This window comes from Chryseobacterium sp. (genome assembly GCF_019236175.1).
In the GTDB taxonomy this organism is placed as follows: domain Bacteria; phylum Bacteroidota; class Bacteroidia; order Flavobacteriales; family Weeksellaceae; genus Chryseobacterium.
In genome coordinates this window covers 1-230,686 of the sequence record NZ_JAFAJM010000005.1, presented here as the reverse complement: position 1 = coordinate 230,686, position 230,686 = coordinate 1, and the positions used below count along the sequence as shown (strand labels likewise).

Annotated in this window: 204 protein-coding genes, 3 tRNA genes, 1 pseudogene and 2 riboswitches (1 of these 210 cut by a window edge); of the genes and pseudogenes, 110 read left to right on the top strand and 98 right to left on the bottom strand. The window is 37.1% G+C overall.

Going from position 1 to position 230,686, the window contains the following annotated elements; translation table 11 throughout:
* The 3 genes in view from JO178_RS05260 to JO178_RS05250 are tightly spaced (at most 53 nt apart) and all read right to left on the bottom strand, a layout consistent with a single transcriptional unit that may run on beyond the window.
* Positions 1 to 71: the start of a TQO small subunit DoxD gene (locus tag JO178_RS05260; protein ID WP_291932769.1), read on the bottom strand. 943 nt of this gene lie to the left of the window's left edge; the window shows 71 of its 1,014 coding nt (coding positions 1-71); it begins with the start codon at positions 69 to 71; the stop codon falls past the left edge of the window.
* Between the two features lie 53 nt (positions 72 to 124).
* On the bottom strand, positions 125 to 466 hold the full coding sequence (locus tag JO178_RS05255) for a hypothetical protein (protein WP_291932766.1): 342 nt from the start codon (positions 464 to 466) through the stop codon (positions 125 to 127).
* A 38-nt stretch (positions 467 to 504) separates the two neighbouring features.
* Positions 505 to 1,419 carry an alpha/beta hydrolase gene (locus tag JO178_RS05250; RefSeq protein WP_291932762.1) on the bottom strand — a complete coding sequence of 305 codons (915 nt, stop codon included), beginning with the start codon at positions 1,417 to 1,419 and terminating at the stop codon, positions 505 to 507.
* A 172-nt stretch (positions 1,420 to 1,591) separates the two neighbouring features.
* On the opposite strand from JO178_RS05250, the gene JO178_RS05245 reads away from it, so the two are divergent.
* On the top strand, positions 1,592 to 2,152 hold the full coding sequence (locus JO178_RS05245) for a DNA-3-methyladenine glycosylase I (protein ID WP_291932759.1): 561 nt from the start codon (positions 1,592 to 1,594) through the stop codon (positions 2,150 to 2,152).
* Between the two features lie 79 nt (positions 2,153 to 2,231).
* On the opposite strand, the gene JO178_RS05240 is transcribed toward JO178_RS05245, so the two are convergent.
* Together JO178_RS05240 and JO178_RS05235 are read right to left on the bottom strand one after the other, a co-directional pair.
* Entirely contained in the window at positions 2,232 to 2,990 is a 759-nt protein-coding gene (locus tag JO178_RS05240; RefSeq protein WP_291932756.1) for a M12 family metallo-peptidase, read from the bottom strand.
* Positions 2,991 to 3,083: 93 nt separating this feature from the next.
* Positions 3,084 to 3,467, bottom strand: a complete 384-nt coding sequence (locus JO178_RS05235; protein WP_291932753.1) for a helix-turn-helix domain-containing protein — start codon at positions 3,465 to 3,467, stop codon at positions 3,084 to 3,086.
* A gap of 91 nt (positions 3,468 to 3,558) precedes the next feature.
* Between JO178_RS05235 and JO178_RS05230 the strand changes: the two genes are divergently transcribed.
* On the top strand, positions 3,559 to 4,089 hold the full coding sequence (locus JO178_RS05230; RefSeq protein WP_291932750.1) for an NAD(P)H-dependent oxidoreductase: 531 nt from the start codon (positions 3,559 to 3,561) through the stop codon (positions 4,087 to 4,089).
* A gap of 45 nt (positions 4,090 to 4,134) precedes the next feature.
* Here the strand turns inward: JO178_RS05230 and JO178_RS05225 are convergent, their stop codons facing one another.
* Genes JO178_RS05225 through JO178_RS05210 form a run of 4 tightly spaced genes read right to left on the bottom strand, consistent with a single transcriptional unit; the run spans position 4,135 to position 7,698 of the window.
* The gene (locus tag JO178_RS05225) at positions 4,135 to 4,587 is read right to left on the bottom strand and encodes a hypothetical protein (protein WP_291932747.1); all 453 of its coding nucleotides are present in this window, start codon (positions 4,585 to 4,587) and stop codon (positions 4,135 to 4,137) included.
* A 33-nt stretch (positions 4,588 to 4,620) separates the two neighbouring features.
* Positions 4,621 to 5,118, bottom strand: a complete 498-nt coding sequence (locus tag JO178_RS05220) for a DUF2199 domain-containing protein (protein WP_291932744.1) — start codon at positions 5,116 to 5,118, stop codon at positions 4,621 to 4,623.
* 35 nt (positions 5,119 to 5,153) lie between these two features.
* Positions 5,154 to 6,740 carry a patatin-like phospholipase family protein gene (locus JO178_RS05215; protein ID WP_291932741.1) on the bottom strand — a complete coding sequence of 529 codons (1,587 nt, stop codon included), beginning with the start codon at positions 6,738 to 6,740 and terminating at the stop codon, positions 5,154 to 5,156.
* Positions 6,741 to 6,798: 58 nt separating this feature from the next.
* Complete coding sequence (locus tag JO178_RS05210; protein WP_291932738.1) at positions 6,799 to 7,698, bottom strand: CorA family divalent cation transporter; 900 nt, start codon at positions 7,696 to 7,698, stop codon at positions 6,799 to 6,801.
* A gap of 73 nt (positions 7,699 to 7,771) precedes the next feature.
* Between JO178_RS05210 and JO178_RS05205 the strand changes: the two genes are divergently transcribed.
* Positions 7,772 to 8,794 (top strand): beta-ketoacyl-ACP synthase III, encoded by a 1,023-nt coding sequence (locus JO178_RS05205; RefSeq protein ID WP_291932735.1) that lies wholly within the window; start codon positions 7,772 to 7,774, stop codon positions 8,792 to 8,794.
* Between the two features lie 103 nt (positions 8,795 to 8,897).
* Here JO178_RS05205 and JO178_RS05200 read toward each other — a convergent pair whose 3' ends face one another.
* Positions 8,898 to 10,058 (bottom strand): thioredoxin family protein, encoded by a 1,161-nt coding sequence (locus JO178_RS05200; protein WP_291932732.1) that lies wholly within the window; start codon positions 10,056 to 10,058, stop codon positions 8,898 to 8,900.
* Between the two features lie 298 nt (positions 10,059 to 10,356).
* On the opposite strand from JO178_RS05200, the gene JO178_RS05195 reads away from it, so the two are divergent.
* On the top strand, positions 10,357 to 11,967 hold the full coding sequence (locus JO178_RS05195) for an AraC family transcriptional regulator (protein WP_291932729.1): 1,611 nt from the start codon (positions 10,357 to 10,359) through the stop codon (positions 11,965 to 11,967).
* Between the two features lie 360 nt (positions 11,968 to 12,327).
* Here the strand turns inward: JO178_RS05195 and JO178_RS05190 are convergent, their stop codons facing one another.
* Both JO178_RS05190 and pruA read right to left on the bottom strand, forming a co-directional pair.
* Complete coding sequence (locus JO178_RS05190) at positions 12,328 to 12,537, bottom strand: hypothetical protein (RefSeq protein WP_291932726.1); 210 nt, start codon at positions 12,535 to 12,537, stop codon at positions 12,328 to 12,330.
* A 235-nt stretch (positions 12,538 to 12,772) separates the two neighbouring features.
* Positions 12,773 to 14,398, bottom strand: coding sequence for an L-glutamate gamma-semialdehyde dehydrogenase (gene pruA, locus JO178_RS05185; RefSeq protein WP_291932724.1), 1,626 nt, complete (start codon positions 14,396 to 14,398; stop codon positions 12,773 to 12,775).
* A gap of 406 nt (positions 14,399 to 14,804) precedes the next feature.
* Between pruA and JO178_RS05180 the strand changes: the two genes are divergently transcribed.
* The 13 genes from JO178_RS05180 to JO178_RS05120 all read left to right on the top strand — a co-directional run bounded on the left by JO178_RS05180 (position 14,805) and on the right by JO178_RS05120 (position 26,402).
* Positions 14,805 to 15,170: a hypothetical protein gene (locus JO178_RS05180; RefSeq protein ID WP_291932722.1), complete on the top strand. Its 366-nt coding sequence runs from the start codon at positions 14,805 to 14,807 to the stop codon at positions 15,168 to 15,170.
* Between the two features lie 152 nt (positions 15,171 to 15,322).
* Positions 15,323 to 15,625, top strand: coding sequence for an urease subunit gamma (gene ureA / locus JO178_RS05175; RefSeq protein WP_047387758.1), 303 nt, complete (start codon positions 15,323 to 15,325; stop codon positions 15,623 to 15,625).
* A gap of 12 nt (positions 15,626 to 15,637) precedes the next feature.
* Positions 15,638 to 16,006: an urease subunit beta gene (gene ureB, locus JO178_RS05170; RefSeq protein WP_291932710.1), complete on the top strand. Its 369-nt coding sequence runs from the start codon at positions 15,638 to 15,640 to the stop codon at positions 16,004 to 16,006.
* Position 16,007: 1 nt separating this feature from the next.
* Positions 16,008 to 17,729, top strand: a complete 1,722-nt coding sequence (ureC, locus tag JO178_RS05165; protein WP_291932706.1) for an urease subunit alpha — start codon at positions 16,008 to 16,010, stop codon at positions 17,727 to 17,729.
* 106 nt (positions 17,730 to 17,835) lie between these two features.
* On the top strand, positions 17,836 to 18,489 hold the full coding sequence (locus JO178_RS05160) for a hypothetical protein (protein ID WP_291932703.1): 654 nt from the start codon (positions 17,836 to 17,838) through the stop codon (positions 18,487 to 18,489).
* Positions 18,479 to 18,988, top strand: coding sequence for an urease accessory protein UreE (gene ureE / locus JO178_RS05155; protein ID WP_291932700.1), 510 nt, complete (start codon positions 18,479 to 18,481; stop codon positions 18,986 to 18,988). The genes JO178_RS05160 and ureE overlap by 11 nt, the downstream gene beginning before the upstream one ends.
* Before the next feature lies 1 nt (position 18,989).
* Positions 18,990 to 19,679: an urease accessory protein UreF gene (locus tag JO178_RS05150; RefSeq protein WP_291932697.1), complete on the top strand. Its 690-nt coding sequence runs from the start codon at positions 18,990 to 18,992 to the stop codon at positions 19,677 to 19,679.
* Positions 19,680 to 19,830: 151 nt separating this feature from the next.
* Positions 19,831 to 20,469, top strand: a complete 639-nt coding sequence (gene ureG / locus JO178_RS05145) for an urease accessory protein UreG (protein WP_103290289.1) — start codon at positions 19,831 to 19,833, stop codon at positions 20,467 to 20,469.
* Positions 20,470 to 21,258, top strand: coding sequence for an urease accessory protein UreD (locus tag JO178_RS05140; protein WP_291932684.1), 789 nt, complete (start codon positions 20,470 to 20,472; stop codon positions 21,256 to 21,258).
* 36 nt (positions 21,259 to 21,294) lie between these two features.
* On the top strand, positions 21,295 to 21,996 hold the full coding sequence (locus JO178_RS05135; RefSeq protein WP_291932681.1) for a hypothetical protein: 702 nt from the start codon (positions 21,295 to 21,297) through the stop codon (positions 21,994 to 21,996).
* Between the two features lie 135 nt (positions 21,997 to 22,131).
* Positions 22,132 to 23,019, top strand: a complete 888-nt coding sequence (locus JO178_RS05130) for an urea transporter (RefSeq protein ID WP_291932678.1) — start codon at positions 22,132 to 22,134, stop codon at positions 23,017 to 23,019.
* 139 nt (positions 23,020 to 23,158) lie between these two features.
* Complete coding sequence (locus tag JO178_RS05125) at positions 23,159 to 25,405, top strand: TonB-dependent receptor plug domain-containing protein (protein WP_291932675.1); 2,247 nt, start codon at positions 23,159 to 23,161, stop codon at positions 25,403 to 25,405.
* A gap of 109 nt (positions 25,406 to 25,514) precedes the next feature.
* On the top strand, positions 25,515 to 26,402 hold the full coding sequence (locus JO178_RS05120) for a helix-turn-helix domain-containing protein (protein WP_291932672.1): 888 nt from the start codon (positions 25,515 to 25,517) through the stop codon (positions 26,400 to 26,402).
* Positions 26,403 to 26,488: 86 nt separating this feature from the next.
* On the opposite strand, the gene JO178_RS05115 is transcribed toward JO178_RS05120, so the two are convergent.
* Together JO178_RS05115 and JO178_RS05110 are read right to left on the bottom strand one after the other, a co-directional pair.
* Positions 26,489 to 27,595 (bottom strand): DNA topoisomerase IB, encoded by a 1,107-nt coding sequence (locus JO178_RS05115; protein WP_291932669.1) that lies wholly within the window; start codon positions 27,593 to 27,595, stop codon positions 26,489 to 26,491.
* Between the two features lie 200 nt (positions 27,596 to 27,795).
* Positions 27,796 to 28,263: a DUF6526 family protein gene (locus JO178_RS05110; protein ID WP_291932666.1), complete on the bottom strand. Its 468-nt coding sequence runs from the start codon at positions 28,261 to 28,263 to the stop codon at positions 27,796 to 27,798.
* 190 nt (positions 28,264 to 28,453) lie between these two features.
* Between JO178_RS05110 and lipA the strand changes: the two genes are divergently transcribed.
* Positions 28,454 to 29,320 (top strand): lipoyl synthase, encoded by an 867-nt coding sequence (gene lipA / locus JO178_RS05105; RefSeq protein WP_291932663.1) that lies wholly within the window; start codon positions 28,454 to 28,456, stop codon positions 29,318 to 29,320.
* Between the two features lie 108 nt (positions 29,321 to 29,428).
* Here lipA and JO178_RS05100 read toward each other — a convergent pair whose 3' ends face one another.
* The gene (locus JO178_RS05100; protein ID WP_291932659.1) at positions 29,429 to 30,334 is read right to left on the bottom strand and encodes an AraC family transcriptional regulator; all 906 of its coding nucleotides are present in this window, start codon (positions 30,332 to 30,334) and stop codon (positions 29,429 to 29,431) included.
* A gap of 176 nt (positions 30,335 to 30,510) precedes the next feature.
* Between JO178_RS05100 and JO178_RS05095 the strand changes: the two genes are divergently transcribed.
* A complete protein-coding gene (locus JO178_RS05095; RefSeq protein ID WP_291932657.1) occupies positions 30,511 to 31,713 on the top strand; it encodes an MFS transporter in 1,203 nt (400 codons plus the stop codon).
* Positions 31,714 to 31,780: 67 nt separating this feature from the next.
* On the opposite strand, the gene JO178_RS05090 is transcribed toward JO178_RS05095, so the two are convergent.
* Positions 31,781 to 32,161, bottom strand: a complete 381-nt coding sequence (locus JO178_RS05090; protein ID WP_291932655.1) for an STAS/SEC14 domain-containing protein — start codon at positions 32,159 to 32,161, stop codon at positions 31,781 to 31,783.
* 117 nt (positions 32,162 to 32,278) lie between these two features.
* Between JO178_RS05090 and JO178_RS05085 the strand changes: the two genes are divergently transcribed.
* Positions 32,279 to 33,484, top strand: a complete 1,206-nt coding sequence (locus tag JO178_RS05085; RefSeq protein WP_291932651.1) for an FAD-dependent oxidoreductase — start codon at positions 32,279 to 32,281, stop codon at positions 33,482 to 33,484.
* Between the two features lie 59 nt (positions 33,485 to 33,543).
* On the opposite strand, the gene JO178_RS05080 is transcribed toward JO178_RS05085, so the two are convergent.
* Entirely contained in the window at positions 33,544 to 35,145 is a 1,602-nt protein-coding gene (locus JO178_RS05080; RefSeq protein ID WP_291932647.1) for a mucoidy inhibitor MuiA family protein, read from the bottom strand.
* Positions 35,146 to 35,302: 157 nt separating this feature from the next.
* A complete protein-coding gene (locus JO178_RS05075; protein WP_291932644.1) occupies positions 35,303 to 35,977 on the bottom strand; it encodes an SIMPL domain-containing protein in 675 nt (224 codons plus the stop codon).
* A 363-nt stretch (positions 35,978 to 36,340) separates the two neighbouring features.
* On the opposite strand from JO178_RS05075, the gene JO178_RS05070 reads away from it, so the two are divergent.
* The 4 genes from JO178_RS05070 to JO178_RS05055 all read left to right on the top strand — a co-directional run bounded on the left by JO178_RS05070 (position 36,341) and on the right by JO178_RS05055 (position 40,205).
* The gene (locus JO178_RS05070) at positions 36,341 to 38,122 is read left to right on the top strand and encodes a histidine kinase (protein ID WP_291932641.1); all 1,782 of its coding nucleotides are present in this window, start codon (positions 36,341 to 36,343) and stop codon (positions 38,120 to 38,122) included.
* A 153-nt stretch (positions 38,123 to 38,275) separates the two neighbouring features.
* Positions 38,276 to 38,692 carry a DUF6326 family protein gene (locus JO178_RS05065; protein ID WP_291932638.1) on the top strand — a complete coding sequence of 139 codons (417 nt, stop codon included), beginning with the start codon at positions 38,276 to 38,278 and terminating at the stop codon, positions 38,690 to 38,692.
* A gap of 79 nt (positions 38,693 to 38,771) precedes the next feature.
* Positions 38,772 to 39,506, top strand: a complete 735-nt coding sequence (locus tag JO178_RS05060; RefSeq protein ID WP_291932635.1) for a LytTR family DNA-binding domain-containing protein — start codon at positions 38,772 to 38,774, stop codon at positions 39,504 to 39,506.
* Positions 39,507 to 39,662: 156 nt separating this feature from the next.
* Positions 39,663 to 40,205 (top strand): lipocalin family protein, encoded by a 543-nt coding sequence (locus JO178_RS05055; protein WP_291932633.1) that lies wholly within the window; start codon positions 39,663 to 39,665, stop codon positions 40,203 to 40,205.
* Between the two features lie 51 nt (positions 40,206 to 40,256).
* Here JO178_RS05055 and JO178_RS05050 read toward each other — a convergent pair whose 3' ends face one another.
* Positions 40,257 to 40,730, bottom strand: a complete 474-nt coding sequence (locus tag JO178_RS05050) for a hypothetical protein (protein ID WP_291932631.1) — start codon at positions 40,728 to 40,730, stop codon at positions 40,257 to 40,259.
* 116 nt (positions 40,731 to 40,846) lie between these two features.
* Here JO178_RS05050 and JO178_RS05045 point away from each other — a divergent pair, with 116 nt between their 5' ends.
* The 16 genes from JO178_RS05045 (at position 40,847) to JO178_RS04970 (ending at position 62,330) form a co-directional block, all read left to right on the top strand.
* Entirely contained in the window at positions 40,847 to 42,097 is a 1,251-nt protein-coding gene (locus JO178_RS05045; protein WP_291932628.1) for a CinA family nicotinamide mononucleotide deamidase-related protein, read from the top strand.
* Between the two features lie 90 nt (positions 42,098 to 42,187).
* Positions 42,188 to 45,586 (top strand): polysaccharide deacetylase family protein, encoded by a 3,399-nt coding sequence (locus tag JO178_RS05040; protein WP_291932624.1) that lies wholly within the window; start codon positions 42,188 to 42,190, stop codon positions 45,584 to 45,586.
* Between the two features lie 76 nt (positions 45,587 to 45,662).
* Positions 45,663 to 47,720 carry a M13 family metallopeptidase gene (locus JO178_RS05035; RefSeq protein ID WP_291932621.1) on the top strand — a complete coding sequence of 686 codons (2,058 nt, stop codon included), beginning with the start codon at positions 45,663 to 45,665 and terminating at the stop codon, positions 47,718 to 47,720.
* A gap of 218 nt (positions 47,721 to 47,938) precedes the next feature.
* Positions 47,939 to 49,999 carry a M13 family metallopeptidase gene (locus JO178_RS05030; RefSeq protein ID WP_291932616.1) on the top strand — a complete coding sequence of 687 codons (2,061 nt, stop codon included), beginning with the start codon at positions 47,939 to 47,941 and terminating at the stop codon, positions 49,997 to 49,999.
* 282 nt (positions 50,000 to 50,281) lie between these two features.
* Entirely contained in the window at positions 50,282 to 52,378 is a 2,097-nt protein-coding gene (locus JO178_RS05025; RefSeq protein ID WP_291932613.1) for a M13 family metallopeptidase, read from the top strand.
* Between the two features lie 271 nt (positions 52,379 to 52,649).
* Complete coding sequence (locus JO178_RS05020) at positions 52,650 to 53,096, top strand: type VI secretion system contractile sheath small subunit (RefSeq protein WP_291932610.1); 447 nt, start codon at positions 52,650 to 52,652, stop codon at positions 53,094 to 53,096.
* A 21-nt stretch (positions 53,097 to 53,117) separates the two neighbouring features.
* The gene (locus JO178_RS05015) at positions 53,118 to 54,479 is read left to right on the top strand and encodes a DUF5458 family protein (protein ID WP_291932606.1); all 1,362 of its coding nucleotides are present in this window, start codon (positions 53,118 to 53,120) and stop codon (positions 54,477 to 54,479) included.
* Positions 54,480 to 54,558: 79 nt separating this feature from the next.
* Positions 54,559 to 55,017 (top strand): hypothetical protein, encoded by a 459-nt coding sequence (locus JO178_RS05010; protein WP_291932602.1) that lies wholly within the window; start codon positions 54,559 to 54,561, stop codon positions 55,015 to 55,017.
* Between the two features lie 117 nt (positions 55,018 to 55,134).
* On the top strand, positions 55,135 to 55,479 hold the full coding sequence (locus tag JO178_RS05005; RefSeq protein WP_291932600.1) for a hypothetical protein: 345 nt from the start codon (positions 55,135 to 55,137) through the stop codon (positions 55,477 to 55,479).
* Positions 55,472 to 56,338, top strand: coding sequence for an N-acetylmuramoyl-L-alanine amidase (locus tag JO178_RS05000; RefSeq protein WP_291932596.1), 867 nt, complete (start codon positions 55,472 to 55,474; stop codon positions 56,336 to 56,338). Before JO178_RS05005 ends, JO178_RS05000 begins: the two co-directional genes overlap by 8 nt.
* Positions 56,335 to 56,985, top strand: a complete 651-nt coding sequence (locus tag JO178_RS04995) for a hypothetical protein (RefSeq protein WP_291932593.1) — start codon at positions 56,335 to 56,337, stop codon at positions 56,983 to 56,985. The genes JO178_RS05000 and JO178_RS04995 overlap by 4 nt, the downstream gene beginning before the upstream one ends.
* 150 nt (positions 56,986 to 57,135) lie before the next feature.
* Positions 57,136 to 58,170, top strand: coding sequence for an A/G-specific adenine glycosylase (mutY, locus tag JO178_RS04990; protein ID WP_291932590.1), 1,035 nt, complete (start codon positions 57,136 to 57,138; stop codon positions 58,168 to 58,170).
* 44 nt (positions 58,171 to 58,214) lie between these two features.
* The gene (gene gldD / locus JO178_RS04985; RefSeq protein WP_291932587.1) at positions 58,215 to 58,772 is read left to right on the top strand and encodes a gliding motility lipoprotein GldD; all 558 of its coding nucleotides are present in this window, start codon (positions 58,215 to 58,217) and stop codon (positions 58,770 to 58,772) included.
* Between the two features lie 28 nt (positions 58,773 to 58,800).
* On the top strand, positions 58,801 to 59,724 hold the full coding sequence (locus JO178_RS04980; RefSeq protein ID WP_291932584.1) for a PfkB family carbohydrate kinase: 924 nt from the start codon (positions 58,801 to 58,803) through the stop codon (positions 59,722 to 59,724).
* A gap of 87 nt (positions 59,725 to 59,811) precedes the next feature.
* Positions 59,812 to 61,179 (top strand): peptidylprolyl isomerase, encoded by a 1,368-nt coding sequence (locus JO178_RS04975; RefSeq protein WP_291932581.1) that lies wholly within the window; start codon positions 59,812 to 59,814, stop codon positions 61,177 to 61,179.
* Between the two features lie 158 nt (positions 61,180 to 61,337).
* Complete coding sequence (locus JO178_RS04970; RefSeq protein ID WP_291932578.1) at positions 61,338 to 62,330, top strand: nitronate monooxygenase; 993 nt, start codon at positions 61,338 to 61,340, stop codon at positions 62,328 to 62,330.
* A gap of 32 nt (positions 62,331 to 62,362) precedes the next feature.
* On the opposite strand, the gene JO178_RS04965 is transcribed toward JO178_RS04970, so the two are convergent.
* A complete protein-coding gene (locus tag JO178_RS04965) occupies positions 62,363 to 62,824 on the bottom strand; it encodes an Lrp/AsnC family transcriptional regulator (protein ID WP_291932573.1) in 462 nt (153 codons plus the stop codon).
* A gap of 188 nt (positions 62,825 to 63,012) precedes the next feature.
* Between JO178_RS04965 and JO178_RS04960 the strand changes: the two genes are divergently transcribed.
* On the top strand, positions 63,013 to 63,786 hold the full coding sequence (locus JO178_RS04960; protein WP_291932571.1) for an alpha/beta hydrolase: 774 nt from the start codon (positions 63,013 to 63,015) through the stop codon (positions 63,784 to 63,786).
* A gap of 515 nt (positions 63,787 to 64,301) precedes the next feature.
* Here the strand turns inward: JO178_RS04960 and JO178_RS04955 are convergent.
* Entirely contained in the window at positions 64,302 to 64,919 is a 618-nt protein-coding gene (locus JO178_RS04955) for an HD domain-containing protein (RefSeq protein WP_291932568.1), read from the bottom strand.
* Positions 64,920 to 64,945: 26 nt separating this feature from the next.
* Positions 64,946 to 65,245: a rhodanese-like domain-containing protein gene (locus tag JO178_RS04950; RefSeq protein ID WP_291932563.1), complete on the bottom strand. Its 300-nt coding sequence runs from the start codon at positions 65,243 to 65,245 to the stop codon at positions 64,946 to 64,948.
* A 172-nt stretch (positions 65,246 to 65,417) separates the two neighbouring features.
* Between JO178_RS04950 and queG the strand changes: the two genes are divergently transcribed.
* From queG to JO178_RS04915, 7 genes are all read left to right on the top strand, one after another.
* Positions 65,418 to 66,362 (top strand): tRNA epoxyqueuosine(34) reductase QueG, encoded by a 945-nt coding sequence (queG, locus tag JO178_RS04945; RefSeq protein WP_291932560.1) that lies wholly within the window; start codon positions 65,418 to 65,420, stop codon positions 66,360 to 66,362.
* Between the two features lie 352 nt (positions 66,363 to 66,714).
* A complete protein-coding gene (locus JO178_RS04940) occupies positions 66,715 to 67,398 on the top strand; it encodes a TIGR02117 family protein (protein WP_291932557.1) in 684 nt (227 codons plus the stop codon).
* Positions 67,399 to 67,423: 25 nt separating this feature from the next.
* The gene (locus JO178_RS04935; protein WP_291932553.1) at positions 67,424 to 67,876 is read left to right on the top strand and encodes an SRPBCC family protein; all 453 of its coding nucleotides are present in this window, start codon (positions 67,424 to 67,426) and stop codon (positions 67,874 to 67,876) included.
* A 236-nt stretch (positions 67,877 to 68,112) separates the two neighbouring features.
* Positions 68,113 to 68,421 carry a hypothetical protein gene (locus JO178_RS04930; RefSeq protein WP_291932551.1) on the top strand — a complete coding sequence of 103 codons (309 nt, stop codon included), beginning with the start codon at positions 68,113 to 68,115 and terminating at the stop codon, positions 68,419 to 68,421.
* 107 nt (positions 68,422 to 68,528) lie between these two features.
* Complete coding sequence (locus tag JO178_RS04925; protein WP_291932549.1) at positions 68,529 to 69,569, top strand: efflux RND transporter periplasmic adaptor subunit; 1,041 nt, start codon at positions 68,529 to 68,531, stop codon at positions 69,567 to 69,569.
* A 25-nt stretch (positions 69,570 to 69,594) separates the two neighbouring features.
* On the top strand, positions 69,595 to 72,717 hold the full coding sequence (locus JO178_RS04920; RefSeq protein WP_291932547.1) for an efflux RND transporter permease subunit: 3,123 nt from the start codon (positions 69,595 to 69,597) through the stop codon (positions 72,715 to 72,717).
* A complete protein-coding gene (locus tag JO178_RS04915; protein WP_291932544.1) occupies positions 72,698 to 74,149 on the top strand; it encodes a TolC family protein in 1,452 nt (483 codons plus the stop codon). The genes JO178_RS04920 and JO178_RS04915 overlap by 20 nt, the downstream gene beginning before the upstream one ends.
* Before the next feature lie 68 nt (positions 74,150 to 74,217).
* Here the strand turns inward: JO178_RS04915 and JO178_RS04910 are convergent, their stop codons facing one another.
* Positions 74,218 to 74,646 carry a cold shock domain-containing protein gene (locus JO178_RS04910; RefSeq protein WP_291932541.1) on the bottom strand — a complete coding sequence of 143 codons (429 nt, stop codon included), beginning with the start codon at positions 74,644 to 74,646 and terminating at the stop codon, positions 74,218 to 74,220.
* 710 nt (positions 74,647 to 75,356) lie between these two features.
* Here JO178_RS04910 and JO178_RS04905 point away from each other — a divergent pair.
* Entirely contained in the window at positions 75,357 to 76,112 is a 756-nt protein-coding gene (locus JO178_RS04905; RefSeq protein WP_291932539.1) for an SDR family oxidoreductase, read from the top strand.
* Between the two features lie 78 nt (positions 76,113 to 76,190).
* On the opposite strand, the gene lgt is transcribed toward JO178_RS04905, so the two are convergent.
* Positions 76,191 to 77,027: a prolipoprotein diacylglyceryl transferase gene (lgt, locus tag JO178_RS04900; protein WP_291932536.1), complete on the bottom strand. Its 837-nt coding sequence runs from the start codon at positions 77,025 to 77,027 to the stop codon at positions 76,191 to 76,193.
* Between the two features lie 206 nt (positions 77,028 to 77,233).
* On the opposite strand from lgt, the gene JO178_RS04895 reads away from it, so the two are divergent.
* The 4 genes from JO178_RS04895 (at position 77,234) to tssD (ending at position 79,708) form a co-directional block, all read left to right on the top strand.
* Positions 77,234 to 77,548, top strand: coding sequence for a low affinity iron permease family protein (locus tag JO178_RS04895; protein WP_291932534.1), 315 nt, complete (start codon positions 77,234 to 77,236; stop codon positions 77,546 to 77,548).
* Positions 77,549 to 77,591: 43 nt separating this feature from the next.
* Positions 77,592 to 78,338: a polysaccharide deacetylase family protein gene (locus tag JO178_RS04890; protein WP_291932530.1), complete on the top strand. Its 747-nt coding sequence runs from the start codon at positions 77,592 to 77,594 to the stop codon at positions 78,336 to 78,338.
* 75 nt (positions 78,339 to 78,413) lie between these two features.
* On the top strand, positions 78,414 to 79,109 hold the full coding sequence (locus JO178_RS04885) for a VIT family protein (RefSeq protein ID WP_291932528.1): 696 nt from the start codon (positions 78,414 to 78,416) through the stop codon (positions 79,107 to 79,109).
* Positions 79,110 to 79,300: 191 nt separating this feature from the next.
* A complete protein-coding gene (gene tssD / locus JO178_RS04880; protein WP_291932525.1) occupies positions 79,301 to 79,708 on the top strand; it encodes a type VI secretion system tube protein TssD in 408 nt (135 codons plus the stop codon).
* Positions 79,709 to 79,938: 230 nt separating this feature from the next.
* On the opposite strand, the gene JO178_RS04875 is transcribed toward tssD, so the two are convergent.
* From JO178_RS04875 to JO178_RS04865, 3 genes and pseudogenes are all read right to left on the bottom strand, one after another.
* Complete coding sequence (locus tag JO178_RS04875; RefSeq protein ID WP_291932522.1) at positions 79,939 to 80,151, bottom strand: hypothetical protein; 213 nt, start codon at positions 80,149 to 80,151, stop codon at positions 79,939 to 79,941.
* A 233-nt stretch (positions 80,152 to 80,384) separates the two neighbouring features.
* Positions 80,385 to 80,630 carry a hypothetical protein gene (locus JO178_RS04870; protein ID WP_291932519.1) on the bottom strand — a complete coding sequence of 82 codons (246 nt, stop codon included), beginning with the start codon at positions 80,628 to 80,630 and terminating at the stop codon, positions 80,385 to 80,387.
* Positions 80,631 to 80,785: 155 nt separating this feature from the next.
* Positions 80,786 to 81,142: pseudogene (locus tag JO178_RS04865) on the bottom strand (arsenical-resistance protein); the annotation flags it as partial.
* A 78-nt stretch (positions 81,143 to 81,220) separates the two neighbouring features.
* Between JO178_RS04865 and JO178_RS04860 the strand changes: the two are divergent.
* The 7 genes from JO178_RS04860 to JO178_RS04830 all read left to right on the top strand — a co-directional run bounded on the left by JO178_RS04860 (position 81,221) and on the right by JO178_RS04830 (position 88,138).
* Entirely contained in the window at positions 81,221 to 81,544 is a 324-nt protein-coding gene (locus JO178_RS04860) for a hypothetical protein (protein WP_291932515.1), read from the top strand.
* A complete protein-coding gene (locus JO178_RS04855; RefSeq protein WP_291932513.1) occupies positions 81,545 to 81,928 on the top strand; it encodes a T9SS type A sorting domain-containing protein in 384 nt (127 codons plus the stop codon). It abuts the gene before it with no gap.
* A gap of 351 nt (positions 81,929 to 82,279) precedes the next feature.
* Positions 82,280 to 82,696: a DNA mismatch endonuclease Vsr gene (gene vsr / locus JO178_RS04850; RefSeq protein ID WP_291932508.1), complete on the top strand. Its 417-nt coding sequence runs from the start codon at positions 82,280 to 82,282 to the stop codon at positions 82,694 to 82,696.
* A complete protein-coding gene (locus JO178_RS04845) occupies positions 82,697 to 83,932 on the top strand; it encodes a DNA cytosine methyltransferase (RefSeq protein ID WP_291932506.1) in 1,236 nt (411 codons plus the stop codon).
* A complete protein-coding gene (locus JO178_RS04840) occupies positions 83,925 to 86,264 on the top strand; it encodes a sensor histidine kinase (RefSeq protein WP_291932502.1) in 2,340 nt (779 codons plus the stop codon). Before JO178_RS04845 ends, JO178_RS04840 begins: the two co-directional genes overlap by 8 nt.
* Positions 86,257 to 87,384 (top strand): hypothetical protein, encoded by a 1,128-nt coding sequence (locus JO178_RS04835; protein ID WP_291932499.1) that lies wholly within the window; start codon positions 86,257 to 86,259, stop codon positions 87,382 to 87,384. The genes JO178_RS04840 and JO178_RS04835 overlap by 8 nt, the downstream gene beginning before the upstream one ends.
* On the top strand, positions 87,371 to 88,138 hold the full coding sequence (locus JO178_RS04830) for an HNH endonuclease (protein ID WP_291932495.1): 768 nt from the start codon (positions 87,371 to 87,373) through the stop codon (positions 88,136 to 88,138). The genes JO178_RS04835 and JO178_RS04830 overlap by 14 nt, the downstream gene beginning before the upstream one ends.
* Before the next feature lie 114 nt (positions 88,139 to 88,252).
* On the opposite strand, the gene JO178_RS04825 is transcribed toward JO178_RS04830, so the two are convergent.
* Positions 88,253 to 88,332 (bottom strand) — tRNA-Leu (locus JO178_RS04825).
* A 93-nt stretch (positions 88,333 to 88,425) separates the two neighbouring features.
* Positions 88,426 to 89,193 (bottom strand): MBL fold metallo-hydrolase, encoded by a 768-nt coding sequence (locus tag JO178_RS04820; RefSeq protein WP_291932492.1) that lies wholly within the window; start codon positions 89,191 to 89,193, stop codon positions 88,426 to 88,428.
* A gap of 54 nt (positions 89,194 to 89,247) precedes the next feature.
* On the opposite strand from JO178_RS04820, the gene JO178_RS04815 reads away from it, so the two are divergent.
* The gene (locus JO178_RS04815) at positions 89,248 to 90,675 is read left to right on the top strand and encodes a TonB-dependent receptor (RefSeq protein WP_291932489.1); all 1,428 of its coding nucleotides are present in this window, start codon (positions 89,248 to 89,250) and stop codon (positions 90,673 to 90,675) included.
* An 11-nt stretch (positions 90,676 to 90,686) separates the two neighbouring features.
* A complete protein-coding gene (locus JO178_RS04810; protein WP_103249541.1) occupies positions 90,687 to 91,136 on the top strand; it encodes a GAF domain-containing protein in 450 nt (149 codons plus the stop codon).
* Positions 91,137 to 91,215: 79 nt separating this feature from the next.
* Here JO178_RS04810 and JO178_RS04805 read toward each other — a convergent pair whose 3' ends face one another.
* From JO178_RS04805 to JO178_RS04775, 7 genes are all read right to left on the bottom strand, one after another.
* On the bottom strand, positions 91,216 to 91,689 hold the full coding sequence (locus JO178_RS04805) for a cupin domain-containing protein (protein ID WP_291932475.1): 474 nt from the start codon (positions 91,687 to 91,689) through the stop codon (positions 91,216 to 91,218).
* A gap of 121 nt (positions 91,690 to 91,810) precedes the next feature.
* The gene (locus JO178_RS04800; RefSeq protein WP_291932472.1) at positions 91,811 to 92,554 is read right to left on the bottom strand and encodes a helical backbone metal receptor; all 744 of its coding nucleotides are present in this window, start codon (positions 92,552 to 92,554) and stop codon (positions 91,811 to 91,813) included.
* Positions 92,555 to 92,580: 26 nt separating this feature from the next.
* The gene (gene mgtE, locus JO178_RS04795; RefSeq protein ID WP_291932469.1) at positions 92,581 to 93,903 is read right to left on the bottom strand and encodes a magnesium transporter; all 1,323 of its coding nucleotides are present in this window, start codon (positions 93,901 to 93,903) and stop codon (positions 92,581 to 92,583) included.
* Between the two features lie 173 nt (positions 93,904 to 94,076).
* Positions 94,077 to 94,235 (bottom strand): hypothetical protein, encoded by a 159-nt coding sequence (locus JO178_RS04790; protein ID WP_291932466.1) that lies wholly within the window; start codon positions 94,233 to 94,235, stop codon positions 94,077 to 94,079.
* Between the two features lie 28 nt (positions 94,236 to 94,263).
* Positions 94,264 to 94,410, bottom strand: a complete 147-nt coding sequence (locus JO178_RS04785) for a hypothetical protein (RefSeq protein WP_291932463.1) — start codon at positions 94,408 to 94,410, stop codon at positions 94,264 to 94,266.
* A 168-nt stretch (positions 94,411 to 94,578) separates the two neighbouring features.
* Positions 94,579 to 94,722, bottom strand: a complete 144-nt coding sequence (locus JO178_RS04780; RefSeq protein ID WP_291932459.1) for a hypothetical protein — start codon at positions 94,720 to 94,722, stop codon at positions 94,579 to 94,581.
* A gap of 270 nt (positions 94,723 to 94,992) precedes the next feature.
* Positions 94,993 to 95,541, bottom strand: a complete 549-nt coding sequence (locus JO178_RS04775) for a pyruvate decarboxylase (RefSeq protein ID WP_291932456.1) — start codon at positions 95,539 to 95,541, stop codon at positions 94,993 to 94,995.
* Between the two features lie 173 nt (positions 95,542 to 95,714).
* On the opposite strand from JO178_RS04775, the gene rpsO reads away from it, so the two are divergent.
* On the top strand, positions 95,715 to 95,984 hold the full coding sequence (gene rpsO, locus JO178_RS04770; RefSeq protein ID WP_027375047.1) for a 30S ribosomal protein S15: 270 nt from the start codon (positions 95,715 to 95,717) through the stop codon (positions 95,982 to 95,984).
* Positions 95,985 to 96,192: 208 nt separating this feature from the next.
* Here the strand turns inward: rpsO and JO178_RS04765 are convergent, their stop codons facing one another.
* Positions 96,193 to 96,552, bottom strand: coding sequence for a DUF4260 domain-containing protein (locus tag JO178_RS04765; RefSeq protein ID WP_291932451.1), 360 nt, complete (start codon positions 96,550 to 96,552; stop codon positions 96,193 to 96,195).
* 238 nt (positions 96,553 to 96,790) lie between these two features.
* Positions 96,791 to 98,212, bottom strand: coding sequence for a sugar MFS transporter (locus JO178_RS04760; RefSeq protein WP_291932448.1), 1,422 nt, complete (start codon positions 98,210 to 98,212; stop codon positions 96,791 to 96,793).
* Positions 98,213 to 98,676: 464 nt separating this feature from the next.
* On the opposite strand from JO178_RS04760, the gene JO178_RS04755 reads away from it, so the two are divergent.
* The gene (locus JO178_RS04755; protein WP_291932445.1) at positions 98,677 to 100,953 is read left to right on the top strand and encodes a polyribonucleotide nucleotidyltransferase; all 2,277 of its coding nucleotides are present in this window, start codon (positions 98,677 to 98,679) and stop codon (positions 100,951 to 100,953) included.
* Positions 100,954 to 101,191: 238 nt separating this feature from the next.
* The gene (locus JO178_RS04750) at positions 101,192 to 101,536 is read left to right on the top strand and encodes a TfoX/Sxy family protein (RefSeq protein WP_291932442.1); all 345 of its coding nucleotides are present in this window, start codon (positions 101,192 to 101,194) and stop codon (positions 101,534 to 101,536) included.
* A 65-nt stretch (positions 101,537 to 101,601) separates the two neighbouring features.
* Here the strand turns inward: JO178_RS04750 and JO178_RS04745 are convergent, their stop codons facing one another.
* The 5 genes from JO178_RS04745 to JO178_RS04725 all read right to left on the bottom strand — a co-directional run bounded on the left by JO178_RS04745 (position 101,602) and on the right by JO178_RS04725 (position 107,797).
* The gene (locus JO178_RS04745; RefSeq protein ID WP_291932439.1) at positions 101,602 to 102,672 is read right to left on the bottom strand and encodes a nucleotidyltransferase domain-containing protein; all 1,071 of its coding nucleotides are present in this window, start codon (positions 102,670 to 102,672) and stop codon (positions 101,602 to 101,604) included.
* A 79-nt stretch (positions 102,673 to 102,751) separates the two neighbouring features.
* Entirely contained in the window at positions 102,752 to 105,067 is a 2,316-nt protein-coding gene (locus JO178_RS04740; protein ID WP_291932436.1) for a glucosamine-6-phosphate isomerase, read from the bottom strand.
* Positions 105,068 to 105,307: 240 nt separating this feature from the next.
* Positions 105,308 to 106,684, bottom strand: coding sequence for a TROVE domain-containing protein (locus JO178_RS04735; protein WP_291932434.1), 1,377 nt, complete (start codon positions 106,682 to 106,684; stop codon positions 105,308 to 105,310).
* 99 nt (positions 106,685 to 106,783) lie between these two features.
* A tRNA-OTHER gene (locus JO178_RS04730) sits at positions 106,784 to 106,915 on the bottom strand.
* A 132-nt stretch (positions 106,916 to 107,047) separates the two neighbouring features.
* On the bottom strand, positions 107,048 to 107,797 hold the full coding sequence (locus tag JO178_RS04725) for a nucleotidyltransferase domain-containing protein (protein ID WP_291932432.1): 750 nt from the start codon (positions 107,795 to 107,797) through the stop codon (positions 107,048 to 107,050).
* Between the two features lie 240 nt (positions 107,798 to 108,037).
* On the opposite strand from JO178_RS04725, the gene cobT reads away from it, so the two are divergent.
* Genes cobT through JO178_RS04710 form a run of 3 tightly spaced genes read left to right on the top strand, consistent with a single transcriptional unit; the run spans position 108,038 to position 110,364 of the window.
* A complete protein-coding gene (cobT, locus tag JO178_RS04720) occupies positions 108,038 to 109,042 on the top strand; it encodes a nicotinate-nucleotide--dimethylbenzimidazole phosphoribosyltransferase (RefSeq protein WP_291932430.1) in 1,005 nt (334 codons plus the stop codon).
* Positions 109,043 to 109,825 carry an adenosylcobinamide-GDP ribazoletransferase gene (locus JO178_RS04715; RefSeq protein ID WP_291932428.1) on the top strand — a complete coding sequence of 261 codons (783 nt, stop codon included), beginning with the start codon at positions 109,043 to 109,045 and terminating at the stop codon, positions 109,823 to 109,825.
* On the top strand, positions 109,810 to 110,364 hold the full coding sequence (locus tag JO178_RS04710; protein ID WP_291932426.1) for a histidine phosphatase family protein: 555 nt from the start codon (positions 109,810 to 109,812) through the stop codon (positions 110,362 to 110,364). Before JO178_RS04715 ends, JO178_RS04710 begins: the two co-directional genes overlap by 16 nt.
* Before the next feature lie 107 nt (positions 110,365 to 110,471).
* Here the strand turns inward: JO178_RS04710 and JO178_RS04705 are convergent, their stop codons facing one another.
* The 3 genes from JO178_RS04705 to JO178_RS04695 form a co-directional block, all read right to left on the bottom strand.
* Positions 110,472 to 112,226 carry a hypothetical protein gene (locus tag JO178_RS04705; protein ID WP_291932424.1) on the bottom strand — a complete coding sequence of 585 codons (1,755 nt, stop codon included), beginning with the start codon at positions 112,224 to 112,226 and terminating at the stop codon, positions 110,472 to 110,474.
* 238 nt (positions 112,227 to 112,464) lie between these two features.
* Positions 112,465 to 112,573: transfer RNA gene (locus JO178_RS04700), tRNA-OTHER, on the bottom strand.
* Positions 112,574 to 112,671: 98 nt separating this feature from the next.
* On the bottom strand, positions 112,672 to 114,054 hold the full coding sequence (locus JO178_RS04695) for an RtcB family protein (protein ID WP_291932422.1): 1,383 nt from the start codon (positions 114,052 to 114,054) through the stop codon (positions 112,672 to 112,674).
* Positions 114,055 to 114,204: 150 nt separating this feature from the next.
* Between JO178_RS04695 and JO178_RS04690 the strand changes: the two genes are divergently transcribed.
* The 3 genes from JO178_RS04690 to JO178_RS04680 all read left to right on the top strand — a co-directional run bounded on the left by JO178_RS04690 (position 114,205) and on the right by JO178_RS04680 (position 115,873).
* The gene (locus tag JO178_RS04690; RefSeq protein ID WP_291932421.1) at positions 114,205 to 114,540 is read left to right on the top strand and encodes a HopJ type III effector protein; all 336 of its coding nucleotides are present in this window, start codon (positions 114,205 to 114,207) and stop codon (positions 114,538 to 114,540) included.
* A gap of 70 nt (positions 114,541 to 114,610) precedes the next feature.
* The gene (locus JO178_RS04685) at positions 114,611 to 115,630 is read left to right on the top strand and encodes a WYL domain-containing protein (RefSeq protein WP_291932419.1); all 1,020 of its coding nucleotides are present in this window, start codon (positions 114,611 to 114,613) and stop codon (positions 115,628 to 115,630) included.
* Positions 115,631 to 115,735: 105 nt separating this feature from the next.
* A complete protein-coding gene (locus tag JO178_RS04680; protein ID WP_291932417.1) occupies positions 115,736 to 115,873 on the top strand; it encodes a hypothetical protein in 138 nt (45 codons plus the stop codon).
* Between the two features lie 86 nt (positions 115,874 to 115,959).
* Here the strand turns inward: JO178_RS04680 and JO178_RS04675 are convergent, their stop codons facing one another.
* Positions 115,960 to 117,144: a DUF1501 domain-containing protein gene (locus JO178_RS04675; protein ID WP_291932415.1), complete on the bottom strand. Its 1,185-nt coding sequence runs from the start codon at positions 117,142 to 117,144 to the stop codon at positions 115,960 to 115,962.
* 44 nt (positions 117,145 to 117,188) lie between these two features.
* Positions 117,189 to 118,568: a DUF1800 domain-containing protein gene (locus tag JO178_RS04670; RefSeq protein ID WP_291932414.1), complete on the bottom strand. Its 1,380-nt coding sequence runs from the start codon at positions 118,566 to 118,568 to the stop codon at positions 117,189 to 117,191.
* Positions 118,569 to 118,980: 412 nt separating this feature from the next.
* On the opposite strand from JO178_RS04670, the gene JO178_RS04665 reads away from it, so the two are divergent.
* The 7 genes from JO178_RS04665 (at position 118,981) to JO178_RS04635 (ending at position 126,020) form a co-directional block, all read left to right on the top strand.
* Positions 118,981 to 119,544 (top strand): hypothetical protein, encoded by a 564-nt coding sequence (locus tag JO178_RS04665; RefSeq protein ID WP_291932412.1) that lies wholly within the window; start codon positions 118,981 to 118,983, stop codon positions 119,542 to 119,544.
* A 115-nt stretch (positions 119,545 to 119,659) separates the two neighbouring features.
* Positions 119,660 to 120,709, top strand: a complete 1,050-nt coding sequence (locus JO178_RS04660; protein WP_291932410.1) for a glucokinase — start codon at positions 119,660 to 119,662, stop codon at positions 120,707 to 120,709.
* Positions 120,710 to 120,853: 144 nt separating this feature from the next.
* Positions 120,854 to 121,420 carry a YceI family protein gene (locus JO178_RS04655; protein WP_291932408.1) on the top strand — a complete coding sequence of 189 codons (567 nt, stop codon included), beginning with the start codon at positions 120,854 to 120,856 and terminating at the stop codon, positions 121,418 to 121,420.
* Between the two features lie 78 nt (positions 121,421 to 121,498).
* Positions 121,499 to 122,128 (top strand): YceI family protein, encoded by a 630-nt coding sequence (locus JO178_RS04650; protein ID WP_291932406.1) that lies wholly within the window; start codon positions 121,499 to 121,501, stop codon positions 122,126 to 122,128.
* A 193-nt stretch (positions 122,129 to 122,321) separates the two neighbouring features.
* The gene (locus JO178_RS04645) at positions 122,322 to 122,969 is read left to right on the top strand and encodes an alpha/beta hydrolase (protein WP_291932403.1); all 648 of its coding nucleotides are present in this window, start codon (positions 122,322 to 122,324) and stop codon (positions 122,967 to 122,969) included.
* 102 nt (positions 122,970 to 123,071) lie between these two features.
* Positions 123,072 to 124,415, top strand: a complete 1,344-nt coding sequence (locus tag JO178_RS04640; protein ID WP_291932400.1) for an ammonium transporter — start codon at positions 123,072 to 123,074, stop codon at positions 124,413 to 124,415.
* 186 nt (positions 124,416 to 124,601) lie between these two features.
* Positions 124,602 to 126,020, top strand: a complete 1,419-nt coding sequence (locus JO178_RS04635; RefSeq protein WP_291932397.1) for an L-serine ammonia-lyase — start codon at positions 124,602 to 124,604, stop codon at positions 126,018 to 126,020.
* 91 nt (positions 126,021 to 126,111) lie between these two features.
* Here the strand turns inward: JO178_RS04635 and JO178_RS04630 are convergent, their stop codons facing one another.
* From JO178_RS04630 to tsaE, 10 genes are all read right to left on the bottom strand, one after another.
* A complete protein-coding gene (locus tag JO178_RS04630) occupies positions 126,112 to 126,954 on the bottom strand; it encodes a prephenate dehydrogenase (RefSeq protein WP_291932394.1) in 843 nt (280 codons plus the stop codon).
* Positions 126,955 to 127,281: 327 nt separating this feature from the next.
* The gene (locus JO178_RS04625) at positions 127,282 to 127,698 is read right to left on the bottom strand and encodes a hypothetical protein (protein ID WP_291932392.1); all 417 of its coding nucleotides are present in this window, start codon (positions 127,696 to 127,698) and stop codon (positions 127,282 to 127,284) included.
* Positions 127,698 to 128,237, bottom strand: coding sequence for a hypothetical protein (locus tag JO178_RS04620; protein WP_291932390.1), 540 nt, complete (start codon positions 128,235 to 128,237; stop codon positions 127,698 to 127,700). The genes JO178_RS04625 and JO178_RS04620 overlap by 1 nt, the downstream gene beginning before the upstream one ends.
* A gap of 481 nt (positions 128,238 to 128,718) precedes the next feature.
* Positions 128,719 to 131,010 carry a cation:proton antiporter gene (locus JO178_RS04615; protein ID WP_291932386.1) on the bottom strand — a complete coding sequence of 764 codons (2,292 nt, stop codon included), beginning with the start codon at positions 131,008 to 131,010 and terminating at the stop codon, positions 128,719 to 128,721.
* Positions 131,011 to 131,222: 212 nt separating this feature from the next.
* Positions 131,223 to 131,495, bottom strand: a complete 273-nt coding sequence (locus JO178_RS04610) for a hypothetical protein (protein WP_291932383.1) — start codon at positions 131,493 to 131,495, stop codon at positions 131,223 to 131,225.
* A 108-nt stretch (positions 131,496 to 131,603) separates the two neighbouring features.
* Positions 131,604 to 132,314: a response regulator transcription factor gene (locus tag JO178_RS04605; RefSeq protein WP_291932380.1), complete on the bottom strand. Its 711-nt coding sequence runs from the start codon at positions 132,312 to 132,314 to the stop codon at positions 131,604 to 131,606.
* Complete coding sequence (locus tag JO178_RS04600) at positions 132,289 to 133,062, bottom strand: histidine kinase (protein ID WP_291932377.1); 774 nt, start codon at positions 133,060 to 133,062, stop codon at positions 132,289 to 132,291. Before JO178_RS04600 ends, JO178_RS04605 begins: the two co-directional genes overlap by 26 nt.
* Positions 133,063 to 133,082: 20 nt before the next feature.
* Positions 133,083 to 133,454, bottom strand: a complete 372-nt coding sequence (locus JO178_RS04595; protein WP_291932374.1) for a hypothetical protein — start codon at positions 133,452 to 133,454, stop codon at positions 133,083 to 133,085.
* Positions 133,454 to 134,644, bottom strand: a complete 1,191-nt coding sequence (locus tag JO178_RS04590) for an alanine dehydrogenase (RefSeq protein ID WP_291932371.1) — start codon at positions 134,642 to 134,644, stop codon at positions 133,454 to 133,456. Before JO178_RS04590 ends, JO178_RS04595 begins: the two co-directional genes overlap by 1 nt.
* 69 nt (positions 134,645 to 134,713) lie before the next feature.
* Entirely contained in the window at positions 134,714 to 135,121 is a 408-nt protein-coding gene (gene tsaE / locus JO178_RS04585) for a tRNA (adenosine(37)-N6)-threonylcarbamoyltransferase complex ATPase subunit type 1 TsaE (RefSeq protein ID WP_291932368.1), read from the bottom strand.
* A gap of 251 nt (positions 135,122 to 135,372) precedes the next feature.
* Here tsaE and dnaG point away from each other — a divergent pair, with 251 nt between their 5' ends.
* Together dnaG and clpP are read left to right on the top strand one after the other, a co-directional pair.
* Complete coding sequence (gene dnaG, locus JO178_RS04580) at positions 135,373 to 137,355, top strand: DNA primase (protein WP_291932365.1); 1,983 nt, start codon at positions 135,373 to 135,375, stop codon at positions 137,353 to 137,355.
* A 111-nt stretch (positions 137,356 to 137,466) separates the two neighbouring features.
* On the top strand, positions 137,467 to 138,153 hold the full coding sequence (gene clpP, locus JO178_RS04575) for an ATP-dependent Clp endopeptidase proteolytic subunit ClpP (RefSeq protein WP_027373257.1): 687 nt from the start codon (positions 137,467 to 137,469) through the stop codon (positions 138,151 to 138,153).
* 101 nt (positions 138,154 to 138,254) lie between these two features.
* Here the strand turns inward: clpP and JO178_RS04570 are convergent, their stop codons facing one another.
* The 3 genes from JO178_RS04570 to JO178_RS04560 all read right to left on the bottom strand — a co-directional run bounded on the left by JO178_RS04570 (position 138,255) and on the right by JO178_RS04560 (position 142,316).
* Positions 138,255 to 139,379, bottom strand: a complete 1,125-nt coding sequence (locus tag JO178_RS04570; RefSeq protein WP_291932362.1) for a T9SS type A sorting domain-containing protein — start codon at positions 139,377 to 139,379, stop codon at positions 138,255 to 138,257.
* Between the two features lie 7 nt (positions 139,380 to 139,386).
* Positions 139,387 to 140,664, bottom strand: coding sequence for a T9SS type A sorting domain-containing protein (locus tag JO178_RS04565; protein WP_291932359.1), 1,278 nt, complete (start codon positions 140,662 to 140,664; stop codon positions 139,387 to 139,389).
* 100 nt (positions 140,665 to 140,764) lie between these two features.
* A riboswitch (cobalamin riboswitch) is annotated at positions 140,765 to 140,955 on the bottom strand.
* A 251-nt stretch (positions 140,956 to 141,206) separates the two neighbouring features.
* Positions 141,207 to 142,316, bottom strand: a complete 1,110-nt coding sequence (locus JO178_RS04560) for a T9SS type A sorting domain-containing protein (protein ID WP_291932356.1) — start codon at positions 142,314 to 142,316, stop codon at positions 141,207 to 141,209.
* Between the two features lie 80 nt (positions 142,317 to 142,396).
* Positions 142,397 to 142,589: riboswitch (cobalamin riboswitch) on the bottom strand.
* A gap of 246 nt (positions 142,590 to 142,835) precedes the next feature.
* Between JO178_RS04560 and JO178_RS04555 the strand changes: the two genes are divergently transcribed.
* The gene (locus JO178_RS04555; protein ID WP_291932353.1) at positions 142,836 to 144,098 is read left to right on the top strand and encodes an esterase-like activity of phytase family protein; all 1,263 of its coding nucleotides are present in this window, start codon (positions 142,836 to 142,838) and stop codon (positions 144,096 to 144,098) included.
* Between the two features lie 79 nt (positions 144,099 to 144,177).
* On the opposite strand, the gene tpiA is transcribed toward JO178_RS04555, so the two are convergent.
* From tpiA to JO178_RS04530, 5 genes are all read right to left on the bottom strand, one after another.
* Complete coding sequence (tpiA, locus tag JO178_RS04550; RefSeq protein WP_291932350.1) at positions 144,178 to 144,936, bottom strand: triose-phosphate isomerase; 759 nt, start codon at positions 144,934 to 144,936, stop codon at positions 144,178 to 144,180.
* 55 nt (positions 144,937 to 144,991) lie between these two features.
* A complete protein-coding gene (locus JO178_RS04545) occupies positions 144,992 to 147,118 on the bottom strand; it encodes a S9 family peptidase (RefSeq protein ID WP_291932347.1) in 2,127 nt (708 codons plus the stop codon).
* 18 nt (positions 147,119 to 147,136) lie between these two features.
* Positions 147,137 to 147,487, bottom strand: coding sequence for a TerB family tellurite resistance protein (locus JO178_RS04540; RefSeq protein WP_291932345.1), 351 nt, complete (start codon positions 147,485 to 147,487; stop codon positions 147,137 to 147,139).
* A 100-nt stretch (positions 147,488 to 147,587) separates the two neighbouring features.
* The gene (locus tag JO178_RS04535; protein WP_291932342.1) at positions 147,588 to 148,697 is read right to left on the bottom strand and encodes a BT_3928 family protein; all 1,110 of its coding nucleotides are present in this window, start codon (positions 148,695 to 148,697) and stop codon (positions 147,588 to 147,590) included.
* A gap of 1 nt (position 148,698) precedes the next feature.
* Positions 148,699 to 149,265 (bottom strand): DUF1599 domain-containing protein, encoded by a 567-nt coding sequence (locus JO178_RS04530; RefSeq protein ID WP_291932339.1) that lies wholly within the window; start codon positions 149,263 to 149,265, stop codon positions 148,699 to 148,701.
* Positions 149,266 to 149,601: 336 nt separating this feature from the next.
* On the opposite strand from JO178_RS04530, the gene folP reads away from it, so the two are divergent.
* From folP to ilvA, 7 genes are all read left to right on the top strand, one after another.
* The gene (gene folP, locus JO178_RS04525; RefSeq protein ID WP_291932983.1) at positions 149,602 to 150,372 is read left to right on the top strand and encodes a dihydropteroate synthase; all 771 of its coding nucleotides are present in this window, start codon (positions 149,602 to 149,604) and stop codon (positions 150,370 to 150,372) included.
* Positions 150,373 to 150,737: 365 nt separating this feature from the next.
* Complete coding sequence (ilvE, locus tag JO178_RS04520) at positions 150,738 to 151,610, top strand: branched-chain-amino-acid transaminase (RefSeq protein ID WP_291932336.1); 873 nt, start codon at positions 150,738 to 150,740, stop codon at positions 151,608 to 151,610.
* 326 nt (positions 151,611 to 151,936) lie between these two features.
* Positions 151,937 to 153,616: a dihydroxy-acid dehydratase gene (gene ilvD / locus JO178_RS04515; protein ID WP_291932333.1), complete on the top strand. Its 1,680-nt coding sequence runs from the start codon at positions 151,937 to 151,939 to the stop codon at positions 153,614 to 153,616.
* Between the two features lie 10 nt (positions 153,617 to 153,626).
* Complete coding sequence (gene ilvB, locus JO178_RS04510) at positions 153,627 to 155,351, top strand: biosynthetic-type acetolactate synthase large subunit (RefSeq protein WP_291932330.1); 1,725 nt, start codon at positions 153,627 to 153,629, stop codon at positions 155,349 to 155,351.
* A gap of 10 nt (positions 155,352 to 155,361) precedes the next feature.
* A complete protein-coding gene (locus JO178_RS04505; protein ID WP_291932327.1) occupies positions 155,362 to 155,643 on the top strand; it encodes an ACT domain-containing protein in 282 nt (93 codons plus the stop codon).
* Positions 155,644 to 155,692: 49 nt separating this feature from the next.
* Entirely contained in the window at positions 155,693 to 156,739 is a 1,047-nt protein-coding gene (gene ilvC, locus JO178_RS04500) for a ketol-acid reductoisomerase (RefSeq protein ID WP_291932324.1), read from the top strand.
* Between the two features lie 12 nt (positions 156,740 to 156,751).
* Positions 156,752 to 158,014: a threonine ammonia-lyase IlvA gene (ilvA, locus tag JO178_RS04495; RefSeq protein ID WP_291932322.1), complete on the top strand. Its 1,263-nt coding sequence runs from the start codon at positions 156,752 to 156,754 to the stop codon at positions 158,012 to 158,014.
* A gap of 165 nt (positions 158,015 to 158,179) precedes the next feature.
* Here the strand turns inward: ilvA and JO178_RS04490 are convergent, their stop codons facing one another.
* From JO178_RS04490 to alaS, 6 genes are all read right to left on the bottom strand, one after another.
* Positions 158,180 to 159,649 carry a M20/M25/M40 family metallo-hydrolase gene (locus tag JO178_RS04490; protein ID WP_291932320.1) on the bottom strand — a complete coding sequence of 490 codons (1,470 nt, stop codon included), beginning with the start codon at positions 159,647 to 159,649 and terminating at the stop codon, positions 158,180 to 158,182.
* Between the two features lie 7 nt (positions 159,650 to 159,656).
* A complete protein-coding gene (locus JO178_RS04485) occupies positions 159,657 to 159,893 on the bottom strand; it encodes a hypothetical protein (protein WP_291932318.1) in 237 nt (78 codons plus the stop codon).
* 41 nt (positions 159,894 to 159,934) lie between these two features.
* Positions 159,935 to 162,259, bottom strand: coding sequence for a hypothetical protein (locus tag JO178_RS04480; protein ID WP_291932316.1), 2,325 nt, complete (start codon positions 162,257 to 162,259; stop codon positions 159,935 to 159,937).
* A 307-nt stretch (positions 162,260 to 162,566) separates the two neighbouring features.
* A complete protein-coding gene (locus JO178_RS04475; RefSeq protein WP_291932313.1) occupies positions 162,567 to 164,384 on the bottom strand; it encodes a cytochrome-c peroxidase in 1,818 nt (605 codons plus the stop codon).
* A gap of 65 nt (positions 164,385 to 164,449) precedes the next feature.
* Positions 164,450 to 165,928 (bottom strand): alkaline phosphatase PhoX, encoded by a 1,479-nt coding sequence (locus JO178_RS04470; RefSeq protein ID WP_291932311.1) that lies wholly within the window; start codon positions 165,926 to 165,928, stop codon positions 164,450 to 164,452.
* 234 nt (positions 165,929 to 166,162) lie between these two features.
* Positions 166,163 to 168,766: an alanine--tRNA ligase gene (alaS, locus tag JO178_RS04465; RefSeq protein WP_291932308.1), complete on the bottom strand. Its 2,604-nt coding sequence runs from the start codon at positions 168,764 to 168,766 to the stop codon at positions 166,163 to 166,165.
* A 413-nt stretch (positions 168,767 to 169,179) separates the two neighbouring features.
* Here alaS and JO178_RS04460 point away from each other — a divergent pair, with 413 nt between their 5' ends.
* From JO178_RS04460 to JO178_RS04425, 8 genes are all read left to right on the top strand, one after another.
* Entirely contained in the window at positions 169,180 to 169,737 is a 558-nt protein-coding gene (locus JO178_RS04460) for a sigma-70 family RNA polymerase sigma factor (RefSeq protein ID WP_291932305.1), read from the top strand.
* Between the two features lie 5 nt (positions 169,738 to 169,742).
* Entirely contained in the window at positions 169,743 to 170,012 is a 270-nt protein-coding gene (locus JO178_RS04455; RefSeq protein WP_291932302.1) for a hypothetical protein, read from the top strand.
* A 73-nt stretch (positions 170,013 to 170,085) separates the two neighbouring features.
* Positions 170,086 to 170,559, top strand: coding sequence for a DUF417 family protein (locus JO178_RS04450; protein ID WP_291932299.1), 474 nt, complete (start codon positions 170,086 to 170,088; stop codon positions 170,557 to 170,559).
* Between the two features lie 10 nt (positions 170,560 to 170,569).
* Positions 170,570 to 171,667: a peptide-methionine (R)-S-oxide reductase MsrB gene (gene msrB / locus JO178_RS04445; RefSeq protein ID WP_291932296.1), complete on the top strand. Its 1,098-nt coding sequence runs from the start codon at positions 170,570 to 170,572 to the stop codon at positions 171,665 to 171,667.
* 424 nt (positions 171,668 to 172,091) lie between these two features.
* Positions 172,092 to 173,441 carry an AAA family ATPase gene (locus JO178_RS04440; protein WP_291932293.1) on the top strand — a complete coding sequence of 450 codons (1,350 nt, stop codon included), beginning with the start codon at positions 172,092 to 172,094 and terminating at the stop codon, positions 173,439 to 173,441.
* Between the two features lie 25 nt (positions 173,442 to 173,466).
* A complete protein-coding gene (locus tag JO178_RS04435) occupies positions 173,467 to 174,570 on the top strand; it encodes an FAD-dependent oxidoreductase (protein ID WP_291932290.1) in 1,104 nt (367 codons plus the stop codon).
* A 247-nt stretch (positions 174,571 to 174,817) separates the two neighbouring features.
* Positions 174,818 to 175,930 carry a peptide chain release factor 2 gene (prfB, locus tag JO178_RS04430; RefSeq protein WP_291932287.1) on the top strand — a complete coding sequence of 371 codons (1,113 nt, stop codon included), beginning with the start codon at positions 174,818 to 174,820 and terminating at the stop codon, positions 175,928 to 175,930.
* Between the two features lie 87 nt (positions 175,931 to 176,017).
* Positions 176,018 to 176,716, top strand: coding sequence for a VTT domain-containing protein (locus tag JO178_RS04425; RefSeq protein WP_291932284.1), 699 nt, complete (start codon positions 176,018 to 176,020; stop codon positions 176,714 to 176,716).
* Positions 176,717 to 176,757: 41 nt separating this feature from the next.
* On the opposite strand, the gene JO178_RS04420 is transcribed toward JO178_RS04425, so the two are convergent.
* Positions 176,758 to 177,627, bottom strand: a complete 870-nt coding sequence (locus tag JO178_RS04420; protein WP_291932281.1) for an alpha/beta hydrolase — start codon at positions 177,625 to 177,627, stop codon at positions 176,758 to 176,760.
* A 133-nt stretch (positions 177,628 to 177,760) separates the two neighbouring features.
* On the opposite strand from JO178_RS04420, the gene JO178_RS04415 reads away from it, so the two are divergent.
* On the top strand, positions 177,761 to 178,642 hold the full coding sequence (locus JO178_RS04415) for a DUF808 domain-containing protein (RefSeq protein ID WP_291932277.1): 882 nt from the start codon (positions 177,761 to 177,763) through the stop codon (positions 178,640 to 178,642).
* 125 nt (positions 178,643 to 178,767) lie between these two features.
* On the opposite strand, the gene dnaJ is transcribed toward JO178_RS04415, so the two are convergent.
* From dnaJ to proS, 5 genes are all read right to left on the bottom strand, one after another.
* A complete protein-coding gene (gene dnaJ, locus JO178_RS04410; RefSeq protein ID WP_291932272.1) occupies positions 178,768 to 179,886 on the bottom strand; it encodes a molecular chaperone DnaJ in 1,119 nt (372 codons plus the stop codon).
* 109 nt (positions 179,887 to 179,995) lie between these two features.
* Entirely contained in the window at positions 179,996 to 180,535 is a 540-nt protein-coding gene (locus tag JO178_RS04405) for a nucleotide exchange factor GrpE (RefSeq protein ID WP_291932981.1), read from the bottom strand.
* 295 nt (positions 180,536 to 180,830) lie between these two features.
* Positions 180,831 to 182,168: an Nramp family divalent metal transporter gene (locus tag JO178_RS04400; protein ID WP_291932270.1), complete on the bottom strand. Its 1,338-nt coding sequence runs from the start codon at positions 182,166 to 182,168 to the stop codon at positions 180,831 to 180,833.
* A gap of 114 nt (positions 182,169 to 182,282) precedes the next feature.
* Positions 182,283 to 183,614 (bottom strand): OmpA family protein, encoded by a 1,332-nt coding sequence (locus JO178_RS04395; RefSeq protein WP_291932267.1) that lies wholly within the window; start codon positions 183,612 to 183,614, stop codon positions 182,283 to 182,285.
* A 120-nt stretch (positions 183,615 to 183,734) separates the two neighbouring features.
* Entirely contained in the window at positions 183,735 to 185,210 is a 1,476-nt protein-coding gene (gene proS / locus JO178_RS04390; protein ID WP_291932265.1) for a proline--tRNA ligase, read from the bottom strand.
* A 143-nt stretch (positions 185,211 to 185,353) separates the two neighbouring features.
* On the opposite strand from proS, the gene JO178_RS04385 reads away from it, so the two are divergent.
* Together JO178_RS04385 and JO178_RS04380 are read left to right on the top strand one after the other, a co-directional pair.
* Positions 185,354 to 186,463, top strand: coding sequence for a prolyl-tRNA synthetase (locus tag JO178_RS04385; RefSeq protein WP_291932262.1), 1,110 nt, complete (start codon positions 185,354 to 185,356; stop codon positions 186,461 to 186,463).
* A gap of 54 nt (positions 186,464 to 186,517) precedes the next feature.
* The gene (locus JO178_RS04380; RefSeq protein ID WP_291932258.1) at positions 186,518 to 187,912 is read left to right on the top strand and encodes a hemin receptor; all 1,395 of its coding nucleotides are present in this window, start codon (positions 186,518 to 186,520) and stop codon (positions 187,910 to 187,912) included.
* Positions 187,913 to 187,978: 66 nt separating this feature from the next.
* Here the strand turns inward: JO178_RS04380 and JO178_RS04375 are convergent, their stop codons facing one another.
* Both JO178_RS04375 and JO178_RS04370 read right to left on the bottom strand, forming a co-directional pair.
* The gene (locus tag JO178_RS04375) at positions 187,979 to 188,695 is read right to left on the bottom strand and encodes a ZIP family metal transporter (protein WP_291932255.1); all 717 of its coding nucleotides are present in this window, start codon (positions 188,693 to 188,695) and stop codon (positions 187,979 to 187,981) included.
* Entirely contained in the window at positions 188,695 to 189,420 is a 726-nt protein-coding gene (locus JO178_RS04370; RefSeq protein ID WP_291932253.1) for a class I SAM-dependent methyltransferase, read from the bottom strand. Before JO178_RS04370 ends, JO178_RS04375 begins: the two co-directional genes overlap by 1 nt.
* Positions 189,421 to 189,557: 137 nt before the next feature.
* Between JO178_RS04370 and JO178_RS04365 the strand changes: the two genes are divergently transcribed.
* Positions 189,558 to 190,721 carry a class I SAM-dependent RNA methyltransferase gene (locus tag JO178_RS04365; protein ID WP_291932250.1) on the top strand — a complete coding sequence of 388 codons (1,164 nt, stop codon included), beginning with the start codon at positions 189,558 to 189,560 and terminating at the stop codon, positions 190,719 to 190,721.
* Between the two features lie 518 nt (positions 190,722 to 191,239).
* Positions 191,240 to 192,244, top strand: a complete 1,005-nt coding sequence (locus JO178_RS04360; RefSeq protein ID WP_291932246.1) for a glycosyltransferase — start codon at positions 191,240 to 191,242, stop codon at positions 192,242 to 192,244.
* Positions 192,245 to 192,279: 35 nt separating this feature from the next.
* Here the strand turns inward: JO178_RS04360 and JO178_RS04355 are convergent, their stop codons facing one another.
* Positions 192,280 to 193,506 carry an aminotransferase class I/II-fold pyridoxal phosphate-dependent enzyme gene (locus tag JO178_RS04355; protein WP_291932243.1) on the bottom strand — a complete coding sequence of 409 codons (1,227 nt, stop codon included), beginning with the start codon at positions 193,504 to 193,506 and terminating at the stop codon, positions 192,280 to 192,282.
* A gap of 157 nt (positions 193,507 to 193,663) precedes the next feature.
* Between JO178_RS04355 and JO178_RS04350 the strand changes: the two genes are divergently transcribed.
* On the top strand, positions 193,664 to 194,122 hold the full coding sequence (locus JO178_RS04350; RefSeq protein WP_291932239.1) for an Lrp/AsnC family transcriptional regulator: 459 nt from the start codon (positions 193,664 to 193,666) through the stop codon (positions 194,120 to 194,122).
* 60 nt (positions 194,123 to 194,182) lie between these two features.
* Here the strand turns inward: JO178_RS04350 and JO178_RS04345 are convergent, their stop codons facing one another.
* The 3 genes from JO178_RS04345 to JO178_RS04335 all read right to left on the bottom strand — a co-directional run bounded on the left by JO178_RS04345 (position 194,183) and on the right by JO178_RS04335 (position 199,608).
* Positions 194,183 to 195,211, bottom strand: coding sequence for a bestrophin family ion channel (locus JO178_RS04345; protein ID WP_291932236.1), 1,029 nt, complete (start codon positions 195,209 to 195,211; stop codon positions 194,183 to 194,185).
* Between the two features lie 116 nt (positions 195,212 to 195,327).
* Positions 195,328 to 197,400, bottom strand: a complete 2,073-nt coding sequence (locus tag JO178_RS04340; RefSeq protein WP_291932232.1) for an alpha-ketoacid dehydrogenase subunit alpha/beta — start codon at positions 197,398 to 197,400, stop codon at positions 195,328 to 195,330.
* 75 nt (positions 197,401 to 197,475) lie between these two features.
* Positions 197,476 to 199,608 (bottom strand): S8 family peptidase, encoded by a 2,133-nt coding sequence (locus JO178_RS04335; RefSeq protein ID WP_291932229.1) that lies wholly within the window; start codon positions 199,606 to 199,608, stop codon positions 197,476 to 197,478.
* A 268-nt stretch (positions 199,609 to 199,876) separates the two neighbouring features.
* On the opposite strand from JO178_RS04335, the gene dnaE reads away from it, so the two are divergent.
* The 3 genes from dnaE to JO178_RS04320 all read left to right on the top strand — a co-directional run bounded on the left by dnaE (position 199,877) and on the right by JO178_RS04320 (position 210,538).
* The gene (gene dnaE / locus JO178_RS04330; protein WP_291932226.1) at positions 199,877 to 204,544 is read left to right on the top strand and encodes a DNA polymerase III subunit alpha; all 4,668 of its coding nucleotides are present in this window, start codon (positions 199,877 to 199,879) and stop codon (positions 204,542 to 204,544) included.
* Between the two features lie 339 nt (positions 204,545 to 204,883).
* The gene (locus tag JO178_RS04325) at positions 204,884 to 208,423 is read left to right on the top strand and encodes a T9SS type A sorting domain-containing protein (RefSeq protein ID WP_291932223.1); all 3,540 of its coding nucleotides are present in this window, start codon (positions 204,884 to 204,886) and stop codon (positions 208,421 to 208,423) included.
* A 153-nt stretch (positions 208,424 to 208,576) separates the two neighbouring features.
* Positions 208,577 to 210,538, top strand: coding sequence for a T9SS type A sorting domain-containing protein (locus tag JO178_RS04320; protein ID WP_291932220.1), 1,962 nt, complete (start codon positions 208,577 to 208,579; stop codon positions 210,536 to 210,538).
* Positions 210,539 to 210,607: 69 nt separating this feature from the next.
* On the opposite strand, the gene JO178_RS04315 is transcribed toward JO178_RS04320, so the two are convergent.
* Entirely contained in the window at positions 210,608 to 210,766 is a 159-nt protein-coding gene (locus JO178_RS04315) for a hypothetical protein (RefSeq protein ID WP_291932217.1), read from the bottom strand.
* Positions 210,767 to 210,809: 43 nt separating this feature from the next.
* A complete protein-coding gene (locus JO178_RS04310; protein WP_291932214.1) occupies positions 210,810 to 211,637 on the bottom strand; it encodes an ion transporter in 828 nt (275 codons plus the stop codon).
* A gap of 177 nt (positions 211,638 to 211,814) precedes the next feature.
* On the opposite strand from JO178_RS04310, the gene JO178_RS04305 reads away from it, so the two are divergent.
* Both JO178_RS04305 and JO178_RS04300 read left to right on the top strand, forming a co-directional pair.
* Positions 211,815 to 212,912: a Nif3-like dinuclear metal center hexameric protein gene (locus tag JO178_RS04305; RefSeq protein WP_291932211.1), complete on the top strand. Its 1,098-nt coding sequence runs from the start codon at positions 211,815 to 211,817 to the stop codon at positions 212,910 to 212,912.
* Positions 212,913 to 212,914: 2 nt separating this feature from the next.
* Complete coding sequence (locus JO178_RS04300; RefSeq protein WP_291932208.1) at positions 212,915 to 213,691, top strand: hypothetical protein; 777 nt, start codon at positions 212,915 to 212,917, stop codon at positions 213,689 to 213,691.
* A 191-nt stretch (positions 213,692 to 213,882) separates the two neighbouring features.
* Here the strand turns inward: JO178_RS04300 and JO178_RS04295 are convergent, their stop codons facing one another.
* Entirely contained in the window at positions 213,883 to 215,661 is a 1,779-nt protein-coding gene (locus JO178_RS04295) for a long-chain fatty acid--CoA ligase (protein ID WP_291932205.1), read from the bottom strand.
* Positions 215,662 to 215,913: 252 nt separating this feature from the next.
* On the opposite strand from JO178_RS04295, the gene JO178_RS04290 reads away from it, so the two are divergent.
* Together JO178_RS04290 and JO178_RS04285 are read left to right on the top strand one after the other, a co-directional pair.
* On the top strand, positions 215,914 to 217,053 hold the full coding sequence (locus JO178_RS04290) for an acyl-CoA dehydrogenase (protein WP_291932202.1): 1,140 nt from the start codon (positions 215,914 to 215,916) through the stop codon (positions 217,051 to 217,053).
* Between the two features lie 23 nt (positions 217,054 to 217,076).
* The gene (locus JO178_RS04285) at positions 217,077 to 217,442 is read left to right on the top strand and encodes a hypothetical protein (protein ID WP_291932199.1); all 366 of its coding nucleotides are present in this window, start codon (positions 217,077 to 217,079) and stop codon (positions 217,440 to 217,442) included.
* Positions 217,443 to 217,712: 270 nt separating this feature from the next.
* On the opposite strand, the gene JO178_RS04280 is transcribed toward JO178_RS04285, so the two are convergent.
* Positions 217,713 to 218,663, bottom strand: a complete 951-nt coding sequence (locus tag JO178_RS04280; RefSeq protein WP_291932197.1) for a DUF4349 domain-containing protein — start codon at positions 218,661 to 218,663, stop codon at positions 217,713 to 217,715.
* A 392-nt stretch (positions 218,664 to 219,055) separates the two neighbouring features.
* Between JO178_RS04280 and JO178_RS04275 the strand changes: the two genes are divergently transcribed.
* Positions 219,056 to 221,308, top strand: a complete 2,253-nt coding sequence (locus tag JO178_RS04275; RefSeq protein ID WP_291932194.1) for a reprolysin-like metallopeptidase — start codon at positions 219,056 to 219,058, stop codon at positions 221,306 to 221,308.
* A gap of 68 nt (positions 221,309 to 221,376) precedes the next feature.
* Here the strand turns inward: JO178_RS04275 and JO178_RS04270 are convergent, their stop codons facing one another.
* The 10 genes from JO178_RS04270 to JO178_RS04225 all read right to left on the bottom strand — a co-directional run.
* Complete coding sequence (locus JO178_RS04270; RefSeq protein ID WP_291932192.1) at positions 221,377 to 222,972, bottom strand: peptide chain release factor 3; 1,596 nt, start codon at positions 222,970 to 222,972, stop codon at positions 221,377 to 221,379.
* Positions 222,973 to 223,161: 189 nt separating this feature from the next.
* On the bottom strand, positions 223,162 to 224,370 hold the full coding sequence (locus JO178_RS04265; protein WP_291932189.1) for an MFS transporter: 1,209 nt from the start codon (positions 224,368 to 224,370) through the stop codon (positions 223,162 to 223,164).
* Positions 224,371 to 224,557: 187 nt separating this feature from the next.
* On the bottom strand, positions 224,558 to 225,085 hold the full coding sequence (locus JO178_RS04260) for a WG repeat-containing protein (protein ID WP_291932186.1): 528 nt from the start codon (positions 225,083 to 225,085) through the stop codon (positions 224,558 to 224,560).
* A 595-nt stretch (positions 225,086 to 225,680) separates the two neighbouring features.
* On the bottom strand, positions 225,681 to 225,881 hold the full coding sequence (locus tag JO178_RS04255; RefSeq protein WP_291932183.1) for a hypothetical protein: 201 nt from the start codon (positions 225,879 to 225,881) through the stop codon (positions 225,681 to 225,683).
* A gap of 43 nt (positions 225,882 to 225,924) precedes the next feature.
* Complete coding sequence (locus JO178_RS04250) at positions 225,925 to 226,122, bottom strand: hypothetical protein (protein ID WP_291932180.1); 198 nt, start codon at positions 226,120 to 226,122, stop codon at positions 225,925 to 225,927.
* Positions 226,123 to 226,276: 154 nt separating this feature from the next.
* Positions 226,277 to 226,732, bottom strand: coding sequence for a hypothetical protein (locus JO178_RS04245; RefSeq protein ID WP_291932177.1), 456 nt, complete (start codon positions 226,730 to 226,732; stop codon positions 226,277 to 226,279).
* Between the two features lie 136 nt (positions 226,733 to 226,868).
* Positions 226,869 to 227,468 carry a porin family protein gene (locus JO178_RS04240; protein ID WP_291932174.1) on the bottom strand — a complete coding sequence of 200 codons (600 nt, stop codon included), beginning with the start codon at positions 227,466 to 227,468 and terminating at the stop codon, positions 226,869 to 226,871.
* Positions 227,469 to 227,601: 133 nt separating this feature from the next.
* A complete protein-coding gene (locus JO178_RS04235) occupies positions 227,602 to 227,949 on the bottom strand; it encodes a hypothetical protein (RefSeq protein WP_291932171.1) in 348 nt (115 codons plus the stop codon).
* Positions 227,950 to 228,150: 201 nt separating this feature from the next.
* A complete protein-coding gene (locus tag JO178_RS04230; protein ID WP_291932168.1) occupies positions 228,151 to 229,071 on the bottom strand; it encodes a pentapeptide repeat-containing protein in 921 nt (306 codons plus the stop codon).
* A 21-nt stretch (positions 229,072 to 229,092) separates the two neighbouring features.
* A partial coding sequence (locus tag JO178_RS04225; RefSeq protein WP_291932165.1) for an RHS repeat-associated core domain-containing protein occupies positions 229,093 to 230,686 on the bottom strand: 1,594 nt, incomplete at its 5' end.

Sequence of the window (230,686 nt, the reverse complement as noted above, 5' to 3'; positions counted from 1 at the left end):
ATAACCATACGGAAGGACAAAGTATATAATCCGGCCAGATCATAAGACTGGCTGTTAATAGTATGTTTCATTGAAATTTAATATTGAATTGTAAAAAACTGATTTTTTATTTGGGTTAAAAAAGTTAAACCAGATTAAGCTTCAGTCTTTTAAATAAAATATACTTCGGCGGGCTGTTGCCCGTAGAACGTTTGGAAGAGGTGTTGTAAAAAGGTCTTTCTTCAGGAGTATTTTTTTTTGTATAATGTAAGAAAGAAAAGCGCTGATGTGATTTGATATCGGTTTTTACAAGAGAAATCTTCGATGCGGAAACAGAAGCTTCACAATTGGGAGATGCTGTTTTTACTTTATTCAGCCCACTGATGTACTGAATATCAAAAATATCAAGAACATCTCTTTTTACAGAACACGGCGATAATGAAAACACCAGTATAAGCATCGTAATGATGGCTTTAGTGGTTTTCATATGGATTCCGTTGTGTGGCATTTCTACAAAACTACGGTTTATTTTAATTTGGACTCTATAAATTGCAAAAATTCATGCTGTTGATCGACAAATAAGTAATGAGAACAATTGTCTAAAAGCTTAAAATTTTCTTTTCCGACAATGTTTTTAAGGTCAGTGAGTTGTTTTAGGGAAAAGATTCCGTCATTCTTTCCATAAACAGCAAAAACAGGAGTTCCTTTTCTTTTGATTTCTTTTAAAACAGCTGTATTGTCCAGATTATTGAGAGGTTCATTCTGATAGAATAGAATTGGTGACTGAGGGTTTCTGATATTGGTCTGGTAAAATTCTCCGGCTTCATATTGTGCCCTTAAATTTTTGCTTTCCGGAGTGGGAGAGGGCATATCAAAAAAGTTAAGTTGGCTGGCTGTTTCATAACATCTTTTTCTGTAGGCTGCAGAGTGTTTATCCAGATTTTCGATTTCCGAAATCTCTTTAAGCTGAACCGGATCATTTTTGAAATGTTCTTTAGCTTCTTTAAGGATATGATCGTAAGTTTCCTGTTGGGTAAATAAAGCTCCGGCAAGAGTTAAAGAACTTACTCGTTCAGGAAACTTACCGGCAAATAAAGTCCCGATAATTCCTCCGAAACTATGTGCGAGGATGTTTGCCTTTTTAATTCGGTATATCCTGTACAGCTGATTCAGATCGTTAAAACTCTCCGTAAAAGTCATGGAGGCATTGTCATCTTTAGATCTTCCCTCACCGCGTCTGTCATAAACGATTACATAGAATCCTTTATTCGCCAGTTGCTGTGCTGTAGTGCCTTCAAATAAGGTAGCATTTCCGGAAGGACCGCCGTGAATAAAAATAACCGGAGGGTTCTTTCGGTTTCCATAAGCCCTGGAATAGATGCTTTGTGCGTTAAAGGAGATAAAAAAAAGAATAAAAAGAATGGGTAAAGATGATTTCATGATTAGGTATTATCTCTGCTAAAATACTAATTTATAGAATATTTCAAGAAAATATTACATAATGAACCCTTTATACCTGTTATTTTACAATTTAATACTTCTACTGACTAACAGTTGTCACAATACTGTCTTATCTTTATCCCGTCATTTAAATTAAAAACAGAATATTTCAATGAGTTATTGTTTAGCTATAGCCGGAATGCAGCCTGAAAGCAGAAAAGAACTGCATAAAAATTACCACGATCATTATTACGGATTTCCGATTCATGATGATAACGAATTATTCGGAAGACTGATTCTGGAAATTAATCAGGCAGGCCTGAGCTGGGAAACCGTTTTGAAAAAGGAAGAAAGCTTCAGAAAAGCATATGATCATTTTGATATCCGGAAAATAGCTGCTTATACTGAAGAAGACCGTGAAAGACTTCTTAATGACAGTGGCATCATCCGAAATAAATTAAAGGTGAATGCAGCTATTGAAAATGCTAAAACCATAGTGGAGCTGCAGAAGGAATTCGGTTCGTTTGAAAAATGGCTGGAGCATCACCATCCCAAAACATTACAGGAATGGATGAAGCTTTTTAAAAAAACCTTCAAATTTACCGGTGGTGAGATTGTGAATGAATTTCTGATGAGCACAGGATATCTTAAAGGAGCCCACCATGAAACATGTCCTGTGTATTCTAAAGTTCTGGAACAAAATCCTTTATGGGAGGAATCGGAAAGAAAATAATAATGCATAAAATCACGGTATGAAAATGTGATTACCCTGATTTTTATAGAAAATGGATATCATGATGCTTTACATTCAGTTATTTTCCGCCGTTAGCCTTCAGATCGGCCTTACAGTTAGCATCCAACTGAGGAATATTACCGGTGGTAATGAAACCTAAAATGTCTGTAGTTTCAGAAGCATAATACATCAGACAATTTTGATTATTACAATGATTGCCATTGGAGGAATCCTTATGATTAACCTGCATGGGTGAGCCTAAATCCACTAATCCCAGCAAATGGCCAATCTCATGTTCCAGTACCGTTGCCTCCAGCTTTGTCCGGCTGGTTTGTCCGAATGCTCCCGAATTATCATGAATGGTTTTACCTAATAATGCAATGGAAGTATTACGGTAAGCAATTCCTAAAGTATTGGAATTCCCGCTGTACTGACCATTAGTATACATAATGTTGATAGCCATGGTTGACCCGTTTGTAAATACAGTCCGGTTATTATTTTCAATCTTTCTGATATCATCAGCAGATAAGCTGGAAGATGATGTTCCGGGAATTTCACGCTGGGTAATTGTAATTCCGTTGTCTTTACGGAGATAAGCGGATAAAAAGTTCTTTACATGATCCAGGGCCTGTGCATCAGGGGCATAACCGGGCATATACTGAATTTCTATTAACAGAGAATTATAACGGCTGTTGCTTAGCAGATCATTGGCAGATGCGCCTACAGAACGGGTGTGATTATAATCGGAAGAACCGTTACTGAATTCATTGTTGCTGTCTCTGCTGCAAGAGATAACCCAAGCGAAGATTGTAAAAAGCAAAATACATTTTCTCATCATAGGGTAAGTGTTTAATATGATGCAATATTACTGAAAAATCAGTTTGAAATTATTTTCAGCAGAAAAAAATCTATTTTTGTAATACGCTAAATATTAATCGTTATCATTTTTATGGTCTTTGTCAAGGATAGCTTTATGTTCTTTACCCCATTTTTCAAATTCAAGGATGATCGGCTTTAATTTATACCCGATATCTGTAAGTTCATATTCTACCCGTGGCGGAACTTCTGCGTATATCGTTCTCGTAATGATTTTATCTTCTTCCAGTCTTCGGAGCTGAAGGGTAAGCATACGTTCGGTGATATTCTGAAGTTTTTTCTTAAGCTCACCAAATCTCATTTTTCCGTTGATGAGATAACAGCAGATTGCCAGAGCCCACTGGCCACCGATAATATTGGATGCGTAAACTTCAGGACATTCGTCAGCAAGTGCTTTTTTATTGGCAAAATTTGTGGAGGTTTCTTTGATTTTTGTCATTACTTACATTTTTTATAGTACCCTACAATGAGTCGCTAATGTACAAAATGTAAGGTACGTATTGTAATTTTGTTTCAGAAATTTAAAATTTATGAAGACCTTAATTATCGTTACTCACCCTGATATTGAAAAATCTGTAATCAATAAAAGATGGATAGAAGAGCTTAAAAAATTCCCTGAAAAGTATACTGTCCATCAGTTATATGAAGTGTATCCTGATGGGAAAATTAATGTTGCCCGCGAGCAGAAACTGATGGAGTCGTATGATAAAATTGTATTTCAGTTTCCTTTTTACTGGTTCAGCAGCCCGCCGCTGCTAAAACAATGGCTGGATGAGGTGGTTTTATATGGTTGGGCCTATGGAAGTACCAGCGGATATCAGCTGCAAGGAAAGAAAATGTCACTGGCAGTTACCGCAGGTATTGATGAAGAAGGATATAGCCGGGCAGGAGAATATAAATATACTATGAAAGAGCTTTTTCGACCGTATGAACTGACATTTGATTATATCAGGGCGGATTATAAAGAACCTTTTGTCTATTACGGAATTGAAAGAGATTCTTCCAAAGAATGGATTGAAAAAAGTATTCCGGGGTATCTTGAATTTCTGGATAACTTATAAATGAAAAAGGTAAAGTTGGCCTCTTTAGTATAAGTGAGGTCAACTTTACTTTTGTATGTATTCAAATGGTTCAACATTCCAGTCCTGCAGATATTTTTTTATGGTATTGCTGTCAATATCAAAAGGGACATCCTGATATTTCCATCCATTTTTAGGAACTTGTAATCCGATAAGATAATTCTCAATAGCATAGATATCAAGAACTCTTGCATTTTGTGGTTCTATAGAATCGAAAATAATGAGAAACCGGTCTCCTTTTCGATAGGAGCAACTTCCCGTTTTAAAATATATTTTATCATTTACCTGATATCTGTAATCCGTTCCTACACCATTGTTATTTTTCTGATGCCAGTCTGAGGTAGCCTCACCAATAGTATATCTGGGATTTTTCAGCATTTGTTTTACCCATACATTTTCAGCAATCATCCCGTATATAATCAACAAAGCAGTTATTACAGTAAGAATAATAAGGAATTTATTTTTGATATATTTTATCATCAATCACTTAAGGTATCGGATAGGTCGTATCTGTTAAACGTTTAATACCCTTTTAATTCTTTTTTCCGCTTCTTCTACTGATATTCCATTATAGAAATCTTCTACAAACGGATGTTCAAAACTCTGATGCGGGAAAACAAACGGCCGGCCGATACTGTTGTCTACCACAACAGTTGTAGGAATGCTTTCCGAAAAATCATAGTCCGGAAAATAAGTATTGAGCCAGCCGAAATACTCAGCTTTGAATTCTTTATTATGATAATTGTCGACATATTCAGTAAAGTTTTTTTCACTTAATGAAACCCAGATTCCGTAATCCAGATTTCTGCAGTCATTATGTACTTCCTGTATCAAAACAGCACGGATAAATCTGTGGGAGCTTTCAGGGTTTTCCACGATACACAGATCTGAATTGAGTATAGCCGTTTTCAATTCCTCATCGGAGAGATTATAATAAAAATCAGGAGCGTTATAAGCCAGTGCAGGCCAGTCTTCTTTTTCTTCTCCGCAGCATTCACAGGTATATTTCATAATTTAATTTTAAAACGAAAATACTTAAAAATGTCTTATCCTACCGTTGGAGTATCCTCTTCTCTTAATATTTTTTTCTCCTTCATCGTAAGCATCATTCTTTCATATTTGTATTTTTCCCAGTCAAACTGATTAAGAAAATCCAGGGCAGCCTGAAATCCTCTGTTGAAAAGATCTTCTTTTTCTTCTTTTTTCATAAAGAAATTAAGCCAGCTGCTGGTGCCACAGTTAACGGTTTGGATGCTGTATAACTGGTAAAAAGTATGTTTGGTGAGGAAGGTTTTATCATTAAAACCTTTCAGGGTACTGATGATATTTCCTGCATAGCTGAAAGGCGTTTTAAGGATTTCCTCACTGGTTTTTCCTTTTTCGGAAAGAATATCGGAATCGCTGGTCAGCTGTACTCCAAAAAGGGGTAACCTTGGATAGAAGACTTCATCGGCATGGAAAAGATCAATCGGGAAATTAGAAATACTGCCTCCGTCAATAAATACCCCGACGGGATTAATATCCTGCTGTTTGGTGTTCATCCAGAATCTCCAGGCATATTTCACCGAATCTTCATTCTTGTTGATTCTCTTCTGGTAAGGTTCAAAAAAGAAAGGTACCGACATGGAAGCTCTGACAAACTCTGCAGGACTGATGTGCTTGAGCTCTTCTTCAGACCAATAGAGGTTAGCCATAGTCGGAAGTTCCACCTTAATTTTCGCGTTGATATCTGTAGTAATGACTACATAGTCAGATTTAAGCTGGTAAAAAGGATTATTCTTGTAGTAATCATTATTGTAAGCACTGTCATAAAAAATTTTATACCTGGTCGGATCAATATGCTCCAGGTTTTTGGTTTTGATCTTTTCAATATTTTGTAGAGCAAGGCTGTAATATTCATCTCTGTTACCGTATCGGTAATTAAGATTCAGATCATAGTCTTTACGGATAAATTTTTCATTGAGCTGGGCGACGGTTTTTACTCCAAATCCGTCAAGAGCATTGGTCATGGTATTTAAAAATACATTTCCCGGATTCAGTCCGCTGTTTTCTTTCCGGAAATTATGATAGAGTTTTTTAATACAAAGAAACAGGATTATGGCCGGAATCAGAGGGATCAGAAACATCAGCCTTGTATTCAGAATAGATCCTGCCGGAACTGCAAAAGGAATTGTAACCAAAAGAACAAAACATATTACAGCAATAACAGCATTGATTCTAAAGAAGTTTTTATTGTTCAGCATCGCATGCAATGTCGTTTTTACATACGTTTTTCCATCCATGAAATCTGAGAAATTCCAATTGAAAAGAATATCTCTGATGATATCACTTTTAGCCTCTTCTTTGGTTCTGCAGGCAGCAATAAGCATGGTGTTGATAGCACCTGCACTGGTTCCGGCTACTTTCAGAAAGCGGATTCCAAAACATTCAAGCCCATACAGATAGCCCACAAGTGCACTTCCCCAGACACCACCACCTTCCTGTACAAATTCTACATATTGATGCCCATATTCATCCAGAAGATCTGAAAACTCTTTGGATGAGATGTTTTCATGAAGTGCCATAAGCTTTTCTTTAGACGCTTTCGACAGTACGTTATCTTCCAGAGTTTTATAAAGGTCTTCTGCTTTCATGGAGGGTGTTTTTATTGTCAAGATAAAGGATTGAAGGCGAAACCTCTGTCCTGTAAAATTACCACTGTTTACGTCTTACATAAATAAACGTACTGATGACCACCGTTGCCATGACTCCAAGGGTTATAAAATAACCATGTTTGTGGTGAAGCTCCGGCATATTTTCAAAATTCATTCCGTAGACTCCGGCAATAAATGTGATGGGTAAAAAATAGACAGAATAGATCGCTAAAACTTTCATGACCTGGTTGGCCTTTTGATCTGAAAGGGCCAGAAACATAGAAATAAGGTTCGTAATCTGAATGTTTAAATGATCAAAATCGGCGACCACATCTTTATGCTTATCCTTTAAATCTACAAATTCAGAATCCTGCAGGTTCAGTAATTTAAATTTATCAATGGCATCTGTTGAAATAACCAGTACCCTGGAATTTAACCCTGACTTTCTCTTCAGCTTATAAAGGCGACGAATCTGGCTGGTATGATTGGTATTTTTAAGGAAGATCTCATTTTCAATATTATCCATAGTTTCAAAAAGACTCAGTGATTCATCATCAAAACTTTTCATAATCAATATGGCGATCATCAGGATGATTTTTTGAGGTGTTAATTCCTCTGGCATCATAGCCACTCTTTTCTTAGTCTCAGAAATACTTCTGGTTTTCATCCTGTGGATGGTAATAATCGTATTGTCCAGTAAGAAAATTCCAATCTTGGTACTGATATCACTGATGGTATTTAGATTTTTTCTTTCCAGCTCTGTGCTTTCACGGAGAAGAAAGAATTTTACATTCCCGTCTTCCTCATATTTCGGAAGGTGATTGGGATCCATGGTGTCCTCAAGGAGAAGGTTATTGATTTCGTATCTTTCATGAAGAAATTTCAGGTCTTCTGCTGTAGGAGCCTCTACATCTACCCATTCGCACTGGGAGTTTCTGTATATCGTATCAATTGGCATAAAGTAAAAATACTAATATTTTGAAAAACTATGTGTTAAATAAGTTTTATCTTTGCCAAAATTAAAAAACTATATGATTAAAAGTACAATAAAAGGTGTGGGATTTTATGTCCCAGATAACATTGTTACAAATGATGATTTAGCAGATTTGATGACTACCAATGACGAGTGGATTACGGAGAGGACGGGTATTAAGGAACGAAGACACAGAAAAAACAGATATGACGCTCAGGAAACCACTGCTTTTTTAGGATTCAAGGCTGCGGAAAAGGCAATTCAGAATGCAGGTCTTACTTCAAAAGATATTGACTATATTGTCTTTGCAACCCTTTCTCCTGATTATTATTTTCCGGGGTGTGGAGTATTGCTTCAGGATATGTTAGGATGTGATACGATCGGGGCTTTGGATGTAAGAAACCAGTGTTCAGGATTTGTATATTCTATGAGCGTTGCCAATGCGTTTATCAAATCAGGAACTTATAAAAATATCTTAGTAGTAGGTGCGGAAGTTCATTCTTTCGGGCTTGATTTTTCTGATGAAGGCAGAGGCGTTTCTGTTATTTTCGGAGATGGGGCAGGAGCGATTGTTCTTTCTGCTACAGAAGATGAAAATGCAGGTGATGTTTTAGCGGTAAACATGCATTCTGAAGGAAAATATGCGGATGATCTTTGTACACAGTTTCCGGGTTCTAAATTCGGATGGAGTGACAGGATGAGAAAAGATCCTGAAAACGTAACCAGCAAAGAGGTTTATCCGATCATGAACGGAAACTTTGTTTTTAAACATGCGGTGACAAGATTTCCCGAAACAATGATGGAAGCACTGAACAAGGCCGGAAAAAAAGTAGAAGATCTTGATATGTTTATCCCTCATCAGGCTAATCTCAGAATTGCCCAGTTTGTACAGGAAAAATTCGGATTGCCGGATGAAAAAATCTTTAACAATATTCAGAAATACGGAAATACAACAGCGGCTTCTATTCCGATTGCTTTGAGTGAAGCGATTGAGCAAGGAAAAATAAAGAGAGGAGATTTAGTCCTTCTTTCTGCCTTTGGTAGCGGTTTTACCTGGGGAAGTGTTTTGTTTGAATACTAAAGGAATAACGAATGAAACTGTAAAATCACAGAATCATTTAGCGATATACAATAAAAAAATCCGCAGAAATAAACTGCGGATTTTTGTTTTTTATGCTTTGCTGCTAAAGGCTTTTTAATAATTTTTCGGTTTCAGATGAATCTTCACCTGAAGCTTTAGCCAGTTCAATAGACTTTTCAGCCCATATTTTGGCATTTTTCTTATCTCCGATTTTGTTGTACAGATTGGCTAACGTATCTGTATTGGCAAAACTCTGGTCTTTTTTTACTGACTCTTGTGCCCAGGTAATTGCTTTTGCAAGAGAAGCTTTGTTATCAACATTTTCAAAGAAATTCCATGCCAGTGAGTTCAATTCTCCGGCAGTTGCGGAAGAAGGATCCTGATATAATTCCAGAATCAGTTTTTCATATGTAGCAATGTCTTTGTTCTTTAAAGCACGATTGGCCTTCATTCTTTTTAAAACCTTCTCAGCCTCCTCTTTGTTTAAAAATTTTTGAGTTTCTGCCATAAAATAGCTGTCATTCCATGTTTTAGCATCTGCGTTATATGCTTTTTTAGCAATCGTATTCAGCTTGATACTTTTGTCAAATCTGTCATACTTATCTTCAGGAAAAAATTTAAGAATATCCGCTTTTTTATCCTGAAAAATCTTGTATAAAGGACTTTCTGTAGTTTGTGTTCCTGAAAGAAGCATTTGTACATCATCTTCATCCAAAGCCGTTTTCTGTTCAAAATAACGGTTCATTACTCTCCCGGCAAAATCTGCGTCATTGTACATGGTAAGACCGGCAAGGTTTTTCAAAAACTCTGGAGATTTTTCACCATTTTCAAACTGTTGTTTTAATGCAGTAAGTCTTTTTGCAGGATCTTCAGCGTCCTTTGCAAACTGAATGAAATCTTTTTCTTCTACATACCCCAGTGTTCTGTGTACGGCTTCACCGCTTCCATCGATGAATAAATAAGTAGGGAAGGCTTTTACATTATATTTTTTAGCAAGATCTACTCCTTCTCCTTTTTCCATATCAATTTTAGCATTGATGAAATGAGAATTATAGTAGTCACCTACGGCCTGAAGCGGGAAAATATTTTTTGCCATCAGTTTACAGGGTCCGCACCATGAAGCATAAGCATCAATAAAAATAAGTTTTTTTTCTTTTTTTGCCTTTGCAAGGATGGATGCAAAGTTGCCTTCTTCGAATTTTATGCCCTGCGCAAGAGTCAAAACTCCTATAAATAAAGCAGAAACTATAGATAATTTTTTCATAAAGTACTTTTTATTAGGGTACAAATGTAATAAATATGATGACAATTGAGTCGTTCATATTGAAAATAATTATAGATAAACTTTGTCTTTAGTGCCGGTTTTAGTCCGGAATGAAAGATGATCACATATTGTTTTGATCTTATTATTAAAATTAATGTAAATCTTATTTTTGATTTAAATGATTAAATTACAGGAGAATATTTTAATAAAAAATAAAATATTAGTAGTTTTGTAAAAAACAAAAAGACACCGAGAAAGAAAATGATGAATTATTATAAAAGTAATAATTTGTTTTTTTATGCCTAGAAGTTTACTGCTACTTTTGTTTTTATCTTTCACAGCAATCCCAATATTTGCCCAGAAAAAGACCCGTTTCGACCAGATTTGTGAAAGAACAGGTGTGGTTACTGCCCATAAAAATTTACCGGCAGCCTTTAGAACGGCGGATTCTCTTTATTTATCAGCACAAACTCCGTCAGAGAAAATTAAAAGCTTAATTCTTTCATCTGAGCTTTATCATTATTCAGGAGAATTTAAAAAAGCGATCTGTTATAGTGAGAATGCCCATTCTTTAATCAATCAGATTAATGATCATGAACGCATGGTTTATATCTGCAGGCTCTTATCAAAACAATACAGACAAATAGGTCTTTATGAAAGGGCAAAAAAGTATATTGTAAAAGGATTGGAAGCTGCTCATCAGATTCCTGATTTTCAAAAAAACAACGAAGCAATAGGACTGCTTAATCAGGAGATGGCCTTTTACGAAATGGAGATGGGAAATTATACCAATGCCATAAAATACATAGAATCCTCTTTAAGTTTTTTTGAAAAAATAAAAAGCCCTAATGAAAGCCGGATTATTGCAGCTTCTTATCAGGTGTTGGGAGATGTCTATTTTAAACTTAATGATTATACTGTATCTGAAAATTATTATAAAAAATCTGAAGCCCTGCTTAAAAAAGGAAACTGTACTTTAGGTTTAGTGTATAACGGGCTCGGAGGCATCCGGGTGAAGCAGAAAAACTGGAAAGAAGCAGAATTGTATCTGAAAAAAGCAGAACAGATTGCAGATACTTCCCGAAGTCTCAGGCTGAAAAAAGCAGTGTATTCTAATATCAATGATTATTATGAAGGTACAGGAGATACCTATAAGGCTTCTTTATATGCCGTAAAATATGTGAGAACTTATGACAGCATTGCTGTCCGAAATCATGGAGCTGCCATAAAGAACTCAGGAAGTAAACCCGGTAAAAATAATTCAATAAATGTTGTCAAAAATACAGCCATTGTTATTTTATTTATTTCAGTGATCGGGCTCATTATATTCTTCAGGCTTAAACAAAAACAACAGCGTACCAAATTACGGGATTTAATACGAACTCAGTTATATCCGAGGGCTCATCAACCGGATAATCATTTAAAAATAAATGAAGGGTCTGAGTTTTCTAATATTTCCGTGGAAGAGGTTGATGACAGCGAAGCGGAACGAAAAAGAAACGAACCACTGATGACTTCTGAAACAGAAGCAAAATTACTGGAATTGCTTGAAGATTTTGAAAAAGGCAATTTATATAACAGTAAAAGTATGTCCCTGTCTTTTCTGGCTGGTGAGCTCAATACAAATACCAAGTATCTGTCCTATGTAATTAATCAGCATAAAAGTGCTGACTTTAAAACTTATATTAATCGTTTAAGAATCAATTATATTGTTGATAAACTGATTAATGATGAAAAGTACAGGCAATACAAAATCAGTATCCTTGCAGATGAATGCGGTTTCTCTTCACACAGTAAATTTGCTGCAGTCTTTAAAGCTGTAACAGACTTTTCACCATCTGCCTATATTAAACATATTGATGCTGAAAATCAAACAGATAAAGATATTCATTTTCGGGAAAATGATTAAGAACAGATCTTTTTTTTCTATTCTATATTACTATTTTCACGAAAATGAACAACCAATTATTTTTCATGAACCGGTTACTATCATATATTTGCGCCAGTTTTATGAGGCATGATTACCATCTGTGTAATCTTTTTATAGAGGAATGCTTTCCTGTACATTAAATAAACGACAGGCCCAATCATGAAATTTTAAAGGTTGAATTATGCATGGTATTGCTGTATCATGACATAATCCTGACTCTAAAAAATATACCTAATCGGAATTTTAGGTCATACCATACAATCGGGGTTGATTGCCCGGTTTTTTTTCAGTCAAGTTTTTTTAAGTGCAAATCCACAGTACATCTGTGGATTTGTGATTTTATTTCGTTTGGGTATTGTTGGTTTTTATTTTTGAAGTATCAGGACCAGCTGGTGCCGGTTCAGAATTCGCTACAGCAGAATCGCCCATTCTGTTTCTTAAAGAGTCTTTGTCGTGAGCCTGTTTAAATTCTTCTCTCTTTTCTTTGTTTTGAGCGCAGCTTCCCAGAAAAAGAAATCCCAGAATAGCTCCTATCCATATTTTTTTCATAATACTATTTTGTTGTTGGTGTTACTCAAATATAGTGATTCTTTGTAAAAGATAAAAGATAAAAGATAAAAGATAAAAGATATTCTCGTTAAACAACACGATCCGTGTCAATATCAATAGAAACAGGCTTTAGTCCGCTTTCACTGAATTTAATCTGCAAAAAAGCCCCGAAACCGAAATTTCGAGGCTGTATTGAAAGAACAGGCAATCATTATTCATTACCTGTTACTCATGATTATCCTAGGTATGGATATTTGTAATCTTTTGGAGAAACAAACGTTTCTTTCACACTTCTTACAGATGTCCATCTAAGAAGGTTCATTTTAGAACCCGCTTTATCGTTGGTTCCTGATGCTCTGCCACCACCGAAAGGTTGTTGCCCTACTACAGCACCTGTTGGTTTATCGTTGATATAGAAGTTACCAGATGCATTTTCTAATGCTTTGTAAGCTTCAGCAATTGCATAACGGTCCTGAGAGAATACAGAACCTGTCAGTGAATAAGGTGAAGAAGAATCAACTACTTTTAACGTTTCTTTCCAGTCCTGATCTTCATAGACAAATACAGATAAGATTGGCCCGAAGATTTCTTCTACCATACTTTCGTATTGAGGGTTTGTCGTTTCAATTACAGTTGGATGTACAAACCATCCTTTAGAATCGTCACAAGTTCCACCGATAGCTACAGTAGCTTCAGAAGATTCGTTAGCTCTCGTGATGTATCCTTTACATTTTTCGAAAGAATTTTTGTCGATTACTGCATTTACAAAGTTAGAAGGATCTTCAGGAGAACCGATTTTGATCGTGCTCATCTGAGCTTCCATTACTTTTTTCACATCAGCCCAAAGAGACTTAGGAACATAAGCTCTTGAAGCTGCAGAACATTTTTGTCCCTGGTATTCAAAAGCACCTCTTACTAAAGCGGTCGCTACTGCCTCTACATTAGCAGACGGGTGAGCGATTACAAAATCTTTACCACCTGTTTCTCCAACAATTCTTGGATATGTTCTGTAGTTGTGGATATTGTCACCGATCATTTTCCACATTCCCTGGAATACTTTTGTAGAACCAGTGAAGTGAAGACCTGCAAAATCTTTGTGAGCTAATACTTTTTCAGCCGTTTCTTTACCATCTGTAAAGATCATGTTGATCACTCCGGCAGGAAGACCAGCCTCAATTAATACATCCATGATTACTTTTGCAGAATATACCTGCTTATCAGAAGGCTTCCATACCACAACGTTTCCTAACATGGCCATACAGGTTGGAAGGTTTCCTGAAATCGCTGTAAAGTTGAATGGAGTTACTGCAAAGCAGAATCCCTCTAATGGTCTGTATTCTACACGGTTCCAGATACCATTGTCAGATACCGGTTGCTCAGAATACATTTCTGTCATAAACTCAACGTTGAATCTTAAGAAGTCGATGAACTCACAAGCAGAATCAATTTCAGCCTGGTGTACGTTTTTAGACTGCCCAATCATGGTCGCTGCATTAATTACATCTCTGTAAGGACCAGCCAATAGATCAGCTGCCTTTAAGAAAATGGCTGCACGTTGCTCCCAACCTAGCTCGTTCCACTCTTTTTTAGCTGCCAATGCCGCATTAATAGCGTCATCCACATGTTGCATACCACCCTGATAATAAAATCCGAAGTCATGAGCGTGATCCTGTGGAGACTGAAGCTGCACTTTGTTGTCAGTTTTTACTTCTTTTCCATTGATAATCATAGGGATTTCCACCTTCTCTGACCACATTTTCTTATAAGTGTTGATAAGGCTTTTAACTTCCGGAGAACCCGGTACATAAGAATTTACCGGCTCATTTACCGCTAATGGTACTTGCGAAATTGCTTTTGACATATTACGTTATATTATTTTTTTAATTATAAGTATGTTGTATACAAATTTACGATAATTATAAGGAAAGAAAAAAATACAGCTTCTTTTTGTGAAATAAACTTTATTATTAGTTAATGTGTGAATTATGTAATATTTTTAATGTAAAAAGATTAAAATATTTAATATATTTATTCAATTCTTTAAATGGAAAGGAAAAATGGTTTAAGTTGTTATAATTATGAGAATGAAGACAATAAAATAGTTGTCATAGTTGCTGAATAGCTCTTAAGTATTGTAAACAAGGGATTTATGAAGAAATGTGAAATTTAGTTAAAATTGCATTTGTTGCGATTTTGAACATTTTAAATAATTTTTTTGATAGCCTATGATTTCAGATTATTCTAATTTTACACCATTATTAACAGGTATGAAAAAAAGAGTCATATTTTTCTCTTTTGTATTATTTTTTTCAACTTTGTGTGCAGGTCTTATTGCACATAAAGGGAAAGCTAAATCATACTCTGATGTCTTATCGAAAATTCATCTCCTTCAGCAAAAATCAGATCAGCAGACTCAGCCTGAAATTTACAGTTTTTCAGATGCGCAGGATGTACAGGATTCTAATGACTGGGAGAAAGTGAAATTTGATTATTCAATACTTGGGCAGCAGTGGTTGCACTATTTCTTTGCCAGGTATACTTTTAATACTCCGGTTGCGGCCGTTCAAAACCGTATTTATATTACAGCACCCAGATATATTCTGTATCATTCCCTGCAAATTGCGGGCTGCTAATTCTATTGAGTATTCCAATGATTAATTATGGTTTGTATTGTACAATACGATCCGTAAGCATCATTCCTCATTTCTAAATTTTTGAACGTTTCTATTTGCCTTTTCAGAGAGGTGAACAGGATATTGTTTGTCCAATTTTAAATAAAAATACTATGCACTTAACACCGAGAGAAACGGAGAAGCTTATGCTATTTCTGGCAGGCGAGCTCGCTCTAAAAAGAAAGGCTAGAGGCCTTAAGTTAAATTATCCAGAATCAATTGCATTGATCAGTCATTTTTTGCTTGAAGGAGCAAGAGATGGAAAAAAAGTAGCTGAGCTGATGCAGGAAGGCGCTAATCTTCTTACAAAAGATGATGTAATGCCCGGCGTATCAGAAATGATCCACGATGTTCAGATCGAGGCAACTTTTCCTGATGGAACTAAGCTGGTAACCGTACACAACCCAATCCGTTAATACCTATTTATTATGATACCAGGAGAAATTTTTGTAAAAGAAGGCACTATTATCTGCAATGAAGGCAGAGAAACTGTCAAACTAAAAGTAACCAATACAGGAGATCGTCCTATTCAGGTAGGTTCTCACTTCCATTTTTTCGAGGTAAACAAGGCGATGAGCTTTGATCGTGAAAAAGCTTTCGGAAAGAGACTGAACATTGTAGCCAGTACTGCAGTACGTTTTGAACCGGGAGAAGAAAAAGAAGTGGAACTGGTAGAAATAGGAGGTACCAAAAAAGCAATGGGCTTCAACAACCTTGTTGATGGACAGGTAGATTCTGAAGATCAGAAAAAAGCAAGCCTTGCAAAAGTTCAGGAGTTAAACTTTAAAAATCAGTAAGATGAGCTTAAACGTAGACAGAAAGCAATATGCCAATATATTAGGTCCTACAGCCGGAGATAAAATCAGACTGGGAGACACTGAAATTATTATTGAAATCGAAAAAGATTTCACCCATTACGGAGACGAAGCTGTTTTCGGAGGAGGTAAAACCGTACGCGACGGTATGGGACAGAATGTGACAGCAAAAAGAGACGAAGGAGTTCTTGACCTTTGTATAACAGGAGCTGTAATTATTGATCACTGGGGAATTGTAAAAGGAGATATCGGGATCAAAGACGGTAAGATCGTAGGAATCGGAAAAGCAGGTAACCCTGATACGATGGATGGTGTAAGTCCTAATATGATTATCGGAGCATCTACAGAAGTTCATGGCGGAAAAGGCTACATCGTCACTGCCGGAGGTATTGATACTCACATTCACTATATCTGTCCGCAACAGATCGAAACTTCATTATATAGTGGAATCACCACAATGATCGGTGGAGGGACAGGTCCAAATGACGGAACAAATGCTACGACGGTAACTCCGGGAAGATTCAACATGCAGAAAATGCTTGAGGCAGCAGAAGAATACCCAATGAACCTTGGATTCTTCGGAAAAGGAAACTGTTCTGCAGAAGAGCCTATCGAAGAACAGGTGGAAGCTGGAGCTTTAGGAGTAAAGATCCACGAAGACTGGGGGGCCACTCCTGCAACCATTGATGCTGCCCTAAAAGTAGCGGATAAATATGACGTTCAGGTAGCCATCCACACGGATACATTAAATGAAGGAGGTTTCTTAGAAGATACGATGAGAGCGATCAACGGTAGAGTAATCCACACTTTCCACACGGAAGGAGCAGGTGGAGGTCACGCCCCGGATATCATCAAAGCAGCAATGTATCCGAACGTATTACCCGCGTCTACCAATCCTACACGTCCTTACACGGTAAATACGATCGATGAGCATTTGGACATGCTGATGGTTTGCCATCACTTAAGTAAAAACATTCCTGAAGATGTAGCATTCGCGGACTCACGTATCCGTCCTGAAACAATTGCTGCTGAGGATATTCTTCACGATATGGGAGTTTTCAGTATCATGAGTTCCGATTCTCAGGCGATGGGAAGACCGGGAGAAGTGATTACAAGAACATGGCAGACGGCAAGTAAAATGAAAGAGCAGAGAGGTGATCTGGCTGAAGATAAAGATAGCGGCAATGATAACTACCGTGCTAAAAGATATGTAGCGAAATATACCATCAATCCTGCAATTGCACATGGTATTTCAGAATATGTAGGATCTCTTGAAGAAGGAAAATTAGCAGATTTAGTGATCTGGAAACCTGCATTATTTGGAGTGAAACCTGAAATGATCGTAAAAGGAGGCTTTGTAATCGCCGCTAAAATGGGAGATCCGAATGCTTCTATTCCAACACCACAGCCGATTATTTACAGAAATATGTTCGGTGCTCACGGGAAGGCTAAATATGGTATTTGTGCCAACTTTGTATCTCAGATCTCTATCGATAACGGAACTATCGCTTCTTACGGACTGGAGAAAATGATCCTTCCGGTGAAAAACTGTAGAAATATTGGCAAAAAAGACCTTATTCACAATGATAAGACGCCTCTCATTGAAGTGAACCCTGAAAACTATAAAGTAACGGTAGATGGTGAATATATCACTTGTGAACCGGCAGAAACACTTCCTTTAACACAGTTGTATTACCTGTTCTAAGATAAACTTTACAAACCTTATAGGTCTCAACAGCCTATAAGGTTTATTTAAAAACTGAAAAAGTTTATTCGATAGAATTTAAAATAATTATAGAACTACGTTTAGAATGAAATATTTAAATAAAACAGTTTTTTCTCTTGCTGTAGCCGGAATTTCTCTTCTTTCGGGAAATCTAAGCGCTCAGTTTCTGGGTGGGCACAGGATTAAAAGTGATGAAGACGGACCGAAAGGACAATTCATGGTATATGGTTCGTTGGATTACTCTAAAGTGACTACTCCGTCAACCAGTAGCAGCACCGTTTCAAGTGCACCACTGGGAGTGGGATACTTCATCAACAATAATGACCTTATCGGAGTTAATTATGCTTACTCACAGAATTCTGTTGATCATAATGTCGTATACAAACAGAATGAAGCAGGAATCTGGTATAGCCCTTCTGTAATGCTAGGAAAATACTTTGTACTGATTGGCCAGGTGGATGCCCATTATGTGTGGGGACAGCAGGTGGGAGGTATGGCAGGAGCAGGAATGGAAAACTTTAACGGATACCGTCTTCGTGCTTATCCTCTGATCGGAATTTTATTAGGTGGGGGCTGGGCTCTGAAATTTAAATTCGCCGAGCTTTCAATGCTTCAGACCAAAACAAAAGAAGAAGGCTGGACGAAAAGTTATGTAGCAGGAATCAGTGGCTCAACATTCGGGGTAGGAATCTCCAAAAACTTTGACTTCAGAAAAAAATCGGCAAAAAATGATAATTAATCACACCATAGGCAATCTGACCGAAACCCCTACGGAAAAAACTATAGATTACCTTGATCTGGAATGGTTTGAAACTACAAAAAGGATTCAGCGTAAAAAAACCAGACAGGGAGTAGATGTGGCCATTAAGTTTCTTAGAGAAGGGCAACGCCTTCGTGAAGGAGATATTCTTTTCGAAGATGCAGAAAAAGTGATTGCCGTCAATGTTGTGGAAACAGAAGCTATTGTAATGGCACCGGCTTCACTGTTGGAAATGGGAACGGTATGCTACGAAATCGGAAACAAACATATCCCGCTTTTTATTCAGGAGGATAAAGTCTTGTTACCTTTTGAAATGCCGATGTTCAGATGGCTGGAAGCAAGCGGTTTCAAACCGGAAAAACAATCGGTGAAATTACTGAATCTTCTTAAATCTAATGTAGAACCTCACGGACACGGAAGTCTTGGCTCAACAATTTTTAATAAAATCTTAAAAATGGCTGCTCCAAAAGATGAATAATATGAATATAAACTTTTTATCCGGACTGCTTCACCTTGCAGATCCTACACTTCCCATCGGCGGTTATACGCATTCTAACGGATTGGAAACTTATGTACAGGAAAAAATTGTCCATAATGTAGACACCGCAAAAGAGTTTGTACAGAATATGCTTCAGTATAACCTTAAATTCAATGACGGATCTTTTGTGAAACTAGCTTACGAAGCTGCAGAAAATGGGGATTTACAGCAACTATTGAAGCTTGATAATGAATGCAACGCTGTAAAATGCCCTAAAGAAATCCGTCAGGCCAGTCAGAAGCTGGGTCTCAGACTCATTAAAATATTTAAAAGAAGGGAAAGCTTTCCTTTCATGGAAGCATTTGAAAAAGCCATTCAGAATAAGGAGGCTAATTCTCATTACTGTATTGTGTTTGGAGTGTATGCTTACTTAATGAAAATCCCTTTATACGAAGCATTGCTGGGATTTTACTATACTTCCGTTGCAGGAATGATTACTAATGCAGTAAAACTGGTTCCTCTTGGTCAGCTCGACGGGCAGGATATCCTGTTCTATTTGTATCCGGTAATGGAAAAAACAGTTCATGAAACGATAGAACTGGACAGAGATCTTGTGGGACTTTGTAATACAGCCTTCGATATCAGATGTATGCAGCATGAAAGGCTTTATTCCAGACTCTATATGTCGTAGAAAGGAGAATAGGCAAAGCAGGCAAAATGACTGAAGATGTCTTTGCTGAGTAAAACGTCCCTGCGGCCATAAATAAATATTCTCATCAATAAAAAATCTTAGCGCTATAGGCGTTAAAAAAAAATAAAAACAAAGTAAAAATTTAAAAAAAATGGAAAATAGAAAATACATAAAAGTAGGAGTGGCAGGACCGGTAGGTTCAGGTAAAACTGCATTATTGGAACGTTTAAGCAGAAAATTATTCGGAAAATATGATCTTGGAGTAATTACCAATGATATTTATACCAAAGAAGACGCGGAATTTATGGCTAAAAACAGCCTTCTTCCTCACGACAGAATTATCGGTGTAGAAACAGGGGGGTGCCCTCACACTGCGATTCGTGAAGATGCAAGTATGAATCTTGAAGCGGTGGATGAGCTTGCTGCACGTTTTCCGGATATCGAACTGGTGCTTATCGAAAGTGGAGGTGACAATCTTTCCGCAACTTTCAGCCCGGACCTTGCAGACGTTACCATTTTTATCATTGATGTTGCTGAAGGTGAAAAAATCCCTAGAAAAGGAGGACCTGGTATTACCAGATCAGATTTACTGATCATCAATAAAATAGACCTTGCCCCACACGTAGGAGCCAGCCTTGAAGTTATGGAGAATGATGCAAGAAGAATGAGAAAAGGAAATCCTTTTGTATTCACCAACCTTAAAACAGATGAAGGGTTGGATAAAGTAATCGGATGGATTAAAAAATATGCTCTTTTAGAAGAAATTGAAGAACCGAACCTAGTAAGATAGATGAATAGTCGTTTAAATATTATCGCAGGATTCAAGGGAGGAGAATCATATGTGAAAGATCTTTATGTCTCTCTTCCTTTCAGAGTGGTTTCTGTAGGACAGCGAAAAAGTGACAAAAAGCTCTATCAGATGGTGATGAGCTCCTCTCCGGGAATTCTGGACGGTGACCATTATCATCTGGATGTCGCTCTTGAACAAGGAGCCTCTCTTCAGCTGCAGTCACAATCTTATCAGAGACTGTTCAATATGAAGGACAAGGCCGTTCAGGAACTGAATGTAAAGATGGAAGACAAAACCTCTTTTGCCTATGTTCCGCATCCTATTGTTCCTCATGAGGATTCCAATTTCAAAAGTAAAGCCAATATTCATATCGGTAAAGACAGTCAGATTATCATCAGTGAGATCATTACCTGTGGAAGAAAGCATTATGGAGAAGTTTTTAAACTGAAACGGTTCCAGAATCTTATGGAAATCTATCATGACAACAAATTGATTGTGAAGGATAATGTGGTGATTGAACCGGGAATGATTCCGATCAGCAGTATTGGAAATCTGGAGCAGTATACCCATCAGGGAACCTTAATCTTTTACAGTACAAAGGAGAATGTAGATAAAAACGGGTTGATTGAAGAGATTGTTGAAGCAGCAGCCCGACACCATGAAGATATGGAAGTAGGAGTGTCTGCAATGGAAGATAATGGATTTGTAGTAAGAGCTTTGGGACATGGAGGAGAGTTGATGTACAATTTCTTTGTATACGTTCAGGAAATCCTTTGGTCACTTGAGTAAGAAATCCTTGGGTAGGTAAAAAAATTAAATTAAAAAATGGATAGTACAGTTTGGGCACTTCTTTTGAGTGCCGTTTCAATAAGTTTTATACATACAGCTTCAGGGCCGGATCATTATCTGCCGTTTATTGTCATCTCCAAATCCAAAAGATGGAGCGGGATGAAAACAGCAGTACTTACCGTAGTCTGTGGATTAGGGCATGTGTTGAGTTCCTTAATTTTAGGTTTTATCGGAGTATTTCTAGGATGGCAGCTCAATAAAATTTCCTGGTTTCAGGACATCAGAGGAAACTTTTCAGGATGGGCATTGTTGATTTTCGGAGGAGTGTACTTAGTATATGGCCTGATTCAGGCGATCAGAAATAAACCTCATAAGCATTTTGATGTAATGGGAGATGATGTATATGTGTATGAGCACAACCATAGCGAAATGGTAATGCCTCAGAAAAGAATAAAAGTGACCCCGCTTGTACTTTTTATGATCTTCGTAATGGGGCCAAGTGAGCCTTTAATTCCTCTATTATTCTATTCCGGAGTAAAACATTCAATGTCTGAAATTGCAGTTCTGGTAACTTCATTCACGGCTACTACCGTATTAACCATGCTTGGAATGGTTCTTTTGGGACGTTATGGCTATTCAACTTTATTTAATACGGATAAACTTGAAAGATATATGGGGGTAGTCAGTGGTGCAGTAGTAACTGTATGTGGAATCGGAATGGTTTTTCTGGGATGGTAACGGGATACAGGTTTCCGGGTTTAGGGGTAAAGAGAATTGCTCAATCTGGAAACACATCTCATTCGTATAACAAGTCTATAGACTAACCTCTAATATCTAATTTCTCTTTTTTACATTAATACAATTAAAAAAACTATGGACGAATTTTTCAAAAAAATCCCTTTTATCGATAATGTTTTAAAAGGAATCGGGCAGATTATGCTTCAGGAAAACAGATGGACCGGGCTTTTGTTTCTTATAGGTATCTTTATGGGAAGCTGGCAATGCGGAGTGGCGGTACTGCTTTCAACTGCAGCCGGAACTTTTACTGCCATGAAACTTAAATACAACAGATCTGAAATTAATGCCGGACTATATGGCTTCAGTGCAGCCCTTGTAGGAGTAGCATTGTCTTTCTTATTTGAAACAGGCCTGTTGATCTGGGTGCTTATCATATTAGGCGGAGCATTGGCAGCAGTTGTTCAGCATTTTTTTATCCAAAAGAAAATTCCGGTATTTACATTTCCATTTATTGTCATTACATGGATATTGGTATTTGCATTACATCATTTTACCCATATTCCGCCATCAGCTATGTTGAGTGCTGAGGTGGTATCTACAAAATATGATGATTTCCTTACCTGTACCAATGGTTTTGGTGAGGTAATATTCCAGGGGGGAGTACTTTCAGGAATAATTTTCTTTCTTGCTGTATTCATCAGTTCACCGGTGGCAGCTTTATATGGGCTTGCTGCATCCATCCTTGGGGCGGGATTATCACAATTTAATGGTGAACCTGTAAAAGAAATCCACATGGGATTATTCGGTTTTAATGCCGTTCTTTCAGCCATTGTATTTTCAGGAGTTAAAAAAACTGATGGACTTTGGGTGCTTATCGCTGTTTTTTTAACCATCGTTATCGATGATTTCCTGGTTGATAACCATTATCTGGATGCAGTAGGCGGGGTATTTACTTTCCCGTTTGTAGCCGGAACTTGGGCTACCCTTTTAATTCAGAAAGCATTTCTTAAAGCAAAAGGATAAACATTCAACGTTTAAGGGTTAAAATTCTGGAGACGACTGATATTTCACTTATTCTCTTATCTATAACCTCTAATTTCTAATCATTAATACATTGTACATTTCTATAAATGACAATACCTATTCTATAAAAAAAATAAAAATGAAGATAACTAAAATAGCCGCTGTCTTTCTGGTTATGGCTTTCAGTGGAAAAATAATGGCACAGGAAGCAGAAAAGAAGTTGCTAATAAAAGATGCTGATGATAAATTTCCTATTGCAGATGCTTTGGTAAAATACGACCACGGAAACAGCCATACGCATACAGGTACAGACGGTACTTTTGCTATTCCTGTTAAATCTTTACCCGATACACTGGTGATCAGTCATCAGGGATATGATGAAGTAAAATGGGTAGTTACCAATGATGAAGATAAAAACAAAGTTATTTTTTTACAACATAAGCCGTTTCAGATTTCAGAAGTAGCGATCAATCACAGTGCATTCTTATCCGCCATTACAAAGGTTGATCTGAATAAATTTCCGGTAAATTCTGCACAGGATCTGTTGAGAAAAGTTCCTGGATTATTTATTGCACAACATGCGGGCGGAGGAAAGGCTGAACAGCTTTTTTTAAGAGGATTTGATGCTGATCATGGTACCGATGTAAGCGTCAATGTGGACGGAATGCCGGTAAACATTGTGTCCCATGCGCATGGACAGGGATATTCAGATCTGCATTTTGTAATTCCGGAAACCGTTAATAATATCGATTTCGGAAAAGGAGCTTATTATATGGACCGCGGAGATTTCGATACCGCCGGATATGTAGATTTTCAGACCTATAACGGCCTTAAGAACAGTATGATTAAACTGGAAGGTGGTTCTTTTAATTCAAAAAGAGTATTGGGAATGTTTAATATTCTGCATGATGATCTGGGAAGAAAAAATGCATATGTAGCTGCAGAATATAATTATACAGATGGGCCTTTTGATGTAAAACAGAACTTTAACAGAGTCAATATCTTTGGGAAGTATAATCAGTGGCTTACAGATAATGATTATTTTAATATTCAGTTTTCAACATTCAACTCCTCCTGGAATGCTTCCGGTCAGATTCCTGAGCGTGCTGTGGATGAAGGTATTATCAGCAGATGGGGAAGTATAGATCCTACTGAGGGCGGAAAAACATCCAGAACCAATTTGCAGATGAATTTTAAGCATATCATTTCTCCTTCTGAGCAGATTGATGCGATGGCTTTTTATTCAAAGTATAATTTTAACCTGTTTTCTGATTTTACTTTTTACCTGAAAGATAAAGACCATGGTGATGAAATTCAGCAGACGGACGGCAGAAATATTTACGGGGCTGAAGTAAAATATACCAAAAGTTTTTCCTTTGCCAACAGCTCACTCAACTGGATCTCAGGAATCGGGTTGAGAAATGATGATATTAATACCTTACAGCTTAACCACGTTTACCACAGAGATTTATTGCTGGACAGATTATCAGATGTCACAGGAACCGAGACCAATCTTCATGCGTATTCAGGTTTAGTATGGAAAATAGGAAAATGGACGATTAACCCCGCATTGAGAGTAGATCATTTTATTTTTAATATGCATGATTTACTGGACGTGGAACAATTACCGTCAGGACAGTCAAAGGAAGCAACAAGACTGAGTCCTAAGCTGAACTTTTCTTATGCCCAGAACGATAATGTTATGTGGTTTCTGAAAATGGGTATGGGATTCCATTCCAATGATTTGAGAGTAGTGGTACCTAATAAAAATCAGAACACCCTTCCATATTCTATCGGCGGAGATTTCGGACTGAGACTGCATCCTTTCAAATCACTGATTATTACTCCTGCAGTATGGTACATGGATCTGCAGCAGGAATTTGTATACGTGGGAGATGATGCCGTAGTAGAACCTTCAGGGAAATCAAGACGCTTCGGAGCTGATCTCGGTATCCGTTTCCAGCCGTTGGAAAATTTTTATCTGAATGCTGATATCAATTATTCTCACGCCAGATTTGTGGATGAAGAAAAAGGACAGGATTATGTGCCTCTTGCTCCGGTAGTTACCAGTACCGGATCTGTGAACTGGGATTTCCTTAACGGTTTCTCATTAGGACTTCAGTATCGCTATCTCGGAGCGAGACCAGCAGTAGAAGATAACAGCATCAGAACAAAAGCTTATTTCGTGAATGATCTGGTATTATCTTATAATCGTCAGAAATGGGGGGCTAATATTCAGGTCAATAACCTTTTCAATGTAAAATGGAACGAAGCTCAGTTTGCAACTGAAACCCAATTGAAAGGGGAAGCCGATCCTATTACTGATCTTACTTACACACCGGGAACTCCTTTAGGACTAAGAGTGGGAGTGTATTATAAGTTCTGATACAAAGTAAAATGTCCGATGTCTGATATCAGTTGTTAAATTTCAGACATCGGACAAAAAAAATCTTATTATTTAATTTCAGCATTAAATTTGTAATAATTAATAAATCATGGAAGTATTATCCAATTTTCAATATAAAAAACTTTTTCTTCCGAATATTACGGAAAAAATATTGGCCAATAATGCGGATATACAGCTTTATCGGATAGAAAATTATCTTAAAGGAATCCTGATGCCGGTGATTCCTTACCGTACCACTTTTAACTTTATTATTTTCGTTACCAATGGTCACATCAAACAATATCTTGAAAATAAAGAATATCATGCTGAAAAAGGAGGTGTAATTTTTATTAAACAAGGCACAATAACGGCAACTGTGGAATTGTCCGACGATATTGAAGGTTTTTTTCTGGCCTATGAGAATAATATCCTCTCCGAACAGGAATTACCAAAGCATAAAAGCAGTATCTTTTTCATGACCCCGTTCCTGAATCTGGATAGCCTGACGTACGGAACCATTACCCAGCTTCTTCCGATTATGGAACAGGAACTTTGGCTGAATAATCTTAACATCAATGATGTCGTAGTGACCATGCTTCATCTTATCCTCATTAAAATGCTGAGCACGGATTCTGATACCCATCACAAATCAGCAACACGTCCTATGGAGCTTTCCCTTCAGTTCAGAGACTTATTGTTCAAGTATCATGTAGGAGAAAAAAGAGTAGCCTTCTATGCTGATAAATTGTCTGTGACTGAGAGTTATTTGAATAAATGTGTAAAAGGAGTGACTCAGAAATCTCCGAAGCAATGGATCAATGAAATTGATATCAATTACAGTAAAGCACTGCTTCATTCAAGTAAAGATATTGCTGAAATAGCATATGAACTGAATTTTCATACGGCATCCCATTTTACACAGCTTTTCAAAAAAATAGCAGGAATTACACCTAAAGAATACAGAACGCAGTTCTTAAGTAACAGAGTAACAGGATAGGTTGAAGAAGTTGAAAGTAAAAGATAATATATAGAAAAAGATGGCCAGCCGGTACTTCCTGTTTCCTGCCTCCAACTTCAAAAGCCCTACATCTTTTCCTTTTCCAGAATTTTGAGGACAAGTTTTTCTTCTTTTGTCAGACCGGCTTTACCGTCATTTTCCTCAATAATATCCAGTTCATCAAGGTATTTCTTAATGGTATTGTTTTCATAAAGATTGATGACTAAAGGATGTACATAATATTTTCTGCATACCGCGATCGTATTTCCAAGATGTTCCGCAACGATTTCCAGTGCTTTTTTTACTTTCTCTTTATATTGGGTATTATTTTCTGCATACCCTATTTCTCTGAAAGCAATCAGTGCACTCACCGTTCCGGACCATGTTCTGAAATCCTTTGCCGTAAAATCTTCCCCGCTTATTTCTTTGATATACTCATTCACCATTCCCGAGTCAACCGAATGTCGGTTTCCTTCATCATCAAAATACTGAAACAATTCTTTTCCGGGAATATCTTTGCATTTCTGAACCAGTCTTGCCAGTTTTTTACTTCTGAGATCCACATGGTGCATGACCCCTTTCTTTCCTTTAAATGAAAAAGTGATTTTTTGCCCTTTTACTTCTACATGTTTATCTTTTAAAGTGGTTAACCCGAAAGAACCATATAATTTTTCGTAAACGTTATTACCAATACGGATATTGGTTCTCTGCATCAGACTGACGATCAGGGCCAGTATTTTGCGTTTTTCAAAATTTCTCAGTGCCAGATCCTGTTCCACATGCAGCCGGATGTCCGGTAATGTATATCCGAACTGAAGCATTCTGTAAAATTTTGTGTGATTTCTTAAAGCATTCCAAAGCGGATGATAACGGTATTGTTTTCTTTTTTTAGCATCAAAACCTGTCGCCTGAAGATGCCCGTTTTCCAACGCACAAATCCATACGTTTTCCCAAGCCGGAGGAATCACCAGTTTGTTGATTCTTGTGATCTCATCCTTGTCCCTGATTTTTTCTCCGTCTTTATAATAGAAATATTTCTTTCCGTTCTTTTTACGGATAATTCCGGCCGTTTCTGCATCGGTGGTATATACGAGATGTACCGCCTTTGCAGAAGCTTCCGGGTCCTTCATGATTTTAACAATCTTTGATGGCCTTAGATGAGAAATGATCTCTAAATCTGTATTCTTCTCCATAAAGCATGGTTAAGAGTTTTTACCCTTCGAAAAAATCAGTAAAAGAATCACTACTATTACACAGACTAAGAAAATTCCCCACCACATTCCGGCTTTAAAAATTGTTCCTACTGCTTCACAACTTATTAGTGTTAATAAACTTAATATCGTTATACTGTAAAAGCTCCACTTTTTCATAGGTATATATTTTTAGATGAGTGTTAGATTCTGAGCCGGTCTGCTCTCCAGTTTTTAATCGACCGCTTAATTTCATTTCCCGAAATATTTTCATGAAGAGCTTTGTACAAAAGTTCTTTGAATTCATCATCATAAGCAAATCTTAATGCCGCAATCTGGTCAAATCGCAATTGCTCTGCCACTTCATCGGATCTTTTATTAAAAATCTCAAAATAGCGCTGTTTAAATTCAAGAATGACCATTCGGTTCTGGAGGCCTAATGCATAATGCTGTCTGGTCATCAGTGCCAGATAAAAAAGTAAAAAAATAACAATCGAAAATAATATCCAGATCAGTTGATGATCAGAATCATTCCCTATTTTATAAATCCCGAAAATTTCCAGCAGAATCAATAGCGGAAGAAATATAAAATGATGAGGCGGATAAAACTTTCTGTGGTTATTGTAATTTTGCTCTTTCATATTTGTAGAGTGTAGCAATAATCCTTCCATAATTTATAATATTAATAACAAATTGCATTTTTGAGGTATTAAAATAATTTATTTTGCTAAATATGTTGATGTTTTTTATTTTTTGTAGATCCTGAAAAATAGAGTTTACCGTTGAATTATCAGTTCCATCAATTTTTCCGGTAGATGGTTTCCATTAAAAAATCCTTAACTTTGAACTTCAATTTTAGAAATGGAAAATTCAGTTCAAGACACTACCGTTCAAAAACCAAAATGGATCCGCGTAAAACTTCCTACTGGAAAGAACTACCGCGAGCTCAGAACTTTGGTTGATAAATATAAATTAAACACCATTTGCCAAAGCGGAAGCTGCCCGAATATGGGAGAATGCTGGGGAGAAGGTACAGCTACTTTCATGATTTTGGGAAATATCTGTACAAGAAGCTGCGGATTTTGTGGGGTAAAAACAGGAAAACCACTGGATGTAAACTGGGATGAACCTGAAAAAGTAGCCCGTTCTATTAAATTAATGAAAATCAAACATGCGGTTCTTACCTCTGTAGACCGTGATGATCTGAAAGATATGGGATCTATTCTTTGGGGAGAAACCGTAAACGCTGTAAGAAGAATTTCTCCGGGAACTACCATGGAAACATTGATTCCGGATTTCCAGGGAATCACAAAACATCTGGACAGATTAGTAGACGTTGCTCCTGAAGTAATCTCTCATAATATGGAAACCGTAAAACGTTTAACCAGAGAAGTGAGAATTCAGGCAAAATACGAAAGAAGCCTTGATGTATTAAGATATCTGAAAGAAGCAGGACAAAGAAGAACTAAAACCGGGGTAATGCTTGGCTTGGGAGAGACGAAAGATGAGGTGTTCCAGACTATTGAAGATATCAGAAATGCTAATGTAGATGTCATTACATTGGGACAGTATCTTCAGCCAACTAAAAAACATCTTCCTGTAAAAAAATTCATTACTCCTGAAGAATTTGATGAGTTTGGAGATTTTGCAAGAAGTTTAGGATTCAGACACGTTGAGAGCTCACCATTGGTGAGAAGCTCTTACCATGCAGAAAAACATATTCACTAAAAATTAAAGCCGTTCAGTAATGAACGGTTTTTTTTATACTCTAAGTAGTATAGAGGAGGGGGGCTGTCTTATTTTCCCTTCGAGGGATTACGACCCGACCATAGGCCGTTAAAAATCTTTGTTACAGCCTGATTCTCTCTTGATCACACCAATCCGCCCGTTAATCTCAATGGGCCTGAAATGTTTTTTCTTAAATTCAGAAGGGGTTTCTCCTGTATGCTGTTTAAATAATTTATTGAAATAAGAAAGACTTTCAAAACCAACCTGAAAACAAACCTCAGTCACGGAATAATCTTTCAGCAGAAATATTTTAGCCTGATTAATCCTGTAATTATTGACAAAATCTGTGAAAGTCATATTCGTCTGCTTTTTAAAATAACGACAGAAAGCAGGCGTACTTAAACTTACAATTTTTGCAATTTCATTGACATTTGGTTTTTTATCATGATTTTCATGGATGTAATCATAAATAGTTCCCATCCGTATTTTATCATTTAAGAACCATTTGATCCTGGTATCTTCTTTATTAAGCTCTTTCACTTCGGAAGAATCCGCGAGAATCCGCAGAATAGCAATAAGTCCCATTAATGAGCTAAAGGAATCTTTATCCTTCATGGCATGAAGCCTTTCTACAACAGTTTTTTTAGTTTCACCGGAAAAAGACAGTCCCAGATAAGACCGTTCCAGTAAATTTTTAATATTTTCAAACTCAGGAACGGATAAAAGAATATCCTGCAGAAAATTTTCCCGCATTTGCAGTACCAGCTGTTTGCATTCTGTCTGAATCCCATAATCGAAATTCAGATGAGGTACATTGGACCCGATCAGCAAGAGGTCACTTTCTGTGAAACCTGAAATATCCTTTCCAACATGCCGGATTCCGTTGACAGCTTCCACATATACAAGCTCTATTTCAGGATGATAATGCCAGAAAAAGCAGTTTTTTAAAGAAGGTGCAAAAAGCTTGAAGGATTTCCCTTTTTCAAACGTTATAATTTCTTTCTGGATTTTCATTTTGTTCTGATTTGATTATTTAATGATTTAAAGTTAAATAAAAAGGTCAATATGGAGCAAATTTTTATCATTTCAAAAGAAGTGAAATTCAATCTTTCTTTCGATTTTTGCACTTTCAAATTAAAGATGAAGCCCTGTATTTCATTTTTAATACAAATTTCCGAAAAGAATATATTATGAAGATTGATAAAAGAATAATACCACTGGCTATTGGTGGATTGGGAATAGGAACCACGGAGTTTACCGTTATGGGGCTCCTTCCCGATATTGCAAAAACACTACAGATCACCATTCCGCAGGCGGGGCATTTGATTTCTGCCTATGCAATGGGAGTCGTAATCGGTGCGCCTATCCTTATCGGATATTCTGTGAAATTCCCTCCTAAAAGAGTGTTGATGGCTTTTATGGTTCTGTTTACTTTGTTTAACGGACTTTCTGCTATTGCTCCGAATTATACAACCATGCTGATCATCAGATTTATGTCCGGACTTCCTCACGGAGCATTCTTTGGAGTAGGAACTGTAGTCGCTGCTAAAATGGCGGGGAAAGGCAAGGAGGCATTTTATATTTCCATGATGTTTACAGGTCTTACGGTGGCCAATCTGGTTATGGTTCCGCTGGTTACCTATATCGGGCATACTTTCCACTGGAGACTGTATTTTGCTATTGTAGCTGTGATAGGTCTCTTGGCTATATTCTTTTTAAAACTGTGGCTTCCTGCAATGGAATCCAATCAGAATACACATTTCCTTGAGGAACTGAAGTTTTTGAAAAACAAGCAGTCATGGCTGGTCTTAACGATCACCGCTATCGGGTTTGGGGGGCTTTTCACATGGCTTAGCTATATAACTCCTTTAATGACAGTTGTTGCCGGAATAAAAAGCAGCCAGATGGCTTATGTAATGGTTCTTGCCGGAGCCGGAATGGTCGTAGGAAACCTCGTTGGAGGTGTTGTTTCCGATAAGCTGGGTCCTGAAAAAACCTGTGCCCTTCTGATCTTTTTGATGATGATCTCGCTGGGAGGTGTATTTTTCCTTGCTGAACATCAGAGCATCGCTTTGGTATTAACGTTCATGTGCGGAGCTTTATCCATGTCCATTGCATCACCTATCAATATTATGATGATGAAAGCAGCACCCAATAGCGAAATGATGGCAGCAGCTTTTATGCAGGCAGGCTTTAATATTGCCAATGCTATGGGAGCATTTCTTGGGGGAATTCCTTTAGAATACGGGCTGCCTTTCAATTATCCGTCGCTGGTAGGAGTGGGAATGACTTTTATCGGAGTGGTTGTCAGTGTAAGGTACATGTATCTGTATGGTAAAGAAACACCCGCTGAAAAAGAAGCCACTGCAGAATGCGTTTCATGTGATCAGTAAAATACAGGTCAAAAAATACAAAAAGCTGTTTCATCACTGAAACAGCTTTTTTTGTATAAAGTTAAATCTACGCTTCTACTTCATCTCCGTTTTTGCACCAGTAGAGCGCATTGTATAAGTTTTCTTTAGGGAAAGATTTAAACTCTCCAGGCATCAGGACACTGAAAATGTCTGTGAAATTCTGTACACCTTCCTTGTCTGTGACAATAGCGGTACGGTTCCATTTAGTAAGGTTTTTTAATCCTAAAAGTGCATCTTCAAGCCAGGCACCTATGGTAAACTTATCCAGATCAGTATCCAAATACAATAAGTAATTCAGCTCGCCAAATTGATCTATTTTTTCTTTCACACGAGGAATTACCAATCTTTCAAAATCTTCTTTCGTTACTTCTCCCGTTGCATTGAATGCCGCAACATTTTCCGGAGCTTCTGGAATAATTGTTATCATAGTGAAATATTTTATGGTGGTTTGATTTTAAGTGCAACAACAATAATTACACCATAATTTGCCCTAAAATTGTTAAAATTGATATAAATATTGTTATTTTTAATGTAAAATATCAATATGGATCTCAAATCAAATGAACCTTTCTGGCTTTTAAAAAATGGATTAATGGCTTCGTATCCTTCCCTGAAATCCAATGCAGAATGTGATGTTCTCATTATTGGTGGTGGAATTACAGGAAGTCTTATAGCCCACCAGATGATAGAAGATGGCTATAATACCATCCTTATTGATAAGCGCGAGCTTTGTAACGGAAGTACCTCAGCGACTACCTCTATGCTACAGTATGAAATAGACATCCCGTTGTTTGAATTAAAAGACAAAATCGGAGAAAAAGGAGCGGTACTAAGTTATAAAGCTTGCTCTGATGCTATTGATATTATTGAAAAAATTTCAAAACTAATACACTCGGAAGCCGGGTTTAAACGAAAGAAATCGTTATATTTTGCTTCAAAGAAGAAAGATACAGAATGGCTGAAAAAAGAATTCGAAGCCAGAAAAAGTGCAGGTTTTAAAGTGAAATGGCTGGAAACAGATCAGATTCTGAAACAATTTGGCTTTGAGAATACATACGGAGGTATACTCTCTGAACAGGGCGCCAGTATAGATGCTTTTCAATTTGCTCATGAATTATTCAGACATCATGTAAAAAAAGGATTACAGATTTTTGATAAAACCGAAATGCTAAAAGTAGATTACCATAAAGGTTTCAATCTCATAACCGTTGAAAGCGGCTATCAGATTAAAGCTAAAAAAATAATTTATTGTACAGGGTATGAGAGTAAAAATATGCTGAAAGAAAATTTTGTTGATCTTAAAAGTACCTATGCTGTAGTCTCTGAAATAGATACCGGCACATTTAAAAATATCCGCAATACACTGGTATGGAATACTGATGAACCCTATCTGTATATGAGAACCACAGATGATGACCGACTGCTGATTGGGGGTGGGGATGAAGACTTTTATGATGCACGGAAACGGGATTCACTATTAGAGAAAAAAGAAAAAGAGATCTTAAAAACTTTAAAGAAGATCAAACCCGATTATCATTTTTATCCTGATTTTGTCTGGGCTGGAACTTTTGGAGAAACCAAAGACGGGCTCCCTTATATCGGAGAACATCAAAAATTCAAAAATTCTTATTTCGTGCTGGGTTTTGGTGGTAATGGAATTACCTTTTCCGTCACAGGTATGGAAATGGCATCTTTGTTTATGAAAAATAAAAAACATCCGTTATCACGATATTTTAAATTTGGAAGATAAAACAGCAGCAGTTGTTCTACAATAAAACCCGGTTCTCACAGAGACCGGGTTTTGTAATTTTATCTGTTATAATACTGTATTCGCATTTCTTTAGGATATTTGACTTCATATGAAAAGACGATCTTTTCTGAACCTCCCGAAATAATCTTCTTATTCCAGAGGATGCTTCCCGTTTTTTCATCAAAACTTCCGTCTCCTGTATCTACTGCTTTTACGGAGATTTTAGAATTTTCACTGACCGGAACCTGGTCCAGGATTTCCAGTTCAATACTTTCTTTTTTATTATTCCGTATGCTGATCTGGTAAGATTCATTTTCCCATTTATTGGAATTCATAGACTTCTCAGAAGTCTTATCTTCCAGTTTAATTCTTTTCACAGTAATTCTTTCATCTGCACCAAGGGAAATCGGGAACTCGTCTTTTACATAATTACTGCTCATCATTGTTTTTCCGATATAATTATCTTCAAAATAAATATGAGCTTCACCGGTAATCAGATTAAGATGTTGCCAGTTTTTTATAAAAGCCATCAGGAATACCTGATTATTGATTTTAGGAACTGTGTGATATTTGTAAGTAGCATCAACCCGCTTTTTATCAAGAATAACATACTGTTCTTTTTCCTGACTTAAGATGGTCTGATTATAATTAAGCTCATAAATCACATTCATCTGATTGTCTGAAACGGTAGCAACAGGAATCTGCCCCGGTTTCACAGCTGCTTCTTCTCTTATCTGATAAGAATTTACCGCAGAAGTTTCCTTTTTAAGTTTATAGCTCGCCATTTCAATCTGAGGATTATAAGGAGTATATTCAGCTACATACAGCGGAGATAAAACAGGTCTGTCCTGTTGAGATGAAGGTCGGTAAGTCGAAACAAAGAGTTTAACATTTTTCCAGTCTTGTCCCGTTCTTTGATAAATTTTTCCTTTATAAACCATTTCAAGAGGTTTCTTTACGGATTCAGCCCGCAAATCATAAGATGGAACCCAGCCGGCATCAGAAACAATATAGCTTATGCCTAAGTTCAGATTCGTATCATTATCAGCAAAAATCTCCAGTAAAAGTTCCTTACGGTTTGAGTTTTTGTGGGTTTGCTCCTCTGCTGACTGGTTGCTAAGTTTGGCCATATTTTCATTCAGTACTTCCTGTTGTTCATTGAGAGAAAATACCTGATTATCGATTTCCAGCATTCTTTTTCTGTAAAAATCAGTAAGTTTTACCAGTTGTTCCTGAGGGGTAGACTTATCATTTGTTGAAACCTTTACATTCGCATTGATGATATTCTGTTCTCCGGTAAGGTTTTTAATCTGAATATTCAGCAAATCGATCTGCCTCTGAAGCTTTTTTCTTTCAGTTTCCAGTTTTCTCTCACCGTCCGATAATTCATCGGCTTTCAAAAAGTTATTTTGAGGGGTAATGGAGAGGAGGGTCGTATTTTTCTCAAGATTGATTTTGTAGGTGTTTTCGTCCAGATTATTCGGGAGATTAATAATTTTTACTTTATTGATTCCTTTTTGAAGATTGAGACTAGTAGTCCCGAAAACCTTAGCTCCCTGAAGAAATACAGTTGCCTGCTTAACATCGATTTCTTTTTTAATTTCCTGTGCTTTTAAAAAGGATGCAGCGCATGTTATGAGTATTAAAAGATAACGTTTCATTGTTTATTATTTTGAAATTATAGAGTAAAATTAGCCGTATGTAAGCCTGAAAACAGGGATACTTGGTGAAAAGAGACTTTCACTTGGTAAGTCATGCAGTATTCCAAGCTAAAAACAAAAGGCTGCCGAAAAAGCAGCCTCTCTTAAATCTGTTATTTTAAAGGATTTCGTATCTGGTTTTGATACTGTATTTTAACTTGATGTTTTCAATATTGTCAAACGAATAATCTACTGAAGCATCAGCCATTTCCATCTGTACACTGTTTATTCTGCTTTTATAGGCTACCGGAAGTACAGTATCGCTGGTATAGTCTTCAATTTCCACGATTTCAATGGCATTTCCTGTCTTTTTACCCATACTTTCCAGCAGGTAATCTGCTTTTTCTTTTGCCGCTTTTAAAGCATTGATCTTTACCGTTTTTCTGAAGTCTGCAATTTTGGTGTTTTTTACTTCAGCAATGTTCAGGCTGCTTACCCATTTCTGATTCAGGTCCTCAAAAATCTTACTGATATTTGATTTTGTACCGACTTTAAACTGATAATTCTTCGTAAACTTGGCTGTTTTAGAATAGATGTTCTGATACATCGATTTGAACTTAATATCTTCGTTCTTTATTCCCGAGCTTTTTAAAGTTTCAAACAGCTTCTTTTCATTGTCTGCAAGATCATTTTTGTTATCCGCTTTGATTCCGATGCTGAAGATGATTTCATCCGGTTCTACTTCCATTTCAGCAACACCTGTTACTTCAATTGCATTTTTCTTTACTTCCTGAGCATTAACAAAGCTTCCAAAAGTTAAAATTCCGATTAATAAAAAATGTTTCAATTTCATAATTTTCTGTTTTTAATTTTAAATTCTGAGGTAAAATTAGTCAGAACCTTAGCCGGAAATGGGAAGACTTGGTGAAATGAAACTTTCACTTGGTGAAACGGATAAAAAAGCAAGCCGGATCGTAAAGACCGCTTAAAAAAATAGAGAAGATATGAGGATACTGAATGAGTCAAAACTTAATGACTGATCTTGCTTTAACCGATTTTCTGTATCACTTAATATACTGTATATGATAGATGATCCTCTGTTTAACTTCATCATAAAGAGAGAGCAGGTCGCTTGGTGAAATACGGTTTTGACTTGGTAGAGGATAGGAGAGGATAGATAAAGTTTTACTTACTTTGCATTAAAGATCTGAAATCGGTGAAATTAATTTTTAAAATAGCATTCATTTTAATATTCGCAGTGGGAATTCCTGTTACAGCGCAGGATACAACACGGGTTTCTCAGGTACTTAAGTCTGCCGCGAAATTAAAGAAAGCGGTAGATAAAAATGATAATAAAGGAGTTGCAGACGCCTATGTTGGAATGGCCAGTGATTATTTTAACCAGGGTAATTATGCCAAAAGTGAAGAATATCTGATTAAAGCAAAAAATATATATCAGAATCTGAACGATAAAAAAAATCTTGAATCCGTTACCCGGAAACTGGCCCAGTCACAGGAAAAACAAAATAAAATAACTCCTGCCATCAACAATTATAGCATGGCAGCACAAATGAGTTACAGTGAAAAAAGCAGAGCCGTCAATTCCAATGATGTGGCAAGGCTGTCTTCTCCCAGCCCTGAGCAGAAAGCGGAAGCTATTCAGAACAATATCAATATCAGTAAAAAAGAAAATGATCAGGCTGATGTAGCGGCAGGTTACAGCCAGTTGGCAGAAGTGAATATGCAGCAGAAAGATATTTATAAAGCGGAAGAGAATCTGAATACGGCTTATAAAATTTCAAAAAAAGAAGCTCCACAACAGGCTTTGGCTATTAACCAGAAACTGGCAGATTTCTATGTTGAAAATAAGAACTTTGATAAAGCTATTGAAGCTAAAAAGAAGGTTTTAAAGGAAGATTTTGTAAAAGATAATTCTCAGGAAAAAGTCAATCAGATTCAGGAACTGGCAGATATTTATATCAAAAAGAATGATACTGATGAAGCTGTTACACTCCTGAAGAATGCTTATGGAATTGCTTTGGATAAAGGCCATACACTGGAAGCCCAGAAAAGTGTGAAGAAGCTGGATAGTCTGTATGCTATATCCGGAAATACCAGTGCTTCGGTTCAGTTATACAGAGATTTTTTAGGAAGACTGCCGGATTTGGTTTCCAAAGACAGAAGCCTGGTAGATAATAAAATTCTTGAAGATACAGAACAGAGAATTTCACAGCTTGAAAAAGAAAAAGGATTGAAAGATGAACTTATTCGTAAGAAAAATATCTTCAATTATAGTTTAATAGCAGCTTTGATTTTGTTGACGGGTCTGGTTATCTTTATTTTCAGAACCCTGAAAAAAGTGCAGATCAGGAATAAAAAAATTGCCCTTCAGTCGCTGAGAAGAGAAATGAATCCCCATTTTATTTTTAATAGTCTGAATAGTGTCAATCATTTTATAGCAACCAATAACGAACTGGAAGCCAATCAGTATCTCACCAGGTTTTCCAAGCTGATGCGCGGGGTGATGGAAAATTCTACTGAAGATTTTATTCCCTTTCAGCAGGAACTGGATCTTCTTCAGAATTATCTTGCTCTCGAAAAAACACGTTTTGCAGATAAATTTGATTATGAAATTGAAGGAGATGAAAGTCTTAATCTCCAAAGTCTTCAGGTTCCCGGAATGCTTATACAGCCGTTTCTGGAAAATGCCATTTGGCACGGACTGCGTTACAGGGCTGAAAAAGGGTTTTTGAAACTGAGCTTTGAAAAGACCGGACAATATCTGAAAATTACGATTGAAGATAACGGGATCGGGATTGACGAAAGTAAAAAACAGAAAACTCAGCATCAAAAGGCTAGAGAAGGACGTGGAATGAAAAATACCCTGGAAAGGATTCACCTGTTGAATGATCTGTATAAGAAAGAAATTTCATGTACTGTAAAGGACAAGAAAAATAAAACCGGAGTTTTGGTAGTTCTGCAAATGAGTATAGTGTAAATTATAATGAAAAATTGAGGTTATTTGGTAATAAATACTAATTTGTAAGGTTGATGATAAAAATATTTTTTGTTTTTAAATGTAACAAATGATGAATATGAGTGTCTTATTCTGCTGATACTAAAAATTATTAATCAATTATATACCGTTACCATGAATAATCTTTCTCAGCTTGAAAATACACCGGTCAATATAAAAATCATACTTGCCGGTCTCTGGACGTCTGTTACATTATGTTATTTATATGGCGATTATTTCGAGCTGTATACCCCGGGAAAAGCACAGGATCTTGTTAATCAAAGCAATCTCTTAGATTCGCCTTTAAAGTTATTAACAGCTTCGGTGGTTTTGGCTATTCCCGCTGTTATGGTATTTCTTTCTCTGATTTTAAAGCCGGTGATCAACAGGATACTTAATATGGTCTTCGGAATCTTTTTTACTTTAGTGATGCTGCTTATCGGTGTCTCCTCCTTTTCAGAATGGTATTTATTTTATGTTTTTCTGGCTGCTGTAGAATGTATTATCACAATACTGATTGTCTGGTATGCCTGGAAATGGAAAAAAATATAAAGCACAGCATCATAAGTATCCTCCATAGGAAGATTAGCATAAATATTGCTAATTTGTAATTCACAATTATGATCTGTCAATGAAAATAAAAGCCGTCATCGTAGACGATGAAATCATCGCAAGAGAGGTTCTGAGAAGCTATATTACCAAATACTGTCCTCAGGTTGAACTTCTGGGAGAGGCCGAAAATATCAAGGAAGCCGTTCCTCTGATTGCTGAGGTACAGCCGCAGCTTGTTTTTCTGGATGTAGAAATGCCTTTCGGAAATGCTTTTGATGTATTAGAAGCTACTAGAGAATTCTCTTATGAAACCATCTTTATTACTGCGTTTTCACAATATTCTTTACAGGCCTTAAATAAGTCGGCAAGCTATTATATTTTAAAACCCATCGATATTCAGGAGCTTATTCTTGCAGTCAATAAAGTCGCTGAAAGCCTTGAAAAGAAAGAAGAACTCAACAGGAATAAAATTCTGTTGGAAAACTTAAAGCTAAAACCGGAAAAACAACAGCTCATCCTGCCGACTTTACAGGGATTTGATGTGGTAAAGACCGAAGATATCATAAGGCTTCAGGCTGATGGAAATTTTACTCAGGTATATCTTACAGACGGTTCAAAAAAAATGGTGTGCCGGTTTCTGAAGCATTTTGATGATTTACTGGAGAATCCCTTTGTGAGAGTTCATCGCTCTCATATCATCAATACCACCTTTGTGAAATCCTATCACAAAAGCGGGACTGTAATGCTTTCTGACGATACGGAAATAGAGGTTTCCGGCAGTTTTAAAGATCATTTTCTGAAAGTTTTTTCGTAGAATTTATCGTTCCTTAACAGCGCAAAGGCATTATTTTTGACGCTTTTACAACAACCACACAAAATCTTTGTTATGAAATCGCCATGATTGGCATACACAAATACTTATGAAGGTGATGCGATTCCATATGATTTAAAAAATAATAAATATCTACATATGAAAACGATTCACAAAATTATACTTCCCGTCTCATTAGGAGCAATAGGTCTTCTTATTTTTAATTCATGTTCTGTAAGGATTCCCAAAGGTGCAACAGCAGTAAAAGATTTTGATGCTAAAAAATACCTGGGAAGATGGTATGAAATAGCCCGCTTCGACTACAGGTTTGAGAAAAATCTGGATAATGTGACCGCTGAATATTCAGAAAATCCTGACGGAACAATCAAGGTGAAAAATAAAGGATATAATTATCTCAAAAAAGTGTGGGAAGAATCCATAGGAGAAGCAAAATTTGTAAAAAATAAAACAGAAGCAAGACTTAAAGTCGCCTTTTTTAAACCATTTTGGGCAGGGTATAATGTGATTGATATGGATGAAGACTACCAATATGCACTTGTTGCAGGAAGCAGCCTGAAATATGTATGGATTTTGTCGCGAACAACTACTATTCCTGAAAGCATCAGACAACGATTCATCCAGAAGGCAAAGAAAATTGGCTATACCACAGATGAGCTGATCTGGGTGAAACATAATCAATAAGACAAAAGGCCAAGAGAGTAGTAAATCTATTTTCTTAGCCTTCTTAGTTTTCTAACTGTTCACATATTCTTTCCATTCTTCAAAACGATGATCAATAACCTGTTTCATAAGGTCGTAGTTCTCGTAAGTATCCTCAATATGATAGAATGTTTCGTATTCATAGTCGTTTTCCTCTGCTTTGGTATCAAAAAGATTAACATAGTCATCTGCGAATGAACTGAATCTGTTTCCGAAATCGGTGTCATCAGCATAATAATCTTTTGCAAAAAGATTCCCCAGTTCATTCAGATCATATTCTGAAAATTTTCCGTCACAAGCATCCATGATAAATTCGGCACCGGTAATTTCTCTTCTTTTCAGTTTTTCAATCTCTTCTGCAGCATCCTCTCTCAGCTCATCAGAAATCAGGTTGTTTTGAATGCACCAGTTCAGGAACATTCCCGTATGCGTTGCTCCGTTTTTCTCAGGAAGTCCCTCAGGAAAATCACCCCCATAATGCCAAGAAGCATCATCATATTTAGACATAATAATAAATTATAGTTTTAAACAATTTTTGCCAAAAATAGAAAAAATCATTTTATGTTGTGACAGCCATAGATTTTCCCGTCATTTGCAGAGAATTTTTTTCAATAAATTGATCTATGGAAAAAGCTGTTCTGATTAGTATTGGTGACGAAATCCTGTCTGGAAATACAGTAGACACCAATTCTAATTTTATTGCCTCCGAACTGAAGAATATAGGCATTAAAGTTTCTCAGATATTTACAATTTCAGATGAAATTGAAACGATTAAAAACACCTTAAGCGATGCTTTCGAATTGGGTGATTTAATTATTACCACCGGCGGTTTAGGACCTACAAGAGATGACAAGACTAAAAAAGCACTGGCTGAATTTTTTAATGATGAAATTGCTTTGGATGAGACTACTTTTAACCATTTGAAAACCTATATGGAGAAGAGGGGACGTCTGGAAATTTTGGAAAGAAATAAAGAGCAGGCCTTTGTTCCTACCCAATCAGTGGTTTTTCAAAATCATTTCGGAACAGCACCCTGTATGATGATGGAGCAGAACGGAAAAATCTCTTTTAGTCTTCCGGGAGTTCCTTATGAAGTGAAACCGCTGATAAAAGATCAGATTGTTCCGTATTTACAGGAAAAATACAGTCTTAACTATATTCATACGAGAATCGTTTCTGTAGTTGGGATACCCGAAAGTATCCTTGCTGATACTATTGAAGACTGGGAACTGGCTCTTCCGGAGAATATGGCCTTATCCTATCTTCCTGTCGGAACAAGGGTAAAACTCAGATTAACAGCATCAGGTGATCATGAAGAGATTTTAAAACAGGAAACGGAAGTTGAAATTCAAAAGCTGCTCCCTTTGATAAAAAATAACGTCATTGCCATATCTGAAGATAAAATAGAACAAATCCTGGCCGAAATCCTTACTGAAAGAAATCTTAGCATTTCCACCGCTGAAAGTTGTACCGGTGGGGAACTGGCAAAAATGATTACCTCAGTTTCAGGAAGTTCAAAATATTACCTGGGAGGGATGGTAGCTTATGCTACCGAAAAAAAGATTAAAATTTTAAATGTCTCCCCTGAAACCGTTAATCAGTTTACCGTAGTGAGTGAGCAGGTAGCACAGGAAATGGCTAAAGGATGCCAGCAATTGTTTGAAACGAATATTTCTCTTTCTACAACAGGTGTGGCAGGCCCCGGAAAAGGCGAAGACGGTAAAGACGTAGGAACTGTTTTTTATACCATTAGAATTGATGACAGGGAAGTAACGTCAAAATTATATATGCCTCATCTGGACAGACTGGATTTTATGAATTTTGTTTCTCAGAAGGTCATTCAGGACCTTGTAGGCCTCCTGATTAACATTTAAGAGTGAAGACTTCCTTTTTAATTTTTTTTTAATTAATTTTAATTCAGTTTTTCACACTTTTTGAAAACCATTCCTTAAAATTTTAAAATAGTGGAAAATTCCAAACAGATTTTTCAGACCAACAGCAAGAAACGTTGGAAAAGTGTACAGTGGAGCAGCCGTTTTTTTATCTTTATTGCGGCTTTGCTTCTTCTTGCTTTAGGGCTGATGATGACCCTGGACAGAAGTCCGAAAATTCCTTTTAAGGAAGACTATAAAGCAGTGATTACTGCTAATAAACCTTATCTTCAGGAGAATAAAATATCTAAAGAGTATAAAGGATTCAGAAACTTTATTTCTGAAAAAACAATGCATACCAGTCTTTCCAAGATTGAAAAAGCAAGAGCCGAAAGATTAAAAAATCAAAACAGAAACTGGGCGCAATTTCCGGGAGGAATCCGCTCTGCATTTTATGTAGCCTGGGATCCGCAGTCTCTGATGTCTCTGAAACGAAATGTCAGACACGTAAACCTTGTTTTCCCGGAATGGTTTTTTATTGATCCTAAAACAGGAGATCTGAAAACCAATGTAGACCCCGAAGGTTATAAAGTAATCAAAAGAACAGGCGTTGCCGCAATGCCGATGCTGAGTAATAACTCTGACAGAGAATTCCGTTCTGAAGGACTGGTGAAAGTACTTAATGATCCAAAGAAAAGAACCGACCTGATCCAGAAGATTACCCAACAGTGTAAAAAATATCACTTCAAAGGAATTAATATTGACTTTGAGGATATGAACCTGGATTCTGATGTTAACCTGATTGCCTTTATGAAAGAGCTTTCAGAAACATTCAAACAGAATCAGCTGTTGGTGACTATGGATATTATGACAGATAATGATGATTATAATATCCCAAGGCTGGATCCTTATGTAGACTATTTTGTACTGATGGCTTATGATGAATATTCTCCCAGCAGTGACGCCGGTCCGGTTTCTTCACAAAAATGGATAGAAGCTCAAACCGGTAAAATAGTGAAACAGACCTCCCCCCATAAAATTATTCTCGGGTTAGGAGCATACGGATATGACTGGAGTTCCAATAAAGACGATAATACTTCAGTTACCTATATGCAGGCCATTACAAAAGCCAGTGCAAGTAAGGCTGTCATTGACTTTAATGACAATACCTTTAACCTGAACTATTCTTATACAGATTCCAAAAACTTCACTCATACAGTGTTTTTCAATGATGCAGCTTCTATTTTTAATACCATGCGTTTTTCATCCGAATATCCGCTGGCCGGAACTGCGCTTTGGAGACTGGGAAGTGAAGACAGCAGAGTCTGGAATTTCTATGATAAAGATCTTACATTTGCCGGACTTTCAAAGCTTAATCTGAAATCGCTGGAAAACGTGAAAGGGCAGACTATGGTAGATTATATCGGAGATGGAGAGGTGTTGGATGTATTGAATACTCCGCATGATGGAAAAATAGCTCTGGAAATTGATCCCAAAGAGAAAATCATTACAGACGAAAATTATATTACTTATCCGAGTTCATATGAGGTGAAAAAATATGGAAGTGCTCCTCAGAAAGAATTGGTACTTACATTTGATGACGGTCCGGACGAGACTTATACTCCTCAGGTATTGGATGTATTGTCCAAATATCACGTACCGGCAGCTTTTTTCCTCGTAGGTCTGAATGCAGAAAAAAATCTTCCGCTGGTAAAAAGAATTTATCGTGAAGGTCATGAAATAGGGAACCATACTTTTACCCATGAAAACGTTGCTAAAGTAAGCCCGCAAAGAGCTTTACTGGAACTAAAACTTACCAGATTACTAATCGAGTGTATCACGGGACACAGCACTATTCTGTTCCGGGCACCCTATAATGCCGACTCTGAGCCTACAACCTCCGAGGAAATTATTCCGGTAGCATTGGCAAGACAGCAAAACTATCTGGATATTGGAGAAAATATTGACCCTGAAGACTGGCAGCCGGGAATAAAAGCTGATGAAATTGTAAAACGTGTACTTGCCGGAATCAAACAGCAGAGAGGAAATATCATTCTGCTTCACGATGCCGGAGGAGATACGAGAGAAGAAACGGTGAAAGCATTGAAAATATTAATTCCAATGCTACAGAAACAAGGATATCATTTCACAAACCTTACCAGTATTCTTCATAAAAGTAAAAATGAACTGATGCCGGAAATTCCTAAGACAAAATCATATTATGTAATGCAGCTTAATCTGGTATTGGCTACGGTAATCTACGGGGTAAGCCATTTCCTGGTGGCACTGTTTACTATTTTTATTGTTTTAGGGTTGATAAGACTGATTCTGATGACTTATTGGGCTTTTAAAGAAAAAAAGAAAGAGAAAAAACTGGGTGAATTCCCGATACTGGAATCCTATCCGAAAGTGTCTATAATTGTTCCCGCTTATAACGAAGAAGTGAATATCGTTTCTTCTCTGAATAATTTATTGAAACAAACGTATCCGAATTTTAACATTATTATGGTGGATGACGGAAGTAAGGACTCCACATATGAAAAGGCAAAAACTGCATTTCCGGATCATCCGAACCTGAAAATTTTCACAAAAACGAATGGAGGAAAGGCAACGGCACTGAACTTTGGGATTTCACAAACAGATGCAGAATATGTGGTATGTATTGATGCCGATACCAAATTACAGCAAGATGCCGTAAAATATCTTGTCGCAAGATTTTTAAATGCAGGTCCTGAAGAGAAAATTGCTGCAGTAGCCGGAAACGTGAAGGTTGGAAATACCGTAAACTGGCTTACAAAATGGCAGGCGATAGAATATACGACAAGTCAGAATTTTGACAGGCTGGCTTATGCCAATATTAATGCAATTACAGTGATTCCCGGTGCTATCGGGGCATTCAGAAGATCTGTGATTCTTGAAGCAGGTGGCTATTCTTCCGATACCTTAGCTGAAGATTGTGATATTACAGTGAAGATCCTGAGAGAGGGATATACCGTTGCTAATGAAAATAAGGCCGTTGCTGTTACAGAAGCTCCGGAAACCGTAAAACAGTTTTTAAAGCAGCGTTTCCGCTGGACCTATGGAATTATGCAAATGTTCTGGAAACAAAAACAGACTTTCCTTAACCCCAAATATAAAGGATTGGGACTTTGGGCAATGCCGAATATTTTACTCTTCCAATACATTATACCGTTTTTCTCACCTTTGGCAGATGTGCTGATGTTCTTGGGAATTATATCCGGAAACGGAAGTAAAATATTTACCTATTATCTGATATTTCTTTTCGTGGATGCTTCTTTAGCATTAATAGCTTTCGTTATGCAGCGGGAAAAATTGATCAACCTGTTGTATATCATTCCGCAAAGATTCGGGTATAGATGGCTGATGTATATTGTATTATTTAAAAGTTTAAGAAAAGCATTGAAAGGCGAAATGCAGTCCTGGGGATTCCTGAAAAGAACAGGAAATGTAAAAGAGATAACAACATCTTAATATTTAATTAAATTTGTTTTCTTGAAAAGTAACAAATCGTAAATAAATTATACATATTATATAAATTGTTATCATAATGAAAAAATTAACGCTTTCTTTGTTTTTAATAGCAGGGATCTGCACTCAAAATACGATGAGCGCACAAGCTAAAACTGCCAAAGTAGCAGTTGACAATACGGATAAAGGCTTAGACCTTAGTTTGATGGATACTTCGGTACGTCCACAGGATGATTTTTATAACTACGTAAGCGGAACCTGGATGAAAACAGCCAAGATCCCTTCTGATAAGCCAACTTGGGGAAGTTTCAACAAACTGGCGGAAGATACGGATAACAATTCCATGACTATTTTAAATTCGCTGTTGAAGGATAAATTTGCTGATGGAAGTGAAGGTAAAAAAATTCAGGATCTGTATGCAACATACATGAATATGCAGAAGAGAAATGCAGACGGGATCAAGCCTATTCAGGGAAATCTGAATAAAATAGATGCCATCAAAAATCTTGCTGATCTTCAGAACTATCTGATTTCTGTAACGAAAGAAGGTGAGAATAACTTCTACGGATGGGGAGTATACGCAGATTTAAAAGATTCTAAAATGAACGCTGTTTACTTAGGAGAGGCATCTCTTGGTTTGGGAAGAGATTATTACCAGAAAGTAAATGAAAAAAATACTGAGGCTATTGCTGAATATCAGAAATATGTAGCTTCAATGCTGACAGAACTGGGATACAAGAATGCTGATGCTGCTGCAAAAGGGATCGTTGATTACGAAAAAAGTATTGCAAAAACTTATCTGACTAACGAGCAGAGCCGTGATAATACCCTTCAGTATAATCCTCAGACAATGAAAGAGCTTTCAGCTTTGGTAAAAGGAGTAGATCTTCCTGCTTACCTTAAAAAAGTTGGAGTGAATACGGACAGAGTAATTATCGGAGAATTAGGCTACTATAAAAATTTCGATCAGTTAGTAAATGCTAAAAATCTTCCTGTAATTAAAGATTATCTTAAATTCCATATGATCAACGGCAGTGCTTCTTACCTAAGCGAAAAATTAGGAGATATGAAGTTTGCTTTCTTCGGAAAATATTTAAGAGGACAACAGGAACAGAGAGCACTTAACAAGAGAGGTTTCGAATTGATTAACAGAAATATCGGAGAAGCATTCGGAAAATTATATGTTGAAAAATATTTCCCTGCTGAAGCGAAAGCTCAAATGGTGGAATTGATCGATTATCTGAAAAAAAGTTTTGCCGTTCACATCAACAACCTTGCGTGGATGTCTGCTACAACGAAAGAAAAAGCAACTCAGAAATTGAATAAATTCACTGTAAAAGTTGCTTATCCAGACAAATGGAAAGACTATTCTAAATTAAATATCGTATCTGAAGCAAAAGGTGGAAACTTATATTCAAACCTTCAGAATATTTCCGAGTGGCAGTACAATAAAGATCTGGCTAAAATCGGAAAACCGGTTGATAAAACAGAATGGGGAATGACTCCACAGACTGTGAATGCTTATTATAACCCGGTAAATAACGAAATTGTTTTCCCTGCAGCCATTCTTCAACCCCCATTCTTTAACCCTAAAGCTGATGCTGCGGTAAACTTCGGTGGAATTGGTGCTGTTATCGGTCACGAAATGAGCCACGGATTTGATGATTCAGGAGCACAGTTCGATGCAGATGGTAACCTGGTAGACTGGTGGACTCCGGAAGATAAAGCGAACTTCGAAAAAGCAACAAAAGCGCTTGCATCTCAATATGATAAATATGAGCCGGTAAAAGGAACTTTCGTAAACGGTACTTTCACTAATGGTGAGAATATCGCAGATTTAGGAGGCGTAAACATCGCTTATGATGCCCTTCAGATGTACTTAAAAGATAAAGGAAATCCTGGGAAAATCAGTGGATTTACTCAGGATCAGAGATTCTTCCTAAGCTGGGCTACGGTTTGGAGAACTTTATCAAGTGAAAAATATATGATCAATCAGGTGAAGACAGATCCGCATTCTCCGGGTTACTTCAGAAGTTTTGGACCGCTTATCAATGTTGATGCATTCTATAAGGCATTCGACGTGAAAAAAGGAGATAAATTATATAAAACTCCGGAAGACAGAATTAAAATCTGGTAATAGATATAAACCGTTCAGTAATGAACGGTTTTTTTATTCATGGACAATAGGCTGATAGAAGGCAAAACAAAATCAATAGAAGCGGGCTTTAGTCCGCTTTCTTTATTTTTCAAATGATTGGATTTTAATCCGAATCCAGCATCATAACCGGGACTGAAATTATCTTGTCTGTGTAACGAATTGTAAATCAAATACTACCTATCATAAAAACGGATACAATGAAAAAGCTTACAATATCTCTGTTTTTAATAGCAGGATTACCGACTCAAAATCTAATGAATGCACAGACTGAAACCGCCCAGATAATCGGTGATCATTCAGACAAAGGGCTAGAACTTTCTTCAATAGATCCATCTGTACGTCCACAGGATGATTTCTACAACTATGTCAACGGAAACTGGATGAAAACAACGGAAATCCCTTCCGATAAACCGGTTTGGGGAAGTTTTGACAGACTAATTGAGGATACGGATAATAAATCTCTCACCATACTGAGTTCTCTTTTAAAAAATAAATTCATGAAAGGTAGTGAAGGGCAGAAGATCCAGGATCTGTATGCTTCTTATATGAATATTCAGAAAAGAAATGCAGAAGGAATCAAACCTATTCAGAAAAACCTGAACAAAATTGATGCGATTAAAAACCTTGCGGATCTGCAAACGTATTTAATTTCTGTAACAAAAGAAGGCGGAAATCACTTTTATGGATGGACGGTAAGTGCAGATCAGAAAAATTCTAAAATGAATGCCGTTTATTTGGGAATTCCGCCTTTAGGCCTTTTAGGAAGAGATTATTATCAGAAAGCAAATGATAAGAATAAAGAAGCTATGACTGAGTATCAGAAGTATGTAGCGTCTATGTTACAAGAACTGGGATATCAAAATGCTGATGAAGCGGCAAAAAGAATTGTTGATTTCGAAAAAAATATTGCAAAAACCTATCTGACTAACGAACAGAGCCGAGATAATATAGTACGTTATAATCCAAAAACAATGGAAGAACTTTCCGCTTTGGTAAAAAATGTTGATCTGCCTTTTTATCTCGAACAGGTCGGAGTTCATACAGACAGAGTTATTATCGGAGAACTGGAGTATTATAAAAACTTGGATCAGCTGGTAAATTGCGAAAACCTTCCGGTCATTAAAGATTATCTGAAATTTCATCTCATCAATAATAATGCTGTTTATTTAAATGAAAAACTGGACCAGATTAATTTTGATTTTTTTGGAAAATATTTATTTGGTCAGCAACAACAGAGAGCGCTCAATAAAAGAGCTCTTGAACTGATCAATAGAAATATAGGAGAAGCTTTTGGAAGGTTATATGTTGAAAAATATTTTTCTCAGGATGCCAAAGCCCAAATGGTAGAATTGATTGATTATCTGAAGAAAAGCTTTACCCTTCATATCAGTAATTTAACCTGGATGTCTCCTGTTACTAAAGAAAAGGCAATGCTGAAACTGAATAAATTAAATGTCAAAGTGGCCTATCCCGATCAATGGAAAGATTATTCTGCATTGGAAATTATTCCTGAAACCCAGAACGGGAATTTATACAATAATCTTCAGAATATTGCAGAATGGAGTTATGCCAGAAGACTGACTAAGGTGGGACAGCCAGTTGATAAAACAGAATGGGGAATGACGCCACAGACCGTGAATGCTTATTACAGAGCTGTCAATAATGAAATCGTTTTCCCCGCTGCCATACTTCAGCCGCCATTCTTTAAGCCGGATGCGGATGCTGCAGTGAATTTCGGAGCAATTGGCGGAATCATCGGACACGAAATAAGCCATGGCTTTGATGATTCGGGATCACAGTTTGATGGAGAAGGGAACCTTGTAGACTGGTGGGCTCCTGAAGATAAAGCTAATTTTGAAAAAGCAACAAAAGCCCTTGCTTCTCAATATGCGCAATATGAGCCGGTAAAAGGAAGTTTCGTCAACGGAAGTTATACCAACGGAGAAAATATAGGTGACTTAGGAGGGGTAGCCGTAGCGTATGATGCACTTCAGATGTACCTAAAGGATAAAGGAAATCCGGGGAAAATAAGCGGATTCACTCAGAATCAGAGATTTTTTATGAGCTGGGCGACAGCCTGGAAAACGAAAGCAAGTGATAAATATCTTATTCTTCAGACAAAAATTGATAAACATTCTCCGGGATATATAAGAAGTTTTGCACCATTGATCAATATTGATTCATTCTACAAAGCGTTCGATGTGAAACAAGGAGATAAACTATATAAGGCACCGGAAAACAGAGTCCGAATCTGGTGATGTATATACAAAAACCGCTCACTATTGAGCGGTTTTCTGTTTTTATTATGTCTGGAGATAGAAGTTCATCGTTAGTAGATAGCTTATAGAAATTATCCCTTAATTCACTTTCTCCGGAGGGATGGTAATTAAAAATTCGACAGGCCGGTGCCTGCATCCTTACCTGTACATCACATCCTGCACTACACTGAAAACTTTCCATCATTTTCCAATTATCTTTCATCACTTATCATTAAAGTTTGTATATTTGGTAAGTTTGTGTAAAATCAAAAATTATCTTTAATGAAAAAGCTAAATATTGGAATACTTGCCTTTTCAGGTATTGTATTTCTAAATTCGTGTGGTACGGCAAAAACTGCAGGGACAGAGACAAAAGCAGAAGCTACAACAGCTGTTGCTAAGCCGGTGAAAGAAGAAGTGAAAGAGGAGGGGATTAATTTATCCTATATGGATAAAAACGTCCGTCCGCAGGATGACTTTTTTAGCTACGTAAACGGGAATTGGGTTAAAACTACTCAGATACCTTCTGATAAAGCAAGTTGGGGATCTTTTAATGCATTGAGAGAAAATGTGGATGATGCTTCTTTGGATATCTTAAATAAAATCTTATCTGAAAAGTATACTGAAGGATCAGAAGGTCAGAAAATTCAGAATCTGTATGCTTCCTTTATGGATACTTCTAAAAGAAATGCTGAAGGGTTAGCACCTATTAAAGGTGACCTGGCAAAGATTGATGCCATTAAAAATCTTAATGATCTTCAAAAATATCTTCTGGAGGCCACAAGGCTTGGTGATAATTCTTTCTATGGATGGAGAGTAAGTGCCGATATGAAAAATTCTAAGATGAACGCTGTTTATCTTGGTGGTCCTGATCTTGGTTTAGGAAGAGATTATTATCAAAAAGTAAATGAAGCTAATACTAAAACGTTAGCAGAATATCAGACCTATGTTGGAAAACTGTTTGGTGTATTAGGATATAAAAATGCTGCCCAGGCAGGACAAAATGTTGTTGATTTCGAAAAACAGCTTGCTAATTATTTATTGACACTTGAGCAGAACAGAGATGTTAATTTAAGATACAATCCTAAAAATGTGTCTGAATTATCAGGTGTGGTAAAGAATGTGGATCTTGCTAAATATCTTAAAGAGGCAGGGGTAAACACAGACAGGGTAATCATCGGGGAACTGAAGTATTATCAGAATATGGATCAGTTTATTACCCAAAAGAACCTTCCGCTGTTAAAAGATTATTTGAAATATCATTTAATCAACGGAAATGCAAGCAATCTGGATGATAAGCTGGAGCAAATCAGATTTGATTTCTATTCAAAATACTTACAAGGTCAGAAAGAGCAGCGTCCAATGAACAAAAGAGGACTTTCTCTTGTCAACAGTGTATTGGGTGAAGCTTTCGGAAAACTGTACGTTGAGAAATACTTTACTCCGGAAGCAAAACAGCAGATGGAAACCTATATCGACTACATTTTAAAATCATTCAAAACACATATCGCCAATATGGACTGGATGTCTCCTGAAACAAAAGTAAAAGCTCAGGAAAAATTATCCAAGTTTACGGTAAAGATTGCATATCCTGATAAATGGAAAGATTATACTAAATTACAGGTAGAATCTCCAAAACAGGGAGCTACATTATATTCCAACCTTCAGAATGTTGCCGCTTGGCAATATCAGCGAAGTCTGGATAAAGTTGGAAAACCGGTTGATAAAACAGAATGGGGAATGACGCCACAAACCGTAAATGCTTACTACAGCGGATCAAACAACGAAATCGTATTCCCTGCAGCTATCCTTCAGCCTCCTTTCTATAACCCTAAAGCTGATGCCGCTGTAAATTTCGGGGGTATCGGAGCCGTAATCGGACACGAAATCTCTCACGGATTTGATGATAGCGGTTCCCGTTTCGATGGAGACGGTAACCTAAACAACTGGTGGACAGATGCCGACCGTAAAAACTTTGATGCAAAAGTAGGACAGCTGGCTGCTCAGTACAGCGGTTATGAGCCGGTAAAAGGAAGCTTTGTAAACGGGAAATTTACAAGTGGTGAAAATATCGGTGACCTTGGTGGAGTAGCAGTAGCTTATGATGCTCTTCAGATGTACCTTAAAGATCACGGAAATCCAGGGAAAATCAGCGGATTTACTCAGGATCAGAGATTCTTTATGAGCTGGGCAACAGTCTGGAGAACAAAAGCAACCGATCAGTATGTTACGAATCAGGTAAAAACAGATCCTCACTCTCCCGGAGAATTCAGAGCATTCGGCCCGTTGGTAAATCAGGATGCATTCATCAAAGCATTTGATATCAAACCTGGCGATAAAATGTATAAAGCGCCTCAGGACAGAATAAAAATTTGGTAACAAGTACCAAAAATTGTTAGAAAACAAAAACGCATCATTTTTTGATGCGTTTTTTATTTATTTTTCATAGCTTAGTGATATCGTAATATAGTGATTTTATGTAAAATAATTGAGTGTAAATTGAAATAACTCAAGAAAAATCTTGACAAAATTTTGTATGTTACAGTTTTTTTTTAAATTTAAACATTGGATTGGTAATTTATTTGATTCGTCTGTAAATTACTCAAAGACAGATCCAAACCAAAATAGTAAATCTCAAAATAATAATAATATGGCAATGTTTAATTATGGTGTTGGCGGAAACGAGGTAAAAGTAGACGCTAATGAAGCTATACAGGAAATCCAGGAAAATAAATCACTGATAGTAAGCCAGCTTACCACAGAAGAATCTTATACCCCTGAAATTGTAACAGGATTAAAAACCGTGGAAGATGTCTTCAAACATTTCCAGCCTTCAGTATCTGTACAACATGAAACAGAAGACGGAAGCGTAGTGGAAGAAGAATTCCGTTTTCAAAATCTTGGAGACTTTACTCCTAAAAGCCTTACTCAAAAATCTGATTATCTGCAGCAACTGAGCATGGAACAGGAGCAGTACAACAAAATTGTACGTCAGCTGAAAACAAACAAAATTCTACGCAATATGCTGGAGAACGATCAGACAAGAGCGGCGTTCATAGATGTATTGAAAGAAGTGGCACAAGAACTTGAAAAATAATTAAAGACTTTACATTAAATCATGGATAGCAAATTACAGGCGCAGGAAAGCCAGCAGCAGAGTCAACAACAACATTCAGGACAACCGAAGGCTAATCCGCTAGCGGAACTTAATAAACTGGGAGGTTTTGGATTTGTTGAATCCGTTGTGGACGGTATCGCCAATATGAACCCTACAAGAAAGGCAAGAAAGGAAATTTTCCTTAATGACAGTAATAAAGCAGAAGAAAGAAAAGAACTTCTTCAAAAAATCAACCTTTGGGTTAATCTTTTAGAAGGAAACGAATCTGCAGATAAAATGGCTGATACGTGTAAAAATAAAGCACAACAAGCCGATCAGAATTTAAAAACAAATCTGAAAAATACACTTGATTCAGTTCGTCTGTTGGAAACCAATTACAGAACTGTAGCGCAATTCTACAAAAATACAGAATTGGACAAAGTGGATAATGTAAGCATCGTTAATGCAAGTCTGGAACAGGTTTCCGATTTGGATAATCCTTTATTTATCGATGCTATTTCCGAAGAATTCAAAAATTACTATGACCGTTTAGATCTTAGAGATAACTATTCAATCCTTGCAATTCCAGGATATTTAGGCTCCAATAAAGTGATCGAAAAATGGGCGAAAATCTGTAATGAAAATAAAGTAATGATGGTTACAGACTTCGCCAACCTTGATAAACCGGATGATGTAGTAGACTTATTCCATTCTGCAAACCTTACAGGAGGAGAACTTCACAGAAGTAATGTGATCATGACCTGTAACTGGTTGGTAGGACGTGGAAAAGCTGAAGAAGTAGGAGAAGAAGATAACGTAGAACTTCCGCCTTCAACTTCATTAGCCGGAAAAATTCATAAAACATTGATGTCTCAGGTAGCTGCCGGTAAAAAACACGGTAATATCAACGAAGTAGATGCTGTAAAATTCGAATTGAAGAAAAGTGAAATTTCTCAATTGGAAAAAATGGGTCTTGTACCTATGGTTAATGAATACGGAAAGATTATGGCATTCTCTGCCAAAACATTGTTTACAGGAGATAATATAGGCCTTCAGACGTATTCAGTAGTTCGTGTATTCGATTATGTGACAAAAGTATTACTGGACTTCCTGAACAGAAGAGCTTTTGAAAACTGGAATGCTAAAAACGAAGATGATCTGAGAAGACAGATTGTAACATTCCTGGATAATATCAAAGGACCGGATAAATTAATCGAAAAATTCAAGATTGTTCGTTTTGAACAGGACAGAGTAAACAAAGACAGAGTATGGCTTGATATCCGTATGACCCCTTATTTCCCTACAAAAAGTTTCGTAATTAAACTGGACGGACACAAAGGAGATGATGGTAACGAATGGGATGCAGAATACACTCAGGAGTAAAAAACTTATTTTAAATAATAAAAAAACCGATGTAAAAAATTGCATCGGTTTTTTTCTACCAACACCTATAAATACTCATATGAAAAAAAAACTGATCATTGGGCTTCCTATCCTGTTGATGGTATTTTTGGTAAGCTGTGAAAAAAAATATCAGCGCCCCGACCATTACAAAAACGATCTCTTTGCAGATGAACGTCAGGAAGGGAAGGCTTATATCATGAATAAAGAAGAATGCTTTGAAGGCAGCGAGCTGGTTCTTGCAAGCTCTGATGTAAAGCTGGCTGACAGTTCAAAAGGTCATGGAAGACCCTTTTTCATCTATAAAGTAAAATCGGGAAGAATGCTGAAGACCGTTCGGGATTCTGCTCTGGAATATCCTTTTCAGTTCCTGTCTCTCCAAAGATTAAAACTGAAGAATAATGATTCAATGTATGTCTATCTGAAAAGTTTAGTCGGCTATCGTTTTATTGCAAAAGATAAAAACCTGAAATATCAATGGCTGAAATCAGCTCCTGTATATTCTGTGAAGGAAAAATAATATTTATGAAGCTCATTTTATGGGTTTTATATAAAAAAAACAAAACTTACCGTTATGAATAATATACTGATGTAGAAAATTTTTCGAGATCTGATAATAAAAAAACACAAAAAACATATGGTAGGAGTTAGCTTTGAGGCTTGGTCCGAAATTAAAAGAGAACCGCTGAGCATGGGTAATGCCATGGTGCTTGATGCCTATATTGCAAAATTTGAAGAAAATAAATATGTTCAGATTAATTCAGGTTCTGTAGGTGATACGGTCTATCTCGTTGTTAAGACAATGGGGTTAACCGGTAAAAAAATAGAAGTGAATTTACTCGATCGTGATGGCGTTTTGGGGGGTGAAAAATTTTCCATCGTAGATTTACTTCAAGATGATAAAGATACACAGGGTTTGCTGTCTGCAATAGTGGATAAAGAAGGGCGGGCGATTTATAAAGCTTCAGCCTTCTTTGGATAAGAAAGATACTGAAGCCTGGAAAAATAAAATAAATAAAGCCAAAGATAAAAAAGTGTATACCAGTTTATTGGTAGATGCTGATAAACACAATCCTGGTTTAAGCATTACTTATATGGGAAGGAATGCTAAAGGGCACGAAAATGACTCTTTAAAATCTTCCAAAATGAATTACTGGCTTGATGAAAACGGAAAATGGTTTGAGATTAAATATTGTGAATGCAGTATTTATTCTATAGACAATGCAGTGTTAAATGGTCCCAATGTTGTTCATGCCAAAGCTGATAATAAGGTGAAAGGGAATAGCGGAATTCAGAAAGTTATAGCAATTGTTCTACATCGAATGATTGGAACCACAATTTCGGGCGCTATTGCACATTCAAAAGGTACTCACTTTTATGTTGAAGGAGCTCGGGGGATAGATGGAGAAATATTCCAACCGATTAAACTGGATCAGTATTCCAATCATATTATGAACCAGACCGCAAGAACCAGCCATATGGAGATTCAAACTGAAAATTCTATTGGAATAGAAGTGGTTGGAATGGCCTACTACAAAGTAGGGAAGGACCTGTATACGGTTTACGATACTAAAGTAAAAGATCCGACTACTATTAAATTAACAAAATCATTCAAAGGGCAACGGAAAATTAATGGGAAATGGGCAGATGAGGATATTTATTGGGACGAATTGACAGATGCACAGATAAAATCTGTGAAATGTATCGTTATTACTCTGATGAAAAAATATAATTTGAAAAAAGAGAATATTTTTACTCATGAAGAAATGCAGTCAAAAACGGCAGGTGAAGGTCAGGTTGTTAAAGATTCCATTTTTTCACTATTAAATGAATGCATATGAAAAACGTATTAATATTTCTTACATCCATTCTTTTCTTTGGTTGTGGTTCTGTACAAGGGCAGAATAAAGAAATAGAGCAGTTCGTGAAAAAGGTAGTAGAAATCTACAATCAAAAAGATTCAAAAAAATTTAACCAGTTAATAAATAAAAATACTGGTCTTGTATTTATTACAACTATAGGAGCTAACAATAGCTGGTCTAAAGTTCAAAAGGTATGTTTGGATAAAAAATGTCTGGAGAATAAAATAGCAGAGTCAGTGGGAACTTCTTATCAATCATTTTTAGAAGAATATAAAACAAAAGATTTGAATTTAAATAAAATAGAGTTTACAGAACAATCTTATTTTGAATGTGAAAAAATTACAAAAAAAGGAATTTTTATTACTTCGGAAAATAAATTTCATACGCTTTCCGAATCAGTAAGCTTCTTTATCAAAAATTTTCAAGATATCATTGGTGAACAATTAGATCAAAAGAAAAAGAACGAGTTAGAAAAGAATAAGGAGGAATTTAAAAAGATTGAATTTAAAAGTCGGAGAGTAACAGTAAACAGTATTGCTGGAACTTTTATTTTTTATATAACCTACATGGATGGGAAATGGTTTGTGACCATTATAGACTTTGCCTCTATGGATTGCAGTGTATAGGGTCATGGATGCTGATAGATAATAGAACTCCATTACAGTTTAAAATATATCTGTGAAGGAAAAATAAAATAAAACTATCTTTGTAACCTTAAAAATAATGCTCATGAGAGAAGTTTTTTTCTTTCAGATGATTTAAACAGATTAAGGTTTTTGGAAAAAAATAGAACAACCCCGGATTTTCTTCATATCGGAAACAGGCTTTTGGAGTGGTATAAAAATAATGCAAGAGATCTGCCTTTCAGACAGACAAAAGACCCGTATAAAATTTGGATCTGTGAGATTGTATTTCAACAGACCAGAATCAATCAGGGCCTGAACCATTATAATAATTTCATTAAAAGATTCCCTGATGTAAAAACTTTGGCAGAAGCCGAAGAAAATGAAGTGTTGTTATACTGGAAAGGCCTGGGCTATTATTCAAGAGCAATCAATATCCATAAAGCTGCAAAGCAGATCATGGGTGATTACGGAGGCGTATTTCCGGCTCAGTATGAAGAAATACTAAAGCTAAAGGGAGTTGGTAAATATACGGCAGCAGCAGTTTCCAGTATCTGTTTCGGAGGAAAGATTCCGGCAGTTGATGGTAATTTTTACCGCGTCCTGAGCCGTTTTTTTGCTGATGATTTTGATATTTCCCATTCAAAGGCTTTTAATTATTTTTCCGAGCTTGCGGCTTTAATAATGCCTGAGAATGTAGGAGACTTCAATCAGGCGATGATGGATTTAGGTTCTGAAATTTGTAAACCTAAAAATCCACTTTGTGAGCAATGTCCTGTTAACGATGATTGTCTGGCATTTTCTCTACAAAAAATCTCAGATTATCCCGTGAAAACTAAGAAAGTAAAGACAGAAGCTCTTGCTTTGACCTATTATTTTGTTCATAAAAACGGAAAGTTTCTGATCAGACAGAGAGCTGATAACTTTATCTGGAAAAAACTGTTTGAGTTTCCTGCCGCTATTCCGGCAGAGATGGAGGCATTTGTTACCGGAGCTAAAACGGTTACTCATAAGCTGACTCATAAGAATTTAAGCATTGAGATCTTTAACGTAGATGTGGCTTCGGAGACCGTCTGGAATGATTTTATCGCTGAAAATCAATACCTCATCACAGATATTGAAGGCTCTCATGAAAAATCATTTCCCAAACCGTTGGAAAATTACATTCAAAACTCATTGAAAGACTGAAATTTGTCTTCCGAAATCTGAAATCTAATTTGTACTTTTGCAAAATGATTAAAAAAGTCATTTTTATTTTTGTATCGCTGCTTTTAATTTCATGTAAGAAAGATCCTGTCCCTAAACCTTACGGAGAGTTGCGTCTTGAATACCCGGCTCCGAAATATCAGAAGTTTGAAAGCAATTGTGCCTATACATTTGAATATTCGGATTTTGCTACGATCACGTCGGCAAAAAAACCTTGCTGGTATTACCTGAATTATCCTAAAATGAAAGCCAAGGTTTTTGTGACCTATTATCCGATACAGAACGACTTTGCAGAACATATTAAGGAGGCTGAGAAAATGGTGTATGAGCATACCATTAAAGCCAGTGCAATAGATACCAAGTCTTTTGAATACCCTGAGAAAAAAGTCTACGGTAATTTCTATGAACTGAAAGGACAAAGTGCTTCCAATCTTCAATTTTACATTACAGACAGTACGAAACACTTCGTTACTGCTTATCTATACTTTAACTCGAGACCGAAACCCGATTCTCTGGCTCCTGCAGTGAACTATATCAAGAACGATATGAAACATCTGCTGGATTCTTTTGAATGGAAAAAATAATTTACTTTTAATATACATTGAAAAATATATGAAACTTTTAGTTGTAGGAAGTGTTGCATTTGATGCAATCGAAACACCATTTGGTAAAACGGATAAAATTTTAGGTGGTGCAGCCACTTATATTGGGATCACTTCATCTATTTTAGGCGTTAAATCCGGTATTGTTTCCGTTGTAGGAGGAGATTTTCCGCAGGAACACCTTGATATGTTTACAGACAGAGAAGTAAACATCGAAGGAATTGAAATCGTGAAAGAAGGAAAAACATTCTTCTGGTCAGGAAAATATCATAATGACTTAAATACCAGAGATACTTTAGCTACAGAAGTAAATGTGTTGGAAAACTTTGATCCGAAAATTCCGGATTCAATGCAGGATGCTGAAATTTTATTACTTGGAAACCTACACCCCGGTGTTCAGTTATCCGTATTGGAAAAAATGAACAACCGTCCTAAGCTTGTTATTCTTGATACTATGAATTTCTGGATGGACTGTGCATTGGATATCCTGATGGACATGATTGCCAAAACAGATGTCATCACCATCAATGACGAAGAAGCAAGACAGCTTTCAGGAGAATATTCTCTGGTAAAAGCCGCTAAGAAGATCCATACAATGGGACCTGAATATGTCATCATTAAAAAAGGGGAGCATGGTGCTTTACTTTTCCATGATAATAAAGTATTTGCTATTCCCGCTCTTCCGTTAGAAGAAGTGTTTGATCCTACCGGAGCAGGAGATACATTTGCAGGAGGTTTTGCAGCGTATCTGGCTAAAAAAGGTAAATTTGATTTTGATACCATGAAATCTGCATTGATCGTAGGTTCGGCAATGGCTTCATTTACTGTGGAGAAATTCGGAACCGAAAGAATTCAGGAAGTACAGGAAGCTGATATGTTCAGCAGATTGAGACAATTTAAAGAATTGACTACTTTTGATGTTGAACTGCAGTAAATAAGTCTTTTTAAGAAATATTTATAATAAAAAATTGAGTGAAATTCGTTAAGAATTCTAAATTTGCAACTTGTTTAAAATAGTAAAATGACAAATAAACTAAAAATCACTTTTCTCCTTGGGATTTTCATGATGATATTCTCTTCAAATATGATGAATGCCCAGCTAAAACAAGGAGATTTAGTGGATGGTATTGCTGCTGTTATCGGTGATGAGATCGTTTTGGAATCTGATGTAGCTGAACAAATGAATTATGGAAAACAGCAGGGAGCTTCCAATGCAGATAAATGTGAGTTCCTGGAAAACCTGATCAGCAATAAGCTTCTTGTATATGAAGCAAAAAAAGATACATTAATTGAAAATCGTTCTGCTGCCATCAAGGAACAAGCCAATTCAAAATACCGTCAGTTGCTTTCTCAATTCCCGGATGAAAAAACGATGCTTGCCGCTTATAAGTTTAGAAATGCTTATGAGATGAAAAATGCAATCGAAAAAATGGATACAGACCAGTACTATGGGCAGGCAAAATATCAGAGAGTTACTGATAAAGCGGATGTAACTCCCAATGAGGTAACAGATTTTTACAATTTATACAAAGCACAGTTGCCACAGATTAAAGATGAAGTGACACTGGCTCAGATCATGGTGTATCCTAAACTGACAGAAGCACACAAGGAAGACCTGATCAACAGATTAAAAAAGATTAAGAAAGATATCTTAGCCGGAGAAAGCTTTGAAAGCCAGGCCCGAATCTATTCTGAAGATGAAGGATCTGCATCAAATGGCGGTTTGTATAAAAATATCAACAAAGGACAGATGGTGAAACAGTTTGAAGCTGCTGCACTGAACCTTCAGGATAATGAAATTTCTGAGCCGGTAGAATCTGAATTTGGTTATCATATCATTCAGTTGTTGAAAAAGTCAGGTAAAGTGTATGATGCAAGACATATTTTGTTAAAAGCTACACCTACAGATGACGAAGTGAAAACAGCAAAAGCAAAATTAGACAGTATCAGAGGTCTGATTATGGATGGCAAAATGACATTTAAAGATGCTGCGTTTAAATTTTCAGATGATAAAAGAACAAAGTTTAATGCCGGAGTCATTCCGGGTGCAGACGGTTCTGATAAAATTGAAAGAGAAAGTATTCCCGGAACAATCAGCTATGAATTAGCGGGATTAAACAAAGGAGATATTACAACGGCTTTTGAAGATGATGATAACAGAAGAAAAGTGGTTAAGATTCTAAAGCTGGAAGAAGCTATTCCTGCACACCAGATTACACTGGAAACAGACTTTAGCAGAATCAAGCAGATGGCACTTAATAAAAAGAAAAGTGAAATGGTTGAAAAGTTCGTTAATTCTAAATTACCGACTACCTTTATCTCTATAGACGGACGCTACGATAACTGTAGTTTCAAGGCAAACTGGAAGAAAGAATCAGTCAAAAAATAATATCAAAACCTTCAGAAATTCTGAAGGTTTTTTTTAGCTTTAATCTGAACTATTGCGGACTGGATTTTATTGAAATTTACCATATAAAAACACAACTTTTTTAGAGAAAATTTTAAAGTATATTTTCTGCAAAACCTTTGTTTTTAGTATTTTTACACATGAGCAATTTTATAGATTTCAACTCGGCAAAAAAACTTCATGAAATGCAGGCCGGTCAAAATAGGATTACAGAACTTTTTACGATAAAATATCCGATTATTCAGGCAGGAATGATCTGGCATTCGGGATGGAGATTAGCTTCTGCCGTTTCGAACTGTGGAGGATTAGGATTAATAGGAGCAGGAAGTATGTATCCCGATATTCTGAGAGAAAATATTCAAAAATGTAAACAGGCTACGGATAAACCTTTTGGAGTCAATGTTCCCATGTTATATCCTAATATTGAGGAGATTATCCAGATTATTATGGAAGAAGGAGTAAAGATCGTTTTTACCTCTGCCGGAAACCCGAAAACATATACTGAAACCCTGCAGAAAGAAGGGATAAAAGTAGCTCATGTAGTTTCTTCCACAAAGTTTGCTGTAAAATGTGAAGACGCAGGGGTAGACGCTATTGTTGCAGAAGGTTTTGAAGCCGGAGGACATAACGGAAGAGATGAAACAACAACCTTGTGCCTGATTCCTAATGTCAAAAAACATATTTCCAGACCACTGATTGCCGCTGGAGGAATTGCTTTAGGATCTCAAATGAAAGCGGCAATGATTTTAGGCGCAGACGGAGTACAGATAGGTTCCCGATTTGCAGCCACCACTGAAGCCAGTGCCCATGAGAACTGGAAAAAGAAAATTACGGAACTGCAGGAGGGAGATACCCATCTTACTTTAAAAGAGCTGGCTCCCGTGAGAATGGTTAAAAATAAATTCTTCAACGAACTGGAAGATATATACCGGAGCGGAAGAAACAAAGAGGCTTTAACAGCTTCATTGGGAAGAGCCAGAGCTAAAAAAGGAATGTTTGAAGGTGATATGGAAGACGGAGAACTCGAAATCGGACAGGTTTCTGCGCTAATAGATGATATATTACCGGTAGAAACGGTTTTCAGTCATTTACTCAGAGAATTTGAAGATGCAAAAATCCCAACGTTATTATAAAAGAAAAGAGCCCGCATAGGGTTCTTTTTTTATTAAAAGTGCAGTGCAGTGGATTGTTTGATCGGATTCATAACAAATGAACTTTTAATTTTACTGATATGCGGAATTACCGATAATTTAGTAGCAATAAACTCACTGAATGCTTCCGGGCTCTGTACCACTACCTTTATAATATAATCAAAAATACCTCCCGTCACATAAGCCTCCACGACTTCATCCAGACGCGCTATTTTTTTTGAAAACTCCTCTACATACTCAATTTGCTGACTGTTGAGAGAAATAGTAATAATGACTGTAAAATTCAGGCCTACTTTTTTGGGGTCAACGAGAGCTACATAATTGGTGATATAACCTTCATGTTCAAGCTTTTTTATTTTATCATAAACAGAAGTTCGTGACATGTTTAATCTTTCCGTAAGATCAGTAATATCAAATCTGGAACTCTTTTGAAGAATTCTTAAAAGCTCGAGTTCCTGTTTTCCCAGTTTTTCCATTCGGATTTTTTCCGATAAAGATATAAAATCATATTGTTTTTATGTATGTTGTTCCATATTTGAAAGCTTCTATCAGAAATTTCACATATTTTATTCTATTACTTCTTATATATTTCACTATTTGGTATTTTTGTCCGGATTTAAGTCGTTTATCCCTTTTGAAATAATTTATAAAACGAATCTTTAAAATGATACAACAGGATATAATACATCTTAATGGCAAAGGCCTTTATATAGAATATCATCATACTTTTGACAACAGGCCGGTTATTGTTTTTCTGCACGATTCTCTGGGATCGGTTCAACTTTGGAGAGATTTACCGGCTCAATTATCTGAAGCTACCCAATCTAATGTCCTTATATATGATCGTTTGGGGTATGGCAAATCAAATCCGATGCCTACCCACGAAAGAGAAGTCAATTATATGGAGCAGGAAGCTGATCTGCTGAATGATCTGTTAACAGAAATGAATATTGATAAAGCCATTCTCTTTGGTCACAGTGACGGAGGAACAATTGCCCTGATTACCGCTGCAAAATATCCGGAAAAAACAAAAGCTGTCATTTGCGAGGCCGGACATATTTTTGTGGAAGAGGTGACTTTAAAAGGAATCTACGAGGCATGGGAAGCTTATAAAACAACCAATCTCCGTGAACGTTTGCAAAAATATCATGGTGATAAAGTAGAAACCCTTTTCAAAGCCTGGACAGAAACCTGGACGAGGGATGATTACAGAACCTGGAATATAGAATACCTTTTGAAGGATATTCTGTGCCCGCTATTATTTATTCAGGGTGAAGCTGATGAGTATGGTACCCTGAATCAGTTAGAAAAAACAGTTGCTCAGGTAAGCGGAAAAACAGAAAAATATATTATTCCCAATATCGGACATACACCCCATAAAGAATCACCGGAGCTGGTTTTGGCTAAGGCTGTGGAGTTTATTAATAAATTATCATAATTATAAGTGCAGAGTAATTTCATAATGAAAACATCTTATAACAAGATGTTTTTTATTTTTTTATAAAGTTTTCTGCGTATGAATTTGTACACATCCTAAGGTGAAATTACATGAAAATTACATCTTTAAGCACAGAGGTTTCGGGATCTTTAAAAATACTTACATAAAAAGTTCTATAGAAATTTTCTTTAGCAGAAAATACTCTGTGATCTCTAATTAAAGTATTTAAATTTTTAATGATTTCCCCGTTTTTCTGTTTATTAATAAATAAGATGGATTAACTTGTTGATATGCAGTGTTTTTATGGGTGTGATTGCAATAAAAATACAATTGAATCTATGTTGTGGCTGTATTTGTTTTTATATTTTTGAGATAGCAATAAGGGTTGGAAACTATTAATAATATAAACTATTGTTTTCTAAAATGTATAAGTTGGAATATAATTGGTTTGTGTCTAAAAATGAATGAGGTTATGTAGAGATGCAATTTATTTGCATCTCTTTTTTTATTGGAAACTATAGCAGTCGGATTTCAGTTCTGATATTCTCTCTTGCCTGTACTTCATAGCGATTCCTAAAATAATCAGTTTTAAAAATATCTTTCAGCGCTGAGAAATGCTGTAAAACTTTTTTCCGGCCCGGTTTATATAAAAAGTCCGGATAAATGGAATATTCCTTTCTGATCCGTTGGGTATAATCTGTATAGATTTTAAAGTCTTTTCCCAAAATAGAAAGATCAGCATCCAAAAGAATATTGATGTCTTTATTTTCTGATTGCTGATGAAATTGGGTGGCTAAGATCTGTTCCGTAACAGCATGTATAATATCATGGCTTACTCCCAGTTCTTTCAGCCTTTTTTCAGCTTTAACCGAACTTTTTTTTTCATTGGATCCGGAAGACGCATCATAGATAAGATCATGATAGAATACTGAAAAAGAAATCGTTGTAAAATCTGAAACTTTATCTTTTACAGCTTCCAGCTCCTGAAACATATTTTCAAGATGAGTAAGATTGTGGTAGTACCGGTTTTTTTCAGTGTATTTTTGCTCTATCTCTTTCCATAAATACTGAATCAGATGCTGGTCTTCGGTAAAAGGAGCACAAAGTTGTTCGAATCTTTCTTTTAGAGTCATGACATCAGTGTATAAAAAAAGGAACTTTAAAAAGTTCCTTGGTTTGCTTCAAGAGCAGCTTTCAGCTCAGCCCAGCCTCCGCCGTTATAACCGTCCTTTAATCCCTGAGCATTAAGATATTCCAGTGCTTTACCACTTCTGTTTCCGCTTCTGCAGAATAAGATTACCGGTTTTTCAATCGATAAAATCTCATCTTGTCTGTCTTCTACTTCCCCCAGAGGAATATTCTTAGCTCCGTCTATATTTCCGTCCATTTCAAGCTCCATGGGCTCACGAACGTCAATTAATTCATAGTTTCCTGATTGTATTACTTCTATTAAAGACATAGTTGTTTGTTTTAAACATTAAATTATGAACGAAATTACGTAATTTTTTTTTGAAAAAAATCTTAATTAAAACATAATTTTTTAGCAAAGACGCAGAATCAGGCTTGTTTTTGGGATGAAACTGAAAATAGACAGATTGATAAATTAATCTTAATTTTGCAATGTGAAAATTATGAATGCAGGAGCTGAAAAATATTCCCAACTGATAAAATCCAGAGCAAAAAGTTTTGGGTTTCAGAGTTGTGGGATTTCTAAAGCAGACTTTTTGGAAGAAGACGCACCACATCTTGAAAAATGGCTAAAGAATAACTTCAACGGAGAAATGAAATATATGGAGAACCATTTTGACAAAAGACTTGATCCGAGACTTTTGGTGGAAGGTTCCAAATCTGTTATTTCACTTTCTTATAATTATTTTCCTGAAGAAAAAATTTCAATACTGGAAAATTATAAGATTTCAAAATATGCTTATGCGGAAGATTATCACGAAGTAATCAAGGAAATTTTACGCGAAATGGTGGCAGAACTTCAGGAGGAAATAGGAGAATTCGGATTCAGGGTCTTTGTAGATTCTGCTCCTGTTTTGGAGAGAAGCTGGGCCAGAAAATCCGGGATAGGATGGGTCGGGAAAAATGCAAACCTGATTACGAAACAGAACGGGTCTTTCTATTTCCTCGCTGAAATTATCTGTGATCTTGACCTTATTCCCGATCATGAAACCACCGATCATTGCGGAACCTGCCGGAAATGTATTGATGCCTGTCCTACTGATGCCATTGTTTCTGAAAAGATCATAGATGGAAGCCGCTGCATATCCTATGCAACAATAGAACTGAAAAACGAAATTCCGGATCATTTTAAAGGTAAAATGGAAGACTGGATGTTCGGGTGCGATATCTGTCAGGACGTATGCCCATGGAACCGGTTTTCTGCCCCCAATAAACAGAGCAGATTTTTACCTAATGAAGCACTGAAGAATTTTAAAAAAGGAGAATGGAAAGAACTTACTCAGGAAATTTTCTCTGAAATCTTTAAAAAATCACCAGTGAAGAGAACCAAATTTACAGGACTGAAGAGGAATATTGAATTTTTGGAGAGTTCTTCAGACCTCTTTTAGGCTACACTTTTGGTGACAATTCCTTCTCTGGAATTTTTTGAAGTTCCAGACCAGAGCTGATAATTGACCATTCCTTATAGTTTTTACTCTAAGGAGGTTAAGATTTACGTAAATAAATTGCTCAAAAAGCCTTTCCTAAAAAGAAAAATTGACTTTCAGGAGATTAAATCTCACCGAAAATCAACGCTTTTTTTGTATTCTTTTTGGAGCAGTTTTTACTCTTACTTTAAATCTTTTTTGGGACTTGGTATTTTTACGCATATTTGTGAATATTTCGTAACTAAATATAGCCATTTTTTCGATTAAAACAAATACTTTTACAAAAAATTGTACATTAAATTTTATTAAAAACATGACCGTGAAAAGTATTTTATTGTATATTTTAAAAATAGTGGGTATTATCTTAGGAATCGTGATCATTTATGTACTTCTCGGATTACTGATCCCGTTTATTCCCGTATCGGCAAAAGATGACGGACAGAAGAAAGAAATTCCGATTTATATTTATACCAATGGAGTTCATACAGATATTGTAATGCCTGTAAAAAATGATCTTAAAGACTGGAGCCTGAGAATTCCTTTTGCCAATACCAGATCCAAAAGAACAGATTATAATTATATCGGAATAGGCTGGGGAGATAAAGGCTTTTATCTCGATACTCCAACATGGGCTGATCTTAAATTTTCAACCGCTGTGAAAGCCGCCTTCTGGCTTAGTGATTCTGCCATGCACTGTACTTATTATACAACAATGAAAGAAGGAGAAGACTGTAAAATGATCATGATCAGCAAAGCACAGTATGAAAACCTTGTAAAATACGTTGAAAATAAATTCGATACAGATCAGAAAGGAAATTTTATGTTGATTCCTACCAATGCCGTCTATGGAGACAATGATGCCTTCTATGATGCTAAAGGGACCTACAGCTTTTTGTATACCTGTAATACCTGGACCAATAATGCACTGAAGGCAGCCGGACAAAAGGCCGCACTCTGGACTCCTTCAGATTTTGGAATATTTCAGCATTATAAATAAAATAAACCTTAATACATCATGTAAGATGAAACATCAACTTTTTCGGGAACAACAGCTGCATTGTGATGTAGAAACAGCATGGAAGTTTTTTTCCTCAGCGAATAATCTTTCGGAAATTACCCCTGATGATATGGGGTTTACTGTTCTGACAGAACTGAAAGACGACCGTATTTATGAAGGAATGCTTATTGATTATTATGTTTCCCCATTTTGGGGTATTAAAATGAAATGGCAGACGGAAATTACCCAGGTAGATTCAGGAAAAAGCTTTACCGATTTTCAGAGAAAGGGACCTTACAAACTATGGAATCACCATCATGAGTTTATGGCCAATGAAGATGGTGTTTTAATGCGGGATACCATCAATTATGAATTGCCGATGGGATTTCTGGGAGAAATAGCACATCGTCTTTTTGTCAGAAAAAAACTGGAACACATTTTTGATTACCGTTTTAGAGTATTGAGCAAACTGTTTTAAATGATAACACCTCAGGGGTGTTTTGTATAGGAAAACCATTCTCTTACATTCATTGAATCGGTTAAAATTTTTTTTGTGACTTCCGGGATTTAAATCTACTATTAGCCCATTGTTTAAGTTTTTTTAACATTTTAAAGGCAGTATCTCCGTTCAAAATCCCTATTTTTGCAGAATTATCGTTTTTTATTAAAAAAACAAGTGTTCTGGTTGACATGGCAGGTCTGAGGTCATTTATCATGTTTTATATTATATTGGTTTTTACCCTTTTCAATTCGAATTGGGCAGAAAAATCATTGAATAATATTCCTCATATTCCCCATATCAACAATATTCATTTACTGGATGTTTACGAAGAGGCAGACATGAACACCCATGCATTGCCTGCAGCGTCAAAAATTGTAAAACACTCCGTCCGCAAAGAAGATGAAGCCACAGGAGATTTTTCGGCAATGATTAAAGTAAGCCCGAAAATTACACTTCCTGATATTGCCCTTTCTATTATTTGCGGGGTGAAATCTTTTCTCCATCTTCTCCAGTTGTTTTAGTGTAAGTTATTGAAATTCAAACAATCTTATCGAATTTTTTATAACTTAAACATTTAAAAATGTATTCTAAAAATCTAATAATTTGCGTTTTTGCAATATTATTCGCTGTGTCGTGCAGTAAAGACAAGAAAAAAAACAAGCAGAAAGAAAAAGACATTCCCATACTGGAAATCAAACCCAAAGATACTTTAGTCAGCAATCAGTTTGTAACGGATATTCAGGCAAAAAAGAATGTAGAAATGCGTTCCAGAATTGGCGGAATCATCCAGCAGATCTATGTCAATGAAGGGCAGTTTGTTCATCAGGGACAGGCGTTATTTAAAATCAATGATGCTGAATTGCAGATGGAGCTATTGAAAGCCAATGCCGCATTAAAGCAGACTGAAGCAGATGTTCGTATAGCGGAAGTGGAGCTGAAGCAGATTCAGAGTCTCCATGCTAAAAAATTTGTAGCGAATAATGAACTGGAAATGGTCAAAGCCAAACTATCATCTGCCAAAGCCAAACATGCTTTTGCTGATGCAGAAAGGAAAACCGTTCTTCAGAAAATAAGCTTCACAAAAATTACAGCCCCGTTTGACGGAGTGATTGACGTAATTCCCCATAAAGACGGAAGTCTTGTAGAAAACGGGACCTTATTAACTACATTATCCCAACTCAACGAAGTCTACGCCTACTTTTCCATTCCTGAAAATGTCTATTTTGAATTACTGGCAAATGATAAAATCGGGAACCATCAGAAAATTGAATTAACCTTACCCAATGGCGTAAACTATCAGTTTAACGGAGCTTTAAAAACGGCGGAAGGAGAAATTGACAGAGCTACAGGATCTATTCGTTATAAAGTATTGTTTCCCAATCCGGATCATCTGATCAAGCATGGAACATCCGGAAAACTGATTATCTCCGAACATCAGCCCAATGCCGTTCTTATTCCTCAGAAATCTACTTTTTCCATTCAGGATAAAACGTATGTCTTTGTGGTAGATCGACAGAATAAAGTTAAGATGACCAACATTAAGATCGGAACAACGCTGAGAGATTCTTATGTGGTGGAAAACGGCCTTAAAAAAGGTGATCTGATTGTTTATGAAGGGACTCAGTCTTTAAAAGACGGTGATATCATTACAATCAAAAAGAAGTATTAACCTTTCATCTTTAAATCAATAGACAATGGTAGAAATGTTTATAAGACGAAAGGTGCTTTCGTTGGTTATTTCCATATTATTTGTACTGCTGGGAATTATGGCATTGCTGAAGATGCCGATCACCCAGTTTCCCGATATCGTTCCGCCTTCTGTTACCGTAACTGCGAAATATACGGGAGCCAACGCAGAGGTTTCTGCCAATGCAGTAGCTCTTCCGCTGGAACGCGCAATCAACGGGGTTCCTGGAATGACGTATATGTCAACAGTAACCTCTAACGATGGTCTTACCCTGATTCAGGTTTTCTTTGAAGTAGGAACAGATCCGGATGTTGCTGCTGTAAATGTTCAGAACAGGGTAACCACAATTCTTGATGAATTGCCGGAAGAGGTCATCAGAGCAGGAGTAACAACAGAAAAAGAGGTCAACAGTATGCTGATGTACCTCAATATTACCAGTACGGATCCGAGTCAGGATGAACAATTTATCTATAATTTTACGGATATCAATGTTCTTCAGGAGCTGAAACGTATCGACGGAGTAGGTCGTGCTGAAATCATGGGGCAAAAGGAATACTCAATGAGGGTATGGCTGGATCCGCAGAAGATGGCGGCATATAGTATTTCAGCAGATGAAGTGATCAGCTCTTTACAAAAGCAGAATATTTCAGCAGCTCCGGGAAAAGTGGGAGAAACTTCCGGGAAGACATCCGGTCAGCTTCAATATGTCATTAAATATAAAGGGAAATTCTATGAACCAAAACAATATGAAGAAGTACCCATCAGAGCGGATGTGGATGGAACCATTCTGAAGCTTAAAGATATTGCCAAAGTAGAGTTTGGAGCTATGAACTACGGGATGGTATCCAAAACAGACGGAAGACCTTCTGCATCTATTATGATGAAGCAGCGTCCGGGATCCAATGCTTCAGAAGTGATTGAAAGTGTAAAGACAAAGATGGAAGAGCTGAAAGTTTCTTCTTTTCCTCCCGGAATGGAATATAATATGGCGTATGATGTATCCAGATTCCTTGATGCGTCCATTAGTGCGGTATTAACTACGCTTGTCGAAGCCTTTATTCTGGTGGGAATTGTCGTATTTATATTCCTTCAGGACTGGCGTTCTACTTTAATCCCGGTACTGGCTGTTCCTGTTGCACTGGTAGGAACTTTTGCTTTTATGGACATGCTGGATTTTTCTGTAAACCTGCTGACGTTATTTGCTTTGGTACTTGCGATTGGAATTGTGGTGGATAATGCGATTGTTGTTGTAGAAGCAGTCCATGTTAAAATGGAAGAAGGAATGAATGCAATGGAGGCAACAATAAGTGCAACAAAGGAAATTGCAGGAGCGGTAGTAGCCATCACGATTGTTATGTCTGCCGTATTTATTCCGGTAGCATTTCTGGATGGGCCGGTTGGCGTATTTTACAGACAGTTTTCACTAACATTGGCCATCAGTATTGTTATTTCAGGAGTAAATGCTTTAACACTGACTCCTGCGCTTTGTGCTATTATTTTAAAACCTCATGATCACCATAAAAAGAAAACAATCGTTGACCGTTTCTTCCAAAGTTTTAATACGGGTTTTGAGCGGCTGACTAACGGATATGTAACTATTTTATCAAAACTGGCAACCCGAACTACGGTGACCTTTGGTTTATTGTTTCTTTTTATAGGGCTTACATTGATAACAAGCAGGTTTCTGCCAACAGGTTTTATTCCGATGGAAGATCAGGGAATGGTTTATGTAAGTGTGACAACTCCACAGGGAGCCACTGTGGAAAGAACAGAAAAAGTATTGGACGAGGTTACGGTAATAGCCAAAAAGATCGAAGGCGTTGAAAATGTGACCACACTTGCCGGATACAGTATTGTAACGGAAATTGCGGGATCCTCTTACGGAATGGCGATGATTAATCTTAAAGACTGGAAAGAAAGAAGTATTTCCGTTAATGATCTGATCTCCGAGCTTTCTGAAAAAACAAAAAGTATTTCAGATGCTCAGATTGAAATTTTTGCCCCGCCTACTGTTCCTGGATTCGGTAATACCAGTGGTTTTGAATTGCGCTTACTCGACAGAACAGGAGGAACCATTGAGAATACGGATAAAATCACAAAAGATTTTGTTAAAAAATTAAATGAGACTCCCGAATTACAAAACAGTTTTACCAGTTTTGATGCCACGTTTCCGCAATATATGATCAATGTAGATTATGATATGGCAGCGAAGAAAGGAATATCCGTAGACAATGCCATGTCTACTTTACAGACTATGTTGGGATCTTATTATGCCACTAATTTTATACGGTTCAGTCAGATGTATAAAGTAATGGTTCAGGCAAGTCCGGAACACAGGGATACTCCTGAAAGTATTCTGAATTTATATCTTAAGAATGATAAAGGGGAAATGGTTCCGTTCTCCACATTTATCACGATTGAAAAAGTATATGGTCCGGAAGTCCTTACGCGGTACAATATGTATATGTCTGCAATGATCAACGGAGAGCCTGCTGAAGGATACAGTTCCGGTGATGCGATTGCCGCAGTAGAAAGAGTTGCCAAAGAGAACCTTCCGAGAGGATTTGATATCGAGTGGTCCGGAATGACAAGGGAGGAGATTCTGTCAGGAAACCAGACCGTTTATATTTTTCTGATCTGCCTGTTGTTTGTTTATCTTCTTCTGGCAGCACAGTATGAAAGTTTCCTTCTTCCGATGCCGGTATTACTAAGTCTACCTACAGGTATTTTCGGATCTTATATCGCACTGGTAATGGCTGGTCTGGATAATAATATTTATGCACAGGTTGCTTTGGTTATGCTGATCGGGCTATTGGCTAAAAATGCCATCCTTATTGTAGAATTTGCCGTAGCCAGAAATAAACAGGGATTTGATATTGTTCCGGCTGCTATTGAAGGAGCAAAACAACGTTTAAGACCCATTCTGATGACTTCTTTTGCATTTGTGGCGGGTCTCATTCCTTTGTGTGTTGCTTCGGGAGCCGGAGCAATAGGAAACCGTTCTATTGGAACTGCTGCGGCAGGAGGAATGCTGATCGGAACCATTTTCGGGCTGGTTGTCATTCCTGGCTTATATATATTCTTTGCAAAACTTGAAAATAAGAAGAAAAATGAAGAGATTAAATCATAGAAATATATTGTATGGAATTACTGCATTAAGTCTGGTTTCATGCGCCGTTCCCAAAGTGACGGAATTAAAGAAAGCACAGGCTTTACCTGCTGAAATGATGGTTGATGATAAAAATACCGATCCGGATGATTTTCAGCAGATTAATCTGAAAGCCTATTTTACAGATCATTATCTTCTGGAACTTTTTGATAAAGTAATACAGGCTAATCCCGATTTTCAGATTGCTCAGCAGAGAGTGGAAATTGCCAATAGCTTTCTGCAGCGGTCAAAGATGGACCTTTTACCTTCTTTTGATGTCGGGGTAGAAGCCTCCGGAAACCGCTATGGGAAATATACGATGGAAGGTGTAGGAAATTATGATACCAACCTCTCTCCTAATATCACCGAAGAACAGAAGATCAACCGGAATTTTACCCCCAACTACTGGCTGGGCGCCAGAAGCAGCTGGGAGATTGATGCCTGGGGAAAGCTTAAAAACAGAAAAATTGCTGCTCAAAAGAAATACCTTGCCTCTACAGAAGGGCTTAGGCTGCTTCAGGTGGAACTTTTTACAGATATTGCCAACCTGTATTATCAGTTAGTTACTTTAGATAACCGGCTGGCTATTTATCAGAAAAACTATAATCTTCAGCAGAGAGCCTTTGAAATTGTTTTAGCACAGCGAGAAGTCGGGAAAGCCACAGAGCTTGCCGTACAGCAGTTTAAGGCTCAGAATAACAACTGGCTTGCGGAAATAGAACATATAAAAGTTGAGATCGTTACCGTTGAACAGGCTATTACTACATTGACAGGGAGTTACGGAGGCCATGTAAAGCGCGGAAAAATCCTGATGCCTACCAATATGGAGGTTTTAAACAAAACCATCAATGTAGAAAATGTAATACATTCCAGACCGGATGTAGCCGCCAATTATTATGTACTGGAAGCATCTCAGGCGGATGCTAAAGCAGCAAGAGCCGCTTTTTATCCGAAGATTGATCTCGGCGCAGGCTTTGGACTAAACTCCTTTTCTGTGGAAACATTATTTAAACCAAGCTCATTAGCCGGACAGCTATTGGGAGGTCTTATGGTTCCTGTTTTTAATAAAGGGCAACTGAAATATGAGTTTAAAGTGGCCAGCAAAGAACAGGAAATTGCTTTTTTAAACTATCAGAAAAGTATTACCACAGCTTTTAATGAGCTTCAGTCTATCCTGAAGCAGACAAAGATCTACGAGAGGGTTCTGCAGTTAAAGTCGGAAGAAGTCGCTTTCCTGGAACGGGGAGTTGAAGTTTCCAATGATCTTTATGTGACAGGTTATGCCAGTTATTTTGAATTGATCAATTCTCAGAAAAGTAAACTGACTGCGGAACTGGATCTGCTTCAGTTTCAACACCAGAATACCAGAAATAATGTCCTGCTTTTTAAAGCACTGGGCGGAAAACTGGATTGATTTTATTTTACGATGTACAAAGAAAGCCACCCGAAAAGGTGGCTTTTATTTTATAAGATGATCTGTATTTATTTAATCACTTGGATATTGATTGCAGAAAAACCTTTTGGAGATTTTTCTTTTTCAAAAGATACCTTATTTCCTTTTTTTACAGCTTCTGTACAGTTGTTGTTGTGGAAGAAAATATTTTCTTTCGTGTTGTCTTCAGTAATGAAACCATAGCCCTTTTCACTGTGGAAAGTAATGATTCCTGTTTTGCGGATATCCTCTTCAATAATCGGAGCAGCCCCTAACTGAATATCATCAAGGTTTACTTCCTGTCTTTGCTCTGGGGGAGTAGAAGTTAATCTTCCGAATTCATCCACATACATGAATACATCCTCCATATCCTTTCCTTTGTTGTTGTTCGTCTTACGTTCTTCGCGTCTTAGCGCTTTTTCTTTTTGCTTTTGAATTTTTTTCTTGAAATTTTCCTTTTTAGAAAAAGAATCTGCCATAAATTATTTTTAGTATTTAGTTTCTAATATATTGTTTGATCCAGTCTCTTCCGCTTTACTTCTTATAAAGCCTACTGATGCTTCCTGTTTTGGATTCTTCAATCATAAAGCGCTTTAAAATTCCGACAAGTATATTCTTAGTAGAAGAATTAAAGTTAAAAATATGGTTGCTATAAAGCAAAGACTGAATAAATATATCCCGTCGTGGCAGAAAACAAAGTAGTGACTTGATTGTTTATGCTGCAAAGATACAACAATAAAATGAATAATTCAGTTTTAAATAATTGATTATCAGAAAAGGATTAGTGAAAGAAGTTTAATAAGAGAACTTTACAGCTCTTTTACAGAGTTTAAATAAAAAAATCCCCAGAAAACTGAGGACTGTGAAACTATATTATAGAAATGATGTGGTGTTATATAATACGGATCGTTGAGCAGCAAATGCTATGCCTAAAACTCACTGTTTAAGGTGAACTGATAGGATTGCTTATCAGGAAATAAAGTATTTTTATGTATCTGTTTGAAAAATAAGTGAGTATCCGGATCAAAATATTTTCAGTGAATTTGTTTTTTTTATTGATACTCCTATCATGTTTTTCCGGATGTTAAAGAAAGTCGTATTGAATTGAATACAATTACCGAAAATTTCACCATGCTGAGATAGATTTTATGATCCATCTTTGCTTCATCAATATTTAAAAATAAAAATAATGTCAGCAAAAGATGTAAAAGGAAAAGTTGTTTTAATTGCCGGAGGAGGAAAGAACCTTGGCGGATTATTAAGCAGAGATTTTGCCGCAAAAGGTGCAAAATTAGCGATCCATTATAATAGTGAAAGCTCAAGAAAAGAAAGCGAAAAAACATTAGCAGATGTACAGGCTTTAGGAGCTGAAGCATTTTTGTTTCAGGGAGATCTTACTAAAGTAAATCATATTGCTCAGTTTTTTGATGAAGCGATTTCAAAATTCGGAGGAATTGATATTGCGATCAATACCGTAGGGATGGTTTTAAAGAAACCGTTTTCGGAAACTACGGAAGCAGAATATGATACCATGTTCAACGTCAACTCAAAATCAGCTTATTTCTTTTTACAGGAAGCCGGAAAAAAGCTGAATGACAATGGTAAAATCTGTACCATAGTGACTTCATTGCTCGCAGCTTATACCGGATTGTATTCCACTTATGCCGGAGCAAAAGCTCCTGTAGAACATTTTACAAGGGCAGCTTCCAAAGAATTCGGAGGAAGAGGGATTTCTGTAACAGCAGTGGCTCCCGGACCAATGGATACCCCTTTTTTCTATGGTCAGGAAACGGACGATGCCGTAGCCTATCACAAGTCTGCTTCTGCATTAGGAGGGCTTACCGATATCAAAGATATAGCACCATTAGTGGAATTTCTGGTAACTGAAGGATGGTGGATTACCGGGCAGACTATTTTTGCCAACGGAGGATATACCACCAGGTAATCTGCATGTATGCTATAAAAAACCCCGCCGGAAGTCTCTTTCAGTGGGGTTTATAATATAGTTGCAGGATAAAGAAAATTATAAAGTCTTCATTTTTCTTCTGTCCAGTATACTTTTGATTATGAAAAACAATCCCAGTAATACAAATGGAATGCTTAAAAGTTGTCCCATATTAAAGCTCATTCCATGCTCAAATCCAACCTGATCTTCTTTGATAAATTCAATCAGGATTCTCATGATAAAAATTAAAAGAATGCTGATCCCGAAATAAAAGCCTTTTCCGATTTTAAAGAAGTCTTTCTTATACATATAATAGACCCCAAGGAAAATAATAAAATAAGAGATGGCTTCATAAAGCTGGGCAGGATGTCTCGGAATATTATCTACTTGCTGGAATACAAAAGCCCATGGAAGACTGGTAGGGGTTCCTATAATTTCAGAATTCATAAGATTAGCCAGCCTGATAAAAGTTCCTCCCAGCGGAAGTACGATGGCAATAGCATCAAGAATTGTCATAAAGGGAATTGCATATTTTCTGGCATAGAGCAACAGCATGATGACCAGTCCGATACCACCGCCATGACTGGCGAGCCCCGCATAACCGGAAAAATGATAAGAACCGTCTGCTCCCATCTGTATAGGAAGAAGTATTTCTATAGGATGTTGGGAATAATAATCAAAATCGTAGAAAAAACAGTGCCCTAATCTGGCACCCAATAAAATTCCTATAAGTGCATATGAAAATAAAGCTTCATGTGCTTTTGCACTTAGATTTTCCTTTTTATAGATTGTTTTTAAAATATTTAAACATAAAACGAGTCCTGTAAGAAATAACAGACCATAATATTTTACAGGGATTCCCAAAATATTGATGATCTCCGGATTGATATTCCAGTTGATGTACAATTGATTCATAAAAGGTAGATATCGAATTTTTTTTCAGGGCAAATATAGTGATAATAGTATTGGGGATGAAAATGGCTGATATTCTGTTTGTTGTCTGTGATCCGGATCATAAAGTAATTAATCGACGTTGCTTATCTTTAAGGTACCGCTGATAGACGTTATGGTACAATAAGTTTTATGTAGGAAGTGCGGTAGTCATTTAAAAATAAATAATTATGATAAAATATATTTTTGATAAACTGACAAACGGAGCAGGCTTTTTTGCCGGAAGTGCCCTGCTGGGAATTGCCGCTATCCTGATTAAGAATGCGCAGGATAAAGATTCAAAAGCAATCAGCATTAAGCTTGATGAACTAATGACTGTCATTAAAAAATTACATACACAGGGATTAAATCTCCATGGAGTAACAGATGAGGAACTTATCCGGTTTTATAACCGGCATAAAAAGATAGAAAACAAATTCACAGAACAAGAGGTTTCGGACAATCAGAATATAAAGTCAGAGATCACTTATCATCGTTATAAATAATAACCGGCTGATCCTTATTATCTTTGTGATATAATTAATAAAAATGAAAAAATTATATAAGGGAATTGCCGGAGCTTTTTTATTGCTCAGCGCTTCACTGTATTCGCAGAAAACAATAACATCAGGATCTGATAAATGTTACGTTTATCTTACTTTTGATGACGGCCCGCTTAACGGGAGTGAAAACATTAATGATATTATTTTGAAAGAAAAAATTAAAATCAGTGTTTTCATGGTGGGAGAGCATGTCATTAAAGATAAACAGATGGATACTTATGCCAAATATTATGACCAGAACCCCTATATTGATGAATACAATCACAGTTTTTCTCATGCTAATGATCATTATGAAGCCTTTTATAATGATGTAGACAAATCAGTAAAAGATGTTCTGTATAATCAAATGCTGTTGAAATTGCCTTATAAAATTGTCCGTCTTCCGGGTAGGAATATCTGGCGTTTGGGGGGGCGTTCAAAAAATGATGTGACAAACGGAATACAAACTGCAGATCAGCTGGCTGCTCTTGGTTATAAGGTAGTCGGATGGGATATTGAATGGCAGCATCGGCCTGCAGACGGCACCCCTGTACAAAGCGTCAGTGAAATGTATACTTCTGTTCAGAAACTCTGTATTTCAGATAAAACGTTTACCGGGAATAATGTGGTTATGCTTATTCATGATGAAATGTTTCAGAAAAACTGGGAAGAATCCGAACTGAAGCAGCTGATTGATCTGCTAAGATCAGATCCTAATTATATTTTTGAACAGATGAGGTTTTATCCGCAATAGATCTGTGTAATTTAAAATGATTCTTGAATAAACATTTTATACCTTTATTAGAAACATCAACACAGAATTATTGTTATGCACCATCAGTTGGAAAAACACTATGTAAACAGGGTAGGCTGGCTTCGGGCAGCCGTTTTAGGAGCGAATGACGGATTATTATCCACAACGAGTATTGTTATTGGCGTTGCCGCCGCAGAGCCGGAACGTCATATCATTATTCTTGCTGCTTTAGCAGGAATGATCGCAGGGGCAATGTCGATGGCTGCCGGTGAATATGTTTCTGTCAGTTCACAGGAAGATACGGAAAAAGCAGATCTGATGCGCGAAAAAAAAGAACTTGAGGAAATGCCGGAAATAGAACTTCGCGAACTGGCCAAAGTCTATGAAAAAAGAGGATGCACTAAAGAAACCGCCATGCAGGTGGCTATTGAGCTTACGGAACACGACGCTTTAGGAGCTCATGCGCGGGATGAGCTGGGAATCAATGAAATTACTCAGGCAAAACCGTTACAGGCTGCCATTGCATCATTCGGGTCATTTGCTGTAGGAGCATTGCTCCCTTTTATGGTGTCTTTACTGGCTCCCATTAAACAGATGATTTATTTTCAATACGGTTTTTCCATTATTTTCCTGATGCTTTTAGGAGCTATCTCAGCAAAAACAGGCGGATCAGATATTAAAATTGCCATGCTGAGAATTTGTTTCTGGGGAACTGTTGCTATGGGCATTACCGCTTTAGTAGGACGCCTTTTTGGCGTTAATGTAGCATAAAGCTCTCTGGTGGAATAAAAACGTAATCTTTTGATTAACAACCTGTAATTTACCTAACAAGTGTTAGTCGTAGAAATACGACACTTTTTCATATTTAAGTTTAAATATTATTGTAATTTCATAAATACATCTAAATTTGGTGATATAACCAACATCAAATCACGAAATATTAACGATTAAAATTTACGATCATGGCAGAAAGAAATTCAAGAGGAATTTTAAAATTCAACAACGGTGAAGGACAAAAGCTATTAAAACTAAATTACAGCGTGTCCCGTGCTACAGACGTATCCGGTAGAGTAGCATCTGACCCTTCCAATGCTCTTATCAAAATTACTGTAGAAGCTACTGAAAAATCAGACATCCTGGAAAGCCTTCTTAACGGAAAGTACAAGCCTACTGTAGGAGAAGTAACCTTCAACAAATCTCACGAAGAGGGAACATTAACTACTTTAAAGTGGAATAACGGGTATGTGATCCAGCATGAAGTAGACTTTGATGCAGTAGATGACAACAGTATGTATATCAGCTTTGTTATAAGCGCAGAACAAATCGATCTTGGTAACTCTGCTTACGACGGCGCATGGCCTACAGTATAAGAAATTAATCTCTTTACTATTTAACTATTTAACAAGTATAAAGCAGAACAGTGCATAAGTGCCGTTCTGCTTTTGTTTATTCATCAGAGAACGGGTTTTTAATCGTTCATTGGTAAAAAATAAGAGCACCTGCAAAACAGAGATGCTCCTGAGTATTTGTGTTAATAGAATTTTGCCTGTACAGATAAAATGGGAACTTTTCACCTGCTTATTGAGATCTGAATATTCATTTAATCTACGCGAACTACGTTGATGATAAACCACGTTATGATAATCTTTGAATTCGGTGTTGATCCGAAGTAAGTGTCTGTAATGAAAGAACCTGATCCGTATTTATCTTTAATACAATTGGTAAACGACTGCTGAATTCCGTTTAAGCCGATCTGGGGGATGTTCCCAATATCCGTGTCCATCGTCTTCTGATACTGCTCTCCGGAGATCATTATAACAAAGTCAATCAGGTTATTTTTAATACCTCGTTGAGTCCACCCGCCGCACAAATTTATTTTAAGTAAAAATGTTATGATTATGTGGTAATACTGCATTTTGTAAAAGATTTACCGGTCTGAGAGGCAGGTTTATGAAGTGGAAATACTTGAAATTATCATGAATTTATCTTATGAAAACTGACTATTAAAAAAGTCTCAGATTCATTCTGAGACTTTTTTTGATATTTCTATTTTTGATCTTTATTCATTCCAAACATGGAATCTATCATTTTATTAGCTACTTCCCAAGCATCTTTAAAGCTGTCTACTATTTCATTCCAACCTCCGACAAGGTCTTCTTTGATTAATAGTTTAAACCATCCTTCCTGAGTGGCATCTTCATTGTTCTGTTTTTGCGTTTCAATGTAATTTTTGGCATGTTCTACCAAATCCATTTTGTTCGGTTCTTCCTGATTGGTGTTTTCTGGATTCATGGGGATATTATTTACATGTTTAACTCAAAGTTAGGAATATTTTAAAGTATTTCATTGAATTATTGTAAAAAATACTATATAAAGACATGTGGTGCGATTAAAATACTAGGGCTGAGTAGAGATTACAATCGTAAAGTTTCTATTATGCAATGGTATCAGTAATATTTGTTTTTTAGCCATAAACTTATCTTTACAAGTAAAATTAAAACCGGTACTTCTACCAATGGCCCGATTACTCCAACAAATGACTGTGGAGAATGGATCCCGAATACTGCAATAGATACCGCAATTGCTAATTCAAAATTATTACCTGTTGCTGTAAAAGCTATGGAAGCATTTTTATCATAAGGAACATTCAATGATTTGTTGATAAAGAAACTTACAAAGAACATCAGAACAAAATAGACAATCAGTGGCACTGCTACTTTTAAAACATCTAATGGTAATTCTAGTATTTTATCACCTTTCAGACTGAACATGAGTACAATCGTAAACAAAAGAGCATATAGAGTATACCTTTTTAAATTATTTAAAATGAAAAACAGAATTTATGTACTAATAATAAATCGTTATGTTTAATTAGCTTTAATATGCTTTATTGTGGATCTTATGTATTCATCGAAGAAAAGCCTTTGCTAAAAACTGCGTTTACCTGTGGTGGATCAGAAAGCTTTGAAAGTATTCCTGTAAGTTCAAGCCTCTTTGAAACCAACACATGGACAAATAATAATATTATTTGGACAGCATCTGATTCCAGAACCGATCAGACAATTAATAATAGAGCTATTGTTATCAGAAATGGAAATCTTTCAACCTCTTTGATTAATGGTGGGATTAAAAGCCTAACAGTGACTACACAATTAAAATTTGCTGGAACTCCCGGAACTATTATTTTAGAAATTAACAATGTTTAGGTGGGAACTATACCTTTTAATTCTAATAGTATCACTACAACAATTGAGAATATAGATATTGCTGGTAACTTTGTTCTGAAAATTGTAAATCCTAATACTGGACAAAGAATAGCAATTGATGATTTATCCTGGACATGTTATTCAACTTTAGGAGTTAATGAAACAAATAAAGTTGCTCAAATTCCAATCTATCCTAATCCAATTAAAAACGGTGAGTATCTGAATCTTAATAAAACAGTGAAAGGGATTAGTATTTACGATAGCCAAGGGAGACTAATTAAGAATTCTAACGTTATGGGAAGTTCAGTATTGATTGATAACTTTTCAAGTGGAATGTACTTTATTAAAATAGGGGACTATATAAATAAATTTATAGTTAAGTAATCTAATATTTCAATTTTTATTGTAAAAATATAACCTCAGAATAAATCTGGGGTTGTTTTTATATTGTTTAATGGTGTATTGTAAATCCATAGTCATAAAAGAATTCTTACATTTGTAACATAATTAGTAGATGAAATTAAATTTGTGCCAATTTTTTCATAACATTACTTTTTATATATCCCTATTTTTAGGATTAGATCCGCTCCTTATAAAGGGGCTTTTTTATTTTTTAATTATAAAACTAATTAATAATATTTAAGTGTATTTTGATTGTGGTTTTTAACTATATTAGAGTAAGTAAATATTGTGTATATTACGACTTTTGTAATTATTGAAAGATGATATCGGATTATGACAGATGTTCATTCTAAGGAAGTAAGAAGTTATAATATGAGCAAAATAAAGGGTAAGGATACTAAACCTGAAATTTTGGTCAGAAAGTTTCTTTTTGCTGAAGGATTTAGATATAGATTACATAGTAAGAAGTTACCAGGAACACCAGATATTGTTTTGAATAAATATAAAACGGTTGTTTTTATTCACGGTTGTTTTTGGCATGGTCATGATAATTGTAAATACTATGTTATTCCAAAAACGAAGACGGAATGGTGGCTTGAAAAAATAGAAAAGAATAAAACTAATGATAAAGCCAATATCATGAAATTAGAAGAAAAAGGCTGGAAAGTTATTATTGTTTGGGAATGTGATCTGAAACTAAAAAATAGAGATAATACTTTGAAAAAGTTAATTGAGGAATTAAAAAAATAAATGAAAGCTATTATAAAATATATAGATTTATTTGCTGGAGCGGGTGGACTTTCTGAAGGGTTTCATAAACAAGGTTTTGTACCAGTTGCCCATGTCGAATATGATAAAGCAGCTTGTTATACATTAAGAACACGTACTGCTTTTTATTTTTTGAAAAAGACAGGAAATATTGAATTTTATTATAAATATCTTAAAGGTGAAATAACTAGAAAAGAATTTTATTCTTATATCCCGGAAAGCTTGCTAGATAGTGTTATTAATGCTGAAATAGGTGCTGAGAATGAAAAAATTTTTAATACTATAGATAGTTTGTTAGGAAATGAAAGTGTAGATTTAATTATTGGAGGACCTCCTTGTCAGGCATATTCTATAGTTGGAAGAGCTCCACTAAAACATAAAAAAGATGATGAAAGGACCAGATTATATATTCAATATGGAAGATTTTTAAAAAAATATAATCCGAAGATGTTTGTTTTTGAAAACGTTCCGGGAATATTATCTGCAGCTAATGGTCAGTATTTTAAAAATCTTCAGAATTATTATAAAAGACTTGGATATAAAGTTGAAGCTAAATTATTGAATTCCTACGACTATGGGGTTGTTCAACATAGACAAAGAGTTATTATTATTGGTTGGAAGAAAGACCAGAATTTTTCATATCCAAATATCCCAATTGTTCAAAGAGACTATAGGGATAGTATTTTTTCTGATTTGCCATTTGTAAAGCCTGGAGAGAATAAAAAAATTCATAAATACTCTGCTAATACAAATGAATATCTCGAAAATAATGCAATACGAAATGGGATTGATTTTGTATGTCAGCATATTACCCGCCCTCATAATGAAAAGGATTTGATGATTTATAAACTGGCAATAGAATACCTAGAGCAAGGACAAAGGTTGAAAAATGATCAGATTCCAACTGAAATGAGGACGCAGAAAAATATTTCTGATTTTCTTGATAGGTTCAAGGTTGTAGATAAAGAGCCTCATACTATGATAGCTCATATTTCTAAAGATGGTCATCATTTTATCCATCCTGATAAAGAGCAATTACGTTCAATATCTGTAAGAGAAGCTGCAAGAATTCAATCCTTCCCAGATGATTTTTATTTTGAAGGGGTCAAAGAAGATCAACCCAGAACCTCTGCTTTCAAACAAATTGGAAATGCTGTACCGCCATTAATGGCTGAAAAGATTGCACAGCAAATAAAAAATATATTTGATAATGTCTGAAAACAATAATATAAAGAGACATTCTTTCCAACCTGGAGCAATGTCAATAATTCAGATGGGTGAACAGCTTATAGGGCATCCCAGTACAGCAATTAATGAATTGGTTAAAAATGGCTATGATGCAGATGCTCTTTCTTGTAAAGTTTATTTCTCATATTCTAATATTCTCAATGAATCTTTCGCTATTATATTTGATGATGGCTCAGGAATGGACTATAAAACACTTTTTGGTGATTGGTTAAAACCATCTGTTAGTTCAAAAAGAAAAGTAAATAGTAAGAGCAATAAATATAAAAGAAATCAGCTTGGAAGTAAAGGTATTGGTAGATTGGCTTCTATGGCACTTGGTGAAATGGTTACAGTTGTAACTAGAGAGAAAGAAACTATCAACTATAATTGGATAACTGTTAATAGAGAAGCTTTTAAAGAAGAAAAATTATTGTCAGAAATTAATTTTCCAGGAGACTCAATATCTGATTATTCAATCTTATTTCGTGATGGAGATATTATAAAAGAAAGAAAAGCTAATGTAAATTTGTCACTTATAAGTTTCCTTAAAAAAGCCAACTTGAAATCCTTTAAAAAAGGAACACTTATTATAATTGAGTCACTAGATGATTCTGTTTTAAAAATATTAAAAGAAGATCACAACCAGCCTGAATTACCGAGTGAAACAACGCCTTATGAAACTACAAGTTTTTATAAAGCTTTGGCAACTCTTATTACTCCATTGAGTTTGAATAATGAAATTCAAAAAGAGTTACAAGAAAAAGGATTAATTGATAGTAAAAAAGTGATTTCTCCTTCAAAAAACGAATTTTCTATATATTATGGAACTAATCTTTTGCCAGATCAGGTTATAGATGAAATTGAATGGCTTCCGATATCTCCTATTCCAATACAGTCTGTTTATAATTATCGAGTATATGGTAAGGTTTCGACAGAAGGAGATGTTTATGGTTATATGTCCTATAAAAGATTAAAAAATGATATTAGAGAAGAGGTTTTTGAATTATCAAAAAGTGAAATTATAGATAAAAAAGATATTCAGCCTGGTTTGTTTGATGATACGGAAGAAAATGAAACTGGAGAATATTATTTTGATATTCGAATTTATGATATAGGGGAAAAAGATAATTTAGAGATTCTTTCAAATGGTGCAAAGCTAAAGAGTGCAGCGCAATTCAGATCCGTATTTAAGAATTTTCAAGGAATGAGGATTTCTAAGAATGGTTTTGGTGTAAAACCTTATGGAGATGAAGTCGAAGATTGGATAGGCCTTTCAAAAGCCAGAGTACAAGATCCTGGTAAAAATGTCAATACTAATCAGATTCTAGGATATGTATTCTTCTATTCACCTGAAAACGATAAGCTTGAAGAAAAAACTAACAGAGAAGGTTTTCTAGAAAATAAAGCATTTCAACAGGTTAAAGTAACTATGCAAGGGATTTTTTCTTTACTTGGTAAAAAAAGGTATAATTATAGACTTTTACAAGGGTTAGGCAGAACCCCTACTAGTAAGCATCAAAGACCTGATTTTGAAGAATATTTTAGTACCCTGCATAATCTTAATGCTGGACCTGAAGTAATAAAATATTCTCAAAAATTTATGAATGATGTGACAACGTCAATGGATAATATTGAAGAATCTCTTTCATTCTCAGAAAGATTAGCTTCACTGGGAAGCGGAATTGAACTGGTTTATCATGAAATGGCACAACCAATTGCTGGGCTAAGAACGACAAAATCGTCACTGGATTTAAAGAAAACAAAAGTTAATTCTGATGTTATGGATAATTTCGTAAAAGATATAAATAATCTCACTTATGCTACTGATGTGCTAACTGAATTAAGAAAATCTTTGAAGCCAGCAATAGGTAGGACTAGGAATAAAAAATTTATTCCTTCTAATACTTTTCTTAGAGTATGTAATCTTTATAAATCTGATATTGAAGAATGTAAAATATCAATAATTACTGATTCCAGATTTGAAAAATATGAAATTAATGATCTAGAATATGCATTTTGGATTGCATTTCTTAATATAGTTAATAATGCGGTTTATTGGATAAAAAAGACAGAAAGACCAGGTGAAATACGATTTAGTATGGAAAAAGATGCATTTATAATAAGTAACTCAGGACCATTTATTAATGAAGATCTAATTAATTATATTTTTGATTATGGAATTACTACTAGGTCTGAAAAAAATGCTACGGGATTGGGGCTTGCATTTACGCAAAGTATTCTTAGCCGAAATAATTGGAATATTTCAGCTGAAAACAGAGAAAATGGACCAGCATTTATTATTAAAAAAGAATTCAATGGATAGAAAAGGTGTAATAATTCATTTAGATAATGATCTAAAAGGGATTCTTCAGCCCTCTAAGGATTTATTTGATCAAATTGGTATCGAGATAGATTATATTATTTGTTCAACAAAAGAAGAATTTGAAAATTCTATTTTAGAACATAAAGATTTTGTAAAGGCATTAATATTTGATCTTTTAAGTGAGGAACCTACAGATGGGGAATTAAATCAAAAAGATGCTGAATTTCTTGAAAATGTTAGGGCAGGATTTGCAGCCTTTAATATTCCAATTTTTGTATATAGTGGATACCTTGAAGCTTTATCAGATCAGTTCGATAATTGTGGGACTGTTTTTAAAGTAGATAAAGATGAAGATTTTAAAGAAAAAATTATAGACAAGATAATTTTATTTTATGAATCCGGTTTTATTGATGTTTTCTGCCCTGGTGGTTTATTAGAAAAGCAAATACATATTGATTTGCATAATGCGTTTACTAAGCAATTTCTTCAAAATGATGAAATTGAAAAAATAATTAAAAACATCAACGGGACCAAGAACTTTCAGGAAACTTCTGAAAGAATAAAAAAAATTTTTAAAAGAATAGCTGTAAGAACATTGCTGTTTGAGCTGCTACTTCCTGAAGTTAATGAAGATGGACAGATAGTTGAAGAAACTGTAAGTAGTACTGAACACTACATAAGACGCATTGGGTCAATTCCGGTTTGGACAGGTGATATTTTTAGGAAAGAAAATACAGAGGAATTTATTTTTGTTCTGACTCCTAGGTGCAATGTTATTCGAAATAACTCTATTTTAGTTTGTCCTTTCGTTTGGAAAGAAATAATATCTAAAAAGGATAAAATTTCTAAAATGCTCCAGGCTGATCCTACTGTATCTGGATATGATAGACATTTACCACCTTCTCCCATTTTTGAAGGAGGAAAATTATCCTTATCAAAGTATTTCATGCTAGAAAAGACTGAATTATTAGCTAATTATTCACTAGTAATAACCTTAAGTGATGAGTTAACAAATGAAGTTTTAGGAAAATTCGGTGCTCATTTTTTTAGAACTGGTATAACACCATGGGACACAAATGAGCTTTCTGAAGAAATATTAGCTGAAAATGCCAAAAAATAACTGGACCTACGAAGAACATATTCTTGCTTTTAATCTATATTGTAAGATACCATTCACTAAAATTAATAGTAATTATGAGCCAATTAAAGAGCTTGCTTTGATAATTGGTAGAACAAACGGATCTGTAGCTATGAAATTGGCTAATTTTGCTAGGCTTGATCCTATTCAACAGGCTAGAAATGTTTCTGGTTTATCTCAAGGAGCAAAAGGTGAGGAGATAGTCTGGAATGAGTTTAATAATAATTGGGAGGGGCTTGTGTATAAAAGTGAACAGATACTTGCACAGTATAAAAATGATTCTCTTGAATATTCTTCTGATATTATAACAAGTGATCTTCCTCCTCCAGGTAAAGACCGAGATGCGCTTATTAAGATGCGGGTTAACCAATCATTTTTTAGGAGAGCGGTAATTGCATCATATAACTTTAAATGCTGTATTACAAATATTGCAATTCCTGAATTGCTAATTGCAGGACATATTGTTCCTTGGTCGGTAAAAATTGAGCATAGAACAAATCCAGCAAATGGCTTATGTCTAAATGCACTTCATGATAAGGCATTTGATAAAGGTTTAATGACTATAACACCGGATTACAAGATTAAATATTCTGAAAAGTTACTTACGGATATTCATACAACTGACTTTGAGAATTTTTTTTCTCCTTATCAAAATAAAAAGATTAGACTACCACAAAAATTTCATCCATTAACTGAATTTTTAGAATATCACAATTCTGAAATTTTTTTAAAATGAATGTGAGAATAATGGTTTAGAATTCAAAGGGTATAATTATTGAACTTTAGTCCCCCTTTTGATCCCCTAAAAATCAAAATCCCCTGAAAATCAAATGATTTCAAGGGATTTTTGTACCCAGGACCGGGATCGAACCGGTACTCCTAAGAACTGGTGTTTGAGACCAGCGCGTCTACCAATTCCGCCACCTGGGCTTGATGTTTACTTCAAACGTAATGTTTGTTTCAAATTGGTGTGCAAATATAGGAACTTTTTTCAATGTTCAAAAGCTTTTTTGAAGATTTTTTTTAAAAACTAAGTTCCAGACCATCGTAGGCAAGATGCATTCCGGCCGGAAGCTGCTTATCTTCAATGTCATGCAGTCCCAGATGATGACTGATATGGGTTAACAATAATTTTTTAGGTTGTAATTCTTCATAGAGCCTTATTACATCGGGAAGAATAAAATGAGCCGGATGCGGGTCAAATTTTCTGATGCAGTTTAAAATCAGAACCTCTAAGTTCTTCAGTTTTTCTTTTTCAGTTTCCGAAATAAAACCGGCATCGGTAATATAAGCCAAATTTTTAAACTTATATCCGAATACGCTGATCTTATAATGAATGACTTCAATGGGAGTAATCTCCGTATCCAGAACCGTAAACGGTTTGTTTTCAATTTCGTGAAGTTCAAAAGCCGGAGCTCCGGGATATCTCACATCTGCGAAAGCATAAGGGAAACGTTTTTTGATTTCATGGGCGACTCTCTGATAGCAGTAAAGGGGAACATCTTTTCCGGTTTTAAAAATCAGCGGACGCATATCATCAAGTCCGATAACATGGTCGTTATGTTCATGGGTGATTAATGCTATATCTACGTGTTGCTCGTGGTTTATAAGCATTTGCTGTCTGAAGTCGGGACCACAGTCGATGAGTATCTTTTTATTTTCCTCCGTAGTTACCATTACGGAAGAGCGTAAGCGTTTGTCTTTGGGATTTTCGGAAGTACACACTTCACATGTACAGCCTATAACGGGTACACCTTGGGAAGTACCGGTTCCTAAAAATTTCAACTTCATTTTGTTTTGAGGTTGGTTTAATTTTGGTAAATTTACAAAAAATTTAATGTCCTAATGTATCAGAAACTAACTCCTAAACAAAAAGCATTAACAATTAATCTAGATCCTACTATTTATGGTACTTTCGCAGAAATTGGAGCAGGGCAGGAGACTGTTCGTCATTTTTTTAGAGCAGGGGGAGCTTCCGGTACGATTGCTAAGGCAATGTCTGCTTATGACAAAGATTTTAGTGATGCCATCTACGGAAAAGAAGTAAAAAACAGGTATGTTACCCAAAACAGACTTCGAAAAATGCTCCGCTATGAAGTAGCGTTAATTGAAGAACGAATTTCAAGGGATAATAATCCGGACAGAAAATTCTTTTCCTATGCTAATACCGTTACCACTATCAACTTCGACAAGACCGTAAAAGGCCATGGCTGGGTTGGAATTCGTTTTCAGACTAAAGAAAATGAGGATTACAACGAAATCGTAATCCACGTGAAGTTTAAAGAAAATGATGCCACCCTGCAGCAGGAGACTTTAGGGAATCTCGGGGTCAACCTTATCTTCGGAGCATTTAATTATTATGACAATCCAAGAACATTGGTAGAGTCTTTATATGATGATGTGGCAAAAGATAATCTGGAAATTGATATGATTGATTTCAGCGGGCCGGCTTTTGCTTATGTAGATAACAGACTGATGTCACTTCAGCTTGTGAAAAACGGAATGACAGATGCCGTGATCTTCAATTCTCAGGGGAATAATATGCTTCCTGCCGATGTATTGTATAAGAAAAATATCTTTGCAGTAAGAGGAAGCTTCAGACCGGTAACAAAGGTGAATATCGACATGCTGAAAAACGGTATGGATATGTTTTTTAAGGATGCAATCTGCACTCACGAAGAAACGGAAGTCCTTATTGAAATTACGATTTCCAATCTGAGAGCAGACGGCGATATTGATGAAAGAGATTTCCTGGATAGGGTAGATATCCTTGGTAAACTGGGATATACTGTTATTATTTCAAACTTCTCGGAATACTACAGACTTATCGATTATTTTGCTTCCTACACCAGTGGTAACATCGGGGTTGCTATGGGAGTAAATAACCTGTTGATGGTATTCGATGAAAAATATTATAAAAATTTATCAGGAGGTATTCTTGAAGCGTTCGGTAAATTCTTCAGAAACGGAATGATGGTGTATCTGTATCCTTATAAAGATCCTGAAACACACCAGCTATTAGATTCTTCTAATCTTAAGGTAGAGGAAAATCTAAAAGAACTGTATAAATATTTCAAACACAACAATCGTATTGTAGATATTACCAATTATAATCCTGAGTTCCTGGAAATCTACTCAAGAGAAATACTGAGAAAAATTGCATGTTGTGTTAAAGGCTGGGAAACTCAGGTTCCCGAAGGTGTTGCAGAAATGATTAAAGAGCGCGGAATGTTCGGATATAAAGAAGAGCTTTCCCTAAAACAATTCTCTTAAAAATATATATAATGTCAGAATTAAAGAAAAGACTTTCCTCAATTCTCGAAAGTCCTAAACATAATACAGAAGAAAAACTTGAAAAAGTTTGCCACCTGCTGGACCAGGAAATTTCTTATTTCAACTGGACAGGGTTCTATTTTAAGAACGGAGATAAAGACGAGCTGATCTTAGGTCCTTATGTTGGAGCTCCAACAGATCATACGATTATTCCTTACGGAAAAGGAATTTGTGGTCAGGTTGCGGTTTCCAATGAGACATTCGTTGTTCCGGATGTACATGAAGAAAGCAATTATCTGAGTTGTTCCATTGATACCAAAGCTGAGATTGTAGTACCTATCTTTAAAGACGGGAAAAACATCGGTCAGATTGATATCGATTCTCATACTATTGATCCTTTTACGACTGAGGATCGTGAATTACTGGAATGGCTTTGTAATGAAGTATCCAAGATTTTATAATTGAGATTCAATAAGAATAAAAAACTCCGGCTTTATAGTCGGAGTTTTTATTTTTTTGGGAATATAATGCTTTCTGATTTTATTCTACAGGGTGATTAGTCGTAATGACGAATAGGATTAAAGGTTCATTACCCGTGTTTTCAATTGAATGATAGCCTATAGAGCTGATGGCTGTAATATCTCCTTTCTGAAGCATTTTTTTACGGATCGGGCCTTCTGTTCCGGTTCTTTCACGGTATTCTCCGGTTCCGTGTACAACGACATACAATTCCTCTTCATTTCTTTCATTATGTGTGTGAAATCCGGATTCGTCACCTTTGTTCAGTAAAACCATATACGCTGCAAGGCGATTATTGGCAAGTTCATTCTGATTAAACATTTGTATCATATGTACGGTTCCGTTGCCTCCATACATATTTTCCCGCTTATCTATGCGTGTGAAATTTCTTTCTTCTCTTTCAAATGGCATGACATAGAGATGAATATATTTTGAAACTTCCCGTATGATGTGATCGAATTCTGCTCCTTCAGATAATATAACTGTTCCAGACATGGGTTAAAGATTAATATAAATACACTTCAATGTACCGAAAATTATATAATCATACAAATAAGGTTTTCTTTTTTAATTCAGTTATTCAACGTCGGGATTTGCTGCCGGGCCCGGTAAAAAATCAGCTTTGCTGAATCCGATGAATTTCAGCGAGAAGATCTTTAAAATAATTCCCGCATTTCGCAATATGTGTTCCGTACCAGGAAAACGCTTCACCATCCACGATTATGATCTTTTTATCAGGATAAAAGCCGCTCAGTTCCTCAATATGTTTTTCTTTAAAAGGAAAAGGTTCGGAAGAAAGCATAATAACATCAGCATCTGCGAGATCTTCAGGGATAATCTGAGGATAGCGGGTTTGATCTTTAAAAATATTTTCAAAACCTATCTCAGTTAATATCCGGTGAATAAAAGTATCGGAACCTATTGTCATATATGGGTTTTTCCAAATAAGATAAGCCGCTTTTATACTGGTGTTAAGTTTGGATTGATTCAGGATATCGTAGATTTTCAGATTGAAATGCTGTGCTCTTTCCTCCTGATTAAGAATTTTTCCAAGATTTTTGACAAGATAATAATTATCTTCAATGGTTTCGATATTGGAGACAATCACTTTGAAGTCTTCCATTAAAGTTTCTACCTGCTCTTTCACATTCTCTTCTTTGTTGGCAAGAATAAGATCAGGTTTTAATGCCTTTATTTTATCAATATTGATATTTTTGGTTCCTCCGATGACTGGTACATGTTTTACCTGATCCTGAGGATGAATACAGAATTTTGTCCTTCCGACGATTTCGTGTTCATTAGTAAGTCCTAGGTCAAATAAAGCCTCTGTGATAGAGGGTACAAGAGAAACTATTTTCATATCGGCATGTTAGATGATGCCTAAAATTACAAAAGTTTTCCGGTTAAGAAAAGCCCGGCTACCGTAAAATAAATGATAAGCCCGGTAACATCTACCAATGTTGCTACAAACGGAGCAGAGGAAGTAGCAGGGTCTAATTTTAATTTCTTTAAAACAAACGGAATCATAGAACCAGATAGAGTTCCCCATAATACAATAGCAATTAAGGAAACAGATACACTTAATCCTACATAAGGCCAGTATTCACCGTAATTGAAAAGACCCACTTTTTGCCATAACATAATTCTGACAAATCCGATGATTCCCAGAATAGTACCCAGGCAAATACCGGAAATAATTTCCTTTTTCATCACATACCACCAGTCTTTAAGACTGATTTCCTGAAGAGCCATGGCACGGATAATAAGCGTTGCGGCCTGAGAGCCGGAATTTCCGCCACTGGAAATAATCAATGGTACAAATAAGGCAAGTACGACAGCTTTTTCAATTTCTTTATCGAAATATCCCATTGCGGAAGCGGTCAACATTTCGGAAACGAATAAGATGATCAGCCAGGTTGCTCTTTTCTTGATCATTTCAGTCCATGAAGTTTGGGTATAAGGAAGGTCTAATGCTTCCAATCCCCCGAATTTCTGGATATCTTCCGTATTCTGCTGCTCAATCTGGTCAAGAATGTCATCAATGGTTACGATACCTACCAGAACACCGGCTTCCGTAATGATGGGAAGAGCGCCACGGTCGTATTTTTCAAAATAAGTGACTGCATCTTCTTTCGATGTCGTTGTGGTGATGGCTACGAAATGGTTGTCTGTAATATCGGAAACCAGGGTGTCTTCTTCGGCAAGAAGCAGCGTTCCGATAGCAAGGTCATCAATCAGGCGGTTTCTTTCGTCTACTACATATAAGTAGTTCATGGTTTCCACCTTTCTTCCTACCTTTTTGATTTGCTGAAGGCAGCGCTTTACCGTCCATTCCTTACGGATCTGGATGTAGTAAGGTGTCATCAGACGGGCGATAGACTCTGAATTATAACCCAGAAGTTTCAGTGCAATTCTTCTTTCCTGTGGGTTAAGGTGATTAATCGAATATTTGATCAGTTCATCCGGGAAATCTTCAAAAAGGGCTGTCCTGTCATCCGGAGTCATGGCATTCAGAATCTCAGAAACTTCATCGCTTCCGATACTTCTGATGGTATCCTCCTGGAAATCAGGGTCAAGATGAGAGAATACTTCTGCTTTGTATTCTTTCGGAACTTTCAAAAATGCGAGTAGCCTCTCATCAGCAGGAAGTTCGCTGAGAGTTTCGGCAATATCGGCAGGATTAAAGATAAGTTCGTCTCTAGAATTCAAAACGTGAAATTTTTTGGATATGCAAAAATAATTTAAATTTTTCAGACTGGGTAATAAAGTGGCAAAATTAAGGATTAATTAAAATGTCAACGCGTAGGGTAGTGTACTTAATCTAAAGAGAAACACCTGCTTATGCAGGTGTCAAAAATTAAATTTAAAATTCCAATATTCTATTAAATTGGTTCACATTCTGACGTCGGGATGTAGGTGCAAACATTCCCGGTACAGCATTGGTAAGGACCGCAATCTGCATTATCACCGCATTTTTTGATTCCGCTGCCTTTAATTTCTTTTTGCTGTTGTCTGTCTAATTTTTTAAGATTTGTTTTCATGGCTTATCATTAAAAAGTAAAACTAAAATTATTCTTCCATGCAGGCATATTCCATACAGACATTTCTGCAGCACGCCCCATAGATACAGTCATTGTTTGAAGTACAGCCTCTTATCGGGCCACCTCCGTTAATTCGTTTTGTCGTCTCTCTGTTGAGTTTCTTTAGATTTTTCATATAATTTTAACGATTAATGTTGAATTAAAAATAATAAATATTTTTATAATTATTCAATTTATGGTGAAAATATTTTACTTATAATCAGTTATTTATTGAATTTATTTCAATCGTTTGTAAAAAAACACCTGTGAAAACAGGTGTCAGAATGTATTTGGGTTGAATGTTCTATTGCAGGGGACATCTTTGTGGACTGCAAATACCTTCACAACACCATCCCACAGTACATGGTATTCTGTCACTGCATCTTCCGATTGCTCCGCCGTTAATTTGCTTTGCAGCTTCTCTGCTGAGTTTCTTTAAATTTTTCATATGATTTAGATTTAATGTAGAACTAAAATAATAAATATTTTTCAATTATTCATTTTGTGGTGAAAATATTTTACTGAAAATCAGTGTTTTATTAATTGTTTTCGTTTTAAAACCAAAAACACCCATGAAAAAAAAGGTGTCAATATATGTATATGCTAATGAAAAATAGACAAAAAGAAGAGGTGAGAAATGATAATCAGCCAGCTCTTATCTGTGATAAGAGATTTTGTTCAGTGAATGAGAAGATTCAATACAAAACATGATATTACACTACAGTTCCGTTTCTGCTGGCTTGAGTTTTCTCAGTTTTTTAATCATATCTCTGATTGCACCCTCGGTTCCTATTTTAACGGAATTAACTGTAGAGCCTAATAGACGCATATTTTTACGATAGGTATCATAATCTGTTTCCGTGACGAAACTCCCATCAGCTCCGAAAAGTTTCATACTTACAACAACCTGGTTGGAGAAAACATATTTTCCGATACCTACTTTGAAATATCTTACCTTGGAAACTATCGCAAAATCGGCATCGTTATTAGAGCAGTAATCCATGATCGTTTTTTTGTCTACACTATCGAATGCAACCTGCACTTCAGCTCTGAGCATTTTATTTCTTCTTCCGCTGAAATTATCAGAAACAGCATCGAAGAATGCATTGTTGGTGGGCTCTTTTATTTCGTCGATATCAGGCTCCACCTCAGGATTGAAGTAGAGAACTTTTTTTATTCTATCGTCAGCGTTTTTCTGTGCTTTTACCGAAGTAATGCTAACGAATAAAAAACTGATAATTGCTGTAAAAAGTATAATTTTTCTCATTTGCTAATTGAATGCAAAATTACTGCCTTTTCATTGGATTGCATAAAAATTATTAAGAAATTTTTAACATTTTTTTCTATCAAATTTGATTTATGAAATCAATAATGTTTGCAGAATCAAAAAATAGTCGTAATTTTGCACCCGTTACATAATAATCATTAAACAATATTGGAATGTACTTAACAACAGACAAAAAGCAGGAAATTTTCGCAAAACACGGAAAATCTGCACAAGACACAGGGAGTGCTGAAGGACAAATCGCTCTTTTCACTTTCAGAATCAACCACCTTTCTGCTCACTTAAAGAGTAACCACAAAGATTTCGCAACTGAAAAGTCTTTGGTGAAATTGGTAGGTAAAAGAAAAAGATTACTAGATTACCTTAAGAATAAAGATATCGCAAGATATAGAGCGATCATCGCTGAACTAGGTTTAAGAAAATAATCTATAAAGATTTTCAAAAACAAGGCAACTTCGAAAGAAGTTGCTTTTTTTGTTGTATTATCCTGATCGAAAAAGAAAGGCTTTAAAAAACTCGTCATTTTAAAACGCTGGTCTGTTGAAAACTCATTTTACTTTCGAAAGAATGGGTATTGCTTATGGTAGAGGATGGTATATCTGCGATTTGACGGAATGTACATCATTCCGACAGTTATCGGGTCTTCTTACCAATTTTCCCCAAATGTGTGTTCTGAAAGCTGTCTGGATATTTTAATCCATATCCTAAGATTCGGTCAAAAGCAGAATGTGAAAATAAAATAGCACCTATCATTTGTAAATAGGGCAGAGATAATACCACTCCTGCAAGATAAATGATGACAGCATTCCCAAAATGATGAAACAGATTGTAGAAGAATGCTCCTGTTTTATTATTAATAGTATATCCCAGCATAGAAATATCCGGAGCCAGAAAGAGAGCTATAAACCACCACCAGGAGAGTCCTGTTTGTGCAAAAGCAAAAATTCCTAATAGTAAAAACGCTGCATATTCAAGCTTTAACTGAGTCTTCATCGGAATAAGGTGTAAGTGATTATGTAAGGTAAGTCGGGTTGATCAGAAGAAAGTTACATGGGATGGCAATGATAAAAATAATGTTTTAAAAAATATGCGGATCATTAATCTAATAATGCCGTTTTCCATTCATTAAATTTATCTGTATAGTGTATAAAGTAATATATTTTTCCTAAGATACCTGCAATAAAAAGGCTGTCTCCTTTTGAAGACAGCCTTGTTTTTTATTAAATCGTATTTAATGACCGGATTTAGATTCTGTAGTTTCTACATGGCTGAGATATTTGGTGCAGTAAGCTCCGAATATCAGGATGACCAGATAACAGAAAACAGGAATAATAAATGAATGCTGTACTCCAAAATGATCGGCAAGATATCCCTGGAAAATAGGAACGATAGCTCCTCCAAGAATAGCCATTACAACAAGAGATGAACCCTGGCTGGTATATTTTCCAAGCCCTGAGATAGCCAGTGTATAAATATTGGAGAACATAATAGAGTTGAAAATCCCGATTCCTAAAATACTGTACATTGCCAGTTCGCCATGGTTTACCATGGCCGAAATCAGTAAAAGAACATTGACCGCTGCAAAAATAGACAGTGTTCTTGCCGGAGCGGCTTTACCAACAAAGAATGCAACAAAATTAAGAACAATAAATACAAGGAAAAAGCTGATCTGAGAAAAACTAAGATTGACAATGCTGAAAATCACAAGGAATACAGCGGCTGCCGCGCCCAGCATATAAATAGCCTTTTTTCCCTGACTTAATGCCTGGTTTAAGGAAATTGCCCCTAAGAAACGACCTATCATCGCTCCACCCCAATATAAGGAAAGGTAATTTTTACTGATAATTTCATTGAAGCCCATAATCTGTGGCTGCTCTAAAAAGCTGATAATAAAACTTCCTACTGCCACTTCACCTCCTACGTAACAGAACATGGCAAATACTCCGAATTTCAGATGACTGAATTCAAGAGCTCCCCAGCCTTTTACAATTTCTTCCTCTTCCATCTGGAATGAAGGGAGTTTTACTCTGGAAATTAATAAGGCAACCAACAGTAAAATTCCGGCAAAAATCAGATAAGGAATTCTTGTGGCTACCGCACTGAATGAACCGTCAGGAGAGGAGAAAAATTCAAAGATCAGATGTCCTCCCAATACCGGAGCAATGGTAGTCCCGAACGCATTAAAAGCCTGGGTCATATTCAGACGGCTGGATGCTGATTCTTCACTTCCCAGAAGTGAAACATACGCATTGGCAGTAATCTGTAATACGGTAAAGCCTAACCCCAGAATAAATAAAGCGCCAAGAAACAACGGGTAATAAGAAAATGTAGCCGCCGGATAGAACAGTATACAGCCAAATGCTGCCAGAAATATCCCAAACAATATTCCTTTTTTATAACCGGCTTTATTAATAGGGTCTCCTTTGGTAATGGAAATCATAAAATAAATCAGGGACCCGATAAAGTACGCTCCGAAAAAACAGAACTGTACCAGCATGGATTCGAAAAAGGTCAGATTGAAAAGTTGTTTCAGATAAGGGATCAGAATGTCATTCATACACGTGATGAATCCCCACATAAAAAACAGCAGGGTGATGGTAATCAACGGAACCGTATAATTCCTGCTTTGTAATTGTACTTCTTTATTAGTCATATTCATTTATTTATTTTAGAAAGAGCTGTAAAAACTCCCTCTGTGAATAAGGATGCTACCTTATTTTTTTGCCTGCAGCATATTATTTTTGTGAAGTTAGGCAAATATAGGAATCAATCAATGTTTTTCCAATTGTTTTGACGATTCATGTAGTAATAAATCTATATTGGATACACTAAAAATATTATTTTCTTTTTTTGGGACAATAATACAAAAACATGCTGATTTTTTATCATAATTTTTAGGAAAACAATTTTTATTTCGATAAATGCTAAATCAGATTCAATATATGATCCTGTTTTTTGAATCTTTATTAAAATTTTTAAGTGATATTTTGTAATTTGACACCTTATTTGTACAGACGAAAATTTAATATATCATTATTATACATTACCTTTGCATACGAAAATTTAAAGAGTTTAAATATTAATCATACTCAATACGGAGTATAAAGAAGTAAATTTATGAGTGTACCTCAAGCGTTTATAGAAACGATTACCCTTGCAGACGGCAGGGAAATCACTATTGAAACCGGGAAGCTGGCTAAGCAGGCAGACGGATCCGTGGTGGTTAAATGTGGTGGAACAATGCTTTTAGCAACTGTTGTAGCCAATAAAGAAGCAAATCCTGGAGTAGACTTTTTACCACTAACTGTGGACTACAGAGAAAAGTTTTATGCAGGTGGAAGAATTCCCGGGAATTTCTTCCGTAGAGAAGCAAAGCCTTCTGATGATGAAGTTCTTACCATGAGATTGGTGGACAGAGTATTACGTCCGCTTTTCCCTGAAGATTTCCATGCGGAAGTACAGGTAATGATTTCATTAATTTCTTACGATAAAGAAGTGATGCCTGAAGCATTGGCCGGTCTGGCAGCTTCTGCAGCAATCGCTATTACAGATATTCCTTTCGACGGACCAATGTCTGAAGCAAGAGTCGTAAGAATCGACGGACAACTGTCTGTTAACCCAAGTTATGAAAACCTGTTAAAAGCTGATATCGATATCATGGTGGGAGCTACTAAAGACTCCATCGTAATGGTAGAAGGTGAAATGAAGGAGATTTCTGAGCAGGAAATGCTTGAAGCTATCAACTTCGGTCACGTTGAGATCAAAAAGCAAATCGAAGCTCAGGAGAGATTAGCCGCTAAAGTGGGTAAATCTTTCCCTAAGAGAGAATACAGCCACGAAGATCACGACGAGGAGATTCGTGAAAAAGTATGGAAAGACTGCTATGACAAAGTATATGAAGTGGCAAGAACTCCATCAAATAAAGAAGAAAGAGGAGATAAATTCAAAGCAATTCGTGAAGAGTTTTTAGCTCAATATGCTGAAAACGAAGAAGAATTAGCAAGAGTGACTCCTTTCGTTAAAGTATATTACCATGACGTAGAGAAAGAAGCTATGCGTCAGATGATTCTTGAAGACAATATCCGTCTTGATGGTCGTGATCCACAAACGATCCGTCCAATCTGGTCAGAAATCGATTACCTTCCGGGAGCTCACGGTTCGGCTGTGTTCACAAGAGGAGAGACTCAGTCTTTAACAGCAGTAACTTTAGGTTCTGTGAAAGATGCAAACATGATCGACAGCGTAATTACGCAACACGACGAAAGATTCTTCCTACACTACAACTTCCCTCCATTCTCAACAGGTGAAGCAAGACCTTTAAGAGGTACTTCAAGAAGAGAAGTAGGACACGGAAACTTAGCTCAGAGAGCATTAGCTGCGGTTATTCCTGCAGAAAATCCATATACCATCAGAATCGTTTCTGATATCCTTGAATCTAACGGTTCTTCTTCAATGGCAACTGTTTGTGCGGGTACATTAGCATTGATGGACGCAGGGGTTCAGATTACAAAACCGGTTTCTGGTATTGCAATGGGACTAATTACTGATACAAAATCAGGTAAATTTACCGTACTTTCTGATATCTTAGGAGATGAAGATCACCTTGGAGATATGGACTTTAAAGTAACAGGTACTGCAGATGGTATCACTGCTTGTCAGATGGATATCAAAATCCAGGGACTTTCTATGGACATCATGGAGAAAGCTTTGATGCAGGCTAAAGACGGAAGATTACACATCTTAAATAAAATCACTGAAACAATTTCTACACCAAGAACAGACGTGAAACCTCACGCTCCGAAGATGGTAGTAATGGAGATTTCTAAAGACTTCATTGGTGCAGTAATCGGGCCTGGTGGAAAAATTATTCAACAATTACAAAAAGACACTGAAACTGTTATTGCTATCGAAGAGATCGGAGAAATCGGACGTATCGAAATTGCAGGAACAGACAGAGAAAAGATCAATGCTGCTATTGCTAAGATCAATGAAATTACTTTCGTACCGGTTGTAGGTGAAGTTTACAAAGGTAAAGTAGTGAAAGTAATGGATTTCGGAGCTTTCGTTGCTATAGCTAAAGGAACAGAAGGTCTTCTTCACATTTCGGAAATCGAATGGGCTCGTTTAGACAAAGTTCCTTATGCTGAAGGTGATGAAGTAGAAGTTAAATTTATGGGTTATGATGACCGTAAGAAAATGAAGCTTTCCCGTAAAGTTCTTTTACCAAGACCTCCAAGACCTGAAGGACAAGGAAGACCTGAAGGACAAGGAAGACCTGAAGGACAGGGAAGACCTGAGGGCCAAAGAAGACCAGACGGTCAAAGAAGACCGGAAGGACAAAAGCCACAAGGTGAAAAACCTGCAGCTAACCAGGAACCTTCTGCTGAAGCTTAAGAACCATTCTTATAGATAAAAAAATCCCTCAATTTTGAGGGATTTTTTGTTTTTTGCTACGGCTACAAGAATAGATTTATTCTATGCTACTATTTGGTAATCGTGAATTTGCGGCAATTAAAAAGATCTATATACTATTCTCAACTCATCTGTATGATCTGAGAAATCAAAATAACTTTAGTGGAGAAACATTTGAATACAATTTTTAAATAGCTTTGTTTCATAAAATAAACTCATCATGGCTTACAATACTGAATTAGCAGACAGGGTTCGTGAATGGCTTGCCCGGGCGGATGATATCCGGGTGGAAGAAAAGAAAATGTTCGGCGGACTGGCATTTCTGGTGAATGATAAAATGTGCATCAATATCAGTCACGACAATCTGATGTGCCGTTTTAATCCCGAAAAGGAAGAAGAAGTAGCTGAAAGAAAGGGATTTCTTCCTATGATCATGAGAGGAAAGCAATTAAAAGAATATTGTTATGTAGAACCTATCGGTTTTAAGAAATCTGAGGATTTTGAGTATTGGATGAGTATTTGCCTGGAGTATAACAAAATTGCCAAGGCTTCAAAGAAGAAGTAGGTTTGAGTGCTAGAGTGGGAGGTTACTGTTGTGGTTTCCCACTATTATTACTCATTATTTATTACTTATTGTTTATGATCTCCGTATAGTTTTTCTCTTATTTCGATCAGGATTTTGGTTGTTTTCTCCAAATCAGGAGAATTGGAGAGATCAGAGATAGAATGATGATGCTCTATGGAGGTAATCAAATCTTCAGCTTTTTGTATCACTGCTTCATAGGGCCAGTTTCCAGTCTTAATATCAAGCAGCTCATCCCGGTTTTCTACACGGATCTGGAGAGTATTGGTTTTAAAGATCTGCTCACAGGATTGCAGCAAACGGACGGTGTGCATCATATTCTTACTGTCGTAGTTCTGTCCATGCATTTGGTTGACATTATACCGCTCTTCATTGCGTTCCTCTACCCATTTCCAATATTCCCTGTAATCTTTACAGTAAGTGGAGTAGGCATCCAGGTTGCAGAACAGATAAGCTTCCGGTTTTTTCTCCTTCGAAACAGAAGATACGGAAACCTGATTAGCTTCTTCATGCTGAATAATTCCTTTATAACCCAATGTCTGGAAATCATCGTAAAATAAAGCAAACATTCCTTTGGTATGATCAATGCTTGTTAAACCGCATTTTTCCTGAACTTTTCCATTTTCCAACAGCCATTTTTTCAGAGGAACAGAACCTTGTCCATCCAGAATAAAGCAGAAGTCAAGAACAGATTTTCTTTCCTTCTCCACGGGATTTAATGTCTTTTTATTAAGACCTTTTGCCTTTCTGATCTGAGACACAGCATATCCGGCAAAGGTATCTTTGCATAGTTTAGAGAGGAAGTCTTCCGCTTTCAACAGATCCATCAGCGGGTGCTTATACAGAATACAATCTTCCGGACTTGCCAGAACTTCAAGTATATTGGGATTATTCTTTTGCAAAAGTTCCACGAACCTTCCGATTTCATAATAGGTAATATCATTCGTTTCATTGGAAATCTGAGGAATATAATTTAGTCCAAAGAAATCTTCTTTCGGAAGATAATATACCCCACGGATATCTGTATCCGAAGTTTCAGTAGCTAATCCGAAGGCGCGGCTTCCGGAGACGGCTTCAAAAAGAAGGAGATTTTTATCTTTTAAGTCTGGTATTGTCATGTATAATGCCGGAAACAGAGTCAGATTAAATATTTTGCTCCGTTTCCTAAGATATTTAATTGATGATTCAGATGTTTATTTACACCCCTTCTGTTGATTGTTCAAGCTCACGGGCTGACTGCAGGAATTCTTCCACATCCATTTCTTTAAAGAAAAGCAATCCATGAGTGGCCCGGAGCCGTGGACTGTCATTATCATAGAAATAAGGCTTTCCTAATATCAGCTGGGCAGCCTGGAGCTGTTCTACCCAGGTTTGTATGGAAAGATGGCTGAACTTTCCGTTATAGCGGTAGCTTGGGAAAGAAGCATTCACCTGGCTCAGATAACTATTGGTAAAACTTTCATCCATTGTACTCATTGCATTCAGTGATACCGGGAAAATATGAGTGACATCAGCTGCATTGAACTGATACCATACATTTCTGTAACCCCATATTTTAAGCCTGGAGAGATCTTTTTCTTTACTCCATTCCCGAACGGCTGCCGCAATGGCCTGTAATACTTTATAATGGGTATCAGGCCCGCTTCCTTCAGGATCAAATGCCAAACTTATTACCGTAGGGTTGATTGTTCTGAGCTCTTGCAGAATCGGGAATACATCTCTCTCTCTATTGGGTTTTTCAGTGAAAATAGCTCCGGTGTAAAAGCCAAGCCTCAGATGGGATACATTTTTTGTTCTGACCCCAAAATGAGCCCATACAAGTTCTTCCTCATATTCCCGGATCATTCCTTTTAAAATCTGAATCTTTGACTCCGGATTTTGTCCGTCATAACTGGATTGGATAACTGAAATAATTTCAATGATTCTTTCCTTTAATTCCTGTTTTGATTTCAGGTTCCAAAGCTCGGTAATATTCCTAACCATTCTGTGAGATACTGCTCTTGATCTTTCAGTTGTATTTTCAGAGGCAATATTGATGAGGTAATGATAAACATCCTTATCTCGTTTGTTTTTATATCCGGTTTCAAAAAAGTCGGGATAATTAAGCATTTCTACTTCTCCTTTTTCAATAAAAGAAAGCGTATCACTAAGGATTTCCGTTAAAAATTTATTGGTCACGGCTGTAAATCCTGATGTCAGTACGGAATAATGAGATTCATTAGTCTCATTACGGGACTGATAGTGAATGTAGGGTAACAGCCCCAGCGAAATATCATCATGGTGTGGCCCTGTATGATAAAAAACTTCATGAGTAAGCTGTTCCGTGCCCTTTTTTATCTTATTTGTAATGGAGGTGATTACAGACTCTGTCGTATTCTCATTAAGCCCGGGAATTAACCGGGTATACTGATCGGATTGCAGATCTTCCAGGGTAAGATGTTCAGCATATTTGTTGAGCTTTTGAGTCAGCTGCATGACTGCCTTATCTGTTTTTTCCTGAGACCAGTTTCCCGATTGGTAATAATCATCAATGAAATCATTAAGCATACTTGCTGCTCCGAGGGTAATATAAAATCTGCTGTTCGGAAGTTTTGAAAGAACGGATGCAGGGTATAGATTAGAGGGTGGAAGTTCCAAAGCATTTTTTATCATGGGAGCTTTGGCTTCTCCTGCTGCAAAAATAATGGCTACGGCATCTTTTTTATAGGTGATGGTTTCAAGTCCTATGGTAATTACAAGTCGTTCTCTGGAAATTTCAATTCCTCCAAGATCACCTGCAGCTACGGCTTGTGTTTCAAAATTTGTAGAAGTCAGGCGGGTCGTTGAAAAAGGATCGGAACCTTTGATATTGAAGGCAATATGTCCATCCGGCCCAATTCCTCCAAGAAAGAAACCGATTCCTCCCAGGTTGCGGATTTTTTGCTCATATTCCGAACACCAGTTATCAATGAGGAAAATAGATTCTTTCTGTAATTTTTCAAAAGAAGTCTTTGGCTCATAATATCTTAATTCAAGATTTACCTTGTGGTCGGGAAAAACTTCTTCAAAACTTTTTCCTTCAGCCAGAGGAATTTCATCACAATTGATCAGGATAGCATTTTCCCGTTTCAGTCCTAATCCCTCGATATAATATTTATTGACATAATGGTAGAAGCTATTGGCCTGAGATGATTTAATAGGGTAAAATTCATCAATCTGCACAAAATGAAGATCAGCCAAGGAGGGTTTGTAATTTCCTAAATGATGTTTTTTTCTAAGTTCAGTAATGTCCTCTTTTTCCCAGTTTTCAAGGATGTGCTTCGTCCAGTAAATAAAATATTCCGGAGTTTTTCCTGTAGGTAGACTGATAACTCCGTTGGGATTTTCAGATACCCATTCCAGAAACCGAAAGGCTGTCAGCATTCCTAAATTAGGAAAATTATCAACAGCAATATAAGGGATGTTGGTTTTGCTGTTTCTTGAAAGATCTGTTACAAATGATTGTTCTACCGGCGTGAAGTTTTTGTTTTCCATTGTATATTTTTTGATAAGGCAATTTAAAGGTATAATAAATTATTCATTTACAATACCATCTCTGATGGTACTTCAGAATAAATAATAGTTAAAAAATAAAATGCCAATTTGAGATAAAAATATAAATCTTAACAAATTAGAAGGGAGTAAGACAGGTTCGTACTCGAAAGAAGATGAAGCTTTTATTGTTTAATTCCTGAACGGTCATTTTTTTTAAAATTGAAAAAGCTCCGGAAAGGCTCAGCTTTCCAGAGCTTTGATATAATGAAATACTTTATCACTCCATCCATTAATTTCTGCAGTCCAGTTTCCGGTTTTTATCCCGTGGGTATGGGTAGAAATATCAATGATATAAGAGGTTTTATAAGGTGATGTATCCGGTTTTTTATCAGAACCATAATACGCATCAATGTCCTGACTATCGGAAATAACGACCAGTCTTTCGGTATCCTGTGCATAGCCTTGATTTTTCAGCCATTCACATAACTGATGGGTAAATATACCGCCACCGCCTAATTCAGTATAAATCTTTCTGTAGCTATCAAATAAACGGAGACCTTTCCCTTGATTCCAGATCATATGTTTTCCTTTTCTCTCTCCGTCATTACCTGCCGTAAATACCAGAATCAGATCTTCAAAGATATAGGAACCTGCGGCTGCCATAGCAAATGCAAGATCCATTCTTGAAAATTTTGAATGAGAAGATGTGACCTGTCCCATACTTCCTGATACATCAATAGCAAGAATCGTTTTTCCTTTTATTTTTTCACCTGCAAAACAATTTTTCATAGCTCTGTCGATATCTTCTGTATATTCACTGGCATTTCTCTGGGCAGCCAGAAAATTAAGAGGTGTTAACCAGTGGCTTCTGACCTGTGAAATAGCCGTGCTGATATTTTCTTTTGATAATCCCGCTTCGGTCATATTTCTAAGATTTCTCAGAATCGCCAGTGCGCCCAGACTTTTTTCAGAAATCATCCTTTCAAAGGTTTCCTTTTTACCGGCACCCTGAGATAAGGCTGTTTCCCATGTGTTGGCTGGCTGTAAGGTATTTGCTACAAGATCTTTCAACGCTTTTTCATTTTTATCTGTAGGTTTTGGATGAACCATGTTGACAACATCTATCAGTGATAATGCCATATTAGTCTTTTTATATTTAGAAATCTGATATTCATCATACTGGTCAAATGCTTTTGCCAGACCTTTTTTGATAGGCTTAGACATTTTATAAGAACCATTTCTCACTTTCAGCATCTGAAGCAGATCTATGGTCATATCCGGTCTGTTGGCAATTTTTGCAATAGCCTCCTTAACAGAAATACCATGAATTTCGTGTGCGAGAATAAGCAACCATAACGGAGTATGTCTTAATTTTTGCTCAAAACGACATTCTATAGCCAGTTGAATAATTTTTTCACCATCTACTTTATAACACAGATCTTCTATCTGCTTCATAATATCATCAGCAGACTGGTAATAATCAGATTCAAAAAGAAGATTGGCCAGGGTCACTCTTCTTAGTAATTCATAGTCGGAATATTGTCCGGCATTATCTGTCAATTTTCCGGCAATAAAGCCGAAGCCGAACCCAGTTTTTTTTGTGTTAAATTTTGACATTGCTTTAGTTTTTTACATTCATAAAAGAAGCGGTTAAAAACTGATTAAGGTGTTTTTTGTGTGAATCGAAGTAACCTAAATCTCACACCGCTTCAATAGGGAGGCTGGCCGGACTCGAACCGGCGTCCCACGGCTAACATGCGAAGTAACTTTATCATCACACCTGTATCACACAGATTAAAACCTAATAAAGTATTTTTACGTTGCTCTAACCAACTGAGCTACAGCCTCCATTTTGATAATGCAAAGTAAATAACGTGGTACGCAGTCTTTTTGCGTAGATTGAGAAATATTTACTTTAAAAAAAAATAACCGGCAAATAAGTTTGCCGGTTTTATATTTCTCATTATATATTCTTTAACTTTAAAGGGCTACTATTTTTCTAAAAACCCTTTCCATTTCTGTTTTATCAGCCTTACTTCCTTTAAGGTTCTTTGATCTTTCCTCGTTTTCAGCGATTGTTTTCTCAAGAAATCCAAAAAGTTTCCAGTCATTCGGATGATAATAACTTTCTCCTTTGGTAGCTTTTAAGGTGACAAGATCTTCTATTGTTGCTTTGGTTTCAGCATCCACTAAAACAAGCAATTCACTGAACAATACCGGTGGAACAGTTTCTTTCTCTATGATCCATTTTCCGGTCAGTGTAGTTCGGAGGCAATAAAAATAACTTTTTAATTTCACCTCATCCGCTCTACAGGCTTCCAGATATTTTTTGCTCATACTTAAATAATGATAAGAAACGGCTATCGGAGAAAAACACGCATCGGCTAAAGGCCCGAAAAGCGCGGTAAACCTTGTGTTTTCTTTATAAACGATAGGAGAGTAGAACCAGCTTAGTAATGCGGCATTCGATTTCAGCAGAAGATGGAAAGTCTTCCTCAGGTCCCAGCCGGAACCATCCAGATCATCCTCTGTCATGAATTCGATGGTTTCATCCTTATCCCATGGTGAAAGATACCAGTCCTTTTCATGGCGGTATATGAATCGTATATCATAATCACTGTCTGGAGACGCAAAATCCCATGCACGGCTTCCGGATTCAACGGCAAGTAGTACTTCTATACCCCTTGCGGTTTCCACTTCTTTTATCTTTTCTACTATTTTTGATGTCATTGTGTTCAATTTTATAATGCAAAGTAAATTGGATGGTGCGCAATGTTCTTACGTAGGTTTTTTGAGTTTGAGAGTGATAAGTTCAAAGTTTAATGTTTAATGTTTAATGTTGGCGGGCATTAATAGGCTCAATATCTAAAATCCGGGATTTTTGTCTCTCATCTCTTCATCCATTACCCAGAATATCCCTTATTTTACTAATATTGCACTTTCTCTATTTAACATAACTACTTTATATCCATGTTGACAACAGAATTACAGCATAAAATTGATTGTAAAACAAAACCTTTAGGGGCATTAGGACATTTGGAACATCTTGCACACAAAATAGGAATGGTTCAAAATACAACTTCTCCAAAGCTTTCAAATCCTCACCTGGTGGTTTTTGCTGCCGATCACGGGATTGCAACGGCAGGAGTAAGTGCCTATCCACAGGAGGTAACCTATCAGATGGTAATGAATTTCCTGGGTGGAGGGGCTGCTATTAATGTGTTTTGCAGGCAGCATGGTATTGACATTAAAATTGTGGATGCAGGAGTCAACTTTGATTTTCCGGCCGGACTGGACTTAATTGATAAAAAGGTTAGAAAATCCAGTCGTAATATGCTGGAAGAACCGGCTATGACTCCAGATGAATATCAGCTGGCTTTGCAAAACGGGAATTCGATAGTTGCTGAAATTGTAAAAACAGGATGTAATATCATTGGATTTGGCGAAATGGGAATCGGAAATACATCTGCTTCTTCACTGATGATGAGTAAATTATTTGATCTGCCGGTTAAAAGCTGTATAGGACGCGGAACAGGTATAAATGATGATCAGTTACAGAATAAAATCAATGTTTTAACGCAGACAATAGAAAAATATCCGGAGATTAAGGATGTGGATGAAATTGCCCGGACATTTGGAGGATTAGAAATTGTCCAGATGATAGGAGCTATGGAAGAGGCTTTTCGTCAGAATATGCTGATTATGGTTGATGGATTTATTGCTACCGTTGCCGTTGCCACTGCCTGGATAAAGAATCCTGACATTCTGAACAATTGTATCTTCTGCCATATGAGTGATGAAAAAGCACATCTTCAGCTGCTGGAAGTAATGGAGCAAAAAGCTTTGTTACACCTGAATTTACGCTTAGGAGAAGGAACAGGCTGTGCGTTGGCATATCCGCTTATTCAAAGCGCGGTAAATTTCCTGAATGAAATGTCCAGTTTTGAAGATGCTCATGTTTCAAATAAAGAATAAATGAAGACCCTAAAGAATGAATTGATTTACTTAGCGACAGCGCTGATGTTTTTCACCAGAATTCCAGTTCCGTTTACCATTCCGTATTCCGGTGAGATCATGAATAAATCTCAGAAATATTTTGCCTGGGTCGGGTTGTTGGTAGGAATAATTAATGCAATGATCCTTTATCTTTCTACGTTGCTTTTTAATCTGGAAATAGGTATTGTTGTTATGATGATTTCCAGTGTTTTACTGACCGGTGCTTTTCATGAGGATGGCTTTACAGATATGTGTGACAGTTTCGGGGGCGGATACGGAAAGGAGAAAATCTTAACCATTATGAAAGACAGCAGAGTAGGAGCCTACGGTACGATCGGAATTATTTTATTATTTGCTTTAAAATTTTTCAGCATTCAGGCTTTGGGAACGGTTGATTTAACGAAAACTCTGGCCGTTATTATACTCGCACATTCTTCAAGTCGTTTTATTTCCGGAACCATGATTTATACCCATCAGTACGTAACGGACATTGATGTAAGCAAGTCAAAACCTCTGGCAAATAAACCATTGGATGGAATAGCTTTACTGGTTGGCTTTATCAGTGTTTTTATAGCTTTCACCCTGATTCCGGACTGGCGTTTGATTTTTGCCTTTGCTTTGGCTTATATTGGTAAAATATATTTGGGATGGTATTTTAAAAAGCACATCGGAGGCTATACCGGAGATTGTCTGGGAGCGGTTCAGCAGGTGTGTGAAGTTTTATTTTATTTAGGAACAATGATCGTATGGAAATTCATCTGATCCGTCATACCGCAGTAGAAAATCCTGAAAATCTATGTTATGGATTTGCAGAAATGCCTTTACGGAAGGAATATGCAGGAGATTTCAAAAAATTAAATCTGACCGGGGATTTTGACCTTGTCATTTCAAGCCCTTCTCAGCGCTGCAGACTTCTTGCAGCATTTGTAAGCCCGGATTATACAACTGATGAAAGAATTCGGGAGATGAATTTTGGAAACTGGGAACTGAAGAAATGGACAGATATCCCGGAAGAAGAAATCAATCCCTGGTACGAAGACTTTATCAATATAAAAGCTTCCGGTGGTGAAAACCTTCTTGAAATGAAGGCCCGTGTACTTGATTTCTGGGATGAACTGACGGCTAAAAAAGATACTGAAAAGGTTCTTATTATTGCCCATGCCGGAGTAATCCGTCTGGTTCTGCAGGCTGTATTACAATTTCCATTGGAGAATATGTTCAATATTCAGATTGATTACGGAAAAAAAGTGATTATTGAAGGTAAGGAGGATTACTTTTTTATTAAAACAGTGAATGTTTGATACATATTTAATGTAAAAAATAAATCCGCATTTTCTTTGAAATTTATGAGAGATAAAATTGCTTGCTAGAAGAAAAACGCCATTCAAAAATTTTGAACAGCGTATTTTTATTTAAAAACTTTAATGAAGCTGTCTTTTTCCAGATCTTCCAGTGAAAAATCAAAATCTGCTTCCGTTTTTTCTGTAACAATCTCTGCTCCCAGCTCTTTGATCAATTCATTAAAGGAGACCGCTCCATACCATTGCTGATACAATGCACTTGTTGCCATTGCAGATACCTCTGTATTTCCTGAAACATGAGAATGACCCGCTCCGAAATTCAACAGTACGAAACATTGCTTTTCGTTTTTTGTAACCAGCATTCCCAGAATCATTTGTTTCTGAACAGAGTTGCATCTGGCTTCAGCAAAGAGATTGTTAGGATTCATCATATAGTCGTAGGAAATACTATCTCCTTTTCCGATCACAATCTTATATCCACAGTTGACATCTCCGCTGAAGACGTTGTTCATAACAAGTGTTGGTGCACAATGCCCTTTATTGGCGTAAAGATATTCAACGGCACCATGAGGGGCCGATGTCATATCTCCGGAGTACATCAGCTGTCCGTTACCGTGATTATAGGCCGCATTCCAACCTATTTTTCCTTCGATATTCAATCCTGAAAGGTCAAGGTCACGGGCACCCCACCGATCTTCCCAATAGATACCTACGGCCAGTCTTTCGCCATAAAAGCGGGTTCCGGTAGGAATATTTCCCACAAACATTTTTTCAGAAGTAGGCAATGCAAATTCTACATTCTTTGGAAAATAGAATTTCTTTCCGGAAAGGTTTTCATATTTCAGTTTCAGAAAATCTAAAATAAAATCATAGTTGAGTTGACTCACGTAAGTTTCCTTCCCCTTTTTCACCCAGGATTTTCCGTTTCGGACTCTGTACACAAAAGTATCCTGACCATACATTCTGGAGTAACATGCTGACAATGCTTTAAATAACGCAAACGGTGTCGCATTTTCCAGCCAATGCCAATCGCTGTTTTCCAATAATGTATTGGTAGCATCGTTCAACGGATTTGATATCAGTGGTTTATGATGTGTCTTGGACAGTTTTGAAATTGTATTGATCGCTTTGGGGGCTCTGTTTTTATACGCAAGAAATAACGGTTTAAATCTGTTGAAAATTTCAGCCATTTTTTCCATTCCAAAGCTGTCAAACAGATAAGTCGGATTGAATTTACTTTGTTTAATTAATTCAATTAAATCATCGTTTTTGATTAAAAGCGTTGTATGAGTTGTTTTGTAAATCACATAACGGAAAAACTCAACAGGATTTTCAGGGTAGATTTCATAGAGATCCGCTATTTTTATAACAGCTTCTTTATTTCTGATATTTTCTTTTCCTGTAAAATCATATTCCAGCTCCGTATGTAAAATAAAAAGCAGATCATCAATAGTTTCTTCTTTTAAGGCAATGCCTGATCTTAAAAGAGAAAGACATTTTTCCTGCATATCCTCTACCGTGTATGCTTTGATGACTTTAAAAATCATCTTCATATCCGGAACATTTAATATCTCATCCGGAATATAAATTTCATTTTGAAAATCGCTTCCGTATGTTGAAATATAATGATTGATCTGTTCAAAAAATAAATCAATTCTTGGAGTGTTTTTTATTTTCTCCCAGGATTTATGAAAGGTTTTATTCAAATCATTTCCATTTAATTTTTCCTTTGCATAATAAGAAATGATCTCTTTTTTTGCCCATAAAGCATCTGGTTCAATAATAAAACCATGATCAGAGATAAATGGCTTTTCATCTGATTTTCTAGCCAATACAGCGTTGAATAATTGTAATGTTTTCATTGTTTTTAGTTTAAAAAATAAGTGAGGAGTAGATTCATTAAAAGTGAAGGTGTATAGGAACTCCTTTTACCTATAATTTATAAAAAGCGGGGAGTAATTTATCCAAAAAATATAGGAACTCCCTTTGCCTTATAATTTGTAAAAAGCGGAAAGTAATTCTAACATATAGGAACTTTCTGTGCTTAGTTTTTTAACGAATGAAAATGAATAGAATAATATAGGCATTTTCATCGTATTGAGGAGCAGACAGGGCTCGAACCTGTGACACACAATTGGGATTCATAGGAACTTTATTTTGCCTGCAGCGAAAAGTAATTTTGTTGCTCTACCATCTGAGCTACTGCTCCTGCCATTATGAGAAAAGTTTTCATGAACCTTACAGGCTTTTATACCTGCAAGGCTGGTTATTCGTTTTTTTGAAAACCTGCTCGGTTTGTTATTAAAATTATGCTTTTTTGTATTTTTTCTTTTTCTTCCATGGTGCATTTTTCTGAACGTCACCTGCCATGATACATCCGTAAGGCATCACTTCATCCAGTACTTCACAAAGGCCATATTCTTCAATCTGGGCTCTCACATTGGCAGCACTTTTATAAGCGCTTGGCAGCTCGGAAATATCAATTTCATTGGAATAGAACCGGATATCCAGTCCTGCCGTTTCCTCATTGAAAATCTCTTCCGTGGTTTTATGTGCCATGGATTTTTTATGCTGACTTCTGCTGAAATTTCTTCCTGCTCCGTGTGGCGCAAAGCCAAGATTTCTTTCAGTTGTTTTTCCCTGAACAATTAATACCGGTTCAGCCATATTCAGCGGAATCAGTCTTGGCCCTGTGATATCAGGCATAAACTTATCATCCAGTGGAGTTGCTCCTTTTGCATGATAGAACAGATCTCCATCTTTGAAAACAAAATTATGTTCATTCCAATATCTGTTTTCTTTCTCTATTTCCAGTTTGTTCAATACAGCATCATGAATATTCGTATGGTTTTCCTTCGTCCATGTTCTTATCAACTGAAGAGCTTCCCAATATGATTTTCCTTCTTCAGTTTCATAAGGAATCCATGCATTCTCTTTTAATGTTTCTGGAGAAATATCCTGTCGGAAACGGTTAGCTACCTTCATTCCTTTATCATATAATGCAGCACCCGGTGCTCTGGAACCATGGTGAGTAACCATCATGGTATTCCCTGTATTTTCAGACACTCCTACAAACAGAAAATGATTTCCGTCTCCCTGTGTTCCCATATGAGAACGGGCAATGCTGATCAGTTTTTCATCATTTAAGAAATCGTTTTCTCTGAAAGCATCCATTAATTCCTGAGACATAGGCATTTGCTCACCTCTGGGTCTTCCGCCATATCCGAAATGTGTTACAGAATGAGCCGCATCCAGTACATCTTTAGGATGCGCTTTCCCAAAATCTGTCAGCATTACGGAACAACAGATATCGGCACTATGGAATCCCGGGTGAATTGCATTTTGAGCAACCACAACACCACCTACCGGTATTTGTCCTTCGGGACCTGTAGGACAGGCATCGGGCATCAGAGCTCCGCCAACCAATGTCGGGGTTTTCATCAAAACTTTCATCGTTCGGATTACTTTTTCTACATTGTCATTTTCACTTTCATGTTCAGCCCTGATATTGATCACAAAATCCTTAGCCGTTTCATGAAGAGGAATAAAGTCCGGCTGTTTAAACTGCTCCAGATATTCTTTTATCTGAAATTCATTCAGATTATTTTCATTGATATAATGAAGAGCATCTTTAAACCATTTCGCAGGTCTGTACCCTAATTCGAGTAAGTGATTTCCGCTATATTCCATTTGTTTTTCATTTTGTTGATGCAAAGTAATTAACTTATTGCGCAATAGTTTTGCGTAGATTTATTTTTTTTAATTATTTTTACAAAATAAAAAGACCTTTTTTTAAAAGTGTTTTTGTATAAAAGAGTATAGTATTAAAAATCAACACGTATGAAACTGCTGGAACAACTAAAGCATTTCCCTGAAACCATACAGTTCAGTGAAGTTATTGCACATATCGACGAAAATTACAATTTTTTTCCTACCGCATTTAAAAACGGAAACATAAGAAATGAAGAAGGGCAGAATAATGGCTCATGTAAAATATTAGGTTTTGCCCTTTACCATGGATTAACCAGGGAACAAACACTTCCTCTCTTCGGTGAATTCTACAGAGAAGATGTTTTAAAACATCCTGACGGAACAGATCATCAGAATATCAGAAACTTTATGGAGTTCGGATGGAAGGAGGTCTCTTTTGAAGGTGATCCTCTTACAGAAAAATAATTTTCAGACAAAAAGGCAATAGTACAGCATACGGATTGCCTTTTTGCTATCTATAAAAAAAACTAAAATCATGTCGTCCAATAAAAATGCACTTATCCGCTATAAAACATTAGACAGGTGTCTGAAGAACAAATACAGGAGATTTACCCTGGAAGATCTTATTGATGAATGTTCTGAAGCTTTGTTTGAATTTGAGGGCAAAGAATCTTATGTCAGCAAAAGAACGGTTCAGCTTGATCTGCAGAATATGCGCAGTGAGAAATTCGGTTATGAAGCACCCATTGAAGTCTATGAACGAAAATATTACCGTTATAGCGATCCTGATTACAGTATCCATAATATTTCAGTAAATGAGAGTGACCTGAAAGCCATGAATAATGCCGTTCAGATCTTAAAGCAGTTCAAAGATTTTTCTATGTTCAAAGAAATGAACGGAGTTATTCAGAAACTGGAAGACTCTATTCATGCAACCAGTCAGAAGTCTATTATTCATCTGGATAAAAATGAGCAGTTGAAAGGATTGGAACATATTGATATTTTATATGAAAGTATTTCGAATAAGAAAGGGCTGAAAATCTTATATAAAAGTTTTACCGCAAGAGAGTCTAATCTGTTTACCGTGCATCCTCAGTTGTTAAAAGAGTTTAATAACCGCTGGTTTCTGATCTGTCTTTATAAAGGAAAAATGTACAATCTGGCACTCGATAGAATGGAAGAGATCGAAATCGATGAAACACTTCAGTATATCGATAAGGAGCTGGACGGAGATGATTATTTTAAAGATATTGTAGGCGTTACTGTTTCAGAATCTTTGGAGCCCAGAAATATTGTTTTTTGGGTGGATTCAGGAAATGCTCCCTATGTAAAGACAAAACCCTTGCATAAAAGCCAGGAGATCATTGATGAAGATCCTGAAGGAACATTGTTTAAAATCCGGGTTCAGATTAATTACGAGCTGGAAAGACTGCTGCTGGGTTTCGGAGAATCTTTAATTGTTCATAAACCCAGAAAATTACGAATGAAAATGGAAGAGAAGTTCAATGCAGGGAGTAAAAATTATCAGAATCTGATGGTTCCTGATGAAAATTAACGCATTTGTTGTTAAGGTAATCTGATCAACGTAAAAAATAATCAGCCCGCATTTATTTTTTATCTTGGCTTGGAAATTGCATTGATATATCAACAAAATCACCATATGAAATCAAGAATATTTAAAGCATTAATTGCAATTATAGCACCTCTGGCGATAGAATATATCGTAAAAAAAATATCTGAAAAAATAGATAAAAAAGAAGAAGAGAAAGAAAAAAAGCAGATTACTGCATCAACGTAAAAGTAGTTAGAATTTAAAATTGTTGAAAGAGACTGTCGTAGGATAACGTTCAGTCTCTTTTTTATGAATTTTTCCCTCGTATTGGGCTACACAAAATCGTAGATGCCGTTTTTCCAGCCCAATACCTTAGATGAATCCGCCTGAAGCCAGTTTTTCAGAATAGTGGCATATACCTTTCTGAAATCCTCAGTATAAATAAGATCTCCTTGATTAAGGTTTTGCAGATTCGGAAGAGCATTCAGAAGTCCTTTCTTTTTTAGATTTCCACTGATGAAAAACATTTGATTAGCTGTTCCGTGATCAGTACCATTGCTGGCATTCTGAGCGACACGGCGACCAAATTCAGAAAAAGTCATTAACAGGATATTATTGAACAAACCGTTACTTTTCATATCCGTTACGAAAGATTTTACGGCTTCATTAATGTCACTGAATAGTTTTTGCTGTCTGTCATTCTGATTGACATGAGTATCAAAACTTCCGACAGATAAATAGTAAACCTGAGTATTAATATCAGATTTTATCAGTGAAGCAACCGTTTTGAAATCTTTTCCCAGCTGAGAATTAGGATAGGTCTGCTCTGTCTTTTTGGCCTTGCTTTTTTCAAAAATATAACCGGCATTATTAATAGTAGAGCCCAATGTCTGATAAAGATAAGAGACGGTTTCATCATCGTGATGGTGATCGTACAGAGATTTAAAATATTTCTCCTGGCTGGTTTCGTACAATCTTTTTGGATCTTTGAACGCAAATGCTTTATTTTGATCTCCCTTAAGCGCAAGACTCAGCATGTCATCTACTTCCAAAGCCTGAGTAGGGTGTTCACAGCGATAGCATTCTTCATCTAAAAAACGGCCCAGCCAGCCTGTTTCCAGAAACTCATCACTTTTGCTTGCAGATTGCCAGATATCCATACTTCGGAAATGAGATTTGTCAGGATTGGGATAGCCGACATTGTTCATGACGGAAAGCTCTCCGCTATCAAAAAGTTCTTTAAAGTAAGAAAGCGAAGGGTTAATTCCTGCTTCATCAGTCAGAGACAGAGAATTCTGAATGGCCAGCGTTTTTCTTTCCCTGAAATAAATGTCATTTTTAGCCGGAATAATAGTGTTTAATCCGTCATTTCCCCCTGTAAACTGAAGAACAATCAGAATGTTCTGATGAGGGTTTAATGCCTCGTCCAATGTCATGGATTTTAGAAAACTAGGCATTAGCAGGGAAGCGGTTGCCAGTGAACTTATTTTGAGAAACTCTCTTCTTTTGATTAGCATAGTCTTGGATTTAGGGGATCGTTATAAAGTTTGTAGCTGAGGTTTTACATTAATTGATATTCAGGAGTTGACATCAGATTAATAACATTCATTTTGGTTGTTTTATCAGAGAAATTGCTGACCGTATTCATATCCAGGCTTTGCGGATTCTGAATCAGATAGTCTTCGCAGTTTTTATGAGCGAAAATCAGGTCTACCCGGTCCCAGTCTATGGTAATATTAGGGTTTTTAAATGCTTTATTTAAAGCATTTTCTTTGGATTTCATCCCCATATCAATATCATCATCCGGTCTTGGGCTGTATTCCAGTGGGCGCAGTCCGGACCAGATCTGCGGAACCTGAAGCCGCAGCATAAGGGTAGAACTGTCAATCCAGGATTTTCCATTGGGCCATCCTGCAACATTGGGTGGGTAAAGCAGCATCTGTCCTAATAATTTTTGATAAATGATGAGGTTTTCAGGATTTTGGATGTGCATCGGAAGTATCCGCATAATCCCGGCCATAAGTTCCACGGGCGACTTGATCCGGGTTCCGATATTTTTCGGATCATAGAACCACGAGCTGGAAAATATTTCTGTCATCAGCTTCTTAATATCATATCCTGAATGGTAAAAATTCGTACTTAATGTGCTGACGATGTCATGATCCACCTTTTCATTGACAAAAAATTTATACAGTTTAGTGGTAATAAATATCGCAGTGGCCTTTTGATCCAGAATAATATTCAGAACATCACTGCCGTCGAAATTTCCTGTTTTTCCTAAAAAAGTTTTAGAGCCTTCATCATGCAGGTTTTTTCTTTCTTTAAAATTCCCTTCTTTATCATAGCTCCATCCCGTAAATGCTCTGGCTCCTTCTCTTACATCCGTTTCAGTATAATTTCCTCTCCCCATGGTAAAGAGTTCCATTACCTCACGGGCAAAATTTTCATTGGGGTGGTCTTTTTTATTCTGCTGGTTGTTTAGAAAGTTCAGCATAGCAGGAGACTGGCTCACTTCAAAAAGGAGTGTCTTAAAATTTCCAAGGGCATTCTTGCGGATTGTATTTAAAAGTTGCCTGTTGAATTTTGGATTGACGACTCTTGATGCAAAATGCCCATGCCAGAAAAAAGCCATTTTCTCTCTAAGCTGCTCTTTGCTGTTAACCATTTTATCCAGAAAATTCAGGTTGAGTTCATTATTCTGATCCCTGTTGAGTTGTTGCATTTCCTTTTTCTTTTCTGCCGGAGCAGTGCTGTTCATATAATCTGCAGTGGGATCAATATCCGGAGTATCATAAGTGATTTCGGTAAAACCGTCTTCTTTAAATAATTCATTAATCAATGTTTTAATGTTTTTATTTTTCAAATCATTGATTTGATTAATTCCAATTCCGAACCCGGCACGCCAAAGAAGATGTTTGTTTTTTGATAATGAATCAGCCATTGTGAGAAGGTTTATTTTTTTGATGTATTTTGAATAAAAAGGTTAAAATAATAACGAGTTAAGGATTGTTAATATTATTTTCTTTTCATAAAGATACGGAGAGAAACAGTCTGATTATGAATCTATATAATAACAGGCAATCTTTGATAACGGACTAGGAGAGGAGTCAGCTTAAAGATGAATGTGTTTTCTGCCTCCGGAAGATTTTGAAACTTCCAATAAGTTAAGTGTAATTCACTTTTCGGAATGAATTTTTGATAATTTTTGTTAAACAAACATTTAAAAAATGTTAAAATTAATTCATTGTAAATCATTATTTTATGTATTTTTTGAATGTTAAAATAGAAAGAAAAGCTTTCCTTGGCATGATTTTTACATCTCACTTGCTTAGTAAAATTTAAAAATTAGAGTTATGAAAATGTTTAAACAGGCAATATTACTGGCTGGAATTTTAACAGCAGGAATAGCAAGCGCACAGGATTCTAAAATGAACAATATGATCAAAGTGGGCGCAAATGTTGGTTTAGCAGTTCCCTCAGATAACCTTTCTGCTGCCGTAGGCGTAGATGTGTCTTATCAGAATCTTATTACTCCAGGGTTTGGATTGGGTATTGCATCAGGATATACTCATTATTTCGCAAAAAACAATAACGGTTATAATAATAATGATGTAGGGGTGATCCCTGTAGCGGCATTGGTAAGAATCTATCCAAAACAAACCGGATTTTATTTCGGAACGGACTTAGGATACGGGTTCCTGGTTGGAGACAAGCAGGTAGCTTCCAATACGAATCTTGAGAGAGCAAGCGGAGGTTTCTACCTTAAACCGGAGATCGGATACCACAACAGAGACTGGAACTTCTTCGTACAATACCAGAAGGTTTTTGTAGGAACAAAAGGAGATTTGCCAGGTCAGGACTACAATGTGGGGAATATCGGTGTTGGATTCGGATATAATATTCCATTAGGAAAGTAGTTAGATTTATATATAAACAATTATTAACCAAACCTTTTCACTTTTGTGAGAAGGTTTTTTTCTTCTCTGCAGGATTTACAAAAACAATTGTTTATATTTGGTAAAATTTGAGGTTATGATTCTGAATCCAAAATTTCCGCTTTATTTACCAGGAGTAGAGAACAGTAATAATGATAATGTTTCCATCATTGGAGCAAGTCTCCGTGAAGACATCACAATCTTAGGCTATTTTGTTTCCAGTAACGGAGGTCTTGAGATAAAAATTCAAAATACATATTCAACTAAGGAATATGCTTCTTTTAATGAAATTCTGAAAAAATTTATTCAGGATAATCAACTTGAAAATGTAAAACGTTTGGGAATGGCTGTGCCGGGTCCGGTACTTGACGGAAAAAGCAATCCCGCAAGATTAGGCTGGAATCTGGATATTCAGGAATATACAAAAGATTTCGGGTTTGAAAAAGTAGAGATGCTTAATGACCTGGAAGCTTCTGCATACGGTATGGCTCTTCTGGAGGACAATGATCTTGAAGCGATTTATACAAGCGGTCATCTTGAAAAAGGAAATGTAGCGATCCTTGCTCCGGGAAATGGACTGGGAGAAGCCGGATATTTCTTTGACGGAAAATATTTAAGACCTTTCGCAACAGAGGGTGGGCATTCTGAGTTTTCACCAAGAACCAACGTAGAAGTAGAATTTTACCAGTTCTTAAATAATATCTATGGAATCGTAAGCTGGGAAAATGTCCTTTCCAAATCAGGTTTATTCAATATCTACAGGTTCTTAAGAGATGTAAAAAGACATCCGGAACCGGAATGGTTGGGAGAACGTCTTGCGGGTGGAAACTTCGCAGAAGAACTTTATAAAGCAGCTGTAGAAGATAATGTCCTGATCTGTAGAATTGCTCTGGATACTTTCCTTGAGTTTTTAGCAAGAGAAGCTAATAACCTTACATTAAAACTGAAGGCTACAGGAGGACTGCTGATTTCAGGAGATATTCCCCAAATGGTCAGAGAATATATCGATAAGGCCAAGTTCTACGAAAAATTCAAGATCAGTGATAAAATGGAAGGAATGTTAAAGAATATTCCGATCTATCTGGTCAAACAAAATCATACAGCATTAAAAGGAGTGGCATTATACACTGCTTATTATCAACAATAAAATAAAAAACTCCGGAGAAACCCGGAGTTTTTTTATGGATGATATTATTCATAAAAATAATTACTTTTCTTGATATACATCAATGAAATCTATCAGATAAGATGGCTACCTTTGTGATATCAAATAAGTAAATAACTTTATTCAATGAAAAAAATATTTTTATTAGCAGTGTTAGCTGGTGGTTTAGCTTTCGGACAGTCAAAGAAAGTAGTGGCGTCTGATGTTCACTGGTGGGGATATAAAGTAGCAAAATCTGAAGCAAGCTCTCATGACGGGACTGTGAAAGTAAAATCAGGTGATATGGTAATGAAAGGAAACCAATTAGTAGGCGGAAGCTTTGTATTGGATATGACTTCTATCAATTCTACTGACCTTTCAGGAGAATATCAGCAAAAATTAAACGGGCACCTTAAGAACGGAGACTTCTTTGAAGTTGAAAAATTCCCGACTGCAAGTTTCAAGATTACTTCTGTAAAGAAAAACAGCGATAAAATCTATAACTCATTAGTAACCGGTAATCTTACTGTAAAAGGTAAAACCAACCCGGTAACTTTCCCGGCAAAGATTTCTTACAGCAAAGGAGTGGTGAGCTTAGTATCAAACAAATTCTCTTTCGACAGACAGAAATTTGACGTAGCTTACAAATCTACTATGCAGGATGTTTTTGTGAAAGATGATATCGATATGCAGGTTAAGGTAACTGCTCAATAAATTAATCAAAAAAAGATTATTAAAAGTGTAGAAGTTCTACACTTTTTTTTATTTTTGTTGAATTGTAAATAAAAAAGAATGAAAAGATTACTATTGTTTGCTATGGTGTGCGCAAGCATATCATTTGTTTCTGCTCAAAAGAAATTTGATAAAGTTTCAAAAGTGACTTCATCAGAGATCAGATGGTGGGGCTATAAAGTTGTAAAAACAGAAGCTTCCTCCCACTCAGGGACTGTAAAGCTGAAAAGCGGAAAATTTAACTTTGATCATACGGTTTTGGTAGACGGAGAGTTTGTGATAGATATGAGAAGTATGATGGCAGGAGATGTTTCCGATGAAGATCAGATCAAGCTTACCAACGACCTGAAAAGCTCGAACTTTTTTGAAGTTAAAAAATTCCCGGTTGCCAAATTCCATTTGACGAAGATTATTCCTTTAGCAAACAACGAGTACAACTCTACGGTATACGGAGATGTTACTATTAAAGGGGTAAGAAAAACAATCTCTTTCCCTGCGAATGTATATGTTACTCAGTTCACAGTAGTGATTGAATCAGCTAAGTTTTCACTTAACAGAAAAGACTTTAAAGTATTCTATCAATCTTCCCTGAAAGATTATTTCATTAAAAACGAAATGGATATCCAGTTCAGAGTGTCCACAGAACAGCTGGATAACGAAAACAGAGTTCCTGTAAAGAAAAAGAAATAAGATTAAATATAACATTGATTTATAAAATGAGCGGTTTTTTGATAAACTGCTCATTTTTTTTGAAAAAGCTGTTAAATCAGGTCACGGGATCGAAAGCCGTGCCGTTCTTGTTAGAAAATAAGCCGGTTTCTTTGTGGTGAAGTTTGTGAAGGTTTGAACGTTTTTATTGCTGTATTTTTTATAAATTAGTCCTATGAAAATTTATATTGTAAGTGGCCTGGGAGCAGATTTTAAGGTGCTTGAAAGACTGGAGTTTCCCGAGAACTGTGAGCTGATTTTCATAGATTGGCTTATTCCTGAAAATAATGAATCCTTTGATCATTATGTCAAAAGAATGGCTGAAAAAGTAGATGATTCTGAACCGTTCTGTTTATTAGGATACTCTTTCGGAGGAATTATTGTGCAGGAAATTAATCAGCTGAAACCTGCCGAGAAAGTGGTGATTCTGGGAAGTATCAAATCAGATAAAGAAAAATCTAAATTTATCAAAACAGGAGAGGTTACTAAAATTCCTAGAATTCTTCCGGTAGGATTATTTAATGATAGGGCAACCCATGTTTATTCTGTCGTGAGAAAGCTTTTTGATCCAAGAAATCCGCGAATCTTACAATATTTCAAAGTACGTGATCCCTATTATCTGAAATGGTCCGTAGAAAAAGTGGCAGAATGGAAATTTGAAGAAAACCCCAATGTAATTCAGATTTTGGCAGATAAGGATATTGTTTTTCCAATTAAATATTCAAAACCTGATTATGTTATTAAAGGGGGATCTCATCTTTTTCCGGCTACCAAATATAAGGAGGTTTCTAAAATTTTAAAGGAGGTTTTTGCTGGTAAATGATATTTATTTTAAATTGACCCCTTTTTTTTTATGGGGTTTATTGTTTTTAAATAAGTTTATATTGGATTTATATTTAACTTTGATAGGGTAAATATAAATTTTATGAAAATAGGATTAAAATGGATTGTTTCGTTTTCAGTCATTACTTTAGTGGCGTTCGGAGGATTATTCTGGAATCCTGAAACGAGACTTCCTACGACCGGAAACTTTCTTACCGCAGATAAAATAGTAGGTGCCGATGTGGCCTGGATTCTCGCAGCAGCAGGTCTTGTTCTTCTGATGACACCCGGGCTTTCTTTTTTTTACGGCGGAATGGTGGGAAAGAAAAATGTGATCTCTACCATGTTGCAAAGTTTTATTGCACTAGGCGTCATCTCCATAGTATGGGTCGTTGTAGGATTCTCTCTGTCTTTTGGTGCATCTTTGGGGATCAGTATTCACGGAGAGCAGTATGGGATTATTGGAAATCCTTTTACTTATCCCTTTTTTAGCGGCGTGGAAAGTTTACCTCATAAACTGATGGCTCCTACCATTCCGTTCATTCTTTTTGCTTTGTTTCAGATGAAATTTGCTGTGATTACTCCAGCAATTATCACGGGTTCTTTTGCAGAGAGGGTGCGTTTTATTTCATACCTTTTATTCATCGTACTTTTCAGTATTTTTATCTATGCGCCGCTTTGTCATATGGTATGGCATCCGGACGGGCTTCTCAATAAATACTTTGGGGTAAAAGATTTTGCAGGAGGAACAGTAGTGCATATGAGTGCCGGCTTTGCTGCGCTTGCAGGAGCTTTAGTTTTAGGAAAGCGAAAGAATCCTCATCATCAGCCTTCCAATATAACCTATGTAATTTTGGGAACGGGAATGTTATGGTTTGGCTGGTTCGGATTCAATGCAGGCTCTGCACTTAGCGCTTCAGCATCAGCAGCAACAGCTTTTGGGACAACAACAATTGCTTCCGCTTCCGCCATGATGACATGGATCTTTTTCGAGAGGATTAACGGCAGGAGTGTATCAGCTTTAGGTGCCTGTATTGGTGCTGTGGTAGGATTGGTAGCCATTACTCCCGGATGTGGTTTCGTAAGTATTCAGGAAAGCCTTTTTATCGGATTTATTTCCGCCGTAGTTTCCAATCTACTGGTAAACTGGAAAACCATGAAAAAAATAGATGATACACTGGATGTTTTCGCCTGTCACGGTGTTGGAGGAATAATGGGAATGATTCTGACCGCTATATTTGCCCATGGAGAAAATGCCAGTTTACTTCATGGAGGAACAGAGGTTTTTCTTCATCATATGATGGCTTTGATTCTGGTTTCCGCCTTTACATTTTCGGGTTCATTCGTTTTATATAAAATAACGGATCTCCTCATCACATTACGGGTTTCGGAGGAATCTGAGAATAAAGGGCTTGATCTTTCGCAGCATGAAGAAAGTTTCAGTTGAGGAAAAACAATGCATAGAGTTGCCTGATTAAAACTAATGATGCTTCCGATTGAACATAGAGGATCAGATCCTCTTCAAAAATACTTACTTCATAGCGTATGAAAACTAAATAAATCTAAAGTTTTGCTATACTTTTATTAGGATTTATCATGTATCTTTGTTTTTGAGGAAAATGACGAATCATTTATGGAATCAATATCGGTTTTTGAAATTATTAAAGTTGGGATAGGTCCGTCCAGTTCGCATACGATGGGGCCATGGAATGCTGCATCTGCATTTATTAGGATTATTAAAAGAGAAAGGTCAATAGCTGAAGTTAAAGAAGTTTTTCTTGAATTTTTCGGTTCACTTGCTAAAACGGGGATCGGACACGGGACGGATATTGCGGGAATGCTGGGATTAAACGGGGAAGATTTTAAAACGATTAATACTTCTAAAATTGATGAGAAGATAGAACACATAAAAACGGCTCAGATCATTAATCTTGGCGGAGAAAAAGAAATTCCGTTTATCTACGGATATCATTTGGTTTTGAATATGCAGAAATCTCTTGATTTCCACCCTAATGGGATGATTTTCAGGGCGGTTTTTGAAGATGGAACAGAGCTTGTGCAGGATTTTTATTCTGTAGGCGGCGGCTTTATTGCCAGTCAGGAAAAAAACTCTATTGAAAAGCATTGTGTGCGTACCCTGTACCCTTGTCATAAAGCTTCCGATCTTGCAAAATATTGTCAGAAACTGGGCCTTAACAGAATCTCAGACCTTATTTTTATTAACGAAGAAAGCTGGAGAACTCAGGAAGAAACCAGAAAAGAGGCACTTTATATCTGGCAGCAGATCAAAGAATGTATTTATAAGGGAGTCAATAAAGAGGGAATTCTTCCCGGCGGGCTGAATGTTTCCCGAAGAGCAGCCGGAATCAACAGGAAGCTACTGGGAGATAAAATTTATAAAAATAAAGATGAATGGTTTCAGCAGGTAGTTGATGCTGAAGAAAATTTCACCAATATCAACAAATGGATTGCTTGTTTTGCACTGGCGGTAAATGAAGAAAACGCAAGCTTCGGAAGAATTATTACGGCACCTACCAATGGGGCAAGTGGTGTAATTCCGGCGGTGCTGATGTATTCTCAGGCTTTCACAGATTCAATCAGCGATGATGATATTATCCGTTTTCTTTTGGTTGCAGGAGAAATCGGTACTTTATTCAAAAAAAATGCAACCATTTCTGCAGCAATGGGAGGTTGTCAGGCAGAGATCGGTGTGTCATCGGCGATGGCTGCTGCAGGACTTACGGAGATCTTAGGAGGAAGCGTAGGTCAGGTGATGATGGCGGCAGAAATTGCCATGGAACATCATCTTGGATTAACCTGTGACCCGATCAAAGGGCTTGTGCAGATTCCGTGTATCGAAAGGAATACAATGGGAGCTATTAAAGCGATTACTGCGGCTAATATAGCGCTGGAAAGTGATCCGGCCAAGGCAAAAGTAAGCCTGGATGAAGTGATTCAGACCATGTGGGAAACAGCATTAGCTATGAGTGACCGTTTTAAGGAAACTTCTGAAGGAGGATTGGCCATTGCGGTAAATGTTCCGGAATGCTAGTTGAGCATACCTATTTAAAATATAAAAATCCTTAGATGCTGTCTAAGGATTTTTTATTCGGATTATTGCAGAACTATTACGAAGGGAAGTACTATCTTAAAATACCTCTGATTCTGTTTGCATTGGTGATCAGTTCTTCAAGGTATTCATAATTTTCCTTTTCCAGTGCGGATTTGAATTTCCTTAGTTGGGTAATATGTTCATTGAGGACATCCAGTACGTTTTCTTTATTCTGTTTAAAAATCGGGACCCACATTTCCGGATGAGATTTTGCCAAACGTACCGTACTGGAGAAACCGGAACTGGCAAGCTGGAAAATCGTTTCCTCTTCACGTTCTTTTTCCAGTACAGTATTAGCAAGAGCATATGAGGTAATATGGGAGATGTGAGAAATATAAGCGGTATGAATATCGTGATCTTCTGCGTTCATATAAATCATGTGCATATCCAGTGCATTGACTATCTGCTCAACAATACCCAAAGCGTCATCAGCGGATTCTTCCTTATTGCAGATCACCCCGGCCTTTCCTGAGAAACTCTCGGCGATGGCAGATTTCGGGCCGCTGTTTTCTGTACCCCACATCGGGTGGAAGGCTACAAATCTTGAACGTTTCGGGTGATCTTTCACAGCATTCACAATCCCTGCTTTGGTAGACCCGGCATCCATCACGGTCTGATGATCGGATACAAGATCTAAAACACCGGGTAATAATTTTCTGGCAGCATCTACCGGAATCGCTATAATGATCAGGTCAGCATTTTTTACTCCCTGTTCCAGATTGGCTTCAGCATCAATTATTTTCAGTTCCAGAGCTTCATTGATATGTTGCTGATCGTTATCAATTCCATAGATGAAGCTGGCAATCCCTTTTTCTCTTAATTTCAAAGCCATTGAACCTCCGATTAATCCTGCTCCTATAATACTTATTTTCATCTTTCTTAATATTTTAAAATAAAAAAACCTCGTCAAGGACGAGGTTTTAAGCTATGTTCATAAGAATCCCTATCCCAGATCTGAGTTAAAAATTCTATAATAATATGTTTCGTTGTTGAAATTCACAAGGCAAAGGTATAAAATATTTTTGAAGCTGGGGAAATTTCTTATAGAAATTATAGATTGATAAAATCTTAAATCTTTTACCTGTTTAATATGAATAGAAAAGTATTTTTATACTATCTGTTTTGGCTGAATCTTTACAAACATCAGATTAAGAGTGTGAAATTATTAAATGTAAATCCGGAAGAAGGTAGGTAAATACTATTAATTTTTGTCGTTCAGTTTTAGAAACCGGCGATAATAATCATCGAGATATAAAGAAAACTGCTCTTCAAAAGTCTGTTCTTCCCAGTCTTTGTTGATAATGACAGGGTTTTCTATGCGGAATAAGATTTCTTCACGTTCCTCAGGGGTCAGGTTTTCTGTTTTTTCCGGATCAGGTAAAGCCATACGGAAGGCCAGTACTTCGGCACCTTCTTCTTCCCACCATTCCATATTGAATTGGGAAATATCTTTTTGAGTGATATGATGTAATTCGGATTCCAGTTTATGATAAGCAGTGAGATCCCCATCCCCTGAAAGATCTGCGTATGCAGTATAATCAAGGATCAGTTTTAAAATCTTCGGATATCGGATTTCCGCTGTTTTTAAATCAGGTTCCAGGTCTGGTCTCAGATTCATTATATATTGGAATTTCGGATGATATTAATACGTTCTTCCACTTCTTTAATCTTATCGATCCAGTAGTTTATTCCTTCCTGATTGCTTACCGTTTGTTTAAAAGCTGTTCGGCTTACCGTCCATAATTCTGAGCCGTTCCTCTGGTATTCCAGTTCGCGTTCTTTTTTATTTTCAGGCTCGATCCTGTATCTCCAGAATACCAGTGAATGCATATATTCTGACCGTATTTTTTCGAGATAGGTAATAATAGCTTTGCGATCCTGGGGAATGTATCCCGGGCCGGAACATCCACAAGAATGGAAGGTAATTCCGACGGTATATAAATCTTTGATATGCGCCCATTTTTTGTGGTCGTTTTTGGCTGGTGATTCAAAATCCAGTCCCATATTAGCCATCAGGTTTCCACATTCGGGGCATTTGGCTTCCACAGAAGATATGGCGTCTCTGTCTACATCTTTCAGGACGCGGCGTTTAAAAGTTTTCTGGCAGTTAAAACAGGCATAATGACCTTTGTAAACCATCATGGCATATCGGCACATTGTATTGTATTTAAGTGGTTAGTTTTTTGGATTAAATGTGATCTGCAAAATTATGAATTTTTTGAAATATTTTACAGGAAGTTATTGGTTTTTAATTCTTAATAATCTTTTGTGTCATGGATTGTCTTCATTAAAGTTTAGCATTTTTTAATACATAAAATGATTACATATTAGGAGGTACTCAATTTACTAAAAAAAGTTTTTCGTTTTGATTTTACTGTTGTGTTTTGTGTAAATATTTAAAAATATGTTAAAATATATAGATTTAAGTGGTTTTTTCTGTGTTAAAAACTTTCATTTATAATGATAAGTGAAAATTGTATTTACGGTTATAATACGGATTATTTTTATGTGGAAAAAATTAAACCGGCAACATTGGGATGCTGCCGGTTTATATAGCCTATGTTATATAGAGATATCGCAACTTGGGATTTTAATAGCTCTGGTTTACTAGAACATAAACTGATAATGGACTGTGTGTCTAAGGGTTTGAAATAATTAAGGTTGAAGGAATATCTGACAACCAGAGACTTTTAGTATCAATCAGGTTTTTCCAGCTTTTACTGCTGATCAGCATCAGGTCCTGTGAATTAAGAAACTCCTTCTCAATTTTCTTTTCATTATACAGTGTGATGTGATTCGGAGCAACCTGTTCAATACTTCTGATCAGTTCTTTTACCTCAATATTATTACGGATCTGACCTGCTGCATCCAGAATGATTATCTGGGAATTATTATTGTTAATCAGTCTTTTGGCATATTCAAGAAGATAAAAGTCACTTAAATTAAAAATAGGAACAAATATTTTGTCTGCCGTATTAAAATCTTTATCCACCAGAACTCCAACAGGAATTGTAGCTTTATCCAGCACCTGAAGCGTCAGATCATCGAAAGGCGAAGTATTGAAAATATTTCCTTTTCCTTTAACTGTATTCAGTAGTTTTTCTGGATTAATGATTTTGGTCGTAAATCCAAGCAGTCTTCCAAGCAGGCTTCCTTCGTACATGGATTTTCCCAGCATAATCAGAAGGAGGTCATAATTTCCTTTATTGGTAATATGAGTAAGGTCGCTTTCAACATCAGTGGAAGCTTTGAAAAGAGTCGTCACTTCAAGTTCAAGCTCGTGGGAAGTTTCAATTACATTTTTGAATTGTTCCTTTTCAAAGTTTTCAATGTCAAAAGCATGCAGTTCATCCACAGGAGCAATGGTCATAGCCGTTACACTTTTGTTGCCATTCATTTTATGGGTGAAATTATCAGCAAGTCTCAAAAGTTTACTTCCTGACTTTGCGGTTTCAAAAGAAAGGAGAACGCGGTATTTTGCATCATGATCACCATGCTCATCTTCATCTTCTACCATAGATTTTTTTCCTTTAAAAAGGTAATTGATAAAGTCAAGACAAGGGCCGGTCATAAAGGTAGTGAATAAGGCCATAATCACAAGCATTGCAAAGAGCTCGGGACCTAAAACACCCAGGTCATACCCGATGTTAAGAACGATAAGCTCCGTAAGTCCTCTTGTATTCATTAAGGCGCCTATCGTGAGACTATCTTTCCAGCTTATTTTCAGGAATCTTGCAGTCAGTGCACTTCCTACAAATTTTCCGGTAACTGCGGTTAAAATAATCAGTCCCCCGATTTTCCAGAGATGTACATCATTCAGTAATCCGATCTGGGTTCTTAATCCGGTAAATACGAAGAACAGGGGAAGTAGTAAAACCAACGCCACATCTTCTACTTTTTCGATGAAAAGATTTCTGAATTTTACATTTTCCGGCATGATGGCTCCGGCCATAAAAGCTCCGAAAAGAGCGTGGATACCGATAACTTCCGTTGCATAGGAAGAGATAATTAATATCAGAAAGAAAATGGCGACCAATCCTTTATTGATAAATCCTTTTCCCTTTTGTAATTCTGCGATTCTGTTCAGAAAAGGTCTTACGGCTTTTATCATGATAAAAACATAAAGAATAGCCATTAAAATAACGAATACCGATCCTGAAAAAGATCCTGCTTTAACGACAGCAATTACGGCAGCTAGAATACACCATGCGGTAATATCATCAGCCGCCGCACAGGTAATAACAACGGTTCCGATTTTGGTTTTGTGAAGGTTCCGCTCCTGAACGATTCTTGCCAGAACAGGAAAAGCTGTAATACTCATGGCAATCGCGATAAACAGGGCAAACGAACTGAACTGGATTCCCTCCGGTGCGAATTCCTTATAAATGAAATAGGAGAGCCCGACTCCTAGTGCAAAAGGAATAATAATACTTGCATGGCTGATCACTACGGCATCGTGTGCTTTTTTTCTGAGAACGCTAAGATCCAGTTCCATTCCGACAATATACATGAAGAGAATAAGGCCGATCTGGCTTAAAAACTGTAAATTAGGTAATGATTCTTTCGGAAAAATAAACGCTGAAAGTTCCGGGAAATACAATCCGAAAAGGGAAGGCCCGAGAACAATACCTGCAATCATTTCACCAATTACGGAGGGTTGTTTCAGTTTGATACAAATCCATCCGAAGAGTTTCGCAACCAGAATAATCGTGACGATCTGAGCGAGAAGAAGTGCCAATGGATGGTGCAGATTGGTAAGAAATGAATCTGCGAAATTTTCCCACATGCTGGCTCCAGTATCTTTACTTGGAGTAATATTTTCTCCGATTTCAAGTGTTTTACCTTCAACAAAAAACCAGTACATAAGGCATGAGAAGAATGCAATTGTACTGATGTAAAAAATAATATTTTTATATTTCCCCAAATTCATGATTCCAATATTTTGATGCAAAGTTGATAAGAATATATTTATATTAAAATAGTCTTGTTTTTAAAATGTAATGAATGTTCTAAAAAATGTAATAAAAATCTATTTGAATGAATAGCCGATTCCTACTCCTATTTTCCATTTTCCATCCTGATCCGCCGTTTTGGTATTGTAATACACCGGAATCTGGAGAGCAATCTTTTTATAAATTATTGTCAGACCAGCTCCCAGACTAGGAGTGACGGGGCTGTTTTTGGTACTGATGACCGATCTTCTTTAATTCTGAGTGAAGGAAGCATTCCCAGTATAAATCTTATATTTTTACGGGTAAGGCTTATGTTGGGACCTGTAAAGTTGATAAAAGCACCATGATCCACATATCCGGCAACTGCTACTCCGTCGAAAAGATAGGCTTTGATCTTCGGATTTTCCTGAGAAAAGCATAAACCGGATATGAGAATTCCTGCAGCATACATAAAGTTTTTCATTATAAAATCAGTTAATTCACTGCAAAACTATGCGGATTGCAGGCTGAAAAAACAGAGTTGTAATGAAGGCTTGGTATTCTGTAATAAAACCGGAAAGTTTTGAAAAGTCTATTTTCCGAATAATTCCATTAAAGAGTTTTTGTAGGCTTCTCCGATCTGGAGTTTCAGAAAGGAGTGATCTTCCGTGGAAATAGTCGTGATGATTTCGTTGGTGGAAAATACTTTAATGGAAGCCAATGCAATGATTTCCTTTTTGTTGACCTGTGCAAAATCTTTAGCAGGAAGCATTTCCAGAAGGTTTTTGAAATTGAGATTTTTTAATACAATGGCTGTTCCGTCATTCAGAATAATATCTTTATCTCTGCTGTCGATCTCTGAAGTTTTAATATAAGCGATCTGATCTGTGAAAATAACGGTTTTCCCGATATTGGTATTCCATTCTATAAAGGATTTTTTAGGAGTGGTTTCTACCAGTTCTTTTGCTTTTTCGAAGGCCTGAATTAATCGTTCTTTTTTGATGGGTTTCCTTACATAATCCACTACATTAAGATCAAAAGCTTCAGCAGCGTATTCTTTATAGGCGGTGGTAAAGATTATTTTTTTAGAGTCTGAAATAAGTTCTGCCACCTGAAGCCCTGTCATTCCGGGCATTTCAATATCCAGAATACAGAGGTTACAGTCGATATTGTCTATTTCATTAAGAAAAATTTTAGGATCATTGAATGCTTTTACCACTTCTACCTGGTCAATTTGTTCACATAGAAGTTTTAAATAGCTGATCGCTAATAACTCATCATCCAGAATAACGCATTTTATCATAAAATTCTCTTAAGTTGATTTTTAATTCTGCAGTGAAGATCCCGTTTTTTGAACTTTTTTCCAGCTGATAGCAGGTACTGTAGATCATTTTAAGTCTTTGATCCAAAGACTGGCTTCCAAAACCGCTTTTTTCTTTTTCAAGAAGATTTTTTAAGGAAGATTTATTGCTGACCTTCATGGTGAAAACACCATTCTCAAGCTCCATAAAAATAGAAATAAAAGAATCCTGGGCTAGGAAATCAGTATGCTTAAATGCATTTTCAATAAGATCTACTGAAATGAGCGGAGCAAATACTTTTTCTTCGTATACGGAATCAGATTTATTGATTCTGGATTTGATTCTGAAATCGAAAAGAGGATTTATTTTAATCTTGTTGATCTCAATAAGGCTTAAAGCAAAATTCAGCTCTTCTTTCGGGCTGACATATTTATTGTTGCTTTCATATAAAATATAATCCAGGACATTGGCCAGTTTATCAAGAGACATATAAGTCTGATAAGCATGAGACTGTACTGAATTAAGAATGTTTTTGAATAAATGAGGATTCAGCTTAGTCCCGATATGTTCCAGCCGGACTTCATTGAGCCGTTGTTCAATGATTTTATTGGTTTCCGACAATTTGGTATTTCTATATTTCAGCTTCTGATGCTGGCTATAGAGGTAAATACTGGTGGTCAGAAAAAAGAAAATGGCAAAAACTCCAATGAATATCAGATAATCATGAATCATGTAGTAATTGCCTCCCATAATAGTAATTTATAATATAACTATTTAAGTTTTTTAAGACTTGTTACAGTCATTGTTTCTTCACACTTTTCAAAGGTGATCTCGTAGGCAGGATTTTTTTCAGGGTAAATGATAAGATAATCGGGACATGGTTTTTTCTGTGCATGGCTGCGGTCGAAATCTACCTTTCCGGTGGTAATGATGCTGTCTTTTATAAACTTTTCATCAATTTTGTAGGTATTCATTGCTGTTTTGGCTTCTTCAGAATATTTGAATTCTTTGGATAGCGTTTCAGCAATCACACGGCTGTTAGGTAAATAACCACTACAGCTGGCTCCTTTTTTATTTAGGATAAAAAATACGATCAACAGCCCCGGAATGAAGCCTATCGCATAAAATTTCAGTTTTTTCATTAGAAAATTAAAAGATTGATATCGTGGTACGTAAGTCCGAAACGGTCGCAGATAATCTTTTTGGTATGTCTTCCTTTATACATATACAAACTCTGCTTCATTTCATTTTTGCGGATCAGCATATTTTCAAAACCGCCTTCTTCATCATAATTCAGTATATAGGAAAGGAAGAAGTTAGAAATGGCTTTAGTCGTTGTTCTCGGCATTCTTGAGGTAAGGTTCGGAAGCCCGCAGTGAATAACTCCGTGTTTAATAACATAGGGGTCTTCCATAGTAGTCAGCTCAGAAGTTTCAATCACTTTACCGTTGTCTATCGTAATATCAATTATGACGCTGCCTTTTTTCATTTTCATAACCATATCTTCAGTAACGATAGGTGTCATATTTAATCTTGGAAGTGCCCCTATGACCACATCGGCCCGTCTTAAACTTTTGCTGAGTTCCTTAGGATCAATGATAGAAGTGGGAACACGGCTGTCAACCATTGTATGAAGTCTTCTTAACTTGGATAATGAATTGTCAAAAACCTTTACGCTGGCTCCCAAGCCAATTGCAGCTTTTGTGGCAAATTCGCCTACAATTCCGGCACCAAGGATCACTACTTCAGCAGGTCTTACACCTGTAATGCCACCAAGCATTAAGCCGTTGGATAAAGCCAGGAGTTCAGAAGCATATAAAATAGAAACCGTTCCTGCTATTTCACCGATGAGTCTTACCAGTGCCAGTTGCTTATATTCATCAACGATGAACTCAAAAGCTATAGCATTGATTTTTTTCTCTGCCAGTTTTAAGAAATATTCTTTATCCCTCAGATTGATTTGAAGTGCTGATACCAGATAAGTATTAGGCTTCATATACTCAATTTCATCTTCTGTGGGAGGGTTGATCTTTAAGATGAGGTCCTGTCCGAAAGCTTCTTTAGGATCACCGGTGATTTTCGCTCCGGACTCGGAATATTGTAAATCTGTAAAAAATGAACCTTCTCCGGCCCCTGATTCTATAATGATCTCATGACCATGTTCTACCAGCACCTGTACCGCGTCAGGAGTAATGCATGTTCTCCTTTCGTTCAGACAGGTTTCTTTAGGAATCCCAATACTGAATTGTTTTCCTTTTTTTATGACCTCCAATTTTTCCTCTTTCGGCATCAATTCTTCTTCTGTGAAAGGAGTAAAAATATTTGTACTCATCCTTAAATTAAATTATGTCTTACAGATTATATTTTTAATACTGAATTAAGAAGCAAAGATACATAATATTTACTCGAATGAAACCTCTCTGTTTTCACCGGTATTCATGATGCTCATTGTGTGGTAGTTGAGCCCGTAAAGCTCTTCTTCATATACTTCCGGCCATTCAATAATACATAGGAAAGAGTTGTCAAGATATTCTTCAATCCCGATATCATAGACTTCTCCGATGTTTTTTAAACGATAAAGATCAAAATGATATACTTTTCCTTTCGAAGTATTGTATTCGTTGACAATGGAGTAGGTAGGAGAGTTGACCTCATCCGTACTTCCAAGGTTTTTAAGTAAAAACTGGGTGAAAGTAGTCTTTCCGGCTCCGAGATTCCCCTTTAATAAAAGGATATGATGCTTTAATTCAGGAAGAATTGAGTCTACAACTTCCTGCCAGTCTTCGATTGTATGAATAGTGAATTGCATATACTGATTTGTGTACAAAAATAGTGAAATTTAGAGGAAAACGTAAGAGAGGAAAGAATAAAGAAATAAAGAAACAAGAGTCAAGAAATTAACGGGCAGAGATCATTGCCAGGAGCTCTCCTCGATAGAAACGGGCTTTAGCCCGTTCGAATAAATATTTTCTTTCCATTGGCTTTAGCCAAAACTCAGACTTCAAAACCTTCCTGCTTAAAACCTTCGGACATCTACATAAAAATACTTAATTTTACGGCATGATTTCTAAGCAGACCATAGATAAAATATTCTCCACGATCAGAGTAGAAGAGATTGTGGGTGAATATGTGCAGTTGAAAAGAGCAGGGTCTAATTACAAAGGACTCAGTCCCTTTCATGAGGAAAAGACGCCGAGTTTTGTAGTTTCTGCAAGCAAGCAGATTTGGAAGGATTTCTCTACCGGAAAAGGAGGAACTGCCATCTCATTTCTGATGGAAATTGAGAACTTTACCTATCCTGAAGCCCTTCGTCATGCAGCCAAAAAATACGGTATTGAAATTGAAGAAGATCAGCGTGAAATTTCTGAAGAGGCAAAAAATGCACAGACGGAAAAAGATTTACTCTATAAGATCCATGAAGTTGCCAATACTTATTTTCAGGAAATTCTCTGGGATGCAGAAGACGGGAGAAGTATAGGATTATCCTACTTTAAAGAAAGAGAACTTAAAGACGATATCATCAGAAAGTTCCAGCTGGGCTATTCTCCGGAAAAGAAAAATGCTTTTACGGCGTATGCCCTTGAGAAAGGCTATTCTAAAGAAATTCTTGAGAAATCCGGTCTCTCTATTTTTCCTGAAAACGCTCCGGGAGGAGTAGACCGATTTAGGGAAAGAGTTATTTTCCCGATTCACAGTTTCTCAGGAAGAGTACTGGGATTTGGAGCAAGGATTCTTAAAAGCAATGTTAAGACAGCTAAATATCTCAACTCACCGGAGACTGAAATTTACCATAAATCTAACGTTCTTTACGGGCTTAATCAGAGTAAACAGGCCATTTCAAGGAAGAATGCCTGTCTTTTGGTAGAAGGATATATGGATGTGATTTCACTCCATATGTCAGGAATAGAAAACGTAGTGGCAAGTTCAGGAACTTCACTGACAACAGAACAGATCAAACTGATCAAAAGGCTGACGGAAAATGTAACGATTCTTTTCGATGGTGATAATGCCGGAATTAAAGCCAGTTTCCGAAGCATTGATATGTTGCTGACAGAAGGTATGAACATTCGTGTTCTGCTTTTCCCCGATGGTGATGATCCGGATTCCTTTGCCAGAAAACATCCGCAGGAATATGTAGAAAAGTATATCGAAAACGAGGCGATGGATTTTATCGACTTTAAAGCAGAAATCCTTTTAAGAGATGTAGATAATGATCCCATCAAAAAAGCCGAAGCCATACGTGATATCGTAAAATCGGTTTCTTTTGTACAGAACGCCCTGAAAAGAGAGGTCTACCTGAAAGAAGTTTCTAATAAATTCGGGCTTTCCGAGCAGAGTCTTTTTAATGAACTTGACGTTCAGAAACAGATTACCCAAAATCAGACCCATCATGTTCAGCAGCAGAAGGAAAAAGTTGTTCCAAAGCTGGAGATTGTTCCGCCGGATCAGGAAAAGGAAGATCCGTTTTTATATGATGTTTTGTTTATGGAAAACAAACTTGTGGATCATATGCTGATGTTTGGAGATATTGTTCTGAAAAGAAAAACTGATCTTAATGAAGAATATCAGATAACGGTGATTGAAGAAATACTTCATCATTTTGAAGAAGAGCAGTATATTTTTTTAGTCAAAGAAAATGAGATTATTATCAATCAGGTGAGAGAAGGAATTCGAAAAGATGAGCTTAGAAGTGGGAACTTTTTTGTATCTTTTATGGATGAAGAAATTACAGCGAAGGTCGTAGATGCTCTGATTCCATTGGATGAACTTGAAAACTGGGCTTCCAGAAATATTTATCCTCCGAATTACGGAGATAAAGTGGCAGATCAGGTAAGAGGTGATGTTTTACTTCATAAATACAGGTATATTGATTATTTAATCAAGGAAACGGCAAAAGAGCTCGATCAGTACAGCAATACTGATGAAGTAAAGTATTACGAGCTGATCAAAAAGATTACCCTTCTGAAGCAGGCATCCATACGACTGAGCAATATTATTGAATATTCACCGATCAAAGGGATCTATGTGGATAGAAAAAGGTAGTTTACGGACAAAATTTTTTCTTTTCTATGACAAAAAGTCTTATAAAATTTTAGGAATAAATATTGTAATTTAAACTTCGAGAATATTTGTTAAATAATACATAATATAAATATGGACATTAAAAAGGAATTCAGAGACTTCTCTGTAAAACATTTAGGAAACAACGGTCTGGTTACCGATCAGTATATGGGAATGTATGGCCCGACGAATCTTACACCATACATCATGGAAGAAAGAAGATTAAACGTTGCTCAGATGGACGTATTCTCCCGTTTGATGATGGACAGAATTATCTTTTTGGGAACAGGAATTGACGATCAGGTAGCAAATATCGTTACAGCACAGCTTTTATTTCTTGAAAGTGCAGATCCGTCTAAAGATATTCAGATCTATATCAACTCTCCGGGTGGTAGTGTGTATGCAGGATTAGGAATTTATGACACAATGCAGATCATTAAGCCTGATGTAGCAACAATCTGTACAGGTATGGCCGCTTCTATGGGAGCTGTGTTACTGGTGGCCGGAGAAAAAGGAAAACGTTCTGCGCTTAAACACTCAAGAGTAATGATTCACCAGCCTTCAGGAGGTGCACAAGGGGTGGCTTCTGATATGGAAATCAACCTTAGAGAGATGTTGAAATTAAAGCAAGAGCTTTACGAAATTATCGGTCATCATTCAGGCCAAACTTATGAGTGGGTTGAGAAATCTTCTGACAGAGACTATTGGATGACTTCTGAAGAAGCTAAAGGCTACGGAATGGTAGATGAGGTTTTACAGAGATCAACTGAGAAAAAATAATTGATTTTTTAATTATAGAAAAGCGCACCTGGCCAGGTGCGCTTTTTTATGATGAGTACGTGGATAAACCAATTATGACTACTCGGATCTGAATACTATTATTATTTCTTGATTATTTTATGTACTGTAGATCTGTCGCCGGTTTTAATCTCCACAAAATAAACCCCGTAGCTTAAAGACCGAATATCAATCACACCTGCCTGGGAAGTCAGTACTTTCTGACCTGAAGCAGTATAAATATTTACTTCTTTGATTTTCTCATCCGTTTCAATGGTAATAAAATTACTTGCGGGGTTAGGATAAATACCGATTGTTTTCTTATGTACCGAAGAAACTCCCAGTGTTGTATGGGTAGCTTCTGTTGGAATGAATGGTCTTCTTTGTCCGAAACTTAATCCCAGCCATTGGTTGTTACTTAGCTGAATCTGCGAAAGATTGGCTTTAGCTTGCCAGCTTGAAAGGTCTTTTCCCTGGTATAATCTCCAGCTGCTGTTTCCGGAAGTATTTCCGGTAAAATTATTTAAAGATAAAGTTGAAATCTGGTCGCTCGCCGAAGTGAAATTAAAATACGGGGCCTGAGCGTTGATAAGCTGCAAAGCCTGTTCTGCCGTTATCGTTCCGTTGTACTGGATTCCAAAAACAAAAGAATTCGCATTTCCGTTTGACTGGTCTGTTCCGAAATCTACAACGACTAAACTTTTGTTGCTCCCCGTTCCGATCCAGTGAGTAATCTGGGAAGATGTATACCATTGGGAACTGTAAGCCGCAATAGGGGTGAAAGGAGCTTCTGCAGTAGGATTATTAAATCCATAGGTTGCACCATACCATTTTCCGTCTGAAATTGTTCCGGCATTTACCCATCCTCCTAGAGACCAGCTGCTGGTATCGTTACCGCTCCATAAACTCCACCAGTCCGGTGAGGATTGCGCTGAGTGATCATTGAAACTTATCATGTCAAGAAAGCCGTTGTTAAACGTTAAATTATAATCAAAAGCAGGTTCCGCACTTTTTATCATCTGAAGCATTTGAGGTCCCGTTAGGTTTTGTCCCGGATTAAATCGTATGCCCCATGCATAAGATCTGTCATTAGTTCCGTCTTTAAAGTCTGCTACAAAATAAGCAGTCTGTGATCCTGTTCCTACGAAAAACTTTACATCATTAGCCGTGAATTGTGCCAAACAAAGTCCGGTGATAAGGCTCAATATGAGACTTAATATTTTTTGCATGAGACAATTATTTAATGATTAATTTTTGAGTGGAATGGGTATTATTATCGGCAATCTTTACCATATAAACCCCTTTAGAAAGCATGCTTACATCCACTCCGTTTTGAGTATATACCGTATTGAGAATAATTCTTCCGTTAGCATCGTATACCTGAATATTTCCTGTCTTTAAGCCCTGCACAAAGAATCTTTCACTTACCGGATTCGGATATAGTGATAGTGAAGATGATGCTTTTGTTTTTTCATTTGTTGAAAGAGTTGCATTACTATAAGCAATGATCTGATTAGGTAACATGCTCACCGTAAAAGTATTCTGTAAAGCGCCCTGTAAATTATAAGTGTAAATTTTTCCCGGTGCAATATATCCTTTAGGGTCAGCTACATAGATTGTATTGTTGACAATATTAAAACCATAGGCAGTCGCATAACTTGTTACAGTAATAGGAGCTGTTGCAATTGGAGTTGTTGAAAAAGACGGATTCGCAATAGGTGTTTTGTAAATAGAAGCGTCCTTCATATAGTATATATTCGTCCCGTCTGTATCCATATAAGCCGGCTTTGTTCCCGCAGGAAATGGAGTACTGGAAATCGTGTTTTGAGTCGTTGTATTGTAAATCGTAAAAGTTCCGAATGAATTTGAAATATAAGGATTTCCGGAGCTCATGATATAAAGAAGATTATCTTTTTCAAAAATACTATGTGGAAAATCTCCAACGTTGATCTCGGATTCAACAGTATTGGTAGATGTGTTGATCACATCCATAAACTGGTTGATACCAAAACCTCCTTTTAACAAAACATATAATTTATTGCCTTTACTGTAAATTTTTTCGGGACCTGCTCCTACCTGGATATTGGTTTCATGGGCAAAAGTATTTAGATCATAAACTGCTACATAATCATTTACCGAACCGGACCCTCCCCAATTGGTTACATAGAATTTGTTTCCGCTAAAAGCAATATATCTTGGGTTGTCCAGATTTGCTGAAATTGTGGTAATCAGAGAAAAATCAGACTTGTTGATGACCTTGATCTGGTTAGAAATATTTAAAACCACAAAAATCTTATCGCCGAAAATTTTAATGTCTTGTGCAGTATCTCCCAACACAGCATTGTTGTTATTGATTTTAAAATAGTTGTTGGTGACAACCGATTGACTGGAGATTAGTGAGATCTCAGCATTGTTGCTTCCGGCACCGCCTTCATTGAGTACCAATACTCCTTCAGTTTGAGCATTTGCAAAAGAGATGACAAATGCAAGAATAAGAAAATAGATTTTCTTCATGATATAATTAAATTAAAGTTTTTTCCCGAACTTCACTGCAGGCCAAAACATTCATGAAAAAATCTGTTTAGATTTTTATTTCATAAACTTTTATTCCCGAAAGTTGAAATTAGTTTTAGGCAGGTCTCCTGGCTTACTTCTTATAGCCACCTTCCCGGATATTTATCCAGTGGTATAACAGACTATAAGTTGATCAGTTTACAGTTGCGGGTACAGCTCAGGCCTAGAATATTTATTCTCACCTGATTCCCTATTAATGAACAGTGTTCAACCTTAAAACGCTGCAAATATATCATATAAATTTGTAAGTGAAATTTTATGAATAATACTTGATTTTTAGAATTTTACAGGAGTGAAAGCTTTTTTTAGAATTTAATTTTATCATAATTGCTGATTATGGCTGTTTTTGATGATTTTTTATTATTTAAATCGTTTTTTTTATTGCTAAAATGTAATAGTATAATGAAAAAGAGACCTAACCCAAAATGAATACAGTCTCTTTTACTTCTAACGAATAGATGAATTACAATCAATAATCTTTTCTATTTCTTTTCTATTTTATGTACCGTAGATCTGTCTCCGGTTTTAATCTCCAGAAAATACACTCCGTGGTTTAAAGACCGAATATCAATCACACCTGCCTGGGAAGTCAGTACTTTCTGACCTGAAGGAGTGAAAATATTTACTTCTTTGATTTTCTCAGCCGTTTCAATGGTAATAAAATGACTTGCCGGATTAGGATAAATACCGATTGTTTTTTTATGTACCGAAGAAACTCCCAATGTGGCATGGGTAGCTTCTGTTGGAATAAACGGCCTCCTTTGTCCGAAGCTTACTCCTAACCATTCGTTGTTACTTAGCTGAATCTGTGAAAGATCAGCTTTAGCTTGCCAGCTTGAAAGATCCTTTCCTTTGTATAATTTCCAGTTGCTGTTTCCGGAAGTATTTCCGGTAAAATTATTTAAAGATAAAGCGGAAATATGGTTACCTGCCGAAGTGAAATTAAAATAGGAAACCTGACTTTTGATGAGTTGCAGAGCCTGTTCTGCTGTTATCGTTCCGTTGTACCGGATTCCGAATACAAAAGAATCAGCATTTCCGTTTGGCTGGTCTGTCCCGAAATCTACGACCACCAGACTTTTGTTACTCCCTGTTCCGATCCAGTGAGTAATCTGGGAAAATGTATACCATTGGGAACTGTAGGCCGGTACAGGAGAAGAAGGAGGTGTACCGGAATCATCAACACCATAAGTAACGCCGTACCATTTTCCATCCACAAGATCAGTATAACCCACACCATTATTCCAGGTCATATTGCCGGGGCCGGATCCGGACCAGGTAATCCAGTAATCATCAATATCGGAAGTGTGATGATTATATTTTAAGATGGAGAGAAAACCTGTCGGAATATCAACTTCCATTTTAGGTTCTGCGGCTACAATGGCATTGATCATATCTTCCATATTCAGAGCATCCGAATCAAAACGATATCCCCAGGCATAAGAATTTGGAGTGTTGTTGTCATTAAAATCAGCAATAAAATAGGCTTTTTTGGAACCGGTTCCTACCCAAAACTGAATGTCGTTTTCTGTAAACTGAGCTGATAAAGACTGCAAAGTTAGCAGTAAGAAAAAAAGATAAATTTTTCTCATGTATAATTAAATTAAAGTTTTATTCCCGAAACTTGGCTGCAGCAGAAAGGAGGGAAAGCATATAATCTTTTCTTCTTTCAGATGCATAAAAAATATAAGGCAGGTCTCCTGGCTTGCATCTTATAACAGACCTTCCCGGATGATGATTCCAGTGGTACCTTGTAGTTATAAGTGAAACAGCTTACAGTTGCGGGTACAGCTCAAGAATTGAATATTATTCTCACTTGATTCCCTATTAATGAACAAAGTTCAGCCTTAAAACGCTGCAAATATATCATATAAATCCGAAGGACTACCGGCTGAAATATGATATTGTTTGAATGGTTTTTGTTGAAAGGGATATGAGTTGTTTTTAAATTAATAAAGAATGAGTGAATAAATTTTATTTGTTTCGTTAAATATTAAATGTTTTTGTTTAAATTAAGTTAATATGAATGAAATCATTGTTAAAATATAATTATCATTTCATTCAAGATCAGTTTACAATCAATTTATATTTTCGCAGCCATAAAAGAGAATATGAAAAAACTGCTATTATCTGTTTTAGTATTAACGGCACTGGTATCATGTAAAGATGATGAGAACACCAATAATCAGGACGTTAATTATTCTAAACTCCCTCAGGAATTTCCTTTTTCAAAACTGGCAACCGTCAATGGAGTAGATGTGATTAATGGTGGATTTGGCTCAGGAGCAGCTGCACATCCCACCAATAAGGGTGAGTTTTATGTGATAACAGATCGCGGTGCCAATACAGATTATCTGAACGGAAAAAAATTCCTTGCTCCCAATTTTACCCCAACTATTATGCATTTTAAGATCAATGCAGAAGGTAAGATTGAGGTGATTAAATATATTAAGCTTAAAAATCCGTCTGGGCAACCTATTACAGGGCTTCCAAACCCTGCAGGAATGGGAAGTACGGGTGAAACAGCCTATGATGCCTCAGGAAATACACTGGGTACGGATAATTATGGACTGGACAGTGAAAGTATTGTGGCTGCTTCAGACGGTACTTTCTGGGTATCTGATGAATATGGTCCGCATATTGTGCATTACAGTGCTGAAGGAGTAGAATTGGAAAGAATCAGTCCGATCGGAGTCAATACAGGAGGAAGAAAATTACCTGCCGTTTTCGCTAAAAGAAGAGCCAACAGAGGAATGGAGGGACTTTGTATAACACCGGACGGAAGAACACTGGTAGGTACCATACAGTCTATGATGTATGTCCCTTCTAAAGCATTGGCCACGAATACGACGCTCACAAGAATTGTAACATTCGATATTCAGACCGGACAAACCAAACAGTTTTTATATAAGCAGGACGGAGGTGCTTCCGACTCAGTTTGTGATATTACAGCGATAAGCAGCACTGAATTTTTAGTAATTGAAAGAGACGGAAACTTCGGATCACAGGGAGGAATTAAAAAAGTATACAGAATTAATATAACCGGCGCTACGGACGTGAACGGAACGGATCTTAATGCAGTAGACGGAATGAAAGTTAATAATAAAGCTTTGGAACAAAATACCTGGGATGAGATTGCCAATGCCGGAATAAAACCGGTTTCTAAAAAGCTGGCAGTAGATCTTGTAGCAAAGCTAGGCTATGAACATGATAAATTCGAAGGGATTGTTTATTTGGGAAATAATAAACTTGCTGTTTTCAATGATGATGACTTTGGAGTGGTAGATGATGGAAACGGAAATCCTAAAGCTAAAATTCTTCCTAAAACAGGGAAGGTAGACAAAGGAACTATGTACGTAGTCGATATTCAATAATTAGATTTTTTTTAACAGAAAACGGCGGAATCTTTGATCCGCCGTTTTTGTTTTTCATTGGCCTTAGCCAGATTTAATATTAATTGAAAGCTTCAATAATCTTAGAGAAGTCCTCCAGTTTCAAAGCAGCTCCACCGATAAGACCTCCGTCAATATCAGGTTGTGAGAAAATTTCCTTTGCATTATCCGGTTTTACAGAACCTCCGTACAGGATAGAAACCTCATCAGCAACTTCCTGTCCGTATTTTGCAGCAATAATTCCTCTGATATGAGCATGAATTTCCTGTGCCTGCTCCGGGCTAGCCGTCTCTCCGGTTCCGATAGCCCAAACCGGCTCATAAGCAATAACTACTTTCTTGATTTCTTCTGCAGAAAGTGTAAATAAAGCAACTTCAGTCTGGTTTTTTACAACTTCAAAATGTTGTCCTGCTTTTCTCTGCTCAAGCGTTTCTCCGTTACAATATACAGGGATAAGGCCTTTGTCAAGAGCTAATTTAACTTTTCTGTTACAGTGAGAATCCGTCTCACCATGGTATTGTCTTCTTTCAGAGTGGCCAATTAATGAACCGTTTACGTCTATAGATTCCAGCATATCTGCAGAAATTTCACCGGTATAGGCGCCGCTCTCATATTCACTCATATCCTGAGAAAATACCCCGATCTCATCTTTTTCAAAAATGTCTTTGGCCATCATCAGATATAGAGCCGGTGGTGCAATCCAAACCTCACAGTTGGTAGCATTATTATTTTTATAGCTTAGTAACTGAATCATTAATTGTTGTGCATCAATTACATTTTTGTTCATTTTCCAGTTTCCTGCAACTATTTTTCTTCTCATAAGATTTAATATTGATTTATTTACTTTTATTTTTTCATTAAGCTCACAGGCTTCGTTATTTATTAATTCCTTCCAGTTTAAACATGAATGCATACACCAGAGCAAGATCCTTCAGATAGTCAAATCTTCCGGAAGCACCGCCATGGCCATAATTCATATCTGTTTTTAGCAACAATACATTGTTGTCTGTTTTCATATCCCTGAGCTTGGCAACCCATTTAGCAGGCTCAAAATATTGTACCTGCGAATCATGAAGACCCGTTGTTACCAATAAATTAGGGTATTTTTTCTTTTCTATATTTTCATACGGAGAATAGGATTTCATGTAGAAATAAGCCTCTTTATTATTAGGATTTCCCCATTCGTCGTATTCATTAGTGGTTAAAGGTATACTGGCATCAAGCATCGTATTCACCACATCTACAAAAGGTACCTGAGAAATGACTCCGTTCCAGAGGTCAGGACTCAGGTTGATTACGGCTCCCATTAACAACCCTCCGGCACTTCCGCCCTGAGCATACAGGTGTTTTGGAGAAGTATATTTTTCCTTCACTAAATATTCTCCGGAATCAATGAAATCGGTAAAAGTATTTTTCTTTTTCATCATTTTACCATCTTCATACCATTGTCTGCCCATTTCCTGGCCCCCGCGGATATGAGTAATCGCATAGGCAAATCCTCTGTCTAAAAGACTTAGTCTGCTGCTGTTAAACGTAGCATCCGTTGAACTTCCGTAAGAACCATAAGCATAAAGCAGCAGCGGGCTCTTTCCATCTTTCTTGAACCCTTTTTTATAGACAATGGAAATTGGAATCTGAGTGCCGTCTTTCGCTGTGGCAAAAAGTCTTTCAGTCGTATAATTTTCTTTATTATAGCCTCCCAGAACTTCCTGTTGTTTCAGCAGAGTTCTTTTTCCGGTTTTCAAATCCTGTTCATACTGAGAACTTGGAGTAATCATTGAAGTATATCCAAAACGGAAATTATCGGTATTGTATTCCGGGTTTCCTGATGCGTAAACAGTATAAGTGGGTTCATCGAATTTTAAAAACTCTTTTTTACCTGTTTTTCTGTCGTAAATAACCAATTGGGAAAGCCCGTTTTGTCTTTCGCTGAAAACAAGATAATTTTTAAACTCAGAAAAGCCCTCCATCAATACATCTTTTCTATGAGGAATAAAGTCTTTCCAGTTTTCGATACCTGTTTTAGTAAGAGGTGTTTCTACCACTTTAAAATTTAAGGCATCTTTATTGGTTGTAATCAGAAACTTATCTTCCAAAGCTGTTACATCATATAAAACATCTTTGATCCTTGGCTGAAAAACAGTGAATGTTCCGTTAGGTTTATCAGCGTCCAGATATCTGGTTTCAGAAGAAGTAGTCGACTGGGATTCGATCAGAATAAATTTATTATTTTTAGTCTTTCCCACCCTGATATAATTGGATGTGTCCTTTTCTTCATAGACTGCAGCATCCCGGGAAGCATCTGTTCCCAGTGTATGTCTGAAAATTTTTTCGGTTAAAAGGGTTTCCGGATTTTTCGAAGTATAAAAGATTGTTGTATTATCGTTAGCCCAGGTTGCTAATCCTGTTGTATTTTTAATTCCCAGATCCGTTATCTTTCCTGTTGACAGGTCTTTCAGAAATAATTTATATTGTCTTCTCGAAACATCATCTACACCATAAATCATTTTGGTATTATCAGGACTGATACTAAAACCAGTGGCAGAATAATATGGATGTCCTTCTGCAAGCTGATCTACATCCAGAAGAATTTCTTCAGGAGCTGTAAGGCTGCTTTTTTTTCTGCAGTATTTAAAATATTGTTTTCCGGCTTCCGTACGACTGTAGTAATAATATCCGTTTCTGAAAACGGGTACAGACTCATCCTTTTCTTTGATACGGGCTTTCATTTCCTGAAAAAGCTTTTCTCTGAAAGGTTCCGTATCTTTCATCATGCCTTCCCAATAGGTATTTTCGGCTTTTAAATAATCAACGACCTGAGTAGAGTCTTTTCCTTTTTTAAAATAATCGATCATCCAGTAATAAGGATCATTGACCTTATCACCATGAATATTTCTGATATGTTCTTTTTTTTCTGCAACAGGAGCTTTCATACTTGGAAATGTCTGAGACTGAAATGTAGATGCACTCATTACTAATAATCCTAAATAAATTTTTTTCATGGTATTTTTGATTTTTGCTTATGCTATTCCCCACAAGTTTTTCAGAAGAATATAGAAAGTATGTTCTTCCTCTGTTACTTTATGATCTGCCTTGATCAGTGATTTTGCAAACTGAGCAAATTTCACACGCTCATCTTCCGTAGAATCATCATGAAAACATCTGGCATGAAATTCAAAGTGATCTTTCCATTCTTCAGGTTGTAAAAGAGCAAGCGTTTCAAGCTCATTGTCCAGATTCATTCTGAAAGGAAATTCATCAGCTAAATATTGTTGTACAAGCATTCCTTCTTCAGGAGCAAATTCTCCGTCCACAGAAGACAGGATCATTAACAGGTGATAGCCGGCGATTGATTTATTTGATTTTTGCATGTTGTTGTATGTTTAAGTATAGTGTTTAAATTTAATAGTTGATAGTGGTCTTGCTGTTATTTCAGAGGTCTATCAATATTTCCTTTTCGTAATCTTTTATTTATTGAATGTAGTCCTTTGCAGGTTGTTTGTCCGTAATCTTTCCGTTTTGAAGGATTAATACAAAAGGGTTGCTTCGGGCAATCGTTTTTATGGCAGTTCCGTCCATCATTGCATTTTTAATGGTTTTAAAAGTATTCGGATCTGTGGAAACCCCATAAATAAGAGCCCCTTTCTGAGCATTTACTTTAGCTTCTACCTTTTGGAGAAGGTCTGCAGAGACTTCCTTCGGATGATAGGAAAATACTAAAATAGCTTTTGGAGCCTTAATAATTTCATCGGTAAGTTCGATACCTGAAGGGTCTTCGATTTTGAATTTAACGATTTCCGATTTATACCCTTCTTTTACAAGGACAGATTCATTTTTCCCTTCTTCAATTTTCCACGGAGAACCTTCTGACCAGTATTTGGTTTCTTTAATATAGTCATCCTGATTTACTTTTAGCACCTCTCCGGTTTTTTGATTTTTAAGAGAATAAAAAGTTTTATATTCGGAAGGGTTTTTATTTATTTTCTCTTTTTCCCCTCGGATATCCGTACCGATTTTATAATCACGGAAATCAATGATGGGTTCATGCATGATTCCCTGTGCCATAATGTAAATCATCACCAAAGAAAAAATTCCTAATAGGTAATATTTAAATTTCCCGGAAGATTCTTTTCTGCTGTTTCCGTACTCATCTCTTTTCTTAAAGTCTTTTTTATACAGCAAAAACAGAATGATAAGCCCTATTAAAAGCGCAACATCTTTAAAGAAGCTCTGCCATGGGGTAAATTTGATGGCATCTCCAAAACAGCCGCAATCAGTCACAACGTTGAAATAAGCAGAATAAAATGTAAGGAATCCGAAAAATATACAAAGTGCAATTAATGCAGATAAGGTCATTTTAAGCTTTAATTTCAGCAGCAGCATAAATCCAAGGAAAAGTTCCAATACAACAACGATAATTGAAAACAGCAGTGCAAATTTTTCAAAAAACGGCATATTGAAAACAGCGGGTGAGAAGTATTCTTCCATCTTGAAAGAGAATCCTACCAGATCCACAGCTTTTACAAAGCCGGAAAGGATAAAAATGACAGCAATAATAAAGCGTAAAAAACCTTTGATCATATTAAATATTTTTGGGTTGGAATTGATTTTCTTTTTCTGAAAATTTAATCAGACAAAAAACGGCGTAGTTCAGCATATCGAAATAATTGGCGTCCAGGCCTTCTGAAACAATAGTCTGCCCCTGATTATCTTCAATCTGTTTGGTTCTCAGTACTTTTTGGTAGATGAGATCTGTAATCGAAGAGATTCTCATATCTCTCCATGCCTCACCATAATCGTGATTCTTTCTTTCCATCAGTGCCTGAGCTTCGTTGGCATATTTGTTATATAAACCAAGGATTTCCTCTTTATTTTCATTAAAATCATTGGAAAGTCCTTTCTCAAGCTGGATAAGTCCTATGATAGAATAATTGACAATTGCAATAAATTCATCTTCTTCACTTTCATCCACCATTTTTTTATCGGTCATCTGGAGCGTACGGATTCTATTCACCTTGATATAAATCTGATCCGTAATGGAGCTTGGTCTCAAAACCCTCCATGCCGCACCATAATCCTGTAGCTTTTTACCGAAAAGATCACGGCATTCACTGATAATTTTCTCGAATTGTACTGATGTTTTTAGCATAAATTTTCTTAATCTTCCAAATATACGAATTAGCTTTTAGGTAGCAGAATTTTTGATATGAGAGTTTGAGAGCCCTATAGGGACAGGTAAAGGATTTACGTTTTAAAGATATCAAAACAGATCTTCTGCATTTCATTCTTATCTCTGTTTTCTTATTTTTTCGGACTATCCAGTTAAAATTAGATCATAAGTCCCTAATTTTGCAGGATACAAAACCATTTATTAGCTCATATTATTCTCATGTCATCAAACGTTTCAATTTTACGACATTCCGAAGCTCCCACTTATTCCATCAATTGCAATGGCAGACTGGTACAACTTGATAGCCCTAAAATTATGGGAATTCTCAACCTTACTCCCGATTCTTTTTCCGATGGCGGGCAATTCAACGATGGAAAATTAGCGTTAAAGCATGCTGAAAAACTGTTGAACGATGGAGCCGAAATTATTGATATCGGACCGCAATCTACCCGTCCCAATGCTGAATTTTTGAGTAGTGAAGAGGAAATTAAAAGAATTGGAAACACAATCTCCCGTATTAAAAAAGAATTTCCCGAAGCACTGATTTCTCTGGATACTTTTTATGCTGAAACCGTGAAATTTGGATTTAATGAAGGAATTGATTTGATTAACGATATTTCCGGAGGTCAGTATGATGAAAAAATGTTTGATACAGCTGCCGAAACAAAACTTCCTTATATCCTGATGCACGTCAATCCTTCCTATGAAACCATGCACAATAAAATCAGATTTGAAGATATCACGACGGAAGAGAACCTATACTTCTCTGAGAAGGTAAATCAACTTCTGGAAAAAGGAGTAAATGATATCATTCTTGACCCCGGTTTCGGCTTTGGAAAAACAGTGGAAGATCAAATGAAAATGATTCACGAAACAGAATATTTAGGATGGGGAAGACTGCCTCTGCTAATCGGTATTTCCAGAAAATCGTTTATTTATAAACCCCTGGGAAAATCACCTTTGAATATCAATGAAGAAACCCAAAAACTTCATTGGAAAATACTGGAACAGGGAGCCAGGATTTTAAGGGTTCACGATGTGGCTGAAACAAAGGAAACCCTTGTGCGGTTTTTACGAAAAAAATAAAAAGTGTTAAAAAAACTTGTGAGTTATTAAAAAGTTTATACATTTGCAGTATGAATTTTGCGAATCAGAAAAATATTGTCATTTCTATTATTGCTGTTGTCATTAGCAACAGTAAGGAAACGGCATTTTAAAAATAGATTTTAATTTAAATTATATAGGGGCCGTTTCAGATATGAAACGGCTTTTTTGTTTTAACTTTTAATTGTACAGGATATGTATCAGCTATTAGCAGTCATTATTATCGTCATTATTATTCCCTTGCGTCTGTGAGAAGGAACGTATATGACTATACATATATTGAGCCCTTTCACAGCGTGAGAGGGTTTTTTTATCCCCATTTGTGAATTTTTTTAAACAACCATAACATGTATTACAACGACGAAACTGTCATCTATTTTGACGGAAATTTTATGAAGGCCAAAGACGCCGGAACAAATCTTTACGGGCAATCCCTTCATTACGGATATTCTGTTTTTGAAGGAATCAAATCTTACAGTACAGATCATGGAACCAAAGTCTTCAAAGCAGAAGAACATTATGAACGATTGAAAAGATCCGCGGAACTGATGCATATTCCTTTTGATTATTCCGTAAAGCAACTTACAACACTTACTTATGAGCTTCTGGAACGCAATGGATTTTCTGATGCCTATATTCGCCCATTAGTCACCTGTTCTCCCAATATGTCACTCTCAAAAGGTCAGAAATCCTATCTCTCATTATTAGCCTGGGAATGGAGTAATGGCTATCTGGCCAATAAAATGAGAATCATGACCTCAGCTTTTCAGCGCCCTAATCCTAAAGCATTTAAAGTGGAAGCAAAAGTAGGCGGCCATTATGTAAACTCTATACTTGCCTGTCAGGATGCTAAAGACAGAGGCTATGATGAAGCGCTGGTACTGGATGAGAACGGGAATGTTGCCGAAAGCTCAGGAGCGAATGTTTTCTACGAAAAAGACGGTGTATTGTTTACTCCTGCTAAAGGAAGTATTCTTCCCGGAATCACAAGACAGACGGTTATAGAAATCTGTGATGAGCTTCATATTCCTGTCAGAGAAACATTTTTTAAACCGGAAGAAATGCGAGGCGCAGACGCAGGTTTTTTCTGTGGTACCGCAGCGGAAATTGTTGCTCTTGATTCCCTGGATGATATTCCTTTTACCAGAAACTGGGAAGATACCAAAAGTAAAAAGGTGCAGCAGGCTTACTTGAAACGGGTGAGACTTCTGTCATTGTAAATTTTAATTGCTTAAGTAATTGAATTTCAATGTTATATATTCGTTTTTCAAACGGTCGAGTATTGTAATTTCAGAAAATTTGAAAAGGAAAAAAATATTACAAGCTGTAGTTTTGGATCAAAATCAATTAAAATGAGTTCCGGGATAATTAAAAATTTTGATAATAGCCATGAATAATGGTAAACGGATTCAGAGATATAGCCTGAATACAGACGAGAAGCGGATTATTATTAAAACAAGTGATAAGCTAGGGATTGATATTATTAAAAAAGATATCAGAAAATAAAACTTTAAAGAGATAAGAATAATAGCAAATGCAGGATAGTATGTTAAATAAATATTCACAAACATTTACACAAAATAGCGAACAGCCCGCAGCAAAAGCAATGTTGTATGGGATAGGTTTTACAGAAGAAGATATGGAAAAAGCACAGATAGGAATTGCAAGCATGGGGTATGACGGAAATACCTGCAATATGCACCTCAATGATCTGGCTCAATTGGTTAAAAAAGGAACCTGGAATCATGGGCTTGCCGGGCTGATTTTCAATACAATTGGTGTAAGTGACGGAATGAGTAACGGAACAGACGGGATGCGTTATTCTCTGGTAAGCCGCGATGTCATTGCAGACAGCATTGAAGCAATTTGCGGAGCACAATATTACGACGGGCTGATTGCACTTCCGGGATGCGATAAAAATATGCCGGGAACCATTATCGCCATGGGAAGACTGAACAGACCTTCTATAATGGTATATGGAGGTACTATTGCTCCCGGATGTTATAAAGGTGAGCCGCTTAATATTGTTTCAGCTTTTGAAGCATTGGGGAAAAAGATTGCCGGAGAAATCTCTGAAGAAGACTTTAACGGGGTCATTAAAAATTCATGTCCGGGAGCCGGAGCATGTGGGGGAATGTATACAGCCAATACAATGGCTTCAGCAATAGAAGCACTGGGAATGAGTCTCCCATATTCCTCTTCCAATCCTGCTCTAAGCACAGAAAAACATAACGAGTGCCATGAAGCAGGAAAATATCTGAAAATATTGCTGGAAAAAGATATCAAACCTTCCGATATCATGACCCGCGAAGCTTTTGAAAATGCCCTTCGTATGATTGTAATTCTGGGAGGCAGTACCAATGCCGTTCTGCATTTTATTGCTATGGCAAAAAGTGTAGGAGTATCCCTGACTCAGGATGATTTTCAAAAGATGAGCGACTGTACACCGGTATTAGCTGATCTGAAACCAAGTGGGAAATATCTTATGCAGGATCTGCATAATCATGGAGGAATACCGGCAGTTATGAAATATTTGCTGGAACAGGGGTTGTTACATGGAGATTGTTTAACGGTTACCGGAAAAACACTGGCTGAAAATCTGGAAAATGTTCCCGGATTGGACTTCGGTCAGCAAAAAATTATCAGGCCTTTGTCGGAGCCTGTAAAAGCGACCGGACATCTGAGAATATTATATGGTAACCTGGCAGAAAAAGGAAGTGTAGCCAAGATTACCGGAAAAGAAGGAGAACGCTTTGTCGGAAAGGCCCGTGTATTTGATGGTGAAAAAAATCTGATCAGAGGGATTCAGGATGGAACTGTACAGCATGGTGATGTCATCGTAATTCGTAATGAAGGTCCCAAAGGAGCTCCCGGAATGCCGGAAATGCTGAAACCTACCAGTGCGTTGATCGGAGCCGGGCTTGGAAGCAGTGTCGCTCTGATTACAGATGGAAGATTCAGTGGAGGAACTCATGGTTTTGTTGTGGGACATATCACCCCTGAAGCGTATGAAGGAGGGCTGATCGCATTTGTAAAAGATGATGATCTTATCGAAATAGATGCTGTCAGCAATACAATACAACTTATGGTTTCGGAAGAAGAAATTGAAAAAAGAAAACAAGGATGGGAAAAACCATCCCTTAAAGTAAAGAAAGGGCTTCTTTACAAATATGCATTAACTGTGTCATCGGCTGCCGAAGGCTGTGTTACGGATGAAATATCATAATCAAAACATCATGGAGTATTTAAATTTATCAACAGAAACAGAACTTAGCGGAAGCCGGATTATCCTTGAAGCATTTCTTCAGGAAGGGGTAAAAACAGTTTTTGGATATCCCGGAGGGGCCATTATTCCTATTTACGACGCCCTTTACGATTATCGGGGGAAACTGGAACATATTCTGGTCCGTCACGAACAGGCAGCAGTACATGCAGCCCAGGGATTGGCAAGGGTTTCAGGAGAGGTAGGAGTCGTACTGGCAACCAGTGGACCCGGAGCTACAAATCTCGTGACAGGATTGGCAGATGCCCTACTGGATAATACTCCTCTGGTCTGCATCACAGGACAGGTTTTTGAACACCTGCTCGGAACAGATGCTTTTCAGGAAATTGATGTGATGAATATTACAAGCCCTGTTACCAAATGGAATTATCAGATAACAGATGCCCATGAGCTTCCGGAAGTACTGGCAAAAGCCTTTTATATTGCCAAGTCAGGACGTCCCGGACCCGTACTGATTGATGTAACTAAAAATGCACAATTGCAAAAAGTCATATACAAAGAATATGCTCCGTGCCATTCCGTAAGAAGCTATAAACCGGATCCCTTTCCCTCCATGGAAAATATTGAAAGAGCGGCCCTTCTGATTAATGAAGCGGAGAAGCCCTTCATCATTGCAGGTCAGGGAATTTTACTGGGAAAGGCTGAAAAAGAATTTTTAGAATTTGCTGAAAAATCAGGAATTCCGGTTGCATGGACTGTTTTAGGAATGAGCGCCCTCCCCACAGATCATCCTCAGGCAGTAGGTATGGTAGGTATGCATGGAAATTACGGACCCAATATACTGACCAATGAATGTGATGTCCTTATTGCAGTCGGAATGCGTTTCGATGACAGAGTCACCGGAAGGCTGGATCAGTACGCAAAACAGGCAAAGGTGATTCATTTGGATATTGATAAAGCTGAAATCAATAAAAATGTAAAAGCAGATGTGCCGGTTTTGGGAAACTGTAAACAAACTCTGCCCCTGCTTACAGAAAGAATTGAAAAAAGAAATCATCCGGAATGGTACAGGAAATTTAATGATTGTTTTGAAATTGAAAGCATCAGCCTGATCAATGGCGAACTGCATCCGCAAGAAGGTGAAATTACAATGGGAGAGGTGATCCGGCATCTGAATGAGATCACTGGAGGTGAAGCTGTTATAGTAACCGATGTAGGCCAGCATCAGATGGCAGCCTGCAGATATTCTCAGTTTAAGCATTCCAGAACCAATGTTACCAGTGGAGGATTAGGTACAATGGGATTCTGCCTTCCTGCTGCTATAGGCGCATCTTATGCAGAAACCGGACGCCCTGTTGTTGCAATTATGGGAGACGGAGGTGCCCAGATGAATATTCAGGAGTTGGGAACCATTATGCAATATCAACCCGGTATAAAGATTTTAATTCTGAATAATTCTTATCTGGGAATGGTAAGACAGTGGCAGGAGCTTTTTCATGAAGAAAGATACTCATCGGTAGATATTCAGAGTCCCGATTTTGTACAGGTGGCAAAAGGATACGGCATTTCAGGAAGAAAAGTATCTCAGAGGGAAGATCTGGAAAATGCACTCCATGAAATGTTGAATCATCAGGGAGCATTCCTTCTTGAAGTAATGACAGGAAAAGAACACAATGTATTTCCAATGATCCCGCAGGGAAAAAGTGTTTCAGAAATTGTATTGAATAATAAGTTTTAAAAATAAAAAGATGAAAACAGAACATAAAGAATATACCATAACTGCATATACGGAAGATTATCTGGGATTGATAAGCAGAATCAATGCTATTTTTTCAAGAAGAAGAATTTCTATGATTACTTTTCATGTAGGACCTTCAGAGTTGGAAAAAGTGAAAAAATTTGTCATTGTGATTAAAGAAACAGAGGAATCTGTTCAGAAGATCACCCGACAGGTAGAAAAACAAGTGGATGTACTGGAAGTTCATTACCATAGAAATCCATACCTGACAGCAGTGGAATATGCTAGTTAAGAATACGATTAATCAACATTATTATATATAACAAATAAAATCAAAAAACATGGCAAAATTGAATTTTGGCGGAGTAGAGGAAAACGTAGTAACAAGAAATGAGTTTCCATTAGAAAAAGCACAGGACGTATTAAAAGATGAAGTAGTGGCAGTGATCGGTTACGGAGTTCAGGGACCGGGACAGGCCCTTAATCAGAAAGACAACGGAATTAATGTCATTGTCGGCCAGAGAAAAAATTCTAAATCCTGGGATAAAGCTGTAGCAGACGGATTTGTTCCCGGAGAAACGTTATTTGAGATCGAAGAAGCTTTGGAAAAAGGAACCGTGATTTGTTATCTTTTGAGTGATGCCGCACAAATTGAATACTGGCCCAAAGTAAAACAATATCTTACTGCCGGAAAAGCCCTGTATTTTTCTCATGGTTTTGGAATTACATTTAATGAGCGTACAGGAATTGTTCCTCCCGCAGATGTAGATGTATTCCTGGTAGCTCCTAAAGGTTCAGGAACTTCATTAAGAAGAATGTTTTTGCAGGATAGAGGGCTGAACAGCAGCTTTGCAGTATATCAGGATGCTACCGGAAGAGCAAGAGAAAGAGTAACGGCTTTAGGAATAGCCATTGGAAGTGGGTATTTGTTTGAAACAGATTTCAAAAAAGAAGTTTATAGTGACCTTGCCGGAGAACGCGGAACACTGATGGGGGCTGTGCAGGGAATATTTGCTGCACAATACGATGTCCTCAGGAAAAACGGACACAGTCCTTCTGAAGCATTTAATGAAACCGTGGAAGAGCTTACCCAGTCTTTAATGCCTTTAGTAGCCGAAAACGGAATGGACTGGATGTACGCCAACTGCAGTACAACTGCCCAAAGAGGAGCGCTGGACTGGTGGAAACGCTTTAGAGATGCTACCTCTCCTTTGTTTGAAGAACTCTATGATAATGTAGCGAAAGGAAATGAAGCCCAAAGATCCATAGACAGCAACAGTAAACCGGATTACAGAGAAAAACTGGAGGCGGAACTAACGGAGTTGAGAGAAAGTGAAATGTGGAAAGCAGGCAAGACCGTGAGAAGTCTGAGACCTGAGAATAATTAATCAATACAATCAATGATGAAAGAGGAAACATGTTCTTCCATGCTGGAGAATATCTATCAGGCAGAGGAAAGACTGAAAAATGTAGTGGTAAAGACTCCATTGGCAATCAATGCTCATCTGTCAACGATTTATCATGCCAATATTAGTTTTAAAAGAGAAGACCTTCAAAGGGTAAGATCCTACAAGATAAGGGGAGCATATCATAAAATGGCTACCATGTCCAGAGAAGAGCTGAATAGAGGAGTGGTTTGTGCCAGTGCAGGAAATCATGCGCAGGGAGTCGCTTTTGCATGCCATACGATGAAGGTTAAAGGAACGATTTTTATGCCTTTACCAACTCCGGGACAAAAACTTGAACAGGTGAGGATGTTTGGTGGAGACTATACGGAGGTTGTCCTTTATGGAGATACTTTTGATGAAGCCAAAGATGCTGCGATGAGGTTTTGCAGTGATAATAACGGTATATTTATTCATCCGTTTGATGATCCGGCCATTATCCAGGGACAGGCGACAGTGGGACTGGAGATTCTGGAACAGGCAAAAGAACCTGTTGATTATCTATTTGTTCCCATAGGAGGAGGAGGATTAGCAGCAGGAATTTGTTCCGTATTTCAGGAATTATCTCCGGATACGAAAATCATAGGAGTGGAACCTTCCGCAGCAGCAAGTATGACAAAAGCGATGGAGAAAGGGAAACCGGTACTTCTCGAAAAAATAAGCCGTTTCGTAGATGGTGCTGCTGTGCAACAAGTAGGAAGACTTACTTTTGAACTTTGTCAGCATGTATTGTATGATATGGCTACTGTAGAGGAAGGACTGGTATGTGAAACTATTTTATCATTGTATAATAAAGATGCTATTGTAGTAGAGCCTGCAGGAGCTCTCTCAGTAGCCGCACTTGAAAAATATAGCGAAGAAATACAGGGAAAGAATGTGGTCTGCATTATTAGCGGAAGCAACAACGATATCACCAGAATGGAAGAAATCAAAGAAAAAGCTTTGTTATATGCCGGCTTAAAACATTATTTTCTGGTGAGATTCCCACAACGGCCGGGAGCATTGAAAACATTTGTAATGGATGTTTTGGGACCTGCTGATGATATTACTTTTTTTGAGTATACCCAGAAAAATTCGAAAGAAAAAGGAATTGCTGTCGTAGGAATCGCCCTGAAGCAAAAGGAAGATTTCAGCCCGTTGATTCAGAAAATGAAGCAATATGATTTCTTCGTCAACTACCTGAATAATGATCCGTCTTTAATGAATCTTCTTATTTAAAATAAATCAGGCGCTTACTAAAAACACGATGAAAAAAGCTGAGCCACGGATACACTGATTTTTTAGAATAAAGATCAATCCAAACAGAAAATTATTATTTTGATAGCTGTATTCGTGGCCATTTTATGAAAAAGCCGTCTCATCAATGATGAAACGGCTTCTTTATTATCTTTCAAGCGAAAAGTTCGGAATGACTTTCGGTCGTTCGGCTTCATTCGCTACTTTCCAGGATGTTCTGTACATCCATTCGGTCATTTTATACAATTTTTTAAAATTGATATTTTCAGATTCATCCTGCGGCGTATGGTATTGATCATGCAGGACGCTGGTGAAAAATAGAGCAGGAATTCCGATCTTGGCATACGGAAGATGATCACTTCTGAAGTAGAAATATTCTGCATGGCTAGGAGAATCCCAGTCTTTTAAATAACGGAATTTAGTACTTTCATTATTGGCTTCCTCCGCCATTTTTACTAATTCTTCAGAGTTTTTGTGAGGAGCATTACCTCCCAGTAAAGCAGCCTCATCATTGCTGTTTCTTCCAATCATATCCCCGTTCAGTACTGCAACAATTTTTTCTTTCGGAACCACCGGATGGGCAGCATGCCATCTTGAACCCAGTAATCCTCTTTCTTCTGCACCGTGGAATACAAACAGGATACTTCTTTTTCCCGGTTGTTTTTTGTAAGTTCTTGCCATAGCCAGCATGGCTACACAGGTACTGGCATTGTCATCTGCACCGTTGTAGATGGTATCATTTTTTACTGGATGCCTGATGCCGTCATGGTCCTGATGCCCGCTAAGTAAAACATATTCGTTTTTAAGAACGGGATCGGTACCGTCTATTTTTCCGATAATATTTACTGACGGATATTTATAGGTTTCGGTAATCAGGTTCAGGGCAATTTTCGGATTGTTTTTTACCCAGCCTGCATTTTCTCTTTTAATCCATAATACAGGGATATTATCCGTTATTTTTTCTCTCAGCCCTTCCACACCGTAGCTTCCTCTTGTCATTTGAGGCAGTACTTCTACCCAGCTTTTTTCAGAAATATCATCGGTAATGAAAATAATGGCTTTTGCTCCCAGCTCGGCAGCTTTTTTATAATATTTTGCTCTTACAAATCCGGGATATCTTCTTACAAAAAGGGTCATATCTTTTTCGATATTTTTATCAGAAGCATTGATGGCAAGAACCTTTCCTTTGATGTTTAATTTTGAAAGGTCTTCGGGTTCAGCATTTCCTGCATAAACAATTTCGCCGTCTATAACCGCATTTACCGGTTCTGAAACCAGAAAATCCTTCCATAGGGTAAGAGGAGTACCACCAATTTTCAGACTGCTTTGAGGAGTCGTCTGATGTCTGTACATTTCAAAAAACTGGAAAAAAGTTCCATCATCGCCGGCAGGTTTCATTCCTGCTTCCTTAGCTTTATCAGCAAGCCACATGGATACTTTTAATTCATCCAGCGTTCCTGCTTCACGTCCCCAGAACTGATCTGCAGCCAGCTCATACATGTCTTTTTTAAGATCAGATTCTTTGATGGCAGAAACCAGAGGTTTCTTATAATTCTGTGCATTTCCGATACTGAAGACTAATAGGCTCAGGATAGACAAAATATAGTTTCTATTCATGGGGATTTTAATTAAAGTTAGCCAGTTTTTCTGAGAACTGTTTTGAGAATTCTTTTCTGTCTTCTTCCAGTTTTTCTGGTGTAGAGGGTAAAATATAGTTGAAAAGAATTTTGTTATCATGGTCTAAAAAAATAATTTCCTTTTCATTTCCATCAATCATCTGTGAGAAAATCTCCCACATTGGAGTGTCTTTTAACTTTAACAATTCAAAAAACTGTTCTGCTTTTATTTCGATTTTCTGCATATTATTTTATTTATATAACGTATAATGTCTAAAATTTAACATTAAAATTCCAGGAACTTCAGTTTAAACTGGATGGCAAAATTTTGTTTAAAATTCGGTGTTGTATAATAGCCCACCCTGTAGAATAATCCCAAATTGAAATAACTTGAAAGGAAATTATTCCATTCCAGGCCAACTTCCTGATAAAGGTGATTAAGCGGCTTGAAACGGAACTGGTGGTATTCCGGATGTTTCATATTTCCTATTGTTCCTCTTAATACAAAATCAAAGCTTGACACATTGTGTCCAAAGCTTTTGAAGTAAAGAGGTAATTTATGGGTGAAATAATAAGCGACAAACTTGTCATTATAATATTTTCCACCTTCCAGGGTAGCAAATCCAAGATATGAGGTAAGGTTAAAATTAAAATCTTTACCCGGAGAGGCAAGTCCGTTCATGGTAAAATTCTTCCATATCGGGGCTTCTCCAAAAACCATTCCGCCATAGAGTCTGAATCCGGTGGTTCCCAGCGGAGTCTTAAAATTGTGAACAAAAAGGGCGTCAAAACGGGAGTAATTAAAATTGCCGCCTACTGCTCTATAACTCTGTTCATAGTTAAAATACAATTCAGGATATTTCTGATCAATCAGAGATTTTCCCTGTGGAGTCATAATATTGGTTGAATTGGGAGAATATTTTAAAGTAAACAGCGTGTTGAAATTTTTGAAGGATGTTCCTTCATTTTTGAACTGATAATCAAATTCTGCAGTTTCAATATTTCTTCTTACTGCAAGAGCCAGTGTAAGACCGTTCGTTACATCATTCAGATACGACAAAGAGGCGCCCTTAAAATGAAAATACTTATCATTATTAAGGTTATTTCCAAAATTCATCATTCTCATTTTGAAGTTCCAGAGTCTTCTGTAAAACTCTCCCGAAGCTGTTACATCATCGTAAAATTCAAATCTGAAAAATGAGTTTTTCTCCAGAGTCGTCTTCATATCCAGCCCCATACCGTATTTCCATCTTCTGTCTTTTACCCCATAGGCAAAATAATAGTCAGGGGAGAAGTACGGATTGAAGTTTTCATTGATTTTGGCCTTTAACCCAAGTCTGAATCCTTCATAAGAGTTGTAATTGACGATTTCATCCACGGCAAAATCTACAGAACGTACTCTGATTTGGCCGTTAAGTAAACCTGATAATATCTGAGCCTTGCTGTCTATTTTATATTTTTTTCCTAAACTGTCTATTGTTTTATAGGTATTTTGCTCCCGATCTGTAAGAGGATCGGTCCTGTATTGGTTCAGGGAGTGCCCGTCAATACTTTTGACAGAAAATGTATAGCCTTTAAAGTCTTTGGGATCTTCAGTAATGGGAGATTCAAAATCAAAATATTTGGAAGTCAGGAAAGCGTAGGTGCCAAAGCTTTTTTTGTCCTTTTTGTTAAGACGGTCTTTGTCATCCATTGCCATCTTACCCATCTTAAGTTTTGCTTTTTCATGAGCAAGGAACCATTTGTTATTATAGAAAATCCATGTACTGGTAATAATCCCGTCGTTTTTATTTTTACTGAAGTTTTCAATTTTTTTAATTCCGTAGGTTTCAGTATCTACATAAATAGCACCGTTATACTTTCTCTTTCTGTCCGGGTTTTTATAATTCACCTCACGGAAACGGATGACAAAATTCTTTCTTCCGTCCAGTTCAATAGTATCGGATAAAAAGAACCTGTAGAGGCCTCTGTTTTCCGGCTTTATCTGCTCAGGAACAACATCTCTGTTACTTTGCTGAAGGGCAATCATTTCGTAGATGGGCTGCTTGAGTCCTGAAATTCTGTTGTCAAGAATATTGATCTTTTCACCGTATTTTTTTGAGTATAAAAACTCCTGTGCTCTTTCCCAAAGAAACAGTTTACTTTTTGCAAAAACTTTTCTTGCAGTGCTGTTGTTTAACGAATCTTTCTCTCTCTTTTTCTTGAAAAGATTCAGGTCATTAAAATATTCCTGAAACTGAGTAAGGCTGTCTTCATCAATATCTAAGGAGATTTTTTCGTAAGATTTATAAGAATAAGAACCTAAGCTTTTCGGAGAATTTTGATTAAACAGTTTATTTACCTTTTTCAGAATTTCCAGTGCTCTGGGATCACTTTTATCTTCAATCACTATTGCATCAATGGCAGTGGTTTTGGATGCTTTTTTTTGAAGAGATACCTCTATACTGCTTTCTACGGTTACTGTTTCCTGTTGATAAGAATCCGCCTCAATACTAATGGTTTTGCAGCCCGCTTTAAATTCCAGAATGCCCTGAGCATTGGTATAGCCAATAATTTTGTGATCACATGATATTTGGGCATTGGATACAGGTTTCTGGTTGGCGTCATCCACAATTTTAATTTTTGATTGTGAATACCCCAAAAAGAAGATTAAAAAAAATAATAATAGTAAACCCTTTTTCATTGGTAAAAACTACGTCAAAAGTACTAATATTTATTGTTTTAGAAAAGTTTTTAACGGACTATAATATTGATTTAATCTAATTCCTCAATGGAAAAATTATAACGCAAATGACGGCCAAAAGAGGACTTATCCGGAATGACCACGATATGATTGTTCCTGAAGACTGCTGTGGAATATACAACTGCTTTCCTTCGTCGGAGAGCGGAAAATCAAACTCTGAAATCGTTATCTCTTGTTATTGCTTATCGTTCAGCGCTTTCATAAAATCAATAATATTACCGGTTTCCTCTTCTGTAAGCTGTAAAGGAGCGTTAGAAAGCGTCTGGTTTTTTATGGTAAACCCAAGACCTTTTCCACCGCCTTTATTGTAAAAATTCATCACTTCTTTAAGGGTTTTATATCCGCCGTTATGCATATAAGGTCCGGTTTTACTAATATTTCTGAGCGTTGGTGTTTTAAAGGAATTTTGCAGAGACAAAACGGTTTCGTGAAATTTTCCTCTTCCGGGATCACGATCAGCTGCTTTGTTTTCTCCATCAACGGCTATTCCCAGTACTTCCTGTTCTGTTTTTTTGAAAGCAGGAGGCACCGTTCCATTGAACAATGGAATAAAATGACAGATTGCACATTGTGCTTTTCCGACAAAAAGATTAAAGCCCTTTTTCTGATTTTCAGTCATAGCTGATTTATTTCCGCGCATATATTCATCAAAATCAGAGCTGAATCTGGCCAATGAACGTATATAGCTTGCCAGTACATTCTGAAGTTGCCAGACTTCTGTTTTCTGAGACTGGTAAATTTTCTGAAAGGCAGCCTGATATTCTTTATTCTGATTGATTTTACCAAGAATTACCGTAAGATCACCATGCATTTCTTCTTTGTTCGAAATAACATCCGAACTTTGTCCTTCCAGATCATCTTTCCGCATATCCCAGAACTGACCATGCTGAAAGCCCGCATAATTCAGAGAGGGAGAATTTCTTGCCAGTTCCGAATTCACCAGAGACATGGATTTTGCAAGTCCGTCTGTAAAAGCTTTTTCAGGAATATGGCACGTAGCACAGCTTCTGTTGTTGTTATTGGACAATATTTTATCATTAAAAAGTTGTTGCCCGAGTGCTGCTTTTGCTTCAGAAAATGCAAATTCTTTTCCCGGTGTAAATGCATTGGGATTGAACGCGTTTCTAACAAAAAAAGTTGTTGCATCTTTATTTAATGCTGTGGTAACCTCAACATCCGGAATTTTTTCCTGTTTTTTGAATTCAAGCAATAAACTTGTTATCTTATTCAAATGATCGGGAATAAAATTCACATAGTCAAACGTATTTTTATTTGTATTTTTCTTTACAATTTCAATAGCGGAACTGATTTCCGCAATAATCACTTTTAAAGACCGTTGCCTGGACTGATCTGTAGAAATTAACCGTAAGGTTTGGGTAACCCCCTCAAGAGAGTATGGGATTTCTTGTAAAAATGTTCCCGAAACAGGCGTATCAAAACCTGAAATACCTAAGCTGGAAACTCTGAAAACTTCTTGTCTTACCGCATCAAAAACCTGATCTTTACCTATGGTAATAACCTGAAAATTGGTCTCAATAGTATTGCTTTTGTTGATGAGTTTTTTTAAAAATCGTATCACTTCATCTTTATTTTCCCGATCATAAGGATAAAGCATTTCCTCCAGAACCTGTAATCCTTCTGGTTCTATTTCCGTATGTTCATCCATTTCTATTTCCGGAAGTGCAGGTCCGTTGATGAATCTGGCAGAGTGGGGAAGGAAGTATTCCACAGCCCATTCCATGGTTTTATAAGTTTTTCTCATGTCCTCAAACTTTCCCTGAAGCACTTTTTCATCTGAATTTCCGGAAATGAGACTGATTAACTCATTAATCTGTTTTTCAAATTGTGAATTGGTTTTGAGAATTTCTTTTTTTACGGAGCCCAGATCTTCAGAGACAGGCTGCAGCTTATCATTTTTACAATAAGAAAGAACAAAAAGTGCAGCAGCAGAATATAAAAACAGAAGTATCGGGTATGTTGAAAGTTTTTTCATAGGATATGAAAAAGTATCAACAGCGATTTACTGTTGATACTTTTGATGTTATGGAGTAATTAAAACTATTTTTCTACGTTTCTGATAATGACAATCTGCCCACCTTCTTTATTGGTATTGATTCCTGAACCGTCAGGATTCTTAAACTTATCCAGCTGCCATGTGTGAGAGTGGATGTTTACCGAGAATGTATTAGGAACCCCAATGATATCTGAAATATCTACCATAGCTCCAAACTCCCACGAACCGAACTTTTGTAAATCTCCGGACTGGTTATAAGCAGTCTGCCATGCTGAATCATTTCTGTTATGTTTCATATTCAACCATGGCTTATATTGTTTGGTCGCAATGTTGAGCTGCCAGATATAAGAATCATGCTTTGCCGCTTTGTAATAAGAGTCTCCGTCTTCCTGAATGTACACATAGTTTTCAGTTACACACAGATTATCAGGATTAATAAGATTGTTACCAGGATTCGAATCTCCTTCTGCCACTACTTCCAGTTTTCCTGTCAGCATATTATTAGAATTAAGAACAAGCTTGTAGACTCTTCCCCACATGGTTAATCCAGCTTTTGGATTTACACCGTCAGAAGATTCTCCTGTTGCGGTAAAGTAAATCTCTCTTCCTTTTCCTGCTCCTTTTCTGTAATCCACATCTTCAACTCTTGAAAAGCGAATCGCATTGTTATCGATGTTTTTCTGATTAATCTGAGCTCCTGTAAGATTTTTAGCATTAGGAATTTCAACAAATTCTACATCGTAATTATTCCCTTTGGTCATATCAGTTTCCGTGTAGTTGTTGTTCGTTCTTTTTAATGCGTATAGTTTTCCGTTATCAAGATCTCCCTGAGTGTCGGCCACATACATGATCAGCTGTCCTGCTGACTGATGGGAAGAAGAATAAGACTGGTCTTCACCGATAATAATATATGATTTTCCGTTAGAAACATCCTTAGGAAGAGGAACTGCATTTTCCATAGAAGCCTTTCCCAATGCAGGTTTTACCCTTGTCTTATCTGAAGCCTGTGAAGCAGGAGCCAGTGGGTTCAGAGCATGAACCATACTTTCTTCACCGGATTCACCGGCAGTGAGAAATGCACTAAAACCATGGATTTCAGGAGTTGCCAATGTTGCAGAGCACAATCTCGTCATCCCTCCTGTCCCGTTTAGGATATATTCACCTTTTACAGGTCTGAATGTTTTATCCAGATATACCCTTGATACCGATTGCTTGATCTCGTGGTTGGTGATCATCAGATAACCATCAGAGTTAGGATCTTTCATAATTCCCATTCCGTCCGGCTGCCCGCCGAAAACAAAATCGGGAGACCCCGGAAGAATATCGGAACTTGAAATAAGGGTGGTGATATTTAAATTCTCAAAACCTGGCATTCCAAAAACGAAAGCCGGTTCTTTTGAAAAATTTTCAAGTTTAATTTTGTCATTAGCCGGGGTATTACTATCCCCGCTATTATCATCGTTACAACCCTGAAAAACAAGAGCTGCAAATAATAATGCACCAATAGTTTTGTTAATTTTCATAATTATTTTTTTGAATTTCGATTAAAGCAAAACTAAGGGTCCGGTGTTAACTAGGTTTTAAGAAGACAAAACAAATAGTTTAAGATTGAGGGATTTTTGTTAAGTAAAGATCAATAATTAGAATAGATATAAATAAAACAGCCTGTATTTTTCATATTGCTTTACTTCAGCATAAAAAAAGGCTGTCTCCAAAATGAAACAGCCTGTTTAATATTTATAATAGATCTACTATTTTTATATATTTAATGCTTTCTGATAAGCATTTTCCAAACCATCAAGGTTTTTACCCCCTGCAGTTGCAAAGCCAGGGTTTCCACCACCACCACCTTGAATCTCTTTAGCAAGATCTTTAACGATAGCTCCGGCCTGATATTCTGCTGCCAGATCATCAGAAACTCCTACACTAATCATAGGTTTACCATCAGCATCAGAAAGAATGATCGTTACTGAAGCCGGAATTTCTCTTTTCAGCTGGAATACGATATCTTTTACAGAACCAGCATCCAGAGAAGTTCTCTTTACCAGAAGCTGTTTATTGCCTTTTTGTTCATAAGCCTTTTTCCAGTCGCTGATTTCTCCTTTTGCTTTTTCTTTTTTAAGAGCATCAACTTCTGCTTTTAATGCTGTGTTTTCCTCGATTAATTTCTCAATAGACCTTACAACATCTTTAGACTTCAAGAGTTGAGATAATTCAATAATCTGTTGTTCCAGATTTTTGAAATATTCCTCAGATTTATCTCCTGAAATCGCTTCAATTCTTCTGATTCCTGCGGCTGCAGAACCTTCAGATGTAATTTTGAAATGCCCGATTTCACTGGTGTTTTTTACGTGAGTTCCTCCACAAAGTTCTTTCGAACTTCCGAACTGAATCATTCTTACGTTGTCACCATATTTTTCACCAAACAATGCCATTGCACCTTTATCCAGAGCCTCCTGAATAGGAATGTTTCTGAATTCCTGTAAAGCAATACTTTCTTTGATTTTGCTGTTTACTTTTTCTTCAATTAAAGCTAATTCTTCTTCCGTCATTTTATTAAAATGGGAGAAGTCAAAACGAAGGTAATCGGGTCCTACATAAGAACCTTTTTGTTCCACATGGGTTCCTAAAACATCTCTTAAAGCTTCGTGTAAAAGGTGAGTCACAGAGTGGTTTGCCTGAGAATTTTTTCTCTCAGAAGCATTTACTTTAGCATAGAAAACAGCTCCTGCATCTTTTGGAAGCCCGTTGATTAATGAAATAACCAGCCCGTTTTCTTTCTTAGTTTCCAGTACTTCAAAACTTTCAGCTGCATTTTCAAGAACACCTTTGTCTCCAACCTGCCCTCCTCCTTCAGGGTAGAAAGGAGAGCTGCTCAGTACGACCTGATAAAATTCTCCGTCTTTATTCTCTACCTTTCTGTATCTTGTAATGTATGTTTCAGACTCAGTCTGGTCATAGCCTACAAATGTTTCAGGTTTCTCTTCTAAAACAACCCAGTCATATACTTTTTGGGCAGAATCAGATTTAGAACGCTGTTTTTGTTTTTCCATTTCGGCTTTAAATCCTTGCTCATCAATCGTCAGACCTTTTTCTTCAGCAATAATTCTTGTTAAATCATCAGGGAAGCCATACGTGTCATAAAGTTCAAAAACTTCTTCGCTTGGTAATACTTTTGAATGATCGGCAATGGTTTGCTGGATCAGTTTCTCTACTCTTAGTAATCCGTTTTCAATCGTTTTTAAGAAAGATTCTTCTTCACTTTTGATCACTTCACCTACTAACTTTCCTTGTTTTTCAATTTCAGGGAAGAATGTACCCATTTGCTTCTGAAGAACAGGAACCAACTGATAAAGGAAAGGTTCCTTCATTCCCAGGAATCTGTATGCATAAGAAATACCTCTTCTGAGAATCCTTCGGATTACATATCCTGCACCTCCGTTGGAAGGAAGCTGACCATCAGCGATAGCAAAAGAAACCGCTCTGATGTGGTCTACTACCACACGAATGGCAATATCTTTTTCATCTTCTAAAATACCTGTATATTTTTTACCGGAAAGCTCCTCCACTTTAGAAATCAGCGGGGTGAAAACATCCGTATCATAGTTCGAAGATTTTCCCTGAAGAGCCATACAAAGACGCTCAAAGCCCATTCCGGTATCTACATGCTGAGCAGGAAGTTTTTCTAAAGATTTGTCCGCTTTTCTGTTGAATTCCATGAAAACAAGGTTCCATACTTCCACTACCTGCGGATGATCCTGATTCACTAATGTAATTCCGGGAACGGCTGCTTTTTCTTCCGGAGTTCTCAAGTCGATATGAATCTCTGAACACGGTCCGCATGGCCCGCTTTCACCCATCTCCCAGAAGTTGTCTTTTTTATTTCCATTGATGATTCTGTCTTCTGAAATATGAGACTTCCAGAAATCATAAGCATCCTGGTCTCTGTCAAGGTTTTCAGAAGTATCACCTTCAAAAATCGTTACATATAAATTGTCTTTTGGAATTCCGTATACTTCAGTCAGTAATTCCCAGGCAAAAGCAATAGCCTCTTTTTTGAAGTAATCCCCGAAAGACCAGTTTCCCAACATTTCAAACATGGTATGGTGGTAAGTATCTCTACCCACATCATCCAAATCATTATGTTTTCCGGAAACTCTCAGACACTTCTGTGTATCGGCAATTCTAGGGGCGGTAGGGGTTTTATAGCCTAAGAAAAAATCTTTGAACTGCGTCATTCCTGAGTTGGAAAACATAAGGGTAGGATCATCTTTCAGCACGATAGGTGCAGAAGGAACGATCAGGTGGTCTTTACTTTTAAAATAATCTAAAAATTTTTGACGTATCTCTTGTGATGTCATAGTATTGCTTTTGCTTTTTAACGTATCAAATTTTGATAAGATGCAAATTTAATGTTTTTAGGTGATTTAATATCTACTATTACATATTTTCGGAGATGTTTTATTAAATGTCCGGCATAATAATGAATGGCTGCTGATTTCAGCTGCCAGCAGGTAAATTATGAAGCCGTGTATTCGTAGCCGGAATATAAAGCAAAAATCATTACGGATCTGCCCGAATCCGATAATGCTTTTGATGATCCGGAATAAAGGAAAAAGGAAATGAAGTTTTGTGACCGGGTTATTCTGCTAAACCTGATCTGCAAATGAATAAAGTTCTGATTTGTGTATTCGTGGTTAAAAAAAACTATTCTTTAGATTTAACTTACTATCTTCGTAGTCATCTGAAAAGGTAAAAACAGCATACACAAAAAATGACGAAAAACGAAGTACTGAAAAGCTGGATAGAAGAATATTCTGAGCCCCTTTTAAAAAAAGCTTTTTACCTGCTTTCCGATAAAGAAGAAGCACAGGATCTTGTTCAGGACGTTTTTGTAGCTGCATTTTCTTCTTATGATTCCTTTGAAGGGAAAAGCCAGCCTCTGACCTGGCTGATGGCTATTCTGAACAGAAAAACAGCAGATTTTTACCGGAAAAAATATAAATCTGAACCTCAGATCAGACTGGATCATTTTTTTGATGAAACAGGCTCCTGGAAAAAAGATGATGTTCTTAACGACTGGAATGCAGAAGGGAAAGAGACTGAGCTGTTGGACGATCATGATTTTAATAAAACATTGGAGGATTGTATTGAAGAACTCCCCCCCAGATGGAAGATTTTGTTGAAAATGTATTATCTTGAAGAAAAAAAAGCTTCGGAAGTGAGTCAGGAATTTGAGGTTTCAACGACTAATCTCTGGAAGATCTTACAAAGAAGCCGGATGCAGCTCAGAGAATGTCTGGAATTCAACTGGTTTTCAAAGTTATCATAATTGAAATGTTTAAAAAAATTATCCATATTATATTCTTACCCTGCAGCGAAGCTACTTTGCTGATGGAAAAACGTAATGCTCATGCTATTTCTTCCAAAGAAAACTGGAAACTAAGTATGCACTTAATGATTTGCAAATGGTGTAAGATGTACAGCAAAAAATTAGCATTACTGGACAAGATCTTTACAGAAACTTTCACTCAAAAAGAATCTGAAATTAAAAACATTGATATTCAGGGATTTAAAAATAAAATAAATAAAAAGCTGGATTTTTAAAAAAAATCCTGTCAGGATTTTGGAATTGTTCCGACTATACTTTTGAAAATAAAGTATAATTAAAAATCAACATATGGTCAGAACAACACAACCTCACAAAAATCAATCAAGAACATATAAGCCTGGATATTATATTTCCCTTTTTGGGGCCGCTCTTATTTTGTTGTGGATAGGTATTTTCAAATTTACCCCTACAGAAGCAGCTGCTATAAAACCTCTGGTAGAAAACCACTTTCTTACTTTTTTCGTATATAAGATGATAAGTGCTCAGGCAGTGTCAAATCTTATCGGAATGATAGAAATTATCATTGCACTATTACTGATATTTAGTGTGAAATTTGCAGTACTTAAAAAATATGCCGGAATAGGAATGATTGTCACTTTTCTTGTCACGTTAAGTTATCTCTTTACAACGCCGGGAATGTGGAAGATCGTGGACGGAATACCTGTCACTGATTTCTTTATCTTAAAAGATCTTTTGCTTTTGGGATTGGGTGTAATGATCGTTCAAAATAATAATAATAATAATAATAATAATAATGGATAAAAATAAAAAAATGAAAAATATATTTATTGTACTCGGAATTGTTCTGGGTATAGCAGTTTTTGCTGCCGGTTCGGGGCTGTTTAAACATACCAAGCCCGGAAAAGTAGAACTTAAAAAAGAAAATCAGGAAACTATGGATAATAAAAATGTCAGAGAGATTTATTTTGCAGGCGGATGCTTTTGGGGAACAGAGCATTTCTTTCAACAGATTCGCGGTGTGGTAGGAACAGAAGTGGGATATGCGAACGGAAATACTCAAAATCCTACCTATGAAGAAGTGGTAAGCCATACGACAGGCTTTGCCGAAACCGTAAAAGTAAAATACGATCCGGAGCAGGTAGATCTGAAACTGTTGATTGATCTTTATTTTAAAACCATTGATCCTACCAGTAAAGATCAGCAGGGAAATGACAGGGGAAATCAATACAGAACAGGAATCTATTTTACCAATAAAAATGACGAAGCTCTGGTGAAAGGAGAAGTTGAAAAGCTGGCTAAAAATTATAGCAAGCCGGTAGTGGTAGAAACAATTCCTTTGAAAAATTTCTACAGAGCTGAAGATTATCATCAGGATTATCTGGATAAAAATCCGGGCGGATACTGCCATATTGAACCGGGGCTTTTCGAAATGGCGAAAAAAGCCAATCCACTTCCAAAAGAAACCTATAAAAAACAGGATAAAAAAGTTTTAAAAGAAAAACTTACCGCTGAACAATACAATGTAACTCAGGAAAACGGTACCGAAAAACCTTTCCAGAATGAATACTGGAACGAAACCCGTGAAGGTATTTATGTGGATATCACTACCGGAGAACCTTTGTTTGTTTCAACGGATAAATTTGAATCAGGTTGCGGATGGCCAAGTTTCTCAAAGCCGATTACCAAAAGTTTAATTGATGAAAAACTTGACAGTACCCACGGAATGGACAGGGTAGAGGTAAGAAGTAAAACAGGAGACGCCCATTTAGGACACGTTTTTACCGATGGGCCTCAGGATAAAGGAGGATTGCGTTACTGTATCAACAGCGCCTCCCTGAAATTTATTCCAAAAGCGGAAATGGAATCAAAAGGATACGGAAAATATCTTCCGTTGTTAGATAAAAAGTAAAAATGAAGAAAGGCTGCCAAATGGCAGCCTTTTTATTTAATGGGATGGAATATCTTTTCCAAGTGGTAAAAACCGCTCTTTAGGTATTCTGATTTCCTAGGATAAATTCAACTCCTGTATTCTGCTCATTCCTTTGCGGAAGGGCTCTGACTTCTGAAGCATATGAGGCGGAGTTTTCCTTTGCTTTACCACAACGCCCCCTATTTTTTTATAATTCAGGTTTCTTATTTTCTGCTTCCGAAATGCCGCGGCAGGACAGGCACGACGAGGGCACTGATGAGCCCTGTACAATAGTATATTTTTTCATCATTGTCATTTTTGATAAAATTAATAAAAAGGATCATTGCGAAATAAAAAAAGAATACAAAGTTTCATTGAATTTTTAAGATTAAAATATTAAATTTGATAGAACTAATAGGGAAATATGAAGTTAATTGAACTGGCAGAAGAATTAAATGTATCTGCAGAAGCCATCAAACAGTTTATACAGGATTTTGATCTTGAACTGGTAGACTGTATCAGTACAAATTTTGAAGTGAAAGATGATTTTGAAAAATTTGCCCGGGAAAATGTAGATTTTTTAAGATTGTACGAAAAAGATCTTGATAAAAACAAAACGGTAGAACAGATTGCAGAAGTGATCAACCAGCCGAAAGATAAAGTGGAGAAGGCCCTTAAAGATCAGAATCCCAATATTTTTGATAACGGGTTTTTCAAATCCTCTATTTCAAGCTATGGGATCGACAATAAGTTAGGAGGAAATTATCAGTTTGTTTATGATTATTTCGGACATAAAACCAGTCTGCAACAAAGAGATTTCATAGGATACCGGGATTTGTTTTTTTATACCTCGGCAGTCTTGGAACCCTTCCTGAATCCTCAGCAGATTAAAGACTGGGGAATTAACCGTCCTGCAGGAATTATTTTGTACGGACCTCCGGGAAGCGGGAAAATCTTCTGGGCGAATAAAATTGCAGAAATCATCGGGTATAAGTTTAAGGAAGTGAAGAAACATTATCTGGGAACTTCACTGATTGACGGAAATGAAATCAATTTCAGCGATTTTTTACTGTCTATGATGAAAGAAAATAAAGTGCTGCTCTTCCTGGATGATTTTGATGAAATTATGATGCAGAGAAAAGCAGAAACAGATATTGCTTCCTGCAATCTTGAAGCACAGGAACTCATCCTTCATTATATCAGTAAATTTGAAAAAGAAGGTGTTCTGATGGTAGGATCTGCCAATTCTGTAGCAGAAATTGATGAGGAAGTTCTTGCTCCGGGAAGATTTGATGTAATGATTCCTATATTTCCGCCGAATGCTTCAGAACGTTCGGAGATTATTTTGTATGCTATGACAAGAGGGCTTGAAGAGGACTCTCTGTTGTATAAAATCCTTAAAAACAACAAAGCAGATAAAGTTCCGTTCTGGCATGAAATTTCATCGAAGATGAAGGCTTTTAGCAATACGATGCTTATTGACTTTACCCAGAGTCTGAAAAAGAGAATTAAAAATCTTTATCAGAGAACAAGAAATGAAAAACTGCGAATAGATCAGAATCTTTTAAACGGGGCTCTGAGAGATGCAGCAGGAAAACTTACAGAAGAATATCTTGACCAGGTCGCTAAATTTTTAGCAGATGCCATTATCAATAATTTCGATGAATTTCAATTCAGAATTCAGGCACTAAAAAATGAACTGGAAACTTATAAAGTAGTTGAAGAGCCAAGAAGAGCTATAGGTTTTCATCACGATGATGAAAAAGAAGGCTAATGTCATATAAAACGGTCAACTGGTTATGAACAGCATCTGGGAACTGGAAACCTTTTACAGAAAAAGAAATATTGTTATTATCGGGGCCGGTTTTTCAGGACTCTGGACTGCCATTTCTTTAAAAGAAAAATATCCTGAAAAGTCTGTTCTCATTATTGAACGGAACAGAATCCCATTGGGTGCTTCCACCAGAAATGCCGGGTTTGCCTGTTTCGGAAGCCTGACGGAAATTCTGGCCGATGCTGAAAAAATGGGCTGGCAAAAAACATGGGAACTTGTCAGAATGAGATTCAACGGACTGGAAAAGATCAGAAAATATTTTAACCCCGACGAAATAGATTTTGAGCTTAATGGCGGATATGAAATTATAAACAATGCTGAACCCCTGCAATATGTAAATTTTGTTAACGAACAATTACAGACTGTTACCGGACTTAAGACAACATACAGCCTGAAACCGGAAAAAATCCGGGAATTCGGATTGGGAAAATCGCAGTTCCTGATTGAGAATACCTGTGAAGGAAGCCTTCATTCAGGTAAATTATTACAAAAGCTTCTGGAAAAATGCCATGAACTTAAAATAGAGTTTTTGTTTGGAACAGAAGTTAAAAATATTGCAGAAAAGTCAAATGAGGTAGAGGTTCATCTTTCCGAAGGCCTTTCAGTAAAGACGGATAAAGTAATTTATTGTACGAATGCATTTAGTTCAGTATTTTTAGACGAAGACATCATTCCTGCACGCGGACAAATTCTTCTGACGGAACCCATTAAAGATCTGAAGCTTAAAGGTACTTTTCATTATGACGAAGGATTTTATTATTTTAGAAATGTAGGAAACCGGATATTATTGGGTGGCGGACGAAACCGGGATTTCAAAACGGAAGAAACAACTGCTTTGGAAACCACTGCTTTTCTTCAAGATCATCTGGAAAATTTCTTAAAAGAAGTGGTACTCCCCAATCAGGAGTTTAAGATTGCACTCCGCTGGTCAGGAATTATGGCCATGGGATCAGAAAAAACACCTTTGATCAAAGAAATTTCAGAAAAACAGCTCTGTGCTGTCCGGCTTTCGGGAATGGGAGTGGCTCTTGCTCCGAAGATCGGAGAAGAAGTCACTAAAATGATATAATAAAATGGCTGATTCAAAGAAATTTTTACCTTCCTGTTTCACGCGATAAATAAAGATCACAGAATGATATAAGGTCGCACAGGAAGTGCAGTCATTGATAGGGTAGGATAATTGTAGTTTTAAGGGATAATGATAGGGCTTAATCCTGATATCAGGAACCTTAAAGTCTTCATCCGGCATCTAAAACTCAAGATCCTAAGCTTTCCACTCCAAAAGAAATCCTTATTTTTGCAAAAAAGAAAAAATCGTGATTAACAACGACCAGATAAAAGAAGTTCAGTCCAGAATTGAAGATTTACATCGTTATCTTCAGATTGAAAAAAAGAAGATAGAAATTGCCAATGATGATGAAAAAACAGCCGCACCTGAGTTTTGGGATAATCCTAAAACTGCCGAAGCTTTTCTGAAACAGCTTCGTTCCAAGAAAAAATGGGTGGAAGGTTACGATGAAATTCATACCCAGTTTGAAGACCTTCAGGTATTGGCAGACTTTGCCAAAGAAGACCCTGATTCCGAAAAAGAACTGGATGAAACATTTCCGCAGCTGGTGGAAAAAATAGAAGACCTGGAGTTTAAAAACATGCTTTCTAACGAAGGAGATGAGCTTTCAGCGGTTCTTCAGATTACAGCCGGAGCAGGAGGAACGGAAAGTTGCGACTGGGCATCCATGCTGATGAGAATGTATACGATGTGGGCAGAAAAGCAGGGGTATAAAATCCGTGAACTGAACTTCCAGGAAGGAGATGTAGCCGGAGTGAAGACCGTTACCCTTGAAATAGAAGGTGAATTTGCCTTCGGATATTTGAGAGGCGAAAACGGAGTTCATCGTTTGGTAAGAATTTCACCATTTGACAGTAATGCAAAACGTCATACGAGTTTTGTTTCTGTTTATGTGTATCCTTTAGTAGACGATACCATCGAAATTAATATTAACCCTGCCGATATATCCTTTGAAACAATGAGGTCTTCAGGTGCCGGAGGTCAGAACGTAAACAAAGTAGAGACAGCAGTACGTCTTCGTCACGCACCCACCGGAATTATTATTGAAAACTCAGAATCCCGTTCGCAGCTTCAGAATAAAGAAAAAGCCATGCAGCTCTTACGTTCCAGATTATATGAAATGGAATTGGAAGAACGAATGAAAGCCAGAAATGAGATTGAAGCAAACAAAATGAAGATCGAGTGGGGAAGCCAGATCCGAAACTATGTAATGCATCCTTATAAACTGGTGAAAGATGTACGTTCAGGACATGAAACCTCAGATGTGGATGCTGTAATGAACGGAAATATCACTCCGTTCTTAAAAGCATTCCTGATGGCCGATGGAACGGCGGTTTCTGATGATGATATGGAACTGTAAAGGATCATATTTGAATTTTAGTTAAAATCTTATAATTTATTTTTGTTTCAGACATTTTAGACTTATTTTTGTTGTTCATCGATATATATGGAAGATTTTAATAGCTGGAAGGATTTATTAAACCCGGAGTTTTACATTAAAATGGGAGGGTTTTGGCTAATTTTATTTATTGTTTTTGCGGAAACAGGCCTTTTTGTAGGATTTTTTCTTCCCGGAGACTCTTTATTGTTTGTTTCAGGGATTTATGCTGTTGAGATCATCAAAGAGACATTTGGCTCTACAGGGAGCGATTTCTTAGATACAACTCTTTTAGCTTCAGGAGTAGCTCTTGCAGCTATTATCGGGAACGAAGTAGGATATTTTTTCGGAAGAAAGGCAGGCCCTGCTTTATATAAGAGACCGGATACGATGTTTTTTAAGAAAAAATATCTTTATCAGGCGCACGATTTCTTTGAAAAACATGGAGCTCTGGCCATTATTATGGCAAGATTTTTACCAGTAGTAAGAACTTTTACGCCCATTGTTGCAGGAATTGTGAAGATGGATAAAAAAGAATTTTTAAGAGATAATGTTATCGGGGCAGTATTATGGTCATTTATTCTGATCTTCGCAGGCCATTATCTTGATAAATTATTTATGGAACAATTTGGCATCAACCTTAAAGAGAAGCTGGAATACATTATCATTGTGATTGTATTGATTACTACGGTACCGGTGATTGCAAAATTTGTTTTCGGAAAAAAAGAAGACCTGTCTGATAAGTATGAAAATAAAGATTTTGAATAAATAACAAATATATTATAACAGATAACCTGCCGGAGAGCAGGTTATTTTTTTATCCATTCCAGAATACCGGGATAGATAATCCCGTCTCTTTTTCTTTTACTGAAAAATCTGGGTGTATGACCTGTTTTTTCCATAAATATCAGTTTATGAGGAATGTTAAGCTTTGTAAGTGCAGAATCCATTGCTAATCCCTGATGCTGATTCACCAGAATATCCTGATTTCCCTGAAACAATAAAGTAGGGACATTCGTAATGTTGGCGATTGGGCTGGCCTCTTTAAAGGCCTCGGAGACATTTTTCCGGTTAAATTTTGTTCCTACCACTTTTTGAATCGTAGGAGAAGTGTATTTGGAATAAAACGAATTCAGATATTCAGGACTGTAAAAGTCTGTGGGCCCGCTTAGAGAGATGATTTTTTTTACCTGATCAGGGTGCTGATATCCATACAACAGGGCAAGATGTCCTCCGGCGCTTTCTCCAAGCAGAATATAATTATCCGGGAGAAGTTCAGCCTTATCTGCTAAAGAATTAAATTTTTCAATAACACGGCCAATATCTTCAAGTTGTTGTTTGTAAGTAATGTTTTTCTTTTTGGAAACCAGCCTGTAGTTGATATTGATGCTGGGAATCTTATTTTCAAAAAGCATTTTCTGAAGCTGGATCATATGTTCTTTTTTGCCTAAAGTCCATGCACCGCCATGTACGATAAGCACCACGGGAGAATCTACCGGATAATCCCTAGGCAGGAAAATATCCATTTTCTGTCTTTTATGTTCTCCGTACTTTAAATTATAGATTTTCTGCTGGCCGCCGGGGCCTACCCAGACTTTAAATTTTGTATTGCAGGACTGCAGCAGAAAACCGATGCATCCCATAACGAAAAAATGATACTTGATAACCAGCCTTTTCATAGATCAAATGTAGTGAAAATAACAGATTTTTTTATTTCCAAAGCTTTAAAATTATTATTTTGCAAACAGGTAAAAAATAGAATTAAATATTTATTTTTGCTGAACTTAACAAAGATTAAAAAAACATTAAAATATGGCATCGGGCTTTTTTGCAATTTTAGATGATCTTGCAGCATTGATGGACGATGTAGCAGTAACCAGTAAAATTGCTACCCAGAAAACAGCAGGTATTTTAGGAGATGATCTCGCTGTAAATGCAGAAAAAGCTACAGGCTTCCTTTCTTCAAGAGAACTTCCCGTTTTATGGGCAATTACCAAAGGATCTTTTATCAATAAACTGATCATTCTTCCTATAGCGTTTCTTCTGAACTGGTTGTACAAACCGGCTATTGAAATGATTCTTATTCTGGGAGGTTTATATCTTGCATTTGAAGGGGTAGAAAAAATCATTGAATTCTTATTTCACCGTTCCAAAAAAGGACATGAAGTGGCAGAAGACAGTAAAGAAGATGAAAATCCGGAAGTTTCTGAGAAAGCAAAAATAAACTCAGCCATCAGGACAGACTTCATTCTTTCTATTGAAATTGTTATTATTGCTCTGGGAACAGTTATTCAGCAGGAGCATCCGCTTCTTACTCAGATTATTACGGTTACTTTTGTGTCATTTCTGGCTACGGTAGGCGTGTACGGAATCGTTGCCCTTATTGTAAGAATGGATGATGCAGGATTTTCATTGATTAAAAAAAGTCATGATAAAGGTTTCTTTTCAAAACTGGGACATTTATTGGTCAAAGCATTACCTGTCATTATTAAGTTGCTTGGAATCGTGGGAACGATCGCCTTGATCTTAGTTTCAGGCGGTATATTTTCTCACAATATTCATTATTTACATGAGCTATTACCAACATGGCCTTCCATTCTTAAAGAATTTACATTTGGAATTGTAGGCGGATTAGCTGCAGTGGCTGTCTTCACCATCGGGAAAACAATATATTCACGGGTAGTAAAAAAATAAAATTTTAGATTAAATAATGAGAAAAATCCTGTACTGATTGTAGTACAGGATTTTTGTTTTTAATCATGAGTATAGTGGCTAACTAAACAACGAAAAAAGGATTCCCGTAGGAATCCTTTTGTATATTAATTGAATAAATCTTTTACTTTATCAAAGAAAGTTTTCTCCTTTCCGGATGGTTCTGCAACCATTTCCCCGCTGGCCATCTGTTTTTCAAAGAAATCTTTCTGTTCTTTGGACAGCTTTTGCGGAGTCCATACATTAATATGGATAAACATATCGCCTTTTCCGTAGCTGTCGATACTTGGAAGACCTTTTCCTGCCAATCTCAGGATCTTTCCGGATTGAGTTCCCGGATCTACCGTAATCTTCACTTTCCCGCCGACAGTCGGGATTTCTCTTTTTGTTCCGAGAGCAGCTTCTGCAAATGAAACATACAACTCCTGATGAAGATTGTCACCCTCTCTTTTGATAACCGGATCTACCTCTTCTTCAACGATAACCAATAGGTCTCCCGGAGTTCCTCCAAACGGAGCATCATTTCCTTTACCTCTTACATTAAGCTGGATCCCGTCTCTTGCTCCTGCCGGGATATTTATCGTAATTTCCTCTTCATCCTTCACAAGTCCCTGTGCATTAGCTCCAGCAGGGATTTTGTCAGCTACTTTTCCGATTCCCTGACAAGTACCGCAGGTCGTTTGTGTCTGCATCTGACCAAACATAGTATTCATGACTTTTACCTGAACACCGGATCCGTTACAGGTAGGACATGTTTTTGAAGTAGCTCCTTCCGCTACTTTCATTTTTTTTACTTTAATGGTTTTTTGGGTACCATTTACCATTTCTTCAAGGTTCAGTTTGATTCTGATTCTTAAATTAGAACCTTTCACCTGCTGGCGTCCACCGCCACCGCCGCCGAAGCCTCCGAAACCTCCTCCGAAAATATCTCCAAACTGACTGAAGATATCCTCCATATTCATTCCGCCTCCGAAGCCACCGCCTCCAAAGCCACCATTTCCGCCTACTCCGGCGTGACCAAACTGGTCGTATCTGGCTCTTTTCTGATCGTCGCTTAATACTTCGTAAGCCTCAGCTGCTTCTTTGAATTTCTCTTCTGCCTCTTTATCTCCCGGATTTTTATCAGGGTGAAATTTGATGGCCATTTTTCGGTATGCTTTTTTTATTTCGTCGGCAGATGAAGATTTGCTGATCTCCAGAACCTCGTAATAATCTCTTTTTGACATGACTTTCTCTATCTATAATTGATGATTGATAAATGATAAAAGATATTAAAATTCAGTAATAAAAGTATAGCTTCCTATCTATTATCACTCATCATTTATCGTTTATATATTAGTTTCCTGTTACTACTTTTGCAAAACGGATTACCTTATCGCTTAAAGTATAGCCAGTTTCAATAACATCTACGATTTTTCCTTTTAAATCTGCTGAGGGAGCAGGAATTTGAGTAATCGCTTCATGGAAGTCTACATCAAAGTTGTCGCCTGCTTTTACTTCCATCGCTTTTAATCCTTTCTCAGTAAGTTTATTTTTGAATTTCTGATAGATCAGTTCTACCCCCTGAAGGTCTGCAGAATTCCCATTTTTAGCGATTTCTTTTAATGCTCTTTCGAAATCATCTAAAACGCCAAGCATAGAAACCATCATTTCCTGGTTCGCATACTGGAAGAATTCCATCTTCTCCTTAGACGTTCTTTTTTTATAGTTTTCAAACTCAGCATATAATCTGATGTAACGGTCTTTTTCTTCTGCCAAAAGTTCTTCAGCAGAAGGAGTAGCTGTCACATTGTCCTCAGATACGGCTTCGTTCTGAATGTTGTTTTCACCTTGATTATTGATGCTTTCTTCGTTAATATCCTGGTTTTCCATAATTCAATATTTATTTACTGATTGTTTGACAAAGACTCTGCCAAATAAAAAATCAGGACATTAAGGCAGAAAATGGCATTCATGAAAATGCCACAGATGATGATTTGTCAATAATGATGTTGTGGAACTATTCCAATGAAGATATGAAATGAAAAGCAGGTCAATCAGCTGTGTTTTTTAAGGGGTACGTAATGCGATTTTAGAGATCAGATCATTAAGCATGAAATGATAAACCAGTAGCTTCAGCTCCCCGTATATCTGAAAAAATGACACCTGCAGCCCATTATCCCGGATACTATTACTGTTCTCCTGTAAATGTCTGGTATAACAAATACAGGTTTAAAATGATAATAATAACAGAAATAGCCCAAACACAGATTTTCATAATAGGTTTGTTGACAAATTCTCCCATTTTAGCTTTATCATTGGTAAACATAACCAACGGGACTACCGCAAAACTAAGCTGCATAGAAAGAATGACCTGACTTAATACCAGTAATTCGGTGGTTCCCTGTTCTCCGTAAAGGATAGCGACAATTAATGCAGGAATAACGGCAATCAGCCTTGTGATCAGTCTTCGCAGCCAGGGTTTTAGTTTGATATTTAAAAAACCTTCCATTACAATCTGTCCGGCCAGTGTTCCGGTAAGGGTGGAGTTTTGTCCGGATGCAAGCAGAGCAATCGCAAATGCAATACTAGCCATGGAAGCTCCCAGAATAGGGGTCAGCATTTTATAAGCGTCATGGATGTCTGCAACATGTTCATTTCCTGTTGTATGAAAGGTAGCTGCAGCCAGTATAAGGATGGCCCCGTTGATAAAAAAGGCCAGCATTAAAGAAACGGTACTGTCTAACGTTGCAAATTTAATGGCTTCCTTTTTTCCTTCCGTGTCACGGGTGTAGTCTCTGGTCTGAACAATACTGCTGTGTAAATATAAATTATGAGGCATTACAGTGGCTCCCAGAATTCCGATTGCAATATAAAGCATAGCAGGATTCTGAATAACTTCCTTTTGCGGGACTAATCCGCCAAGAATTTCATAGAAAGCTGGTTTTGAAATAACGATTTCATAAGCAAAACACGCCAGAATAATAAAAATAAGTCCGCCCACAATACTTTCTATCCATCGGAAACCTTTGGCCTGAAGGAGTAAAATAACCAAAACATCCACTGTCGTAATCACAATTCCCCAGGTTAATGGAATATGGAATAATAGATTTAAGGCGATGGCAGAGCCTATCACTTCAGCAAGATCACAGGCGGCAATTGCTATTTCACAAAATACCCAGAGAATAAAATTGGTTGTGGGGCTAAAATGGTCTCTACAGGCCTGAGCCAGATCTCTTTCCGCGACTACGCCCAGTTTTACCGATAAATGTTGTAAAACCATTGCGAAAATATTGGAAATAAGAATGACTGACAGAAGGGTATATCCGAATTGTGCACCGCCGGCAATATCTGTTGCCCAGTTTCCCGGATCCATATAGCCCACGGCGATCATTAATCCGGGCCCTGTAAATGCAAGATATTTTCTCCAGAATGATCCTTTTTTAGGAACTTTAACAGAAGAATAAACCTCTGATAAAGAATGAGATGTTTTATCTTTTCGCCAGGCGCTTTTTAAATTGAAATTCATAAATGTTAGAAATGACTAACAAATTTAATTAAATAAATGTAAACAGAAAAATTAAGACATAAAAAAATCCCGAAAAGTGTTTTTCGGGATCTAATTTTTATTAAGTCTAAAGATTTATTTTGAAAATCTTACAGACATTTTTCTGTCTGCAGCTCTTTCTGCATCTGAAGCTTTTGCATCTACTTTAGCGAATTTACTTCCGTAACCTTCCGCTCCAAGTACCTGAGCACCTACTCCTGCTTTACCTAAAGCAGCTTTAATATAATCTGCTCTTGCCTGAGATAGCTTTATGTTAGAAGCTTCATTACCTGTTTTATCTGTGTAGCCACCGATTTTGATTTTAGCATCAGGGAAAGCTTTTAAGATCGCTACAAGGTTGTCCATCTGGCCTTGTGAACCAGCTTCTAATTCAGTAGAACTTCCCATTTTAAAATTAACATGGTCAAAGTCATACCATTTTTCTTTCAATGCTGAATCGTCAGCAGCATTTTTATAACCGCCCGATTTAAGGAAAGAAATCATCTGATCTTCCATACCGCCTTTGTAGCCTTTTAGCATAACTCCGTTAAGGTCAATATTTTCATCAGTCTTAGTGGTTGTCGCAGCAGGGGTTGCTGTTCCTGAAACAGTGGCTGTATCTTTAGTGGCGCCTGTATTGGCAGAATCAGACATTGTTGTTGTAGTCGTCGTCGTCTCTTTTTTCTTACATTGTTTCATTAAGAAATAAGCGGCTGCTACTAATAATAAAAGCGGAAGCAACCATTTCCAGATTGAGCCTCCGCCTTGATTATTATTGTTGTTATTATTAAATTGTTCTCTTATCTCTCTTGCTCCTTCATTAACATTTTCTCTGGCTGTAGCCACTCCTTCCGCAATATTATCCTTCGCTGTAGAAGTTACCGAAGAAACTGTTTCTTTAGCCTGCCCAAACCAGTTTTCAGCTCCTAAACCAAAAGAAGCCAAAGAAAGACCTGCCGGCAGTAAAGAAGAAACAATGCCTTTCTGATCATTCAATAAACTGGAAATTCCTGAAGCTCCTAGATTGTTATCTGCTGCATATTTTCCAACAGTACCTACCGTAGCTCCGGTTACCAGATTTAATAAAGAACCTGCAGTATTATTGCTGACTCCTGAAAAACTGGCAATGGAATTGACAAGTCCACTCACCTTATCTCCAAAAAGAGAAGATAATAAGTTGGAAATAATAGGATTGCTGGATGAACCTCCCAGTAAGTTTCCTAAAATTCCACTTGAAGAAGCTTTCGTTATAGCGTCTACCACACCAGGGTTATCTGCATGATTGGCCAGCCCTCCCACTACTGCAGGTAATAAGCCGCCAATGGCTTTAGAAATACCAGATTCGCTTTCTCCAAACTGTGATGCAGCCTGTGATACTAAAGCGGGACCTAATTGTCCTTTAATTAAATCAATGACATTTAAAGACATAATAATAAATTTTTTTGGATTAATGTTGTGATAAATTTAAACAAAAATCCGTCCAAAATGTCACTTTTTTTTGAATATTTCTTGAAAAGAGAACGAAAAATTTAAAAATTATCAAAATTATTAGTACGCTTTTGCGAATAATACACGTCTCTGAGAAGGCTTTCCGGAGATCAATGAAACTCCTTCTTCCACATCATCATCCAAAGGAATACATCTGATCGTCGCTTTAGTTTCATCCTTGATCTGCTCTTCCTCTTCAGCAGTACCATCCCAGTGAGCATAAATAAATCCTCCTTTCTCCTCTAAAACTTTCTTAAACTCTTCATAGGTATCCACTTTTGTGATATTATCCTTTCTGAAGTTGAAAGCTTTGTTGAAAATATCCTGCTGAATGGTTTTCAATAATTCTTCAATATATGAATCCAACCCTTCAATAGAACGAACTTCTTTTGTCAGATTATCTCTTCTTGCAATTTCTACAGAATTGTTTTCAAGATCTCTTGGTCCCATTGCAATTCTTACCGGAACACCTTTCAATTCATATTCCGCAAATTTCCAGCCCGGCTTGTTCTGGGTATCGTTATCGAATTTAACAGAGATGCCTTTGGCTCTTAATTTAGCCTGAATTTCTAAAGCAACCTCACTGATCTGAGCCAATTGTTCTTCACCTTTAAAAATAGGCACAATTACTACCTGAATAGGTGCCAGTGTTGGAGGTAATACCAAACCGAAGTCGTCAGAGTGAGTCATAATCAAAGCACCCATCAGACGTGTTGATGTTCCCCATGATGTTGCCCATGCATGTTCGATTTTTCCTTCTTTGTTCGTGAATTTTACATCAAACGCTTTTGCGAAATTCTGACCTAAGAAGTGAGAAGTTCCTGCCTGAAGTGCTTTACCGTCCTGCATTAATGCTTCGATACAATAAGTCTCATCTGCACCTGCAAATCTTTCAGAAGGTGTTTTTAATCCCTGAATAACAGGAATAGCCATAAAGTTTTCAGCAAAATCCGCATATACTTTGTTCATTTTTTCTGCCTCTTCTACAGCTTCATCTTTTGTAGCGTGAGCCGTATGCCCTTCCTGCCACAAGAATTCCGCAGTTCTAAGAAATAGACGGGTTCTCATTTCCCAACGCACGACATTCGCCCACTGGTTGATAAGTATAGGTAAATCTCTGTAAGACTGAATCCAGTTTTTATATGTATTCCAGATAATTGCTTCAGATGTAGGACGAACAATAAGTTCCTCTTCCAGCTTTGCATCCGGATCTACAATCAGTTTAGAAGGATTATTTGGGTCAGTTTTTAATCTGTAGTGAGTCACTACAGCACATTCTTTTGCAAAACCTTCTGCATTTTTTTCCTCAGCCTCAAATAAGCTCTTGGGCACAAAAAGCGGGAAGTATGCATTCACGTGACCTGTTTCTTTGAATTTTTTATCCATTTCATCACGCATTTTTTCCCAGATTGCATAGCCGTACGGTTTGATTACCATACATCCGCGAACTCCTGAGTTTTCAGCCAAATCAGCTTTTACAACCAGCTCGTTATACCATTTGCTGTAATCTTCGCTTCTTGAGGTTAATTTTGCCATTATCTTTTAAAATTTTTTTAACTTTTGCACATTATTGTTATCTAAAAATAAAAATCTATTTTTGATAGATTTTTTAATCAGTATTTGGTACATTTTTGGTACAGATTGCAAATATAATTTAATTTAAAAATTTTTACGTTATCATGAAAAGAAATATACATAAAAATTTGCTTGGTTTGCTAAGATCTAAAGGAATTTTAGCAATTTCGGGTGGATTACTGCTTGTGTCTTGTGGTGCTCAGATGGGAGGGTATAGCGAGACCGACGGGGTTTATTATGACCCTAATAAGGATACGCTACCAGAAGGAGTGATCATTAATGGTAGCGGAAACAGAGTAGGCGAATATTACGACTACTATCAGGATTCTAATGTGATCCAAAATGCACAGGAAAATTCAAGAGACCAACAAAATAAATATAACGACTGGAGCGGTACAAATCCTAATTGGGGTACCAATGCTACAGATTCTGACTGGGGTGCCTTTGCAGGTTCTCAAACCAACTATTATAATAATTCCTGGGGATACGGATACGGTTATCCGGGAGGATGGTATGGAGGATATAGCCCATATTGGGGCTGGAACCGTGGATGGGGCTGGAATATGGGATTGTCCTGGGGTTGGGGCGGATCTTTCGGATGGGGCTGGGGAGGCTCTTTCGGCTGGGGAAGTCCTTACTGGGGTGGTTACTATGATCCATTCTGGGGCGGATACTATGGCAACCCTTATTGGGGCTATGGTGGTTATGGAGGATATTGGGGGGGTGGCTACTACCGACCTGTCAATTACAGAAGAAGTGGAGCTACAGGAGGTTTTGTAGGTAGTCCTGCCATTGGAAGTGCTATCTACAGATCTAATACAACCAATATGGCGAATACCGGTTCGGGATTCAGAAATAATGGAAATACCAATACCGGCGGCTTCAGAGACGGGTCTAATAATGGTTACAGACAAGGAAATTCAGGCGGCTTCAGACAGGGGAACTCTGGCGGATTCAGACAAGGGAATTCCGGTGGATTTAGAGGGGATTCTAATTCCGGAGGTTTCAGACAAGGAAACCAGGGTGGATTCCGTAATTCTATGCCGCCACAATACAATTCTCAGCCTAGATATAACAACGGAGGATTCAGATCTATGGATTCCGGTGGAGGCTTCAGAAGCGGCGGCGGCTTTAATTCCGGCGGCGGAGGCTTCAGAGGAGGAGGCGGCGGAGGCGGCATGAGATCCGGTGGTGGTAGCGGCGGCTTCAGATAATCTTTAAGTAAATAAACTATTAATAATATAATGTTAAAAAAATCTTTAGTATTAATGAGTATTTCTGCAGCTTTCTTTGCGCAGGCTCAGGATGTTTCTGTGTTAAGGAATACTGTAGATGTTTACTCTAATTCTCCGATGGTGGGCTCAGCTAAATTTAATGGAATGGCTGGTTCAAACGGGGCATTAGGAGGTGATGCAAGTTCCCTTCTTACGAACCCGGCAGGTTTAGGGGTGGCGATTTCAGGAGAGGCTTCTGCTACTTTATCCATTACAGGTAATAAGAACAGCAGTTCTATGGCTGGTGCTACTTTAGACTATAGCAAAACGAGAGGAGATCTTGGAAATGCAGGAGGTATTATTTCATTTCCGTTGATGACTGGAACAGCGTGGAAGTTTATTAATATTGGTGTTAACTATTCTAATCAGTCTCTTGATAATGTAATACAGTCTCCGGGTAACAGTAATGTAATCTACGATATGGATTCTAAGGATCCTTCTACAGGAGCGTCACTGGCAGCCCATGCTTATTCAAGATATGGAAATTTATCAAAAATGAGTTTCGGGGTAGGAGCTAATTATAATCACAGCTTTTATATCGGAGCAGGATTGAATTTTTTCAATGCGACGGTAGATCAGTCTGACAGGCTGGCTTATCAGAACCTCCAGACTCAGAGAATAGAAGCATTCGATAAGCAGGATACTCCCTATTATGAAAGATCATCAGGTTTTTCAGCATCCTTAGGGGTAATTGGTAAATTGAGCCGTAATTTCAGAGTGGGAGCAACTCTTGAGACCCCTACTTTCTGGAGTATAGACAGAGATTATACCTATTATTACAATCAGCCGAATCCGGGAAAAGATATGGGTTATGAATCAAGAAAGTTCACTTCTCCGCTTAAAGCAACGGTAAGTGCTGCATTTGTAGCCAATAAGAATTTCTCTTTGAACGTAGACTATACCTTAGGGCTTACGAAACCTGATTATAAAGTATACGGTCCGGCTGAGAGAGAAATTAATGATTTCTTTAAAGCAAATTACAAAAACTTATCCGAGCTGAGACTTGGAGCAGAATACAGAATTCAACAACTTAGATTAAGAGGAGGATATTCTTATGTGTCCAGTCCTTTTGATGCGCTTACGATTGACAGATTTAACAGTGCGGGAACTGTGGGAGAGGAGTCATACAGTAATCTTATACTGAACAACAGAAACCTGGTTTCTTTCGGTATTGGGTATGATTTCAAAGCATTCTATATAGATGCTTCTTATCAGAATATAACTTCTAAGTACAGCAATCCTTTCATGAGAGGAATTCAGACCAGTAATATAGATACTGCGTATTATTCTAATTCTTCTACCAATGTAGTGGCAAGTGATGCATATGCAGTTTCAGATGTTAAAAACAGCAGAAATAATTTCTTCCTTACCTTTGGATGGAAATTCTAATTTCTGATTTCTATAACAATAAAAGCTCCGGATATTCCGGAGCTTTTTTATGTCGTCAAAATATTTTTAATGAGGATGATGATGAAAGATATGCATGATGAGCGCAAGGGAGACTCCCAGTACTACCAAACCTATTTTTACCCAATCTATATTGTGGTTTTTATTACTTTCAAAAATAATCACTGATGAAATATGAAGAAAGATTCCGCCTACGATAGCTAAGAAATAAGGTTGTAAGTCCGGATTAAAATAATTTCCCAGTAACATTCCCATTGGAGAGGCTAAAGAGAAAAGAGCCACAATCAGTAAAGAAGGGTAAGAGGATGTGTTTCTCGATTCATCTTTCCTGTTAAACAGGAAGGCACCCAAAATAAAAGAGATCGGAAGATTATGAAATAAAATTCCCAAAAGATAGGGTGATAATTCATGTTTTTCGTTCGCAAGGGGGATTCCTTCAATAAATGCATGGATAAATAGTCCTACCATTAAAGCTATGGGAAGGATGTTGTGTTCATTATGGTGATGGAAGTGTCCGTGCTCAAACCCCTTGGTTAAAGCTTCCAGAATCATCTGAAGAAGAACTCCTGCGATGACGAATATTCCGAGGCTGCTGCCTGCATTGGAAGTATAGACCTCAGGAAAGACTTCGTTCAGACAGATGGTAATCAGAAAACCGGCACTTAGAATCAGTAGATTTTTAGCCAGTTTTTCTTTTTTACCAAAATGTTTCCCCAGAAATACCCCTGCGATTACACTTAAAATCAGTAAAAGTACTGTGGTCATTATTTTTTCTTAAATAAATTGATGCAACGCGGAGAGTTTTCTCTGTCAAATTCATTCAGCTGATAATCTCCCCAGATTTTTATTCTTTCAAAACCGCATTCTGAAGCATAAGCATTGATGGCTTCCAGAGTATGAAGTTTTACTTTTTCAAAAAAATGAAATGTTTTACCGTCTGCTTCGAAACGGATATCCTTGATCACGTGTCTGCCTTCAATCTTTTTAAGGATTTTAAAGTCAATGTCTCCTCGTGTTACATGGCTTTCAGGGATCATATTTTTTCTGACATATTCTTCATTAAGATAATCCAGCACGAAATATCCTCCGGGTTTCAGTACATTATATACAGACTGGAAGACCTTTTTATCGTCATTCTCGTTATCAAAGTATCCAAAGCTGGTAAATAAGTTGAATACGGCATCCATAGGATCAGCATCGATTGGATTTCTCATGTCATGCACTTCAAAAATCAATGTTTGATTTTCAAATTGTTTATCAGATTCAATGCTCTGTCTTGACAGATCCAGTCCCAAAACATCATATCCTAGTTTATTCAGAAAAACGGAGTGTCTTCCCTTACCACAAGCAAGATCTATGATTTTGGAATTGGGCGGAAGCTGAAGGTCCGCAGTAAGTTTTGTGATGAAGTTTTCGGCTTCTGTATAGTCTCTGTTGCTATAAAGCAGATGATAATAAGGGGTATCAAACCAAGATTCAAACCATTCCATAATGCAAAAATAACTAAATTTGTGCGGTTAAAAGCAAAGTATTTTACAACATTAAAAGATTGAAAAATTCAATTAGGTCATTGGTTGGGTGTTCAATGTGTTGGTTGTTAGTGTTTTAAAACTTTTAATTCTTATTTATGGATACGGAAAATATAAAAATTCAGATAAAAACATTCTTCGGACTGGAGCAGATTCTTGCAGAAGAAATTAAAAAATTAGGTGGAAGAAATGTTGAAATTAAGAATAGGGCGGTCAATTGTGAAGGAGATCTTGGTTTTCTTTACAAAATAAATTATTCGGCCAGAACAGCGCTGAAAATTTTAGTGCCTATTCATGAGTTTAAAGCCTTTAACCAACATCAGTTCTATGACAGGCTTTTTAAATTTCCATGGGAAGATTTTATGGATGTTGATCAGTCTTTTTCAATAGATTCGACGGTGAATTCTGAAACTTTTAAGCATTCACAATTTGTGACTTTAAAGATGAAAGATGCTATTGTGGATTATTTTCAGGAAAAATTTAAAAGACGTCCGAATGTAGAAACTAAAAATCCGGATATCAAGTTCCATCTTCATATTGACAGGGAACTGGTCATAATTTCTTTAGATTCATCCGGAGATCCTTTATTTAAAAGAGGGTATAGAAGAGAGCAGGGTGAAGCCCCGATCAATGAAGTGCTGGCAAGCGGAATGCTTCAACTGGCCGGCTGGGACGGAAAAGGAAATTTCCTTGATCCGATGTGCGGTTCCGGAACATTATTGATTGAAGCGGCAATGATAGCCCTTGATCTTCCGGCTCAGATTTTCAGAAGAAGATTTGCATTTCAGAATTGGAGTAATTATGATGCTGACTTATTTGCAAAAATTAAGGAATTCAGAATCAACAGAGTGAGGCAGTTTGACGGGAAAATTGTAGGATATGATATTGATGCCAGAATGCTGAATGCAGCAAGAATCAATGTTGAAGCTGCAGAAATGGAAGATGTCATTGAGATCAAAAAGCAGAATTTCTTTGATTCTAAAAAAGAACTTTTCCCATTATTGATGGTGTTTAATCCTCCTTATGATGAGAGAATTTCCATTAATGATGATGATTTCTATAAAAAGATAGGGGATACCTTTAAAACAAGCTATCCTAATACACTGGCCTGGCTGATTTCTTCCGATCTTGAAGCCGTGAAAAAAATAGGGTTACGTCCTTCGAGAAAGATTAAACTTTTCAATGGTAAGCTGGAAACCAGATTTTTGCAGTATGAAATGTATGAAGGAACAAAGAAAGTGCATAAATTAGAAGGGAAATAATTTTTGATGATAAAAAAATATGAGCTGGAGCTTTTTTGATTTTTTGGATGTTTTTGTGGACGGTGTCAGCTCTTTGAGCTCAGGGGCCAATCCTGGAGGTTTTGAAAATGAAATTAAAAAACACAATAGGAAGACCCGAAAATATAAATATTATACTGAAAAGGTCAGTCTCCGTTTCATTGTAACAGCAGCTTTTTTTTTCTTTATTGCCTTTCAAGGTCCGTTACCTGCAGAAAATCATACACAGACAATAATTATCGGCTCTTTAATAGGGCTGGCTATTTCGTTTTTGCTGTTTTTTATTTTGCATGTACTGGAAGTTTATTATTTTAAAAGTCTCTTTAAACTGATACTTTTTAGCTGCTCAGTTATTGTATTTATGATTTCACTGGTATTTTGTATCTATTTTAAATCAGGGATATTTATTTAAGAAGCCTAATAGAGTTAATTTCTCAGAAGAAGCTGTCAAACTGTTTGTAGTTTCTCCTGTGAATAAGTAATTTTGAAAAATTTTCAATTTGAAACCTAGTATTTCCATTATTGTTGCTATTTACAACCGAAAGGATGAGCTTTTCGAGTTGCTGACTTCACTTACCCTGCAAACGGATAAAGAATTTGAAATTATTATCGTTGACGATGGCTCTGTTATCGATCTGAAACCTACAATAAAGAATTTTGAAGAGATTCTGGATATTAAATATTTCAGAAAGGATAATTCCGGACCGGGACTGACAAGAAACTATGGTGCGGCAAGAGCAGCGAATGAATGGCTGGTTTTTGTAGACAGTGATGTGATCGTTGAGAAAGACTATATCGAGCATATTAAAAAAGATATTCAGACGATTCCGTGTGACGCTTTTGGTGGTGCAGATAAGGCCCATAAAGGTTTTAATCTGATGCAGAAAGCAATTTCGTATTCTATGACTTCTGTTTTTACAACCGGAGGGATCAGAGGCAGCAAGAAGGCTGTTTCCAAATTTCAGCCCAGAAGCTTTAATATGGGAGTGAAAAAAGAAGTTTTTAATAAAGTAGGCGGATTTTCAGAAATGAGAATAGGGGAAGATCCGGATTTATCAATGACGCTTTGGGAAAATGGATATACGACTGCGTTTTTTAATGATATTGCAGTTTATCATAAACGCAGAGTTGATTTTGGTAAATTCTCCAAGCAGGTCTATCAGTTCGGATGTGCAAGGCCTATTCTGAATCAGAGGCATCCCAATTATGTAAAGATTTCCTTTGCTTTTCCTACCTTATTTATGTTAGGCTATATTATGGGATTTTTAGAATACTTTATTCTTGGAAAAGGGATTATTCTGACTTTTTATGGTCTTTACACTTTTCTGGTTCTTTTCCATGCTTTATTATTGACTAAAAACATAAGTATTGCCGGTATGGCAGTTATTTCAACTTATATTCAGATGTTTTCATATGGCTATGGTTTTCTGAAATCCTGGATTCTCTTAAATGTTTTTAAAATGAGACCGGAGGATGCTTTTCCTCATCATTACCATAAAAAATAAAAGCTGCCGAAAGGCAGCTTTTATTAACAATAAAATTAGAGTATAGAAATGTTTTCATGGTTAAGAATACCTACTTTCAGCATGCATTCTTTCATTTTGTGGTAGGTTCGTTTTATATCATGATCCAGCCCGATTGAGAATCTGATCAGCCCGTCAGAAATACCTATAGAAGTTCGTTCTTCTTCCGGAATCTCAGATGAGGTAGATTTTCCTGAACAGGAGAACAGTGTTTTATAGAATCCTAAACTTACAGCAAGATAGCCTAGGTTTTCTTCCTGCATAAGTTCCATAAGTTCATTAGCTTTTTCTGTAGTACCTGCATCTAATGTTAATAATCCTCCGTATCCGTATTCCTCATGAATCATACTTTTCATAAGTTCATGGTTTTTATGGGATGGTAAGCCGGGATAAGATATTTTCAGGCCGTCTCTTTCAAATCTCTCAGCCAGGTACATTGCATTGTAGCTGTGTTGTTTAATTCTGATATGAAGTGTTCTCAGATTTTTTAAAATACTTGCAGATCTGAAGCTATCCATTGTAGGACCAAGAAGCATACATGCTCCTGAGTTTACATTCTTAGTATCATTAATAAATTCCTGAGTTCCACAATATACGCCACCTACAGTATCACTGCTTCCGTTGATAAATTTTGTTAAGCTGTGGATCACAATATCTGCTCCAAACAATGTTGGAGAAATAGAAAGCGGAGAGAATGTATTGTCTACAATCAGTTTTAAATTGTGCTTTTTACAGAGTGCTGAAAGTTTTTTAAGATCAGCTACTTCAAGAAGCGGATTACTAACACTTTCACAATAGATTACTTTGGTATTAGGCTTAATAGAGTTTTCAACAGCTTCAAAATTTCCGATATCTACAAAAGAGGTTTCAACATGAAATGAAGGCAGGAAATTCTTCAGAAAAGCATAGGTTCCACCATAGATCGTTCTGCTGGAAATAATGTGATCACCGCTTTTGCATACCTGCATCAGAACAGATGTAATAGCCCCCATTCCGGAAGCCGTAACATTCGCTGATTCTGTATTTTCTAATTTTGCCAGAGCCTGAGCCAGGTAAAGATTCATCGGAGATGAATGTCTTGAGTACAGATAACATCCTTCAGCATTGCCCTCAAAAGTATCAAACATTGTTTTGGCAGAAAGGAAAGTATAGGTAGAGCTGTCAGAGATGGATGGGTTCACTCCACCGAATTCACCAAAATACTGAAGATCCTGGATTTCATTGGCTGCATTAAAATTTTCCATAAGCATTGTTTTTATTTTACAGGCCTAAATTGCGTTAATTTCATAATTATTACAATATAAATTTGAATTTATAGAATATAAAACTAAAAATCATTGTTTATTTAGAAAATATATTTAGTATCTTCGGTGATATTAAATTTTCACCAAAAATTTATCTATGGAACTTGACGAAACTGACAAAAAACTTCTTGTATTTTTACAGGAAGATTGTAAACAAACCACCAAAGAACTGTCCGGTAAGCTCGGTTTATCTGTTACAGCAGTTTATGAACGGGTAAAAAAGATGGAAAATGCCGGAGTTATTTCAAAATATGTAGCTTTATTGGACAGGAGCAGAATCCATAGGAATTTTATTGCTTTGTGTCATGTGAAACTAACACAGCATAAAAAAGAATTTGTATTACAGTTCGAAAAAGAAGTGATGAATCTTCAGGAAGTTACAGAATGTTTTCATGTGAGCGGAGACTATGATTATATTCTCAAAATAGGAGTGAAAGATATTGAAGACTACCGTAGTTTTATGCTGACAAAGCTTACTACTCTTCAGCATATTGCCAGTACACACAGTTCATTTATGATTTCCGAAGTGAAAAATACAACGGCAATTGCTTTATAAAATAAAAAAGAGGAGGGTCTGAAATAACCTTCCTCTTTTTTATTGTAAATTTTTGTTTTCTTATACCAGTACGCCATGTTTGGATGCGATGGGGTCCGGAAGGTCTGTTTCTCCGCCCATCTGAAGAAGATCAATTTCTATAGTTCTGCAGATAGAAAGCATTGGGACATCAAACATAAGCCCTGCAAAAGGGTTTTCGGAATAATCTCCCACGAGTTCCATGATAATATAAATCCAGCCAATAATAATACAGAATGGAATTGACGTCCAGATGCCCCAGTCTCCTAATTTGGCAAATTCATTCACGAGTCCAAGTGGTAATAGCATGATAAACAGTATATTGAAAATAAATGCTGTGCTGGCAAATTGTCTGGGAGAAGGAAATTTTTTGATTCTCTCCGCCTGTCCCTGGAAATTATAGAATTCATTGAGGCTGTTCTGAAGCTGAGTCTGGTTGAAATCTGTAATGGCATTCATGTTTTTCAGTTCATTAATATCTTTTGCCTGTTGAGAAATCAGAAAAGTAGCAAAATTTTTATAATGATCTTTGAGGTCATATTCTTCTTCCGAAAGGTATTTATGCAGAAAAATAGGAGCTCTTCCGTAATCCGGAAATCCTGCTTTGATGAGTCTGTTTCTTCTGAGATTGGTATTGATAAATTTGTTTTCTGCTCCGATATGTTCCCATTCTGTTGGAATCAGAAGTTGCTCGCGGAAAGTGTATAGCCAGGCGATATGGCGGTATACAATTCTTTTTTTCCGGTCCTCAAGATCAAAAGTTCCTATTTCTTCATTATGGGTATCAAAAGCGTAAACCATTGATGCAAATGAGCGGCTTGAATTCACAATTCCGCCCCAGATTTTTCTGGCTTCCCAAAGCCTGTCGTAAGCCTGATTATTTTTAAAGCCCACTAAAAAGGCTTCTGCTGTACCAATCAAAGCAACAGGAACCCATGGAATTGTCATCCATTCCCAATTGAAAAAATAAAAAAGAACGGCAATAAGGGTGCACCATGCTGAAATTAAAATAAGATGAGTACCCGATAGATTAAGGACCTGTTTATAATTGATGTACTTTGTAGTGATCATAGAGCTGTGAGGAATTTTAGATGTGCATACAAACAAAATAGATACCAAAATAAGCCATCTTTTCTGTTTATTAAAAATAATAAAAAAAACCTCTGAAAAATCAGAGGTTTGTATAATTAATGAGTAAACATTTCTTTAATTTTATTGCTTAGCTTTTCAGCGTTCGGAAGCATTTCTTTTTCCAGTATCAGATTAATAGGAACTGCAGGGACATCCAGAGCGCCCATTGTTTCTACCGGGGCATCCAGATATTTGAAACAGTTTTTGGAAATACGGTGTGCAAAAGCTTCTGCAAAAGAGTTGTTGAGTTGTTCTTCAGTAAGAACAATACATTTTCCGTGGGCTTTTACTCTTTCAAAAACAAGTTCTTCATCCAGAGGGATTAAAGTTCTCAGATCTATTACTTCAACTCTTCCGTTAAAGTTTTTAGCGGCTTCTTTAGCCCAGTAAACTCCCATTCCGTAAGTTACGATTACTAAAGTTCGTCCTTTTTCAGTTTCATTTTTATCAGCTTCAATAATAACTTTTCCTTTTCCGAATGGCAGGATATAGTCTTCAGCCGGCTCAATGGTTTTTGCATCTTCTGTTCCCGGAACTTTGCTCCAGTATAATCCTTTATGTTCCAGCATGACAACCGGATTAGGATCATAATAAGCAGCCTTCAGCAGTCCTTTGAAATCTGCGGCATTACTCGGATACGCAATTTTGATTCCTTTAATATTAGCTAAAATACTTTCAACGCTCCCGCTGTGATAAGGCCCACCACCGCCATATGCGCCGATAGGTACACGGATAATATTGCTGACAGGGAATTTTCCGCCGCTTAAGTAGCTTGATTTAGAGATCTCAGTGATAAGCTGGTTGATTCCCGGATAGATGTAGTCTGCGAACTGAACTTCTACAATAGGTTTTAAGCCAACGGCGCTCATCCCGGTTGTGGAACCAATGATGTAAGCCTCCTGAATGGCTGTATTGAAAACCCTTTTGCTTCCGAATTTCTTCCCTAAAGTTACCGTCTCACGGAAAACTCCGCCGATTCTTTCTCCTACATCCTGCCCGTACAGAAGAGCTTCAGGGTGTTTCCACATCAGTTCCTGAATAGCGTGAATAGCGGCATCTACCATAACGATCTTTTCTCCGCCGGCTGGCTCACGTGTTCCTGTTTCCTCTGTAATAGGAGTAGGAGCGAAGACATGCTGCATCACTGTTTCCGGAGCCGGATCTTCTGCATTTTTAGCTCTTTCGAAAGCTTCTTCCGCTTCAAGACGTGCTTTTTTGGTAATCTGTTTTAAAAGATCTTCATCCACTCCCGCTTCCAGAAGCTGATTTCTAAGAATTTCTCCCGGATCTTTTGCTCTGTGTTTTATTAAATCTTCTTCATCTCTATAGAATTCTCTTCTTACCCCGGAAGTATGATGACCGATCAGTACTGTTTTTGCACAGACTACTAAAGGTTTTCTTTCTGTTCTTACAAAGTCTACGGCCTTTTTCATCGCTTCAAAGCTTTCTGTAAAGTCAGTGCCGTCTACTCTCATTCTGCTTAGTCCTGTGAATCCTGCTACAAAATCATAAGCATCACAGGTTCTTGCCTCTTCTTTAGTTACGGAAATCCCCCATTCGTTGTCCTGAACCAGAAAAATAATAGGAAGCTGATGCAGAGCTGCAAACTGTAAAGCTTCACTTACTTCACCTTCGGTAACGGAATTGTCACCAAGGCTGCAAACCACAACAGGATTATTTTCAAAATGCTGAAGATTAAAGTCCTGAATATATTTTATTCCTTGTGCAACGCCAGTTGTAGGAATGGTTTGCATTCCTGTAGCAGAGCTCTGGTGAATAATTTTGGGCTTGTTTTCATCTCTGCTGGATGGATGGGAATAATAAGACCTTCCTCCCGAAAAAGGATCATCAGCTTTAGCTAATAACTGAAGCATGAGCTGATAAGGTTCAAAGCCAATTCCTAAAAGAATGCTTTCATCTCTGTAATAAGGAGAAACCCAGTCTTCTTTTTTGAGCTGATAAGCTGTTGCCAGCTGAATGGCTTCATGACCTCTTGATGTACTATGAACGTATTTACAGACATTTCTGTTTTCTTCATAAATATCTGCCATCGCTTTGGCCAGCATCATATGGTTGTAAGCCTTAAGTAATATATCCTGAGAAACTTTTTCGTGAAGTGTATTTTCCATAGAAAGCAAATATACATAAAAAAACAAAATACTAACAACTGTTAGTATTTTGTAATAAATCTATGTTATTGATGATTATTCTTTAATCACTTTTTTAGAGATCACGTCTTTATCAGTTTTTACTTCAATAATGTAAATCCCTTTTGTATAAGCAGATAGGTCTACACTTTCTTTATCGCTGTTGATATTGCCGCTTTGTAATTTTTTACCGGACATATCATAAATAGTGAAAGTAGATTTTTTAGGTGCTTTCAATATATTGGTTACGTCTTTGGTAATCGTTGGAGAAATTGCCAATTCACCCAGTGTATTCGTTTTTGTGTCCTGAGTTCCCAATACCTGATTGAATCCTGTCACGATAACTGAATAGTTCTGAGGAGCTGTAACACTTGGATTGGCGTTATTCTTTAATGTTCCTTTATGTGAAATTTCAATTTTATAATTTCTTCCTGCTACAGGAGCATCTACAATTACCTGTTCTACGTTGTCTACGGTATTGTCACCTTTAACGGCTGTATTTGGACTTGCTGCATTTAATTTCCACGGTAAGTAAACGGTGTTTGTTTCCATGTCGGTGATTCTAAGATCCAAATCATTGACCAATCTTGAGCTTCTGTTGTTGTAAGCGTCACTCCAGCTCATTGATGCCGGTAATTTGTATTCCGGATCAATCCATGAAATGGTTACTTTGATCGGAGTATTTCCTGTTGCCAGGATTGTCTTAGAATTAACCGCTCCGTTATTTAATGTTTCGTTATTGAAAATAACGGTGTTGTTAGATTTTCCTACTAATAATTCAGCTCCTTTTTTCGCGTCAATGAATCCCCACCCGAACAATGGATCCGGTCCCGGGTTTCCTGCTTCAGCAGCTGAATGAATCATTAAGGTTTTAGCTGCGGCAGCGTTTAATTCTGTTCCGTCAAATAATTGTTTGTTAATTTGGGTCCATAGTCCAATCACTCCGGTTACTACAGGTGCTGAATAAGAAGTTCCGCTGCCTACGGTCAAGCTTTGGCTGCCCACGGTATTTTCTGCAGTAGATGCACTTCCTACGTCTGTTCCTACCGCTGAAATATCCGGTTTGATACCTCCATCATCACGAGGTCCCGCACTACTGTAATCTGAATGAATGACATCTGCTGAGGCAGTATATCTTCCTGAATTAGCAGTAATTCTGTCAGTAGCTCCTACAACAATGATATTCTTTGCCAGTGAACCAGGGCCAATACAATCAAATCCCTGAGCACAGTTTGTAGTAGGTAATACATCTGTCGCAGCAAACGGTACAAGATTGTCATTATCATCAGTATAATATGCCGGAAGTGGAGCGGGTGTTGGGTAGTTCGGTCCAAATCCAAAATAGTTTCCTGAAGATTTTACAATAACATAGCCAGGGTTGTTATAAACAATCGCATCATAGTTTTGATCGCTTCCGAAGTAGGTTCCCTGAAGGTCATATGAAGACCCTGGACTGTCGAAAACGCCATTCCATACCCATGCGTCGACGCCGTTTACTGTCTGCAGATCCCAACCTACATTTGATCCGTAAGAGTGGTTTGATATTTTAGGCTGAGCGGTCAGAATCTTTTGAAATACTGTACTTGTTGAGGTGTCACCCGGTAATGTAGAATCACGGAAGGTGTAAGAATCCATGGTTGAGTTCTTTGCTATTCCCTGGAAATTGATTGCTCTGGAAGTACCATCAGTAAAAGTCACGGTCTGTGAATATGGTTTTGCTCCTATGAAACCGGCGACAGCAGTAGAGTGTGCTGCATAATTCAGTGTACTGGCTTCTTTGTTTGTAATTCGGTTGGTACCGTTGTTGAAGAATACGTGTCCTCCAAAAACTCTTCCTCCGTCAAATATTGTAAATTTAATATTCTCACCGTTAAATGCTCCGGTAAGTCCGGTTACTGTTCCATCCTGAAGAAAGTCAGCATTTGCATTTTTAATTTGGTCCATATCTTCATTCCTGTAAAAAAAAGGTTTTCCATTGGGCATAAAGCCGGCTAAACTGGTCCTTTTTTCTTCAATTTCTTTCAGAGCTTCAGGGGTTCTGCTGGTGGCTGAACGCCTTGCTGCATAAGAGTCAAACTTTGCGCTGTTCTCTTTGTTTTGTTTTTCAAACTCTCTTTTTAATCCTTCATTGTTTTGCGCACTTATTAGCGTAATGGCCAAAGTGCTGACCAAAAGTAAATGTTTCTTCATGATAAGTTGGTAAAATGTTAAAAAAATATTATAAGTCAAATATATAATAAAATGTTTTTAAAAAGATTATTTTTCATAAATATTTCCTATTTTTTTTGTTGTAATGTTTAAATGATGGTTTATTCTTTGAATATTGGTTGATTTTTTAACTGAGTTTAGATTGTGTTTTTGTGAATTTAATTCTTATTTTTATTGTACTGCGAAAGAAGTCATTCGAAAAAAATGAAGTAACTTTACATTCTCTTTCTTAAAAAAGTTAGAAATTTATATGTATTTAATTTTTGACACAGAAACAACCGGTTTACCAAAGAATTTTAACGCTCCGCTCTCAGATTCAGACAACTGGCCAAGAATGGTTCAGATTGCATGGCAATTACACGATGATAATGGTGTTTTAATTGAAAATCAGGATTATATAATAAAGCCTGAAGGGTATGATATCCCCTTTAATGCAGCCAGAATTCACGGGATTACAACAAAAATTGCTAATGAAGAAGGACGTGATCTTCAGGAGGTTCTGGAAGAATTTTCCAAAGTGCTGGAGCGTGTAAGAGTGGTTTCCGGACACAATGTGGAGTTTGACTACAATATTGTAGGCGCTGAATTTTACAGAAAAAATCTAAAAGATAATTTACAGGAAAAACCCAGAGCTGATACCATGATTCTGGGAACAGATTACTGCCAGTTGGGAGGTGGCAGAGGCGGTAGGTTTAAGCCACCGAAACTTGAAGAACTTTATGAAAAGCTTTATGGGAATAAATTTGACGAAGCCCATAATGCGGCAGCTGACGTAAATGCAACCGCTCAGGTCTTCTTCGAGATGGTCCGGATCGGTGTTGTATCTGCTGAAACTCTAAAAGTGTCCGAGGATCAGCTTGCTTATTTTAAAAGTCTTTATCCGGAGCCCATAAAACCTTTTGGTATTGTTATCAGGAGGCAGGTTGCAGATTTCCATAATAAGAAAAAACAGGCAGATTTCGGAAGTGTTGATGAGATTGATCTTGGGAAATATTTCAATTTCAATAACCACAGTGTTTTTTCAACATTGCTGGCTACTTCCAGTATCAATGATCTTATAAAGAAAGCCTCTGATGATAACTTTCCTGCAGTGGGAATGGTAGATCTGGGGAATATGATGGGTGCTTTTAAGTTTGTTTCAGCAGTAGAATCTGCCAATTCTGACAGGTCCAAGAAACATAAAGAATATCTTGAAAAAAAACAGGAAGCAGCAGAAAACGGTTCTGAATTTACAGAAACGGAGCCTGTTTCTGATCCGCTTATTCCTGTAGTGGGGTGTGAGTTTTATATTTCGGACCGGTATGAACAAAAACAGTTTACCAAAGATGACCCCGACAGAAGAACACAGGTGGTTCTTTTGGCGAAAGATTTTAACGGATATAAAAACCTGGCGAAACTTTCCAGTATTGGATTTTTAAAAGGCTTCTATTTTGGAGTTCCCCGAATCAGCCGTGCCCTGATTGCGGAATATAAAGAAGGACTGATTGCCCTGACCTCCGGTATTAACGGTGATATTCCCGATGCTATCCTTAATACGGGGGAACAGAAAGGGGAAGAACTTTTCAAATGGTGGAAGGATACATTTGAGGATGACTTTTATGTTCAGCTTCAAAATCATAATTTACCGGAAGAAGAGCATTTAAATGAAGTTCTGTTGTTCCTTGCAGATAAATATAATGTCAAGATCCTTGCGCAAAACGAAACCTTTTATACCGGTAAAGATGATGCCAATATTCAGGATATTGTAAGTTGCATTAAAGATGGAGAAAAGCTTTCAACACCTATCGGAAAAGGATTTGGTAAAAGAAGAGGGCTGCCTACCGGAGAATATTATATGAAAAACGCGGATGAGATTAAAGGAGCTTTTCTTGCTTATCCTGATGCTTTTGATACCTATGAAGAGTTTTTAGCGAAATTCAGTCCATATACTTTAAAAAGAGATGTTCTCCTTCCCAAGTTTGATATTCCCGAACAATTTATCCATACGGAAGATGATGTAGACGGAGGTAAAAGAGGAGAGATGGCTTATCTTACATATCTGACGTATGAGGGAGCGAAGAAAAGATATGTAGAGACGGGAATTACCGATGAAATTAAGGAACGTCTTGATTTTGAGCTGGAAGTAATTGCGAATACAGGATATCCGGGATACTTCCTTATTGTACAGGATTTCTGTAACGAAGCCCGTAAGATGGGAGTCTGGGTAGGCCCGGGAAGAGGATCGGCGGCAGGTTCTGCAGTGGCATACTGTATCGGAATTACCAATGTAGACCCTATTAAGTATGATCTCCTTTTTGAGAGATTCCTTAATCCGGAAAGAATTTCCATGCCTGATATTGATATTGACTTTGATGATGAAGGAAGAGACAGAATTATCAAATGGGTAATTGAAAAATACGGTCAGAACCAGGTGGCACAGATTATTACCTATTCCGTACTGGGTGGAAAGTCTGCCATTAAAGATGCGGGAAGGGTTCTTGATGTTCCTATTCCCGATACCAATAATATTGCCAAGCTTATTCCTTCCACACCCGGAATGAATATTGCCAAAGCTTTGGCAAAATATGAGAAATTAAAACCGGAAGAGCAAATGCTTGTCGATGAGATGAGATATGTTCTTGAGAGCCCTGATGATTCCCGTCACGATGTACTTGCCAGTGCTAAGAAAATGGAGGGCTGTATCAGAAATACAGGTATCCATGCCTGCGGTGTAATTATTACTCCTGAAGATGTAAGTAATCTTGTTCCGGTAACTATTGCTGCTAAAGATGCTGATATTTTGGTATCACAGTTTGATAACTCCGTTGCTGAAAGTGCGGGACTTCTGAAAATGGACTTTCTGGGCCTGAGAACACTTACCATTATTAAAGATGCTCTAAAGCTTGTAAAAGAAAGATACGGGGTCGAAATTGATCAGGATGAAATTCCGCTTGACGATGCTAAAACATATCAGCTCTTTAAAGAGGGAAGAACAGTAGGTATCTTCCAGTATGAAAGTCCCGGAATGCAAAAGTATATGAGAGAGTTAAAACCTACGGTTTTTGCCGATCTTATTGCCATGAATGCGTTATATCGTCCCGGGCCAATCAAGTATATTCCGAACTTTATTAACAGGAAACACGGAGTTGAAGAGATTGTTTATGACCTTCCGGAGACTGAAGAATATTTAAAAGAAACCTACGGAATTACGGTTTATCAGGAGCAGGTAATGCTTTTATCCCAGAAACTGGCCAACTTTACCAAAGGTGAAGCTGATACATTAAGAAAAGCAATGGGGAAAAAGCAGATTGATGTTCTGAATAAAATGTACCCTAAATTTATAGAAGGAGGCCGTAAAAATAACCTGGACGAAGGTCCGCTGGAAAAAATATGGAATGACTGGAAAGCTTTTGCGGAGTACGCATTCAACAAGTCTCACTCTACCTGTTATGCCTTTGTAGCCTATCAGACGGCATTCCTGAAAGCGAATTATCCGGCAGAATATATGGCGAGTGTAATGAGTAATAACATCAACAACACAGATTCTATCACCATGTTCATGGAAGATTGTAAAAGTATGGGGGTTGATGTTTTGGGACCGGATGTAAACGAATCTCAGTATAAATTCTCTGTAAATGAAAAAGGACAGATTCGTTTTGGACTGGGAGCGATTAAAGGAATAGGAGAAGGGCCAAGTGAAGCGATTACGAGAGAAAGAGAAAACGGAAGATTCAAAAATATTTACGATTTCTTTGAAAGAATATTGCCTTCACAAATGAACAAAAGAGTGGCGGAAAGTTTAGTGCTTGCCGGTGCCTTTGATGAACTGGACTCTTTCCACAGAGGCCAGTATTTTGATATCGATATGGCCGGAAAAACAAATCTTGAAAGGCTGATCAGATATGGGCAGAGCTTCCAGGAAAGTAAAAATGAGATGGAGCACTCTCTGTTTGCTGATTTTGCAGAGGAAGTTCAGATTGAGCAACCTAAGCTGCCTCCTTGTCCTGAATGGCCTAATATGCATAAACTTAATAAAGAAAAAGAAATTATAGGCTTCTATCTTTCTGCCCATCCGCTGGATGAATTTAAGTATCAGTATCAGTTTATGCAGGGACAACTGTCGAAGAAAGCAGTACTGGAAAAAGATGAAGAAGAAAAAACTGGTACGGAGGAAACGCCGGTTTTAGAACAGGACTCTCAGGATGAAACAGTAGATCTTACAGAAATTGTATCCGATGATATATCGATAGGAGATGAAGAAGTTATAGAAGAAGTGACAAAAAAAGCAGAGCCGAAAGGAACTTTCTCTTTTTTAAATCTTGATGAGGTGGATGCTTATAAAGAACAGGCTTTTGCCAGTAAACAGGAAGAGCTGTTTGAGGAAAAAAAGAAAGACTGGAAGACACTTCAGAAAGAACGTGAAAACGGCGGCGGTGGAAAAGAGTATACGGTAGCAGGACTGATTACGGAATATAGAGTTCAGGATGGCTTCAGAAGTGGAGAAAAAGTAGCTTTTGTTACGCTTGAAGATTATTCAGGATCGTACTCCTTCAGGCTTGGAGACCGGGATTATATGAGGCTGAAAGAAAAGCTTGAAGTTCAGCGTTTTGTGATTTTTAAAATCAAATTTGCTAAGGTAAAAGACGGAAGAGTCTTTGTCAATGTAAATGATGTTATAGAACTTCAGGAAGCATTTGAAAGATTTGCCAAAAGTATATCGCTGGTAATGGACGTGATGGATGTAAGAGCGGAAGATCTCGATTTTTTCAGAACGGTTCTGGACCGGAATAAAGGCAGTCAGAAATTGAAATTCTTTATTAAAAATATTGAAGACGACTCACATATTGAGGTGCAGTCTATGAAGCATTCTGTTGATCTGAACGGAGACCTTATCAAGGAAATACAATTGCTTCATAAATATGAATTTTATCTTAATTAGAAGTAAATTCTATGATACATATCTGAAAAGCGGCTCATGGGTCGCTTTTTTTTGTTTGCTAATTCAATATATTGCTATATTTTTTTTAATCTTTTTTTATATTAAATAGAAAATTTTTCACAACGTTTTTTAATGTTAATTATATTTAATATGTTGATTTTTAATGTTTTGTTATTTTTCATTCAATTATGAATTAAATGTTAAATTTAAATAAGTGTTTGAATTTAGTTTAAAATAATGTCTGTTTTTAATGGTTTTATTTAATAATATGTAATAATTTTTATTATTTAAATTAATATTTATACATTTACCGCCCTAACTTTTATTATTACTAATTATATGAAAAAAATTCTACTCACGTGCCTGACTGCATTTTACTATTGCGTGTCCGCACAGGTTGGTCCGCCATTGGCAGCCAATCCCAATACAAGTAACGGCTATGGGTTTACTCAGTCTATGGACACCTATACACCGTTGTCTGCTAACAGAACTATCTGGCAATCCGGAGCTACGATGGCAACAGATCTGGTATCCGGAGCAATTCCTTTACCAACTCCTTTTACCTACAACAACCAGAAATATAGTTCAGTCTATATTAGTAATAATGGTTTTGTTACCTTAGGAGTTGCAGCAACCAATGCAACATATTTAGGATTATCCGCGGATATTTCCCCAACGACATTTGATGCCTCCTTTGCAGGATTTGCTGTCAATTTAAAAAATGCCAATACTACAACTTCTGAGATTTCATACGAAACCGTAGGCTCTAAATTTATTGTACAGTATACCGATGTACAGGGAAATTCTGCTTCTGCAGCTCAGCTGTTGAATTTTCAGATTCAGCTCGATCTTACTGCCAAAACGGTAGCTATTGTGTATGGAAACTGTGTTTCCGGAACTGCAACATTATCTGGACAGGTAGGGATAAGAGGATCTGAAAGTTCTGATACCAATAATTTAACGGGAACAAACTGGACGGCACTTACAGTAGGAACTGCCATTACTTCTACACCCACTCTGGGAACGACCAATGGAACAACAGTTCCGGCTTCAGGGTTGACTTTTACTTATACCCCGGGAATATGGCAGACACCTCCTGCAGCCTACGCAACATTGCCTTTTACAGAAAACTTTAGTACCTGGGCCAATGGAAATTCTACTCTGGATCTGCCGAATGCCAATTATTGGAGAACATGGCCGGCAAGAGGAGATAATTCGTGGAGGCAAAGTGATATCGCAAGTGCCAGTACCGGATTTACTTCAGCATCAGGATGGACAGGTAATAGCGGCTCTTCAACAGTTTCGGGGAATGCTGTAGCCCCTGCCGCAAGATTCCACTCTTATAACTGTCAGTATGCATCAGGCTATATGGACCTGTATGTCAACTTATCTTCAGGATCAGGTAACAGAACATTAAGCTTCGACTATATTAATCCATCGGGAACAGATGTCCTGAAAATTCAGCTTTCCACAGACGGTGGAAATACTTTCACCGATTTAGGATCTCCTTTCGGAGTTTCAGCTTCATGGACGACCAATTTCGTAGATTTAGGATCATCGAGCCCGAATGCTATCGTAAGATTTCTGGCCAAAGGAGATAACGGGAGTGATGATATTTACGTAGATAACGTGAAAATTGCAGCCATTGCTATTCCTGATTGTACTGTAGCGACTGCACCCGCCAATGCGGCAACAGGAGTTTCGCTTACCCCAAGTATCAAATGGAATGCTGTAGGGGGAGCAACTTCTTATAAAATTAAACTGGGAACCACACCGGGAGGATCCAATGTGATGAATGGAGTAGACGTAGGGAATGTGCTTACCTATACCATACCTGCTGCAACACCGTTATTATATGGTACGACTTATTATGCGACCATTATGCCTGCAAACAGCTTCGGAACGGCAAGCGGATGTACTGAGACAACATTTACCACTAAAAATATCGGCTGTCCTTCAGTCAGTGCACCTGCGTCATCTGCTACAGGAGTTTCTCTTACTCCAACGATTAACTGGACTGCAGTAACTGATGCTACCGGATATAAATTATCCATCGGTACCACATCCGGAGGAACTGATGTGATGAATAATGTCGATTTAGGGAATGTTCTTACCTATACACTGCCTAATTCACTTAATTATAGCACAAAATATTATTACACACTTAATGCTTATACCGCAACAAGTAATTCAGCTTCTTGTACGGAACGTAACTTTACAACAATCTGCGGCGTTGAAAATGCTCCTACCGTTTCACAAGGGTTCACTTCATTTACACCGGCATGCTGGACAGCAGCCAAAGGAGACGTTGCTGCTTCCTCTACATTAACATACGGTTCCAGTAAATGGGCCTCTGAGGCCGGTTTTGCTAATACCGGCACTAATGCGGCTGTAAGATTGAATTTATACGGAACGAATACGGGAGACTGGCTAATCTCACAGGCCATCAACCTTGGAAGTACGCCGGGAATGTATAGAATAAAATACAGAATAGCGGTAACGGGATATTTATCAACCTCTTCCCAGACTACATTAGGAACTCATCAGGTAAGAGTAATTGTTTCTACAGACGGAGGGACAACCTGGAGCAACGCTAATGTTGTAAAAACATATACGGGAGCCGGAACTTATTCTAATACCGGTCAGACTGAAACTGTAGATCTGACAGGATATTCAGGAAATGTGAAAATTGCATTTGTAGCTACTACAAGCTCTACAACTCCTGATATTGATTTCCATATTGATGATTTTGTCATCGAAGCCGTTCCAACATGTGCTGAACCTGTTTCTCCTGCAGCAGGAAGTATTACTTCTTCCTCAGCAAGTATTTCCTGGTCTGCACCTGCCACGCCACCTGCCAGCGGATATGAATATTATTATTCGACAAATACCACTGCTCCTGTTGCGGCAACAGCACCAACAGGGACAACAACAGCAACTTCAGCCCCGCTATCCGGACTGGCAGCAAGTACAACCTATTATGTTTGGGTGAGATCAGCATGCAGCACCGGGGATAAAAGCCCTTGGGTAGGATCAGTAGCTTTCACTACGCTTTGTGGGGTAATGACCGCTCCTTTTTCTCAAAACTTTGATGCCGGAGTTCTGCCTAATTGCTGGAATAGCCTGAATCCTACAGCTACAACAACAGACGCTAATCTCTTCTGGAAATTTGCAGGTGCCTCAGATTATGGTGCCAGTGCAGCTAATAACGGAAAAGCAGCAGGTACTTATGCATGGGTAGATGCAAGCTCACCTTACACTGGAGCAGGAGCGAATACCGTACAACTGGTTACTCCATCCATCAGTCTGGCAGGAGTAGCGTTACCTTATGTTTCTTTTGACTGGTACAAAAATCATTCTACATCTACAGGAACTACCGTAGTGCCTTCTACATATGATAACAATAAGCTGACCGTGGAAGTGAATGATGGAAACGGATGGGTATCTATCTTTAGCGATACTTCAAATTCTAATCAGTGGAGAACAGTAGGGATTCCGTTAGCCGCTTCTTATAGCGGAGCTACCATTCAGGTACGATTTACAGTAGATAAAAACGTAAGTGGTAACGGATATTTCTATGATGATGTTCTTTTAGATAATCTGGAAGTAAAACAGAACCCTAATCTGGCAACTTCTGAAATAGCTGCAAAAGATAACAGCATTAAGGCTTATCCTAATCCTTTCACCGATATGCTGACTATTTCTGATGTTTCTAAAGTGCAGTCAATATCCATTATTGATCTTGCGGGAAGACTGGTGAAAACTATTGACAATCCATCTTCTGTACTTTACTTAAGTGATTTGAAACAAGGAATGTATCTGATGGTATTGGATATGAAAGACCGTTCCAAGCAGACGGTTAAAATACTTAAAAAATAGAGTGTAAACTTTTTTATTTTTTTAAAGCAGTAACTGTGAGGTTGCTGCTTTTTTATTATATATTTATTGTTTTAATTAATAATTTTTTAATGTTTTATAATATTGTGTTAATATTATTCTTAATTTGGTATTATATAAACACCAAAAATTATTATGAAGAAAATCTTACTATTGTACCTATTGATGATAGGTGTCACCCTGAGTGCCCAAATCAATTTGGGAGAGGGCAGTACTGATACCGGGAATGCCCCGATAAATCCTTATTACGGATACTCATATATTCAACAGATCTTTACCAAGCAGGAGATTAATGCAGATGCCGCCGGAAACATTACAGGGCTTAAGTTTTATCTTGATGCTTCAGCTTCTATAGATAATTCATCAAGCTGGGTAGTCTATCTCGGGCATACCGCTAAATCAAATTTTACTTCCGCGAATGACTGGATTCCTCTGGCGAATCTCACACAGGTATATTCGGGAACGGTTACCAATGATAACGGGGTTATAGAAATAACCTTTGCTACCCCTTTCCCCTATAATAATACTCAGAATTTAGTACTTGCAGCCGAAGAGAATTCTCCGGATTATGATGATGACAATATCTTTTCTGTATTTAAGTACAGCTCGGTGACGGATCGTGCTCTTTCCTACAGCAGTGATTATACTGACCCCGATCCGGCAAGCCCTCCTGTAGGTGAACTTATAGACTACAGATCCGTTGTAAGCCTTATGGGACTTAGTGTAAACCCTATTCCCAATTGTCCTGTCGTAGGCTATCCTGTCAATAACACTTCTTTTATTCCCACATCACCTAATATCACATGGTATGCTTCACAGGGAGCAACGGGTTATAAAATATCAATAGGAACGACCCCGGGAGGAACGGATGTTGTCAATCAGCAGTTTGTTACTACGACAAGTTTTACACCTTCATCACCATTTTCTATTAATACCACCTATTATCTTAAGGTTGTAGCGGTGGGATCAGGCGGAGAATCTTCAGGATGTTCGGAGGTAAAGTTTACAACCACACCTGACGCGCCTTCAAATGATGAGTGTACAACAGCAGTTACTTTAACAGTCAATCCGGATATGAATTGTGGGAGTATAACATCAGGATATACTTTAGGGGCCAGTGATTCGGGATTAGCACCTGCTCCTTGTTTTGGAGATACTGATGATGATGTCTGGTTTAAGTTTACTGCAACCGCTACTACACATGTGGTTACGTTCAGCAATGTGGTTTCTATTGGTGCTGATTATAGTGAAGACTTACTTTATCAGGTTTTCAGCGGAAACTGCAGTAATCTTGTAAGTACCCTGTGTGCTTACGGAGGAATGGAAATTCTCAATAATCTTACCATAGGAGAAACATATTATATCAGAGCCTATAGTTATGGAGGATCAACTGAAGCGCAAAGCTTTGATGTCTGTATAGGGACTATTCCGCCCCCGCCTGCGAATGATGAATGTTCAGGCGCTTTAGCAGCTGCTGTATTCCCTTATAGCTATACCCAGTCGGATGCTGCGGGAGCTACTAATAACGGAGGGTTTATTCAGACCTGTACGAATGGTATGAATGACGGAACATGGTTTACTTTCACAGGAGACGGAAGTACTTTTGATATTAGCGTTTCAACTCCTGCGAACAGTTATTTTGACTCCCAGATCGGAGTGTACAGCGGAACCTGTAATAGTATGGTTTGCGTAAATACGGTAGATGACGCCGGGGCTGGAGAAACAGAAAATATTTCCGTTCAGACAACTGCCGGAACAGTGTACTATGTGAATGTAGGCCATTACAGTTCATCATATGATGAGTTGGAAGGTACCTTCACTATTGCTATTAATAAAACAAATCTGGCGACTTCAGAAGTTTCCAACGCTAAAAATGATCTGCAGATATATCCGAATCCGTTTACGGAGATACTGAATATTTCGAAAGTGGATCAGGTGAAATCAATTATAATTTCAGAGGTTTCGGGAAGATTGGTGAAAAGTATTGAACAGCCTGTTTCAGCTCTTTATCTGGGAGGTTTACAATCAGGAATGTATTGGGTTACCCTGCATATGAAAGATGGCTCTAAACAGACTGTTAAAGTGATTAAAAAGTAAGCTGTTAACCTTTTATATTAACAAAAAAGATGAGTGAAACCGTTCACTCATCTTTTTTATTTATACGTATTATTTATTGGGTACCGGCTGCACTTCTCCCGTATTCATCATATCAAATACGGTAGGGAAGAACATGGCGAGAATGAAATAAACGATAATCATCAGTGCAATTAATGAAAAAAGAATAATAACTAAAGTATTCGGCTTGTTTTTCTTTTTAGAATCCATGATTTTGTGGTATTTGGTTAATAGATTAAATGAATACCAAATATTAAGCTAATTTCTTGCCACATTGTTTGCAATACCTTGCATCATCATCAATATCTTCATTGCCACACCGGTCGCATACCTTTTCTAAATTCTGTCTTTTGTTCCGCATTTCAGCGGTGACAATTCCGGTAGGGACTGCAATTATAGAGTAGCCTGCAAGCATCAGAACAACAGCAAAAAACTTTCCCAGAGGCGTAACAGGAGAGACATCGCCATAGCCTACAGTAGTTACCGTTACTACAGCCCAGTAAATCGATTGCGGGATGGTTTCAAACCCTTGTCTTCCGCCTTCTACCATAAACATCAGTGAGCCTACAATGACAGAGAATATAATCAAAAATAAAAGGAAAATATAAATCTTTCTTGAACTGTTTTTCAGAGCCCTTACGATGAGGTACCCGTCATTCATGAAATCAAGCAGATTGAAAATTCTGAAAACTCTCAACATTCTCAACATTCTGAAAATCAGAAAATATTTGGTAATAGGAAAGAAAAAACTGAGGAAGAACGGGACCAGCGCAAGAAAATCGATAATACCGAAAAAACTGAAAATATAGCTTCCTTTATTCTTTACCACCGTAATCCTCATGGTGTATTCCAGGGTAAAGAAAATAGAAATAATCCATTCAAGGATCAGAAAGGTATAATGGTATTTTTTATCAAGTGCAGGTACACTTTCCATCATAATAATAGCTGTACTTACAAGAATTAAGGACAATAATATGATGTCGAAGAGTTTTCCGAGTCTGGTGTCGGAGCGGTAAATGATCCGATAAAGGAATCTTTTCCAGAGAGAATCTTCAGGAATAAGATTATGTTCTCTTTCCATGTTAGTCTAGTTATTTCACAAGAAAGTTAATAGGGAGTAAAGGTAGTATTGTTAAAAGAAAATTCCAAATATTAAAAAATCAAAGCGGCTGCTGAAAAGGTTTTTTTATTGCTGTAGAAATTTTCTTTATAATTTTAACAAAATTAATATCTTCGCTGTAACTGTAAAATATAGACTATGAAGCTAAGAACTGTCATTTCAAAAATCGAAGAGGAAATTAGTATCAGACAGGCAGAGGATTTTGATAATGTAGGATTGTTGTGTGGTGTTCCTGACCGGGATGTAAGCGGAATTCTGATATGCCATGATGCACTTGAAAATGTCGTGGAAGAAGCTATATTTAAAAATTGTAATCTTATTGTATGTTTTCATCCTATCATATTTTCAGGATTAAAATCGCTGACCGGTAAAAATTATGTGGAAAGAGCCATTTTAAAAGCTATTGAAAATAAAATTGCCATTTATGCCATTCATACAGCATTCGATAATGATTTCTTTGGGGTGAATCATGGCATTTGCAGCCGGCTTGGGCTAAAGAATATGAAAATTCTCCAGCCAAAAGAAAACAATCTGAAACAACTGACCGTTTTTGTACCGAAGGAATATTCTGAAAAGGTAAAAGAAGCTATGTTTTCTGCAGGAGCAGGAAATATCGGGTTTTATGATCAATGCAGTTTTACGGTGAACGGAAACGGAACATTCAGACCTATAGAAGGCTCAAATCCGTTTTCAGGGCAACAAAATATCCGGGAGAATGCTGATGAAGATATGATCTCCGTTATTTTTGAATCTCATAAAGAGGGTTCAGTTGTAGGCGCAATGAAGGCGGCTCATCCTTATGAAGAAGTAGCCCATCAGATCTATAATCTGGATAATAAAAACCATCATGCCGGATTGGGAATGTACGGAGACCTGGAAGAAGAGATGGATGAAAAAGATTTCCTGAGATTGGTGAAAGAAAAATTCAATCTGGAAGTGATCAAACACTCTTCTTTTAACGATAAAAAAATTAAAAGAGTAGGGGTGCTCGGAGGTTCCGGAGCCAGCGGAATCAGGTCTGCCATTTCCAGAAAATGTGATGTTTATCTTACCGGAGATATCAAATATCATGATTATTTTTTAGCAGAGTCTAAAATGCTGATCTGTGATATAGGACATTACGAATCAGAACAATTGGTAACCCAACAATTATTTGAAATTTTATCACAAAAATTTAGTACATTTGCAATTTCAAAATCTATTGAAAAAACAAACCCAGTAAATTATTTCATTTAAATATGGCAAAAACCAACGATATTTCAGTTGAAGAAAAATTAAGAGCTTTATACGATTTACAGATCATTGATTCAAGATTGGATGAAATCCGAAATACTAGAGGAGAATTGCCAATTGAAGTTGAAGATCTTGAAATTGAAATCGAAGGTCTTGAAAAAAGAGCTGAAAAATTTCATGCAGATATCAAAGATCAGGATGATCAGATCAAAACGAAGCATGAAGTGATTAACCATGCAAAAACTTTAATTGAGAAGTACAAATCTCAGCAGGATAATGTAAGAAACAATAAAGAGTTTGAAGCATTAGGGAAAGAAATGGAATTCCAGGATCTGGAGATTCAACTTGCTGAAAAAAGAATTAAAGAATTCGGCGCTAAAATCGCTCACAAAAACGAAACGTTAAGCGAGCTGAATACAAAGATTGACGATTTGAAAAGCCACCTGAAATTCAAGAAAGAAGAATTGGAAGGGCTTATCTCTGAAACTCAGAAAGAAGAAGAATATCTGATTGAGCAGTCTAAAGAATTCGCAGGTAAAATCGATGAAAGATTATTAGCTTCTTACAACAGAATCAGAACAAATTCTATCAATGGTTTAGCAGTAGTAGGATTAGAAAGAGGAGCTCCGAAAGGATCTTTCTTCACAATTCCACCTCAAAAACAAATGGAAATTGCTCAGAGAAAGAAAATCATTATCGATGAACATTCAGGGAAAATCCTTGTTGACGATGAGTTGGTAATGGAAGAAAACGAAAAAATGAAATCTGTAATTAAATTTTAATTATTGATTGCAATCAATACAAAGCTGTTTCAGAAATGAGACAGCTTTTTTTGTTTTTCCTAATCAGTATCAAAGGATCCATAGAAACGGATTAAAGCCAGTTTAATAAAAATAAGAACAAAACTTATCCCTTTGAGCATCCGGTTAGCAACTTACAAAAAAAACGCTTCGGTATGGAAGCGATTTTTTATTTATTCATGATGTTCGTACATTTTGTTATAGAGGGCTATAAACTTCTCTTTTACGGCCTTTCTTTTTAGTTTAAGGGTAGGAGTCAGAAGACCGCTTTCAATGCTCCATATTTCAGGAGTAAGCTCAATCTTTTTGATTTTTTCCCAATTCCCCAGATGCTCATTGATTCCTTCAATCTCTTTTTCAATTCTTTGTTTAAGTTCCGGACTTTGGGCAATCTCTTCCGGAGTAGATCCGATAGTAAGATTATTTCTCATGGCCCAGCTTTTTGCAAAATCAAAATCAGGCTGTACAAGGGCACAAGGCATTTTTTCACCATCACCTACCACCATAATCTGTTCTATGAATTTGGACGCTTTTGCCAGGTTTTCAATCGTTTGAGGGGCTATGTATTTGCCACCTGATGTTTTGAACATTTCTTTTTTACGGTCGGTAATCTGTAAAAAACCGTCACTATCGATATGTCCGATATCTCCTGTTTTAAAAAATCCGTCTTCGGTAAAGACTTCTTTCGTCATTTCGTCATTTTTAAAATAAGCCTTAAAAACAGACGGTCCTTTTACCGTAATTTCACCGTCTTCCTGAATCTTTACTTTTAAATTATCCAAAGGTACTCCTACAGTTCCCACTTTCATTTTTTCAAAACTGTTCACTGAGATTACAGGAGACGTTTCTGTTAAGCCATATCCTTCCAGAATGGGGATTCCTGCATTCTGAAACATTAAATTAAGTCTGGTGGATAATGCCGCAGATCCTGAAACCAGTGTGACGATTTCACCACCTAATCCTTCTCTCCATTTAGAAAATACAAGTTTGTCTGCAATGATTTCCTGAATTCCGGACGGTTTTGAAATTTCTTTCTTTTTGGTAATTAAATTAAGAGCCCAGAAAAATATTTTAGATTTTAGGCCTCCTGCAGAAGATCCTGTATTATAGATCTTGTCGTATACTTTTTCTACCAGTCGCGGAACGACTGTCATATAATGCGGCTTTACCTCTTTTACATTTTCACCCATTTTATCTATGCTTTCAGCAAAATAGAGCGAAAATCCATTGTACTGATACAGATAAAACAGCATTCTTTCAAAAATATGACAGATCGGAAGGAAGCTTAATGCTCTCGTTTCCTTATAATCAAGACTCTTTTTCTTAGGAATTCTGGGAATAGATCCCAATACATTGGAAACAATATTATTATGCGTCAGCATGACCCCTTTAGGTCTTCCTGTTGTTCCCGATGTATAGATAATAGTGGCCAGATCTTCAGTATTAATGGCATTAGACAGATCATCCACTTCAATTTGAGTAGATTCATCCTTACCGAGATCCAGAATCTCTCTCCAGTTGGCAGCCCCGCTTACATTGTCGAAAGTAAAGATCCCCTGTAAGCTGGGAATATTGTGTTTCACTTTCATGACTTTGTTAAACAGGTCTTTGTCTGAAACAAAGCAATACTGTATCTCCGCATTGTTAAAAATAAATTCATAATCTTCAGCAGAAATACTGGGATATACCGGTACTGAAACAACACCGATCTGAGACAGTCCAAAATCCATGATAGCCCATTCCGTACGGGAATTGGTGGTGATCAAAGCAATCTTATCCCCGGGTTTTATCCCTAGCTTTAGCAGTCCTCTAGATATCTTATTTCCTTCATTAATAAACTCCTGTGTAGAAGTTTTTTTCCATTCACCATGATACTTGGTTACAAACATATCCGTTTTAGGATATTTTTCTAAAGCGTAGTGTGGAATATCGAATAATCTCTTGATCGTCATGATTTTTTATGTAATTTATAAAGAAACCTAAATATAAGCATTTTTTTTAATTTTGAAATAACGAATGTAATAATTGAAAATTACTTCAATGTTTGCCATAGCATCTCTTTCCGGAAAAAGGGTAATGGCCGGAAAATTAATATATTGCGGTAGAATTGCTCTTCCTTTTTGGGGCTGTTTTTTCAAGTTTTAATTAATATTTCGAGATTTGCCTAAAAAGTGTAAATTTACGGCTATCTAATTATTTTTTTTATGGACTTTAATTTATCGGAAGAACAGCTGATGATTCAGCAAGCCGCAAGAGATTTTGCACAAAACGAATTATTACCTGGAGTTATTGAAAGAGACCGCGATCAGAAATTCCCTGCAGAACAGGTGAAGAAAATGGGAGAAATGGGACTTTTAGGAATGATGGTGGATCCAAAATACGGAGGTGCAGGTATGGACAGCGTTTCTTACGTTTTGGCAATGGAGGAGATTGCAAAAGTAGATGCTTCTGCAGCTGTTGTAATGTCTGTAAACAATTCATTGGTTTGTGCCGGTCTTGAAAAGTTTGCTTCAGAAGAACAAAAAGTAAAATATCTTACCCCTCTTGCAAGCGGACAGGTGATCGGGGCATTCGCTTTATCGGAGCCTGAAGCAGGTTCTGATGCGACTTCTCAGAAAACAACTGCTGAAGACAAAGGAGATTACTACCTTTTAAATGGTATCAAAAACTGGATCACCAATGGTGGAACAGCTTCTTATTATATTGTAATCGCTCAGACAGATCCTGAGAAAAAACATAAAGGAATCAATGCGTTCATTGTAGAAAGAGGATGGGAAGGTTTTGAAATCGGACTAAAAGAAGACAAATTAGGAATCAGAGGAAGTGATACCCACTCTTTGATTTTTAACAACGTAAAAGTACCAAAAGAAAACAGAATCGGTGAAGACGGTTTCGGATTCAGCTTTGCAATGGCAGTATTGAACGGGGGTAGAATCGGTATTGCTTCTCAGGCATTAGGAATTGCTTCAGGAGCTTACGAGCTGGCTTTGAAATACGCTAAAACAAGAAAAGCTTTCAAAACTGAAATCATCAACCACCAGGCAATCGCATTCAAATTAGCAGATATGGCTACTCAGATCACTGCCGCAAGAATGTTGTGTTTTAAAGCAGCATGTGAGAAAGATGCAGGAAAAGATATCTCTGAAAGCGGAGCTATGGCAAAACTATACGCTTCTCAGGTAGCAATGGATACTACGATTGAAGCAGTACAGATCCACGGTGGATACGGATATGTAAAAGAATACCACGTAGAAAGATTAATGAGAGATGCAAAAATCACCCAGATCTACGAAGGAACTTCTGAAATCCAGAAAATCGTGATCTCAAGAAGTATTGCAAAATAATAATAAACAAAAACACACAGTCTATGAAAAAATCTTTGTGGATTACCCTCGGTGTCGTACTGCTATTGCTAGGAGTATTTGTATGGTATAAGTACTTCTTCGTTTTCGGAGAAGGCGTAAAATCCGGATACCTGAACTATGCCATGAAAAAAGGCTATATCTTCAAAACCTATGAAGGTAAACTGATTCAGGAAGGATTTGGAAAAGGAAAAACAGGAACCATTACAAGCTATGAGTTTGAATTTTCTGTGGCCGATCCTGAAGTTTTCAAACAATTGGAAACCAACAGCGGGAAAAGCTTTGACCTGCATTACAAAGAATACAATGGCGCTCTTCCCTGGAGAGGAAATACAAAGTTTGTCGTAGATAAAGTCGTGAATATGAAATAAAAGAAAGGCTTCCAAATCAATTGGAAGCCTTTTTTCTTGGTAGCTGATCCCGCTATCCACTCATACTCCTCGCGCCCATACACTCCAGCACCAAAATCCTCCGGCATTCCCACTCATGCTGCGGGGTAACCGTTGCTATCGGGGCTATTGGTTACGTACTCCTACCGATTCAGAATCCAATTTTTCCAATCAATAGGACTGGGCTTCAGCCCGCTCAATCAATGATAGTCGCCTTAATCCTGCTTTAGCCAAAACTTAAAACATATTCTTTTATTCCAGATCAGATCCTCTATTCGGCAGGCTTTTATTTCTCTTTTTGTAAAAATAATATCCAATGCCTCCGATTAGAAATAAAGGCCACAACGGAAGTATAAACAAGAATACAGACAAAATCACACCCCAGCCTGATGAAACGGCAGCCAGAGATTTTTCCCCGAAAGTTTCCGGTTCTTTTTTGATGTCCGCCTGATCTGTAAGATTTACAGAGATGCTGCAAATGGCATTTTCTACATAGGTGTTCCCAGAAATCTGAACATTTTTGGCCTCAATATCTCCGATATTACTGTTGAGCCCATTCATAAGATGATCAAAATTCTGAATAGGAACCTTAATCTCAAGGGTATATACTTTTTGATCCTCTTTATATCGGTCTGCAGATGCAATATAGGTAAGGTCTTCGCTTTTGATATATCCTTTGTTTTTAAGCACTTCTTCTTTTATAATTTCTTTTACCGTTTCAGCATGATCGGCTTTAATGGAAATCTGGCCGGATTTTACCATTCTGTCTCTGGATCTGTTCAGTTCATAAGGATCATTGTTAGGCTTTTCCTTATAAATGACTTTGGTTTCCCTGATCACTTTTGGTGCAGCCACTTTCACGACAGCCTTTTCAGATTTTTTAGCCGCGGAATCTTTTCTTTCTGCTTTTGATTCCAGTTGAGTAGAAGCTATTTTATCAGACAGAGAATCCACTATTTTTGAAGTGCTTTCTATTTTTTGCTGAATGTCATTCTTTGTGTTTTCAAAGTCTTTGATTTTTATAGTGGCAGAATCAAGAGTCTTACTGATGGTCGTATGCGCATTTCCGACAGCTTCTGCAGCGGTAGCGGCAGCACTGTCTGCTGTCTTCACTGTTTTCTCAATTTCGGTTTGAGCGGCTTCTCCTTTTTTACACATGATAAAAGTGCAGGATACAGCTGCTAATACAATAAACTTTTTCATAACGTTAATTTTTTGATGAAGTAAAATTAGGGGCCGCATTTTTGAAGTATTTGTAAATGAGGTGCATTGTTGTTGTAAAATGATAAATTGTTTTAAATCAGTTTTTTAAATCAGTTTTACAAGTGTTTTACAAAATAGTTAGAAAAGTACCTGTTGTTGTTATTTATTTACTTTGTGTTTTGTTAATTAATTATTTAATTTAATGTTTTTTTATTTATTGTTTAATAAAATAAACTGTAATCATGTTTTGTTGTGTGTTTTTAGGTGTTGTAATTGAATAATAATTATTTTTGTTGTTGTATTTTCAGGATAACATATACCGGATCCGAAAACCAATATCCCGGCTTCTCTTTGACAATTTTTAAAACCCTGGAAATAATAAAAAACACCTTATGAAAAAAAAAATCTTATTTCTGGCAGTATTTTTAATGCTTTCAGGGGCTTCTTTTGCTCAGAAGAACAGCTGGAGCAGAGTTTCGGAGAAAGATGTGAAAACAATACGGGAAAGAAACGTAAGAGTTTCAGACTATCAATTAGTAAGCCTGAATTTAGATGAGCTAAAACATCAGCTGGCTTTAGCGAAAGACAGAAGCAGAGCAGCTTCAGAAAAAGGAATTGCAATCAGATTTCCAAATGATCAGGGAACATTTGATACCTATGAAGTCTATGAAGTCTCTGATATGCATGAAGATTTACAGACGAAATATTCTGATATAAAGTCTTATACAGGCAAAAAAACAGGAGATCAGGCCACGAATATCAGGTTCAGCCTTGATCCGTATTTTGGTTTTAATGCTGTGATCAGAAGCTCAAAAGGAATATATTATATAGAATCTTATTCTCTTGATAATAAGGTGTATATGGTGTATGACCGCAAAAAGGCAGTTTCTTCAAACCGGTTCAGCTGCCTGTTCAATGAAGATATGCCTGTAAATAAGACGACGGAAACGGTAAGTAAGAAAAATACTACCGGTGGTTTAATGAGAAAATACAGACTGGCAATCAGTACAACAGCCAAGTATACCGCCTTTACTGCACAACAGGCGGGAGTTGCCAACGGAACTGGTGCACAGAAAAGAGCAGCCGTTATGGCTGCCGTTAATATAGTGATCTCCCGGGTGAATCAGGTCTTTGAAAATGAACTTTCAGTTACACTACAGCTTGTGCCTAATACCGACCAGTTATTTTTTATTACCTCGGATACTTTTAACGAATCAGACCCTAATCAGATGATCAATGAGAATGCGGTGGTAACAAATAATATCATTGGTTCAGATAATTATGACATCGGGCATTTGTTTTTTAAAGCCAGCCCCGGAAATGATAATGGGTTAGCATCGTTACCTTCAGCATGTCAGGATGAAAAAGCAAAAGGGGTAACAGGCTCTGCCAATCCTGTGGGAGATCCTTTCAGTATTGATTTTGTGGCTCATGAAATGGGGCATCAGTTTGGGGCACACCATACTCAGAATAACGACTGTTATAGAAATACAGCAACATCTGTAGAACCCGGCAGTGCAAGTACCATTATGGGATATGCCGGAATATGTTCACCCGATATTCAGTCTCATAGTGACGCCTATTTCCATGCGGTCAGTATACAGGAAATAGATAACTGGATTACCGGAGGCGGAGATTGCAGCGTTAATACAAATACACAAAATCATAAACCCACTGCTGATGCAGGAACGAACAGAACAATTCCTATGGGAACACCATTCGCTTTAACAGGTTCAGGCTCAGATCCTGACGGCGATACTATTACTTATAACTGGGAAGAAACGGATATCGGTGCGGCTCCCATGCCGCCGGGTTCAGCCAACACTGTAGGTCCTCTGTTTCGCTCTTTTTGGGCTACTGTATCTCCGATAAGGTATTTCCCGAGGTTATCAACGATTGTCGAAGGTTATGATCCTTCTATATCAGATCCTTCAGACTACAGATCCTGGGAAAAACTTTCTACCATAGCCAGAAATCTGAATTTTTCATTGATGGTGAGAGATAATAATCCTGCAGGCGGGCTGACAGACAGTGACACTGTTACACTCACGGTTTCAGATGCAGCGGGACCGTTTGTCGTTACCTCGCAGAATACGGCAGGTATTGCCTGGAAAGAGGGGCAATCCCAGACGATTACCTGGAATGTAGCCCATACGAATGCGGCTCCTGTAAATACAGCTTATGTGACCATCCTGCTTTCTACAGACGGAGGTCTTACGTTTCCCCACATTCTCGTTGCCAGTACTCCTAATAACGGTTCTTATACCTTCAATGTTCCACAGGGACTGGAATCTACTTCAAAAGCGAGAATTATGATAAAAGCTATTGACAATGTGTTCCTCAATGTAAACAGGATCAACTTTACAATTGGTAATGCTCCTCCTGTAACCGGAAAGGCAGATGACGAAATTAAAATCTATCCCAATCCGGCCAAAGGAATATTCACGATTGAAGCTGTATCTTCAAATGGTATTTCATATACAATTTTTACCATTAACGGAAGACTGGTAAGGGCTGAACAGGAAGTGAAAGGTCAGAAAATTAAGGAAGATGTGGATGTATCATCATTGTCTTCCGGGGTGTATGTAGTCTGGGTAAACAGAGAGGGGCAGAAAGTTTCAAGGAAACTAATTATTAAAAAATAATAGGCAGAATTTACAGCAAAAAGAAACCCGTTCAGTGGAAGTGAGCGGGTTTTTTATAGAGTGTATGTTTAGTTTTCGTTGAATTCACTGATGAAATGCAGTTTTACATTCGGGAATTTTTCCTGCGTCATATGAATCGTGAATGATGAGTCTGCCAAAAATACCAGTTGGTTATATTTATCTCTGGCAAGGAACCTTTGTTTTAATCTTGCAAATTCTTTAAATTCTTCAGATTTCTCATCAGCTTCTACCCAGCAGGCTTTATGCATAGAGAGAGGCTCGTAAGTACATTTTGCTCCATATTCGTGTTCCAGACGGTACTGGATAACTTCATACTGAAGGGCTCCCACGGTTCCGATGATTTTTCTGCCGTTCATTTCAAGGGTAAACAACTGAGCAACTCCTTCATCCATCAGCTGGTCAATACCTTTGGCCAATTGTTTAGCTTTAAGAGGATCACTGTTATTGATATAGCGGAAGTGCTCCGGAGAGAAGCTCGGGATTCCTTTGAAGCTCAGTTTTTCACCACCGGTTAAAGTATCACCGATTCTGAAACTTCCCGTATCATGAAGACCTACAATATCTCCCGGGAAACTTTCTTCTACAACCTCTTTTTTATCGGCAAAGAATGCGTTAGGAGAGGAGAACTTCATCTTTTTACCTTCTCTTACCAGCAGATAGTTTTCATTTCTCTTAAACGTTCCGGAAACAATTTTTACGAAGGCTAATCGGTCTCTGTGTTTCGGATCCATATTGGCGTGAATCTTGAACACAAACCCTGTAAAATTACTTTCTTCCGGTTTTACGATACGGGTATCGCTTTCTTTAGGTTGCGGCATCGGAGCGATGTCAATGAAAGCATCCAGCAATTCACGAACACCGAAATTGTTCAGAGCCGAACCGAAGAAGACAGGCTGAAGGTCTCCTTTCATATAATCTTCACGATTAAACTCAGGGTAAACAGACTGAATCAGGTCAAGCTCTTCTCTTAAAGTACCGGCTGCTTTTTCACCGATTACTTCGTCTATGGAAGAATCATTAATGTCATCAAACTTAATAGAGTCTCCTACTTTTTGTTTTTTCTCTTCCAGGAAGAGCTGAATATTATTTTCCCAGATATTATAGATTCCCTGGAAGTCACTTCCCATTCCGATAGGCAGAGAAAGCGGGCAGACTGTTAATCCTAATTTCTGTTCTACCTCATCCAGCAAATCGAAGGCATCTTTACCTTCACGGTCAAGTTTATTGATGAAAACCAGCATCGGAATGTTTCTCATTCTGCAAACCTTTACCAGTTTTTCTGTTTGTTCCTCAACCCCTTTTGCCACGTCAATAACAACGATAACAGAGTCTACAGCTGTTAAAGTTCTGTAGGTATCTTCCGCAAAATCTTTGTGACCCGGAGTATCGAGGATATTGATTTTGTGATCTCTATATTCAAAGGCCAATACGGAAGTTGCTACGGAGATCCCTCTCTGTCTTTCAATTTCCATAAAGTCGGAGGTTGCTCCTTTTTTTATTTTATTGGACTTTACGGCACCGGCTTCCTGAATAGCTCCTCCGAAAAGAAGTAACTTTTCGGTAAGAGTGGTTTTTCCGGCATCCGGGTGGGAGATGATCCCAAAAGTCTTTCTTTTTTGTATTTCTTTGATTAAGTCTGACATATCTTATTTTGAAGTTGCAAAAATCGGGAATTTTGTCGAGTTCTGAAAATTGAATTTGTTCTCATCACAAAACTTACAAAAGATTCTACTTCAGATACACTCAAAATAGGTAGTGTACAAAAGAAAAAATCAAGATTTTTAAGCACTTAGGTGTTTTTTATTGAGAAAAGATTTAGATTAAAAATAATCTTATGTATTCAGATTTTTGTTTAATAATTCAATTTTTGACTTTATTTTCAGTGCATAAGCCAATCCCAATCCAATAAAAACCAGGGCAGCACTAAAAAGGAAAATATAATTCATTCCGTAAATGTCTGCAATACCACCAATCAATGGTCCTGCAACACCCAGTGAAAGATCAATGAACAGCCCGTAACCAGCCAGTGCAGAACCCTGGCTTGAAGGAGAAACCGTTTTGATGGCGACGACGCCCAGTGCAGGAAAAATTAATGAAAATCCCAGACCTGTTACTCCGGCTCCGATAAGAGCCATTTGTGAATGGGAGGCAAAAGCAATGATCAAAAGCCCGGTTGTTTCTACTAAAAGACAGGCAATCGCAACTTTTATTCCTCCGTAATGATTAATTACATTGCTGAAAATGAGTCTTCCGGCAACAAATAATCCTCCGAAAACACTTAAGCATAAAGCTCCGTTGTTCCAGTGAAAATGGTTGTAATATAATGTAATAAATGTTGAGATAGATGCAAAACCGATTCCTCCTAAGGCCAGACATAGCCCGAAAGGAGCTACTTTTCCTAATACTTTCCAGAAAGATTGAGATTCCTGAGGATGGGTGTTTGTTTTATTTTCTTTGGTCTTAGCAAAAAGAAATCCTAAAATTCCCAGGATAATGGAAAGAACTCCAATACCATAAAGACCAAATTCATGTTCAATTGTCACACCCAAAGAAGCACCGATTGCCAATGCGCCATAGCTCGCAACACCATTGTAGGAAATAATTTTTGCGGTATGCTTATCGCCGACTGCCATAATGGCCCAGTTGATAGGACTTGCACCTACCATTCCTTCTGCGCAGCCTGTGAGTAAACGTGTAACGACTAAAAATGAAAGGCTGATCAAAGGAGAGAATTTAAAATAATAAGCGATTATTAAAAATATTCCTGTCAGAGAAAAACTTATCATGCTGAATAAAACAGCCGGTTTGGGACCTTTTCCATCTATAATCTTCCCTGAATATGCCCTTAGAAAAAAAGTAGAAACATATTGTAAACTGATCACCAAGCCAGCGATAACTAAACTGAATCCTAAACTTTTATTAATGAAAATCGGAAGTACAGACAGAGATAATCCTATGATAAAATAGCCTACAAATGTAAAGCACACGTAACTAATCAGGGATAAATTAATATTCTCTGACCGATTTACTAAACTATCCATACTAAAAAAATTAAAGCGCAAAGTTACCTTAATAAAATAGCTTTATCGAACAATCGTATAGACAAAATGATAATATGTATTATTCAAAATTCCTATAATTATTAACCCGGACTGTCTTTGTTTTGTTTTGTTTTGTTTTGTTTTGAAAAAATCAGACTTTATAATGCCAACGTCTATTTATCTGGTTTTACTCGGCAATCTTCCCCTGCGGATCAATAAATATCCATTTTCCGTTGATTAAAGCTTTAGCAGTGCCATTTTCAAAAGGCCCCAAGGTATCGTATTTAAGCGGGATGATGATCTTACCGTTCCGGTCTGTTGCTCCGAATTTATTATTTAATGAAATGATGGCCATATTTTCCTGAAAATCACTCATAGAATCATACATAATAGGAACTATTACTTTTCCTTTTTTATTGATTGCTCCAAATTTCTGATGCAGTTCTACTCTGGCTATTCCCTCAAAAAAATCAGAAATATCATCATATTTAAAAGGAATTACCTGTTTTCCGGAATGATCTAAAGCTCCGTATTTGGGCTTTTCTCCTTTGGTTTCCACAACCACCAGACCATCACTGAAATCTCTGACATGGCTATAGTTTCCGCTTTTGATAAGTGTTTCTACCGTTTGATTTTCTAATGAAACAGTTTTCTCCTGGGCATTTATAATAGTACAAAACACCCCTGTTGTTATGAGTAATATAAGCCTTTTCATATTTGTTATTTTCATTAAAGTTAAGACTTTATAATGAAAAAAATAAGATAAAGTATCAATAAAAATAACCCTGATTTATCTTCATTTTTCCCTCTTGAAAACAATGAAAGACCGGTTATTTTGGGTGAGCGGATCTCCTTTCAAAACAGGTTGTCATTTTTTTAATCACCCACTGCTGTATTACCAGAGTTTTACTGAAAAAAAGAAGAGCAAAAGATTAATGCCCGTTAACAGGCTGTATATCCATACAACGATTGGAGTTTTTTTTACTAAAAATATATTGATAAATAGGGAAAGACCCAGAAACAGGTAAATCAGAGATCTGAAATCGTCAAAGTAGAAATTAAAAAATTTTTTAAAATTATCTGAAATATGCTGTACGGAATGACTATAAAAAATTCTTAAAACAAAATTAACTACAATGGTTATTGAATGAATTAATCTGATTTTCACGGGTTTTTGCTTGAAATTTACCTTTATACCGTACTTTTCTGACGATTATACCGTATCTTCTGGTCACAAATATTAAAATTTTTGTTTGGTCATTATATAAAGACGGAGAACTAAGCATACCATTGTTAATGATCCGGGGTGTTTATCTGAAAAAATCTGCGGCCTCTTTTACAAGCATCGCCAGTGAAAGTAAAATCAGCATTACAGCTGCAATCCATCCCCGATAGTAAAGCATTCTGTCGTACATGGAGCCATTATCTCTTCTTATATTAAAAACATTTTCTTTACTGCTTAATTTGAAACGGATAATCATAATGCCTATAAGTAATATAATGAATGCCATTGTCATTGTTTTTTATTAACAGGAAGTGTGGTTCAGCGACAGGTTATTTATGATTAAAAACAGCAATAATATCCTTGCAGATCATCAATATTCCTGCAATTATAAATAAAAAATCGAATGCCCAGATTGCTATTTTATTAACATTTTGATACATAGACCCTTTTCTGGTAATCCGGTTGCTTTTAAAATTCAGCATAAAATAAATCATGCCTGCTCCGATAAGTAAAGATATAAATTCCATAGTATTACACTGCTTATGTCTTATTTTTATTGTACGTTTCTGCTCTGTATCCGGATGATTACAAACAATCTCCAAAGCCAGAGGTTCCGGAGATTGTTTATGAGATCACTTTTATTTATGGGCGCAAAGGCTGAAAACTTTGTCAGCGGGAAAGTTAATGAGATTTTATGATTTTTGTATACGTTAAATAGGTATATTCTTCCTCAGGACTTCCCATTGTAACAAGATCCTGTAAATTAACCGCATATTTTTCAAATCTCCAGACATTATTTTTCATATGATCAATTTCTGTATCTTTATAAGAATGTAGTGTTATGGTCTTTATCTGCTTACCATCTGCTTTTTTACCTGTATATTCATTCAGATAATAATAATGAGTTGGATTTCCATATTCATGTATCAATGCGTTGTATAAAGCGTCCCGTTTTTCTTTAGGATAAATGACCTTAATCTGATGAACAAGGTCTCTCACCGGCTCTATGACTGCAAACTCTTCTTCAATCTCAAACAGGTTGAGGAGTTGTTTGAAGATATATAAATTCGTGGCTCTGTTTCTTTTTAACCGATAATGTACTTTTTTAATAGGAAGCCCCAATATTGCTGATAACATATTTTATTTTTTTTAAATCATTTGTTTTTATTAAAATTTTAAATCCCTAACTGATTAAATGTTTTTATTTTTATTCCATTCCTGTTCTTTGATAAAAGGGGAGTGCCTGTATCAGTGGAGGGAAAAAATGTTTTTCTTAGAAAGAATAATTCAGACCTAGCTGAACATTAGTATTTTTTGAAGGTCCTGTACCTCCATTTTTTACAATGTCCGTTAAACCGGCCATATACCGGCCATTGATTCCAAAGTTCGGAGTTATTTTATAGCCTAAACCTATGCCCAGACCGAAATTAAAAGTGGTCAATGAGTCTTTATTACCTGACTCATAAGAATGTCCGCTGACGTCAGCTTTAGCTTTAGCATTTACAAGAAACCCAAATTCAGGCCCTGTCTCCATATAAAGTTCGGAAGTTGCGTTATACTGGAACATTACTGGTATATTGATATAATCGAGGGTTTGTCTTACATTGGTCATTTTATACCCTGAAAAAGTATAATCATTTTTTGCTTTTGTACCCTGTTGGCTGTACACAATCTCCGGCTGAATAGTGAGTACGGAAGAAAGAGGGAAAGTGACAAATGCTCCGGCATAAAATCCTAGTTTCGATCTGGTATCACTTCCGGTTACTTCTGAAAGGCTACCTCCGGCTTTGACGCCAAATCCCGGTTTGCCGGTAGATTGAGCGGATGTCATTGTTCCTATAACAATACATACGCATACTAATTGTTTTTTCATAAATAGTGTTTTTTATTTTTATATCATATCAGTATTACTCACATTCGTTTTTAGTTTGTAATAAGAATGATAAAAGCTTTTTCAAATTCCGATAATCTTCAGATCTGATACATAGTTTATTGTCCTATGATTCTTATTTTCCTATGGGCTTATTGCTGATATAGGAAGGTATAATAACAACAGCAGCAATTCCACCGGCTATGATACCTAATGTTCCTGCCACATTATGTTTTTTTATGGTATTGATTTCTGACTTCTTTATCTGGACCAAATTATCCGTATTGTCCCGACCATATAGGGTAAGAGAATCTATCTTACTAACATCTATATTATATTTTTTACCATCCTGGGTTGTGAAAATATAGCTTTTCCCTAATTTAAGCTTATTGTCGTTATAAGGCTTACGTTGATTGACAAGGCTTGTCGTGCAGGAACTTAACAGCATAAGTGATACTCCTGCCATAATTGTAATTAATTTCATCTTTGTTTTTTTAATATTATTGTTTCTAATTCTGTTTCCTAATTTAATTTTCTAGTATTATTTTTAATCCTGCTTTCCAAAGTTGGGAAGCTTTGGAAATATCTCTCCATTAATTCTTTTTTGCTCATAAATAATCCATTATACCATTTATTTTCTATCATGTTCCTGAACCCAAGCGAGACACCTGAGCAGACAACTTACCTATGAAAAATTATTTAGATGATTTATAATCTTTAACGCAATATCCTTTCCATGATCTCGTTCAACATCATTTGTATTGATAATATGCCATTCCTGAGTTTTGGCGTGAACCAGATAGGAATATGAAAAAATTTCCGCTTCTTTCTTTTCTTCTTTATCTTCCCAGTTAAGGATCTCTGATTCTAAGGACTCAAGCCTTTCTTTCCACCTGTCATATTTGTAATAGTTACCTGAAGGATTAATTTTTACGGTCGACAGATCACAATGGTTACTAAACGTTGGATATATTAATTCCGCTTTTTCAAATGAAACATTTTTCATCTCATTCTTTTTGGGAATACCAAAACGTTCAATTTCAGACTGCAAGGGATAACCACCTCTAAACCATACATCTTGAAGAACACCTTCAAAAGAACAGTTTTCAAAAGAAGATGCACTAAAATCTATATTTTTAATCTTACAATTTTTAAAAACAACATCTACAAACTCAGGTCTGTTAAAAATGGTCCTATTAAACTTGCAGTTCTCAAAAATACATCCTGAAAAACTGGTTCCGTCATAGCCTATAGCTGATAAATTAAACTTACAGTCTTTAAAAACGCAATCAGTGAAAGAATCCTGATGTTCTGAAAAATCTGAAAAATCTGCTTTCTCAAAAAGGCAATTTTCAAAAATGGATTTTTCAACCCACGAATGTTCAAACGTAGAAAACGAAAAGTCAATATTGATGAACTTTAAGCCGGAAATCGTTTGGGAGTCTAGTGGTATTCCCCTAAAATCAATTTTTCCACAGTATTCTCCCACTGAAGAATTGGCAAGATTGAATCTTCCTCCTTTCTTTGATAACTTAGCGATTTCTTTTTGAACGAGAGTAAAACCGGGATCGGTTACCCATCTCTCAATTAATTCTTTTTTGTTCATATAACTCTATTATTATTTCTATTATCGTGTTCTTAAAAGGGTTCCGCCGGCACCATATTTATTAACATGCTTCTGCCATTGGGCTGGGGTGGTCATATCCCACCACTTTCCTGTTTTGGGATCAACAAAATCAGGACCTTTACTATAATTACTTTTTAGGTGCTGTAAAGCAGGGTCTTTTTCTATAGCATCTCTCGCTTTCACATCAATACGATTGCCCCTGAAGGCTGCCCTAAGGTTAGGATTTCGTTGAATTGCACGTACCTGCTTGGGAGTAAATGCTCCATCCCCCAATCGATCAACCTCTGCAGCAGCCTCGGTAACATGGCGTTGTAATCTTGAAGTTATATCCTTAGCGACAGCCCCTCTTCCGCCACCACTGCCGTACATCATACCCCCTCCGGCTCCTTCGTCCCCCATAATTTCAATATGGGAGGAGTTCATCAGCCTGAAAATCCTGTCCATTTTGGTTTCCCCTTTATGATATCCAGAATAATCTCTCCAGGCTCTGTATTCTTCTAAAGTCCCGTATTTATTCCCCGGTGTTTTTTGCTTCGGATCATCCCCGTCAATGGCATTTACCTGATGGGCCAGATAATTAAAAGCGGTCACAATCAATCCCTGTCCGGCACCTGCCCAGAAATTACCACCTCCCAGTACAGAACCGACACCGCCGCTTACTGCTCCGTTAAACAAAGCAAAGGCGTCACTTTTTAAAATGCTGTTATCACCTACATTGTTAAGGGCAAGCCCTAACAGATCATTGGAAACACTGGCAAAAGCTCCGCTTAAAGCACCACTTAAAAAGTTTCCACCCTGCACATATGATAGAGTTCCCTGGGCAATGGCATGGGCTCCGGCTTTCGCAATAATGGTTCCCGTTTTACCTAAACTTTCGGCGACTTTAGTACCGGCAAGAAATACATCTCCAATGGCACTGCTTATTCCTGCTGAAGCCAGTGACATGACAACCGACTGGAACATATTTCCAAAGCTGATCGGTTGGTTCAGGTAATAGTCCGTGGCTACAGAAGTAAAGATAGCAATTCCTATCGCAATCAGTGCATCATCCCATCCCATAATCTCTCCCGTAGGATCGTTATACAATAATGGATTGTTCATCACATATCCGTACTTATTATAATTCTGGGTATTATAAGGATCCTGAATAAATTCATCCGCATTTAAGAACCTTCTCAGTAAAGGATCATAGAGCCTTCCGTTCATATGGATGATTCCTATTTCTCCAAAATGCTCATGGCTGGTATATCCTCTGTCAATAAGTAAGCAGCTGGTTGCCAGTTGCTGTCTGTCTGTGATAATAGCTCCGTTTCCAATTTGCAGATGGGTGAGGTTGCCCCATGCATCAAAATGCCTTTGTTCCAGCTTATTTCCGGCTTCATCACTGATCGCTAAGATGCTTCCCAGGTAATCTTTATGCAGGAATTTATAAGAACCACTGCTCTCTGTATAGTTTTTTAAATATACAATATTGCTTTCATAAGGACTTCCTCCGATATAAATGATATGCTTTTCTTTTCCTGTGGTATTGTCTTTTACGATTTCATAACTTCCGTCTTCACTGTAGAATTTGGTGAATTTACCTTCGCCGTCT

Excerpts from the sequence above, each read along its gene's own strand:
- JO178_RS04485 (WP_291932318.1), bottom strand. The coding sequence starts at position 159,893 with ATGCAGAAAATCGAAATAAAAGCAGAACAGTTTTTTGAATTGTTAAAG.
- JO178_RS05180 (WP_291932722.1), top strand. The coding sequence starts at position 14,805 with ATGAAAAAAAGAGTCATATTTTTCTCTTTTGTATTATTTTTTTCAACT.
- JO178_RS04750 (WP_291932442.1), top strand. The coding sequence starts at position 101,192 with ATGGCTTACAATACTGAATTAGCAGACAGGGTTCGTGAATGGCTTGCC.
- JO178_RS04230 (WP_291932168.1), bottom strand. The coding sequence starts at position 229,071 with ATGAACAAAAAAGAATTAATTGAGAGATGGGTAACCGATCCCGGTTTT.
- JO178_RS04625 (WP_291932392.1), bottom strand. The coding sequence starts at position 127,698 with ATGAATCTGAGACCAGACCTGGAACCTGATTTAAAAACAGCGGAAATC.
- JO178_RS04935 (WP_291932553.1), top strand. The coding sequence starts at position 67,424 with ATGAAACATCAACTTTTTCGGGAACAACAGCTGCATTGTGATGTAGAA.
- dnaJ (WP_291932272.1), bottom strand. The coding sequence starts at position 179,886 with ATGTCAAAAAGAGATTATTACGAGGTTCTGGAGATCAGCAAATCTTCA.
- JO178_RS04685 (WP_291932419.1), top strand. The coding sequence starts at position 114,611 with ATGTCGTCCAATAAAAATGCACTTATCCGCTATAAAACATTAGACAGG.
- JO178_RS05045 (WP_291932628.1), top strand. The coding sequence starts at position 40,847 with ATGGAAAAAGCTGTTCTGATTAGTATTGGTGACGAAATCCTGTCTGGA.
- JO178_RS05080 (WP_291932647.1), bottom strand. The coding sequence starts at position 35,145 with ATGAAACGTTATCTTTTAATACTCATAACATGCGCTGCATCCTTTTTA.
- JO178_RS04595 (WP_291932374.1), bottom strand. The coding sequence starts at position 133,454 with ATGAAAAAACTGAAATTTTATGCGATAGGCTTCATTCCGGGGCTGTTG.
- JO178_RS04960 (WP_291932571.1), top strand. The coding sequence starts at position 63,013 with ATGATACAACAGGATATAATACATCTTAATGGCAAAGGCCTTTATATA.
- JO178_RS05015 (WP_291932606.1), top strand. The coding sequence starts at position 53,118 with ATGGATAGCAAATTACAGGCGCAGGAAAGCCAGCAGCAGAGTCAACAA.
- JO178_RS05120 (WP_291932672.1), top strand. The coding sequence starts at position 25,515 with ATGGAAGTATTATCCAATTTTCAATATAAAAAACTTTTTCTTCCGAAT.
- JO178_RS04650 (WP_291932406.1), top strand. The coding sequence starts at position 121,499 with ATGAAAAGATTACTATTGTTTGCTATGGTGTGCGCAAGCATATCATTT.
- JO178_RS04820 (WP_291932492.1), bottom strand. The coding sequence starts at position 89,193 with ATGAAGTTGAAATTTTTAGGAACCGGTACTTCCCAAGGTGTACCCGTT.
- JO178_RS04950 (WP_291932563.1), bottom strand. The coding sequence starts at position 65,245 with ATGTCTTTAATAGAAGTAATACAATCAGGAAACTATGAATTAATTGAC.
- JO178_RS04605 (WP_291932380.1), bottom strand. The coding sequence starts at position 132,314 with ATGATAAAATGCGTTATTCTGGATGATGAGTTATTAGCGATCAGCTAT.
- JO178_RS04620 (WP_291932390.1), bottom strand. The coding sequence starts at position 128,237 with ATGTGCCGATATGCCATGATGGTTTACAAAGGTCATTATGCCTGTTTT.
- JO178_RS04245 (WP_291932177.1), bottom strand. The coding sequence starts at position 226,732 with ATGTTATCAGCAATATTGGGGCTTCCTATTAAAAAAGTACATTATCGG.
- JO178_RS04655 (WP_291932408.1), top strand. The coding sequence starts at position 120,854 with ATGAAAAAAATATTTTTATTAGCAGTGTTAGCTGGTGGTTTAGCTTTC.
- JO178_RS04660 (WP_291932410.1), top strand. The coding sequence starts at position 119,660 with ATGATTCTGAATCCAAAATTTCCGCTTTATTTACCAGGAGTAGAGAAC.
- JO178_RS04905 (WP_291932539.1), top strand. The coding sequence starts at position 75,357 with ATGTCAGCAAAAGATGTAAAAGGAAAAGTTGTTTTAATTGCCGGAGGA.
- JO178_RS05090 (WP_291932655.1), bottom strand. The coding sequence starts at position 32,161 with ATGATAACAATTATTCCAGAAGCTCCGGAAAATGTTGCGGCATTCAAT.
- JO178_RS05030 (WP_291932616.1), top strand. The coding sequence starts at position 47,939 with ATGAAAAAGCTTACAATATCTCTGTTTTTAATAGCAGGATTACCGACT.
- dnaE (WP_291932226.1), top strand. The coding sequence starts at position 199,877 with ATGTATTTAATTTTTGACACAGAAACAACCGGTTTACCAAAGAATTTT.
- JO178_RS04965 (WP_291932573.1), bottom strand. The coding sequence starts at position 62,824 with ATGGAAAAACTGGGAAAACAGGAACTCGAGCTTTTAAGAATTCTTCAA.
- JO178_RS04345 (WP_291932236.1), bottom strand. The coding sequence starts at position 195,211 with ATGATCACTACAAAGTACATCAATTATAAACAGGTCCTTAATCTATCG.
- JO178_RS04565 (WP_291932359.1), bottom strand. The coding sequence starts at position 140,664 with ATGAAGAAAATCTATTTTCTTATTCTTGCATTTGTCATCTCTTTTGCA.
- JO178_RS05075 (WP_291932644.1), bottom strand. The coding sequence starts at position 35,977 with ATGAAATTGAAACATTTTTTATTAATCGGAATTTTAACTTTTGGAAGC.
- JO178_RS05125 (WP_291932675.1), top strand. The coding sequence starts at position 23,159 with ATGAAGATAACTAAAATAGCCGCTGTCTTTCTGGTTATGGCTTTCAGT.
- JO178_RS04555 (WP_291932353.1), top strand. The coding sequence starts at position 142,836 with ATGAAAAAACTGCTATTATCTGTTTTAGTATTAACGGCACTGGTATCA.
- lgt (WP_291932536.1), bottom strand. The coding sequence starts at position 77,027 with ATGAATCAATTGTACATCAACTGGAATATCAATCCGGAGATCATCAAT.
- JO178_RS05235 (WP_291932753.1), bottom strand. The coding sequence starts at position 3,467 with ATGACAAAAATCAAAGAAACCTCCACAAATTTTGCCAATAAAAAAGCA.
- JO178_RS04560 (WP_291932356.1), bottom strand. The coding sequence starts at position 142,316 with ATGAGAAAAATTTATCTTTTTTTCTTACTGCTAACTTTGCAGTCTTTA.
- JO178_RS05230 (WP_291932750.1), top strand. The coding sequence starts at position 3,559 with ATGAAGACCTTAATTATCGTTACTCACCCTGATATTGAAAAATCTGTA.
- JO178_RS04845 (WP_291932506.1), top strand. The coding sequence starts at position 82,697 with ATGAAAGCTATTATAAAATATATAGATTTATTTGCTGGAGCGGGTGGA.
- JO178_RS05210 (WP_291932738.1), bottom strand. The coding sequence starts at position 7,698 with ATGCCAATTGATACGATATACAGAAACTCCCAGTGCGAATGGGTAGAT.
- JO178_RS05005 (WP_291932600.1), top strand. The coding sequence starts at position 55,135 with ATGGTAGGAGTTAGCTTTGAGGCTTGGTCCGAAATTAAAAGAGAACCG.
- clpP (WP_027373257.1), top strand. The coding sequence starts at position 137,467 with ATGGACATTAAAAAGGAATTCAGAGACTTCTCTGTAAAACATTTAGGA.
- JO178_RS05250 (WP_291932762.1), bottom strand. The coding sequence starts at position 1,419 with ATGAAATCATCTTTACCCATTCTTTTTATTCTTTTTTTTATCTCCTTT.
- JO178_RS04385 (WP_291932262.1), top strand. The coding sequence starts at position 185,354 with ATGAAAAGAAATATACATAAAAATTTGCTTGGTTTGCTAAGATCTAAA.
- JO178_RS05010 (WP_291932602.1), top strand. The coding sequence starts at position 54,559 with ATGAAAAAAAAACTGATCATTGGGCTTCCTATCCTGTTGATGGTATTT.
- JO178_RS04970 (WP_291932578.1), top strand. The coding sequence starts at position 61,338 with ATGAGCAATTTTATAGATTTCAACTCGGCAAAAAAACTTCATGAAATG.
- JO178_RS04670 (WP_291932414.1), bottom strand. The coding sequence starts at position 118,568 with ATGGCTGATTCATTATCAAAAAACAAACATCTTCTTTGGCGTGCCGGG.
- JO178_RS04490 (WP_291932320.1), bottom strand. The coding sequence starts at position 159,649 with ATGAATAGAAACTATATTTTGTCTATCCTGAGCCTATTAGTCTTCAGT.
- JO178_RS04400 (WP_291932270.1), bottom strand. The coding sequence starts at position 182,168 with ATGAATTTCAATTTAAAAAGCGCCTGGCGAAAAGATAAAACATCTCAT.
- JO178_RS04435 (WP_291932290.1), top strand. The coding sequence starts at position 173,467 with ATGAACAGCATCTGGGAACTGGAAACCTTTTACAGAAAAAGAAATATT.
- JO178_RS04835 (WP_291932499.1), top strand. The coding sequence starts at position 86,257 with ATGGATAGAAAAGGTGTAATAATTCATTTAGATAATGATCTAAAAGGG.
- rpsO (WP_027375047.1), top strand. The coding sequence starts at position 95,715 with ATGTACTTAACAACAGACAAAAAGCAGGAAATTTTCGCAAAACACGGA.
- JO178_RS04890 (WP_291932530.1), top strand. The coding sequence starts at position 77,592 with ATGAAAAAATTATATAAGGGAATTGCCGGAGCTTTTTTATTGCTCAGC.
- JO178_RS04420 (WP_291932281.1), bottom strand. The coding sequence starts at position 177,627 with ATGAAAAGGCTGGTTATCAAGTATCATTTTTTCGTTATGGGATGCATC.
- JO178_RS04705 (WP_291932424.1), bottom strand. The coding sequence starts at position 112,226 with ATGAAAACATTACAATTATTCAACGCTGTATTGGCTAGAAAATCAGAT.
- JO178_RS05060 (WP_291932635.1), top strand. The coding sequence starts at position 38,772 with ATGAAAATAAAAGCCGTCATCGTAGACGATGAAATCATCGCAAGAGAG.
- JO178_RS05240 (WP_291932756.1), bottom strand. The coding sequence starts at position 2,990 with ATGATGAGAAAATGTATTTTGCTTTTTACAATCTTCGCTTGGGTTATC.
- JO178_RS04775 (WP_291932456.1), bottom strand. The coding sequence starts at position 95,541 with ATGAGAAAAATTATACTTTTTACAGCAATTATCAGTTTTTTATTCGTT.
- JO178_RS04335 (WP_291932229.1), bottom strand. The coding sequence starts at position 199,608 with ATGAAGAAACATTTACTTTTGGTCAGCACTTTGGCCATTACGCTAATA.
- JO178_RS04590 (WP_291932371.1), bottom strand. The coding sequence starts at position 134,644 with ATGAGTACAAATATTTTTACTCCTTTCACAGAAGAAGAATTGATGCCG.
- JO178_RS05245 (WP_291932759.1), top strand. The coding sequence starts at position 1,592 with ATGAGTTATTGTTTAGCTATAGCCGGAATGCAGCCTGAAAGCAGAAAA.
- JO178_RS04860 (WP_291932515.1), top strand. The coding sequence starts at position 81,221 with ATGCTTTATTGTGGATCTTATGTATTCATCGAAGAAAAGCCTTTGCTA.
- JO178_RS04475 (WP_291932313.1), bottom strand. The coding sequence starts at position 164,384 with ATGAAAAAACTTTCAACATACCCGATACTTCTGTTTTTATATTCTGCT.
- ureB (WP_291932710.1), top strand. The coding sequence starts at position 15,638 with ATGATACCAGGAGAAATTTTTGTAAAAGAAGGCACTATTATCTGCAAT.
- JO178_RS04545 (WP_291932347.1), bottom strand. The coding sequence starts at position 147,118 with ATGAAAAAAATTTATTTAGGATTATTAGTAATGAGTGCATCTACATTT.
- JO178_RS05035 (WP_291932621.1), top strand. The coding sequence starts at position 45,663 with ATGAAAAAATTAACGCTTTCTTTGTTTTTAATAGCAGGGATCTGCACT.
- JO178_RS04675 (WP_291932415.1), bottom strand. The coding sequence starts at position 117,144 with ATGCTAATCAAAAGAAGAGAGTTTCTCAAAATAAGTTCACTGGCAACC.
- JO178_RS04570 (WP_291932362.1), bottom strand. The coding sequence starts at position 139,379 with ATGCAAAAAATATTAAGTCTCATATTGAGCCTTATCACCGGACTTTGT.
- JO178_RS04280 (WP_291932197.1), bottom strand. The coding sequence starts at position 218,663 with ATGAAAAAGTTTATTGTATTAGCAGCTGTATCCTGCACTTTTATCATG.
- JO178_RS04995 (WP_291932593.1), top strand. The coding sequence starts at position 56,335 with ATGAAAAACGTATTAATATTTCTTACATCCATTCTTTTCTTTGGTTGT.
- JO178_RS04695 (WP_291932422.1), bottom strand. The coding sequence starts at position 114,054 with ATGGAATATAGCGGAAATCACTTACTCGAATTAGGGTACAGACCTGCG.
- JO178_RS04325 (WP_291932223.1), top strand. The coding sequence starts at position 204,884 with ATGAAAAAAATTCTACTCACGTGCCTGACTGCATTTTACTATTGCGTG.
- pruA (WP_291932724.1), bottom strand. The coding sequence starts at position 14,398 with ATGTCAAAAGCAATTTCGCAAGTACCATTAGCGGTAAATGAGCCGGTA.
- ilvD (WP_291932333.1), top strand. The coding sequence starts at position 151,937 with ATGTTAAATAAATATTCACAAACATTTACACAAAATAGCGAACAGCCC.
- cobT (WP_291932430.1), top strand. The coding sequence starts at position 108,038 with ATGTTGACAACAGAATTACAGCATAAAATTGATTGTAAAACAAAACCT.
- JO178_RS04320 (WP_291932220.1), top strand. The coding sequence starts at position 208,577 with ATGAAGAAAATCTTACTATTGTACCTATTGATGATAGGTGTCACCCTG.
- JO178_RS05255 (WP_291932766.1), bottom strand. The coding sequence starts at position 466 with ATGAAAACCACTAAAGCCATCATTACGATGCTTATACTGGTGTTTTCA.
- ureA (WP_047387758.1), top strand. The coding sequence starts at position 15,323 with ATGCACTTAACACCGAGAGAAACGGAGAAGCTTATGCTATTTCTGGCA.
- JO178_RS04740 (WP_291932436.1), bottom strand. The coding sequence starts at position 105,067 with ATGGAAAACAAAAACTTCACGCCGGTAGAACAATCATTTGTAACAGAT.
- JO178_RS04665 (WP_291932412.1), top strand. The coding sequence starts at position 118,981 with ATGAAAATGTTTAAACAGGCAATATTACTGGCTGGAATTTTAACAGCA.
- JO178_RS04355 (WP_291932243.1), bottom strand. The coding sequence starts at position 193,506 with ATGGAAAATTTTAATGCAGCCAATGAAATCCAGGATCTTCAGTATTTT.
- JO178_RS04870 (WP_291932519.1), bottom strand. The coding sequence starts at position 80,630 with ATGAATCCAGAAAACACCAATCAGGAAGAACCGAACAAAATGGATTTG.
- JO178_RS04690 (WP_291932421.1), top strand. The coding sequence starts at position 114,205 with ATGAAACTGCTGGAACAACTAAAGCATTTCCCTGAAACCATACAGTTC.
- JO178_RS04260 (WP_291932186.1), bottom strand. The coding sequence starts at position 225,085 with ATGAAAAGGCTTATATTACTCATAACAACAGGGGTGTTTTGTACTATT.
- JO178_RS05195 (WP_291932729.1), top strand. The coding sequence starts at position 10,357 with ATGCCTAGAAGTTTACTGCTACTTTTGTTTTTATCTTTCACAGCAATC.
- ilvE (WP_291932336.1), top strand. The coding sequence starts at position 150,738 with ATGTATTACAACGACGAAACTGTCATCTATTTTGACGGAAATTTTATG.
- JO178_RS04305 (WP_291932211.1), top strand. The coding sequence starts at position 211,815 with ATGAAGCTAAGAACTGTCATTTCAAAAATCGAAGAGGAAATTAGTATC.
- JO178_RS04460 (WP_291932305.1), top strand. The coding sequence starts at position 169,180 with ATGACGAAAAACGAAGTACTGAAAAGCTGGATAGAAGAATATTCTGAG.
- JO178_RS04615 (WP_291932386.1), bottom strand. The coding sequence starts at position 131,010 with ATGAATTTGGGGAAATATAAAAATATTATTTTTTACATCAGTACAATT.
- JO178_RS04875 (WP_291932522.1), bottom strand. The coding sequence starts at position 80,151 with ATGATCTCCGGAGAGCAGTATCAGAAGACGATGGACACGGATATTGGG.
- JO178_RS04505 (WP_291932327.1), top strand. The coding sequence starts at position 155,362 with ATGAAAACAGAACATAAAGAATATACCATAACTGCATATACGGAAGAT.
- JO178_RS05215 (WP_291932741.1), bottom strand. The coding sequence starts at position 6,740 with ATGAAAGCAGAAGACCTTTATAAAACTCTGGAAGATAACGTACTGTCG.
- JO178_RS04285 (WP_291932199.1), top strand. The coding sequence starts at position 217,077 with ATGAAAAAATCTTTGTGGATTACCCTCGGTGTCGTACTGCTATTGCTA.
- JO178_RS04760 (WP_291932448.1), bottom strand. The coding sequence starts at position 98,212 with ATGACTAATAAAGAAGTACAATTACAAAGCAGGAATTATACGGTTCCG.
- lipA (WP_291932663.1), top strand. The coding sequence starts at position 28,454 with ATGGAAAATTCAGTTCAAGACACTACCGTTCAAAAACCAAAATGGATC.
- JO178_RS04540 (WP_291932345.1), bottom strand. The coding sequence starts at position 147,487 with ATGCAAAAATCAAATAAATCAATCGCCGGCTATCACCTGTTAATGATC.
- JO178_RS04635 (WP_291932397.1), top strand. The coding sequence starts at position 124,602 with ATGGAATCAATATCGGTTTTTGAAATTATTAAAGTTGGGATAGGTCCG.
- JO178_RS05065 (WP_291932638.1), top strand. The coding sequence starts at position 38,276 with ATGAATAATCTTTCTCAGCTTGAAAATACACCGGTCAATATAAAAATC.
- JO178_RS04300 (WP_291932208.1), top strand. The coding sequence starts at position 212,915 with ATGGCAAAAACCAACGATATTTCAGTTGAAGAAAAATTAAGAGCTTTA.
- JO178_RS04255 (WP_291932183.1), bottom strand. The coding sequence starts at position 225,881 with ATGGCATTCATTATATTACTTATAGGCATTATGATTATCCGTTTCAAA.
- JO178_RS04395 (WP_291932267.1), bottom strand. The coding sequence starts at position 183,614 with ATGTCTTTAAATGTCATTGATTTAATTAAAGGACAATTAGGTCCCGCT.
- JO178_RS05025 (WP_291932613.1), top strand. The coding sequence starts at position 50,282 with ATGAAAAAGCTAAATATTGGAATACTTGCCTTTTCAGGTATTGTATTT.
- JO178_RS04350 (WP_291932239.1), top strand. The coding sequence starts at position 193,664 with ATGGAACTTGACGAAACTGACAAAAAACTTCTTGTATTTTTACAGGAA.
- JO178_RS04415 (WP_291932277.1), top strand. The coding sequence starts at position 177,761 with ATGGCATCGGGCTTTTTTGCAATTTTAGATGATCTTGCAGCATTGATG.
- JO178_RS04975 (WP_291932581.1), top strand. The coding sequence starts at position 59,812 with ATGACAAATAAACTAAAAATCACTTTTCTCCTTGGGATTTTCATGATG.
- JO178_RS05140 (WP_291932684.1), top strand. The coding sequence starts at position 20,470 with ATGAATAGTCGTTTAAATATTATCGCAGGATTCAAGGGAGGAGAATCA.
- dnaG (WP_291932365.1), top strand. The coding sequence starts at position 135,373 with ATGATTTCTAAGCAGACCATAGATAAAATATTCTCCACGATCAGAGTA.
- JO178_RS04290 (WP_291932202.1), top strand. The coding sequence starts at position 215,914 with ATGGACTTTAATTTATCGGAAGAACAGCTGATGATTCAGCAAGCCGCA.
- JO178_RS04940 (WP_291932557.1), top strand. The coding sequence starts at position 66,715 with ATGACCGTGAAAAGTATTTTATTGTATATTTTAAAAATAGTGGGTATT.
- JO178_RS04680 (WP_291932417.1), top strand. The coding sequence starts at position 115,736 with ATGAAATCAAGAATATTTAAAGCATTAATTGCAATTATAGCACCTCTG.
- JO178_RS05150 (WP_291932697.1), top strand. The coding sequence starts at position 18,990 with ATGAATATAAACTTTTTATCCGGACTGCTTCACCTTGCAGATCCTACA.
- JO178_RS04425 (WP_291932284.1), top strand. The coding sequence starts at position 176,018 with ATGGAAGATTTTAATAGCTGGAAGGATTTATTAAACCCGGAGTTTTAC.
- JO178_RS05130 (WP_291932678.1), top strand. The coding sequence starts at position 22,132 with ATGGACGAATTTTTCAAAAAAATCCCTTTTATCGATAATGTTTTAAAA.
- JO178_RS04600 (WP_291932377.1), bottom strand. The coding sequence starts at position 133,062 with ATGGGAGGCAATTACTACATGATTCATGATTATCTGATATTCATTGGA.
- alaS (WP_291932308.1), bottom strand. The coding sequence starts at position 168,766 with ATGACATCACAAGAGATACGTCAAAAATTTTTAGATTATTTTAAAAGT.
- JO178_RS04980 (WP_291932584.1), top strand. The coding sequence starts at position 58,801 with ATGAAACTTTTAGTTGTAGGAAGTGTTGCATTTGATGCAATCGAAACA.
- JO178_RS04785 (WP_291932463.1), bottom strand. The coding sequence starts at position 94,410 with ATGAAAAATCTAAAGAAACTCAACAGAGAGACGACAAAACGAATTAAC.
- JO178_RS05205 (WP_291932735.1), top strand. The coding sequence starts at position 7,772 with ATGATTAAAAGTACAATAAAAGGTGTGGGATTTTATGTCCCAGATAAC.
- JO178_RS05220 (WP_291932744.1), bottom strand. The coding sequence starts at position 5,118 with ATGAAATATACCTGTGAATGCTGCGGAGAAGAAAAAGAAGACTGGCCT.
- JO178_RS04315 (WP_291932217.1), bottom strand. The coding sequence starts at position 210,766 with ATGGATTCTAAAAAGAAAAACAAGCCGAATACTTTAGTTATTATTCTT.
- ilvA (WP_291932322.1), top strand. The coding sequence starts at position 156,752 with ATGATGAAAGAGGAAACATGTTCTTCCATGCTGGAGAATATCTATCAG.
- ilvB (WP_291932330.1), top strand. The coding sequence starts at position 153,627 with ATGGAGTATTTAAATTTATCAACAGAAACAGAACTTAGCGGAAGCCGG.
- ureE (WP_291932700.1), top strand. The coding sequence starts at position 18,479 with ATGATAATTAATCACACCATAGGCAATCTGACCGAAACCCCTACGGAA.
- JO178_RS04910 (WP_291932541.1), bottom strand. The coding sequence starts at position 74,646 with ATGGCAGATTCTTTTTCTAAAAAGGAAAATTTCAAGAAAAAAATTCAA.
- JO178_RS04630 (WP_291932394.1), bottom strand. The coding sequence starts at position 126,954 with ATGAAAATAAGTATTATAGGAGCAGGATTAATCGGAGGTTCAATGGCT.
- ureG (WP_103290289.1), top strand. The coding sequence starts at position 19,831 with ATGGAAAATAGAAAATACATAAAAGTAGGAGTGGCAGGACCGGTAGGT.
- JO178_RS04530 (WP_291932339.1), bottom strand. The coding sequence starts at position 149,265 with ATGCTAAAAACATCAGTACAATTCGAGAAAATTATCAGTGAATGCCGT.
- JO178_RS04450 (WP_291932299.1), top strand. The coding sequence starts at position 170,086 with ATGGTCAGAACAACACAACCTCACAAAAATCAATCAAGAACATATAAG.
- JO178_RS04380 (WP_291932258.1), top strand. The coding sequence starts at position 186,518 with ATGAGTATTTCTGCAGCTTTCTTTGCGCAGGCTCAGGATGTTTCTGTG.
- msrB (WP_291932296.1), top strand. The coding sequence starts at position 170,570 with ATGAAAAATATATTTATTGTACTCGGAATTGTTCTGGGTATAGCAGTT.
- JO178_RS04295 (WP_291932205.1), bottom strand. The coding sequence starts at position 215,661 with ATGACGATCAAGAGATTATTCGATATTCCACACTACGCTTTAGAAAAA.
- JO178_RS04270 (WP_291932192.1), bottom strand. The coding sequence starts at position 222,972 with ATGTCAGACTTAATCAAAGAAATACAAAAAAGAAAGACTTTTGGGATC.
- JO178_RS04365 (WP_291932250.1), top strand. The coding sequence starts at position 189,558 with ATGGATACGGAAAATATAAAAATTCAGATAAAAACATTCTTCGGACTG.
- JO178_RS04930 (WP_291932551.1), top strand. The coding sequence starts at position 68,113 with ATGTTTTATATTATATTGGTTTTTACCCTTTTCAATTCGAATTGGGCA.
- folP (WP_291932983.1), top strand. The coding sequence starts at position 149,602 with ATGGGAATTCTCAACCTTACTCCCGATTCTTTTTCCGATGGCGGGCAA.
- JO178_RS04710 (WP_291932426.1), top strand. The coding sequence starts at position 109,810 with ATGGAAATTCATCTGATCCGTCATACCGCAGTAGAAAATCCTGAAAAT.
- JO178_RS04240 (WP_291932174.1), bottom strand. The coding sequence starts at position 227,468 with ATGAAAAAACAATTAGTATGCGTATGTATTGTTATAGGAACAATGACA.
- JO178_RS04915 (WP_291932544.1), top strand. The coding sequence starts at position 72,698 with ATGAAGAGATTAAATCATAGAAATATATTGTATGGAATTACTGCATTA.
- ureC (WP_291932706.1), top strand. The coding sequence starts at position 16,008 with ATGAGCTTAAACGTAGACAGAAAGCAATATGCCAATATATTAGGTCCT.
- JO178_RS04310 (WP_291932214.1), bottom strand. The coding sequence starts at position 211,637 with ATGGAAAGAGAACATAATCTTATTCCTGAAGATTCTCTCTGGAAAAGA.
- JO178_RS04470 (WP_291932311.1), bottom strand. The coding sequence starts at position 165,928 with ATGAAAATTAACAAAACTATTGGTGCATTATTATTTGCAGCTCTTGTT.
- JO178_RS05190 (WP_291932726.1), bottom strand. The coding sequence starts at position 12,537 with ATGAAAAAAATATGGATAGGAGCTATTCTGGGATTTCTTTTTCTGGGA.
- vsr (WP_291932508.1), top strand. The coding sequence starts at position 82,280 with ATGACAGATGTTCATTCTAAGGAAGTAAGAAGTTATAATATGAGCAAA.
- tssD (WP_291932525.1), top strand. The coding sequence starts at position 79,301 with ATGGCAGAAAGAAATTCAAGAGGAATTTTAAAATTCAACAACGGTGAA.
- queG (WP_291932560.1), top strand. The coding sequence starts at position 65,418 with ATGAATGCAGGAGCTGAAAAATATTCCCAACTGATAAAATCCAGAGCA.
- JO178_RS04340 (WP_291932232.1), bottom strand. The coding sequence starts at position 197,400 with ATGGAAAATACACTTCACGAAAAAGTTTCTCAGGATATATTACTTAAG.
- JO178_RS04815 (WP_291932489.1), top strand. The coding sequence starts at position 89,248 with ATGTATCAGAAACTAACTCCTAAACAAAAAGCATTAACAATTAATCTA.
- JO178_RS04265 (WP_291932189.1), bottom strand. The coding sequence starts at position 224,370 with ATGGATAGTTTAGTAAATCGGTCAGAGAATATTAATTTATCCCTGATT.
- JO178_RS04370 (WP_291932253.1), bottom strand. The coding sequence starts at position 189,420 with ATGGAATGGTTTGAATCTTGGTTTGATACCCCTTATTATCATCTGCTT.
- JO178_RS04745 (WP_291932439.1), bottom strand. The coding sequence starts at position 102,672 with ATGACAATACCAGACTTAAAAGATAAAAATCTCCTTCTTTTTGAAGCC.
- JO178_RS04715 (WP_291932428.1), top strand. The coding sequence starts at position 109,043 with ATGAAGACCCTAAAGAATGAATTGATTTACTTAGCGACAGCGCTGATG.
- proS (WP_291932265.1), bottom strand. The coding sequence starts at position 185,210 with ATGGCAAAATTAACCTCAAGAAGCGAAGATTACAGCAAATGGTATAAC.
- JO178_RS04765 (WP_291932451.1), bottom strand. The coding sequence starts at position 96,552 with ATGAAGACTCAGTTAAAGCTTGAATATGCAGCGTTTTTACTATTAGGA.
- JO178_RS04840 (WP_291932502.1), top strand. The coding sequence starts at position 83,925 with ATGTCTGAAAACAATAATATAAAGAGACATTCTTTCCAACCTGGAGCA.
- tpiA (WP_291932350.1), bottom strand. The coding sequence starts at position 144,936 with ATGAGAAGAAAAATAGTTGCAGGAAACTGGAAAATGAACAAAAATGTA.
- ilvC (WP_291932324.1), top strand. The coding sequence starts at position 155,693 with ATGGCAAAATTGAATTTTGGCGGAGTAGAGGAAAACGTAGTAACAAGA.
- JO178_RS05055 (WP_291932633.1), top strand. The coding sequence starts at position 39,663 with ATGAAAACGATTCACAAAATTATACTTCCCGTCTCATTAGGAGCAATA.
- JO178_RS04955 (WP_291932568.1), bottom strand. The coding sequence starts at position 64,919 with ATGACTCTAAAAGAAAGATTCGAACAACTTTGTGCTCCTTTTACCGAA.
- JO178_RS05050 (WP_291932631.1), bottom strand. The coding sequence starts at position 40,730 with ATGTCTAAATATGATGATGCTTCTTGGCATTATGGGGGTGATTTTCCT.
- JO178_RS05095 (WP_291932657.1), top strand. The coding sequence starts at position 30,511 with ATGAAGATTGATAAAAGAATAATACCACTGGCTATTGGTGGATTGGGA.
- JO178_RS04805 (WP_291932475.1), bottom strand. The coding sequence starts at position 91,689 with ATGTCTGGAACAGTTATATTATCTGAAGGAGCAGAATTCGATCACATC.
- JO178_RS04455 (WP_291932302.1), top strand. The coding sequence starts at position 169,743 with ATGTTTAAAAAAATTATCCATATTATATTCTTACCCTGCAGCGAAGCT.
- JO178_RS04640 (WP_291932400.1), top strand. The coding sequence starts at position 123,072 with ATGAAAATAGGATTAAAATGGATTGTTTCGTTTTCAGTCATTACTTTA.
- JO178_RS04895 (WP_291932534.1), top strand. The coding sequence starts at position 77,234 with ATGATAAAATATATTTTTGATAAACTGACAAACGGAGCAGGCTTTTTT.
- JO178_RS04920 (WP_291932547.1), top strand. The coding sequence starts at position 69,595 with ATGGTAGAAATGTTTATAAGACGAAAGGTGCTTTCGTTGGTTATTTCC.
- JO178_RS04780 (WP_291932459.1), bottom strand. The coding sequence starts at position 94,722 with ATGAAAAATTTAAAGAAACTCAGCAGAGAAGCTGCAAAGCAAATTAAC.
- JO178_RS05160 (WP_291932703.1), top strand. The coding sequence starts at position 17,836 with ATGAAATATTTAAATAAAACAGTTTTTTCTCTTGCTGTAGCCGGAATT.
- JO178_RS05100 (WP_291932659.1), bottom strand. The coding sequence starts at position 30,334 with ATGAAAATCCAGAAAGAAATTATAACGTTTGAAAAAGGGAAATCCTTC.
- JO178_RS04725 (WP_291932432.1), bottom strand. The coding sequence starts at position 107,797 with ATGACATCAAAAATAGTAGAAAAGATAAAAGAAGTGGAAACCGCAAGG.
- JO178_RS04645 (WP_291932403.1), top strand. The coding sequence starts at position 122,322 with ATGAAAATTTATATTGTAAGTGGCCTGGGAGCAGATTTTAAGGTGCTT.
- JO178_RS04535 (WP_291932342.1), bottom strand. The coding sequence starts at position 148,697 with ATGATCAAAGGTTTTTTACGCTTTATTATTGCTGTCATTTTTATCCTT.
- JO178_RS04735 (WP_291932434.1), bottom strand. The coding sequence starts at position 106,684 with ATGTCAAAATTTAACACAAAAAAAACTGGGTTCGGCTTCGGCTTTATT.
- JO178_RS04800 (WP_291932472.1), bottom strand. The coding sequence starts at position 92,554 with ATGAAAATAGTTTCTCTTGTACCCTCTATCACAGAGGCTTTATTTGAC.
- tsaE (WP_291932368.1), bottom strand. The coding sequence starts at position 135,121 with ATGCAATTCACTATTCATACAATCGAAGACTGGCAGGAAGTTGTAGAC.
- JO178_RS04235 (WP_291932171.1), bottom strand. The coding sequence starts at position 227,949 with ATGAAATTAATTACAATTATGGCAGGAGTATCACTTATGCTGTTAAGT.
- JO178_RS04610 (WP_291932383.1), bottom strand. The coding sequence starts at position 131,495 with ATGAAAAACTTTATGTATGCTGCAGGAATTCTCATATCCGGTTTATGC.
- JO178_RS04755 (WP_291932445.1), top strand. The coding sequence starts at position 98,677 with ATGAGTGTACCTCAAGCGTTTATAGAAACGATTACCCTTGCAGACGGC.
- JO178_RS04830 (WP_291932495.1), top strand. The coding sequence starts at position 87,371 with ATGCCAAAAAATAACTGGACCTACGAAGAACATATTCTTGCTTTTAAT.
- JO178_RS05020 (WP_291932610.1), top strand. The coding sequence starts at position 52,650 with ATGGCAATGTTTAATTATGGTGTTGGCGGAAACGAGGTAAAAGTAGAC.
- JO178_RS05115 (WP_291932669.1), bottom strand. The coding sequence starts at position 27,595 with ATGGAGAAGAATACAGATTTAGAGATCATTTCTCATCTAAGGCCATCA.
- JO178_RS05200 (WP_291932732.1), bottom strand. The coding sequence starts at position 10,058 with ATGAAAAAATTATCTATAGTTTCTGCTTTATTTATAGGAGTTTTGACT.
- JO178_RS05110 (WP_291932666.1), bottom strand. The coding sequence starts at position 28,263 with ATGGAAGGATTATTGCTACACTCTACAAATATGAAAGAGCAAAATTAC.
- JO178_RS04250 (WP_291932180.1), bottom strand. The coding sequence starts at position 226,122 with ATGGAATTTATATCTTTACTTATCGGAGCAGGCATGATTTATTTTATG.
- JO178_RS04885 (WP_291932528.1), top strand. The coding sequence starts at position 78,414 with ATGCACCATCAGTTGGAAAAACACTATGTAAACAGGGTAGGCTGGCTT.
- JO178_RS04810 (WP_103249541.1), top strand. The coding sequence starts at position 90,687 with ATGTCAGAATTAAAGAAAAGACTTTCCTCAATTCTCGAAAGTCCTAAA.
- JO178_RS05135 (WP_291932681.1), top strand. The coding sequence starts at position 21,295 with ATGGATAGTACAGTTTGGGCACTTCTTTTGAGTGCCGTTTCAATAAGT.
- JO178_RS04275 (WP_291932194.1), top strand. The coding sequence starts at position 219,056 with ATGAAAAAAAAAATCTTATTTCTGGCAGTATTTTTAATGCTTTCAGGG.
- JO178_RS04440 (WP_291932293.1), top strand. The coding sequence starts at position 172,092 with ATGAAGTTAATTGAACTGGCAGAAGAATTAAATGTATCTGCAGAAGCC.
- JO178_RS05085 (WP_291932651.1), top strand. The coding sequence starts at position 32,279 with ATGGATCTCAAATCAAATGAACCTTTCTGGCTTTTAAAAAATGGATTA.
- JO178_RS04790 (WP_291932466.1), bottom strand. The coding sequence starts at position 94,235 with ATGAAAACAAATCTTAAAAAATTAGACAGACAACAGCAAAAAGAAATT.
- JO178_RS05225 (WP_291932747.1), bottom strand. The coding sequence starts at position 4,587 with ATGATAAAATATATCAAAAATAAATTCCTTATTATTCTTACTGTAATA.
- gldD (WP_291932587.1), top strand. The coding sequence starts at position 58,215 with ATGATTAAAAAAGTCATTTTTATTTTTGTATCGCTGCTTTTAATTTCA.
- JO178_RS04375 (WP_291932255.1), bottom strand. The coding sequence starts at position 188,695 with ATGACCACAGTACTTTTACTGATTTTAAGTGTAATCGCAGGGGTATTT.